Source organism: Streptomyces sp. NPDC047853 (genome assembly GCF_043204535.1).
GTDB lineage: Bacteria > Actinomycetota > Actinomycetes > Streptomycetales > Streptomycetaceae > Streptomyces.
Genome location: NZ_JBIDCI010000004.1, coordinates 229701 through 453136, shown reverse-complemented (window position 1 = coordinate 453136; position 223436 = coordinate 229701). Strand labels below are relative to the sequence as shown.

General features: G+C 73.4%; 215 protein-coding genes and 1 pseudogene (1 of these 216 only partly in view). 104 read left to right on the top strand and 112 right to left on the bottom strand.

The features are described 5' to 3' along the window. From ACGF5T_RS11145 to ACGF5T_RS11130, 4 genes are all read right to left on the bottom strand, one after another. Positions 1–1405 carry the beginning of an NHLP bacteriocin export ABC transporter permease/ATPase subunit gene (locus ACGF5T_RS11145; RefSeq protein ID WP_356605007.1) on the bottom strand. The gene continues 1418 nt to the left of window position 1, outside the view, so only the first 1405 of its 2823 coding nucleotides appear in the window; its start codon is at positions 1403–1405; its stop codon lies off the left edge, out of view. Between the two features lies 1 nt (position 1406). Then, positions 1407–3632: an NHLP family bacteriocin export ABC transporter peptidase/permease/ATPase subunit gene (locus ACGF5T_RS11140; RefSeq protein WP_366767150.1), complete on the bottom strand. Its 2226-nt coding sequence runs from the start codon at positions 3630–3632 to the stop codon at positions 1407–1409. Continuing rightward, on the bottom strand, positions 3629–4435 hold the full coding sequence (locus tag ACGF5T_RS11135) for an HlyD family efflux transporter periplasmic adaptor subunit (protein ID WP_356605003.1): 807 nt from the start codon (positions 4433–4435) through the stop codon (positions 3629–3631). Before ACGF5T_RS11135 ends, ACGF5T_RS11140 begins: the two co-directional genes overlap by 4 nt. Before the next feature lie 156 nt (positions 4436–4591). Then, positions 4592–4807: a type A2 lantipeptide gene (locus ACGF5T_RS11130; protein WP_311574573.1), complete on the bottom strand. Its 216-nt coding sequence runs from the start codon at positions 4805–4807 to the stop codon at positions 4592–4594. Positions 4808–5374: 567 nt separating this feature from the next. Between ACGF5T_RS11130 and ACGF5T_RS11125 the strand changes: the two genes are divergently transcribed. Then, the gene (locus ACGF5T_RS11125; RefSeq protein ID WP_366767149.1) at positions 5375–6721 is read left to right on the top strand and encodes a S1 family peptidase; all 1347 of its coding nucleotides are present in this window, start codon (positions 5375–5377) and stop codon (positions 6719–6721) included. A 347-nt stretch (positions 6722–7068) separates the two neighbouring features. Here the strand turns inward: ACGF5T_RS11125 and ACGF5T_RS11120 are convergent, their stop codons facing one another. The 3 genes from ACGF5T_RS11120 to ACGF5T_RS11110 all read right to left on the bottom strand — a co-directional run bounded on the left by ACGF5T_RS11120 (position 7069) and on the right by ACGF5T_RS11110 (position 9648). Continuing rightward, positions 7069–7968 carry a hypothetical protein gene (locus ACGF5T_RS11120; RefSeq protein ID WP_356604999.1) on the bottom strand — a complete coding sequence of 300 codons (900 nt, stop codon included), beginning with the start codon at positions 7966–7968 and terminating at the stop codon, positions 7069–7071. Beyond that, positions 7965–8975, bottom strand: coding sequence for an SPFH domain-containing protein (locus ACGF5T_RS11115; RefSeq protein WP_356604997.1), 1011 nt, complete (start codon positions 8973–8975; stop codon positions 7965–7967). The genes ACGF5T_RS11120 and ACGF5T_RS11115 overlap by 4 nt, the downstream gene beginning before the upstream one ends. Positions 8976–9318: 343 nt before the next feature. Beyond that, positions 9319–9648 carry a hypothetical protein gene (locus tag ACGF5T_RS11110; protein WP_366767148.1) on the bottom strand — a complete coding sequence of 110 codons (330 nt, stop codon included), beginning with the start codon at positions 9646–9648 and terminating at the stop codon, positions 9319–9321. A 310-nt stretch (positions 9649–9958) separates the two neighbouring features. Between ACGF5T_RS11110 and ACGF5T_RS11105 the strand changes: the two genes are divergently transcribed. Continuing rightward, entirely contained in the window at positions 9959–10249 is a 291-nt protein-coding gene (locus ACGF5T_RS11105; protein ID WP_361015030.1) for a hypothetical protein, read from the top strand. Between the two features lie 507 nt (positions 10250–10756). On the opposite strand, the gene ACGF5T_RS11100 is transcribed toward ACGF5T_RS11105, so the two are convergent. Next, the gene (locus ACGF5T_RS11100; RefSeq protein WP_366767175.1) at positions 10757–11914 is read right to left on the bottom strand and encodes an MFS transporter; all 1158 of its coding nucleotides are present in this window, start codon (positions 11912–11914) and stop codon (positions 10757–10759) included. 109 nt (positions 11915–12023) lie between these two features. On the opposite strand from ACGF5T_RS11100, the gene ACGF5T_RS11095 reads away from it, so the two are divergent. Further along, the gene (locus tag ACGF5T_RS11095) at positions 12024–12482 is read left to right on the top strand and encodes a helix-turn-helix domain-containing protein (RefSeq protein ID WP_366767147.1); all 459 of its coding nucleotides are present in this window, start codon (positions 12024–12026) and stop codon (positions 12480–12482) included. Between the two features lie 159 nt (positions 12483–12641). Here the strand turns inward: ACGF5T_RS11095 and ACGF5T_RS11090 are convergent, their stop codons facing one another. Beyond that, positions 12642–14792, bottom strand: a complete 2151-nt coding sequence (locus tag ACGF5T_RS11090; protein ID WP_392887559.1) for a SpoIIE family protein phosphatase — start codon at positions 14790–14792, stop codon at positions 12642–12644. A gap of 199 nt (positions 14793–14991) precedes the next feature. Here ACGF5T_RS11090 and ACGF5T_RS11085 point away from each other — a divergent pair, with 199 nt between their 5' ends. Together ACGF5T_RS11085 and ACGF5T_RS11080 are read left to right on the top strand one after the other, a co-directional pair. Further along, positions 14992–17541: a SpoIIE family protein phosphatase gene (locus ACGF5T_RS11085; RefSeq protein WP_366767145.1), complete on the top strand. Its 2550-nt coding sequence runs from the start codon at positions 14992–14994 to the stop codon at positions 17539–17541. Between the two features lie 47 nt (positions 17542–17588). Further along, positions 17589–17768, top strand: a complete 180-nt coding sequence (locus ACGF5T_RS11080; RefSeq protein WP_366767144.1) for a hypothetical protein — start codon at positions 17589–17591, stop codon at positions 17766–17768. 148 nt (positions 17769–17916) lie between these two features. On the opposite strand, the gene ACGF5T_RS11075 is transcribed toward ACGF5T_RS11080, so the two are convergent. Together ACGF5T_RS11075 and ACGF5T_RS11070 are read right to left on the bottom strand one after the other, a co-directional pair. Then, positions 17917–18501: a hydrolase gene (locus tag ACGF5T_RS11075; protein ID WP_366767143.1), complete on the bottom strand. Its 585-nt coding sequence runs from the start codon at positions 18499–18501 to the stop codon at positions 17917–17919. A 13-nt stretch (positions 18502–18514) separates the two neighbouring features. After that, positions 18515–19033 (bottom strand): MarR family transcriptional regulator, encoded by a 519-nt coding sequence (locus ACGF5T_RS11070; RefSeq protein ID WP_366767142.1) that lies wholly within the window; start codon positions 19031–19033, stop codon positions 18515–18517. A 109-nt stretch (positions 19034–19142) separates the two neighbouring features. Here ACGF5T_RS11070 and ACGF5T_RS11065 point away from each other — a divergent pair, with 109 nt between their 5' ends. Continuing rightward, a complete protein-coding gene (locus ACGF5T_RS11065) occupies positions 19143–19643 on the top strand; it encodes a metallophosphoesterase (protein WP_366767141.1) in 501 nt (166 codons plus the stop codon). A 9-nt stretch (positions 19644–19652) separates the two neighbouring features. On the opposite strand, the gene ACGF5T_RS11060 is transcribed toward ACGF5T_RS11065, so the two are convergent. After that, on the bottom strand, positions 19653–20018 hold the full coding sequence (locus ACGF5T_RS11060) for a nuclear transport factor 2 family protein (RefSeq protein WP_356604977.1): 366 nt from the start codon (positions 20016–20018) through the stop codon (positions 19653–19655). Between the two features lie 186 nt (positions 20019–20204). Here ACGF5T_RS11060 and ACGF5T_RS11055 point away from each other — a divergent pair, with 186 nt between their 5' ends. The 4 genes from ACGF5T_RS11055 to ACGF5T_RS11040 all read left to right on the top strand — a co-directional run bounded on the left by ACGF5T_RS11055 (position 20205) and on the right by ACGF5T_RS11040 (position 23458). Continuing rightward, on the top strand, positions 20205–20489 hold the full coding sequence (locus ACGF5T_RS11055) for a hypothetical protein (protein ID WP_356604975.1): 285 nt from the start codon (positions 20205–20207) through the stop codon (positions 20487–20489). Between the two features lie 183 nt (positions 20490–20672). After that, positions 20673–21761, top strand: a complete 1089-nt coding sequence (locus ACGF5T_RS11050; protein ID WP_356604973.1) for an S-(hydroxymethyl)mycothiol dehydrogenase — start codon at positions 20673–20675, stop codon at positions 21759–21761. Then, entirely contained in the window at positions 21761–22390 is a 630-nt protein-coding gene (locus ACGF5T_RS11045) for an MBL fold metallo-hydrolase (RefSeq protein WP_366767140.1), read from the top strand. Before ACGF5T_RS11050 ends, ACGF5T_RS11045 begins: the two co-directional genes overlap by 1 nt. Before the next feature lie 153 nt (positions 22391–22543). Next, positions 22544–23458 carry an SDR family oxidoreductase gene (locus ACGF5T_RS11040; protein ID WP_361014999.1) on the top strand — a complete coding sequence of 305 codons (915 nt, stop codon included), beginning with the start codon at positions 22544–22546 and terminating at the stop codon, positions 23456–23458. Here the strand turns inward: ACGF5T_RS11040 and ACGF5T_RS11035 are convergent. Further along, positions 23442–23981 carry a hypothetical protein gene (locus ACGF5T_RS11035; protein WP_356604967.1) on the bottom strand — a complete coding sequence of 180 codons (540 nt, stop codon included), beginning with the start codon at positions 23979–23981 and terminating at the stop codon, positions 23442–23444. The genes ACGF5T_RS11040 and ACGF5T_RS11035 overlap by 17 nt on opposite strands. A 49-nt stretch (positions 23982–24030) precedes the next feature. On the opposite strand from ACGF5T_RS11035, the gene ACGF5T_RS11030 reads away from it, so the two are divergent. The 3 genes from ACGF5T_RS11030 to ACGF5T_RS11020 all read left to right on the top strand — a co-directional run bounded on the left by ACGF5T_RS11030 (position 24031) and on the right by ACGF5T_RS11020 (position 26144). After that, complete coding sequence (locus tag ACGF5T_RS11030) at positions 24031–24831, top strand: SDR family NAD(P)-dependent oxidoreductase (protein WP_366767139.1); 801 nt, start codon at positions 24031–24033, stop codon at positions 24829–24831. A 164-nt stretch (positions 24832–24995) separates the two neighbouring features. After that, a complete protein-coding gene (locus tag ACGF5T_RS11025; RefSeq protein ID WP_356604963.1) occupies positions 24996–25691 on the top strand; it encodes a L,D-transpeptidase family protein in 696 nt (231 codons plus the stop codon). A gap of 267 nt (positions 25692–25958) precedes the next feature. Further along, the gene (locus tag ACGF5T_RS11020) at positions 25959–26144 is read left to right on the top strand and encodes a hypothetical protein (RefSeq protein ID WP_053140922.1); all 186 of its coding nucleotides are present in this window, start codon (positions 25959–25961) and stop codon (positions 26142–26144) included. 159 nt (positions 26145–26303) lie between these two features. Here ACGF5T_RS11020 and ACGF5T_RS11015 read toward each other — a convergent pair whose 3' ends face one another. Next, complete coding sequence (locus tag ACGF5T_RS11015; protein WP_361014992.1) at positions 26304–27674, bottom strand: S1 family peptidase; 1371 nt, start codon at positions 27672–27674, stop codon at positions 26304–26306. Between the two features lie 163 nt (positions 27675–27837). Here ACGF5T_RS11015 and ACGF5T_RS11010 point away from each other — a divergent pair, with 163 nt between their 5' ends. After that, on the top strand, positions 27838–29016 hold the full coding sequence (locus ACGF5T_RS11010) for an aminotransferase class I/II-fold pyridoxal phosphate-dependent enzyme (RefSeq protein WP_366767138.1): 1179 nt from the start codon (positions 27838–27840) through the stop codon (positions 29014–29016). Positions 29017–29072: 56 nt separating this feature from the next. After that, on the top strand, positions 29073–29459 hold the full coding sequence (locus tag ACGF5T_RS11005) for a PPOX class F420-dependent oxidoreductase (protein WP_361014988.1): 387 nt from the start codon (positions 29073–29075) through the stop codon (positions 29457–29459). Between the two features lie 7 nt (positions 29460–29466). Here ACGF5T_RS11005 and ACGF5T_RS11000 read toward each other — a convergent pair whose 3' ends face one another. Together ACGF5T_RS11000 and ACGF5T_RS10995 are read right to left on the bottom strand one after the other, a co-directional pair. Next, the gene (locus ACGF5T_RS11000) at positions 29467–29880 is read right to left on the bottom strand and encodes a zinc ribbon domain-containing protein (protein WP_366767137.1); all 414 of its coding nucleotides are present in this window, start codon (positions 29878–29880) and stop codon (positions 29467–29469) included. A 150-nt stretch (positions 29881–30030) separates the two neighbouring features. Further along, positions 30031–30777 carry a TetR family transcriptional regulator gene (locus tag ACGF5T_RS10995; protein WP_366767136.1) on the bottom strand — a complete coding sequence of 249 codons (747 nt, stop codon included), beginning with the start codon at positions 30775–30777 and terminating at the stop codon, positions 30031–30033. 129 nt (positions 30778–30906) lie between these two features. Between ACGF5T_RS10995 and ACGF5T_RS10990 the strand changes: the two genes are divergently transcribed. Both ACGF5T_RS10990 and ACGF5T_RS10985 read left to right on the top strand, forming a co-directional pair. Continuing rightward, complete coding sequence (locus ACGF5T_RS10990; RefSeq protein ID WP_361014986.1) at positions 30907–31767, top strand: hypothetical protein; 861 nt, start codon at positions 30907–30909, stop codon at positions 31765–31767. Between the two features lies 1 nt (position 31768). Beyond that, positions 31769–32257: a flavin reductase family protein gene (locus ACGF5T_RS10985; protein WP_356604948.1), complete on the top strand. Its 489-nt coding sequence runs from the start codon at positions 31769–31771 to the stop codon at positions 32255–32257. 32 nt (positions 32258–32289) lie between these two features. Here the strand turns inward: ACGF5T_RS10985 and ACGF5T_RS10980 are convergent, their stop codons facing one another. Then, positions 32290–32670, bottom strand: coding sequence for a hypothetical protein (locus ACGF5T_RS10980; RefSeq protein WP_356604946.1), 381 nt, complete (start codon positions 32668–32670; stop codon positions 32290–32292). Between the two features lie 325 nt (positions 32671–32995). Further along, the gene (locus tag ACGF5T_RS10975) at positions 32996–33913 is read right to left on the bottom strand and encodes a MurR/RpiR family transcriptional regulator (RefSeq protein ID WP_356604944.1); all 918 of its coding nucleotides are present in this window, start codon (positions 33911–33913) and stop codon (positions 32996–32998) included. Between the two features lie 204 nt (positions 33914–34117). Here ACGF5T_RS10975 and ACGF5T_RS10970 point away from each other — a divergent pair, with 204 nt between their 5' ends. Together ACGF5T_RS10970 and ACGF5T_RS10965 are read left to right on the top strand one after the other, a co-directional pair. Then, positions 34118–34279, top strand: coding sequence for a hypothetical protein (locus tag ACGF5T_RS10970; protein WP_356604942.1), 162 nt, complete (start codon positions 34118–34120; stop codon positions 34277–34279). Between the two features lie 85 nt (positions 34280–34364). Beyond that, positions 34365–34757: pseudogene (locus ACGF5T_RS10965) on the top strand (DUF3662 domain-containing protein); the annotation flags it as partial. Positions 34758–35074: 317 nt separating this feature from the next. Here ACGF5T_RS10965 and ACGF5T_RS10960 read toward each other — a convergent pair. Next, positions 35075–35806: a nucleoside/nucleotide kinase family protein gene (locus tag ACGF5T_RS10960; RefSeq protein WP_366767135.1), complete on the bottom strand. Its 732-nt coding sequence runs from the start codon at positions 35804–35806 to the stop codon at positions 35075–35077. Between the two features lie 54 nt (positions 35807–35860). Between ACGF5T_RS10960 and ACGF5T_RS10955 the strand changes: the two genes are divergently transcribed. The 4 genes from ACGF5T_RS10955 to ACGF5T_RS10940 all read left to right on the top strand — a co-directional run bounded on the left by ACGF5T_RS10955 (position 35861) and on the right by ACGF5T_RS10940 (position 41196). Next, complete coding sequence (locus ACGF5T_RS10955) at positions 35861–36601, top strand: beta-phosphoglucomutase family hydrolase (protein ID WP_356604939.1); 741 nt, start codon at positions 35861–35863, stop codon at positions 36599–36601. Then, positions 36598–38952 (top strand): glycosyl hydrolase family 65 protein, encoded by a 2355-nt coding sequence (locus tag ACGF5T_RS10950; RefSeq protein WP_366767133.1) that lies wholly within the window; start codon positions 36598–36600, stop codon positions 38950–38952. The genes ACGF5T_RS10955 and ACGF5T_RS10950 overlap by 4 nt, the downstream gene beginning before the upstream one ends. A gap of 171 nt (positions 38953–39123) precedes the next feature. Then, positions 39124–40602 (top strand): hypothetical protein, encoded by a 1479-nt coding sequence (locus ACGF5T_RS10945; RefSeq protein ID WP_361014979.1) that lies wholly within the window; start codon positions 39124–39126, stop codon positions 40600–40602. A gap of 96 nt (positions 40603–40698) precedes the next feature. Beyond that, positions 40699–41196, top strand: a complete 498-nt coding sequence (locus ACGF5T_RS10940; RefSeq protein ID WP_356604933.1) for a DUF5709 domain-containing protein — start codon at positions 40699–40701, stop codon at positions 41194–41196. Positions 41197–41293: 97 nt separating this feature from the next. Here the strand turns inward: ACGF5T_RS10940 and ACGF5T_RS10935 are convergent, their stop codons facing one another. The 3 genes from ACGF5T_RS10935 to ACGF5T_RS10925 all read right to left on the bottom strand — a co-directional run bounded on the left by ACGF5T_RS10935 (position 41294) and on the right by ACGF5T_RS10925 (position 44247). Then, a complete protein-coding gene (locus ACGF5T_RS10935) occupies positions 41294–41515 on the bottom strand; it encodes a hypothetical protein (RefSeq protein WP_356604931.1) in 222 nt (73 codons plus the stop codon). Positions 41516–41862: 347 nt separating this feature from the next. Beyond that, entirely contained in the window at positions 41863–42972 is a 1110-nt protein-coding gene (locus ACGF5T_RS10930; RefSeq protein ID WP_366767132.1) for a PP2C family protein-serine/threonine phosphatase, read from the bottom strand. A 60-nt stretch (positions 42973–43032) separates the two neighbouring features. After that, positions 43033–44247, bottom strand: a complete 1215-nt coding sequence (locus ACGF5T_RS10925) for a glycoside hydrolase family 64 protein (RefSeq protein WP_366767131.1) — start codon at positions 44245–44247, stop codon at positions 43033–43035. 386 nt (positions 44248–44633) lie between these two features. On the opposite strand from ACGF5T_RS10925, the gene ACGF5T_RS10920 reads away from it, so the two are divergent. Continuing rightward, complete coding sequence (locus tag ACGF5T_RS10920) at positions 44634–45533, top strand: GNAT family N-acetyltransferase (protein WP_366767130.1); 900 nt, start codon at positions 44634–44636, stop codon at positions 45531–45533. 161 nt (positions 45534–45694) lie between these two features. Here the strand turns inward: ACGF5T_RS10920 and ACGF5T_RS10915 are convergent, their stop codons facing one another. Beyond that, positions 45695–46576, bottom strand: coding sequence for a Gfo/Idh/MocA family oxidoreductase (locus ACGF5T_RS10915; protein ID WP_366767129.1), 882 nt, complete (start codon positions 46574–46576; stop codon positions 45695–45697). A gap of 438 nt (positions 46577–47014) precedes the next feature. Here ACGF5T_RS10915 and ACGF5T_RS10910 point away from each other — a divergent pair, with 438 nt between their 5' ends. The 9 genes from ACGF5T_RS10910 to ACGF5T_RS10870 all read left to right on the top strand — a co-directional run bounded on the left by ACGF5T_RS10910 (position 47015) and on the right by ACGF5T_RS10870 (position 59305). Next, positions 47015–47935: an alpha/beta hydrolase family protein gene (locus tag ACGF5T_RS10910; protein ID WP_392887540.1), complete on the top strand. Its 921-nt coding sequence runs from the start codon at positions 47015–47017 to the stop codon at positions 47933–47935. A 219-nt stretch (positions 47936–48154) separates the two neighbouring features. Next, positions 48155–51031, top strand: a complete 2877-nt coding sequence (locus ACGF5T_RS10905; protein ID WP_366767128.1) for a LuxR C-terminal-related transcriptional regulator — start codon at positions 48155–48157, stop codon at positions 51029–51031. A gap of 117 nt (positions 51032–51148) precedes the next feature. Continuing rightward, complete coding sequence (locus ACGF5T_RS10900; protein ID WP_366767127.1) at positions 51149–52435, top strand: helix-turn-helix domain-containing protein; 1287 nt, start codon at positions 51149–51151, stop codon at positions 52433–52435. Positions 52436–53439: 1004 nt separating this feature from the next. Next, a complete protein-coding gene (locus tag ACGF5T_RS10895; protein WP_356604917.1) occupies positions 53440–54222 on the top strand; it encodes an ABC transporter ATP-binding protein in 783 nt (260 codons plus the stop codon). Next, on the top strand, positions 54219–55019 hold the full coding sequence (locus ACGF5T_RS10890; RefSeq protein WP_366767126.1) for an ABC transporter ATP-binding protein: 801 nt from the start codon (positions 54219–54221) through the stop codon (positions 55017–55019). The genes ACGF5T_RS10895 and ACGF5T_RS10890 overlap by 4 nt, the downstream gene beginning before the upstream one ends. Continuing rightward, the gene (locus tag ACGF5T_RS10885; protein WP_356604913.1) at positions 55016–55915 is read left to right on the top strand and encodes a branched-chain amino acid ABC transporter permease; all 900 of its coding nucleotides are present in this window, start codon (positions 55016–55018) and stop codon (positions 55913–55915) included. Before ACGF5T_RS10890 ends, ACGF5T_RS10885 begins: the two co-directional genes overlap by 4 nt. Then, positions 55908–57059, top strand: coding sequence for a branched-chain amino acid ABC transporter permease (locus tag ACGF5T_RS10880; RefSeq protein WP_356604911.1), 1152 nt, complete (start codon positions 55908–55910; stop codon positions 57057–57059). Before ACGF5T_RS10885 ends, ACGF5T_RS10880 begins: the two co-directional genes overlap by 8 nt. Next, positions 57056–58339, top strand: coding sequence for an ABC transporter substrate-binding protein (locus ACGF5T_RS10875; RefSeq protein WP_356604910.1), 1284 nt, complete (start codon positions 57056–57058; stop codon positions 58337–58339). Before ACGF5T_RS10880 ends, ACGF5T_RS10875 begins: the two co-directional genes overlap by 4 nt. Positions 58340–58486: 147 nt before the next feature. After that, on the top strand, positions 58487–59305 hold the full coding sequence (locus ACGF5T_RS10870) for an SAM-dependent methyltransferase (RefSeq protein ID WP_356604908.1): 819 nt from the start codon (positions 58487–58489) through the stop codon (positions 59303–59305). A gap of 86 nt (positions 59306–59391) precedes the next feature. Here ACGF5T_RS10870 and ACGF5T_RS10865 read toward each other — a convergent pair whose 3' ends face one another. Then, the gene (locus ACGF5T_RS10865) at positions 59392–60312 is read right to left on the bottom strand and encodes a helix-turn-helix transcriptional regulator (RefSeq protein ID WP_356604906.1); all 921 of its coding nucleotides are present in this window, start codon (positions 60310–60312) and stop codon (positions 59392–59394) included. 144 nt (positions 60313–60456) lie between these two features. Continuing rightward, positions 60457–60684 carry a DUF397 domain-containing protein gene (locus tag ACGF5T_RS10860; RefSeq protein ID WP_356604904.1) on the bottom strand — a complete coding sequence of 76 codons (228 nt, stop codon included), beginning with the start codon at positions 60682–60684 and terminating at the stop codon, positions 60457–60459. A gap of 364 nt (positions 60685–61048) precedes the next feature. Here ACGF5T_RS10860 and ACGF5T_RS10855 point away from each other — a divergent pair, with 364 nt between their 5' ends. The 4 genes from ACGF5T_RS10855 to ACGF5T_RS10840 all read left to right on the top strand — a co-directional run bounded on the left by ACGF5T_RS10855 (position 61049) and on the right by ACGF5T_RS10840 (position 64396). After that, on the top strand, positions 61049–61447 hold the full coding sequence (locus tag ACGF5T_RS10855; RefSeq protein ID WP_392887533.1) for an ATP-binding protein: 399 nt from the start codon (positions 61049–61051) through the stop codon (positions 61445–61447). A 28-nt stretch (positions 61448–61475) separates the two neighbouring features. Continuing rightward, positions 61476–62021, top strand: a complete 546-nt coding sequence (locus tag ACGF5T_RS10850) for a hypothetical protein (RefSeq protein ID WP_356604900.1) — start codon at positions 61476–61478, stop codon at positions 62019–62021. 150 nt (positions 62022–62171) lie between these two features. Then, positions 62172–63941 carry an ABC transporter ATP-binding protein gene (locus ACGF5T_RS10845; protein WP_356605483.1) on the top strand — a complete coding sequence of 590 codons (1770 nt, stop codon included), beginning with the start codon at positions 62172–62174 and terminating at the stop codon, positions 63939–63941. A 191-nt stretch (positions 63942–64132) separates the two neighbouring features. Further along, the gene (locus ACGF5T_RS10840; RefSeq protein WP_356604898.1) at positions 64133–64396 is read left to right on the top strand and encodes a DUF5133 domain-containing protein; all 264 of its coding nucleotides are present in this window, start codon (positions 64133–64135) and stop codon (positions 64394–64396) included. Positions 64397–64465: 69 nt separating this feature from the next. Here ACGF5T_RS10840 and ACGF5T_RS10835 read toward each other — a convergent pair whose 3' ends face one another. Further along, the gene (locus tag ACGF5T_RS10835) at positions 64466–65434 is read right to left on the bottom strand and encodes a helix-turn-helix domain-containing protein (protein WP_356604896.1); all 969 of its coding nucleotides are present in this window, start codon (positions 65432–65434) and stop codon (positions 64466–64468) included. Positions 65435–65699: 265 nt separating this feature from the next. On the opposite strand from ACGF5T_RS10835, the gene ACGF5T_RS10830 reads away from it, so the two are divergent. After that, positions 65700–66209, top strand: coding sequence for a hypothetical protein (locus ACGF5T_RS10830; protein WP_356604894.1), 510 nt, complete (start codon positions 65700–65702; stop codon positions 66207–66209). A 108-nt stretch (positions 66210–66317) separates the two neighbouring features. Beyond that, positions 66318–66533: a hypothetical protein gene (locus ACGF5T_RS10825; protein WP_356604892.1), complete on the top strand. Its 216-nt coding sequence runs from the start codon at positions 66318–66320 to the stop codon at positions 66531–66533. 19 nt (positions 66534–66552) lie between these two features. On the opposite strand, the gene tgmB is transcribed toward ACGF5T_RS10825, so the two are convergent. The 3 genes from tgmB to ACGF5T_RS10810 all read right to left on the bottom strand — a co-directional run bounded on the left by tgmB (position 66553) and on the right by ACGF5T_RS10810 (position 68199). Further along, complete coding sequence (gene tgmB, locus ACGF5T_RS10820; RefSeq protein WP_356604890.1) at positions 66553–67548, bottom strand: ATP-grasp ribosomal peptide maturase; 996 nt, start codon at positions 67546–67548, stop codon at positions 66553–66555. A 16-nt stretch (positions 67549–67564) separates the two neighbouring features. Next, entirely contained in the window at positions 67565–67756 is a 192-nt protein-coding gene (gene tgmA / locus ACGF5T_RS10815; protein ID WP_053141012.1) for a putative ATP-grasp-modified RiPP, read from the bottom strand. Between the two features lie 119 nt (positions 67757–67875). Then, positions 67876–68199, bottom strand: a complete 324-nt coding sequence (locus ACGF5T_RS10810; protein WP_366767124.1) for a YkvA family protein — start codon at positions 68197–68199, stop codon at positions 67876–67878. A gap of 206 nt (positions 68200–68405) precedes the next feature. On the opposite strand from ACGF5T_RS10810, the gene ACGF5T_RS10805 reads away from it, so the two are divergent. Next, the gene (locus tag ACGF5T_RS10805; RefSeq protein ID WP_366767123.1) at positions 68406–70013 is read left to right on the top strand and encodes a hypothetical protein; all 1608 of its coding nucleotides are present in this window, start codon (positions 68406–68408) and stop codon (positions 70011–70013) included. A 94-nt stretch (positions 70014–70107) separates the two neighbouring features. Here ACGF5T_RS10805 and ACGF5T_RS10800 read toward each other — a convergent pair whose 3' ends face one another. From ACGF5T_RS10800 to ACGF5T_RS10790, 3 genes are read right to left on the bottom strand one after another with little or no spacing between them, the layout of a single operon-like run. Continuing rightward, the gene (locus ACGF5T_RS10800; protein ID WP_366767122.1) at positions 70108–72237 is read right to left on the bottom strand and encodes a xanthine dehydrogenase family protein molybdopterin-binding subunit; all 2130 of its coding nucleotides are present in this window, start codon (positions 72235–72237) and stop codon (positions 70108–70110) included. A gap of 24 nt (positions 72238–72261) precedes the next feature. Further along, the gene (locus tag ACGF5T_RS10795) at positions 72262–73254 is read right to left on the bottom strand and encodes a xanthine dehydrogenase family protein subunit M (RefSeq protein WP_356604881.1); all 993 of its coding nucleotides are present in this window, start codon (positions 73252–73254) and stop codon (positions 72262–72264) included. Beyond that, positions 73251–73814, bottom strand: a complete 564-nt coding sequence (locus ACGF5T_RS10790; protein ID WP_366767121.1) for a 2Fe-2S iron-sulfur cluster-binding protein — start codon at positions 73812–73814, stop codon at positions 73251–73253. Before ACGF5T_RS10790 ends, ACGF5T_RS10795 begins: the two co-directional genes overlap by 4 nt. Before the next feature lie 149 nt (positions 73815–73963). On the opposite strand from ACGF5T_RS10790, the gene ACGF5T_RS10785 reads away from it, so the two are divergent. Beyond that, positions 73964–74650: a maleylpyruvate isomerase N-terminal domain-containing protein gene (locus ACGF5T_RS10785; protein ID WP_366767120.1), complete on the top strand. Its 687-nt coding sequence runs from the start codon at positions 73964–73966 to the stop codon at positions 74648–74650. Positions 74651–74696: 46 nt separating this feature from the next. Here the strand turns inward: ACGF5T_RS10785 and ACGF5T_RS10780 are convergent, their stop codons facing one another. Further along, positions 74697–75854 (bottom strand): hypothetical protein, encoded by a 1158-nt coding sequence (locus tag ACGF5T_RS10780; protein WP_361014940.1) that lies wholly within the window; start codon positions 75852–75854, stop codon positions 74697–74699. 281 nt (positions 75855–76135) lie between these two features. On the opposite strand from ACGF5T_RS10780, the gene ACGF5T_RS10775 reads away from it, so the two are divergent. After that, positions 76136–76930 (top strand): SDR family oxidoreductase, encoded by a 795-nt coding sequence (locus tag ACGF5T_RS10775; RefSeq protein ID WP_356604873.1) that lies wholly within the window; start codon positions 76136–76138, stop codon positions 76928–76930. 47 nt (positions 76931–76977) lie between these two features. On the opposite strand, the gene ACGF5T_RS10770 is transcribed toward ACGF5T_RS10775, so the two are convergent. Next, positions 76978–78060: a YihY/virulence factor BrkB family protein gene (locus tag ACGF5T_RS10770; RefSeq protein WP_366767119.1), complete on the bottom strand. Its 1083-nt coding sequence runs from the start codon at positions 78058–78060 to the stop codon at positions 76978–76980. Positions 78061–78400: 340 nt separating this feature from the next. Between ACGF5T_RS10770 and ACGF5T_RS10765 the strand changes: the two genes are divergently transcribed. The 4 genes from ACGF5T_RS10765 (at position 78401) to ACGF5T_RS10750 (ending at position 80607) form a co-directional block, all read left to right on the top strand. Further along, the gene (locus ACGF5T_RS10765) at positions 78401–78826 is read left to right on the top strand and encodes a hypothetical protein (protein WP_356604870.1); all 426 of its coding nucleotides are present in this window, start codon (positions 78401–78403) and stop codon (positions 78824–78826) included. Further along, positions 78823–79608 carry a hypothetical protein gene (locus tag ACGF5T_RS10760; protein WP_366767118.1) on the top strand — a complete coding sequence of 262 codons (786 nt, stop codon included), beginning with the start codon at positions 78823–78825 and terminating at the stop codon, positions 79606–79608. The genes ACGF5T_RS10765 and ACGF5T_RS10760 overlap by 4 nt, the downstream gene beginning before the upstream one ends. 38 nt (positions 79609–79646) lie before the next feature. After that, the gene (locus ACGF5T_RS10755) at positions 79647–80171 is read left to right on the top strand and encodes a roadblock/LC7 domain-containing protein (protein ID WP_356604866.1); all 525 of its coding nucleotides are present in this window, start codon (positions 79647–79649) and stop codon (positions 80169–80171) included. A 61-nt stretch (positions 80172–80232) separates the two neighbouring features. Then, entirely contained in the window at positions 80233–80607 is a 375-nt protein-coding gene (locus tag ACGF5T_RS10750; protein WP_356604864.1) for a hypothetical protein, read from the top strand. Between the two features lie 101 nt (positions 80608–80708). Here the strand turns inward: ACGF5T_RS10750 and ACGF5T_RS10745 are convergent, their stop codons facing one another. After that, on the bottom strand, positions 80709–82073 hold the full coding sequence (locus ACGF5T_RS10745; protein WP_356604862.1) for an FAD-dependent oxidoreductase: 1365 nt from the start codon (positions 82071–82073) through the stop codon (positions 80709–80711). Positions 82074–82289: 216 nt separating this feature from the next. Between ACGF5T_RS10745 and ACGF5T_RS10740 the strand changes: the two genes are divergently transcribed. Then, positions 82290–83759: an MFS transporter gene (locus ACGF5T_RS10740; RefSeq protein ID WP_356604860.1), complete on the top strand. Its 1470-nt coding sequence runs from the start codon at positions 82290–82292 to the stop codon at positions 83757–83759. 28 nt (positions 83760–83787) lie between these two features. Here ACGF5T_RS10740 and ACGF5T_RS10735 read toward each other — a convergent pair whose 3' ends face one another. After that, complete coding sequence (locus tag ACGF5T_RS10735) at positions 83788–83934, bottom strand: hypothetical protein (protein ID WP_356604858.1); 147 nt, start codon at positions 83932–83934, stop codon at positions 83788–83790. 154 nt (positions 83935–84088) lie between these two features. Here ACGF5T_RS10735 and ACGF5T_RS10730 point away from each other — a divergent pair, with 154 nt between their 5' ends. Further along, positions 84089–84262, top strand: coding sequence for a CsbD family protein (locus tag ACGF5T_RS10730; RefSeq protein WP_356604856.1), 174 nt, complete (start codon positions 84089–84091; stop codon positions 84260–84262). 150 nt (positions 84263–84412) lie between these two features. Here ACGF5T_RS10730 and ACGF5T_RS10725 read toward each other — a convergent pair whose 3' ends face one another. Both ACGF5T_RS10725 and ACGF5T_RS10720 read right to left on the bottom strand, forming a co-directional pair. Beyond that, complete coding sequence (locus tag ACGF5T_RS10725; RefSeq protein WP_366767117.1) at positions 84413–87163, bottom strand: SpoIIE family protein phosphatase; 2751 nt, start codon at positions 87161–87163, stop codon at positions 84413–84415. Between the two features lie 82 nt (positions 87164–87245). Next, a complete protein-coding gene (locus ACGF5T_RS10720) occupies positions 87246–89795 on the bottom strand; it encodes a SpoIIE family protein phosphatase (RefSeq protein ID WP_366767116.1) in 2550 nt (849 codons plus the stop codon). Between the two features lie 362 nt (positions 89796–90157). Between ACGF5T_RS10720 and ACGF5T_RS10715 the strand changes: the two genes are divergently transcribed. Beyond that, positions 90158–90544 carry an ATP-binding protein gene (locus ACGF5T_RS10715; protein ID WP_356604850.1) on the top strand — a complete coding sequence of 129 codons (387 nt, stop codon included), beginning with the start codon at positions 90158–90160 and terminating at the stop codon, positions 90542–90544. 12 nt (positions 90545–90556) lie between these two features. On the opposite strand, the gene ACGF5T_RS10710 is transcribed toward ACGF5T_RS10715, so the two are convergent. Further along, positions 90557–90922 (bottom strand): STAS domain-containing protein, encoded by a 366-nt coding sequence (locus ACGF5T_RS10710; RefSeq protein ID WP_356604848.1) that lies wholly within the window; start codon positions 90920–90922, stop codon positions 90557–90559. Between the two features lie 161 nt (positions 90923–91083). On the opposite strand from ACGF5T_RS10710, the gene ACGF5T_RS10705 reads away from it, so the two are divergent. Then, the gene (locus ACGF5T_RS10705; protein ID WP_063483927.1) at positions 91084–91350 is read left to right on the top strand and encodes a hypothetical protein; all 267 of its coding nucleotides are present in this window, start codon (positions 91084–91086) and stop codon (positions 91348–91350) included. A 76-nt stretch (positions 91351–91426) separates the two neighbouring features. Here the strand turns inward: ACGF5T_RS10705 and ACGF5T_RS10700 are convergent, their stop codons facing one another. Further along, positions 91427–93010 (bottom strand): glycerol-3-phosphate dehydrogenase/oxidase, encoded by a 1584-nt coding sequence (locus ACGF5T_RS10700; protein ID WP_356604846.1) that lies wholly within the window; start codon positions 93008–93010, stop codon positions 91427–91429. Beyond that, a complete protein-coding gene (locus ACGF5T_RS10695; protein WP_356604844.1) occupies positions 93007–93624 on the bottom strand; it encodes a TetR/AcrR family transcriptional regulator in 618 nt (205 codons plus the stop codon). Before ACGF5T_RS10695 ends, ACGF5T_RS10700 begins: the two co-directional genes overlap by 4 nt. A 70-nt stretch (positions 93625–93694) precedes the next feature. Between ACGF5T_RS10695 and ACGF5T_RS10690 the strand changes: the two genes are divergently transcribed. Then, positions 93695–95290 (top strand): FAD-binding oxidoreductase, encoded by a 1596-nt coding sequence (locus ACGF5T_RS10690; protein ID WP_356604842.1) that lies wholly within the window; start codon positions 93695–93697, stop codon positions 95288–95290. A gap of 152 nt (positions 95291–95442) precedes the next feature. After that, positions 95443–96327: a diacylglycerol kinase family protein gene (locus ACGF5T_RS10685; RefSeq protein ID WP_356604840.1), complete on the top strand. Its 885-nt coding sequence runs from the start codon at positions 95443–95445 to the stop codon at positions 96325–96327. Positions 96328–96382: 55 nt separating this feature from the next. Here ACGF5T_RS10685 and ACGF5T_RS10680 read toward each other — a convergent pair whose 3' ends face one another. The 21 genes from ACGF5T_RS10680 to ACGF5T_RS10580 all read right to left on the bottom strand — a co-directional run bounded on the left by ACGF5T_RS10680 (position 96383) and on the right by ACGF5T_RS10580 (position 114283). Then, positions 96383–98662, bottom strand: coding sequence for a catalase (locus tag ACGF5T_RS10680; protein ID WP_356604838.1), 2280 nt, complete (start codon positions 98660–98662; stop codon positions 96383–96385). 136 nt (positions 98663–98798) lie between these two features. Continuing rightward, positions 98799–99056 carry a hypothetical protein gene (locus tag ACGF5T_RS10675; RefSeq protein ID WP_366767115.1) on the bottom strand — a complete coding sequence of 86 codons (258 nt, stop codon included), beginning with the start codon at positions 99054–99056 and terminating at the stop codon, positions 98799–98801. A 137-nt stretch (positions 99057–99193) separates the two neighbouring features. Then, a complete protein-coding gene (locus ACGF5T_RS10670; protein ID WP_366767113.1) occupies positions 99194–101092 on the bottom strand; it encodes a DUF2264 domain-containing protein in 1899 nt (632 codons plus the stop codon). Next, on the bottom strand, positions 101089–102069 hold the full coding sequence (locus ACGF5T_RS10665; protein WP_366767174.1) for a hydroxyacid dehydrogenase: 981 nt from the start codon (positions 102067–102069) through the stop codon (positions 101089–101091). Before ACGF5T_RS10665 ends, ACGF5T_RS10670 begins: the two co-directional genes overlap by 4 nt. A 56-nt stretch (positions 102070–102125) precedes the next feature. Then, positions 102126–102989: a carbohydrate ABC transporter permease gene (locus ACGF5T_RS10660; RefSeq protein ID WP_356604833.1), complete on the bottom strand. Its 864-nt coding sequence runs from the start codon at positions 102987–102989 to the stop codon at positions 102126–102128. After that, positions 102986–103972, bottom strand: coding sequence for a sugar ABC transporter permease (locus tag ACGF5T_RS10655; RefSeq protein WP_356604831.1), 987 nt, complete (start codon positions 103970–103972; stop codon positions 102986–102988). The genes ACGF5T_RS10660 and ACGF5T_RS10655 overlap by 4 nt, the downstream gene beginning before the upstream one ends. A gap of 25 nt (positions 103973–103997) precedes the next feature. After that, complete coding sequence (locus ACGF5T_RS10650; RefSeq protein WP_356604829.1) at positions 103998–105332, bottom strand: sugar ABC transporter substrate-binding protein; 1335 nt, start codon at positions 105330–105332, stop codon at positions 103998–104000. A gap of 129 nt (positions 105333–105461) precedes the next feature. Beyond that, positions 105462–106553 carry a substrate-binding domain-containing protein gene (locus ACGF5T_RS10645; RefSeq protein WP_366767112.1) on the bottom strand — a complete coding sequence of 364 codons (1092 nt, stop codon included), beginning with the start codon at positions 106551–106553 and terminating at the stop codon, positions 105462–105464. A 91-nt stretch (positions 106554–106644) separates the two neighbouring features. Further along, positions 106645–106938, bottom strand: a complete 294-nt coding sequence (locus ACGF5T_RS10640) for a gas vesicle protein K (protein WP_356604825.1) — start codon at positions 106936–106938, stop codon at positions 106645–106647. Continuing rightward, positions 106935–107183: a gas vesicle protein gene (locus tag ACGF5T_RS10635; RefSeq protein WP_361014912.1), complete on the bottom strand. Its 249-nt coding sequence runs from the start codon at positions 107181–107183 to the stop codon at positions 106935–106937. Before ACGF5T_RS10635 ends, ACGF5T_RS10640 begins: the two co-directional genes overlap by 4 nt. Beyond that, positions 107180–108049 (bottom strand): GvpL/GvpF family gas vesicle protein, encoded by an 870-nt coding sequence (locus tag ACGF5T_RS10630; protein WP_366767111.1) that lies wholly within the window; start codon positions 108047–108049, stop codon positions 107180–107182. The genes ACGF5T_RS10635 and ACGF5T_RS10630 overlap by 4 nt, the downstream gene beginning before the upstream one ends. Beyond that, complete coding sequence (locus tag ACGF5T_RS10625) at positions 108046–108444, bottom strand: gas vesicle protein (protein ID WP_356604819.1); 399 nt, start codon at positions 108442–108444, stop codon at positions 108046–108048. Before ACGF5T_RS10625 ends, ACGF5T_RS10630 begins: the two co-directional genes overlap by 4 nt. Before the next feature lie 18 nt (positions 108445–108462). Continuing rightward, on the bottom strand, positions 108463–109428 hold the full coding sequence (locus tag ACGF5T_RS10620) for an SRPBCC family protein (RefSeq protein ID WP_366767110.1): 966 nt from the start codon (positions 109426–109428) through the stop codon (positions 108463–108465). Then, a complete protein-coding gene (locus tag ACGF5T_RS10615) occupies positions 109425–110099 on the bottom strand; it encodes a hypothetical protein (RefSeq protein WP_366767109.1) in 675 nt (224 codons plus the stop codon). Before ACGF5T_RS10615 ends, ACGF5T_RS10620 begins: the two co-directional genes overlap by 4 nt. After that, the gene (locus tag ACGF5T_RS10610) at positions 110096–110374 is read right to left on the bottom strand and encodes a gas vesicle protein GvpG (RefSeq protein WP_356604813.1); all 279 of its coding nucleotides are present in this window, start codon (positions 110372–110374) and stop codon (positions 110096–110098) included. The genes ACGF5T_RS10615 and ACGF5T_RS10610 overlap by 4 nt, the downstream gene beginning before the upstream one ends. Before the next feature lie 4 nt (positions 110375–110378). Further along, the gene (locus ACGF5T_RS10605; protein ID WP_361014903.1) at positions 110379–111176 is read right to left on the bottom strand and encodes a GvpL/GvpF family gas vesicle protein; all 798 of its coding nucleotides are present in this window, start codon (positions 111174–111176) and stop codon (positions 110379–110381) included. Next, on the bottom strand, positions 111173–111682 hold the full coding sequence (locus tag ACGF5T_RS10600; protein ID WP_356604809.1) for a gas vesicle structural protein GvpA: 510 nt from the start codon (positions 111680–111682) through the stop codon (positions 111173–111175). The genes ACGF5T_RS10605 and ACGF5T_RS10600 overlap by 4 nt, the downstream gene beginning before the upstream one ends. Before the next feature lie 36 nt (positions 111683–111718). Beyond that, a complete protein-coding gene (locus ACGF5T_RS10595) occupies positions 111719–112036 on the bottom strand; it encodes a gas vesicle protein (protein ID WP_356604807.1) in 318 nt (105 codons plus the stop codon). A 222-nt stretch (positions 112037–112258) separates the two neighbouring features. Beyond that, positions 112259–112954, bottom strand: a complete 696-nt coding sequence (locus ACGF5T_RS10590; RefSeq protein ID WP_356604805.1) for a class I SAM-dependent methyltransferase — start codon at positions 112952–112954, stop codon at positions 112259–112261. A gap of 46 nt (positions 112955–113000) precedes the next feature. Further along, a complete protein-coding gene (locus ACGF5T_RS10585; protein WP_356604803.1) occupies positions 113001–113813 on the bottom strand; it encodes an SDR family NAD(P)-dependent oxidoreductase in 813 nt (270 codons plus the stop codon). Between the two features lie 20 nt (positions 113814–113833). Beyond that, positions 113834–114283, bottom strand: coding sequence for a hypothetical protein (locus ACGF5T_RS10580; protein ID WP_366767108.1), 450 nt, complete (start codon positions 114281–114283; stop codon positions 113834–113836). 203 nt (positions 114284–114486) lie between these two features. Between ACGF5T_RS10580 and ACGF5T_RS10575 the strand changes: the two genes are divergently transcribed. The 7 genes from ACGF5T_RS10575 to ACGF5T_RS10545 all read left to right on the top strand — a co-directional run bounded on the left by ACGF5T_RS10575 (position 114487) and on the right by ACGF5T_RS10545 (position 121820). Beyond that, entirely contained in the window at positions 114487–114690 is a 204-nt protein-coding gene (locus tag ACGF5T_RS10575; RefSeq protein ID WP_361014893.1) for a hypothetical protein, read from the top strand. Positions 114691–114701: 11 nt separating this feature from the next. Continuing rightward, positions 114702–115310, top strand: coding sequence for a DUF1963 domain-containing protein (locus tag ACGF5T_RS10570; protein WP_366767107.1), 609 nt, complete (start codon positions 114702–114704; stop codon positions 115308–115310). 119 nt (positions 115311–115429) lie between these two features. Continuing rightward, a complete protein-coding gene (locus tag ACGF5T_RS10565; RefSeq protein WP_366767106.1) occupies positions 115430–117628 on the top strand; it encodes a DUF1996 domain-containing protein in 2199 nt (732 codons plus the stop codon). A 227-nt stretch (positions 117629–117855) separates the two neighbouring features. Next, on the top strand, positions 117856–118527 hold the full coding sequence (locus tag ACGF5T_RS10560) for a lytic polysaccharide monooxygenase auxiliary activity family 9 protein (RefSeq protein WP_366767105.1): 672 nt from the start codon (positions 117856–117858) through the stop codon (positions 118525–118527). A 122-nt stretch (positions 118528–118649) separates the two neighbouring features. Next, positions 118650–120338 (top strand): hypothetical protein, encoded by a 1689-nt coding sequence (locus ACGF5T_RS10555; protein ID WP_366767104.1) that lies wholly within the window; start codon positions 118650–118652, stop codon positions 120336–120338. A 159-nt stretch (positions 120339–120497) separates the two neighbouring features. Next, positions 120498–120881, top strand: a complete 384-nt coding sequence (locus tag ACGF5T_RS10550; protein ID WP_356604795.1) for a BlaI/MecI/CopY family transcriptional regulator — start codon at positions 120498–120500, stop codon at positions 120879–120881. Positions 120882–120887: 6 nt separating this feature from the next. Next, on the top strand, positions 120888–121820 hold the full coding sequence (locus ACGF5T_RS10545) for a M56 family metallopeptidase (protein WP_366767103.1): 933 nt from the start codon (positions 120888–120890) through the stop codon (positions 121818–121820). 66 nt (positions 121821–121886) lie between these two features. Here ACGF5T_RS10545 and ACGF5T_RS10540 read toward each other — a convergent pair whose 3' ends face one another. Beyond that, positions 121887–122342: an NAD(P)H-dependent oxidoreductase gene (locus tag ACGF5T_RS10540; protein ID WP_356604791.1), complete on the bottom strand. Its 456-nt coding sequence runs from the start codon at positions 122340–122342 to the stop codon at positions 121887–121889. Positions 122343–122772: 430 nt separating this feature from the next. Here ACGF5T_RS10540 and ACGF5T_RS10535 point away from each other — a divergent pair, with 430 nt between their 5' ends. Continuing rightward, positions 122773–124002 carry a phospholipase D-like domain-containing protein gene (locus ACGF5T_RS10535; RefSeq protein WP_356604789.1) on the top strand — a complete coding sequence of 410 codons (1230 nt, stop codon included), beginning with the start codon at positions 122773–122775 and terminating at the stop codon, positions 124000–124002. A 277-nt stretch (positions 124003–124279) separates the two neighbouring features. Continuing rightward, entirely contained in the window at positions 124280–124792 is a 513-nt protein-coding gene (locus ACGF5T_RS10530; RefSeq protein WP_356604787.1) for an N-acetyltransferase, read from the top strand. 126 nt (positions 124793–124918) lie between these two features. Here ACGF5T_RS10530 and ACGF5T_RS10525 read toward each other — a convergent pair whose 3' ends face one another. Further along, complete coding sequence (locus tag ACGF5T_RS10525; RefSeq protein WP_356605477.1) at positions 124919–126544, bottom strand: MDR family MFS transporter; 1626 nt, start codon at positions 126542–126544, stop codon at positions 124919–124921. A 171-nt stretch (positions 126545–126715) separates the two neighbouring features. Continuing rightward, a complete protein-coding gene (locus ACGF5T_RS10520; protein ID WP_356604785.1) occupies positions 126716–127411 on the bottom strand; it encodes a helix-turn-helix domain-containing protein in 696 nt (231 codons plus the stop codon). Between the two features lie 392 nt (positions 127412–127803). Between ACGF5T_RS10520 and ACGF5T_RS10515 the strand changes: the two genes are divergently transcribed. Beyond that, a complete protein-coding gene (locus tag ACGF5T_RS10515; protein ID WP_366767102.1) occupies positions 127804–130194 on the top strand; it encodes a phosphoketolase family protein in 2391 nt (796 codons plus the stop codon). Then, positions 130191–132566: a glycosyl hydrolase family 65 protein gene (locus ACGF5T_RS10510; protein WP_361014877.1), complete on the top strand. Its 2376-nt coding sequence runs from the start codon at positions 130191–130193 to the stop codon at positions 132564–132566. Before ACGF5T_RS10515 ends, ACGF5T_RS10510 begins: the two co-directional genes overlap by 4 nt. A 10-nt stretch (positions 132567–132576) precedes the next feature. On the opposite strand, the gene ACGF5T_RS10505 is transcribed toward ACGF5T_RS10510, so the two are convergent. Then, entirely contained in the window at positions 132577–133029 is a 453-nt protein-coding gene (locus ACGF5T_RS10505; RefSeq protein ID WP_356604779.1) for a hypothetical protein, read from the bottom strand. Positions 133030–133355: 326 nt separating this feature from the next. On the opposite strand from ACGF5T_RS10505, the gene ACGF5T_RS10500 reads away from it, so the two are divergent. Then, a complete protein-coding gene (locus ACGF5T_RS10500) occupies positions 133356–133640 on the top strand; it encodes a hypothetical protein (RefSeq protein WP_366767101.1) in 285 nt (94 codons plus the stop codon). Between the two features lie 28 nt (positions 133641–133668). Here the strand turns inward: ACGF5T_RS10500 and ACGF5T_RS10495 are convergent, their stop codons facing one another. From ACGF5T_RS10495 to ACGF5T_RS10465, 7 genes are all read right to left on the bottom strand, one after another. Continuing rightward, the gene (locus ACGF5T_RS10495) at positions 133669–134931 is read right to left on the bottom strand and encodes an arginine deiminase (RefSeq protein WP_356604775.1); all 1263 of its coding nucleotides are present in this window, start codon (positions 134929–134931) and stop codon (positions 133669–133671) included. Between the two features lie 49 nt (positions 134932–134980). Beyond that, positions 134981–136435: a basic amino acid/polyamine antiporter gene (locus ACGF5T_RS10490; protein WP_366767100.1), complete on the bottom strand. Its 1455-nt coding sequence runs from the start codon at positions 136433–136435 to the stop codon at positions 134981–134983. Positions 136436–136540: 105 nt separating this feature from the next. Then, a complete protein-coding gene (locus ACGF5T_RS10485) occupies positions 136541–137404 on the bottom strand; it encodes a DMT family transporter (protein WP_366767099.1) in 864 nt (287 codons plus the stop codon). Positions 137405–137503: 99 nt separating this feature from the next. Continuing rightward, the gene (locus tag ACGF5T_RS10480) at positions 137504–138328 is read right to left on the bottom strand and encodes a hypothetical protein (RefSeq protein ID WP_366767098.1); all 825 of its coding nucleotides are present in this window, start codon (positions 138326–138328) and stop codon (positions 137504–137506) included. 265 nt (positions 138329–138593) lie between these two features. Further along, on the bottom strand, positions 138594–138932 hold the full coding sequence (locus ACGF5T_RS10475) for an SCO0607 family lipoprotein (protein WP_356604767.1): 339 nt from the start codon (positions 138930–138932) through the stop codon (positions 138594–138596). Between the two features lie 77 nt (positions 138933–139009). Beyond that, entirely contained in the window at positions 139010–139975 is a 966-nt protein-coding gene (locus ACGF5T_RS10470) for a hypothetical protein (protein ID WP_356604765.1), read from the bottom strand. Between the two features lie 23 nt (positions 139976–139998). Next, a complete protein-coding gene (locus tag ACGF5T_RS10465; protein WP_366767097.1) occupies positions 139999–140574 on the bottom strand; it encodes a DUF488 domain-containing protein in 576 nt (191 codons plus the stop codon). 195 nt (positions 140575–140769) lie between these two features. Between ACGF5T_RS10465 and ACGF5T_RS10460 the strand changes: the two genes are divergently transcribed. Together ACGF5T_RS10460 and ACGF5T_RS10455 are read left to right on the top strand one after the other, a co-directional pair. Continuing rightward, positions 140770–141339, top strand: coding sequence for a WHG domain-containing protein (locus ACGF5T_RS10460; RefSeq protein ID WP_356604761.1), 570 nt, complete (start codon positions 140770–140772; stop codon positions 141337–141339). Positions 141340–141399: 60 nt separating this feature from the next. After that, complete coding sequence (locus ACGF5T_RS10455; RefSeq protein ID WP_361014863.1) at positions 141400–142575, top strand: GDSL-type esterase/lipase family protein; 1176 nt, start codon at positions 141400–141402, stop codon at positions 142573–142575. 62 nt (positions 142576–142637) lie between these two features. Here ACGF5T_RS10455 and ACGF5T_RS10450 read toward each other — a convergent pair whose 3' ends face one another. Further along, positions 142638–142769: a hypothetical protein gene (locus ACGF5T_RS10450; RefSeq protein ID WP_356604757.1), complete on the bottom strand. Its 132-nt coding sequence runs from the start codon at positions 142767–142769 to the stop codon at positions 142638–142640. Between the two features lie 233 nt (positions 142770–143002). Between ACGF5T_RS10450 and ACGF5T_RS10445 the strand changes: the two genes are divergently transcribed. Next, the gene (locus ACGF5T_RS10445) at positions 143003–143743 is read left to right on the top strand and encodes a methyltransferase domain-containing protein (protein ID WP_361014859.1); all 741 of its coding nucleotides are present in this window, start codon (positions 143003–143005) and stop codon (positions 143741–143743) included. A 14-nt stretch (positions 143744–143757) separates the two neighbouring features. Here ACGF5T_RS10445 and ACGF5T_RS10440 read toward each other — a convergent pair whose 3' ends face one another. Then, a complete protein-coding gene (locus ACGF5T_RS10440) occupies positions 143758–144879 on the bottom strand; it encodes a peptidoglycan bridge formation glycyltransferase FemA/FemB family protein (protein ID WP_366767096.1) in 1122 nt (373 codons plus the stop codon). A gap of 268 nt (positions 144880–145147) precedes the next feature. On the opposite strand from ACGF5T_RS10440, the gene ACGF5T_RS10435 reads away from it, so the two are divergent. Further along, on the top strand, positions 145148–146365 hold the full coding sequence (locus ACGF5T_RS10435) for a Ku protein (RefSeq protein ID WP_366767095.1): 1218 nt from the start codon (positions 145148–145150) through the stop codon (positions 146363–146365). 10 nt (positions 146366–146375) lie between these two features. On the opposite strand, the gene ACGF5T_RS10430 is transcribed toward ACGF5T_RS10435, so the two are convergent. The 3 genes from ACGF5T_RS10430 to ACGF5T_RS10420 all read right to left on the bottom strand — a co-directional run bounded on the left by ACGF5T_RS10430 (position 146376) and on the right by ACGF5T_RS10420 (position 148632). Further along, the gene (locus ACGF5T_RS10430) at positions 146376–147221 is read right to left on the bottom strand and encodes an RNA polymerase sigma factor SigF (protein WP_391970543.1); all 846 of its coding nucleotides are present in this window, start codon (positions 147219–147221) and stop codon (positions 146376–146378) included. 131 nt (positions 147222–147352) lie between these two features. Continuing rightward, on the bottom strand, positions 147353–148282 hold the full coding sequence (locus ACGF5T_RS10425; RefSeq protein ID WP_366766820.1) for an anti-sigma factor RsbA family regulatory protein: 930 nt from the start codon (positions 148280–148282) through the stop codon (positions 147353–147355). Further along, positions 148279–148632, bottom strand: a complete 354-nt coding sequence (locus ACGF5T_RS10420; protein WP_366766821.1) for an STAS domain-containing protein — start codon at positions 148630–148632, stop codon at positions 148279–148281. Before ACGF5T_RS10420 ends, ACGF5T_RS10425 begins: the two co-directional genes overlap by 4 nt. A 192-nt stretch (positions 148633–148824) precedes the next feature. On the opposite strand from ACGF5T_RS10420, the gene ACGF5T_RS10415 reads away from it, so the two are divergent. Next, complete coding sequence (locus ACGF5T_RS10415; RefSeq protein WP_356612972.1) at positions 148825–149181, top strand: PRC-barrel domain-containing protein; 357 nt, start codon at positions 148825–148827, stop codon at positions 149179–149181. Between the two features lie 33 nt (positions 149182–149214). Continuing rightward, positions 149215–149382, top strand: coding sequence for a hypothetical protein (locus ACGF5T_RS10410; RefSeq protein ID WP_167355249.1), 168 nt, complete (start codon positions 149215–149217; stop codon positions 149380–149382). A gap of 83 nt (positions 149383–149465) precedes the next feature. On the opposite strand, the gene ACGF5T_RS10405 is transcribed toward ACGF5T_RS10410, so the two are convergent. The 3 genes from ACGF5T_RS10405 to ACGF5T_RS10395 form a co-directional block, all read right to left on the bottom strand. Further along, a complete protein-coding gene (locus ACGF5T_RS10405) occupies positions 149466–150029 on the bottom strand; it encodes a DNA starvation/stationary phase protection protein (RefSeq protein ID WP_356610177.1) in 564 nt (187 codons plus the stop codon). 154 nt (positions 150030–150183) lie between these two features. After that, complete coding sequence (locus ACGF5T_RS10400) at positions 150184–150789, bottom strand: flavodoxin family protein (protein ID WP_361015494.1); 606 nt, start codon at positions 150787–150789, stop codon at positions 150184–150186. A 122-nt stretch (positions 150790–150911) separates the two neighbouring features. After that, a complete protein-coding gene (locus ACGF5T_RS10395; protein ID WP_356610179.1) occupies positions 150912–151127 on the bottom strand; it encodes a hypothetical protein in 216 nt (71 codons plus the stop codon). 347 nt (positions 151128–151474) lie between these two features. Between ACGF5T_RS10395 and ACGF5T_RS10390 the strand changes: the two genes are divergently transcribed. The 3 genes from ACGF5T_RS10390 to ACGF5T_RS10380 all read left to right on the top strand — a co-directional run bounded on the left by ACGF5T_RS10390 (position 151475) and on the right by ACGF5T_RS10380 (position 153986). Next, the gene (locus ACGF5T_RS10390) at positions 151475–152200 is read left to right on the top strand and encodes a class I SAM-dependent methyltransferase (protein ID WP_356610180.1); all 726 of its coding nucleotides are present in this window, start codon (positions 151475–151477) and stop codon (positions 152198–152200) included. 79 nt (positions 152201–152279) lie between these two features. Continuing rightward, positions 152280–153083, top strand: a complete 804-nt coding sequence (locus ACGF5T_RS10385) for an alpha/beta hydrolase (RefSeq protein WP_356610181.1) — start codon at positions 152280–152282, stop codon at positions 153081–153083. Between the two features lie 180 nt (positions 153084–153263). Further along, the gene (locus ACGF5T_RS10380) at positions 153264–153986 is read left to right on the top strand and encodes an FAD binding domain-containing protein (RefSeq protein ID WP_366766822.1); all 723 of its coding nucleotides are present in this window, start codon (positions 153264–153266) and stop codon (positions 153984–153986) included. Between the two features lie 24 nt (positions 153987–154010). Here the strand turns inward: ACGF5T_RS10380 and ACGF5T_RS10375 are convergent, their stop codons facing one another. Next, positions 154011–154850, bottom strand: coding sequence for a lysozyme (locus ACGF5T_RS10375; protein WP_356610183.1), 840 nt, complete (start codon positions 154848–154850; stop codon positions 154011–154013). Between the two features lie 159 nt (positions 154851–155009). Between ACGF5T_RS10375 and ACGF5T_RS10370 the strand changes: the two genes are divergently transcribed. From ACGF5T_RS10370 to ACGF5T_RS10340, 7 genes are all read left to right on the top strand, one after another. Then, positions 155010–155954, top strand: coding sequence for a DUF1731 domain-containing protein (locus tag ACGF5T_RS10370; RefSeq protein WP_366766823.1), 945 nt, complete (start codon positions 155010–155012; stop codon positions 155952–155954). 243 nt (positions 155955–156197) lie between these two features. Next, positions 156198–156362: a 50S ribosomal protein L33 gene (gene rpmG / locus ACGF5T_RS10365; RefSeq protein WP_356610185.1), complete on the top strand. Its 165-nt coding sequence runs from the start codon at positions 156198–156200 to the stop codon at positions 156360–156362. A 35-nt stretch (positions 156363–156397) separates the two neighbouring features. Continuing rightward, positions 156398–156520, top strand: coding sequence for a type B 50S ribosomal protein L36 (ykgO, locus tag ACGF5T_RS10360; RefSeq protein WP_356610186.1), 123 nt, complete (start codon positions 156398–156400; stop codon positions 156518–156520). Between the two features lie 113 nt (positions 156521–156633). After that, positions 156634–157707, top strand: coding sequence for a polyprenyl synthetase family protein (locus ACGF5T_RS10355; RefSeq protein WP_366766824.1), 1074 nt, complete (start codon positions 156634–156636; stop codon positions 157705–157707). A 199-nt stretch (positions 157708–157906) separates the two neighbouring features. Next, entirely contained in the window at positions 157907–158191 is a 285-nt protein-coding gene (locus ACGF5T_RS10350; RefSeq protein WP_356610188.1) for a polyprenyl synthetase, read from the top strand. Further along, complete coding sequence (locus ACGF5T_RS10345) at positions 158184–159242, top strand: polyprenyl synthetase family protein (protein WP_366766825.1); 1059 nt, start codon at positions 158184–158186, stop codon at positions 159240–159242. The genes ACGF5T_RS10350 and ACGF5T_RS10345 overlap by 8 nt, the downstream gene beginning before the upstream one ends. A gap of 13 nt (positions 159243–159255) precedes the next feature. Then, complete coding sequence (locus ACGF5T_RS10340) at positions 159256–160416, top strand: oxygenase MpaB family protein (protein WP_356610190.1); 1161 nt, start codon at positions 159256–159258, stop codon at positions 160414–160416. A gap of 60 nt (positions 160417–160476) precedes the next feature. Here the strand turns inward: ACGF5T_RS10340 and ACGF5T_RS10335 are convergent, their stop codons facing one another. Beyond that, a complete protein-coding gene (locus tag ACGF5T_RS10335; RefSeq protein ID WP_366766826.1) occupies positions 160477–161577 on the bottom strand; it encodes a DUF475 domain-containing protein in 1101 nt (366 codons plus the stop codon). Positions 161578–161779: 202 nt separating this feature from the next. Between ACGF5T_RS10335 and ACGF5T_RS10330 the strand changes: the two genes are divergently transcribed. Further along, a complete protein-coding gene (locus tag ACGF5T_RS10330; protein WP_356610192.1) occupies positions 161780–162226 on the top strand; it encodes a Fur family transcriptional regulator in 447 nt (148 codons plus the stop codon). A gap of 23 nt (positions 162227–162249) precedes the next feature. Beyond that, complete coding sequence (katG, locus tag ACGF5T_RS10325; RefSeq protein WP_356610193.1) at positions 162250–164466, top strand: catalase/peroxidase HPI; 2217 nt, start codon at positions 162250–162252, stop codon at positions 164464–164466. 77 nt (positions 164467–164543) lie between these two features. Here katG and ACGF5T_RS10320 read toward each other — a convergent pair whose 3' ends face one another. Then, positions 164544–165530: a helix-turn-helix domain-containing protein gene (locus ACGF5T_RS10320; RefSeq protein WP_366766827.1), complete on the bottom strand. Its 987-nt coding sequence runs from the start codon at positions 165528–165530 to the stop codon at positions 164544–164546. A gap of 71 nt (positions 165531–165601) precedes the next feature. On the opposite strand from ACGF5T_RS10320, the gene ACGF5T_RS10315 reads away from it, so the two are divergent. The 3 genes from ACGF5T_RS10315 to ACGF5T_RS10305 all read left to right on the top strand — a co-directional run bounded on the left by ACGF5T_RS10315 (position 165602) and on the right by ACGF5T_RS10305 (position 167586). After that, complete coding sequence (locus tag ACGF5T_RS10315) at positions 165602–166915, top strand: MFS transporter (protein WP_356610195.1); 1314 nt, start codon at positions 165602–165604, stop codon at positions 166913–166915. Between the two features lie 160 nt (positions 166916–167075). Continuing rightward, positions 167076–167270: a hypothetical protein gene (locus ACGF5T_RS10310; RefSeq protein WP_361015473.1), complete on the top strand. Its 195-nt coding sequence runs from the start codon at positions 167076–167078 to the stop codon at positions 167268–167270. 49 nt (positions 167271–167319) lie between these two features. Further along, a complete protein-coding gene (locus ACGF5T_RS10305; protein ID WP_356610197.1) occupies positions 167320–167586 on the top strand; it encodes a hypothetical protein in 267 nt (88 codons plus the stop codon). A gap of 2 nt (positions 167587–167588) precedes the next feature. On the opposite strand, the gene ACGF5T_RS10300 is transcribed toward ACGF5T_RS10305, so the two are convergent. Next, positions 167589–168560 carry a MerR family transcriptional regulator gene (locus ACGF5T_RS10300; RefSeq protein WP_366766828.1) on the bottom strand — a complete coding sequence of 324 codons (972 nt, stop codon included), beginning with the start codon at positions 168558–168560 and terminating at the stop codon, positions 167589–167591. Positions 168561–168647: 87 nt separating this feature from the next. On the opposite strand from ACGF5T_RS10300, the gene ACGF5T_RS10295 reads away from it, so the two are divergent. The 4 genes from ACGF5T_RS10295 (at position 168648) to ACGF5T_RS10280 (ending at position 176909) form a co-directional block, all read left to right on the top strand. Continuing rightward, entirely contained in the window at positions 168648–170183 is a 1536-nt protein-coding gene (locus tag ACGF5T_RS10295) for an alpha/beta hydrolase (RefSeq protein ID WP_366766829.1), read from the top strand. 226 nt (positions 170184–170409) lie between these two features. Then, the gene (locus tag ACGF5T_RS10290; protein ID WP_366766830.1) at positions 170410–173259 is read left to right on the top strand and encodes a carbohydrate-binding protein; all 2850 of its coding nucleotides are present in this window, start codon (positions 170410–170412) and stop codon (positions 173257–173259) included. 16 nt (positions 173260–173275) lie between these two features. Next, complete coding sequence (locus ACGF5T_RS10285) at positions 173276–175054, top strand: ThuA domain-containing protein (protein ID WP_361015468.1); 1779 nt, start codon at positions 173276–173278, stop codon at positions 175052–175054. Positions 175055–175217: 163 nt separating this feature from the next. Beyond that, the gene (locus ACGF5T_RS10280; RefSeq protein ID WP_392887465.1) at positions 175218–176909 is read left to right on the top strand and encodes a cellulase family glycosylhydrolase; all 1692 of its coding nucleotides are present in this window, start codon (positions 175218–175220) and stop codon (positions 176907–176909) included. A gap of 75 nt (positions 176910–176984) precedes the next feature. Here ACGF5T_RS10280 and ACGF5T_RS10275 read toward each other — a convergent pair whose 3' ends face one another. After that, the gene (locus ACGF5T_RS10275) at positions 176985–177563 is read right to left on the bottom strand and encodes a hypothetical protein (RefSeq protein WP_366766831.1); all 579 of its coding nucleotides are present in this window, start codon (positions 177561–177563) and stop codon (positions 176985–176987) included. Positions 177564–177599: 36 nt separating this feature from the next. Here ACGF5T_RS10275 and ACGF5T_RS10270 point away from each other — a divergent pair, with 36 nt between their 5' ends. Further along, positions 177600–178289, top strand: coding sequence for a response regulator transcription factor (locus ACGF5T_RS10270; protein WP_366766832.1), 690 nt, complete (start codon positions 177600–177602; stop codon positions 178287–178289). Next, positions 178286–179602 (top strand): HAMP domain-containing sensor histidine kinase, encoded by a 1317-nt coding sequence (locus tag ACGF5T_RS10265; RefSeq protein WP_366766833.1) that lies wholly within the window; start codon positions 178286–178288, stop codon positions 179600–179602. Before ACGF5T_RS10270 ends, ACGF5T_RS10265 begins: the two co-directional genes overlap by 4 nt. Positions 179603–179610: 8 nt before the next feature. Here ACGF5T_RS10265 and ACGF5T_RS10260 read toward each other — a convergent pair whose 3' ends face one another. Then, the gene (locus ACGF5T_RS10260) at positions 179611–180495 is read right to left on the bottom strand and encodes a CAP domain-containing protein (RefSeq protein WP_356610205.1); all 885 of its coding nucleotides are present in this window, start codon (positions 180493–180495) and stop codon (positions 179611–179613) included. 562 nt (positions 180496–181057) lie between these two features. Here ACGF5T_RS10260 and ACGF5T_RS10255 point away from each other — a divergent pair. Then, a complete protein-coding gene (locus tag ACGF5T_RS10255) occupies positions 181058–181375 on the top strand; it encodes a hypothetical protein (protein ID WP_366766834.1) in 318 nt (105 codons plus the stop codon). Positions 181376–181497: 122 nt separating this feature from the next. Beyond that, the gene (locus tag ACGF5T_RS10250; protein WP_356610207.1) at positions 181498–184872 is read left to right on the top strand and encodes a pyruvate carboxylase; all 3375 of its coding nucleotides are present in this window, start codon (positions 181498–181500) and stop codon (positions 184870–184872) included. A 52-nt stretch (positions 184873–184924) separates the two neighbouring features. On the opposite strand, the gene ACGF5T_RS10245 is transcribed toward ACGF5T_RS10250, so the two are convergent. From ACGF5T_RS10245 to ACGF5T_RS10195, 11 genes are all read right to left on the bottom strand, one after another. Then, on the bottom strand, positions 184925–185254 hold the full coding sequence (locus ACGF5T_RS10245) for an antibiotic biosynthesis monooxygenase (RefSeq protein ID WP_063483989.1): 330 nt from the start codon (positions 185252–185254) through the stop codon (positions 184925–184927). Positions 185255–185279: 25 nt separating this feature from the next. Beyond that, positions 185280–186089, bottom strand: coding sequence for an endo alpha-1,4 polygalactosaminidase (locus ACGF5T_RS10240; RefSeq protein ID WP_366766835.1), 810 nt, complete (start codon positions 186087–186089; stop codon positions 185280–185282). Continuing rightward, the gene (locus tag ACGF5T_RS10235; RefSeq protein ID WP_366766836.1) at positions 186086–186748 is read right to left on the bottom strand and encodes a spherulation-specific family 4 protein; all 663 of its coding nucleotides are present in this window, start codon (positions 186746–186748) and stop codon (positions 186086–186088) included. Before ACGF5T_RS10235 ends, ACGF5T_RS10240 begins: the two co-directional genes overlap by 4 nt. Continuing rightward, positions 186745–187671, bottom strand: coding sequence for an NAD(P)-dependent oxidoreductase (locus tag ACGF5T_RS10230; RefSeq protein WP_366766837.1), 927 nt, complete (start codon positions 187669–187671; stop codon positions 186745–186747). The genes ACGF5T_RS10235 and ACGF5T_RS10230 overlap by 4 nt, the downstream gene beginning before the upstream one ends. Positions 187672–187678: 7 nt before the next feature. Further along, positions 187679–188392 carry a sugar phosphate nucleotidyltransferase gene (locus ACGF5T_RS10225; RefSeq protein WP_356610211.1) on the bottom strand — a complete coding sequence of 238 codons (714 nt, stop codon included), beginning with the start codon at positions 188390–188392 and terminating at the stop codon, positions 187679–187681. A gap of 34 nt (positions 188393–188426) precedes the next feature. Continuing rightward, positions 188427–189428 carry a GDP-mannose 4,6-dehydratase gene (locus tag ACGF5T_RS10220; protein WP_361015460.1) on the bottom strand — a complete coding sequence of 334 codons (1002 nt, stop codon included), beginning with the start codon at positions 189426–189428 and terminating at the stop codon, positions 188427–188429. A 136-nt stretch (positions 189429–189564) separates the two neighbouring features. Continuing rightward, a complete protein-coding gene (locus ACGF5T_RS10215; RefSeq protein WP_366766838.1) occupies positions 189565–190974 on the bottom strand; it encodes a hypothetical protein in 1410 nt (469 codons plus the stop codon). After that, positions 190971–192503: a GT4 family glycosyltransferase PelF gene (pelF, locus tag ACGF5T_RS10210; protein WP_356610214.1), complete on the bottom strand. Its 1533-nt coding sequence runs from the start codon at positions 192501–192503 to the stop codon at positions 190971–190973. Before pelF ends, ACGF5T_RS10215 begins: the two co-directional genes overlap by 4 nt. A gap of 68 nt (positions 192504–192571) precedes the next feature. Further along, a complete protein-coding gene (locus ACGF5T_RS10205) occupies positions 192572–194707 on the bottom strand; it encodes a hypothetical protein (RefSeq protein WP_366766839.1) in 2136 nt (711 codons plus the stop codon). A 452-nt stretch (positions 194708–195159) separates the two neighbouring features. Beyond that, positions 195160–195687 carry a hypothetical protein gene (locus ACGF5T_RS10200; protein ID WP_356610216.1) on the bottom strand — a complete coding sequence of 176 codons (528 nt, stop codon included), beginning with the start codon at positions 195685–195687 and terminating at the stop codon, positions 195160–195162. A 273-nt stretch (positions 195688–195960) separates the two neighbouring features. Beyond that, complete coding sequence (locus ACGF5T_RS10195) at positions 195961–196581, bottom strand: TetR/AcrR family transcriptional regulator C-terminal ligand-binding domain-containing protein (protein WP_366766840.1); 621 nt, start codon at positions 196579–196581, stop codon at positions 195961–195963. Between the two features lie 142 nt (positions 196582–196723). Here ACGF5T_RS10195 and ACGF5T_RS10190 point away from each other — a divergent pair, with 142 nt between their 5' ends. The 3 genes from ACGF5T_RS10190 to ppk2 all read left to right on the top strand — a co-directional run bounded on the left by ACGF5T_RS10190 (position 196724) and on the right by ppk2 (position 199327). Further along, complete coding sequence (locus ACGF5T_RS10190; protein WP_366766841.1) at positions 196724–197782, top strand: aldo/keto reductase; 1059 nt, start codon at positions 196724–196726, stop codon at positions 197780–197782. A gap of 129 nt (positions 197783–197911) precedes the next feature. Continuing rightward, positions 197912–198292 (top strand): hypothetical protein, encoded by a 381-nt coding sequence (locus tag ACGF5T_RS10185; protein WP_356610219.1) that lies wholly within the window; start codon positions 197912–197914, stop codon positions 198290–198292. Positions 198293–198403: 111 nt separating this feature from the next. Next, positions 198404–199327, top strand: a complete 924-nt coding sequence (ppk2, locus tag ACGF5T_RS10180; RefSeq protein WP_356610309.1) for a polyphosphate kinase 2 — start codon at positions 198404–198406, stop codon at positions 199325–199327. Positions 199328–199404: 77 nt separating this feature from the next. Here ppk2 and ACGF5T_RS10175 read toward each other — a convergent pair whose 3' ends face one another. Together ACGF5T_RS10175 and ACGF5T_RS10170 are read right to left on the bottom strand one after the other, a co-directional pair. Continuing rightward, positions 199405–200937 (bottom strand): CYTH and CHAD domain-containing protein, encoded by a 1533-nt coding sequence (locus tag ACGF5T_RS10175; RefSeq protein WP_366766842.1) that lies wholly within the window; start codon positions 200935–200937, stop codon positions 199405–199407. A gap of 75 nt (positions 200938–201012) precedes the next feature. Next, the gene (locus tag ACGF5T_RS10170) at positions 201013–202176 is read right to left on the bottom strand and encodes a M23 family metallopeptidase (protein WP_366766843.1); all 1164 of its coding nucleotides are present in this window, start codon (positions 202174–202176) and stop codon (positions 201013–201015) included. A 545-nt stretch (positions 202177–202721) separates the two neighbouring features. On the opposite strand from ACGF5T_RS10170, the gene ACGF5T_RS10165 reads away from it, so the two are divergent. Beyond that, positions 202722–202949, top strand: a complete 228-nt coding sequence (locus ACGF5T_RS10165) for a hypothetical protein (RefSeq protein ID WP_366766844.1) — start codon at positions 202722–202724, stop codon at positions 202947–202949. A 16-nt stretch (positions 202950–202965) separates the two neighbouring features. Here ACGF5T_RS10165 and ACGF5T_RS10160 read toward each other — a convergent pair whose 3' ends face one another. The 5 genes from ACGF5T_RS10160 to ACGF5T_RS10140 form a co-directional block, all read right to left on the bottom strand. After that, positions 202966–204399: a cellulose binding domain-containing protein gene (locus tag ACGF5T_RS10160; RefSeq protein ID WP_366766845.1), complete on the bottom strand. Its 1434-nt coding sequence runs from the start codon at positions 204397–204399 to the stop codon at positions 202966–202968. 128 nt (positions 204400–204527) lie between these two features. After that, positions 204528–206105, bottom strand: coding sequence for a beta-N-acetylhexosaminidase (locus ACGF5T_RS10155; RefSeq protein WP_366766846.1), 1578 nt, complete (start codon positions 206103–206105; stop codon positions 204528–204530). A gap of 53 nt (positions 206106–206158) precedes the next feature. Further along, positions 206159–207010: a carbohydrate ABC transporter permease gene (locus ACGF5T_RS10150; RefSeq protein WP_356610225.1), complete on the bottom strand. Its 852-nt coding sequence runs from the start codon at positions 207008–207010 to the stop codon at positions 206159–206161. After that, positions 207007–207978, bottom strand: coding sequence for a sugar ABC transporter permease (locus ACGF5T_RS10145; protein WP_366766847.1), 972 nt, complete (start codon positions 207976–207978; stop codon positions 207007–207009). Before ACGF5T_RS10145 ends, ACGF5T_RS10150 begins: the two co-directional genes overlap by 4 nt. Before the next feature lie 40 nt (positions 207979–208018). Beyond that, entirely contained in the window at positions 208019–209287 is a 1269-nt protein-coding gene (locus ACGF5T_RS10140) for an extracellular solute-binding protein (protein ID WP_356610226.1), read from the bottom strand. A 256-nt stretch (positions 209288–209543) separates the two neighbouring features. On the opposite strand from ACGF5T_RS10140, the gene ACGF5T_RS10135 reads away from it, so the two are divergent. Together ACGF5T_RS10135 and ACGF5T_RS10130 are read left to right on the top strand one after the other, a co-directional pair. Continuing rightward, a complete protein-coding gene (locus tag ACGF5T_RS10135) occupies positions 209544–210389 on the top strand; it encodes a GntR family transcriptional regulator (RefSeq protein ID WP_356610227.1) in 846 nt (281 codons plus the stop codon). A 165-nt stretch (positions 210390–210554) separates the two neighbouring features. Beyond that, positions 210555–211976, top strand: a complete 1422-nt coding sequence (locus ACGF5T_RS10130; RefSeq protein WP_361015443.1) for a Gfo/Idh/MocA family oxidoreductase — start codon at positions 210555–210557, stop codon at positions 211974–211976. Between the two features lie 125 nt (positions 211977–212101). Here ACGF5T_RS10130 and ACGF5T_RS10125 read toward each other — a convergent pair whose 3' ends face one another. The 3 genes from ACGF5T_RS10125 to ACGF5T_RS10115 form a co-directional block, all read right to left on the bottom strand. Beyond that, positions 212102–213187: a GNAT family N-acetyltransferase gene (locus tag ACGF5T_RS10125; RefSeq protein WP_366766848.1), complete on the bottom strand. Its 1086-nt coding sequence runs from the start codon at positions 213185–213187 to the stop codon at positions 212102–212104. Between the two features lie 116 nt (positions 213188–213303). Beyond that, entirely contained in the window at positions 213304–213675 is a 372-nt protein-coding gene (locus tag ACGF5T_RS10120; protein WP_366766849.1) for a hypothetical protein, read from the bottom strand. 227 nt (positions 213676–213902) lie between these two features. Beyond that, positions 213903–214667: a L,D-transpeptidase family protein gene (locus ACGF5T_RS10115; RefSeq protein ID WP_366766850.1), complete on the bottom strand. Its 765-nt coding sequence runs from the start codon at positions 214665–214667 to the stop codon at positions 213903–213905. Positions 214668–215146: 479 nt separating this feature from the next. Here ACGF5T_RS10115 and ACGF5T_RS10110 point away from each other — a divergent pair, with 479 nt between their 5' ends. Next, positions 215147–215350: a cold-shock protein gene (locus ACGF5T_RS10110; protein ID WP_003978336.1), complete on the top strand. Its 204-nt coding sequence runs from the start codon at positions 215147–215149 to the stop codon at positions 215348–215350. Positions 215351–215458: 108 nt separating this feature from the next. On the opposite strand, the gene ACGF5T_RS10105 is transcribed toward ACGF5T_RS10110, so the two are convergent. Then, the gene (locus ACGF5T_RS10105) at positions 215459–216292 is read right to left on the bottom strand and encodes an alpha/beta fold hydrolase (protein WP_356610232.1); all 834 of its coding nucleotides are present in this window, start codon (positions 216290–216292) and stop codon (positions 215459–215461) included. Between the two features lie 94 nt (positions 216293–216386). Further along, entirely contained in the window at positions 216387–217202 is an 816-nt protein-coding gene (locus ACGF5T_RS10100; RefSeq protein WP_356610233.1) for an SAM-dependent methyltransferase, read from the bottom strand. 199 nt (positions 217203–217401) lie between these two features. On the opposite strand from ACGF5T_RS10100, the gene ACGF5T_RS10095 reads away from it, so the two are divergent. Further along, complete coding sequence (locus ACGF5T_RS10095) at positions 217402–218025, top strand: DinB family protein (RefSeq protein ID WP_356610234.1); 624 nt, start codon at positions 217402–217404, stop codon at positions 218023–218025. A gap of 52 nt (positions 218026–218077) precedes the next feature. Here the strand turns inward: ACGF5T_RS10095 and ACGF5T_RS10090 are convergent, their stop codons facing one another. Continuing rightward, positions 218078–218989: an SMP-30/gluconolactonase/LRE family protein gene (locus ACGF5T_RS10090; protein ID WP_366766851.1), complete on the bottom strand. Its 912-nt coding sequence runs from the start codon at positions 218987–218989 to the stop codon at positions 218078–218080. Between the two features lie 171 nt (positions 218990–219160). Between ACGF5T_RS10090 and ACGF5T_RS10085 the strand changes: the two genes are divergently transcribed. Continuing rightward, the gene (locus ACGF5T_RS10085) at positions 219161–219685 is read left to right on the top strand and encodes a VOC family protein (protein ID WP_366766852.1); all 525 of its coding nucleotides are present in this window, start codon (positions 219161–219163) and stop codon (positions 219683–219685) included. A gap of 46 nt (positions 219686–219731) precedes the next feature. On the opposite strand, the gene ACGF5T_RS10080 is transcribed toward ACGF5T_RS10085, so the two are convergent. Further along, complete coding sequence (locus tag ACGF5T_RS10080) at positions 219732–220880, bottom strand: YncE family protein (RefSeq protein WP_366766853.1); 1149 nt, start codon at positions 220878–220880, stop codon at positions 219732–219734. Positions 220881–221641: 761 nt separating this feature from the next. On the opposite strand from ACGF5T_RS10080, the gene ACGF5T_RS10075 reads away from it, so the two are divergent. Then, the gene (locus ACGF5T_RS10075) at positions 221642–222184 is read left to right on the top strand and encodes a hypothetical protein (RefSeq protein WP_392887439.1); all 543 of its coding nucleotides are present in this window, start codon (positions 221642–221644) and stop codon (positions 222182–222184) included. A gap of 85 nt (positions 222185–222269) precedes the next feature. After that, the coding region (locus ACGF5T_RS10070) for a trypsin-like serine protease (protein WP_392887436.1) at positions 222270–223436 on the top strand (1167 nt) is incomplete at its 3' end.

Below are 223436 nucleotides of genomic sequence, written 5' to 3'. Positions count from 1 at the left end.
CGGCCGGTTGGAGGGTCGCCTCGATGCGGCCCTCGAGACGCAGGATGGTGAGGTTCTGGAGCAGCATGAAGGCCGCCGCGACGACGCTGCTCAGCATCACCGCGAGACAGACCTGCACGATGAGCCCGGTCTGCGCCTTGGGCACGAACTCGCCGAGCACCTTGCCGGTGGCGATCGGCACCAGCGCGCCGATCGCCACCGTCACCAGCCCGCTGAGCAGCAGGGCGGTCAGATCACCGCGGGTGCCCCGGAGACAGAACCGCAGCAGCCGCAGCGGGCTGAGCCGGCGTTCGGGCAGCGGTCGGTAGAACATCACCGCGCGGGGCTCGAACTCCTCCGCGTTCGCCTTCTCGACCGGCGTCTCCCGGCCGGTGGCCGGATGGACGGCCACATAGCCGCCGCGCCGCCACAGGAGCGCCACCGGCGCGCCGGACAGCGCCCGGTGGCCGACCAGCGGTCCGATGTCGTCCCGCCACCACCGGCCCTCCAGCCTGACGGTCCGGGTGCGCAGGCGCGAGGCGACGGCGACCCGCTCCACCGGGTCGATCCGGTCGCTGCCGGTGTCGCTCCGCGCGGGCTCGGCGAGCGGGATGCCGGCGGCCCGGGCGACGAGCTTGCAGGCCGCGTACGTGGCGTCGGCGTCGGCGGCCGTGGCGCGCTGCCCCGACGGCTTGCCGATGGAGGCCAGCAAGGTCCGGTCGGCCTGGGCGCGCACCGCCTCGCCGGCCTTGATGCCGGCCGCCGTGCGGGTCTCGTGGGTGCGCTCCAGCTGTTCGATCCAGCGGTCCAGCGTGGTCAGCAGCCGGTACTGCTGGTCGACCATGCTCTGCCACAGCGCCGGGTCCATCAGCAGGTCGGCGGCGGCCTCGTCGCCGTACACCGCGCCGTACTGCACGCTGCCCGGCGGGACCTGCATCCAGAACACGTCGTCGTCCGAGGGCGCCGCGGTCCGTTCGTCGGCCATCGGCGCCTGGAAGAGGACGGTCAGGCCGCGGCCCACTCCGAGGGCGAGGGCGTACTCCAGCGGGCTCGTCGTCGGCGGAACGTACTGGGGGTTGCCGTACTCGTCGTACGACCACGTCTGCGTGTGCGCCGGCTGGTACAGCTCGCGCAGGCCGATACGGTGCACCACGCAGTCCCGCAGCGGACGCGCGACCAGGGTGTGCTGGGGCCCGGTGACCGGCCCGAGCAGCACCGAGCCCGCCTCCAGGCGGCCCAGGTGGTGCCAGTGCCCCTGCTGCCCGGCGTCCACCGCGAACAGGTCCACCGCGCCGGACGCCACCAGCCACAGCACCTGCGGGCCCTCCAGGTCGAGGCGGCCGAACCCGGCGCAGTCGACGCGCGTGCCCAGTGAGCCGAGCGCCCCGAGGACGACGTCGCCCTGTCCTTCGTGCACCGCTGTCATCTCACCGCTCCCTGACCAGCGCCGCGTACGCGGCGCCCTGCGCCACCAGCTCTTCGTGCCGTCCGCGCTCCACGACCGTGCCGTGCGCCAGGACGACGATCTCGTCGCTGTCCCGCACGGTGCTCAGCCGGTGCGCGATCACCACGCAGGCGCAGCCGCGACGGCGCAGGTTGTCCATGACGACCTGCTCGGTCTCCGCGTCGAGCGCGCTGGTCACCTCGTCGAGGACGAGGATGCTGGGCCGGCGCACCAGGGCCCGCGCGATCTCCAGGCGCTGGCGCTGCCCGCCGGAGAAGTTCCGGCCGTCCTGCTCGACCCGGCTGTGGATGCCGCCCGGACGGCGCGTCACCACGTCGTACAGGGCGGCGTCCCGGAGCGCGTCCACCACGGCGTCGTCCGGGACCGACGGGTCCCACAGCGCCACGTTGTCGCGGACGGAACCCTCGAAGAGGAACACGTCCTGGTCGACGAAGGAGACGGAGGACGCCAGGGCCCCGCGCGGAATGTCCTCGATGCGCTGCCCGTCGACGCGGATCACCCCGTCCCACGGGGTGTAGAGCCCCGAGATCAGCCGGGAGACCGTCGACTTGCCGCTGCCCGAGCCGCCGACGAGGGCCACCTGCTGCCCCGGCCCGACGGTCAGGTCGAAGCCGCTGAGGAGGGGCTTGTCGAGGGGGTTGTAGCCGAAGGAGATGTTCTGCAGCTCGACATGGCCGTGCAGCCGGCGCGTCGAGTCGACCCCGCCGGGGCGGTCGTAGAGCGGGTCCGTGCGGAAGTTCTCCACGTCCTTCAGCCGGGCCACGTCGGCCGCGAAGTCCTGGATGCGGCCCGCGACGCCGTTGAGCCGGGTCAGCGGAGCGGTGAAGCGGACCACCAGTGCCTGGAAGGCGACCAGCAGGCCCACCGAGATGTGCCCCTCCACGGCGCGCATGCCGCCGATCCACAGGATCAGCGCGCTGTTGAGCGTCGCGAGCGTCGGCGCGACCACGCCCAGCCAGGCGCTCGGCACGCCCAGCCGCTGCTGTTCCTCCAGCGTGGTGGCGTGCTGCCCCGCCCACTTGCGGAAGTAGCCGTCCTCGCCGCCGGTCGCCTTCATCGTCTCGATCAGCTGGAGGCCGGTGTACGCGGTGTTGGTCAGCCGCGCCGTGTCCGCCCGCAGCTTCGCCGTACGCGTCGCGCGCAGCCGGATGACGATCCGCATGGCGAGGATGTTGAGCAGGGCCACGCCGATGCCCACGAAGGTGAGCTGCGGGTCGTACGTGTACAGCAGCACGGCGTAGAGCACGACGACGATCGCGTCGACGCCCGCGGCGGCGAGGTCGCGGGCCAGCGTCTCGGCCACCGCGTCGTTGGACTGGAGGCGCTGCACCAGGTCGGCGGGGCTGCGCTGGGAGAAGAAGGTCACCGGCAGCCGCAGCAGGTGGCGCAGGAAGCGGGCGCTGGAGAGGGTGGAGGAGATGATGCGGCCGTGCAGCAGGTTGGCCTGCTGGAGCCAGGTCAGCACCACGGTGAGCAGGACGCAGGCGGCCATCGACGTGAAGAGCACGCCCAGCAGCGAGGTCTGCCCGCCGATCAGGAACATGTCGATGTAGGTGCGGCTGAGCGCGGGCACCGCGGCGCCCACCGCCACCAGCAGCAGACTCGCCAGCACCGCGGCGGGCAGGGTGCCCGCGGTGCCGCGCAGCCGGGCCGGCATCGCGCCGAGCACGCCGGGCTTGCGCCCGCCCCGGGTGAAGCCGTCGCCGGGCTCCATGGTCAGGACGACGCCGGTGAAGCTGGTGTCGAATTCCTCCAGGGTCACGAAGCGGCGGCCCTTGCCCGGGTCGTTGATGAAGACCCCGCGGCGGCCGAACCGCCGGCCCACGCCGTCGTAGACGACGTAGTGGTTGAACTCCCAGAAGAGGATGGCCGGTGCCGTCACCTCGGCGAGGGCGGCCAGGTCCATCTGCATGCCCTTGGCGGTGAAGCCGTAACCGCGCGCGGCCTTCAGCAGGTTGCTCGCCCGCGAGCCGTCCCGGGAGACGCCGCAGGCGATGCGCAGCTCCTCCAGCGGGACGTGCCGGCCGTAGTGGCCGAGCACCATGGCGAGGGAGGCCGCGCCGCACTCCACGGCCTCCATCTGGAGCACGGTCGGAGTGCGGACGGTCTTCGCCCGGCCGCTCCTGGGCACCTTGCGCTGCGGCGGGGCGGCGCGGCGTCTGCCCCGGGTCTCCTGTGCGGTGGTCACGGCAGCAGCCAATCGAGGGGACGCTCGTCGGCCAGCCGGACGGAACCCGAGGCCATGGTCATGGAGGTCAGGCCGAAGGGCGGCCCGTCCGCGGACGACCACGCGTAGCCGCTTCGCGTGGACTTCGAGGTGGTCAGCCGGACGGTCACGGCCACCGGCCTGCCCTCCTTGGTGAACTGCTCGCCGAGCTGGCTGTCGCCGAGGAAGGCGGAGATGGTCTGCGCCGACTGGGCCGAGCGGTCCACGGACTGCACCTTCCCGTGCAGTACGCCGTACTGCTGGGCGGGGACGGACTGGACGGTCAGGTCGACGGAGGCGTGTGCGGGGATGGCGGCGGCCTTCTCGGCGGGGACGTAGACGGTGGCGTAGAGCGGGTCGTCGGCGTGGGCGACCTTCTCGACCGAGGCGACGTTCGCACCGGTCTGGATGATCTGGCCGACGGTGGCGGCGAGCGCGCTGACCCGGCCGGCGTCGACGGTGCGGACGACGCTCTCGCCCTCGGTGGTGCGGACCTTCAGCACGGGGGAGTCGGCGGGCAACCGCTCGCCCTGGCGCGCGAGGACCGCGGTGACCTGGCCGGACACCGGGCTCTGCAGGAGGTAACTGCCCTGTCCGTGGGTGAGGATCGCGGGCGCCTCGACGGTGGAGGTCACCGAGCCGCCCACCGCCCACACACACGCGGCGGCCATCGCGACGAGGGTCACGGACAGCACCACCCAGCCCTGCGGGCGGGCGAAGCGCACCGGGAGGTCGAGCTCCTCCGGTGACTGGAGTTTGGCGAGGGCCTGTTGGCGGAACTGCACGTCGGACGTATCCCAGGGTTTTCCGGCGAAGCCACGGAAGCGACCGTGGGCGGTGCCACGGAGCGAGCCGTGACCGGTGCCACGGAGGCCGTGGAGGAACGGCCGAAAAGCCCCGGAGCCTGGGTGGCTCCGGGACTCAGCGGCACAGAGGCGCGATCAGAGACCGGCGACCAGGTTGGTGACCGGGGCCGTGTTCAGGCCGGTGACGCCCTCGACGGTGCCGATCGCGGTGTTGAGCAGGCCCGAGACCGGGGCGATGCCGTCCACCAGGCCGGTGACGGTGCCGACGGCGTTCACGGACAGACCGCCGGAGACGTTGTCGAGCTCGGCGTCGGAGATCTCGACGGTCTCAACCTGGGGGGTGGAGTTCATGGGGGAACTTCCCTTCGTATAGCCATTTCACAAGGGGGGAGCGGCCCCCCTCTGGGGACAGATGACGGCCGCGACCGCGGGCGCCGGGCGCCCCTTTCCGGAGCCCTCCGCGGCCCCCGCGGTGCGATGGATCAAAGCACGCGGCCGGTCCGCGGTTCCACTCAATCAACCCTCCCACCAGGGCACTTGCGAGGCTTGGGCAACCATCCGTGCAGGTGCGCGCACGCCTTCGCGGCCACTTCTTCACACGGCCCGCGACATCGGTCCCCGCGAGCCCTTGCCCAAGGGCGGTGAATCCGGCACTTCGGTCCCGGAGGCGCACCGGGCGCGGTGCGCTTGTGCAGATCCCCCAGTGGGGGTGACCGGGTTGGGCATGCGCTGTGCAGATTCGCTGAAGCCGGGATTCCGCTCTCTGATCGGAACGGACCGTTGCCGACCGGTCGCGGAGAGTGTCGTTCGGGCGTGTTTGAACGGCCCGTCGCGTCCGTGCGTACCAACAGCCATCCAGGCGCCCCCCGACAGCTGCCGGACCGGCGGCACGGACCCCGTCCCAGGAGGTCGAGAAGGTTGAGTCACAAGCGAATTCCGAAGCGCAGGGCCGCGATCGCGGCAGGTGGTGTGGTGGCGCTCGGCGCGGCCGCCGTCCTGCTGCCGCACGCCAACGCCTCGCAGGACGGCGGGTCCGCCGGCGGCACGACGGCGCCGAGGACCCTCAAGGCGGCGGACGCGTCGGATCTCGCCTCGCAACTCGCCGGCCTGCTCGGCGACGCCTTCGCGGGCTCCTACTACGACGCCGGCGAGCAGCAGCTCGTCGTCAACGTCGTGCCCGGCGACAACAACCAGGTCATCGTGGAGGCGAAGAAGGCGGGCGCGGACGTCCGCGAGGTCGACAACAGCATGGGCGAGCTGCGCGGTGGCGCGCGGACCCTGAGGTCCGGGGCGAGCGTCCCGGGTACCGCGTGGGCGATCGACCCGCGCACCAACAAGATCCTGGTGACCGCCGACAGCACCGTCACCGGCGCCGAGTGGGACCGGTTGGAGTCCACCGTCGAGGGCCTCGGATCCGGCATGGCGACCCTCCGGAAGTCCGAGGGCACCTTCAAGACCTTCGCTTCGGGCGGGGACGCGATCTTCGGCGGTGGCGCGCGCTGCTCCCTCGGCTTCAACGTCACCGCGGGCGACGGCGCGCCCGCCTTCCTGACGGCCGGTCACTGCGGAGTCGCGGACGACCAGTGGTCCGACGCGCAGGGCGGACAGCCCATCGCCACCGTCGACCAGGCGGTCTTCCCCGGCGAGGGCGACTTCGCGCTCGTGCGGTACGACGACCCGGCGACCGAGGCGCCGAGCGAGGTGAACCTCGGCGACCAGACCGTCCCGATCAGCCAGGCCGCGGAGGCGACGGTCGGCCAGGAGGTCTTCCGCATGGGCAGTACGACGGGACTGGCCGACGGCCAGGTCCTCGGCCTGGACGCCACCGTCAACTACCCGGAGGGCACGGTCACCGGCCTCATCCAGACCGACGTGTGCGCCGAACCGGGCGACAGCGGCGGCTCCCTGTTCACCCAGGACGGTCTCGCGATCGGGCTGACCTCCGGCGGCAGCGGTGACTGCGCCGTCGGCGGCGAGACCTTCTTCCAGCCGGTCACCACCGCCCTGGAGGCGGTCGGCGCCACCCTGGGCGGCGCCGCGCCCGGCGGCGCGGGCGAACAGGCGGGCGGCGAGGAGGCCGGTGCGGAAGAGGGCGGCGGGGTCGGTGACGCCGTCGGCGGTGGCGACCAGGCCGGCGGCGGACAGGCCGGCGACGCCGGAGCCGGTGACGACGCCGGTGCGGGCGAGGACGACGGTGCCGGCGCGGGTGACGTCGGTGACGGCACGGGCGCCGGCCACGAGGACGGCACCGGGTCGACGGGCTGACGGTCCGACGGTCCGACGCGCGCCTTGTGCTCGGTGAACCGAGCTCGGTTGATTCCGCACTCGACCAGATGCCGCTGCTTGTAGTCGGTCTTGTCGAAATTCGGTGGTCGACCGCCACGCGCGCCACGCGTGACGCGGTGGCGGTCCCGGTCCGCTGGGCCCGGAATCGTGGCCTTGATCCCACGTCGGCGCAGGTAAGAGCGTTTGCTGCGGTAGTCGTACGTCGTGTCGGCCCGTACCCGGTACGGGCGCTTGCGCGGCCTGCCCGCCGATACGGTCGGCCTGCTGGCCATCCGCATCGCCACCCCGGCCGATCTTGCGGCGACGGCTGAAGAAGCCACTGACCGTCAGCCGATCAGCCGTAGCTTCGTGGAGCACAGGCCGAGGCGGATCGTCTGACCCCAGGTGAGTTCGAGCGCGTCGCTCTCCATACCGTCCCCGAAGGCGACGAGGCGCTCGGACTCCACGGTCACCGTGAGCCGCGCGCCCGCCGACAGTTCACCCGCGTTCAGGCGTGTTCCCGTGGTGGGGGACGGCCACGCCTCCCGGACGAACCAGGCGAGCCGCGCCTCCGTGGGGTGCGGCAGCTGCCACTCGGTGGACCGGTCCTGCCACACGGACCGGAGCCAGCCGCTCGCCCCCGTTCCCGTGCCGATCAGTACTCCCGACGAGGCCTGGGTCTCGACGACACCCCTGTCGCCGTCGAGACCCAGGCGGTACCGGGCGGTACGGTGACCGGCCGCACCGACGTAGATCTCGTTGAGCGCCACCAGGCGTTGCGTGTCGTCGGTGACGGCCTCGACCATGCTCAGCTCGTCCCCGCCCGCGGAGGCGGAGAAGGCGGCGGGCAGCAGCCGGGCGGCGTCCGCCGGCCTGTGCCGTACCAGGACACCCGGATTGCGGCCGGGATCCGCGTCGACGCCGACCACGGGCCGGTCACCGACGTACTGAGCGACGTTGGCCACGAGCCCGTCGTGCCCGACCGCCACCACGACGTCCTCGGGACCGAACAGGAAGCGGTCCAGGTCCGCCCGCTCGACCTGCGCGCGCCGCCAGCTCAGCGGCACCGCAGCCGACACGAGTGCGAGCGCCCGCTCCATCCGGTGATGCCGTTCGACGACCTCCTCGATGGATCTGCCCCGTGAGGACAGGAAGAACGCCGCCTGCCCATGCGTGCCGTGCCGGGCGACCAACTCCTCGTACTCGGTGGCGCGATGTACGAGGACGGCCCGGGGTGCCAGGCTCACGCCGCCGGCTCCTGGCCCGCCCCGAGCCGTGCGAGCAGCCCGGTCAGTACGTCGGGGGAAACGGTGACGCTGTCGATGCGCGGCAGGTTCTCGGCGAGGCGGGTGCCGGTCAGGGCGCGCAGGACCGCTACGTCCACGTCACCGTGCACCCGCAGCCAGGCCGCCTGCGCCTGGGCGCGGGCCTCGCCGACCGCACGGGCGCCCTCCGCCTCCGCTTGCGCGAGGCGCACCGCCCGCTCCGCCTCCGCGCCGACCCGGACCGCGTCGGCCGCCGCCTTCTCCTCCGCTTCCCGGCGGCTGTTGGCGCCGCGCTGCTCGACCAACTGCTCCTCACGCCGCGCGAGTTCGATCTGGCTGGCCAACTCGTTCTCGGCGATCGCGCGTTCACGTTCCACGGCGACCGCGCGCCGCTCGTACGTGGCCCGGTCCGCCTCCTGCTGGATCAGCTCCCGGGCGGGGGTGCGCAGGGCACGCTCCACCTCCGGTTCGGGCCGCACTGCCATCACGCGGACGGCGACGATCTCGATCCCGATGGCGGGCAGCCGCGGCTCCTCGCCGAGTCCCTGGAGCACCCGCTCGCGCACCGCGGGCACGCCTTCGGCGAGAGCCGCCGCAAGGGGTGTGCGGGCCAGTACTTCGAGAGCGTGCTGCTGAGCGCTCTCAGTCAACAGCGTGGCCAGCTGCTCCAACGGGGCGCCGCGCCACACCCCTGTGTCGGGATCGACGGAGAAGTCGAGCCGTTCGGTTGCGACAGCGGGGTCGGCGATGCGGTAGGTGACCGTCGCCTGCACGGCTACGTCCTGGAAGTCGGCGGTCCGGGCGTGGAACGTCATCGTCAGTTCCCGGTCGTCGACCGGCACTTCGGACAGCGCGGCGGCCAGCGGCCGGAACCAGAAGCTCAGCCCGGGACCGTCGTGGGTGAGCTGCCCCGAACGGTGGTGTCGTATGTGGGCCGTGGGCGCCGCCCGCAGATGACGCCAGCCGAAACGCTTGGTGATGTCGGCCATGAGCCCCCCTCTCTTTAGAGTCATAGTGACTATAAAGAAGAGGAGGCATAGCGTCAAGAGGACGAGAAGGGGCTCGTGCTCGGCCGGAAGCTGACATCTCTCGCCGATCGGCGAAGGTGCCCGGGCCTCGTGACGGCGTCCGCCGGCGCCTGGCCGCGTACGGCACGTCGAGCGGACCGTCGGCCAGGACCAGCAGGAGGGGGAGCTCAGGCTCGAAGCCTGGATCGGCAACCAGCACAGCAGGGCCGTGACGCTGGCTGCGGAGCGGGCGGAGCGGCTGTCCGTCATCGGGATGCGGTGGGCGTAGCGGACACGGCCTGAACCAGGCCGCTCCCGACCGTCCTCACACGGTCGTGGTGGACCTCTCGGGTCTTGCTTTTGGCGACTCCTGCACCCTCAACACGTTGATCGAGGTCCCACGCCGTCTTCCCGCCCTGGTCATCGCGGGGAGGGCATCGTCGTCCGGCTCGCCGGTCGGGCCCATTCGACGGGCCCCGGCGGCGTGCTGGTGTGCGCGCACGATGGTGGAGTCGACCGCGACGACCCAGTCGAGGTCGCCTTCGGCGTCGGCCTGGGCGAGCAGGGCGGTGAAGACCATTCTCACGTTGCCGTCAGCGGCCCACTTCCGCAGCCGGTTGTGGGCGCCCTTCCACGAGCCGAAGCGCTCGGCCATGTCCATCCATGGTGTGTCAGTGCGATATGAACGGGATCGCGTCGATCACCTGCCGGTGGTCCCGCCACTGCCCACCCCGCCGAGGGTTCAGGTCCGGCAGCAACGGGTCGATGCGGGCCCTCTGAGAGTCAGTCGACCACGGACCCGGACCAAGGATTCGGTGATCTGAAAGAAGCGGCCTGAGGGCTGTCCGCAACGGGCGTGGAAGCACAGGCGGCTTGAGCCCGGCGGGGTGGGGTGGGCGGATACTGTGGAATGGCTCATCGGAGCGGCGGTCTTGGGGGGACGAGTGGGACGCAGCAGGCTGCCTGTGGAGAACGCAGGCAAGGGCGATCTCTGTCTGTTCATCGAGCCGTACGGTGAGGACTTCCATCTGAAGCCCGGGGAGGTCTTCACGGTCGCGCCTGAAGCCGAGGGAATCGATGTCTGGTTCTCCACCCTCCTCTGGGAGGGAGGCATCACGGTGTGGCCTTATGAGGACGGCGACCCGACCAAGATTGTCCTGGAGTACACAGTGACGGACGCCGACGGAAACCGGCTGGAATGCGGTCACCAAAGGCCTCCGAAGTCGGCTGGCTCTGACGTGACTGAGCTGGGTTGACCCTCCCGGTCACGGGGCCAGGGCGAGGTTCTGCAGCTGGGCGATGCCCAGCATGGCACGGTGGACGCTGTCAGATGATCACAGCCGGCGCCTCCCTATCCTCACGCCGACGCCGGCCACCGCCCTGAGGACGTTCCGGCGTCGGCGGCGCCACGCGTTCGAACGACTCCCACAAGCCGTCCGGCTCCATGCGCTGCACAAGCCCAGTCGTCACCACGCCAGACTGCTGCAAGATCACATAAAGGAAGATGGCGTCTTATAGGGGACGGAGGAATTCCCGGGCTCCGTGCAGGGGGCTGCGCAGGGACCGCCGGGTCGCCTGACTGTCGAGGCGCACGTCGAGGCGCACGTCGAGGGCTCCGGCAACTGCGCTCCGGGCTCGCAGTCCTGCCTGGCACCGCTCGATCAACCGGCGTCTTCCCTCTGCGGACAGCGGTGCGTTCGCATGGGTCACGTACCGAGTCCCTTTTCCTGCGGGTCCGGGCTGCGCGGGACAGGACGAGGTGGTCACACGAGCACGTCTCGTCGCGCCTCGGCCGCTGCGTGCCGGTTGACGGCCCAGACAAGGAGTGCGCAGAGGGCGAAGGCGGCGCCGAGAAGGCTGGATCCAGCCCACCCCGCGGCTGAGTACACCGCGGTGGTGCTGGTTGCTCCGATGGCAGAGCCGAAGGAGTAGAAGAGCATGTAGCCGCCGATGACGCTGCTCGTCCGGTGTGAGTACGCGGCCGTGAGCAGGTGTTGATTGCTGACGTGTACTGCCTGCACCGCGAAGTCGAGAACGATCACGCCGACGACGACCGGCCAGAGCGACCAGGACGCTTGCCCGGTCGCCAGCCATGAAGCGGCCAGCAGTGCAAGCGCACCACCGGTGATGGTGTTGGCGCGGCCGGCGTCAGCCCCCTGCCCGGCTCGGGAGGCGCCCAGCGTCCCGGCGAGCCCGGCGATCCCGAAGAGACCGATCTGGGCCGTGCTCAGATGCCACGGTTCGGCTGCGAGCGGCAGAGCCAGGCCGCTCCACAGCGCGCCGAAGGAAGCAAACAGGAAGAACGCAATCAGTCCGCGTGAGACGAACAGGCGCTCACGAAACAGGCGCCCCAGAGAGACTATGACCGCGCCGTACGTGGCCTGGCGGTCGCGCGGGTCGGATGGCAGGAGCCTCAGCACGAAGCCGGTGAGTGCGAGGAGGAGCACGGCGATTGCCACGTAGATGCTTCGCCAGCCCCAGAGGGCAGCGAGACTGCCGGCGAGCACACGCGCTCCGAGAATGCCGATGACGACGCCGGAGGTCACGGCTCCGAGCGTGCGGCCGCGTTCCGCTGCCGTGGACAGGTCGGCGGCGAAGGCGATCGTGGTCTGAACGACGACCGCGAACAGGCCGGCGAGGGCCAGCCCGGCAAGCAAGAGCCATACCTGGGCAGCGACTGCGGCCAGAGCCATGCCGACCGCGGCGAGAAGAAGGTGCCCGGCGATCAGCTTGCGCCGGTCGAACATGTCCCCCAGAGGGACAAGAAGAGCCAAGCCGATCAGGTAGCCGAGCTGCCCCGTGGTGACGATCCAACCCAAGTCGGCTTCCGGTAGGCCCAGGTCACCGCCGATCTGGGCCAGTACGGGCTGCGCCGCATAGATCGTCGCGACCGCGACCGCACAGACCACGGCGAACAGCATCCTCCGGCCAGACGTGAGACCCACTGACACACCCCCAATGAGTTGCAAACTGAAACCAAAATGAAGGTACGGCAGAATGGTTTCGATCCGCAACTCTTCAGGAGGAGTCATGGCTCGTACTGCGCCCCGTACCGAGGGGATGTCCTGGACCGACCCCGCCTGCCCCGTCGCACGCACACTCGATCTGGTCGGGGACCGATGGAGCCTGCTGATCATTCGCGACGCGATGGACGGTGCGCGAGCGTTCACCGACTTCCAGCACCGCACCGGAATCGCGCGGAACATCCTCACCGACCGCTTGCGACGCCTGATCGAACGAGGAATCCTCGAGCGGCAGACCGCCCCGACCGGACGGCGACAGAACTACGTCCTCACAGATGCGGGCCGAGACCTCTTCGCCGTCATCGTGGCTGCGCGTCAGTGGGGCGAACGACACGCCTTCGCACCAACGGAAACTCACTCCGTCCTCGTTGATGAAAGCGGACTCCCGCTCCCAGAACTCCGTCCTGTCGACGTGCACGGCAGGCCCGCGGACATCGACACAACCTCTGTGCGGCACGAGCGCTGACCACTGGGGGATCCTTGAGGATGTGGGCTCCTGAAGGCCGGCCGGTGGTGGGTGGTCCGCTTCTCCGGCGGGAGGGGCGGACCGCCGCCCGCCGCGGGAGGCACCCGTCCCGTCCCGGCCGAGACCCGCAGCCCCGACGACCTCCCCGCGAACCCCGCCTCAGCCCCGCGCCCGGAGCAGCATCAGGGCGATGTCGTCGAGGCGTTCCTCCGCACCGGCCACGTCGCGCACCAGGTGGTCGGCGAGCGCGTCCAGCGGCAGGTCGCCGGCGTCGGCCAGGCGGTGCCCCAGGTCGGCGAGGGCGTCCTCGAAGTCCGTGCCGGGGGACTCCACCAGGCCGTCCGTGTACAGGGCCAGCAGGGAGCCGGGCGCCAGGTCGATCTCCGTGCACGGATACGCGGCCGAGGGGTCGATGCCCAGCAGGGGCCCGCCGGCGACGTCCAGCACCTCCACCCGCCCGTCCGGACGGCGCAGCAGCGGCGGCGGATGTCCCGCGCGGGCCAGCGTCGCCCGACCGCGGGCCGGGTCGAGCCGCAGGTACAGACAGCTGGCGAACAGCTCGGTGCCCAGGTCGATCAGCAGCCGGTTGGTGCTGCTCACGACCTCCTCGGGCGCCTGGCCGACGGCCGTGTACGCGCGGACCGCGGTACGCACCTGCCCCATCAGCCCGGCCGCCGTCACGTTGTGCCCCTGGACGTCCCCGATCACCGCCACCGGCCCGCCCCCGGCCGGCACCAGGTCGTAGAAGTCGCCGCCGATGTCCATGCCCCGGGTGGCCGGCAGATAGCGGGCCGCGGCCTCGACACCGGGCAGGGCGGGCAGCGAGTGCGGCAGCAGGGCGTCCTGCAACCCGTGCGCGAGGCGGTACTTGGCGTCGTAGACCAGGGCGCGGTCCAGGGCCTGCGCGACCAGTCCGGCCAGGCTGGTCAGGATCGCCCGCTCCTCCGTGGTGAAGGAGTGCGGTCGCGTGTAGGCGAGGACGCAGGTGCCCACCGGCCGCCCGGAGGCGATCAGCGGCAGGAACGCCCAGGCCGCGAACCCGTCGTGGGTGCCCCGTCGCGCCGGGTACAGACGCTCCAGCTGCTCCCAGGACTCGAAGAACGCGGGCACCCCCGTCCGCAGGACCTGCGCGCCCGGGATCGCCTCGGTGAGCGGGGTCCCGTCGAAGCGTTCCGCGGCGTGCGGGTCCGGATAGCCGCGGTGCCCGAGGACGTGCAGCCGCCCGGCCCGTGAGCCGAGGACGACCAGGCCCTGGCTGCCCACGGTCGGCGCGATCTCGTCGGCGATCAACTGCACCACGTCGCGCACCCCCACCGCCTCGGACAGCGCGCCGGTGAGGCTGACCACCTGGGAGATCGTCACGAGCCGGCGCGGGGCGGCCCCCTCCGGCACCGCCCCGGCCGGTCCCGGCCGCGACACCGCCCGGGCCCGGCTGATGCGCACGCTGAGTCCGGTCCGGGTCGGATAGAGGCGGAACGAGAGCCAGTCGCCGGGCGGACGCAGCGCGACGAAGGAGGTGGTGTGCTGACTGAGCAGCGCGGCCCGGTACCGGTCCTCGTACACCGGGTCGTTGAGCCAGGGCACCGACGTCCACAGCTGGGTGCCGATCAGCTGCCCGACCGGTACGCCCACGAGTTCGGCGGCGGCCGGGTTGGCGAACCCCACCCGGCCGTGCAGGTCCAGGGAGCACAGCCCGTACGGCAGCCGCCCCACCATCCGCACGGCCTCCAGCGAACCCAGCGTGCCGGGCGCGCCGCCGACCACCGGGGCGGCCAGCAGATCGGGCTCCGGGTGCACGGGCACGCTCGCCGCGGCCGCCCGCTCCAGCCGCACCGCGAGCCGCTCGCAGGCCGCGGTCAGCTGCCGGTGCTCCCGCTCCGACAGCTCCGTGGAACGCGCACCGGGCCAGGTCAGGAACACCGCGCCGTACGCCGCGGTCCCGGTCGCGACGGGCAGCGCGACCATGGCGAACGGATAGGGCAGGACCACCGCGACCCGGGGGTAGCGCCGCGCCATCTCCTCCTCGTCGCCGACCCAGACCGTCCGCCGCTCACGCACCGCGTCCGCCACGGGCACCGGCGCGTGCAGCGTCACCCGTTCCCAGGGCGCCGCGAAGGCCCTCGGCAGGCCCGCCATCACCGCCATCTCCAGCACCGGAGGATCGGCGCCGAGCAGGTAGACCGCCCCGGAGTGCGCGTGGACGGCCTCCATCATCGAGGCCAGCGCCAGGGACAGCACCGGATGGCCGCCCGGCGCGCTCTCGGCGCCGGGCGCCGCGGCGGAGGGCTGATCGTCGGCCACGCCGGCCACCTCCTCGCACGCCCGTGCATGGCAACCCCCGGAGTCAAATCTCCTCCCCGCAGGCCCGCCGCGCACGGCGAGCACGGCCCCTGCGCGTCCCGGCGCGTGCGGCCGGCCCCGGCGCCCACCTCTCCCGCGTCCCGCCGGGCGCCCGGAAGGCCCTCCCGCGCCCCGATCCTCCGGTTCCCCGCGCACAGGGGCTGCGCCGATGTCCCATAAGCGCTGTAATGGCGGCGTGGTCGGTGAGGGCGCTGTGGGACGCGGATCGAGGAGGCTGCGTGCCGAGGGTGCCCTGAGGGCCATCGCCTCCGGCCCGGACACCGGAGAGCGGCTGCGCCGGGTCCTGGAACAGGCCCTGGTCTTCGCGGGCGCCTCCTTCGCCGCCCTCTACACGCCCGGCGGCAACCGCGAGCTGCTGTGCCTGGCCGAGTCGGCCGGCGTGCCCCGGACCCTGTACGGCGTACGTGACGGCTACCCCGCGGCCGGGGGCTCCCCGGTCGCCGACGCCCACCGCGGCGGCACGCCCGTGTGGCTCGGCCCCGAGGAGTTCGCCGGATCGGCCGAGTCGCGGCACGTGCCGTCGAGCGGCTTCTCCCTCGCCGCCCTCCCCGTGCGCGGGAACGACGGCGGCTGCCTGCTCGCCCTGACCGAACGCCCGGACGGTTTCGACGCCGAGGACCGCGCCTGCCTGGAACTGGTCGCCGGTGCCGTCCCCTGCCCCGCCCCGGCCGCGTCCCCCGAACGCGGGGAGCTGCGGCCCGGGGCCTTCACCCTCGCCATGGACACCGGCCGGGTCGAGGTCGGCGACGACATCCTGCGCCTGTTCGGCCTCGCGCCCAGCGCGTTCGACGGCAAGGTGGAGACGCTGCTCGCCCTGACCGTGCCCGAGGACCTGCCCTCGCTGATGTCGGTGACGGAGGCCGACCACCTGTCCATCGGCGAACGCGAGCTGGAGTTCCGGGTGCTCCAGCCCACCGGCCCACCGAAGTGGCTGAGGCTGAGCGGACGCCTGCTGCCCGGGGGAGAGGGCCGCCCGGCCCGCCTCGCCGGTACCGTCGTCGACGCCTCCACCCTGCGCCCCGACGTGACCGACGTGGCCCGGGTCCAGCGGCTGGCCGCCGCGCTGGCCACCGCGGGCACCGTCCGCGACGTCAGCCAGGCCGTGGTCGCCGCGCTGCGCAGGCCGCTGCGCGCCGACCGGATCGCGCTGGCCGAGCTGGAGAACGACCGGCTCGTGGTCACCGTCCTCGACCCGCCCGAGCCCGAGTCCTGGCCCGAGCTGTGGCGGCTGGAGTGGCGCACCGAGTGGCCCGACGCGCCGGTACGGGCCATGCCCACCCTCGCCGCCGCGCTGCGCGAGGGCCGCGCCCGGATCTGGCCCGCCGGCGCCGGCGAGCTGGAGCCCGCCCTCGCCGACGTCGGACCCGGGGGCCTGGCCGTACTGCCGCTGCCCGCCGGCGGCCGGATGGCCGGCGCCTGCCTGATCGGCTGGGACACCCCGCACGACTTCGGCCCCGACGAACGCGCCCTGCTCACCGCCTCCGCCGGCCTCGCCGGGCAGGCCCTGATGCGCGCCCACGCCTTCGACGCCGAACACGAACTGGTCGGCATGCTCCAGCGCCAGCTGCTGCCGCGCCGCCTGCCGAAGCTGCCCGGCGCGGTCGCCGTCGCCCGCTACCTGCCCAGCACGGCCGGACTGGAGCTGGGCGGCGACTGGTACGACGTGATCCCGCTGCCCGACCACCACGTCGCCCTCGTCATCGGCGACGTCCAGGGCCACAGCGCCGCCGCGGCCACCCTCATGGGCCAGATGCGCACCGCCCTGCGCGCCTACGCCGTCGAGGGCCACCCGCCGGACGTGGTGGTCTCCCACGCCAACCGGCTGCTCATGGACATGGAGTCCGACCTCTTCGCCACCTGCGTCTACGTCGACCTCGACATGGAGGGGGGCTCGGCCTGGTGCGTCCGGGCCGGACACCCCCCGCCGGTGCTGCGCCACTCCGACGGCACGACGGAGATCGCGGAGACGGAGGGCGGCCCGCCGCTGGGCGTGGTGACCCAGGCCGACTTCCCGATGAGCCCGCTGCGGGTGCGGCCCGGCACGCTGATCGCCCTCACCACGGACGGGCTCGTGGAGTCCGCCGACGCCGACATCGACGAGGGCATGGACCGTTTCGCGCAGGCCCTGGCCGGGTCCGATCCCGCCCACCTCGGTCTGGTCGCCGACGCCCTGCTCGGCAACGCCCGCCGCAGCGACGACGTCGCCCTGCTGCTGGTGCGCTACGACGGCATGGCGGTGCGCCCCCTGCGGGAGAGCTGGTCGGTGTGGCGGCTGCCCGAGGCGGTGCGGCACGCCCGCCGCTTCACCCGGCGCGTCCTGCGCTCCTGGGGCGTGCCGGACGACGACATCGACGGCGTCTCCCTCGTCGTCTCCGAACTCGTCACCAACGCCCTCGTGCACACCGACGGCCAGGTCCGTCTCGACCTGACCCTGATCAACGGCAGGCTGCGCGTCGCGGTCGCCGACGCCTCGCCCCGTACGCCCGTCAAACCGACCAGCATCGGCTGGGAGGCCACCGGGGGACGGGGCATCCTGCTCGTCGAGGCGATGTCGGCGACCTGGGGGACGCTGCCGGTCAGCGGGGGCAAGCAGGTGTGGAGCGAGATCCCCGTGCGCCGCGCTCCCGCCGAGGGGGAGCCCCGGGAGGCACCGGCGACCGGTGTTTCCCCGGGGCACGCCCGGGGACCCGCAGGGTGACGGTCCTCCCGGACGCAGACCGGACACAGAAGGAAGATGATGCACCCATGACCACCGAAACCGGCGACGAACCCGTCGTCCGCCGTCTGGAGACGGGGTGGTCGACGGCCCGGCGCCTCAGCGGCCGGGGCGCGGTACGCACCTGGATACCGGCCGTCGAGGACGACGGTGCGCCCCGCGCACCGAGGCCGGGACAGGAGTCGAACATCGTCAGGGGCGAGGACTGAATCCGCCCCGGGGGCGGCGGCATCCGCCCAGCGCACCGGCCAGGAGGCCGGCGCGGTGCGCGTTCGGGCCGTCCGCGGTCCACCGCCGGGCACGCCGCTGAGGTTCACCGGGCGGCGCGGGTGACGTCGGCGGGCGGCCTGCCGCGGATCAGCAGTGCGTCTTGGCCAGCAGTTCCAGGATCTCCTCCGTGGTACCGGTCTCGCCGAGGCGCGGGAAGATCCGCTCGACGCTGTTCCGGTGCGCTTCGGCGTCCATGTCGCTCATGGCGTCGGTGGCGAGGGTGACGTGGTAGCCGTGCTCGTGCGCGGCGCGGGCGGTCGACTCCACGCCGATGCTGGTGGCGATGCCGGTGAGCACGATCTGGGTGACCCCCCGGCGGCGCAGCCGGACGTCGAGCCCGGTGCCGTGGAAGGCGCCCCAGTTGCGCTTGGTGACGGTGAGGTCGCCGGGGTGACCGGCGAGTTCGTCGACGACGACGTCCCAGCCCTCGGGCCGGGGGCCGCCCGCACCACCGGCCTCCGTACGGCCGGGCACGGCGTCCGCCCCGTCGGCGGCGAAGGAGACCCGGACCAGGGCCACGGGCAGGTCCCGGGCGCGGAACGCCTCGGCCAGCCGGGCGCTGCGGGCGACGACCTCGGCACTGCCGTACGGGGCGGTGGGCGCGGCGACGATGCCGGCCTGGAGGTCGATCACGACGAGGGCGGTGCGGGGGTCGAGGGAGGTGACTGCCATGAGGTGGTGCCTTTCAGGTGGATCGAGAAGCGCCGGGATCCGGCCGGGTGAGCCGGTCCAGCAGGGCGAGCGCTCGCAGGACCGTGTCCCGTTCCTCCGCGGTGCACCGGTCCTGGAAGGCCCGGGCCAGCCACTCCTCGCGTACCTGCCGGTCGCCCTCCATGCGGGCGCGGCCGGCCTCGGTGAGGGTGACCAGCTGTCGGCGGCCGTCCTCGGGATCGGGGCTGCGGCGGATCAGACCGTGCCGGTCCAGGGCGCCCAGCGTGGCCGCCATCGACTGCGGGCGCACCCCCTCGGCGGACGCCAGCGCACTGGCGGTCGCCGCGCCGTGCTTGCCGACCAGGGTGAGCGCCGACACCTGGGGAGGCGTCAGGTCCTCGTCCCGGGCGACCTCCCGGATGCGGCGCCGCAGCCTGCTGAAGACCACGCGCAGCTCGTGCGCGGCACGGGCGGCGGTGTCGGAGACATCCTCCCCGGTGCCGGTGCCGGCGGCACCGGGCCCGGGACCGTCTCCAGCGGCATGCGCGTCCATGCCCCCACCCTAAAACCGGCAGGCAAGACTGTCCAGTTCGGACTGCGCAGTTCTGCCTGGTCATCGCCCGCGGAAGCCACCGGCGCCCGTCCGCCCGTAGGCTGGTGGCGTGCGCCTGCTGCTCATGTCCGACACCCACCTGCCGAAGCGGGCCAAGCAACTGCCCGCCGGGCTGCTGGCGGAGATCCCGCGCGCGGACGTCGTCGTGCACGCGGGGGACTGGGTCGACACCGACACCCTCGACCTGCTGGAGAGCCTCAGCAGGCGACTCGTCGGCGTGTACGGCAACAACGACGGCCCGGACCTGCGGTCCCGGCTGCCCGAGGTGGCCCGGGCCGAACTCGGGGGCCTGCGCCTCGGCGTCGTCCACGAGACCGGCGCCGCCCAGGGCCGCGAGGCACGCTGCGCCGCCCGCTTCCCGGACCTCGACGTCCTGGTCTTCGGGCACAGCCACATCCCCTGGGACACCACCGCCGGGACCGGTCTGCGCCTGCTCAACCCGGGGTCGCCGACCGACCGGCGACGGCAGCCGTACTGCACCTACATGACGGCCGGGGTCACCGGCGGCAGGCTCCAGGACGTCGAACTGCACCGACTGCCGAGACGGTAGGACCGCCGGCTACTCGTCCCAGGCCTGGATGGTGGTCTGCTCCACGATCTCGCCGTCCCGCAGCGACAGCATCGACTCCGCGAGCACCCGCACGCCGTCCGGGTACGTGCACTCCTCGGTGAAGGCGACCTGGTCGCCCTGGACGACGCACCGCGCCAGTCGATGCGTCATGTCGCGGGTGTACACGTCGTCGAGCATCTCGGCGATCTCGTCCCGGCCGCGCAGCACCTTCGGGCGGCTGGGCTGGTCGTACCGGTCGACGACGCGCACCTCGGCGTCCCTCGCGTAGAGCGACACCAGGGGGGCCGCCGTGTCTCCCTCGATGCCCCGGCGCAGGGCTTCGACGTCGAAACCGGAGTGTGCGTGGGTACCCATGACGTCCTCCTCCGCAGCGCGGCCCGCCCGCGGAGGGACGGACCACCGGGCCCCCTCCTCCTGGCCCCCTCCTACGAGCCTCCTCCGTCCGGGCGCCCGCGGCAACGCGGCCGGGCCACTGGTCCTGACGGGTGAGCGGGACCAGTCGCCCGTGTCCGCCACCGGCCCGCCGGCGTTGCACCGGGCATGATCTCAACACGACGTATCGTCGCCGCTGTCGGGCTCGCCGCCGGTGTGACCGGCCTCGCCGCGCCCATGGCGAGCGCGGCCGACGGGGGCGCGCCGGGCGCCGACAAGCTCAGCGTGCTGAAGACGCTGGACTCGCTCGCGGTGAGCGACGTGCCCGCCGAGGACCGGGCCGAGCTGCCGCGGCCCTCCCAGCAGCTGCACCGGCTCCAGGACCTCAACCAGCTCCAGCAGGTCACCGGCCTGGTCTCCCCGGTCTTCGGCGTCGTCCCCGCCCTGGGCTGACGACCGGACCGCACCCGCCGTCGAGGGCCGCCCGGCAACGGGCGGCCCTCACACGTGTGCGACGGCGGGCGCGCCCGCCGGCCCCGCGGCGCCGACGTCGTACGCCGTCGTGGCACCCCTCGCCGACCGGTTGCGCGTAGGGTCGGACGGAACGTGGAACGGCCGAGGAAGGGTTCACAGACCATGGCGCAGGAAGTACGCGGCGTGATCGCACCGGGCAAGGACGAACCGGTGCGGATCGAGACGATCGTCGTGCCCGACCCCGGCCCGGGCGAGGCCGTGGTCAGTGTTCAGGCCTGCGGGGTGTGCCACACCGACCTGCACTACAAACAGGGCGGCATCAGCGACGAGTTCCCCTTCCTGCTCGGACACGAGGCGGCGGGCGTCGTGGAGTCGGTCGGCGCGGGCGTCACCGACGTGGCGCCCGGCGACTTCGTCATCCTCAACTGGCGTGCCGTGTGCGGGAAGTGCCGGGCCTGTCTGCGCGGGCGGCCCTGGTACTGCTTCGACACCCACAACGCCGAGCAGAGGATGACCCTCGCCTCGACCGGCCAGGAACTCTCCCCGGCCCTCGGCATCGGCGCCTTCGCCGAGAAGACGCTGGTCGCCGCCGGGCAGTGCACCAAGGTCGACCCAGGCGTCCCGGCACAGGTGGCCGGCCTGCTGGGCTGCGGGGTGATGGCCGGCATCGGCGCCGCCATCAACACCGGGAACGTCGGCCGTGGCGACACGGTCGCCGTCATCGGCTGCGGCGGCGTCGGCGACGCGGCGATCGCCGGTTCCCACCTGGCCGGGGCCGCGAAGGTCATCGCCGTGGACATCGACGACCGCAAGCTGGAGACCGCCCGGGGCATGGGCGCCACCCACACCGTCAACTCGCGCGAGACCGACCCCGTCGAGGCGATCCGCGAACTGACCGGCGGCTTCGGCGCCGACGTCGTCATCGAGGCGGTCGGCCGCCCGGAGACCTACCGGCAGGCCTTCTACGCCCGCGACCTGGCCGGCACCGTCGTCCTGGTCGGCGTACCGACCCCCGAGATGAAGCTGGAACTGCCCCTGCTCGACGTCTTCGGGCGCGGCGGGGCGCTGAAGTCGTCCTGGTACGGGGACTGCCTGCCCTCCCGGGACTTCCCGATGCTCGTCGACCTCCATCTCCAGGGCCGCCTGGACCTGGACAAGTTCGTCACCGAGACCATCCGGCTCGACGAGGTGGAGCAGGCCTTCGAGCGGATGCACGCCGGTGACGTGCTGCGTTCGGTGGTGGTGCTGTGATGGCCGCCCGCATCGAACGCCTCGTCATCTCCGGGCAGTTCAGCCTCGACGGCGGCACCTGGGACGTCGACAACAACGTCTGGCTCGTCGGCGACGACCACGAGGTGATCGTCATCGACGCCGCCCACGACGCCGACGCCATCGCGGAGGCCGTCGGGGACCGGCGGCTCACCGCCATCGTGTGCACCCACGCCCACAACGACCATGTCAACGCCGCGCCCGCCCTGGCCGAGCGCACCGGCGCCACCATCTGGCTGCACCGGGACGACCTGCCGCTGTGGCGGCAGACCCACCCCGACCGGGACCCCGACGCCTGGCTCTCCGACGAGCAGGTCATCGAGGCCGCCGGTGCCGACCTCACCGTCCTGCACACCCCCGGGCACGCCCCCGGCGCGGTCTGCCTGTACGACCCGGGGCTGGGCGCCGTGTTCACCGGCGACACCCTCTTCCAGGGCGGCCCCGGCGCCACCGGACGCTCGTACTCCCACTTCCCGACCATCATCGACTCGATCCGCGACCGGCTGCTCGTGCTCCCGCCCGCGACCAAGGTCCTCACCGGCCACGGCGACCCGACCAGCGTGGGCGCCGAGGCACCGCACCTGGAGGAGTGGATCGCCCGCGGGCACTGATCCGCCCAGCGGGGACGGGGGAGCCCGGCGAGCGGTCCGCGGTAAGTACGGGACACGCGTAAAAGGTGACAGAAGTTGTCCGGCTTTCACGGCACTCTCGATCACGAGACCGCTCGCGCGGACACGTGAACGAGGAGAAACGGGAGGCCGGACATGTCACGGTCACTGGAAGGCAAGGTCGCACTCGTCGCCGGGGCGACCCGGGGCGCCGGACGCGGTATCGCCGTCGAACTGGGCGCGGCCGGGGCCACCGTCTACGTCACCGGGCGCAGCACCCGCGCCCGGCGCTCGGAGTACGACCGCCCCGAGACCATCGAGGACACCGCCGACCTGGTCACCGAGGCCGGCGGCCACGGCATCGCCGTACCCACCGACCACCTCGACCCGGCGCAGGTCGCCGTGCTCGTCGACCGCGTCGCCCGCGAGCAGAACCGCCTCGACGTCCTGGTCAACGACATCTGGGGCGGCGAGAACCTCTTCGCGTGGGACAGCCCCGTCTGGGAGCACGATCTCGACAACGGGCTCAGGCTCCTGCGGCTGGCGGTCGAGACCCACGCCATCACCAGCCACCACGCGCTGCCGCTGCTGCTGCGCCACCCCGGCGGCCTGGTGGTCGAGGTCACCGACGGCACCGAGGACTACAACCGCGACCACTACCGCGTCTCCTTCTTCTACGACCTCGCCAAGACGTCCGTCCTGCGCATGGCCTTCGCCCTCGGCCAGGAACTGGGGCCGCGCGGTGCCACGGCCGTCGCGCTGACGCCGGGCTGGCTGCGCTCGGAGATCATGCTCGATCACTTCGGCGTGCGCGAGGAGAACTGGCGCGACGCCCTCGACCGCGTCCCGCACTTCGCCATCTCCGAGACGCCCCGCTACGTCGGCCGCGCCGTCACGGCTCTCGCCGCCGACCCGGACGTGGCGCGCTTCAACGGCCGGTCCCTCTCCAGCGGGGGCCTCGCCCAGGAGTACGGGTTCACCGACCTGGACGGCAGCCGCCCGGACGCCTGGCGCTATCTCGTCGAGGTCCAGGACGCCGACAAGCCGGCCGACGTCACGGGTTACCGCTGACCGGCGGCAGCGGCCACCGGGCGGGGTGCCCCGGTGGCAGCGCCAGATCCTGGCGCACGGCCGTGTAGTAGCCCTCGCGTCCGGCACGCTGCCGCTCCAGCAGCGTCTGCCACGCGTCCGGGTCGTGCGTCTCCTCGCGCAGGAAGCGCTCCATCTCCATCACCGTCACGACCCAGACCCGTGCCTTCTCCACCACCTCCGCACTGCCCAGCAGGAGCAGCGCCTCGCCGGCGGGGTCCCGGGCGAACGTGGCCTCGGCCTGCGCCGACGCGGCCTCCTGGGGGGACAGGGGGTGCGGGTGGGGGTCGTTTCCGAGGTGGGCCGCGATCCGGTACGTCAGCGTGACGGACTTCTTCAGTGTCCGGGCGTAGTCGGCGTAGACGGCGAGCCGCCGCTCCTCCCAGCGTGCCGCGGTCTCCCGGCGGAACCGGGCCCCGTCGCTGCGGACCACGGCGAGGTACGAACCGAGCGCGCCGATGACGACGCCGATGAGAGCCGGGAGTTGCTGGAGGAACGCGGACATGGACGCACCGTACTGCCCGCCCGACCGGCGCGGCAGTACGGTCGGGCGCATGACGGAGACAGGGCGTTTCGCGGACCACGGGGTACTCGTCACGGGCGCGGCCCGTGGGATCGGCGCGGCCACCGCGCGTCGGCTCGCCGCCGAGGGGGCACGGGTGCTGCTGACCGACGTCGACCCGGACGCGGCGCGGCGGACGGCGGGGGAGCTGGCGGAACAGGGGTTCACCGCGGAGGCGTTCGCCTGTGACGTGGGTGACCGGGCGTCCGTCGAGGCGGCCGTGGCCCACGCCGTGGCCACCTTCGGCACCCTGGACGTGCTGGTCAACAACGCCTACGCGTGCTCGCCCGACGCCCCGCTCTTCGAGGACGGACCGGACGAGGTCTGGGCCCGCGACCTCGACATCACCCTCACCGGTGCCTACCGCTGCTGCCGGGCGGCGCTCCCGCACCTGGCGGCCTCGGGGCGCGGCGCGATCGTGAGTATCGGCTCGGTCAACGGCGTCCAGGACTTCGGCAACCACGCCTACAGCGCGGCCAAGGCCGGTCTCGCCTCGCTGACCCGCACCCTCGCCGGCCACGCCGCACCGCGCGGCGTCCGCGTCAACCTCGTGACGCCGGGCACCGTGCGCACCACGGCCTGGGAGGGGCGGGACGAGGATCTGGCGGCGCTCCGTCGGCTGTACCCGCTGGGCCGGGTCGGCGAACCCGAGGACATCGCCGCGGCCGTCGCCTTCCTCGCCTCGCGCGACGCGGCCTGGGTCACCGGCACCACGCTGGTCGTCGACGGCGGTCTGACCGCCGTCAACACCGGTTTCCGGCAGGCGGTCCGGGAGTGGGGCGACGCCGACTGAGCGAGCCCGCCGGGCCCGGCGGGCGGTCGTCTTTGTCACCGTTTCGTCGCGACGTGGCCGTGGCGGGCAACCGAAGTCGCCGGACGGCGGTCTAGCAGTCGGGAATCGCACCACGGGCGACCTTCCGCCCACTTCCGACGCTTCGACGCGAAAGGCTGACCGCCATGGGGGACATACGCAGACGGGGTGCCGTCGCACTCGGGGTCACCGCGCTGGTGGCGCCGCTCACACTCGTCCTGGGCGCCACGCCGGCCCAGGCGGCGAGCTGCACCACGCAGACCGGCCCGTACCAGAAGAAGGTGGAGAAGTTCCTCGGCCGTCCGGTCGACGGCAAGCAGTCCTCCGCCGACTGCAAGGCGATCCGCGCCTTCCAGACCAAGCACGGCATCACGCCGAACATCGGCTACGCGGGCCCCGTCACCTGGGGCGTGATGGACCTGATGCAGAAGCAGAAGGCGGTCGGCAAGACCCCCAACAAGTCGGGCAAGTGCCCGGTGAACAAGGGCCGCATCGCCTGCGTGGACCTCACCCTCCAGCTGAGCTGGATCCAGGACGGCAAGAAGCTCGTGTACGGACCGGTGCCGGTCCGCACCGGGCGCAACGGCCACGAGACCCGCACCGGGCTCAAGAAGGTCTACTGGCGCAACATCGACCACCACTCGACCATCTACGACGTGCCGATGCCCTACAGCCAGTTCTTCGACGGGGGCCAGGCCTTCCACTCGGCCGGCGTCAGCATGTGGAACCCGCCGGGCTCCCACGGCTGCGTCAACATGACGAAGACCGACGCCAAGAAGTACTGGTCCCTGCTGAAGAAGGGCGACGACGTCTTCGTGTACGGCCGCAAGCCGGGCACCTGACGGACGGGGCGCCCGGCCCGCGCCGCCGTGTCGCGGCCGGACCCCGGGCGCCCTGGTGACGCAGATCACCGACTGCCCGCGCGGGCGGCACTCGTGCCGGGGGCGGCGCGGATGTGAAGGAGCGGGCCGTGTGCGGTGGGACACAGTCTCCGGTAACGAACTGGTCGACAGGTCTTGACAGATGGGGTGATCGACGTGATCAGCAACACGGTCCCTTATGTCCGTTTGGGCCGCGATTACTCACATCGTCTTCACGCGCGGCGCCGTATGCTTCACAGCATGTCCACCACTGTTGAACCTTCCTCCGAGCGATCGGCTGCCGAGGTCAACGAGGAGATCCGGGCCCTGTGGCTCCGGTCGGGCGGGACACTGAGCGTCGAGCAGCGCGCGGAGTACCAGCGGCTCGTCCTGGAGTGGGCCGCCGCGGCCCCGGACCCGGTGCGGGCCGCCTGACCGGCGTCCGACACTCCTCGGCGCATCGGATCACCGGCCCGGGACGCCCCTCCACGGGACGGGTGCCCTCCTCATGACCACGGACGACGCCCGCCTCGCGTACCTGTCGCGGGGCGCCCGGGCCGCTGGGCCGCCCTGCGGTCACGGTCGCCCGGCGGCTCACCCCCACGTCGCCGAGTAGTGCCGCCGGTAGGACTTGCGGTCCTGTTCCGCGCGGATCCACCGGGTGGCCACCAGGGCGACCACGCTGCCCGCCACGACGAGCAGCCCGGGACCGACGTTCTGGCGGTCGGTGAGCCGGGAGAGCAGGGTCGAGCCGTCGACGCCCGTCACGGGCGCCGCTACTCCCGGTGCCGCGGCGCCCGGAGCGCCCCCGCCGCCACCGGTGGCGGCCGGTGACGAGGGCGCGGCCCCCGGAGCCGCCCCCTCCCGCGGCGAGACGAGCAGCCGGACGCCGAGCGACGCCATGGCGTCCGGCAGCGGCTGGAAGAAGGTCGTTCCGCCGTTGTCGCAGTCGCCGCTGCCGCCCGACGTCACCCCGAGCGCGAGGCCCTCGGAGAACATCGGCCCCCCGCTGTCCCCGGGTTCGGCGCACACGTCGGTCTGGATGAGGCCGGTCACCGTGCCCTCCGGGTAGTTGACCGTCGCGTCGAGCGCGGTCACCCGGCCGTCGCGCAGCCCGCTGGTGCTGCCGCTGCGGAAGACGCGCTGCCCCACGGCCGGTTCGCCCAGGCCCGTGATCCGCACGCCCTTCCCGCCCCCGACCGTCACCACGTCGGCGCCGTCGCCCGCCTTGCCGTTCGCGTACTCCACCAGGGAGAAGTCGTCCCCGGGGAAGCTCCCGGCGACCGTCCTGCCGACCTGCCGGCCGCCGCCGCCGTCACCGAACCAGACGGACCCCGTCGGCCCGCAGTGACCGGCGGTCAGGATGAACTCGCTCCGCCCGTCGGTCACGTTGAAGCCCGCCGAGCAGCGCCCCGCCGTGGAACGGATGGGCTCGGCGCCGTTCAGACGCGTGGTGAACTGCCCCTCGGAGCGCTCCATGCGGACGAAGTCCCCGATGCCCTCCGCCACGCCCGTCAGACGCGACCAGTCGGCGGCGGAGACCGTGCTGTCACCCCGTACCACCACCTCGTTCGCCCGGTAGTCGAACGCCCAGGCCGTCCCGGGCACCCGCGGGGCCGCACGCAGCGTGGCGGCCGCCGACCTCAGCTCGGACATGCTGTGCGGCACGACCTTCGGCTCGACGCCGGCCCGCCGCACCTCCTCGGCCGTGCTCCCGTCGGTGACCGCGACGACGGGCCGCCCCTCGGCGTCGAGCCAGTGGCCCGCCGTCCGGGAGGCGCCCAGCCGTGACACGAGCCCGGCGCCGGTGCCGGACGCGGCCCGTACCGTCGTCTGCGGCACGGTGGACGGGCCGGGCGGTTCGCTCGCGACGGCCCGGGTGACCATCGTCCCCCCGAGCAGGAGTCCTCCGACGGCCGCCAGCCGTGCCACTCGCCGGACGATGCGACGTCGTGCGTGCCTCATGCATGCGCTCCCGAACCCGACCACGCGGCGTCGCCGCCGCGGGGGCCTCCGGACGTCGGGCGCCCTCCTCCCATACGCGGCCGGGCGCGCCGGTGTTCACCGGCCCGGCGCTCTCGTCCGGCCGGGGGCGCGTCATCCCCCGCGGCCCCCTATCTTGAGCCCCATGACCAGCATCCCGCAGCCTCCGCCCGCTGGACCGAACCCCCTGCGCGCGCTCACCCTCGACCAGCTGCGCCGCCGTACGAGCATGAAGTGGCGCACCTACCCCCCGGACGTGCTGCCGCTGTGGGTGGCCGAGATGGACGTGCCGCTCGCCGGCCCCGTCGTGCACGCCGTCACCGAGGCCCTGCGGCTCGGTGACACCGGCTACCCCGCCGGCACCGCCTACGCCGAGGCCCTGGCCGCCTTCGCGGGCGAGCGCTGGGGCTGGGACGGCCTCGCGGTGGAACGCACCGCGATCGTGCCGGACGTGATGCTGGGCGTCGTCGAGATGCTCCGGCTGGTCACCGGGTCCGGCGATCCGGTGATCGTGAACCCGCCGGTGTACCCGCCGTTCTACCAGTTCGTGGAGCACATGGACCGGCGGATCGTCGAAGCACCGCTCGGCGCGGACCTGCGGATCGACCTCGACGTGCTGGAGGAGGCGTACCGGCGGGCCGCGGCCGACGGCGGGAGCGCCGCCCACCTGCTGTGCAGCCCGCACAACCCGACCGGCACCGTGCACACCGCCGAGGAGCTGGCCGCCGTCGCCGCCCTCGCCGAGCGGTACGGCGTGCGGGTCGTCGCCGACGAGATCCACGCGCCGGTCGTCACCGCGAGCGCGCGCTTCGTGCCGTACCTGAGCGTGCCCGGCGCCGAGCGGGGCCTCGCGCTGATGTCGGCGTCCAAGGGCTGGAACCTGGCCGGGCTCAAGGCGGCGCTCGCCCTGGCCGGGCCCGGCGCCGCCGCCGATCTGGCCCGGATGCCGGAGGAGGTCGGTCACGGACCGAGCCATGTCGGCGTCCTCGCCCACACCGCGGCCCTGCGCGACGGCGCCGACTGGCTGGACGCGGTGCTGGCCGGGCTGGACGAGAACCGGCGGCTGCTCACGGGCCTGCTGGCCGAGCACCTGCCCGGCGTGGTCCACCGCGCCGGTGAGGCGACCTTCCTCGCCTGGCTCGACTGCCGCGCACTCGGCCTCGGCGACGACCCGGCGGAGGTCTTCCTCCGCCGCGGCCGGGTGGCCCTCAGCTCCGGCATCCCCTTCGGGACCGGCGGTGCGGGGCACGTGCGCCTGAACCTCGCGGCCTCGCCGGAGGTGCTCACGGAGGCGGTACGGAGGATGGCGGCCGCCCTGGACTGAGCCGAGTGGCCACGGACCGCCCCCGTACCGGGGGTTGGCGCCTAGACTGCGGGATCATGGACGACGCCTCACTGGACCGGCTCGGCGCCGGCAAGTACCTGCTGGTCACCACCTACCGGAAGAACGGCACCCCGGTCGCCACCCCGGTGTGGGTCGTACGCGACGGGGACGCGCTGGGCGTGTGGACGGCGGCCGACTCCTGGAAGGTCAAGCGGGTCCGCAACCGCGCGGACGTCCTGATCGGACCGTGCGACGTGCGCGGCAGGGCCACCGGCGAACAGGTGCCGGGGACGGCGGAGATCTGCGACCCGGCCGCCACCGGCCGCTACCGCCGGCTGATCGCCCGCAAGTACGGCGTCGTCGGCCGGCTCACCCTGCTCGGCAGCCGGCTGCGCCGGGGCCTCGACGGCACCGTCGGCATCCGGATCGTCCCGACGCCCTGACCGGTCCTCAGGTCCAGGCGCGGTAGGGCTCGTCGACCAGCTGGAAGACCGGTTCGCCCCGCACCGGGTCCTTGGCCGTGGACAACCGCACCCGGTCGCCGCTGTGGATGCCGATGAGCGGGCCCATGACGCGGCCGCGCAGCACGAAGCCCTCGGCCATCTCGATCAGGGAGACGTTGCGCGCGGCCGGGGTGTTGCGGTGCACGACCGTGGCGTGCCGCACCGTCCCCGCGCCCTCGCTCCGCTCCGTCCGCAGTTCGCTGCCGCGGCAGACCGGGCACAGCACCCGGTGGTACATGGTCGTGCCGCACCAGGTGCAGCGCTGGAAGACGATGGCCTCGGTGCCCGGCGCCTCGGGGTCGAGCAGGCCCGTCGCGGAGCCGGCTGCCTGCTGGGCGACGTTTCCTGAGTGGTGGTACACGCTGCAACTCCCTGCACTCGGGCCGGAATCCCGCGTGCGCGGTCGACCGGGCACGCGTGTGCGCGGTCGCTGTGCCACCGTGCACGCCCACAGGGTATGGCACTCAGTGCCAGTCGTAAAGGCACTCCGTACCCTCGATTGTCGAGGTCGTCAGCCGTCCCGTCCCTCGGGGACGAACGCGGTCTCGACCTCCCGTACCACCTGCCACAACGGCGTCCCGCGCCGCGCGACGACGACCACCACGTCGTCATCCGCCCCGGCCGGGGACGCGGCGGGCACGTCGCCGAAGGTGGACTGCGCGTACCGCAGCGCGTGGTCCACCCCGGCGCCCGCGTCGTCCCGGCCCTCCGAACGCAGCCAGGAGCGCAGGGCGTTGTTGTGCGCCGCGACCACCGCGGCCGCGATCACGTCGGCCCGCAGGGTGCCGTCCGGCAGCCCTCCCAGGCGCCCGCGCAGGTACTCCGCGAGGGCGCGCTCGTAGCGCCAGACCACCGAGAGCTCGTAGGCGCGCAGCCCGGGCACCTTCTTGGTGAGGTGGTAGCGCTGCACCGAGAAGGCCGGGTTCTCGGCGTACATGCGCAGCACGAGCCGGGCCGCGTCGCAGACCCGCCGTACCGGGTCGGCCTCGCCCGGGGAGTCGGCCAGGAAGGCCGTCATGTCGGCCAGGCACCGCTCGTGGTCGGGGAAGACCACGTCCTCCTTGGAAGGGAAGTAGCGGAAGAACGACCGCCGACCGACACCGGCGAGCGCGACGATGTCGTCGACGGTCGTCTGTTCGTAGCCCCGCTCCAGGAACAGCCGGAAGGCCGCCGCGACCAACGCCTCCCGCATCGGCGGCCGGGTGCCCGCCGCGTCCGCCCCGTCCCCGCGGCGGGGTGCCGCGCTGCTGGAACTCATGGAGGGGAAAGTAGCAGCTCACCGACGTGCGTGGCACTCAGTGCAGCCATCGGGGGAACTGAGTGCTCCCCTTGCTCGACGGTGCCGGTCGCATACGATCATTTCCGGTCAGCCCTCGAGGAGTTCCGCATGCCGCCCGCCCGCCCCCGCCTCCTGTACGTCACCGACCTCGCCTACGAGGCTCGCGGACGGCGCTACTGCGACGAGGACATCTTCCTGACCTCGAGGCTGCGCGAGGACTTCGATCTGGCGCTGTGCCACCCGGAGGAGGCGGCGGCGCTGCTGGACGCCTTCGACGCCGTCGTCGTCCGCAACAGCGGTCCGGTGCTGGGCCACCAGGAGGCGTACGACGCCTTCCGCCGACGCGCGGCCGAGCGCGGCACCCGCGTCTACAACCAGCTCACCGGCCGGGCGGACATGGCCGGCAAGCAGTACCTGATCGACCTCACGGCCGCGGGCCACCCGGTGATCCCGACCGTCGGGAGGTCCGAGGACCTCCACCTGCTGCCCCCGGCCGACGAGTACGTCGTCAAGCCCCGGCTCGGCGCGGACTCGGTGGGGCTGCGGGTCGTGGCCGCGGACCGCGTCCGGGAGACGGTGCGCGCCGGGGCCGGGGACCTCCTCGTCCAGCCGCGGATCGACTTCGTCCACGAGATCTCCTTCTACTTCGTCGACCACGACTTCCAGTACGCCCTCTACGCGCCGCGCCCCGACCGGCGCTGGCAACTGGAGCCGTACGACGCGTCCGAGCGGGACCTGGCCTTCGCGCGGCGGTTCATCGGGTGGAACGGCATCGACCACGGCATCCAGCGCGTCGACGCCTGCCGGGCCCCCGGCGGCGAGCTGCTCCTGGTCGAGCTGGAGGACCTGAACCCCTATCTGTCGCTGGACGCCCTCGACGAGGCGGGCCGCGTCGCGTTCGTCACCGCGCTGCGGGCCGCCCTGTGGCGCCTGCTCGCGACCGGGACCGCCCCGGCCGACAGGACCTAGCATGGCCGCCATGGACGCGTTCCTCACCCGGCTCGACCCGGAGATGTGCGTGGTGACGGCCGAGGCGGACGGGGAGCGGGCGGGCTGCCTGGTCGGCTTCTCGTCGCAGTGCTCCCTCGATCCCGTGCGCTTCGTCGTGTGGCTCTCCGAGGTGAACCACACCTTCCGCGTGGCCCGGTCCGCCGACGTCCTGGCCGTCCACCTGCTGGCCCGCGACCGGCGCGCCACGGCCGAGCTGTTCGGCGGGCGGACCGGTGACCGCGTCGACAAGTTCCAGCAGGTCGGCTGGCGCCGGGGACACGGCGGGGCGGTCGTGCTGGAGGACGCCGAGGCGTGGTTCGTGGGCCGCGTCGTCGAGCGGGTCCCCGGAGGCGACCACGTCGGTTTCGTCCTCGACCCGGTCGAGTGGGGCGGCCGGGAGGCGTCCGGCACGCCGCCGCTCCGCCTCGCCGACACCCGCACCATCCGGCCGGGGCATCCCGTGGACTGAGTGCTGAGCGCTGAGCGCTGAGCGCTGAAGGGTCAGCGCCCGGCGGACCGCTCGACCAGGGCGTCGGTGACGGCTCGCACGCTGCGTGCGATGTGCTGCAACTGCAGGACCTCCGCCGCGTAGAGCTTGATGGTGTGCTCGATGACCGACTCGGGCAGACCGAGCCGGGGCAGGTCGGCCCGGGCCGTCTGCAGCGCGGTGCGGGCCACCCGGACCTCGTGCTGGACCTGGATCTGCGCGTGGCGGGCGAGCAGCACCGGGTGGCGGATCAGCGCCGGGTACCCGGCGTAGCGGGCCGGCACCAGCTCACGCAGCCACTTGGCCGCCGAGCGCTCCCAGTCGTAGCTGCCGGGGGTCTTGACCTGGCAGGGCCAGTCCGGACTGAGGCGCGTGGTCGTCAGGGGCATGATCATCGCTTCCGTGTGCGGCGTCGACGGGTGGGGCGACGGGTTGGGGCGGTCCCGGTCCAGGGGACGACCGGGACCGCCACGGGCGCTCGCGCAGGCGATGCCCGGCGGAACATCCCGGGTGCCGCCGGAGCGGGTAGGAGTCGACGGCCTGGGATGTTCACGCAGGTGCGGACGCGCTCCGGGGCGGCCGGGTCGCGATCCGTGAGCAGTATTTATATATGCCATCCGCTTTGCAAGACGTATGAAAACATTCATGCCTGCTGTGACCCGGAAGGTCCCGTCCGTACCGTCCGATCGTCGTGCGGATCCCGTGAAGGAAGGGGCCGGCTCAGTCCCGGAAGAAGAACTGGTGCTGTTCGGCGACCTGCTCGTACTCCTCCAGGCGGGCCTGCGTGCGCTCGGGATCGGCGTCCGTCATGGCCTGGAGCAGAGCCGCGCACATCACCCCCGGCGCCGCGTAGGAGTCGAAGACCAGGCGCGATCCCGTACCGGTCGCGAAGGTCACGTCGGCCTCGTCCACCAGCGGGCCGAGCGCCAGGTCGGTGATCAGCGCCACCTTGAGCCCGGCGCCGCGGGCCACCCGGACGGCGCCCAGCGTCTCGTGGGCGTGCCGGGGCATGGAGAAGGCCAGCACCCAGGTGCCCCCGGCTTCCCGGGACTGGAGCAGGGCGTCGTAGGCGACGCTGCCGCCCCGCGTCACCAGCCGCACGTCGGGGTGGACACGGCGGGCGGCGTAGGCGAAGTACTCGGCGAGCGAGACGGAGATCCGCAGACCGAGGACGGTCAGTGGCGCCGAGGCGGCCAGCTTGCGGCCGAGGTCGATCACCCGGTCGGCGTCGGCGAAGTCGCGCCGCAGGTTCTCCAGGTTCTCGATCTCGGCGTCGACGGCCGCCTGGAGTTCGTTGCCCCGGTTCTCCTCGGCCGGGGCACCGCCGCGGCTGCCCAGCGCGATCGACTGGAGCCGCTCCCGCAGCGCCGGGTAGCCGCTGAAGCCGACCGCCGAGGCGAACCGCGTCACCGACGGCTGGCTCACGCCCACCCGGTCCGCGAGGTCGGTGATCGACAGGAACGCCGCCTCGGGGAGGTGCTCGATCAGGTACTGCGCGATGCGCCGCTGTCCCGGGGAGAGGCGGGGCCGGTCGAACAGCGTCCTGAGCCGGGTCGTCGCGGAGACCTCCGCCTCGGGTGCAGCCCGTCCCGAGGTGATCGCCGATGCCTGCGCGCGTGTCTGCTGCGGCGATGGCACGGGTGCGCCTCCTTTGTCTCCCACGGAGGTCAACATAGCTCACTCCCCGTGTCCGGCAGGGTGGCGTCACAGGCCGCTGCGCCCTGCGCGCGGGCCGGACTCCGCGGCGCCCGGGACCGGTCTCCCCGCCGCGGGGGATAGCACCGCGCTCCGCGGGAACCCGCCGCTCGTCAGCAGTCGCAGCAGGCACGAGGAGAGGCAGTCATGACCGTCCCGGAAGAGAACCGGCCGAAGACCGACACCACCGACGACGTGCTCGGCCGGCACGAGGACGACGCTCCCCGCCCCCCGGGAGGCACCGGCCGGACCCTGCGCGAAGCCCTGGAGGAGGCGCATGTCCGCCCCGACGACTTCGACGAGCAGTGACCGTCCGATAGCGCGTCCGACAGCCGCACCCCGACCGGGCCGCCCCCGGACGGCCGCCCCCGAGACCCCCGGCAGGTGACATCGTATGGGCGCCATCAGCGCGCTGGAGAAATCCCTGGAGAACCGTCTGGAAGCGCTCTGGGCGCGGCTCTTCGAGAAGGACCCCGTCGAACTCCTCGACGCCCTGCACACCGAGTGCGACGACAACGCCGTGGTCTCACCCGCGGGCCGGGTCATGGTCCCCAACGCCTACGACGTCGCGCTCGCCGGCGCCGTCCACGACGAACTGGCGTGTCGTGACGGCCGGGTGGGGCAGGTGCTCACCGACAGCCTGGTCCGCCACGCCGAGCGGCACGGGTACGAGTGGGCCGGTCCGCTGGCCGTGCACATCACCAGGTCGGACGACGTGCCCAACGGCCGCTACCACGTGGCGAGCAGCGTGATGCCGCACGTGAGCGCCGACGGTTTCCCGCACGCGGAGTCGAAGCCCCGACCCGCGGGAGAGGCGGCCCGACCGAGCGAACCGTCCCCCGCACCGGACCCGGCCACGGCGCCCGCCCCGGCCGTCACCCCGGACCCGGCCTTCGCTCCGGCGCAGGCTCCGGCTCCGGCTCCGCCGCCCGCTCCCGCTCAGGCGCCGGCCTCGGTTCCGGCCGTCGCTGCCACCCCGGTTCCGGCCGTCGTCGCCGCGCCGGCCCCCGCTTCCGCCGCCGTGCGGCCGGCGTTCGGCGACGCCTAGGGTCCTCCGTCCGGCGACGCCTGCCCGCCTGCCGGGCGGCACCCCTCCGGCCGGACTCAGGCGCCGGGCGCCCGGCTCGGCCCCGGACCGGCCCCCCGGTCCTCGCCGTGCCCCGCGTGGGGCATCGCCCCCGCCGGCACCACCAGGTCGGCGCGGTCGCGGACCGCGGCGACCAGGTCGGCGTTGCGCTGGTCGTTGCCGAGCGTCCAGGCGAGCGCGTCCGCACGGGACTTGCCGAACCGCTCGTGCCGCGCCACCAGCCGGCTCACCCGCACGGACTCCGGCACCTCGCAGAACCACACCTCGTCGAGCCGGGCGCGCACCCGGGCCCAGGCGCCGGTCTCCAGCAGCAGGTAGTTGCCCTCCGTCACCACCAGCCGCGCCGACGCCGGCACCGGCAGCGCCCCGGCGATCGGCTGCTCCAGCACCCGCTCGAAGCCGGGCGCGTACACGACGTCGTCGCAGCCCTCGGTGTGCTCGTCGGTCTCGTCGTGCTCTTCGCGCAGGCGGCGCAGCAGCGCGGCGTAGCCGGCGGCGTCGAAGGTGTCCGGCGCGCCCTTGCGGTCCCTGCGGCCGAGCCGGTCCAGTTCGGCGTCGGCCAGGTGGAAGCCGTCCATGGGCACGTACGCGACCCACGGGGCACCGTCCCCGTTCAGCTCCCGCACCAGGGACCGGGCCAGCGTCGACTTCCCGGCGCCAGGAGCACCGGTGATGCCGAGGATCGCGCGTGGCCGGCCCTCCGCGAGGGCGCGGGCGCGTACGAGGAGGTCGTCGAAGGCGAGGGACACGCCGAACAGTGTGTCACCTGATCGGAGCCGCCCCGGTGGGGAACTGTGTCGGGTATGACGACGCAGCTCGGGCTTCCCGAGGACATCCAGGCCTGTCTCTTCGACCTCGACGGGGTCGTCACCAGGACGGCGGTGGTGCACGCCGCCGCCTGGAAGGAGACGTTCGACGCCTTCCTGCGCGGGCGGGACGGCGCGGACTTCCGCCCCTTCACCGACTCCGACTACGGCGAGTACGTCGACGGCCGCCCCCGCGCGGACGGCGTGCGCACCTTCCTCGCCTCCCGCGGTGTCGAACTGCCGGAGGGCGCCCCCGACGACCCACCCGACGCGCGGACCGTCAACGGGATCGGCAACCGCAAGAACGAGCTGGTCCTGGAGAAGATCCGCACCGACGGGGTCGAGCCCTACGAGGGCACGCTGCGCTACATCGACGCGGTCCGCGCCGCGGGCCTCGCCACCGCGATCGTCTCCTCCAGCGCCAACACCCGGGACGTGCTGCGCTCCATCGACGCCGAGCGCCTGTTCGACGTCCGGATCGACGGCGTGGTGGCCCGCGAACGGGGCCTGCCGGGCAAGCCACACCCCGACACCTTCCTGGCGGCCGCCCGCGACCTCGGTGTCGAGCCCGCCCGCGCCGCCGTCTTCGAGGACGCGCTGGCCGGCATGGACGCGGGACGCTCCGGTCACTTCGGCTACGTCGTCGGCGTCGACCGCGTGGGCCAGACCGACGCCCTCTACGCCCACGGCGCCGACCGCGTCGTCAAGGACCTCGACGAGCTGGGAGGCCGCGCGTGATCACCAACCGGACGTACGCCGTCGAGCCCTGGTCCGTGCGCGAGACGGACCTCAACCTGGACCTCCTCGCCCAGAGCGAGTCCGTCTTCGCCCTGTCCAACGGGCACATCGGGTGGCGCGGCAACCTCGACGAGGGCGAACCGCACGGCCTGCCCGGCAGCTACCTCAACGGCGTCTACGAACTGCACCCGCTGCCGTACGCCGAGGCCGGCTACGGCTACCCGGAGGCGGGCCAGACCGTCATCAACGTCACCAACGGCAAGCTGCTGCGGCTCCTGGTCGACGACGAGCCGTTCGACCTGCGCTACGGCCGGCTCGGCAAGCACGAACGCACCCTGGACCTCAGGCGCGGCGTGCTGGAGCGGAGCTGCGAGTGGACCTCCCCGGCCGGTACGACCATCCGGGTGCGCTCCACCCGGCTGGTCTCCCTCACCCAGCGGGCCATCGCCGCCGTGCAGTACGAGATCGAGCCCGTCGACAGCCGGACCAGGGTGGTCATCCAGTCGGAGGTGGTCGCCAACGAGACCCTGCCCGACCCGGACGGCGACCCGCGGACGGCCAGGGCGCTGGAGTCGCCCCTGGAGCCCGAGGAGCACATCGCCATCGGAACCCGGCTGCGCATGGTGCACCGCACCCGGCGCAGCGACCTGCGGGTCGCCGTCGCCGCGGACCACGTCGTCGACGGCCCGGAGGGGACCGCGCACCGCAGTGAGAGCAGCAGTGACGTGGCCCGGCTGACCATCACCTCCGTCCTCACCCCGGGCGAGCGGCTGCGGGTGCAGAAGACGGTCGCCCACGGCTGGTCGGGGGCCCGCTCCCGGCCCGCGATGGGGGACCAGGTCGAGGCGGCGCTGGCGGCGGCCGCGCACGGCGGCTGGGACGGCCTGGTGGCCGAGCAGCGCGCCTACCTGGACGACTTCTGGGCCAGGGCCGACGTCGAGGTGCACGGCGACGAGGAGATCCAGCAGGCGGTGCGCTTCGCCCTGTTCCACGTGCTGCAGGCCGGGGCCCGCGCCGAGCAGCGGGCGATCCCGGCCAAGGGGCTGACGGGTTCCGGCTACGACGGTCACGCCTTCTGGGACACCGAGATGTTCGTGCTGCCCGTCCTGACCTACACCGAGCCCAGGGCCGTCGCCGAGGCGCTGCGGTGGCGGCAGGGCACCCTGCCCGCGGCCCGGGACCGCGCCACCCAGCTCGGGCTGCGCGGTGCCGCGTTCCCGTGGCGGACCATCGACGGCTCCGAGGGCTCCGCGTACTGGCCGGCCGGCACCGCCGCCTTCCACGTCGCCGCCGACATCGCGCACGCCGCGGTCCGGTACACGGCGGCGACCGGCGACACCGCCTTCGAACGGGACACCGCGCTGGAACTCCTGGTGGAGACGGCCCGGCTGTGGCGCTCCCTGGGCCACCACGACCACCACGGCGTCTTCCACATCGACGGGGTCACCGGCCCGGACGAGTACAGCGCCATCACCGACGACAACACGTACACCAACCTCATGGCCCGCTCGAACCTGCTCGCCGCGGCCGACGTGTGCGAACGCCACCCCGACGAGGCGGTCCGGCTCGGCGTCGACGACGAGGAGAGCGCCGCCTGGCGGGACGCGGCCGAATCGGTGCACATCCCCTACAACGAGGAACTCGGCGTCCACGAGCAGCACTCGGGCTTCACCCGCCACCAGCGCTGGGACTTCGCCCGCACCGCGGCCGACCAGTACCCGCTGATGCTGCACTTCCCCTACTTCGACCTCTACCGCAAGCAGGTGATCAAGCAGTCCGACCTGGTGCTGGCGATGTACACCTGCGGGAGCTGGTTCGACGCCCACTGCGACGAGGACCAGATCGCCCGCAACTTCGCCTACTACGAGCCGCTGACCGTGCGGGACTCCTCCCTGTCCGCGTGCTGCCAGGCCGTCGTCGCCGCCCAGACCGGCCATCTGCGCCTGGCCTACGACTACGCCGCCGAGGCCGCCCTGATGGATCTGGCGGACCTGGAGCACAACACCCGCGACGGACTGCACATCGCCTCCCTGGCCGGTACGTGGATGGCGCTGGTCGCCGGGTTCGGAGGCACCCGCCGGGACGGTGAGAGCCTGAGCTTCACGCCGCGCCTGCCGGAGAAGTTCAGCCGCCTCGCCTTCCGGCTCCAGTTCCGCGGCCGGTGCCTTCGGGTGGAGATCGAGGCCGACAAGGCGACGTACACGCTGCTGGAGGGCGAGCCCCTGACGATCCATCACCACGGGACGGCGCTGCCCGTGAACGGGGACGGCCCCGTCGCTCGTGCCATCCCCGCGCCCAAGCGGCGCCCCACGCCCGAACAGCCCCCGCACCGCCGCCCCAACGACCGGTGACCGGCCCGGTGCGGGGAGGGGCGGTACGACGCGACTGGCCGAGTTCCGCCCTGCGCTTCGGTGGCACACGGGTTAGTTTGACCTTGTTTTCCGGGTTTCCGGGCTCCCGCCACCGGCGGCAGGAGGTGAGGACCGAGCGGCTCCGCGACGAGCGGGGGTGAGGGGTGCACGATGGCCGACGGCGCCAACGCCACGCTGGCCGGCGGACGGCGGGGCGGGGCGGACACGATGAAGGGTGCCCCGCGGCGACCCGGCGGAGACGCCCTGCTCGCGGCGGTGGCCGCCGTCTTCACGGTGGTCCAACTGGTCTTCGTCCACCCGGGCATGGGGCTCGGCTGGGACGAGACGGTGTACGTCAGCCAGGTCACCTCCCACCACCCCGCCGCGTTCTTCAGCGCGCCCCGCTCCCGGGGCGTCTCCCTGCTGGTGGCGCCCGTCGCCTCCTGGTCCTCGTCCGTCGAACTGCTGCGCGTCTACCTCGCGGTGCTCTCCGGTCTCGGCCTGTATCTCGCGCTGCGGTCCTGGCGGGGCCTCTTTCCGTCCCGCGTCCTGGCCACGGCCGGGGCCTTCTTCGCCACCCTGTGGGTGACCCTCTTCTACGGCCCGCAGGCCATGCCCAACTACTGGGTCGCCGTCGGTGCCCTGGTCTGCGTCGGCTGCTTCCTGCGGATCTGGCAGGGGCTGCCCGGCCGGGCCGCGCCGTGGGGTGTGGTCGCCGGGACCGCGCTGATGGCGTGGATGCGGCCCACCGACGCCGTCTGGGTGGCGCTGCCGCTGCTGGCGCTCGCTCTCGTCCGAGGCCGCCGGCTGCTGCTGCTCGCCCTGGTGGGAGGCCTCGCGGCCGGGGGAGTGGAGTGGGTGATCGAGGCCTACGGCTGGTACGGCGGCCTCGGGGAGCGGCTCTCCCGGGCCTCCGAGATCCAGGGCGGCCTCGGCTGGAACCTCGCCGTCGACGACCAGATGCGCAGCCTGGGCGGACGGGGCCTGTGCCGCCCGTGCACCGGATCGATGCCGCACCCGGTGGTGACGGCGTGGTGGGTCCTGCTCCCCTTCGTCGCCGCCCTCGGCGTGGTCGTCGCGGTGCGGGCCAGGCGTGCCGCGCCCACGGTGATCCCCTTCGTGTGCGCCGGGACGGCCGCGCTGCCCTACCTGTTCATGATCGGTTACGCGGCGCCCCGCTTCCTGCAGCCCGCCTACGCCCTGCTGGCCGTCCCGGTCGCCGACGCGCTGTGGCACCTGGTCCGCACGGAACGCGGCCGGTGGCGGCCGGTGGCGGCGACCGTGGTCGCGCTCGCGCTCGCCGGACACCTGGCGGTGCAGTTCGCCGTCCTGGAGGGGACCGTGGACCGCAACATCGCCAGTCGCCGGGACTGGTCCCGGGTCGCCGACGAGCTGCACCGGCTCGGCGTCCGCCCGCCCTGCCTGGTCACCGGTCACGAGTCCATCCCCATCGGCTACTACGCCGGGTGTTCCTCCGGCGCGACCAGCGGCAACAACGAGAACACCACCGCCGGCGAGATCCTGGACACCGCCCGCCGGATCCCGGTCGCCGCCGTCACGGGGCCGGGCGGCGCCACGCCCGGCTACGCCCGCGACTGGACGCCGCACCGCGTCACCGACCTGACCGTCCGGGTGGCACCCCGGCGCTGAAGATCACCGGCTCGGACCGGGTTAGAGATCGCGTATCGGGAAACGCGAACCGGACACCGAGATCACGAGCCGACGCAGCGCGAGAGGGAGGCAGCGATGGGCACGGACCCGATGGCCGACGACGTCTACCAGCCCACCGGAACCAACGAGGAGCAGGAGGACGCCGCGCCCCTCGACCTCCAGGACGCCGTCGACGAGCGCACCTACGACGACACGCTCGACGAGGGCTACTCCCCGCCGGAGAAGCCCCTGGGCGTGACCAAGCACGGCACCACCGCCGCCGAGCAGCACGACGGCGAGTCGCTCGACCAGCGGCTGTCCCAGGAGGTGCCGGACGTGTCGGCGCCCGACGGGGACGGAGTGGGCGACAAGCCCGACGGCGAGGGCGAGCCGGTCGACCCCGAGGCGGGGGACGAGCGCTCCGGCCGGCTCGTCGCCCCCGACGAGGGGGTACGCGCCGACACGACCAAGGAGACCGTGGCCGAGGACGTCGGCATCGACGGCGGTGCCGCCGGGGCCGAGGAGGCCGCCATGCACGTCGTGGAGGACGAGACGGCGCTGCCGGACCGGGAGGACGACGGCCGGACCGCCTGACCCCACGCCCCCGGGCGGGAGCGGCCCGCCCCCCCCCCGGCCCGGACCGGTGCCCTGCGCACCGGTCCGGGCCTCGCCGTGCCGGGCGGCCGCCGGGTCAGGGCAGCAGCTTGTCGAGGGCCGCGGGACCCTCCTCGTCCAGCTTGCGCCGGGCCCAGTCGAGGTTCTTCGGGGTGACGTCCCGTCCGGCCGCGAGGACGAGGTCCTCCGGGGAGACGTCGGTGCCGGTGCGGGTGTGGAGCAGGGCGTCGGGGGTGGCGCGGTCGTCGTCCGCGCGGGCTTCGGACGGCCGCGAGGCGTCGGGCTGTGACGTCGACATGATCAGTGCTCCTCGGATCCGGGTCGCTGATTCGGTGCCGTGCTGTTGTCGGTCCCGAATATCCCGATATCACCATTCAATGCGGACGCGTCCCTCGCATCCGGAGGACCGACCGGCCCGAGATGCCGGAGGGCTCCGCGCCCTGTGCAGCGAGACCTGTCGATCATTTCGCCCGTCAGGAGGACCCGCTCATGGCGCGAGGACGCACCGGTGCCGGGGGGCGGGGAACGCGAGGGCGGGGGCCTGAGGCGATGGGGTGAGTGGTGTGCCCGTCACGGGGTGGCCGTCGTCGTCGCCTGGCCGGCCGCGCTGGTGGTGCTGAGGTGGCGAGCACGGCCCGGACGGCATCAGCGGGCCGGCGGGGGCGAAGGGGTGAGGACGAGCATCGTGACGTCGTCCTCCACCTCGGGGCAGAAGCGCACCAGGTCGGCCCAGACCCGCTCGGGCAGCGCGGCGGGGTCCTCACCGGCGAAGGCGGCCAGCCGCTCGGCCAGCGGGTAGTACGTGCCGTCGGCGTCCCTCGCCTCCACCACCCCGTCGGAGGCGAGGAAGAGCAGGTCGCCCCGGCGCAGCGACACCGTGCACGCCTCGATGGACCCCGAGTCCGCCAGCCCCAGGCCCAGCGGCGTCCACGGCGAGACCCGTACCTCCGTGGCCCCGCCGTCGCGCAGCAGCAGCGGGGGAGGGTTGCCGCACACCACCACGTCGACCCGCAGCGCGTCGGCGGAGAACTCCAGCAGCGCCGCCGTGGCGAACAGCTCCGCGTGCCGCGCGTGCGCCGAGTCCACCAGAAGTCTGCGGTCGAGACGTCCGGCGACCGACGCGAGGTCGGGCTGGTCGAGCACCGCCTCCCGGAACGCCCCCAGCAGCGACGCCACCGTCGAGACCGCCGACAGCCCGTGCCCCTGCACGTCCCCCATCACGACCCGCACGCCGAACGGGCCGTCCCGCACGTCGAAGAAGTCGCCCCCGACGAGGGTCCCGCGCTGTGCGGCCCGGTACAGCCCCGCACAGCGCAGCGCCCCCACCCGCTCGGGCAGCGGGGGCACCACGGCGTGCTGGGCGGCCTCGGCGACCGTGCGCTCCTGGTCCAGCTGGGCGTCACGGCGGCTGCGGACGAAGGACACGAACACGCTCAGGCCCGCGACGAAGACCACGGTCAGCAGATCGGCGTCGCCCGGCCGGTCGAGCTGGAAGACGGGGACGGTCAGCAGCGCCACCACGGCACCGCACAGCAGGGCGGTCGCCATCGGGCCGTACGACAGGACGGCCAGCGGCGGGATGGCGCCGAGCAGGAAACCGACGTCGAGACGGTCGTCGCTGACCAGGGTCGCGACGCAGACGGCCACGACGAGGGCCGGGGGGAGCACCCGTACCCAGCGGGGCGGCGGGGCGCCGCTCAGCCAGCTCCGCCGGTCCTCGCCCCGGCGCGGTGACCGGGCCGACACCTTTCGCACACCACCACGCTCCTACGCCGCCCCGGCTCCCGCACGCCGAGCCGGGGCGGCCGGCGGAAGCTAGAACCCGGTGAGCGTCAGCCGGATGCCGGTGGGCGCGGTGTCCTGGACGTACGAGGCGAAGTCGGCCACGTCGTCGAAGGCGAACCCGTACGCCCTGCCGTCCTCGGTCGCCGCGTGGACCGCCTTCGCGTAGTGGTTGGTCAGCGCGGTCCGGTAGAACGTCGCGGGATCGGTCGTCGGCTGGTCGGCCGAGGAGACCAGCGTGGAGCGGTTGAACCCGGCGCCGAGGACCGCCGCGACCGGACCGGTCGTCCCGTCGTTCGGCGCGGCGAGCGCACCGTCGCAGAACAGCACGTCCCGGGTGGACGGCCGGGCGAAGGACACCTGGGCGGGCCCGTCGAAGGTCAGCCGGTCACCGCGCACCCGCCCGGTGAAGGTGCCGGCGTTGGTGGTGATCCGCAGGTCCCTGCCGGTGTAGGTGCTCCACACCTCGTCGATGTACGGGGCGAGGTAGTCCTTCGGGAACAGCCCGGCGTCCATACCGTGGCCGGGTGCGATCACCCGGGTGTCGCCCACGACCAGCGGCGCGAACTCCTCGACCCGCCGCACCGCCTCGAAGACGGCCGCCCGCCCTCCCGGGCGCACGGTGCCGGTCGTCTGGTCCTTGGCGCCGGTCAGCCGGATGGCGAGCGGCACGCTGAACATGTCGACCATGGTGGTGTTGCAGAACATCCCGGCGGAGTTGTAGGTGAACTCCGCGCAGTCGTGCAGCACCCCGTGGTTGGGGTCGGACTTCACCCAGCCCGCCGGGTACTGCAGCGCGGGGTTGCCCGCCCCGTCGGCGACCACCTTGAACTTCAGCTTCTCGCCGAGCGACACGTAGATCCGGCCGGAGAGGTACGGCAGTGACAGCGTTGTCTCACCGCTGCCGGCGAGGCTGATCGCGTAGTCGGTGTAGCCGTCCGGGCCGTTGTCCGACAGCGCCACGGGCGCGACGGTGCCGTCGGGGGTGACGCGCACCTGGCGCCCGTCCTGGTTGCCGACGATGTAGACGTGCACGTCGGCGTTGCCGAAGGAACCGGTGCCGTTGACGATCGTCAGCGGCAGGGCGGCCGCCGCCCCGGCCCGGGGAGCGTCAGGGGATCCGTCCGCGGTGACGCCCGCGAGGGCGTGCGGGGCGAGAGCGGCGACGGCGGGGGCCGCCACGACCGCTCCGCCGAGGGCGGCGAGCAGCTTGCGGCGGCCGAGGGAGCGCTGGTGACGAGGAGTCATGTGGGGGGTCTCCAGTGTGATCGGGGCATGACAGAGTGAGGGCGGAACTGCTGAGAGCGCTCTCACGCCGGGGCCGATGGTACGCAGAACACCAGGGCCGGCCAACCGTCCCCGGGCGATCTCAACACCCGTATCCCGCCGGGTACTCGGGGTCTCCTGATCTCGCCCGGGATCGCTTAACCGGTGCTTAAGACCCGCTTAATCCGAGCCGGAAAACGGGTGGCCGTACGGGCCCGGCACCCCGTACTGTGTGGGCCACGCCCAGAGGCCGACGGAAGGAGGGCAGAGCCGTGCAGTCCATCCCACTCCCGCGCTCCCTCCCCGCAGTCCCGGCGTACCTCGTCTGACCGGGAGCGCGGCCCGTATCACGCATCCCGGAGGAATCCGTGACCGATCTGGTCATCCGCGCGCTCGACGAGAGCGACGCCCACCTTTTCGACACCCTGCCCGACCCGCTGGGCGCCCGTGAGGGCCACCGGCTCACCCACCACCGCCCGGACTGGAAGCGCGTCGCCCTGCGCGACGGCGCCGTCGTCGCCCGCGGCGCCTGGTGGGGCGGGCCCGACGACACCGCACCCGTCACCCTCAACTGGTTCGACGTGGCCGAGGGCGAGGAGGAGGCCGGGGTCGAACTCCTGCGCACGGCCCCCTGGCAGGTGGAACTGGAACTCAACCCGCCGGGCACCTGGCGCGAGGAACCCGCCGTGCGCGCCGCCACCGAGGCCCGGTTCGCGGCCGCACGGGCGGCGGGGTACGACCTCCTGGTCGAACGCTTCCTGTACCGGTGGACGCCGGAGTGCGGGCTGCCCGCCCGGCCCGGCCGTCTGGACTTCCGCCCCGAACCGGACGACGCCGTGTTCTTCGACGCGCTGCGCCGCATCCACTCCGTGACCCTGGACGCCCACGCGCTGCTGGAGATCGAGGAAGGCGGCCTCGACCGGGCCGCGCAGGCGGAACTCGACTTCTTCCGCTGGTGCCCGTCGCCGCGGGAGTGGTGGCAGACGGCGTACACCCCGCAGGGCCGGCTCGCGGGCATCCACATACCCGCGCACAACCCGTCCGGCCCGTGCGTGGGCTTCATCGGCGTCCTGCCCGAACACCGGGGCCGCGGCTACGCGTTCGACCTGCTGGCCGAGTGCACCCATTTCCTGGTCGAGCGGGGCGCCGAGTTCGTCTCCGCCGCGACCGACCGGGGGAACACCCCCATGGCCGCCAACTTCGCCAAGGCCGGCTATCCGGTGGTGCGGGAGAGGATCAACTTCCGGCCGCCGGCGGCCGGTCGCTAGCCGACTCGCGAGAAGCCGGCCCGGAGCCGGGGGAGATGCCGCTCCCCGGGCCGGCTTCCCGGCTGCCGGGCCCGCTCGGCGCGTGAGGCCTGCGCCGCCCCGTCCGGGTGGTCGACGGCGACACCGTCGCCGCTGTCGGCACCGGCCTTCCGGGCCCGCCTCTACCGCGCGTCCAGCAGGGCCTCGGCCTCGGCGAGGATCTCGGTGACCCGCAGGCCGAACGAGGCGTCGCACGGGTGCGGGTCACCGCCCGCGGCGGAGGCCAGGAGCGCGTCCGCGGCCCGCATCAGCGCCGGCACCGGACCCTCACCGTTCTCCGGCATCAGCGTCACGCCGGCCCGGCCGCGCAGTTCCACCGCCGCCCCCGCCGCGGCGGGCGGCGCCGTCAGGCTGAGCGTGAGCGAACTGGACGCGCCGTCGGCGTGGTCGAGGACCAGGTGGACGGTGTCCCCGGGCCCGGGTGCGGCGGCCGCGACGCGCGTGGCGTCGCCGAGGGCCGGCAGCAGCACGGAGAGCGCGTGCGGCCCGACGTCCCACAGGGCGCCCTTCTCGCGTCGCCACGGCGAAGCGGCGAACGGGCTGTCGCCGGTGAACACGGCGCCGAGCCACTGCGCCCGCGCCGTGAACCACCCGCCCGTCGCGGCCTGTTCGGCGATCCACGCCTCGGTCCCGGGCTGGAAGCGGGTGGTGAAGAAGACGACCGAGGCCACGCCGCTCGCCCGTACCGCCTCGACCACCGACCGCCCCTGCGCCACCGTCGCGGCGAGCGGTTTGTCGAGCAGCAGATGGCACCCGGCCCGCGCCGCGCGCACCGCCGACTCGGCCTGCACCGCCGGAGGCAGCGCGATCGCGACGGCCTCCACGTCGGCAAGCAGGGCGTCGACGTCGGCGTAGGCGCGGGTGCCGTGCCGGTCCGCCAGCTCCTCGGCGGCCGCCGGGCGGCGGCCCCACACCCCCACGAAGTCCAGGCCGTCGTGCCGGCGCAGGGCGGGGGCGTGTGCCATGTCCGCCCAGGGGGCGGTGCCGAGCAGTCCGATACGCATTCCGCCGCCTCTCCACGGTGCCGGGCCCGACGCCGGGCCCGGACGTTCCTCCAGGACGGCCGGCGTACGCCGCACCGGCCGACGCCGAGCGTGTCACACCGGCCGGCCACGCGTCGCTCCGGAGGCGGACGTCATGCGTCGCTCCGGAGGCGGACGCGGGAGGACCGAGCGCGCGTGCCGGGGCCGGCCCGTGTGGTGAAGGGGCGGCCCCCGCACCGCCCGTTCGAGCGTTTCCGCAGCTCGGGGCGTTGCCTGCCGTCCTCCGCCGGACCGCTGGTGATTCTGCCGATCCCCCCACCCGCCCCGCGCGCCGACAGTGGCACCGCCAGCTCATCGGCGAGGACCTCCGGTGGATGTGCCGGGACGCGACCCCACGTGTCCGGGCGTGTGCGATCACCGGGCGCGGTTGCCTCGCCACGACCGAGAGGACCCCTCCTCGTGCAGCAGAATCCCCACACCCACGCCGCCCGTCCCGCGTTCCGCGGAGCGCGGCGGCGGATGGCCGGCCTCACGGCGGCGGTCGCGGCCGTCGTCGGGCTCAGCACCCTCACCAGCCCGGGCGCCCAGGCCGCCGACAACCCCTACGAGCGGGGCCCGGCGCCGTCCCAGTCCAGCATCGAGGCCCTGCGCGGCCCGTACTCCGTGGCGGACACCAGCGTCTCCTCGCTCGCGGTCACCGGCTTCGGCGGCGGCACCATCTACTACCCGACCGACACCAGCGACGGCACCTTCGGCGCCATCGCGGTCGCGCCCGGCTTCACCGCGTCCCAGTCCTCCATGGCCTGGCTCGGCCCGCGACTGGCCTCGCAGGGCTTCGTCGTCTTCACCATCGACACCAACACCACGCTGGACCAGCCCGACTCCCGCGGCCGGCAGCTCCTGGCGGCCCTGGACTACCTCACCGAGCGCAGCTCCGTCCGGGGACGGATCGACAGCAGCCGGCTCGGTGTCATGGGCCACTCCATGGGCGGAGGCGGCACCCTGGAGGCCGCGAAGTCCCGCCCCTCCCTCCAGGCGGCGATCCCCCTCACCCCCTGGAACACCGACAAGAGCTGGCCCGAGGTCAGCACCCCGACCCTCATCGTGGGGGCCGACGGCGACACGATCGCCCCGGTCTCCTCCCACTCCGAGCCGTTCTACTCCAGCCTGCCGTCCCGGACGGACCGGGCCTACCTGGAGCTGAACAGCGCCACCCACTTCTCGCCCAACACGTCGAACACGACGATCGCGAAGTACAGCATTTCCTGGCTGAAGCGGTTCATCGACAACGACACCCGCTACGAGCAGTTCCTGTGCCCGCTGCCGAGGGCGAGCCTCACCATCGAGGAGTACCGGGGCAACTGCCCGCACACGTCCTGACGCTCCACACGGCACCATCCGGCGGCGGTCGCGGGTACCTCGCGACCGCCGCCGGCGCGTTGTGCCGGCGCACGGCCCCCGGACGGGACCGCTGGGCGCCGGCACAGTGCGTGACGGCGGCCGAGGGGCACACATCCGCAGGTGACACGCCCCGCGACCGGGCGGACGGGGCGGACCGATGGCTTCCGCGTCAGGTTACGCGCGCGTAACCTCCCGGGAATGACCGGAGAGACGACCGTACGTACGGCCGTGCGGATCCACGGCCGCGGCACCCAACGGCAAGCGGTGCGCTCCCTGTTGGACGGGCTGCGCACGCACAGCGGCCACCTCCTCGTGGCCGGCGAGCCCGGCCTGGGCCGGACCGCCCTCCTCCAGTGGGCCGCCCGCTCCTTCCGCGCCGGTCCCGTGCTCCACCTCGGGACCGGCCCGCAAAGCAGCCCGCCCGGCACCACCGAGGAACTGCTCGCCACCCTGCGCGCGACGGCGGGGCAGGGGCCCGCGCTCGTCTGCGTCGACGACGCGCACCTGTGGGACACCCCGGCCCGGACCGCCCTCGGCGGCGCGGCGGCACGTCTGCACACCGCCGGCCGCGTCGGGCTGCTCCTCACCGTCGCCGGACATCGCGCCGTCGACCCGGAGTTCGCCCACCTCCCCGCCGTCCGCCTCGACCCCCTCGCCCGGCCGGAGGCCGACGCCCTGCTCGACGACGTGACCGACGGCGCCGCCGATCCGGCGGTCCGCGAGGAGCTGCTGGCCGGGGCGGAGGGGAACCCGGCCCTGCTCCTCGCCCTCGTCCGCCGGCTGTCGCCCGCCGAGCTGCGCGGGCACCGGCCCCTGCCCACCCCGCTGGTCGACGCCGGGAGCCTCGCGGAGGTCGCCGGCCCGGCGCTGGCCGGCACGCCCGCCGACGCGTGGGACCTGCTGCTCACGGTGGCGGCGGCCGCCCGGGCGTCGGACGCGCCGGACGTCGACGCCGGCGTGGCCCTCGACGCCGTACGACACCTGCGGCCCGAGTACGCGACGGCTCCGTCCGTGGACGCCCTCCCCGAACCCCTCGCCCTGGCCGACGAGCGGCTCCGGTTCCACGGTCCGCTGGTCGGCCGTACCGTCCACGCCACCGCCGCACCGGACCGGCGCCGTGCCGCACACCGCGCGCTGGCCGACGTGCTGGAGAGCGCGGGGCACCGGCTCCCGGCGCTGCTGCACCGCTCCTGGTCCCTGACCGGTCGGGCGCCCGAACCCTCGCTCGCGGACGGGTTGGCGGAGGCCGCCGCGGACGACACGGCGCCGGCCTCCCACCGGCTGCGCGCCACGGCGTACACCCGTGCCGCCGAACTGACGGCCGACGGCCCGGCGCGGGCCCAGCGGTACACGGCCGCGGCCGAGCAGGCCCTGCTCGCCGGCCGGCCCGACCGGGCGCGCCACCTGCTCGCCGCCGCCCGGGGCCGCACCGCGCCGGCCGAGGTGCGGGGGCGGGCCGAACTCGTGCGCGGGTTGACGGAACTCAGGGACGGGCCCGTCGGGGACGCCCACCAGTCCCTCCTGCTGGCCGCGTCCCTGCTCGCCGAGGACGCCCCTGCCGACGCGGCGACCGCCGCCCTGGCCGCCGCCAACGCCGCCTGGGCGGCGGGAGACCTGGCGGGGTGCCTGGCCACGCTCACCCCCGGGCCACCGACCCACCCCGAGGAGACCCTCGCTCCCGGGTGCGCCACGGCCCCGCCTCCCGCCGGACCCGGAGACGCACCCGTGCCGCCTCGTGCGGGAGGGCCACCGGGACCGCCAGAGGGTGCCGCCGCCCGGACCGAGCCGTCGGCACCGGCGGCCGGCGCCCGGCACGAAGGGCGCGCCGCGCCGTCCCCCGATCCGGTCCGCGACCACCGCGTCGGCATGCGGGCGCTGCTCGAAGGGCGGCTCGACCGGGCCGCCGCGCCGCTCGGGCACGTGGTCGAACGCGCCCGGACCGACGACCGGCCCGACGACCTGCTGCGGTCGGCCGCGGCCGCGCTGCTGCTCGGCGACGCGGACGCCGCCCGCCAGGCCGGCGCGCGTGCGCTGGCCGCCGCCCGGCAACTGCGTTCGGACGCGCTCGTACCGCAGGCACTGGAGTACCTCGCCTACGCCGAACTGCGCGCCGGGCGCCACCCGCAGGCCCGCACCCACGCGGAGGAGGGTCTGCGCACCGCGCTGCGCACGGGACAGCGCAACACGGCCGCCCACCACCGGGCCGTACTGGCCCTCGCGGCGTCGATCGAGGAGGAACCGGAGGCCGTCGCCGAGCACGTGTCCGCCGCGCTCGCCACGGCCCGGCGGCACGGACTGGCCCAGGCCGCCACGCTGGCGGAGTGGGCCGCGGCCCGCGCCGATCTCGGCCGGGGGCGCCCGCTGGACGCCGCCGACCGGCTCGGCCTGCTGGTGCTGCCCGGGCCCGGGCGCGGGCACTTCGCGGTGTGGCGGCTCGCCGTGCCCTGCTTCGTGGAGGCCGCGGTCCTCGCCGGACGCCAGGAGGACACCCGGGCCGTCCTCCCCGACTTCGCCGACTGGGCGGCCTTCGGCGCCGATCCGCAGGCAGCCGCCCAGCTGGCCCGCTGCCACGCCCTGCTCGCCCCGCCGGAGCGCGCCGACGACCTCTACCGGCAGGCGCTGGCCCGGCACGACGAGGCGGGTGGCGACTTCGAACGGGCCCGCACCGCGCTGCTGTACGGCAAGTGGCTCCGCCGGCGGCGCAGACCGCGCGAGGCCCGCGGCCGCCTCGGCGCCGCCCTGGCCGGCTTCGACCGCTGCGGCGCCGGCGTCTGGGCGGCACAGGCGCGCGGCGAGCTGCGGGCGCTCGGGGCGGCACCGCGGCCCGGCGACGCCGGAGCGCTGGCCGGCCTGACACCGCAGCAACTGCGCATCGCCCGGCACGTCGCCGAGGGCGCCACCAACCGCGAGGTCGCGCTGAACCTCGCGGTCAGCACCCGTACCGTCGACTACCACCTCCGGAAGGTCTTCGCGGCGCTCGGGGTACGGTCCCGGCTGGAGCTGGCCCGCATGGTCGAGCACGCCGAACAGGCCGGAGAGGCCGGTCAGGCCGAAAAGACCGGTGCACAACCCTAGGGACCGACCGGACGGTATGCCATCCTTCGGGGCAGGACGAGTCAGGGGGCGTGCCCGGCACGGGCGGTCAGCCCGTCGCGGGGCGCCTCCGCAAGCCCTGGCCTGGGGAGGACCGCGATGCAGCACGCCGTACGGTCACGAGCAGCGAACCGCGTCGGGCTGACGCCCGTTCCACGCCCGCGGACGCCGAGCGTCACGTCGCTGATGGACGCCGACGCCCTGCGCGTCCTGCACCGGGCCGCCCGCGCCCTGCTGGACGACCTGCCCGGTCTGACCGACCGGCTGGTGGCGCTGCTCCAGGAGCAGGAGCCCGCCTACCGCGCGGCCGTCACGAAGGACCCCACGGCCACCTGGCAGGAGGCGCACCGCTCACTGCGGCACAGCGTGGCCTCGCTGCTCGACCCCCGCGCCGCCCGGGACGCGGCCCGCCGCTGCTCCTGGCGGATCGGCGCCGCCCGCGCCGAGCAGGGGCTCCCCCTGGACGCCCTGCTGCACGCCTTCCGCCTGGGCGGCTCCCTGGTCTGGCAGCGGCTGGTCGAGGAGACCTCCCGGACCGCCCCCGAGGACGTGCGTCTCCTCGTGCACGTCGCCGCCGACGTGTGGAACTTCGTGGACGAGCACTGCACCCTGGTGGCCGACGCCTACCGGCAGACCGAGTGGCAGCTGAGCCGGCGCCGCGAGAACCGGGCCCGGCTGCTCGCCGCCGGCCTGCTGGACGGCACCAGCCGCATCGCGGACCTGCCGGAGGCCGCGCAGGCGCTGGGCCTGCCGGAACAGGGCCGGTACGTCGTCGTGGCCGTCACCGGCGGGCACTGTGCCCGCCCCGACGCGGCCCGCGCCGCGGCCGTACCGTCCGGCGCCCGGGTCCACTGGCACGCGGGCGCCGAGAACGACTACGGCATCGTCCTGGTCGGCGCCGGCGACGAGGGACTCCCCGTCGCGCCGGAGCCCGGGACGGACCCGGACACCGGGCCTGCCGGTCTGCGGATCGGCATCGGCAGCCCCGTCGACGGTCTCGCCGCCGTCGGCGACGCCCGCAGGTCCGCCGACACCGCCCTGGACATCTGCCCGGAGGCCGGCGGCACGGTCCGGCTCGCCGACCACCTCCCCGCCGCCCTGGTCGTCTCCAGTCCGGACCTCGGCCGTGCCCTCGCCGGGAAGGTGCTCGGCCCCCTGCTGCGGCTGGAGCCCGCGGACCGCGAGGTGCTGCTGGACACCCTCACGACCTGGCTCGACTGCGACGGCTCGGCGCAACGGGCGGGGGAACGCCTCTACTGCCACCGCAACACGGTCCTGAACCGCCTGCGCCGTTGCGAGCAACTGACCGGCCGCTCCCTGGCCCGCCCCGCCGACCTGGTCGAGATGAGCCTGGCCCTGACCGCCCGACGGGTTCTGCGCGACTGAGCGCGGTGCGGCATTCCGCCGAGACAGGGGGCGCCCGATGCCAGCCTCACCGTCCGCCGCGACGGACGCACGGCCGCGCCCCCCCGGCGACCCGGCGCGGCCGGTCGCACCGGCCCCTGCGCGCCGCGCGCACCCCTGTGCGCCTCCGGGCCTCCGGGCCTCCGGGCCCCCGGGCCCCCGGGCCTCCGGACCTCCGGGCCTCCGGGCCTCCGGGCCCCCGGGCCCCCGGGCCTCCGGACCTCCGGGCCTCCGGGCCTCCGGGCCCCCGGGCCCCCGGGCCGGACCAGGCACCGTCCTCCGGAGGTCGGCCACGGCCCACATCGGTCCAGCTCCCCCGGAGGCCACGGCTCGCGCAGGCACCCTCCTCGGCTGGGGCGTGCACAGCAGCCCCGCAGCCACGGCATGCCTAGCACCCGCCAGGTGCCCGGCAGCCTGCCCAGGCACCCCGCTCCGGGCTCACGGCCCACGCGGGCACCCCTCTGAGGGCCCCGGTCTGCCCAGCCGCCCTCTTGCGGGGTCGCGGCCACGTGGGCGCCCTCTGAGGGCCCGGCATGCCCGGACACCCTCCTGCGGGGCTCACGACCCACCCCTCTGAGGGCCCCCGCCTGCCCAGGCACCCTCCTCCGGGGTCACGACCCGCGCCGTCGCCCTCCGCTGGATTCCAGCCCCGCACCGACGCCCGCCCCCTCCCAGCCACCCCCGAGCCCGCACCCGGGACCAGCCCTTCACCTCCGCTCTCGCACCCGATCCTCCCGTCGCTCCGCACCACACCCGTGACCGGCCCGCGGCTCTCCGCCCCACACCTTCCCCGCCCCCCGCCCCGGCACCCCCCGGCACCGCCCCGGCCCCCTCGGCGCTGGGCATCCGCACAGACTCTCCCGTCCGCGACTGGGACGCCGCAGCGACCCGGGCCGCAGGCCTGTACCGGTGCCCGTCCGCGTGCTGTCGTGAGCTCTCCCTCACCCGTCACCGTGCCGTTCTCGGCACGGTCCCAAGGAGCCGCGATGCCCGCAGCACCACCGGACGGCGAGCCCGCGCTGCACGTCGAGAGCCTCGACGTGACGTACGGGCGCGCACTGTCCGCCCTCCGTTCCGTGTCCCTGACCGTCCCGCACGGCGGCGTCGTGGCGCTGCTCGGCGCCAACGGCGCCGGCAAGACGACGCTGCTGCGGGCCGTGTCGGGCACACTGCGCCTGCACCGCGGCGCGATCACGGCCGGCCGCGTCCGCTACGGCGACACGGCCCTCGACGGCAGGGACCCGGTCGCCGCCGTACGCGCCGGCGTCGTCCAGGTACCCGAGGGCAGGCGGGTGTTCGCCGGACTCACCGTCGACGAGAACCTGCGCGCCGGCGGTCTGGGCCTCAACCGCCGCGCCCCAGCGCAGGTCAGCGAGGCGCGGGACCGCGTCTTCACCCTCTTCCCACGGCTGGCCGAACGCACCCGCCAGGCGGCCGGCCTGCTGTCCGGCGGCGAGCAGCAGATGCTGGCCATCGGCCGCGCCCTCATGGCCGCACCCCGTCTGCTCCTCCTCGACGAACCCTCCCTCGGGCTCGCCCCGCTGATGGTGGAGCGCATCGCCGAGGTCGTCCGCGAGATCAACGCCCAGGGCACCGCCGTACTCCTCGTGGAACAGAACGCCGGCATGGCGCTGTCCCTCGCCGAACACGCCTACGTCCTGGAGGTCGGTGAGATCGGCCTGTCCGGACCCGCCGGCGAACTCGCGCGGACGGACGCCGTACGCCGCCTCTACCTGGGCGAGGCCGCCGACGACCAGGGGGCCGCGTGACCACCGGTACCACCGCGCCGCCCACGCTCGAGGTCCGGGACGTGACCGTGCGCTTCGCCGGACTCGTCGCCCTCGACGACGTCTCGTTCACCGTCGCCCCGGGCACCCTGCACGCCGTCATCGGCCCCAACGGCGCCGGCAAGTCCACCTGCTTCAACGTCCTGTCGGGCCTGTACCGGCCCACCACCGGAACCGTCCGGCTCGGCGACGCCGAACTGACCCGTCTCGCGCCGCACCGGATCGCGGGCCTCGGTGTGGCCCGCACCTTCCAGAACATCGTCACCACCCAGGGCACCGTGGCCGACAACCTGATGCTGGGCCGCCACGCCCTGTCCCGGGCCGGCTTCGCCGCCAGCGCCCTGCGTCTGCCGCACGCCGTGCGCGAGCAGCGCGAACACCTCGCCAAGGCGCGTGAGATCGCCGAACTCACCGGCCTCGGCGCCCATTTCGACACACCCGTCGCCCTGCTGTCCTACGGCGACCGCAAACGGGTCGAACTGGCCCGCGCCCTCTGTCTGGAGCCCCGTGTACTGCTGCTCGACGAACCCGTGGCCGGCATGAACGCCGCCGAACGCGTCCGGATGACCGAGGTCGTCCGCGAGATCCGCACCGAACTCGGCCTGTCCGTCGTGCTGGTCGAGCACGACATGGGCCTGGTCATGCGCCTCGCCGACGAGGTCACCGTCCTCGACTTCGGCAAGGCCATCGCCCACGGCACCCCCGACGAGGTCCGTCGCGACCCCGAGGTGCTGCGTGCCTACCTCGGCACCGGCACCACCGGGGAGGACGCGGCATGAGCGGCTTCCTCGACAACCTCCTCAACGGCCTCGCCCTGGGCTCCGTCTACGCCCTGATCGCCCTCGGCTTCGTCACCATCTTCAAGGCCTCCGGCGTGCTCAGCTTCCTGCACGGCTCGCTGCTGCTGCTGGGCGGCTACCTGGTCGCCGTCCTCCACGACGACATCGGCTTCGCCGGGGCGCTCGCCGTCGCGGTCCTGGTGACGGCCGCCGTCGCGGGCGCCCTGGACCGGCTGATCCTGCAGCGGGTCGGCGGGAACGACCCGCACGCCTCCCACGTGCAGACCATCGTCACCATCGGCATCGACATCGTCCTGGTCACCGACCTCGCCCGGCGCATCGGCGGCGACCTGCTGCCGCTCGGCGACCCCTGGGGCGACTCGGTGACCGACCTGGGCCCGGTGACCGTCGCCGACAGCCGCATCGCCGCGATCCTGGTGTCCGGCCTGGCCATCGCCGGCGCCTTCGCCCTCTTCCGGTTCACCCCCTGGGGCCTGTCGCTGCGCGCGGCGGCCGAGGACGGCGAGGCCGCGGCCCTCATGGGCGTACGGCTGACCCGCGTACGCACCGTCGCCTGGTGCCTGGCCGGCGGACTCGCCGCGCTCGCCGCGGTCTTCCTGGTGGCCTTCCCGGCACCCGGGCTGGAGCGCACCACCGGGCAGATCGCCCTCAAGGCCTTCCCGGCCGCCATCCTCGGCGGCATGGCCTCACCGGTGGGCGCGCTGGTCGGCAGCATGCTGATCGGCCTCACCGAGGCCTTCGTCGCCGGCTACCAGTCCGAGCTGCACGTCCTCGGCGAGGGCTTCGGGGACGTCGCCCCGTACGCCGTGATGGTGCTGGTCCTCCTGGTGCGCCCCGCGGGACTCTTCGCGGCGAAGGGAGCGGCTCGTGTCTGAGCTTCTCAAGGGGAGCGCCCTCCTCAAGCGCGGCGGTCTCCTGCTGCTGCCCGCCCTCCTCCTGTGCGGCCTGCCCTTCTACCTCGACGCCTTCTGGCTGCGCATCGGCCTGTTCTCCATGGCCGCGGCAATCGGCGCCGTCGGTCTCAGCCTGCTCAGCGGCACCGCCGGACAGCTCTCCCTCGGGCACGCCTTCTTCCTCGCCGTCGGCGCCTACGGCTACGTGTGGCTGGCGGGCGAGCCCGGCCCGGGGCTGCCGCCGGCCGTCGCCGCAGTCCTCGCCGTGCTGCTCGCCGGCGCGGCGGGCGGTCTGTTCAGCCCCGTCGCCGGCCGGGTCAAGGGCGTGTACCTGGGCGTCGCCACCCTCGCCCTGGTCTTCCTCGGCCACCACGTCCTGCTCACCGCGGACTCCGTCACGGGCGGCTTCAACGGCCGCTCGGTGCCGCCGCTGGAGATCGGCGGGTTCACCTTCGCCCAGTCCGACCCGGAACTGACCGTCCTGGGCGTGCCGTTCGGCGCGGAGGAACGGCTCTGGTACCTGGGCCTGGCCCTGTTCGCCCTCACCTGGTTCACCGCACGCGGACTGCTGCGCGGGCGCCCCGGGCGTGCCCTCGTGGCGGTGCGCGACAGCGAGACCGCGGCGTCCGTGATGGGCGTGCACGTGGCCCGGTACCGCTCCTCCGCCTTCGTCGTCTCCTCGATGTACGCGGGCCTCGCGGGCGTCCTGCTCGCGCTCTCCTTCCGCCGGGTCGTGCCCGACTACTTCTCCCTCCTCCTCTCCGTCGACTACCTCGCCATGATCGTCATCGGTGGCCTCGGCTCGGTGGCCGGAGCCACCGCGGGAGCCGTCTTCGTGACCGCGCTGCCGCTGCTGATGACGCGCTACGCCGACCAGTTGCCGCTGGTGGCGACGCCGGGCTCCGGAGGCGGCTCGATCGGGCCGACCGAGGCCTCCCGCTACCTCTACGGCGCGGCGATCGTCGTGATCCTGCTGTACGCCCCGGACGGCCTGCACGGACTGGCCCGGCGCACCCGCGCCCGCCTGCGCCGCACACCGCCCGTGAACGAGCAGCCCGGCACCGGGCCCTCGCCCCGACCCTCCACCGCCGCCACCACCGCACGAGCCAAGGAGCACACCCCGTGAACGTCACGCACCCCAGAGCCCGCACCACCCGGACCGCCGCCCTGGCCGCGGCACTGGCCGCCGTGCTGCTCGCGGGCACCGCATGCAGCTCCAAGGCGGACGGCGACGGGAAGACCGACAACGCCGCCGACGGCGTCAAGGCCGGTCCCGGAGTCACCGAGAAGGCCATCAAGCTGGGCGCGCTGACCGACCTCACCGGCCCCTACGCCACCCTCGGCAAGAGCATCGTCCAGGCCCAGCAGATGTGGGCCGACGAGACCAACGCCGCGGGCGGCATCTGCGACCGAAAGGTCGAGATCGTCGTCAAGGACCACGGCTACGACGTCCAGAAGGCCGTCACCGCCTACGCCGACATCTCCCCGGACGTCGTCGCGCTGCCCCAGGTCATCGGTTCGCCGGTGGTCGCCGCACTGCTCGACGACATCCAGCGCGACAACATGCTCACCTTCCCGCAGGCCTGGGCCGCCTCCCTGCTCGGCATGGACTCCGTGCAGGTCCTCGGCACCACCTACGACCTGGACATGATCGCCGCCGTCGACTTCCTCACCCGTTCGAAGAAGATCGCCAAGGGCGACACGATCGGCCACGTGTACTTCGAGGGGGACTACGGCGCCAACGCGCTGGAGGGCTCGGAGTGGGCCGCCGAGCAGGCGGGGATCAAGGTGGCCGGGCAGAAGATCAAGGCCACCGACACGGATCTGACCGCCCAGGTGGCGGCCCTGAGCAAGGCCGGCGTCAAGGCGATCCTGATCAGCGCGGGCCCCGCGCAGACCGCCTCCCTCGCGGGCGTGGCCGCCGCCCGCGGGCTGACCGTGCCGATCGTCAGCAGCGCGCCCGGCTACTCGCCGCAGCTGATGAAGACGCCGGCCGCCAAGGCCCTGGAAGCCATGGTCCACGTGGTCAGCGCCGCACCGCCGGTCAGCTCCGACCTGCCGGGCGTCAAGAAGATGGTCGCCGCCTACGGCAAGAAGTTCCCCGGCGAGCCGGTCGACTCCGGCGTGCTCTCCGGGTACAACGCCGCCCAACTCATGGGCGCGGACCTGAAGAAGGCCTGTGAGGGCGGCAGCCTCACCCGTGAGGACGTGGTGAAGGCACACCGCTCGCAGAAGAACGCCGACACCGGCCTCGGCACCCCGCAGGACTTCACCAGTGTGAAGGAGCCGGCCAGCCGGTCCACCTACGTGATGAAGCCCTCCGCCAAGGCCGTCGGCGGCGTCGTGGGCGTGGAGGAGGCACACAAGGCACCGGGCGTCGACGCGTACCTGGCCGACCGCGGCTGAGGAACCTGAGTGGCCGTCAACTCGACTGCTGGAAGGTCGTTTTGGCGGCCACTCGGGCCACCTTCTGGTTTCCCTGTCCACCACGTCCTTAAGATGTACTCTCTGTCATGCCAGTCCAGTTGGCGCCCGTACGGAGCTGGGGGAACGATGCAGGCCGACAAGCAGCTGTCCACGGAGATCGACGCCAACGTGCCCACAGCCGCACGTATGTACGACTACTACCTGGGCGGCAAGGACAACTACGCGGCCGACCGGGCGGCGGTAGGGGAGCTCGACAAGGTCGTGCCCAGCACCCGTCGGCTGGCGCTCAACAACCGGCGCTTCCTCCAGCGTGCCGTCAGGACCCTCGTGCAGGACCACGGCATCCGTCAGTTCCTGGACCACGGGTCCGGCCTTCCCACGCAGGACAACGTGCATCAGGTCGCCCAGCGCGTCGCCCCCGACGCGCGCGTCGTCTACGTCGACAACGACCCGATGGTGCTGGTCCACGGCCGGGCGCTGCTGGACCAGAACGACCGGACCGCCGTCATACACGCCGACATGCGGTCGACGGACGAGATCTTCGCCCACCCCGACACCCAGCGCCTGATCGACTTCTCGCAGCCGGTCGCCGTGCTCTTCAACTCGGTCTTCCACTGCATCCCCGACAGCGACACCGACGGCCCCAAGGCGGTCATCAAGCGGGTCACCGAGCGACTGGTGCCCGGAAGCTACGCGGTGATGTGCCAGTTGGTCAGCGATAAGGCCGAGGTGCGGGAGTTCGTCACCGACTTCATGAACCAGGCCACGCAGGGGCACTGGGGACGGGTCCGCGAACCCAAGGACGTCGAGGCGTACTTCGAGGACATGGACATCCTGGAGCCGGGCCTGGTGGAGGTCTCCACCTGGCGCCCGGACAGCGAGGTGGCGCCGCGCCAGCTCACCGACGAATGGATCGAGTTCGGCGGACTGGGACGCATACGCTAGCGCGGAGGACGGACCCGGGGAACGCCGAGGGCCGCACGCGATGCGTGCGGCCCCTGGTCCTGTGACCCTTCGGTCCTGCCTCGCCGTCACTCCTCCGCATAGCGCTGTGCCATCGTCCGGCGGAGCATCTCCAGTGACTCGCGCGGCGTCAGCGCCTCGTCGGCCAGGCGGTCCAGCGCGACCCGGTACTCCTCGGTCTCGTCCAGATCCTCGAGGAAGTTGGCGCTCCTGATGTGCTCCAGGTACACCACGTCGGGCAGGTCCGTGCCGCCGAAGCGCAGGTAGGTGACGGGGATCGCGGGCGCCGACGCGTTCGTCACGTCAAGCGGCACGATCTGCAGCGTCACATGGGGCTGCTCGGCCATCTCGACCAGGTGCGCCAGCTGCTCGCGCATGACGTCGCGGCTGCCCAGCACGCGCAACAGCACGGACTCGTCGATGATCGCCCACAGTTGCGGGGCGTCGCCGCGCCGCAGCAGCTCCGCACGGCGCATGCGCAGTTCGACGCGCCGCCGGACCTCACCCGCCGGCGCGTTCGGCAGCCCCCGCTCGACCACGGCCTGGGTGTACCCGGCCGTCTGGAGCAGGCCGGGGACGTACTGGATCTCGAAGGTCCGGATGGTCGTCGCGGCCTCCTGGAGGCCGACGAGGCGGTCGAACCACTCGGGCATCAGGCGCTTGTCGTACCGCTGCCACCAGCCCGGCTCGCCGGCCCGCTGCAACAGCTTGAGCAGGACCGAGGCCTCGTAGTCCTCGGTGCCGTACCGCTCCAGCAGCGCACGGACGTCGGTCTCGGTCGGGGGCCTGCGGCTCTTGCCCGACTCGATGCGCGAGAGCTTGGCCGCGCTGAACCCGAGTGCGCGCGCCGCCTGGTCCTGGGAGAGGCCGGCGTCCTCACGGAAACCCGCCAGCTGGACGCCGACCAGCATCTTCAGCAAGGTCGGGGCGGGCTCCACCCGGTCCAGGTACGGTTCGAGACGGGAGATGCGATGCGACGCGGCGGACATCCTGGCTCCCAGCAGACGGGCAGACTTGAGAATCCACACTATCTCATCCGGGTTATGCCCGCCGCATCGGCCTGTGGGAAATGGGTAGTTGGCCTCCGCTCGCCGTTCGGCCCGCCGGCCCCGGCGGTCGTGCGACCGCCCGGCTCACACCAGGTGGTCGAACTCGCCCTCCTTCGCCCCGGCCAGGAAGGCGGCCACCTCCCCGGAGGTGTAGACGAGGGCGGGTCCGTCCGGGTCACGGGAGTTGCGCATCGCGATGCCCCCGTCGACGAGGGCGACCTCGACGCAGTTGCCCTCGGCGTTGCTGTGCCGACTCTTCATCCAGCAGGCGTCCAACGAGCTGGCCTGCACTCCGTTGCGCACTGATGGCACCGCGATCTCCTTGCCGTTCGGGGGAGCGGGCGGACCGAGTCCCGTCGGTCCCCGAACGCTCCCATCCGATTTTTTTCGCGCAATTTCTCGTGCAATTGCACGCGAGCGCTGTCAGCGTGGATAATAGCCGTGGCGTCAACCCCTCGGTCGGCGCCTCGTTCTGACGTCGCATCAGGGAGATGCCGTGTCGTCACCTGCGCATCCAACGCTCCGGTCGCCCGGTGAGTCCGTGCCGGAGGCGGGCGTGACGAGTGGGTTCGGCGGGCTCCCGCACGTGCCGCGACCGGCCGCCGGTCGCCATGAGTGGCCGTGCCCGGCCCCTCGCCCGCCGCGTCACACGCAGGGTGACGGGCCCCTGTCCGCGGTGCTGCGCCTCGCGTGCAGCGCGGAGGGCTTCGCGCGGGCCCGGAGCTTCACCCGGGACACGTTGAGGGGCTGGTCCCTCGGCCGGTATGCCGACGACGCCGTCCTGGTGATCACCGAACTCGCCGCCAACGCCGTGTCGCACGCGGTGCCGTCCGCGGCGGCCGGAGCTCCGGAGATCCGGCTGGGACTCGCCGTGGGCCCCGGCCACCTGATGCTCACCGTCTCCGACCCCGGGGACAACGCGCCCGTCCTCGTCCCGTCCGGCGACTCGGCACTCGAGGAGAACGGACGCGGCCTGTGCATCGTCGACGCCCTCGCCGAGGAGTGGGGCTGGACCCCGCGGCCCCCGGCGGGCAAGACCGTCTGGGCCACGTTGTCGACCCGCACCCCCACCTGACCCGACTGCCGCGGAAGGGCCCCACACCATGCGCAGCGCTCCGACACCCGAGCCGAGCACCCAGCGCACCGACCCTGCGAAGCCGCCGTCCGGCCCGCCCCGCACCGTCCTCCTCGCCGGACTGGACGGGGTGCCCTGGACCGACATCCAGGACTCCAGCGGTTCGGCCGCCGCCATTCCCCGGTTGCTGCGGAAGGTCGCCTCGGGAGACCCCGACACCGCCCGCGCCGCCCTCGACGATCTGCGGAAACGCATCTGCCAGTACGGCTTCGTCGTCGAGCAGGCGACCGCCGCCACCGTGCCCTTCCTGTGGGAACTGGCGCAGTGGCCGCAGGTGAACTGCCGGGCGCAGATCATCCAACTGCTCAAGAACATCGCCGACGCCCGGCAGTGGGAGACCACCGCCACCGCCTATCCCAAGCTGCTCAACCACCGGGAGAACCCGGTGGCCTGGGAGCGTGCGGCCCGGCAGGCCGTCCGGGCCCGCCGGGGCGAGCTGGCGCGACTGCTCGTCGAGGGGGACAGCGAGATCAAGCGGGCCACCACCGAGCTGGCCCGCACCCTCGGAGACTGAGGCCCGCGCCCTCCACGGGGGAGAAGGCGCGGGCCTCCCCTCCGGCCACGTCCCGACCTCCGGGACGGTGTGGCGTCCGCAGCGGCGAACGGGTAGGAAAGCGCGAGGAGAAAGCGCTTGCCCCACTTGGTCACCAGGAGGACCACGCCGATGGCGTCGCCGCCCGAAAAGCCGCTCGACCACCGCTACCGGGGCGAACACCCGATACGCACGCTCGTCTATCTGTTCCGAGCCGACCGCCACCGCCTGGCCGGGGCGGTGGCGGTCTTCACCGTCAAGCACAGTCCGGTCTGGCTGCTGCCCCTGATCACCGCGACGATCATCGACACCGTCGTCCAGCACGGGCCGGTCGACGACCTGTGGACCAGCACCGGGATCATCATGTTCATCCTGGTGGTCAACTACCCGCTGCACCTGCTCTACGTCCGCCTCCTGTACGGCAGCGTGCGCCGCATGGGCACCGCCCTGCGCTCCGCGCTGTGCACGCGGATGCAGCAGCTCTCCATCGGCTACCACTCGCGTGTCAGCGCCGGCGTCCTGCAGGCCAAGGTGGTGCGGGACGTGGAGACGGTGGAGCAGATGGTGCAGCAGACCGCGGAGACGGGACTCGGCGCGTTGACCGTGCTCACCGGCGGCCTGGTCATCATCGCCGTGCGCACCCCCGAGTTCCTGCCCGTCTTCCTCGTCGTCGTCCCGGCCGCCTCCCTCCTCGTGGCCCGCCTCCGCGCCCGGCTGCGCTCCCACAACGAGCACTTCCGCCACGAGGTGGAGGCCCTGTCCTCCCGGGTCACGGAGATGACCCGGCTCATCCCGGTCACCCGTGCCCACGGTCTGGAGGGCAAGGCGCTGCGCCGCATGGACGGCACCCTGGAGCGCCTGCTCACCTCCGGGATGCGCCTCGACCTGGTCAACGGCCGCTTCGGATCGCTGTCCTGGGTCGTGCTCAACGTGGTCGGCGTCCTGGTCCTCGCGGGCGCCGCGCTGATCTCGTACCACGGCGTCTGGGGCGTCACCGCCGGCGACGTCGTCATGCTCAGTGCCTTCCTGACCACCCTCACCAACTCCACCACGACGTTGGCGGGGCTGGCCCCCGTCATCACCAAGGGCCTGGAGTCGGTCCGTTCGGTCGGCGAGGTGCTCCAAGCGCCCGAACTCGAGGACAACGAGGGCAAGGCGGAACTGACCTCGCTGCGCGGAGCCGTCACCTTCCAGGGCGTCGGGCACGTCTTCGAGACCGACGGGCGGGCCGCGGTCAGCGACTTCACCCTGGCCGTGGAGCCCGGCGAGACCATCGCGCTCGTCGGCGCGTCCGGGGCGGGCAAGTCGACGGTGCTCAACCTGGTCATCGGCTTCCTGCGACCCACCTCGGGCCGACTGCTGCTCGACGGCACCGACATGAACACCCTGGACCTGCGCACGTACCGGCGGTTCGTCTCGGTGGTGCCGCAGGAGTCGATCCTGTTCGACGGCACGATCCGGGAGAACGTCGCCTACGGCATGGACGAGGCCGACGAGGAGACGGTGCGCCGGGCCCTGCGGGACGCGAACGCACTGGAGTTCGTCGACCGGCTGCCGCAGGGACTCGACACCCTGGTGGGGGAGCACGGCGCTCGGCTGTCCGGCGGCCAGCGCCAGCGCCTGGCCATCGCCCGCGCCCTCATCCGCGACCCCCGGGTGCTCATCCTGGACGAGGCCACCTCGGCGCTGGACACGCGTTCCGAGGCGTTGGTCCAGCAGGCGCTGGCCCGGTTGCTGCGCGGGCGCACCACGTTCGTCGTCGCGCACCGGCTGTCCACCGTGCGGGGCGCGGACCGGATCGTGGTGATGGCCGACGGCCGGATCCGGGAGACCGGCACCCACGAGGAACTCCTCGGCAGGGGAGGGGCGTACACGGCCCTGTACAGCGGACAGGTGGCCTGAACGTTCCGTCGGCGTTCCGGGCGGTGTTCCGGGCGGCGTTCTGTCCGGTTTCCGCCGGATCCTCGACGGGCCGCGACGAAGGCCGGACAGGAATCGACTGGTTCTGGTCAATTGAGACCAGGTGCGCGCATGATGTGAATGTTTCGGCCGGGTTCGGGCATACGCAGCGAAAATCGAGAGAGGGGCGCTTCGTGCTCGAACCGGACCCGAGGGTCGTCAGGGAGTTGCTGACGCGGTACGCGTCGTTGCGGATCGCTCAGGCGGAGAGGGAGAGGCCGGCGACGGCGCGCGAACTGGCGGACGTCAGCTACACCCTGTGCGTGATGATGGCGACGACCAGCATCCAGGACGCGGTGGCCAAGGCCGACGCACTGCTGCTCGCCAAGGGACGGACACCGGAAGCCGCCCGCGCGGCGGACCCGGACGAGGAGAGCGGCCTGTCACTGGCCGTGTGACACCGCCGTACCCGGGGCCCGCCCCCGGGACCGGGCACTGAGCGCCGGCCCGGTCCCGTGGGGCGGGCCCTACGCGCTGTCCGCGGCGGCGGCCGGCTTTCCGTGGAACGCCGCGCGGTAGGCGTAGGGAGTCGTCCCGACCACCCGGCGGAACCGCTCCCGGAAGGCCGTGGGGGAGCCGAAGCCGGCCTGTCGGGCGATCCGTTCGATCGAGTGGTCGCCGTTCTCCAGCAGGTACTGGGCGCGCCGTACCCGGGCCCGCAGCAGCCACTGCAGCGGGGTCGTCCCCGTCTGCTCACGGAACCGCCGGCTGAAGGTGCGCTCGCTCAGGCCCGCGCGTGCCGCCATGGCCCGGAGGGTGACCTCCCCGGCCAGGTTGTCCTCGATCCAGCGCAGCAGGGGCTCCATCTCCGACCCCCGGGGCACGGGTGGTTGCTCGTGCACGATGAACTGGGCCTGCCCGCCCTCCCGTTCCAGCGGGACGACGCACATCCGGGCGGCGTGCGCGGCGACGGCCGACCCCAGGTCGCGGCGGATCATGTGCAGGCACATGTCCAGGCCGGCGGCGGCCCCCGCCGAGGTCAGGATCTGCCCGTTGTCGACGTAGAGCACGTCCGGCAGCACCTCCACGCGTGGATGGCGGCGGGCCAGCTCGGCCGCCGCGATCCAGTGGGTGGTCGCCCGCAGACCGTCCAGCAGCCCCGCCTCGGCGAGGACGAACGCGCCCACGCACACCGACGCGATCCGTGTGCCGGCGCCCGCCGCCCGGCGCAGCGCCTCGAGGACGGGGCCGGAGGGCGGGCCGGACTCCTCCGAGCGGCCCGGCACGATGATGGTGTCGGCGGTCTCCAAGGCCTCCAGGCCCAGGTCGACGCGGAGGGAGAGGCCCTCCGTGCGCACCTCGGGGGACTCCGCGCACAGCCGGACCCGGTAGGGGCGGCGCCCGTCGGGCAGCCGCGTCCAGTCGAAGGTCTGCATGGGTGCCGCCATGTCGAACGGCACCACGTCGTCGAGGACCAGGATCGCAACCGTGTGCATGAACGACACCCTAGGCGGGTTCCCGCCGGGCGCAGAAGCCCGCGTCGGTCCGCGTCCGCCGGCCGCTCGCCGGACACCGCCTGGTCAGGGCGGTGGCGAGAACCCGTTGGAAGCTGTCGTTTCAGCCACTGTGCGCTCACCCGCCGGTTTCCTACCGTGGCTTCCGGCGGTGCCGCGCACCTCGCGGAACGGGTACCGCGTCGCCGGCCGACGCCTGCCGTCCGCGCGGCGAACCCACCGATCCAGCCCTCCGGAGCTTCCACCGATGACCAAGATCCTGCTGTCCCTCCACGTCCTGGCCGCGATCATCGCCGTCGGCCCCGTCACCGTCGCGGCCAGCATGTTCCCACCGGCGGTCCGGCGGGCGGCCGTGGCCCTGCCCGGCGGGAACGGGGACGGGGACGGGGGCGGGGGCGCGGAGGGCAGCGGCGGCGGGGACACGGGCACCGTACGGCTGCTGCACCGCATCTGCCGCGTCTACGCCGGTCTCGGCATCGCCGTGCCGGTCCTCGGCATCGCCACCGCGGCGGCGATGGGCGTCCTCACGGACGCGTGGCTCATCACGTCCCTCGTGCTGACCGCCGTGGCCGCCGGCCTCCTGGTCGCCTTCGTCCTGCCCCGGCAGGAGGACCTCCTGGAGCAGCTGGCCGACCGGCGGCCCGTCGAGCGGTCCGGTACGGCCCGGCTCGCCATGTTCACCGGCCTGTTCAACCTGCTGTGGGCCACGGTGACGGTTCTCATGGTCGTCCGGCCCGGCTCCACGACCGGCGCCTGAGCGGCTGTCACGCCTTGGGGGGAATGCGCACGACCGGGTTGGCGGGCGCCTAGACTGCTCAGTCGCGCCTCCGTACGGGGGCGGACGACACGAAAGGCGCGTTGACGGGTGTTCCAGGATTCCCCCATCTACGACCGACTCGTCGCCGAATGCGGTGACATTCCCGCGCAGGTGCGCAGGGAGGCCGAGCGCGTGAGCAGGGAACTGGAGGTTGTCATGCGCCCGCTGCTCTCACCCGGTCACCTGCCCGGCCCCGAACGGCAGGCATCCCCGGGCGCCGGATGGCAGCGCACCGCCCTGCTGCCCGGCCCCCGCCCGCACTGACGGGCGAACGCGTGGGACCTCACCCGAAGACCGTCGCGCCCGGACCTCCCGGGCCGCCCGTGTCGACCGGGTCCTGAGACGCGGGACGGGCCAGCCAGTCGGCGATGGCGCGGGCGATCGGCAGACCCGTGTCCACCTCGACGAAACCGAACTGCCCCGACTGATTGCACTCCAGGAACCACCAGGTCCCGTCGCCGTCCTCGGCGAAGTCGAGGGCGCCATAGGCGAGTCCCGCCCCCCTCAGATAGGCGCGGACCGCCTCGGCCACGCGCGGCGGCACCTCGGCCGGGCGCCACGGCTCGTGGGACGCCGCGAAACGGACGTCCACCTCCTCCGGGTCCCGGCCCGCGAGGTTCGTCTTCCGAGCGGCCAGCAGCTCGTCGCCGACGGCGGTGAGACGGATGTCGGCACGCTTGGCCACCCGGCGCTGGAGCAACGTCGGGCCGAGCGCGACGGCGGAGAAGTCGGCCTCGGGCGGGACCCGGCTGGTCGGCACCGCCAGGGGCGGATCCTGTGGATGGGTGCCGGAGACGGGCTTGACCACGAGGTCCGGGTAGCGCTCGGCGAACTCACGGGCCGCCCGCGGGAACGTCGTGATGAGCGTCGCCGGCACGGGCAGGCCGCAGCGCTGCGCCAGCCGCAGTTGCCAGGGTTTGTACCGGGCCCGGTGGGCCGCGTCCGGCTGGTTCATCCAGCGCGCCCCGCAGTCGCGGAGCATCCCGTAGAGCGCCTGCCCGGCCTCCTCCGTCAGCCACGCGGACGGCTCGGCGGCCCGGGTGGCGGCGCCGCCCGGCCGGCGCACCCAGACGGACCGCAGCCCGCCGATGCTCACCAGCCGGCCCCCCGAGGACAGGTGCCCCCGGAAGGACCCGTGCGCGAACTCACCGGACAGCGCCACGGAGTCCGTCAGATCGGCGGGGTCCAGGCGGACCACCGGCACTCCCGACGCGTTGAGGTGCACGACCACCATGTCCGCGGTGACGTCCTCTTCACAGGTCAGGATCAACACGGTCATTCGCGACAGCCCGTGTTCAGTCGTCGAAGTGAGTCTTCGACCCCGCGGTGGAGGTCGTGGTCCCCAGCTCTCTCAGCAGCGCGTGGTCACAGGCGGCCGCCCGCCCGTCCAGGAGCACGTTCAACTGAAGCCCGGAGTCGTAGACGTACGGAGTGGTGGCTTCCAACTCCACTGCGGGCCGTGCGTAGTTGAGCGCGAACGGTTGCATCGTCTCTCCCTAGTCGGTGCTGCGCCGATCAGGCGACGGCCTCTGCGCGCCGTCGCCTGGTCCGCCGACTTCCTTCGGCTTCCAGAGACTTATACGAATCGAACGGGTGAATGGTTTCCTTACGCAGCGTAGTCGTGGGGCCCGGTCGTCCTCCGCTGCCGGTCCGCGGCCCCCCGCCGTCCGCCGAGGGAACCGCGCGCGGAGCGCAGGGCGAGCAGCAGTACGCCGATGTCGTCCAGGTACACCGGATCGGGCACCAGGTCCGTCGGAAGCACCAGATAGAGGACGGCGCCCCAGAAGACCCACCGGGGGCCGGTGGGAAGCCCGGCCCGCCTGAGTTCCCGTCGGGTGCGCACCAGGCGCACCAGCACACCGACCGCCACCGCGAGCACGATCACCGCCAGCAGTACCGCCGCGGTGACCACCACTGTGGTCGTATCCACCCCGCCCCTCCTTATGGTGCGCGGCACGCGCCCCGCTTCACGGATTCCCGCTCGGGGCGCCGACAAGTCCCCGGGAACGCGTCCCTCATCCCTGTGGCCCACTCCGGTGGCAAACCGTCGGGGACGTGCCTAGAAATGGTCAGCACACAGCGCGTGTCGCATGTCGGGGACGCAGGGCGGCCGCACCCCCACCATACGGAGAGATCATGACCACCGGCTCTTCATCACCCCGTTCGCCCCAGTACGCCATATCCGCCGTGGACCTGCCCACCGGGGAGACGACCACGGCCACCGGCACACACCCGCTGCGTCCGGCGGACACGCGGGCCGACGCGGACCCGGCAGCCACCCACGCCTCGCCCGCCCGTTCACCCGTCTCCTACGCCCCCGTGTCGCACGACCTCCTCGCGCAGAGCCCCGTGGCGCGCACCCCCGCCACCCACGACCGCCGCTCCCACGAGCCCGTCCCGCACGAGCCCCTCACCCACGACGGCCGCCCCCACGAGCCCGTCCCGCACGGGCCCCTCACCCACGACGGCGCCCACCGGGACCCCGCGCCGAGGGGGGCCGCCACGGAACCGGCGCCTCACGTGTCCGTTCCCCGGGAAGGCGTGTCCCTGCCGCGGGACCCTTCGGTCGAGGACCTCTTCCCCCTCGACCCCGCGGACCACGAGGACGCGGAGCACGAGTACGGCGACCCCGTGGGCGACCTGGTGCGGGCGGCCGTGGCCGACCGGCCGCTGGAGGAGGTCGTCGACCTCATCACGATGCTGGAGCAGTCCCCCCGGTACACGCAGGCGACGATCGACGCGCTCCGGGCGGTCGGCGTGAACCGTTCCGTCGAGGACGTGACCCGGCTGGTCGGCCTGCTGACCCGGCCGCCGCGCGACCCGAACTGCGCGGACGAGGCGATCCGGGCCGCGGCCGAGTGCCGCTCGGTGGAGGACGTGACCCGGCTGATGGAGATGCTGCACCGCACGCCCCTGGAACCGCACTGCGGACAGGAGGCCGTGCGGGCCGCCGCCACCGGCCGGCCCGTGGAGGAACTGGTCCAGCTGATCGGACAGCTGGCCGCGGACGGACGCGTGCGCCCCGACCGCCCCGACGCCCGGCGTCTGCGGGCGGCGCTGGAGGGGGCGGGCGAGGACGACGGGCCGGGGTCCGCCGCCCGCACGGCGGGGCCGGCCGGCGTTCCCGGCGCCGACCGCCGTGGCCGGGAACGCCGGAGGGGACCGCGCCTGACCCGCCGCGGACGCGACCGCGAGGGTCGCCGCGCGCCGCGTGAGGAAGACCGCGAGCGGGAACGCCCCGCGCGCGAGGGCGACCGCGAGCGGGAGAGCGCGCCGCGTGCCGGCGACCGTGGGCGGGACCGCGCGGCGCGCAGGTCCGCCCGGGGCCCGGTCTGGCCGACCTGGCTGACCGTCGCCGTCCTCGCCGGCTGCGGCGTGGCCTACTTCCCGCTGCGCCAGAACGACGCCTCCGCCCAGGTCTACGCCGTCGCCCTCGGAGTGTCGGCGCTCTGCCTGGTGCTGGCCCTGCTGCTGACCCTCCGGCCCGCCGTACCGCTGCTCGCCGCGGCGGTGGTGGCACCGGCCGCACTCGCGGCGGCCAAGCTCTACGGCAGCGCGACACCCTCGGCCCGGGTCGCGAGGGTCGTCGACCTCACGCTGGCACCGACCTGGATCGCCGTCGCCGTCGCCGTACTGGCTTCCCTCGTCGCGCTGACGGCGCTCTGCGCACGGGTGGCGTCCCAGGCGCCCGTGCGGTTCCGGCCGGCCCCCCGGGTGGCCGGCGCGAGCCGGGCCGCGGACTGACCGTCCGCCCCCGCACACCCCGAGGCCCGCGCCGGGACACCCGGCGCGGGCCTCGTGCAGCCGCCTTGGCCCGCTTCCCGCCCCCGGTCCGCGCTCAGGCGCCCAGCATGCCCGCGGGGTGCTCGTGTGCGAGCAGGCCGGTGAGCACCCGGTCCGGCGTGAGCGGGAGTTCCCGGAAGCGGATGCCGGTCGCGTGGTGCACGGCGTTGCCGACCGTGGCCGCCGAGCCGACGATGCCGATCTCCCCGATCCCCTTGCTGCCCATGGGGTTGAGGCGGGTGTCGTCCTCGTCGACCCAGTGCGCCTCCAGGGCGGCGACGTCCGCGTGCGCGGGCACGTGGTAGGAGGCCAGGTCGGACTCGGTGAAGTCGCCGAACGCCGGGTCCATCGTGCTGTGCTCGGTCAGCGCCATGCCCAGGCCCATCGTCATGCCTCCGATGAACTGGGACCGCGCGGTGCGGGCGTTGAGGATGCGCCCCGCGGCGAAGACGCCCAGCAGCCGCGTCACGCGCACCTCGCCGGTGACCGTGTCGACGGTGACCTCCGCGAAGTGCGCCCCGAACGCGTGCCGTGCGAAGGGACTGTCGGCGTCGGCGGTGCCCGAGGTGTCGGCGTCGGCGGCGACCCCCTCGTCGGGCAGGGGGCCCGTGTGCCCGGCCAGGCGGCCGGTCAGCCGGACGCACGCCTCGTGCACGGCCCAGCCCCAGGAGGCGGTGCCGGAGGAACCGCCGGCCATGGGCGCGAAACCGATGTCGCTGTCGGCGATGTCGATCCGGACCCGGTCCAGGGGGACGCCGAGGGCGTCGGCCGCGATCTGCGCGCAGACCGTACGGGCGCCCGTACCGATGTCGGTCGCGTTGACGCGGACCCGGAAACCGCCGTCGGGCAGGGCGAGCGCCCGCGCGGCACACGGCGACACCAGCACCGGGTAGGTGGCCGCGGCCACCCCGGTGCCGATCAGCAGGGGCCCGTCGGCGCGCGAGCCGGGACGCGGATCACGGCCCTCCCAGCCGAACCGGCGGGCGCCCTCGCGCAGACACTCCACCAGGTTCCTGCTGCTGAAGGGCTTGCCGCTGTCCGGCTCGGTCTCCGGCTCGTTGCGGATCCGCAGCTCCACCGGGTCGAGGCCGATCTCGGTGGCGAGTTCGTCCACCGCCGACTCGAGCGCGTACATGCCCGGGCACTCGCCCGGGGCGCGCATCCAGGACGGGGTGGGCACGTCCAGCCGGGCCACGCGGTGGAGGGTGCGCAGCGCGGGGGAGGCGTACATCACGCGCGCGGGGACCGCCGCCTGCTCCACGAACTCCTTCACCCGGGAGGTGTAGGTGGTCACTTCGTGGACGACGGACGTGAACCGCCCCTCGGAGTCGGCCCCCAGACGCAGCCGGTGCAGGGTCGGCGCGCGGTGGCCGACCACGGCGGCCAGGAGGCGGCGCGGCAGCGCGACCGTGACCGGCCGGCCGGTCTCGCGGGCCGCCATCGCGGCCAGCACCACGTCGGGGCGGGGCGTGCCCTTCGACCCGAAGCCGCCGCCCACGTGCTCGGCGAGGACCGTGATCCGGTCCTCGGGCAGCTCGAACATCCTGGCCAGTTCCGCGCGCACGGCGCTGGTGCCCTGGCTGGAGGAGTGCACCGTCAGCCGGTCGTCGTCCCACCGCGCCGTGCTGCTGTGCGGCTCCATCGGGTGGTTGTGCAGGGGCGGCACCCGGTACTCGACGTCCACCCGGGTGCCCGACGCGGCGAAGGCGCCGTCCGGGTCGCCGTGTCCGGTGACGGCCGGGAACCCGCCGTTGGCCGATTCGGGAACGTACGCCTCCGGATGCGAGGCGGTGAGGGTCACGTCGTGGTCCTCCACCTCGTAGGTGATCCGGACGGCGGCGGCCCCGGCCCGGGCCGCCTCCAGGGTCTCGGCCACCACCAGGCCCACGAACCAGCCCCGGTGCGGGACCCGCGCGTCCTGCAGCACGGCCAGGACGGGATCCTCCGGCTGCCCGAGCCGGGGCGCGTTCTCGTGCGTGAGCACCGCGAGTACGCCGGGCAGGGCGAGCGCGGCGGCCGCGTCGACGCCGGTCACCCGGCCCCGCGCCACCGCCGCCGGCACGGGCCAGGCCTGGGCGCGGCCGGGTGCGTCGTGCTCGGCCGCGTACCGGGCGGTGCCGGTGACCTTCTCCCGCCCTTCGCGCCGCTCCACCGGAGCGCCCAGGACGGTATCGGTGCCGGACATGGAGTCCTCCTCGTGGCGCATGGTTCAGGTCGTGGCCGGCGGAGCGAGCCGGCCGAGTACGTCCAGGGCCAGGCGGCGGGCCAGCGGCACCTTGTAGGCGTTGTCACGCAGCGGCTCGGCGGCGGCCAGTTCCAGACCGACGGCGTGCTCGAACGCCGCTGCCGTGGGCGCCGCGCCCAGCAGCGCGTCCTCGGCCCGCCGGGCGCGCCAGGGCCGGTGCGCGAGCGCCCCGAAGGCGATGCCGACCCGGTCCACCACCCCGTCCGCGGTGTGCAGGACGACGGCGACCGAGGCCAGCGCGAAGGCGTACGACGCCCGGTCGCGGGCCTTGCGGTAGGCCGAGGGCAGCCCGGCGGTGGCGGCGGGCAGGACCACGCCGGTGATCAGCTCGCCGGGGTGGATCTCGGTGTCCCGCTCGGGCTGCGAGCCCGGCAACCGGTGGAAGTCGGCGGCGGGCACGCTCCGGGCGCCCTCGGGCCCCCGCAGCTCCACGCGCGCGTCGAGGGCGGCGAGCGCCACCGCCATGTCGGAGGGGTGCGTGGCCACGCACTGCTCGGAGTGCCCGAGCACCGCGTGGTCGCGGTGCACGCCCTCCAGCGCGCCGCAACCGGTGCCGGGCTCCCGTTTGTTGCACGGCTTGGACAGGTCCTGGAAGTAGGGGCAGCGGGTGCGCTGGAGCAGGTTGCCGCCCGTGGTGGCGGCGTTGCGGAGCTGGCCGGAGGCACCCGCCAGCAACGCCTGCGAGAGGGCGGGCCAGCGGTCGCGGACGGTGGGGTGGGCCGCGAGGTCGCTGTTGCGGACCGTCGCGCCGACGCGCAGCGAGCCGTCGGGCAGCTCCTCCACCGCGTCGAGCGGCAGCCGGGTGACGTCGACGAGGGCGGCGGGCGTCTCGACACCCAGCTTCATCAGGTCGACGAGGTTGGTGCCGCCGCCGAGGTATCGCGCGCCGGGGTGGGCGGCGAAGGCCTCGGTGGCCTCCTCGACGCTGCCGGCCCGCACGTAGGCGAAGGGCTTCACCGGATCACGTCCTCGACCGCGTCGGCGATGCGGGGATACGCGCCGCACCGGCACAGGTTGCCGCTCAGCCGCTCCCGGATCTCGTCCCGGTCCAGCGCGACGGGCTCGCCGGAGGGCGCCCGCGGGTCGGTGACGTGGGACGGGTGCCCGGCCGCGGCCTCGGCGAGCACGCCGACCGCCGAGCAGATCTGGCCCGGTGTGCAGTACCCGCACTGGAAGGCGTCGCGCTCCAGGAACGCGCGCTGCACCGGATGCAGTTCCGCGCCGTCCCCGGCGAGGCCCTCGACGGTGGTGATCTCGCTGCCCTCCAGGGCGACGGCGAGCAGCAGGCAGCTGTTGACGCGCCGCCCGTCCACGAGGACCGTGCAGGCGCCGCACTGCCCGTGGTCGCAGCCCTTCTTCGCGCCCGTCAGCCCGAGATCCTCGCGCAGCAGGTCCAGCAGGACCCGGCGGTGGTCGACGCTGAGGGTGTGCGGTTCGCCGTTGACGCGGAGCGTGGTCCGCGATCGTGACGGCTGCGGTGGGGAGGCGTGGGCGGTGCCCTCGTACTGGCTGTCCATGGCGTCGATGACCTCCCGGGGCGGGCCGTGCTGCTGCTGTGCCGTCCGCGTATCCAGGTCACGCCCCCTGACACGTGAGGGTGCCCTCAGTCGCCCGCGGTCGCCCTCGCTCGCGTCGGTCCGCCGCCGGGTCGCCCTAGGGTGATGCCATGACCACGACACCGGAGGAACACGTCCGTCCCGCTCACGTCGTGCGCGACGCCTACGGCGCCCTTGCGGCCGTCGTCGGTCCGCTCGGGGACGAGGAGTCCTGGCTGCCGACCGACTGCACCGGATGGGCCGTCCGCGATCTGGTGTTCCACCTGCTCGGGGACGCCCAGCGCGCCCTGGTGGCCCTGCACACCCCCGCGGCCGGACCGCCCGACCGCGACGCCGTCACCTACTGGCGCGACTGGACGCCCGATCCCGTCGGTGCGGCCCACGGACGGCGGTCGAACCGGGTCGCCGCGAGCATGTTCCTCGACTTCCGGCAGCTGAGGGAGCTGTACCTGGAGACGGCGGCGGCGACCGTGGCCGCCGCGACGGAGACGGAGCCCGGGCGCCGGGTGAGCACCCAGGGACACGTCCTGACCGCCGGCGACCTGATGACGACCCTCGGCGTGGAGGCGACCGTCCACCACCTCGACCTGACCGTCGCGCTGCCCACCGCGCCGGGACCGGCACCGGCCGGGCTGACGGCGGTCCGGGCCACCCTCGACGGTCTCCTGGGGCGCCCCGTGCCGCTGCCCTGGAGCGACGAGCACTACGCCCGCGCCGCCACCGGCCGCGTCCCGCTCACGGACGGCGAACGGGACGCCCTCGGCGCCGACGCGCAGCGCGTGCCGCTCTTCGGCTGACGGGGACGGACGGGGCGACCCCGGGTCAGGTGTGAGGCGCCAGGTGTCAGGCGTCGCGGTCGGCCGTCGGCCGGGCGTCGTCCTGAGTGCCGGTCGCCTCGGGGCGCGGCTTGCGGCCGGGGCTCCTGAGCCGTTCCAGCGTCTGGGTCAGTCCCCGCAGCGGGGAGGTCCGGGACGTCTCGGCCGGCGAGGGCGGGGCGGGGGCCGACCCGGCCGACTCCCGGTACGCGGCCAGCGCCTCGGCCGCGCGCTCGGCCGCCTCCCGGTACAGGTCCCGGGACTGGGTCATGGCCTCGAGCGCCTCGGCGTACATGGCCACCAGCCTGCGCTCGCGCTCCAGTTCCTCCGCCATGGTCAGCAGCCGCCAGTCCTCCCGCAGCCCGGCGAGCGCCTTCTCGGCCCCCTCCGGCAACGGCCTCGGCAGCGCGGCGAAGGACGTCACCGCCGCGATCAGCTCGGTCGGCTCGGAACCGTCCAGGAAGACGGAGCGGACGGCGAAGGCCTCGGCCTCGTACGCGGACGGCGCCGGGGTGCCGGGCAGGACCACGGCGCCGCCGCGCGGTACCTGGACGCCGAAGTCCTCCAGGGCCCAGTTCACCACCCGCAGCTGCTGCGGCGCGGCGCGGTGCTCGACCACGCGGTGCCGCAGACCGGGCGGCAGCCGGTCCGCCAGCGGGATCCGGCCGCGGTGGTCGGGGGTCATCGCCTCGTGCACGACGACGTGGATGTTCCACGCACCGCGCCCGGCGTCCTTGAGCAGCCGGCGCACGGCCTTGTCGTCGTCCGGCAGGGTGTTGATGCCCCGCATCCGCAGGCCGGTGGCGGTGTCGCGGTCCCAGGTGACGTCCGGGTCGTCGGGCCAGAACACGGTGGCGGGCGAGGGCCAGGCGTCGTCCCAGGCCTCCTCGGCCTCCGCGAGGAGGGTCCACTCCTGTCCCCCGGCGGAGGCGGGCGCCAGGAGCAGCCTGGCCCGCACGGTGACCGGCCCGGGGGCCTTCCAGCGGGCCTCGAAGATCCGGTCGCCGGGGGCTTCGTCGCCGGTCTGTTCCGCGGGCAGTTCCAGGAAGTCGTCGATGACGCGGCTGTCCTTCAGCCGCTGCAGGGTGTGCCGGACGGTATCCTCCGCCGCGGATCCGACGTGGCGGCCGCGAGCGGTCCACACCGTGGGCGGAGTCGTGGGGCGGGCGGTGGCTGAGGTCGGCATGAGTCCATCGGGGAGCAGGGGCACGGGCGCGTGACCCGTCCGGCGGATCATGCCGCGGCCGCGGTGCGGTTCGGGTGCCGTCGCCCGACCGCGACCTGATCCGCCGGACAGGCCCGAGGCCAGTATCGTCGCCGCAGGTCAGCCGAGAGCACCCGGGGGGCCGCCGACCGGGCGGGCCGCGGCGCGGCGCGCGGTGTGGCCGACGGGGGACGTGGTGCGTGGGGGGCCAGGGTGGGAAGGAGCACGGCGACCGACCGTACGGCACGAGAAGGAGCGATCTGATGAACCTGGACCTCGGCGGACGCACCGCGCTGGTCACGGGCTCCTCGCAGGGCATCGGGGCGGCGATCGCCGCCGGACTGGCCCGGGCGGGCGCCACGGTGGGCGTCAACGGACGCGACGCCGGACGACTGGAGGAGGGCGTCGGGAGACTGCGCGAACAGGTGCCGGAGGGCGCGTTCGTGCCGGTCGTGGCCGACCTGGGCACCGAGGAGGGCGCCGAGCGCGCCCTGGAGACCCTGCCCGAGGTCGACATCCTCGTGAACAACCTGGGCGTCTTCGGCGCGGTGCCCGCGCTGGAGATCAGCGACGACGAGTGGCGCCGCTACTTCGAGATCAACGTCCTCGCGGGTGTCAGGCTGACGCGCGCCCATCTCCCCCGGATGAGGGAACGGGGCTGGGGCCGGGTGCTGTACATCGCGAGCGACTCGGCCGTCGTCGTCCCGGCCGAGATGATCCACTACGGCGTCTCCAAGACGGCGCTGCTCGGGGTGGGCCGGGGCTTCGCCAAGGAGGCGGCGGGCAGCGGCGTCACGGTGAACTGCGTCATCGCCGGACCCACCCACACCGAGGGCGTCGAGGACTTCGTGTACCAGCTGGTCGACCGCGACCTGCCCTGGGAGGAGGCCCAGCGCGTCTTCATGCGGGAGCACCGCCCGCAGTCGCTGCTCCAGCGGCTGATCGAGCCCGAGGAGATCGCCAACCTCGTGGTGTACCTGAGTTCACCCCAGGCGTCCGCCACGACCGGGGCGGCGGTCCGGGTCGACGGGGGATACGTCGACTCGATCCTGCCCTAGCGGCGCGGAGGCGGAACCGCGCCGCCGCACGGCGCGGTTCCGGCGGGTCATGCGTCCGGTTCGGCGCGTCGCCGGTCCGCCTCGTCCCAGGCACGGGTGTCGCGCGGCTCGACGTAGGGCTCGTCCTCCGGCGGATGGCCTCCGTCGATCACCCGCTGCCGGGCCAGCTCGGCGTCGAACTCCAGCCCGAGCAGGATCGCCAGGTTCGTCACCCACAGCCACACCAGGAAGATGATGACACCGGCCAGGGTGCCGTACGTCTTGTTGTACGAGCCGAAGTTGGCCACGTAGAAGGCGAACCCGGCGGAGGCGACGAGCCAGATCAGCAGGGCGAGCACACTGCCCGGCGAGATCCACTTGAAGCCCTTGACGCGGGCGTTCGGCGTGGCCCAGTACAGGATCGCGATCATGAACGTCACGAGGACGACCAGCACCGGCCACTTGGCGATCGACCACACCGTCATGGCGGTGTCGCCGAGGCCCAGCGCGGTGCCGACCTGCTGGGCCAGGCTGCCGGTGAACACGACGATGAGCGCGCTGACCACCGCGAGCACCAGCAGCACCACGGTGAGGGCCACCCGCAGCGGCAGCACCTTCCACACCGGGCGCCCCTCCGGGACGTCGTAGACGGCGTTCGCCGAGCGGATGAACGCGGCCACGTAACCCGACGCCGACCAGACGGCGCCGACCAGGCCCACCACCGCGAGGACGGAGCCGAGACCGGCCTTGGCCTGCAACTGCTCCACCGCGTCGGTGATGATGTCCCGCGCGGGTCCGGGCGCGAGCTTCTGGATGTTGTCCAGGACCTCCTGGGTGGCGGACTGCCCGGCGATCCCGAGCAGGGACACCAGCACCAGCAGGGCCGGGAACAGCGACAGGATGCCGTAGTAGGTCAGGGCGGCGGCCCGGTCGGTCAGCTCGTCGTCCTTGAACTCGGAGATCACGCGGCGCAGCAGGGCGGACCACGAGCGTTTGGGCAGCTCGGTGGGGGAGTCGGGGGCGGCACGCTCGGTGGAGGCGTCCGGACCGTAGTCCTCGGGCGCCTTTTCGTCCGGTGCCGCGTCCGGTGCCGCGTCCGGCGAGTCGTCCTTCGGGCGCTTCCCGCGATGGGGCAGATGCAGTCGGGCCATGGGCCCCGGGTTGCCCGTCCCGGCGCGTCCACGCCCCCGGGTGCGGCGCGCGTGCCCGGTGTGCGGCCCGCACCCGCACCGGGCGCCCTTCACCCGTGGCGGCGGAGGGGGCGCGGCCCCCACCATGGTCCGGCGGACAGGCCCCGCCCACCATCCGCAGCGGGGCGGGCCTGCCCGCACCACCCCTGCCCTGGCCGGATTCCGCCCGGCCGAAACGCGCAGTATCCCGCAGCGCGCGCACGTTCCTCTGGAAAATGCCAAAGCCCTCACCGGACGCGTGCACTTTCCGTAGTCTCGGCGTCACGTTCGCGGTACTGCCGTGCAGGGGAGGGGATCCGGCGTGCCCGGAATCGACGAGAGTCTGCTGGAAGCCATGCGGCTGCCCGGCGCACGGGGCGCGTCGCTGGTCGACTGGATCAGCGGGCTCGCCCTGGGCGCCGTGGGCGACGCGCCGGGTGGCGACTGGGAGGCGACGGCGGCCGAGACCGCGGAACTGGCCCGGCACGTCGCGGAGAGCGGCTCCCTGGCGGCGGGCGGCGCCGCCGGCGGTGCACCCGGGCAGGACGCGTCGGCCGGGGACGCGAAGGAACCCTCGGTCGAGGACCTGATCGCCACCACGGCCGACGCCTACCACCTGCTCAGGTTCGTCAGCACCCCCTTCGACAGCACCGTCTTCCTCCACCTGTGGCTGGGCCGCGACGACGGGAATCTGGCCCTGGCCCGCATCCGGCTGGCGGAGATGGCGGATCGGCTGGTGCTCGGATGACCAGGGTCACGACCACCTGGGCCGGGCACGAGACGACGTCCGCGGCTCTGACCGCGCTCGCGGACGAGGGGGCGACCGGCGCCCTCTCCGGCGAGCGGGGCATCGTCTACCTGTCGGCGGGCCGCGTGGTGCACGTGGAGTCGGCCTTCGCCCCGGACCTCGGAGCGCTGCTCACCCGCAGCGGCGCCGTCCCCCCGGACGGCTGGTGGGACGCGGTCGACCGGGGCGGGACGCAGCACCGGGTCGGGCGCCGGCTCGTGGACAGCGGTCGGCTCGCCGCCGGGGCGCTGGAACTCTGCCACCTCGGCGCGCTCTTCGACGCCGCGTACTTCGTCCTCGCCCAGGACACCCGCGCCCACCGCTTCCGGCCCGGTGCCGCGCACTGGCTCGGCGCGGTCCGCTCCGTACCCGTGGACGTCCTCGTACGCGAGTCCGGCCGCCGGAGCGCTCTGCTGGACCGCATATGGCCGGACCCCGACATCGACACCGTCCCCCTCACCCGGGTGCCCGACGCCGGCGCCGCCGGTCTGCCGGCGCGACGCGGTCGCACCCTGACGCAGGTGGACGGCGTGCGCACCGCCGCGGAGATCGCCTCGGCGCTCGCCTGCCGCACGTACCACACCCTCGTCGAACTGCGCCGCCTGGCCGCCGACGGCCTCGTCGCCGCCGCGCCGCCCGCCCCCGAGCCCCTCGCGCCGACCCCTCAGCCGCGCGGCGTCGTGTGGGACGACCCGGACACGGCCCTGCTGCGACGGCTTCGAGACGCCCTGGAGGCCCTGTGATCCGCGCGCGTCGCCAGCGTGCCGAAAGGAGACTGCTCATGGCCGTCGAGAGCGACGTCCTGGACGAACTGCACCGACTGCGCAACCGTGTGCCCCAGCTGACGGGATCGCTCGCGGCCACCGTCGACGGGCTCGTCCTGGCCCACGACGCGCCGGGCACCGAACCCGAAGGGCTCGCCGCGCTCACCGCCGCGGCCCTCGGCGTCGCCCACCGCACGGCCGACGCCACCGCGCGCGGCGGCTTCCGCGAACTGCTGCTGCGCGGGGCCGAGGGCTACGTCGCCACCTACGCCGCCGGACCGGCCGCCGTGCTCACCCTGCTCGCCGACGGCCGGGTCAACGTGGGGCGGCTGCACCTGGAGGGCCGCCGCAGCGGCGCCCGGATCGGTGAGCTGGTGGAGGCCCGCATCGGCACGGAGCGCGGGCGCCCCCCGGCCGCCGAGCACGTCGCGGCGCTGCCCGCGGACGCCGCGCGTCCCATCGGCACCCTGCCGGTGCGCACCCCCCAGCGCCCCACCCACCAACCGAGCCCCCAGGCCGGCGGCCACCGCCGGCCCACCTGATCCGACGACCGCGTACCGACCCACCACCCCGTACTGATCGCGTCCGGAAAGGAACCCACGCATGGCCAACCTGGAGACCTCGCTCAAGGAATGCCTCAGCTCCATCGACGGAGCGACCGCCGCCGCGCTGGTCGACTACACCAGCGGCATGGCCCTCGGCACGCTCGGGGGCGGCAAGGACTTCAACCTGGAGGTCGCCGCCGCCGGCAACACCGACGTCGTACGGTCCAAGCTGCGCACCATGGAGCACCTCGGTCTGAAGGAGGAGATCGAGGACATCCTGATCACCCTGAACACCCAGTACCACATGATCCGCCTGCTCAAGGGGCGGGGCGGCAACGGGCTGTTCCTCTACCTGGTGCTCGACGCGAGCCGCGCCAACCTGGCCATGGCCCGCCACCAGCTGCGCCGGATCGAGAACGAACTGGACGTCTGAGTCCGGACGGCCCGCTCTCACACGGGTGGGCAGGAGCGGCACCTTCCCGCTCCTGCCCACCGTCTGTGCCGGTGCACCGCCCGGCGGCGGACCGACGAGGCTCAGGCGCCGCTCGCCCGGAGCATGTCCTCGCGCTCGACGAGCTTCACGCGCTCGCGCCCCTGCGGCTCGCCCAGCGCCTTCTCCGCGGCGTCCAGCTGGTACCAGCCGTCCCAGGTGGTGAAGCGGATGTTCCGCTCGGCGAGGAAGGCGTCGACGGCCTCCGGAGCGGGCGCGGCCGGGGTCTGGAGCCGGCCGTTCGCGAAGTCGTCCAGCAGGTTGGCCACCGTCTCGTTGGCGTCGCCCTTGGTGTGGCCGATCAGGCCGACCGGGCCGCGCCGGATCCAGCCGGTGACGTACATCGACTGCAGGTGCTCGCCGGACTCCTGGAGGACCCGGCCGCCCCGGTCCGGGACCGTCCCCGAGTCGATGTCCCAGGGCAGCTTGGGGAGCTGGTCGGACAGGTAGCCCACGGCCCGGTAGACCGCCTGGACGTCCCAGTCCTTGAACTCGCCGGTGCCCTTGACGTTGCCGGTGCCGTCCAGCTCGGTGCGCTCCGTGCGCAGGCCGACGACCTTGCCGTCCTCGCCGAGGATCTCCGAGGGCGACTCGAAGAAGTGCAGGAACAGCTTGTGCGGCCGGTCGCCGACGTCGCGGATCGCCCAGTTCTCCAGCGTCTTGGCGACCATGTCGGCCTGCTTGTTGCCGCGCCGGGTGGCGATCGAGCCCTCGTCGTAGTCGATGTCCTCGGGGTCGACGATGACCTCGATGTTCGGGGAGTGGTCCAGCTCCCGCAGCTCCATCGGGGAGAACTTCGCCTGCGCCGGGCCCCGGCGGCCGAAGACGTGGACCTCCATCGCCTTGTTGGCCTTGAGGCCCTCGTAGACGTTCGGCGGGATCTCGGTCGGCAGCAGCTCGTCCGCGGTCTTGGCGAGGACGCGCGCGATGTCCAGGGCCACGTTGCCGACGCCGAGGACGGCGACCTTCTCCGCCTCCAGCGGCCACGTGCGAGGGAAGTCGGGGTGTCCGTCGTACCAGGCGACGAAGTCGGCGGCACCGTAGGACCCGTCGAGGTCGATGCCGGGGACGGACAGGGCCCGGTCCGCGATGGCACCCGTGGCGAAGATCACACCGTCGTAGAAGGTGCGCAGATCGTCCAGGCTGAGGTCGGTGGGGTAGTCCACGTTGCCGAAGAGGCGGATCTGCGGCTTGTCGAGCACCTGGTGCAGGGCGGTGATGATGCCCTTGATCCGCGGGTGGTCGGGGGCGACGCCGTACCGGATGAGGCCGAACGGGGCGGGCATGCGCTCGAAGATGTCGATGGAGACGCCCGGGTCGGCGGCCACTTCGGACTTGAGCAGGGCGTCGGCGGCGTAGATTCCGGCGGGGCCGGATCCGACGATGGCTACCCGCAGGGGGCGGGGCATGTTCAGTTCCCTTCGAGCGGCGACAGATCGACTCTCCGGGAAGCCTAAGCTAAGGCAAGCCTAAGTCGGTACGCGGGTCCGGTCTATGAGGCCATAAGGCAGGCTTATGAGCGCCCATGGGGATGCCTTATGGCGGCGTTTGAAGCCGCCGTCACGGGTGACGCAGGCGTGGGGCACGACGATCCCGCCCCACGCCGCCTCGCGAGGGGAGTCCCCGTGCACCGTCCGGACGAGCGCCCGGATCCCCGCCGGTGGCGGGCTCTGTGGGTGACGCTGGTCGCCGGATTCATGACGCTGCTGGACGTGACGATCGTCGCCGTCGCCCTGCCGTCCATGCAGCGCGAACTGCACGCCTCGGCCGCCTCCGTGCAGTGGGTGGTGTCCGGATACGCCCTCGCCTTCGCCCTGACCCTCGTCACGGCCGGCCGGATCGGCGACGCGTTCGGCAGGCGCCGGGTGTTCCTCGTCGCCCTGGCCGCCTTCGTGGCCTGCAGCGCCGCGGCGGGAGCCGCGCCCGGCATCGAACTGCTGGTGGTCGCCCGGCTCGCCCAGGGAGTCGCCGCGGGCAGCCTCGCCCCGCAGAACTCGGCGCTCATCCAGCAGCTGTTCCGCGGTGCGGAGCGCGGGCGTGCGTTCGGCTTCTTCGGTGCCACCGTGGGGGTGTCCAGCGCGGTGGGCCCGGTCGTCGGCGGCCTGATCCTGGCGCTGGCGGGACCCGAGGGCTGGCGGTGGATCTTCTACGTGAACGTGCCGGTCGGCGTGCTGGCGCTCCTGCTCGGTTTCCGACTGCTGCCGCGGGTGGCTCCCGGCGGCCGGGGACGGCTGGACCCGGTGGGGGTCGCGCTCCTCGGCGTCGGCATCCTGGCCGTGATGCTGCCGCTGGTGCTCGCCGAGGGAGGCGGCCTGGGCAAGGTGTGGTGGCTGTTCCCGTCGGGGCTCCTCGTCCTGCTCGCCTTCGCCCGCTGGGAGCGCCGCGTCGCCCGCCGCGACGGTGAACCGCTGCTGGATCCCGGACTGCTCACCGAGGCCCGCGGCTACGTCACCGGCGCCGCCCTGGCCGCCCTGTACTTCGTCGGTTTCAGCGGTGTGTGGCTCGTCTTCGCGCTCTTCTTCCAGAACGGACTGGGTTTCTCACCCCTCAGGTCCGGCCTGGCGGTCACCCCGTTCGCCGTGGGTTCGGCCATCGCCGCGGCCGTGGCGGGGCGGCTGGTGGAGCGCCTGGGGCGGCTGCTGACCGTCTGGGGGCTGGTCGCCGTCATGGCCGGCCTGGGCGTCACCACGCTGGTGCTGTGGCTCGCGCCCGCCGACCGCGCCGCCTGGCTCGCGGCGCCGGCCCTGCTGGTCGGGGGGCTCGGCAGCGGTTGTGTGATCTCCCCGAACATCACCATGACGCTCCGGGACGTCCCCGTACGGATGGCGGGCGCCGCCGGCGGGGCCCTGCAGACGGGCCAGCGGCTGGGCGGCGCCGTCGGCACGGCCGCGCTGCCCGGGCTCTTCTACCTGACCCTGAACGCCACCCACGACGACTACCAGGACGCCGTGGCCCTGTCGGTGGGGACCGGGGTCGCCGCCATGCTGTGCGCGCTGACCGTCGCGGTCCTCGACTGGCGGCGGGACCGCTCCGACGGTGGGGAACGCTGTCCGCCGGAGGCCTCCCACAGTCACACCCACGCGGGGCAGGGCTGAGACGGCCTCCGGCGGGACGGCGGCCGGCTCAGCGGCGCTTGCCGAACTTCCGCAGCATCCCCTGGGCCTGCGCGCGGCGGCGCGGATCCGAGGCGGCCCGGCGCACCTGCTCCGTCGCACGGCGACCCTGCGGGCTGCGCGCGAACCGCTTGATCCGGTCCAGTACTCCGGCCATGACGTTCCTCCGAGTCGACGACGGATCTGCCTTGTCCGACCGCCTACCCCGCGGTCGCCCGGTCACCCGGGCGTCGGTCCGCGGGTTTGACTTCGCCGAACCGGGCGACCCGCAGTGCACGACATCGCAAGCCAACGCCGAGAGGTGGAGCACTGTGGCCGGCAATCAGAAGTCGAAGGCCAAGATGGAGCAGACCAAGGGCAAGGCCAAGGAAACGGTCGGCCGGGCCGTCGGCAACGAGAGGATGACGGCCGAGGGCCGCGCCGAGCAGACCAAGGGCGACGCCCGGCAGGCCAAGGAGAAGGGCAAGGACGCGTTCCGGCACTGACACCGGAATGAATGGTTCCGGCACTGCGCCGGAACCGACGCGGCACCCGGGCCGCGGGACCGGCACACGGCCGGTCCCGCGGCCCGCGTCGTCGTGCGGGGCTGCCCGCGAGGCGCGTCGGACCGGAGGCCGCGCGGAGCCCGGCGGCCGTCAGGGCACCGGCTGCTCCGCCCAGATGACCTTCCCGGCCGGTGTGTAGCGCGTCCCCCAGCGCTCGGCGAGCTGCGCGACGAGGAACAGGCCGCGTCCGCCCTCGTCCGTCATGGCCGCGTAGCGCAGGTGCGGCGAGGTGCTGCTGCTGTCGAACACCTCGCAGATCAGGCTGCGGTCGTGCAGGACCCTGACCTGCACGGTCTCGCCGCCGTACCGGATCGCGTTGGTGACCAGCTCGCTGAGGATCAGCTCCGTCGTGAACGCCAGCTCGTCCAGCCCCCACTGCGCCAGCCGGCGCGTGACCTCGGCCCGTACCTCGCCGACCGCCGCCGGGTCGTTCGGGACCTGCCACTCGGCGACCCGGTCGGGACCGAGCGCGCGGGTGCGGGCGACCAGCAGGGCGATGTCGTCACCCGGCCGGTCGGGCAGCCGCGCGTCGAGAACGGCCCGGCAGGTCTCCTCGGGCGACGCACCGGCCGTCTCCAGCGCCCGCCGCAGGTGTTCGAGACCGACGTCGATGTCGTGCTCCCGGTCCTCGACCAGCCCGTCCGTGTACAGCACCAGCCGGCTGCCCTCCGCCAGGCGCAGTTCGGTCGTCTCGAACGGGAGGCCGCCCAGGCCCAGCGGGGGACCGGCGGACACCTCGGGGAACTCGACGCCCCCGTCGGGCCGGACGAGGGCGGGCGGCGGATGGCCCGCGCGCGCCATCACACAGGTGCTGGAGACCGGGTCGTAGATCGCGTAGAGGCAGGTCGCGCCGGTGACCGGGGCGCTGCCGTCGTCGGCCGTCTCGTCCTGGTCGATGCGGTTGACCAGCTCGTCCAGCAGACCGAGCAGCTCGTCGGGCGGCAGGTCGAGGGAGGCGAAGTTGTGCACCGCCGTCCGCAGCCGCCCCATGGTGGCCGCGGCGTGCAGCCCGTGACCGACGACGTCGCCGACCACGAGCGCCACGCGGGCACCCGACAGCGGCAGCACGTCGAACCAGTCCCCGCCGACCCCCGCCTGCGCCGGCAGGTACCGGTAGGCGACGTCCAGGGCGTTCTGGTCGGGCAGCCTGCGGGGCAGCAGACTGCGCTGGAGGGTCACCGCCATGCTGTGCTCGCGCGTGTAACGGCGCGCGTTGTCGATGGAGACCGCGGCGCGGGCGACCAGCTCCTCGGCGAGGGCCAGCTCGTCCTCGTCGAACGGCTCGGCCTTCTCCGAACGCCAGAAGCTGACCACCCCGAGCACCAGGGCTCCCGCGCGCAGTGGCACCGTGATCAGCGAGTGGACGCCGTACTCCACGACCTGCGCGGAGCGTTCGAGGTCCTGGGCCTGCCAGCCGGGCGCCTCCCCGAGGCGGGGCTCCAGGACGGGCCGCCCGGTGTCCAGGGACCGGCCCTGCGGGGAGGACTCCACGAACCGCAGCTGCCGGCCCACCGGGTAGAGGGGGACCTCCTCGCGGACGCCGCTGAGCGCGGTGCGGCGCAGCGGGGTCACGCCCTCCGGCTGACCGCCCGCCAGCACCGTGTCGAACAGGTCCACGCTCACGTAGTCCGCGAACCGGGGCACGGCCAGCTCCGCCAGTTCCTCCGCCGTCCGGCCCACGTCGAGGCTGGTACCGATGGCCACGCCGGCCGCGTACAGGATGTCCAGGCGTTCCCGGGCGGTCTCGGCCCGGCCGGACAGGGCCCGCAGCTCGGTGGAGTCGCGGAGGGTGGCGACGCTGCCGGCCGGGCCGCCCCGTACGTCCGTAGGCCGCTGGTTGACCGCCAGCAAGCGGTCCTTGACCAGGTGGACCTCGTCGGTGGCGACCCGTCCCGAGACCAGCAGCTCGGCCGTGTCGTCCGGGAGGCCCAGCTCACGGACGTGGCGGCCCTCGGCGTCGGGCGGCAGGTCGAGCAGGCGCTGCGCCTCGTCGTTGGCGAGCACGAGCCGGCCCTCCCCGCCGACGATGAGCACGCCTTCCCGGACGCTGTGCAGGACCGCGTCGTGGTGTTCGTACATCCGGGTCATCTCGTGCGGGCCCAGGCCGTGCGTCTGCCGCAGCAGGCGCCGGCTGACGAGCGCCGTGCCGCCGGTGGCCAGCGCGAGGCCGACGGCCGCCGCGGTCAGTACCAGCGGCAGTTGCCGGTCGGCGACGCCGCCCACGTTCTCCGTCGTGATGCCGGCCGACACGAGGCCCACCACGGTGCCGTCGTCCGCCTCCACGGGGACCACCGCCTGCACCAGCGGGCCGATGGTCCCCTCGATCTCCTCGGTCACCGTCTCCCCGGCCAGCGCGGGGGCGATGTCCCCCACGAACTGCTTGCCGATCCGGTCGGGCCTGGGGTGGGTGTAGCGGATCCCGTCGGTGTTCATGACGACGACGAAGTCCACGCCGGTCGCCTCGCGCGTGGCCTCCGCCCGCGGCTGGAGGACCGCGGTGGGGTCGGGGGAGCGCAGCGCCTCACGGATGCCGGGGGAGTTCGCGAACGTCGCGGCGACGGAGACCGAGCGGTTGCGGGCCTCCACCTCGCTGTCGTGCCGTCCCTGGAGCACCAGCGCGACGGCGGCGGCGACCACGAGCAGCAGCACGATCGCCACGTTCATGGCGAAGACCTGGCCGGCGACGCTGCGGCCGGACAGGGCCGAGCGCAGGGCCGCGGCACGCCGCCGTCCCGTCTCCTGCCCCCGCCGTGGCCGGTCCGCGTCTCGCCGGTGCCGGGCGAGCGGACCGCTGGGACGACGGGGTGACCGCTCTCCCGATCGACCCATCAGTCGGACCATGTGCCCATGTCTACACTGCCGGGCCCGAGGAGGCGAGGGGCGCCCCCTGTGAAGGGACGGGCGGCGGGAGCGGGAGCCGCGCTCACCGGTGGTCGTCCGGGGGGCGGCGGGTGGCGAGCAGCAGGGCGGTGTCGTCGGGGCGGTCCGTGGTGCGGCGGGCGGTGACGATGAGCCGGTCGGCGACGCCCGCCAGCCAACGGCTCCCCGGTCGTGCCTGGGGCGCGCCGGCCCTGGCCAGCGCCCGCCCGAGGGCGGCGATGCCCTCGTCGATGTCGGTGCCGGGCCGTTCCACCAGCCCGTCCGTGTAGAGGGCGAGCACGGCGCCGGGCTCGGCCCGGAACTCCGTGAGCGGGTACCGGGCGCCCGGGTCCACGCCCAGCACCACACCGCCGGGCAGGTCCAGGGCCTCGGTGCGTCCGTCCGGGTGGCGCAGCAGGGGCGGCGGATGCCCCGCGCGGGCCGCGCGGACCCGTCCGGTGACCGGGTCCAGCCGGAGGCAGCAGCAGCTCGCGAAGAGGCCCGGATCGAGGTCGGTCAGCAGATGGTTGACCCCGCTCAGCACCTCGTCGGGCGGGCGGTCGTCGAGGGCGAAGGCGCGCACGGCGCTGCGCAGTTGCCCCATGGTGGCCGCCGCCTGCACGCCGTGCCCCTGCACGTCGCCGATGACCAGCGCCATGCCGTCGCCCGAGGCGACGACGTCGTACCAGTCCCCGCCCACGTCCATGCCCTGGGTCCCGGGCAGGTAGCGTCCGGCGGTCTCCAGCAGGGGGTGCGCCGGCAGCCGCCGGGGGAGCAGCGCCCGCTGCAGCCCCCGGGCCAGCGCGGTCTCCGACTCGTAGCGCCGGGCCCGTTCCATCGCCTGGGCGATCACCCCGGCCAGGGCGGTGAGCACCGTGCGCTCCTCGCTGCCGAAGCTGCGGGCGCGGTCGAAGCCCAGGATGCAGGAGCCGACCGGCCGGCCGGAGGCGATCAGCGGCAGGAAGGCGCGGGCGCCCTCCGTGGCGTCCAGCGGGATGCCCGGGTACGCGGTGGCCAGGGCCTGCATCGAGTCGAAGAAGAGCGGCCGCCCGCTGGTCAGCGTCTCCACGCCCGGCAGCCGGGCGTCCAGGGCCACCCCCTCGAAGGGGGCGAGGAACCCCGGCGGGAAGCCGCTCTCCCACGCCAGGTGGAGATGCCGGTCCTGGAGCAGGTAGATGGCGAGTCGGCGGCCGCCGAACGCCGGCAGCAGCTCCCGTACGACCACGGCGGACACCTGCCGCGCGGTGACCGCCTCGGTCAGCGCCACGGCCAGGACGATCGGGCGGTACACGGGCGCCGTACCGGCGGCGAGGGCCGGTGAGGGGGCGTCGGCGTGGGGCGGCGGCTCCGGTGCGCCGGGTCGGGGCGGGGGACCGGCGGACGCGTCGGCGACCCGGTTGGCCGGGCGGAGCGCGACGGTCAGGAGGTCCGGGCCGGGATGCACGGAGACGGCGAGCCAGTCCCCCTCGTAGGACTGCGGTGCGGACCGGCGGCTGCCGTCGGGCGGGCGCCGGACGTGGAAGCGGACCGGCTCGGGGGAGAGCAGGGCGCCGCGCAGGTGGTCCTCGTACGCGGTCTGGTCCAGCCAGGGCAGGGCCTCCCACAGGGAGTGGCCGTGCAGTCGTGCCCGCGGCCGGCCCAGCAGCTCGGCGGCGCGCCGGTTGGCGTAGACGACGGTGCCCAGGCGGTCCATGCAGAGCACGCCGTCCGGCAGCAGGTCGGCCGCGGCGTCGGCCACCGTGCCGGAGGACGGGTCGCGGACGGCGCCGCGTACCCTCCCGCCGACGGCCGGCTCGCCCTGCGGCCGCCACAGCTCCACCAGGAGAGGGGCCCCGTCCGTGGCCCGCACGTGCAGCGGGAGCGGGGGCGGCAGGCCGTCGGCCGTCTGACGCAGTGCCGCGCTGACCCGGTGTCCGTCGTCGGGCGCGAGGGTGCGGATGAGGGCGTCGAGCGTGGCGGGTCCCTCGGCGGCCCGCGCCAGGCCGAGCAGGACGCGCAGCGGCTCGTCGACGACGACGGCGCCGGTCGCCGGGTCCCAGGCGAAGCTCCCGGCCCGCTGCGGACGGCGTACGCAGGCGGGCGGCCGGACGCACAGGGGTTCGCCGTCCCAGACGACCCGGGACGCGTCGCGGCCGTCGTCCAGCCGCTCCAGCTCCGCGCCCAGCTCCCGGGCCAGCCCTTCCATCCGCTCCACGCCCTCCACCACCTCGGCGATGTCCGAGGCGGTGGGGCGCAGGACGGTCAGGACGCCGTAGGTCCGCGCCGCGCCGGCGACGGGCACGTACAGGGACCCGAAGGGGAAGGGCAGCCCGGCGGCGAACTGCGGATAGCGGCGCATCGTCTCGGTGGCGTTGGGCAGCACCACCCGCACGCCCAGCCGGAAGGCGTCGGCCACGGGGAACGGGCTGTCGGCGTGCAGCCGCCACCAGGGCCGGAACAGCGGCCCCGGGAGGCCGGCGAGAACGGCCAGGCGCAGCAGGCCGGGCGTGCGGGAGGGGAGATAGACCCCGCCCGCGTGGCCCGTGGTCGCGCTGATCGCCTGTGCGGAGGCGTCGATGAGCAGCGCCGTCAGCCTCGCGGGCATCCGGTCTGCGTCCTCGGCGCCTGCCTTCATGGGCCCCACCTCGTCCGTGTGCCGTCACGCGGGCGACACAGCCAGAATGCGCCACGGCGCGGGGGTGGCGCACCCCGTCGGGCCCGCACGGGTGGCCGCGACGGCGTCGGGTCCGGCGGGCCGATGCGCCTCGTGGCGGGTGCCCGCCGTCGACCGGGTGGGGTGCTCCTTGCGGCGCACTCGGTCCGCACCTGTCCGAAAGGCGGCGCGTCCGGCGGAAGTTGGGGCAAAGGGATCGTGGAAAGCGCCCCGGTGCGTATCGTGAAGGCCGGGGCCCGCGCTTCCCCTACTCGGCCCCGGACCGGACGGTGAGGCTCGGCATGACTCCGGCGCGCAGACCCGATGCCGCGGACGTTTCGGTCGTGTCCACGGTCGTGGAGTTCAGGGGCGGTTCCGCGATGATCCCGGCCTCCCGGGACGTCGTGCACGGCTTCGTCGCGAGACTCGCCGACAAGGGCGTCGAAACGGCCGACACCTTCCTGGACGCGGCCCGCCTGGTCGCCAGCGAGCTGGTGACCAACGCGCTGCGGCACGCTCCCGGTCCCTGCCGGCTGGAGCTGACCCTGGTGGACGAGAGCGTGGAGATCGCGGTGTCGGACACGGGGGAGGGCTTTCCCACGTTCCTGCCGCGCGATCCGCTGCGGGTGGGCCGGCACGGTCTGGAGATCGTGACGCGGCTGTGCGACGAGGTCATCACCAAGCCGCACGCGACCGGCAAGACCGTGTACGCGCGCCTGCCGCTGCGCTGACGCCGCCCCGCCTCAGGCGGCCAGGGCCTGCTCGACGGTCGGGAAGCAGCCGATGAGCGTGTCGACGCCCACGAGCTGCAGCACGCGCTCGACGGCGTACTGCGGCGCGGCGATCCGGAACCAGACGCCGCGGGCCTCGGCGGCCCGGTGGGCGGTGATGAGCACGTTGATCCCACTGGAGTCCAGGAAGGCCACCTCGCCGAAGTCGACCACCGTGCCCGGCGCCGACTGGACGCAGGACAGCAGGACGTCGCGGAGCTGACCGCTGCCGTCGAGATCGACCTCACCGGCGAGGATGACGATGCTGACACCGTCGCCCGTGGTGGTACGGGTGATCAGCAGCCGCTCGGGTACTGCCGCTCCCTCGATGTCCGCCACGCTTCCCTCACCTCTCGCATATGCCCGGCCGTCTTCGGTGGCTTGATGTTACGGCCCGCGGGGGCCCGTGTGGGCCGCTTGTGCGGACCGAACACCGCCGGAACGGGCCGGGACGGCCTCGACGCGCGCGACAGCGCTCCGCTGACTACGGTCGAGGTGTGGTGGCTCACACTTTCGAGGAGCTCGTGCACAAGCGTCGCGCGGCGGACCTGGCACAGCACCGGGTCGAGGAACTGCGGGACTCGTACGGGCCTCCCACGCAGCATCAGTGGACCGCACGGCAGTCGCACACCTACGAGACGGCCGTGCGGGCCTGGCGCGACCTGGACCGGGACGCGCAGACCGCGATGACGGAGTACGTCAAGGAGGAGGGCCAGTCCCGGCACAAGATCGAGGCGAAGGTCCGCAAGGCCGTCCAGGACGGCTGACCCGGCCGGTCCTCAGGCCCCGCCCGACCGGATCCCAGCGCTTTCCGGCCGGATATCGGCTTCGCCCGGCCGTGTCTCAGCTCTGTCCAACCGCGGACCCGCCGACGAGATCGCGTACGGCGTCCAGCGCCGCGTCGCGGTCCTCGGGCACCAGCCCGATGCGGGTGCGCCGGTCCAGCAGGTCGGCCTCGTCCAGCGCGCCCTCGTGGCGCAGCGCCCAGACCAGTTCGGCGCCGGTGACGGGGTGGTCCGGCAGCACCCGCGCGCCGAGCCGGGCGTCCTCGGCGGCGAGGGCCTGGACGGCGGGTGCCTCGGTCCCGTAGCGCCGCACCAGACGGCCCGGCGCCCGCAGCCCCGCCAGGACGTGCGGCGCGGCGGCGCCGACCAGCGGCAGGCCGGCGGTGGGGGACGGACCCGCACCGAGCCGGCGGGTGGCCACGGCGGCGTCCACGGCGTCCTCGGCCATGCGCCGGTACGTGGTGAGCTTGCCGCCGACCACGGTGATCACGCCCTCCGACGAGGTGAGCACGGCGTGCCGGCGCGAGACGTCCGCCGTGCGGGGACCGGCGCCGGGCCGGTCCGCGGGGGTGGTGTCCAGCAGGGGACGCAGCCCCGCGAAGGCGCCCACCACGTCCTCGCGCCGGACGGGCACGTCCGTCACGGAACCGAGCACGTCGAGCAGGAAGCCGACGTCGGTCTCGGGCACCTCGGGGACGTCGGGCACGTCCCCCTCGACGGGCTCGTCGGTCAGCCCGACGTAGACCCGGCCGTCGCCCTGGGGCAGGACGAGGACGAAGCGGTTGGTCTCGCCGGGGACGGGCACGTGCAGCCCCGCCGGGAGCGGGCCGATCCGGTCGGAGCGCAGGACGAGATGGGTACCGCGCGAGGGGCGGACCCGGATGCCGTCCACGAGGTCACCGGCCCACACCCCCGTGGCGTTGATCACCGCGCGGGCACGGACGACACCCTCCTCGCCGGTGAGTTCGTCGCGCACCCGGGCACCGGACGCGGTCAGCTCCAGCGCCCGGACACGGGTCAGGACGCGGGCACCGCGCGCGGCGGCGGTCCGGGCGAGGGCGGTCACCAGCCGGGCGTCGTCGGTGAGCCGTCCGTCCCAGGAGAGCAGCCCGCCGCGCAGCCGGTCGGAGCGGAGTGCCGGGGCGAGGTGGCGGGTCTCCACCGCGGAGAGCCGGCGTGGCGCGGGCAGCGTGGCCCGGGCCGTGCGCGCCGCCAGGCGCAGGGTGTCGCCGGCCCGGAAGCCGGCCCAGGCCAGTGCGGCCTGGCCTCGGGAGACCATGGGCGTCAGCGGCAGCACGAACGGCTGGGCGTGCACCAGGTGCGGAGCCGTGCGCTCCATCAGCACGCCGCGCTCCACCGCGCTCTCGTGCGCGACGTCGAGCTGGGCGGAGGCGAGGTAGCGCAGGCCGCCGTGGACGAGCTTGGAACTCCAGCGGGAGGTGCCGAAGGCCAGGTCGTGGGCGTCCACCGCGACGACGCTGAGCCCGCGGGCCGCGGCGTCCAGGGCCACGCCGGCGCCGGTCGCGCCGAGTCCGACGACCAGGACGTCCACGCGGGGGCCGCCGACGGCGTCGGTCAGCTCGCGCGAGCGGCGTGCGGCGGACAGGGAGGCCCCGGCTGCGGGGCTGCTGGTGGGGCTCATGGCGTGAGGGTCCTCTCCAGGATGGTGCGCAGCTCCGCGAGGAGGGCCGCGGAGGTCAGCTCGGCGTCGTCCTCGTCGGTCATGGTCCGCAACGACAGTGCGAAGGACTGGACGATCAGCAGCACCGAGCGCGCCTGCCGTCCGGGGTGGGCCGGGCGCACCGACCCGTCGGCGTGGCCCTCGCCGAGCGCGTCGGCCAGCAGCTCCAGCAGGGCCTCCTGGCTCGCTCCGCGCCGGTCGAGGACGTAGGGCAGGAGCAGCTCGGGGTCCACGTCGACGATCTTGGTGAAGAGCGGGTGGGCGCGGAACGCCTCGATCCCGGTCACCAGACCCTCGACGACGCGCGAGCGCGTGGCGACACCGGGCCGGGGCGCCGGGATGGCCCCGGTGGCCACCGCGATCCACTCCCGGGTCATCAGATCGCCGACCAGCGACCGCACGTCGGGCCAGCGCCGGTAGAGCGTCATCCGGGAGACCCCGGCACGGCGGGCGACGTCGGTCATCGTCGTGCGGCGGACCCCGACGGCGAGCACGCAGTCGCGCACGGCGTCCAGCACCGTGTCGTTGTCCGAGGTGTTCGGTCGGCCCGCATTGTTGTGACGGTTAGGCGTCATGTGTAACAGTGTAACGCCCGTGAGGCCGCGCAGACGGCATCCCCCGAACCGACCGTGAGGACGACAGGCAATGGACATGCTGTGGAACGGCTGGGGCGACCCGGCCAGGGCGACGGCGCTGCCCGACACGGTGACCGGGCTGCTGCGCGAGCTGCTCGGCGTCAAGCCCCGCGAGGCGGCCGCCGTACCGCTGGAGGAGATCGACGTCCTCGCGTCGCCGCTGGACGAGGCCGCCCGCCGGGCGCTGGAGGACGCCGTCGGCGGCCCCGCGCACGTGCGCACGGACGCGGAGAGCCGCATCCGGCACACCCGCGGCAAGTCCACCCCCGATCTGCTGCGGATGCGGGCCGGCGACACCGCCGACGCCCCGGCCGCCGTCGTCCTGCCGGCCGCCCACGAGGAGGTGCTCGCCGTGCTGCGGGCCTGCGCCGCGCACGGTCTGGCCCTCGTCCCCTTCGGCGGCGGCACCTCCGTCGTCGGCGGCCTCGCCCCCGCCCGGCGCGGCGGCTTCGTCGCCCTCGACCTGCGCCGCATGAACCGCCTGCTCGACCTCGACGAGACCTCCCGCACCGCCACCCTGCAACCGGGCCTGCGCGCACCCGAGGCCGAGGCGCTCCTCGCCGAACGGGGCTGGACGCTCGGCCACTTCCCCCAGTCCTACGAGTGGGCCACCATCGGCGGCTTCGCCGCGACCCGCTCCAGCGGCCAGGCCTCCGCCGGCTACGGACGCTTCGACGAGATGGTCCTGGGCCTCACGCTCGCCACCCCCGAGGGCACCCTGGACACCGGCCGTGCACCGCGCTCGGCCGCCGGCCCCGACCTGCGCCAGCTCGTGATGGGCTCGGAGGGCGCCTTCGGCGTCATCACCTCGGTCACCGTGCGGGTGCGGCCCGTGCCGCGGGTCCGCCGCTACGAGGGCTGGCGCTTCGCGTCCTTCGAGGAGGGCGCCGCCGCCCTGCGCCGCCTCGCCCAGGACGGCCCGCGTCCCACGGTGCTGCGGCTCTCCGACGAGACCGAGACGCTGATCGGCCTCGCCCAGCCCGACGCGATCGGCGCCTCCCTCGCCGGGCAGGACGCCGGGTGCCTGGCGGTCGTCGGCTTCGAGGGAACGGAGGAGGACACCACGCACCGCCGCGAGGGCGCCGCCGAGGTGCTGCGTGCCTCCGGCGGCACCTTCGCCGGGGCGGAACCGGGCGAGCGCTGGGCCCACGGCCGCTACTCGGCGCCGTACCTGCGCGACGCCCTGCTCGACGCGGGGGCGCTCGCCGAGACCCTGGAGACGGCGACCTACTGGTCCCGCGTCCCGGAGCTGTACGCGGCCGTCCGCGACGCGCTCACCGGCACCCTCACCGGCGCCGGCACACCGCCCCTGGTGATGTGCCACATCTCGCACGTGTACGAGAACGGCGCCTCGCTGTACTTCACCGTCGTCTCGGCGCAGGGCGACGACGTCGTGGCGCACTGGACGCGGGCCAAGCACGCGGCCAACGAGGCGATCCTCGCCGCGGGCGGCACCATCACGCACCACCACGGGGTGGGCACCGACCACCGCGACTGGTACGTGCGGGAGGCGGGCGCCCTCGGGGTCGAGGCGCTGCGGGCCGTCAAGCGGACCCTGGACCCCGCCGGAGTGCTCAGCCCCGGGGTCCTGCTGCCCGCCGACTGAGCCGCGGTCCGCCCCGCCGCCCGGCCGTGGACGGCGGGGAACCGGACCGACCCGCACTCCGCCGGCCCCCGCGGCCGGCACCCCACCCACCGGGGCGTCCCCGCCCCGTGAGACAACAGTCCGGCACCACCCGTCAGCCCGGAGGCACATCGATGCGACAGTTCACCGCCGTCGTCAACCCCACCGCGGGCGGCGCCACCTCGGCCGCCGCACTGCTGGGGGTGGCCCGGCTGCTGCGGGAGGCGGGCGCGGAGCTGGAGACCGAGTACAGCCGCAGCCTCCCGCACGCACGGGACCTCGCCCGGCGGGCCGGGGAGCGGGGCCGGGTCGTGCTCGCCGTCGGCGGCGACGGCATGGCCGGCGGGATCGGCGGCGCCCTCAGCGGCACCGGGGGCCTGCTCGGACTGGTCCCGGCCGGCCGCGGCAACGACTTCGCCCGCGCCCTGGACCTGCCCACCGGGCCGGCCGAACTCGCCGGGGTGCTGCTGCACGGTGAGCCCCGCCCCGTCGACACCATCGAGGTCACCTCGGCCGTCCACGACCGCACCGTCGTCCTCGGCAGCGTCTACGCCGGTGTCGACGCGCTCGCCAACCACCACGCCAACAACGCGCGTCTGCTGCGCGGCACCGCCTCCTACTACGCGGGCGCGCTGCGGGCCGTGGCCGGCTGGCGCGCGACGCGGTACCGGGTCACCGTCGACGGGGAGGAGCACGCGTTCACCGGCTACACGGTGGTGGCCGCCAACTCCGGCTACTACGGCTTCAACCGGCTGATCGCCCCCTCCGCCCGGGTGGACGACGGCCTGCTGGAGGTCGTGATGATCCACAAGGCGCCGCGGCGGCTGTTCTTCGCCCTCATGAACGAGCTGGGGACGGGCGCCCACGTCCGCAGGCCCCAGGTGCGGGTCCTGCGGGGCCGGGAGGTCCGTATCGAGGCCGACCGGGCCGTCCCCTACGGCGCCGACGGCGAGGTCGAGGCCGTGGTCCCCGTCACGGCCCGGGTGCTGCCCGGCGCGCTGCGGGTCCTGGCCCCCTGACGGGACCGGGCCGGCCGCCGACGTCGGCGACCGGCCCGGCGGGCGTGTGCGCGGATCAGCCCCGCGGCGTGGTGAAGCGTTCCCACACCCGGTGGGACCCCATCAACCGCGTGACCTGCTCCAGGGCCGAGGTGCCGGAGTCGGCGACCACCACACCGGGAGCGTTCGAGGGCACGCCCGACGCGTCGAGCGCGGCCTCGCCACCCGCCCAGACGCCGATCGCCTTGCCGTGCCGGAACGCCTCCGACACCAGCAGGCTCACCCGCGGATCGATCGTCCCGGGCACCGCGGGGGTCGGGGCCGCCTTGTAGTCCCGCGGCGTGTGGGCGTCGCTCCCCATGTCGGGAGTCCCCGCCAGCAGTACGGCGTCGAACTCGACGGACCGGGCGGTGACGTAGCTGCGCTGGACGGTCAGCGCGCCCTCGCCCGAGCCGATGGTGCCGCCGGTCGGTGCCACCACCAGCGGCACCATCCCGGCGCTCAGCACGGCCTCCCGCACCGCCGTGACACCCTCCAGATCGGCCCCTCCGGTCACGATGCCGACGACCCGGCCCTCGGTCGGCCAGACCCCGCCGACCTGGGACAGCGCCGGGCTGGGCGCCACGTCGGCCAGCGGCACGGTCGGCTCCGGGGCGGGCAGGCCGAGGCCCTCGGCGACGCCCGCGCACAGCTCGGGGTCGATGTTGGCCAGGACCTGGAGCGTCCGCTCCCGGATGGCCTGCTCGTAGCACTTGCCCAGCTCGAAGGTGTAGGCGCCGATGATGTGCTCGCGCTCCACCGGGCTCATGCTCAGCCAGAAGCGGCGAGGCTGGCTGAAGTGGTCGGCGAAGGACTCCGGAGCCTCCCGCACCTTCGTCGCCTCCGGGATCCGGACCGGCGCCTCCATGAAGGCGCCCGCGTCGGCCCCGGCGGTGAACGGGCAGCCGCCGTCCAGGGTGTTGGGCCGGTAGGGCGCGACACCGCGGTGCACGGCGGTCTGGTGCATGCCGTCGCGCAGCATGTCGTTGACCGGCGCCTGGGGGCGGTTGATCGGCAGCTGCGGGAAGTTGGGGCCGCCCAGGCGGGTGATCTGCGTGTCCAGGTACGAGAACAGCCGCCCGGCGAGCAGCGGGTCGTCGGTGACGTCGATACCGGGCACCAGGTGACCGACGTGGAAGGCGACCTGCTCGGTCTCGGCGAAGTAGTTCGACGGGTTGCGGTTCAGCGTCAGCAGTCCGATGGGCTGCACCGGTGCCAGCTCCTCGGGGACCAGGTTCGTCGGGTCCAGCAGGTCGATGCCCTCGAAGGTCTGGTCCGGGGTGTCCGGGAAGGTCTGGATGCCCAGCTCCCACTGCGGGTGGGCGCCCGCCTCGATGGCGTCGGCCAGGTCCCGGCGGTGGAAGTCCGGGTCGACGCCGTTGATGAGCTGCGCCTCGTCCCACACCAGGGAGTGCACGCCCAGCTTGGGCTTCCAGTGGAACTTCACCAGCGTCGTGCCGCCCTCGGCGTTCACCAGCCGGAAGGTGTGGACCCCGAAGCCCTCCATCATCCGGTAGGAGCGCGGGATGCCGCGGTCGCCCATGAAGAAGATGGTGTGGTGGGTCGCCTCCGTGTGCAGGGAGACGAAGTCCCAGAAGGTGTCGTGCGCGCTCTGCGCCTGCGGGATCTCCCGGTCGGGGTGCGGCTTCGCGGCGTGCACGACGTCCGGGAACTTGATGGCGTCCTGGATGAAGAAGACCGGGATGTTGTTGCCGACCAGGTCGAAGACGCCTTCGCTGGTGTAGAACTTGGTCGCGAAGCCGCGGGTGTCCCGGACGGTGTCCGCCGACCCGCGGGAGCCGACCACCGTGGAGAACCGCACGAACACCGGCGTCTCGACGTCCGCGGCGAGGAACCCGGCCTTGGTCACGGAGGCCGCCGTGCCGTAGCTCTGGAAGACGCCGTGCGCACCCGCGCCGCGGGCGTGCACCACGCGCTCCGGGATGCGCTCGTGGTCGAAGTGCATGATCTTCTCGCGCAGGTGGTGGTCCTGCAGCAGCACGGGCCCGCGCGGTCCTGCCTTCAGCGAGTGGTCGGTGTCGTACAGCCGGGTGCCCTGAGCGTTCGTCAGGTAGGCCCCGGACTGCGCCACCCGGGCCTGGTCGGCTCCCGTCGGCTGACCGGTCGGCGACACGGTGTCCGGGCCGCTCTGGTCCGGCTTCGGGGGCAGCGGCTCCCGGGGCTCGGTGGGTTCGGCGACGGGGGGCGACTGGGGACCCGGCTTGCCGGGGATCCCGTCCGCCGGCCCGCCGCCCTCGCCCTGCAGGGTCTCGGTGACCTTGTGGGCTACCCGCTTGAGGGGGTTGGCCTCGCTCATCAGCCTTTTTCTCCGTTCCGGGCGGACCGCAGCGCGCGGCCGCACACATTCGAGTACCGACTGCCGTGGTGGGCCGTGACCGCGTACCCAGCGAGCGCCACTCAAGGCATGGGCGCGAGGACGAAAGGCGGTCGGCTCAGAGGACGGTCTCACCGTCGTGGGTCCCGCCCTGGCAACGCTTCGTGAAGGTGCCCGTCCCCGTCCCGTCGACCGAGACGATGATCACTCCGCCGCCCTGGATGCACTGGGCCGCCGTCACGTCGCTCGGAAGCCGAGTGGCCCGCAGGGCGCCGGAATCGGCGGCGAGGGCGCGCGCCACGGCGGCCTCGGCCGGTGCGGCGCACAGGACCGCCAGGGTCAGGGCCGCGATCACGGACCAGGACGACTCGCGCATGGGAAGGCTCCTTCTCGCCGGTGCCGTACCAGCCTCACCGGACGCCACGGGCCGCGCCACCTCAGGCGCGCGCACGGGCGAGGCCCCGACCGGGGATGCCGGTCGGGGCCCGGGACGCGCCGCGACGCCCTGACTCGCTAACCCACCGTGTGCGTCACCCGCACCGGTCCGAAGGAGACCCGGGTGCGCCCCCCGCCGTCCGCCCAGAGGACCTCCACGGCGGCCCCGTCGACGGTGACCTCGGTGACGGCCTCCGCCGCGGGCACGGGCTCCGGCTCACCGCTGAGCAACGCCACGCTGACGTGCAGGGAGGTCCCGCCCGCGTCGCCGGTCAGCCGGGGCAGCTCGGCCCACGGCGCGTAGGCGGTGCCCTGCGGGGCGCGGACGGTCCCGGACCCGGGATGCCAGCCGTACAGGCCGTGCAGAGCCGACACCAGGGGCTCGTCGGGGCCGGTGGCCCATCCGGTCTGCGTGAGGCGGGCCCCGGGCGGCGCCCCCGTCACCCGGTGCACCCGCAGCTCGTACGGCCCCCGTGCCACCGTGACGCTCTCGACCCGTAGGCCGGGCACCATCGGGGGCCCGCCGGCGAAGACCGGCCGGTGCCACGACGCGGCCCAGCCCCAGCCGTCCCCGTGCCCGGCCCCGAGCGGGTGGATGCGGCGGCGCACACTGCGCCGGCCGCCGACCTCCACCGACAGGTGGTTGTCCGCGGGGTTCGCCGGCGCCGTGGGCCCCGTCCGGGTGGAGTAGGCCTGCCGCCCGTAGTGCGGGTCGTCCTCGGCGGCCCACTCGCCCTCGTGCGGCCGGACATGGTCGCTGCCGTGGTTGTGCAGCCGTACGATCCCGTCCCCGCGCGTGGACTGCACCAGCAGCCCGGGCGCGGGCAGGGCCAGCACCCGGTCGGCCTCCTCCACCGGAGCGGCTTCCTCCGTGGCCGTCCACAGGGGATGACCGGCGGGGGCGAGGAGCGACACGAACGCCTTCGACGCCCAGTACGGGGAGGCCGGCCCGGAGTACGGCTGGAGGGTGGCCTCGTGCGGGCCGTGCCAGCCGAGGCTGAGCAGCCCGTTGTCGGTCAGCGCGTCCCGCTCCAGGAAGTAGCGCAGACTGCCGCTCGCCAGCCGCCGGGAGGTGCCCGGCGTCAGCGGCGTGTGCCCGGTGACCGCGCCCAGGCCCACGCCGGTGGACGCGGCGAACCGGTACGTGAGGGAGCGGCCGAAGTGCAGCGGCGCCCCGTCACCGCCGAACATCGTCGCGAGGCCGTCGAGGTGCGTGCGCAGCCGCTCCCCGTGGCGGGCGGCCACCGGCCCGGTGTCGCCCGCGAGATGGGCGTCGAGCACCGGGTAGAGGTGCAGCGCCCAGCCGTTGTAGTGGTCGAAGGCGCGGCCGTCGCCGTCGGCGTACCAGCCCTCGCCCCGGTACCAGCCCTCCATCAGCTCCAGCGCGCGCTCCCGGGCCGCGGCCGTCTCGCCGTCGCCGCGGCCGACCGCCTCCAGGAACCCGGCGACCGTGTACGGGAACAGGTACCAGTTGTTCGGCGCCGGCACGTGCCGCAGCGCCCCCCGCAGCCACTCCTCCACCCGGTCCTGCACCCCCGCGTCGAGGTGCTTCCACAGCCAGGGCGAGGTCAGCCGCAGCCCGAGCGCGACCGACGCCGACTCGACCATGGGCTGGCCCTGCACGTCGTGGTCGAGGATCAGCGGCCAGGACTCGGCGTCGTCGCGGCCCGGGGAGCCGGTGCCCGACGCCAGACCGCGCGCGTAGCGCTCCAGCCAGCCGTGCGGGTCGTCGCCGTCGGCACCCGCGACGCGGAAGGCCGCCGCGAGGAAGGTCCGGGCGAAGCCCTCCAGACCGTCGGAGCGCGCTCCCGACCGCGAGGGCCGGCCCGGCAGGTCGAGCAGCGCGCACCCGGGGGTGCTCCAGCGCCAGGCCGCCCACAGGAGCCCGTCCGCCACGGCCTCCCAGTGGGCGCGGGTGTATCCGGTGTACGGGCTCAGCGCACGGTCCTCGGTGGGCAGTTCGAACGGGATGCTCATGCCAGGAACGCCAGCCTTTCGCGTCGTACGGGATGGAGGAAACCGGCACCGGAGGTCCAGCGGGTCGTCTCGGCGAGCGCGAGGTCGGCCAGACGGCGCCACTCGTTGCCCTCGGAGCCGGCCAGGTGCGGGGTGATCAGCGCGTTGTCGCAGTCCCACAGCGGGTGGTCCGGCGGCAGCGCCTCGGGATCGGTGACGTCCAGCACCGCCCGGATCCGGCCCGCCCGCAGGGCGTCGGTGAGCGCGTCCTGGTCGACGACGGCCCCGCGGGAGGTGTTGATCAGCACCGCGTCGGCCGGCATCGCGTCGATCAGGGGGCGGCCGACCAGACCGCGCGTCGTGGGCAGCAGCGGGGTGTGCACGCTGACGGTGTCGCAGCGGGCGAACAGCTCGGGCAGCTCGACGCGTTCGACGCCGAGCGCGGCGGCCTCCTCGTCGCTCACGAACGGGTCGTGCAGGAGGACCTCGATGTCGTGCGGTCGCAGCAGCTCCACGACCCGGCGGCCGATCAGCGAGGCCGACAGGATGCCCACCGTGCGGCGGTGGTTGCCGACGCTGCGCGGGGTGCGCAGCCAGTTGCCGCGCGCCCGGGTCGTCCGGTAGTCGCGGGCGCGCTCGAACACCCGCTTGCCGGTGAGCAGGATCATGGCGAGGGTGTACTCGGCCACCGGCAGCGCGTTGGCCGCGGCGGCCGAGGAGACCTCGATCCCCCGCTCCCAGCACGCGTCGGTGACGTGCCCGCGGACACTGCCCGCCGTGTGCACGACGGCCCGCAGCCGGGGCGCCGCCCGCAGCACGTCCGCGTCCAGCGGCGGACAGCCCCAGCCGGTGATCAGCAGGTCGACGTCGGCCAGCACTCGCCGGGCCCGCGGGGTGGACAGGTCGTCCAGCGCCGGGAGCGGCGCGAGGTCGCAGACCCGGCGGAACGCGCCGAGCGACTGCGGGTCGAGGACGGCCGAGGCGGCGTCCGGGGACATGGCCACGGCGGCTCGGGGCCGGGGTCCGCGGTCGGGGGAGTCCGGGGCATGCGGGGTCACTTGACGGCTCCGGCGGTCAGGCCGCTGCGCCAGAAACGCTGGAGCAGCACGAAGGCGAGGATGAGCGGCAGTACGGCGAGCAGCGAACCCATGATCACCACGGGGTAGTACTCCGGCGACACGGAGGCCGCGCTGTTCCACTGGTACAGCCCGAGACTGACGGGATACAGGTCCTGGTCGGACAGCATCACCATGGGCAGGAAGAAGTTGTTCCAGATCGCGGTCAGCTGGAAGAGGAAGACCGTGACCAGGCCGGGGCCGAGCATCCGGAGCGCCACCCGGGCGTATGTCGTCAGCTCGCCCGCCCCGTCCACCCGCGCCGCCTCCAGCACCTCGTCGGGCACGTACCCCCGCGCGAAGATCCGGCCGAGGTAGACGCCGAACGGGTTGAACAGCACCGGGATGAACACCGCCCAGAAGGTGTTGACCAGGCCGGCCTCGGACGCCATCAGGTACAGCGGCAGCGCGAGCACCGTCTGCGGCACCATGACGGCGGCCAGGACCAGGCCGAACAGCTTCTCCTTGTGCCGGAAGCGGTACTTGTCGAAGGCGTAGCCGCAGGCGACGCTCACCAGCGCGCCGACCGCCGCGCCCACCACCGCGTACAGCAGGCTGTTGACGTACCAGCGGCCGTAGAGCCCGCCGTCCATGGCGAAGAGGTCGGTGAGGTTGCGTCCGAAGGAGAAGTCGCTCAGGGACAGCAGGTCGCTGCCGAACAGCGCGTCCCGGGTCTTGGTGGAGGCGAGCACCAGCCACAGCACCGGCAGCAGCGTGTAGAGGACGGAGATCGCGACGACCGCGTTGACCGTCGCCCGGCCCAGCATCCCCCGGCGCGGCCGGGAGGTGTCGGTGGCGCTCATCGGGCCTCCTCGGAGTCGGCGCGGCCGGTGAAGCGGGTGACGCCGTAGGACAGGGCGATCGTGCAGACGAGCAGGACCACCGAGGCGGCCGCGGCGAGGCTGTAGTTGTTGCGGGTGAAGGCCGCGTCGTAGATGTACATGCTCGGTGAGAACCGCGAGTTGATCATCGGGGAGGACTGGCTGAGCAGCATCGGCTCGGTGAAGAGCTGGAGCGCCCAGATCAGGGTGAAGATCGACACCATGACGAGGGAGGCCCGCACCAGCGGGGTCTTCACCTGGAGCGCCGTGCGCACGGGTCCCGCGCCGTCCACGACGGACGCCTCGATCACCTCGCGCGGCACGGCCTGGAGCGCCGCGTAGAAGACCACCATGTTGTAGCCGAGGTTGCTCCACAGGGCGATGTTCACGATGGACGGGATCACCGTGTGCACGCCCAGGAAGTCGATCGTGATGTCGCCCCGGGCGAAGAGTTCGATGACCGGGCTGATGCCGGGCGTGTACAGGTACAGCCAGATCAGCGCGGCGATGATGCCGGGCACCGCGTGCGGCAGGAACAGGCCGAGCTGGGCGAGGGCGCGCAGCCGGACCACGCCGGAGTCCAGCAGCAGGGCGAGGGCGAGGGCGAGGACGACCATCAGCGGGATGTAGATCAGGCAGTACAGCGCGACCGTGCCGAGCCCGCCCAGGAAGGTGGGGTCGGTGAGGACGGCCGTGTAGGAGCGCAGGCCGACGAAGACCGTGCGCTCCGGTCCGAAGCCGAGGCCGGGCTGGTCGTCGCTGAAGAAGCTGAGGTACACGGCCGTGCCGACGGGGATCAGGAAGACGGTGGCCAGCAGGACGAAGAACGGCGTCATGAGGACGCCGCAGGCGGTCAGTTGCCGGCGCTTCGCCGCTCTTCGGGCGCGCAGGCCGGAGGCGGAGGGCGCCGGTACGGTGGCGCGGGACGCGCCGGCCGGCACCCGTGGGTGGGTGGTCGTGGTCATGGGGTGTCACCTGCCTTTCGTCGGCTCAGGTGCTGCGCTGGGTGGTGGAGAGGCCGAGCGCCTCGAGGTCGGGCATGGTGCCTTCCTGGGCGGCGCGCAGGGACTCGACGAGGCTTCCCCGGCCGCCGCTGACACGGGCGAAGGAGTCCTGCATGACCTTCTGGGTCGCGCTCATCCGAGGGCCCCACAACCAGTTCTCGCCGATCTTCTCGGCCTCCCGCTCGAACAGGGTGTAGATGTCCTGCCCGCCGTAGTACGACCGGTCGAAGGCTTCGCGGCCCACGGAGACCAGCCCCGGAGCGGCCGGGTACTGGCTGCTGGTGCCGCTGGAGAGGCGGGCACGCAGGGCGTCGGGGTGGGAGACCTGCCACTCGATGAACTCCATCGCGGCCTCCGGGTGACGGCTGTCCTCGGTGACCGCGAAGGTCGAGCCGCCGTGCGTGCCGGCGGAAGGGGCGGAGCCGTCCCACTGGGGCATCGGCGCGATCCGCCACTGGCCCTTCTGCCCGGGCCGCGCGTTCATCTGCGCCCCGGCGTCCCAGGCGCCGCTGAGCCGGGTGAGGACGAGTCCGTTGCCGATCTGCGCGTCGGACTGCCTGCTCTCCACGGCGTTCATGAAGACGTCGTCCCGGTCGATGAGCCGCTGCCAGTACTCCGCGACCCGTCTGGACGGCGCGTCGGCGAGGGAGACGTTCCAGGCACCCCCGGAGGTGTCGAACCACTGGGCGCCCGCCTGCCAGGCGTAGCAGGCGAACTGGGTCATCCCGTCGGTGGGGAACAGCACCAGTCGGCGGTCGGGCGCCTTGCGGCGCACGGTGACGGCCTGCTCGGCGAACTCGTCCCAGGTGCGCGCGGGCCGCAGCCCGTAGTGCTCGAAGAGGTCGGCGCGGTAGTGCATGACCATGGGCTCGACGTCCAGCGGCACGCTGAACACCCGGCCCTCGAAGGTGGTGAGCCCGAGCGCCTGGGGGAGCAGGCTGCGGCGCAGGCGGTCGCTGACCAGGTCGGTGAGGTCACGGGCGACGCCGTCGATGGCGTACCCCGGCACCTGCGGGTACTCGATGGTGGCGACGTCCGGCGCGTTGCCGGCCCGGGCGGCGTTGCTGAGCTTGGCGTAGCCGCCCTGCCCGCCGGAGGGGATCTGCTGGAAGTCCACCTGGACGGTGCGGTGCGTGCGGTTGAAGGCGTCGACCACCTCCTGGCTGCCGCGCAGGGCGGACCAGAAGGTGATGCGCGTGGTGGTGCCCGTGCGGGCCGACGATGCGCCGTTCCCCCCGGTGCAGGCGCTCACGGCTCCTGTCAGGGGTACGGCGGCCATCGCGGCCAGTACGGAACGACGGCTGGGTGGTCGTCCGGGCATGGCGCCTCCCGCGGCTCCTGCGGGTCCGCGGCGGATGCGCGGACACGGCTGTTCGGGACACGGGAATCCTGAACGCCCTGACTCAAACGGTCAATAGATCGATCAGAAGAAAATAAAACGCTCAAACGCTCACTCGGCACAGGGTGCGGTCGATCCCCGCACCCTGAGCCGGGGCAGCAACTCCACCCGCCGCCCCGGCCGGGCCCCCGGCGCCTCGGCCAGCCGCTGGAGCAGCAGTTCGGCGGCCATGCGCCCGACCTCGGTCTTCGGCGGCGACACGGCCGTCAGCGGCGGCGAACCCAGTCCGGCCACGACATCGTCGTACGCCACGACCGAGCAGTCTTCCGGCACCCGTACCGCCTCCTCCGCCAGGCGCTGGACGACCATCAGCGCGTCCACGTCGCCGTGCAGCACCATGGCGGTCGCCCCCACCTTGCGCATCAGGGCGGACAACTCGGCCGTCTCGTCCGCCGCGTACGGCCCGTCGACACCGGCCTCCGGCGCGATGAGCGTCCACGCCCACCGCTCCACCAGCGGATGTGCCCCGGCGATCTCGGTGAAGGCGGCCCGCAGCGAACGCGCGGTGGGGCTGTCGTGGCGCGTGGCGAACACGATACGCCGGTGACCGAGCCCCACCAGGTGCTCCACGGCCAGGTGCGCGCCGTACCAGTGGTCCGAGCACACCGAGTCCAGGGCGTGCAGGGCGCTGCCGCGCCACGGGCGGCGCTCCATCAGCACCGTCGGCACCCCGAGCGCGGCGAGCCACTCGTGGTCGGCCTCCTCCTCGGCCCGGCCACGCCAGCGCGGGGCGATCAGCAGACCCTCCGCCCCCTCCGCCAGGGCCCGTTCCACCAGCGGGCGTTCGGCCCCCGCGGCCTGCGGCGCGAGGTGCAGGGCCAGGCGCAGTCCGGCCTCCTCCAGGACCGTGCGGGCGCCGTGCAGGGTCTCGTTCAGGTACGAGTGCCGTGCGGGCACCACGACGGCCACCCGGTCCCCGGCCGCCGCGCTCCTGCCGGCGGGCTCCTCCTCGGCGGGCACCGTGGAGCGGACGACGCCGTGCCCGCGGCGGAGCCGGCCCTCACGGGTCAGTTCCTCCACGTCACGGCGGACCGTCACCACGGAGACCTGCAACTCCTCGGCGAGGTCACGCACCCGCGCGGTGCCCCGCGCCCGGACCGCCGCCAGGATCCGCTGACGCCTGAGATCGACCGGCTCCCGCATCCGTCTCCCCACCCGACGATGTTCGTTTGAGCGATTCGCCGTCATCATAGCGATCGCTCGTCGCGGGGGCGGGGGCCGGCCGGTGTCCTCCTCAGGGCTCGGGGTCCGCCAGGAGGGTGCCCAGGGGGCCCAGGTCGAGGTTGAGGTCGGCGCGGCTCAGGCCGTGCTGCGCGCACAGGTCGTCCATGCGCTCGTCTAGCAGCATCAGCGCCGTGCCGAGCCGGTCCTCCTGGTCCGTGCTCAGCGTGCCCTCGTCGAAGCGGCGCACGGCCTGGCGCTCCATGAGCTGGCGCAGCAGCTCCACGACCGTGAGGACCAGGGCGGCCAGGTCGTTCGTGACCCGCTCGGGGTCCAGGTCGAGGGAGTGGGCCCGGGGCGCCGTCACAGCGGCCCGCTGTCCGGCCAGGGGGCGGGCACCCGTTCGCTCACCGACGACAGCAGGGCGTGCAGCGAGATCCGTACCAGCGGCACGTCCGCGATGGCCAGGACGAGGTCCCCGCTCACCACGACACCGGTCGCCAGCACCCGGTCCAGCAGGTCGACGAGGGGCACACCGACCGGCGCGTACGGCTCGGGGCCGTCCCAGGGCACGGGCGCCGGGCCCGGCGTACGGGTGTCCAGTTCGGTCATGCGCGGGCCTCCTGCTGCGCGGGGTCCGGTTTCGCGGGGTCCGGTTCCTCGTCCCAGCGGGCGAAGGAGTACGGGATCCAGGGGCCCGACGCCTCGACCCGGACCTCGCCGGACGGGCCCTCCGCGGTGAGTCGGGACAGTGCGCGGGTGAAGGCGGCGCTTTCCGCGTCCGCCACGAGGTAGGCCGCGTTGAGGAGTTGCGGGGCGCGCCGGCCCGTCAGCCGTTCGCTCTGCGGCCGGTGCCGGGTCGCGGCGACCGCGTACCGCCGCAGTTCCGCGTCCACCGCCTCGGCCGCGGCCCGGGCCCGCTCGTGCGCGTCCTGCCGGTCGCGCCGCCGCGCGCTGACCCGGCTGAGGTAGGCACGGCCGCCCGCGGCGGGGCGGGGGCCGGCGTCGGTGCCCGCTCCGGTCGGCGGGGCGGCGGAGGCCGCGTGCTCGGCGGCGTGCACCTTCACCGCCCACTCGGTACGGTCCCGGAGCCGGTCCAGCAGCGTCTCCAGGACCGCCCTGCGGGGGGCGAACGCCTGCTGCGCGGTCCGGTCGCTCCGGTACAGGGTCGCCATCGGCAGCGGTACGACGGAGCGGCCCCTCCCGCCCGCGGCCTCCACACCGCGGTGGTGGGCGCGGGCGCATCGCTCCAGATCAGCGGGCCGGTTGAGCCGTTCCCCCAGCACCTGCTCGTCGAACAGCGCGGCCGGCACGTCCTGGACGACCAGGCAGAGACCGTCCGCGCGCAGGACGCGCAGCGGACCGCCCTCCTCGTGACCGGTCGTCGCGGCCAGCGCGGCGTCGTCGGGCGGGGTGCGGGTGACGGCGAACACGCAGACGAGGGCCGGGGCACCCGGCCGAACCGCGACCGTGCTCACCGGGCGGCCCCCGCCGTCTCCCCGGACGCCCCCGCGAGGGAACCCCCGGAGCCCTGCGCGCCCTCCGGCGACTCCTCCAGCGCTTCCTCCAGTGCGTCGAGCCGGGCCCGCAACCGGGCGTTCTCCTCGGCCAGCTCGTCCCGCGCGGCCCGGGACGACAGCGCCGGGTCGGTCTCCCACCAGTCGATGCCCGCCTTCTTGGCGGTGTCCACCGAGGCGATGAACAGCCGGAGCCTGATGGTGAGCAGCTCGATGTCGAGGAGGTCGATCTTGATGTCGCCGGCGATGACGATGCCCTTGTCCAGGACGCGTTCGAGCAGGTCGGCGAGGTTGCCGGTGACGGGCGCGTAGGGCTGGCCGTCCGGTCCCGCGAAGCGGTGGTCGACGTCTGTCACTGCGTGCTCCCCGGCTGGTCAGCGACGTCGGCGGCGGGGCCGCTCGTCGTCCTCGTAGGAGTCGTCCTCGTCGTCGTCCTCCTCGTACACCGCGTCCTCGTCGTCCTCGTCCTCGCCCTCGTCGTAGTCACCTTCCTCGTCGTCCTCGCTCTCGTCGTCCTCGTACTCGGCGCCGTCCTCGGCGTCGGTGCCGTCCTCGTCGGCGTCGGCGTTCTCCTCCTCCAGCGCCTCCTCATGGCTCTTGACGACCTCGCCGTCGCGGATCTCGCCGCGCCAGCCCTCCACTTCCTCGTCGCCCAGCAGGGTCACGTGCCGGGCGAAGTGCTTCAGGTCCAGCCGCAGCCGACGGCCCTGGGCACGCCAGAGGTTGCCGGTCTTCTCGAAGAAGCCCGCCGGGTAGTACTCCACGACCAGCACGATCCGGGTCAGCCGGGGCGCCAGTTCGTGGAAGGTGACCGAACCGCGGGTACTGCCCTTGGCGCCCTCGGAGGTCCAGACGATCCGCTGGTCGGGGACCTGCTCCTGGACGGTCGCCTTCCAACTCCGGCTGGAAGGCCCCACCTTGACGTTCCAGTCCGACGTCACCTCGTCCTGCGCGCTGACGCTGCGGACGCCCTTGGTGAAGCCGCTGAACTCCTGGAACCGGGTCCAGTGGTCGTAGACGGTGCGCAGGGGGACGCCGATGTCGACGGTCTCCATCATGTGCGTCGCCTTGACGCTGCCGCCGCTCGCCTTGCTCCGTGCGTTGCCGTTGCCGTTGCCGTTGCCGTTGCCGTTGCCGTTGCCGTTGCCGTTGCTGTTGCCCTTGCCGCCTCCGGAGCCTCGGTCGCCGGCGGACTCGGTGAGCCGCTCGGTCAGCCCTCCGATCCGCTTCCCGGCCTTGCCCACGAGGCTGTGCCCCGAGGCGGCGAGGTACCCGCCGAGCGCGTCCTTGAGGTCACCGAGGGGCGACGCTCCACCGTTCTCCTGCTGGTCCGGAGTCATCCGCGCCCACCTCCGCGCCTGCCGCCCGGGGCCGTCCTCTTCGCGGGCGCGCCCTTCTTCGGAGGCACGCTCTTCCTGGCCGGAGCGGCCCTCTTGGCGGCTTTCTTCGCGGCGGCCTTCTTCGCCGGGGCCTTCTTCGCGGGCGGGGCGGTTCTGCGCGGCGGAGCCTCCTCGCTCGTCCGGCGGGGCGCCGCGGCGGGGCGCCGGTCCTCCTCGCGTTCTTCCTCGTCGAAGTAGGCGTCCTCGTCCGCGGCGTCCTCCCGCTCGTCGCGGTCCTCCGCGTCGCGCTCGTCGTACTCGTCGCCGTACTCGTCGTCATACTCATCGTCGTACTCGCCGGATCGGTCGTCCCGCGGCCCCCCGCCGGTGAGCGCGTCGGTACGGTCGCGGAGTGTGTCCGCGAGGCCGGTGAGCCCGCGGTTCGCCGCGGCGGTGACGGCGGCGCGTCCGGCGGTCAGCAGCTCGCCGCGGACCTGGTCCGTGAGTTCCCGCAACTGAGGCGTCCCTTGCAGGCCGGACAGGCCCTGGGAGAGGACCTGACCGGGAGACAGGCCGAGCCGCCGCCCCGCGAGGTAGGAGCCGACGACGAGGGCCAGTCTGGCCTTCCTCCTGCGGCCCAGGAGGTATCCGCCCGCCACGGCCGCCGCCATGGCCGCCATGCTGTCGCTCATACGTGCCTTCTCTGCGCTCGGTCCACGGTGGTGGCGCGGCCGGTGGGCCGGGCCGTGCGCTCGAGGAGGGTGAGCAGTCGGTCCTCCTCCCGTTCGAAGGTCGCCTCGTCGATGGCGCCCTCGTCCAGGGAGCGGTTGAGGGCGGCCAGCCGCGTCTGGACGACGCGCGGGTCGTGGGCCTGGCGCCGGGCCTCCCGCAGCAGGTGGTCGGCGATCCACGCCGTGCCGCGCACCGGCGCGAGGGGCAGCAGCAGGAGACCGCTCACGATGCCCACATCGTCACCGCCCGTCCCGTGCGGGGCTGGGGTCGACGAAGCTGTAGCAGGGCAGGGGCCCGGTCAGACTGATCGCCAGCCGGTCCCCGCGGGTGCGCGCCAGCTCGTCCACGGCCCGCCGGAAGAGTTCCTCGTCGGCGGCGCGCAGCAGGAACGACGCGCTGAGCACCTGCTCGTCGTCGGTCTGTCCCCGCACCGTGCGCACGGCGAGCGGGGTCAGGCGGTCGAGCACGTCACCTGCCGCGCGCCCGGCCTCGCGGCGTACACCGCGGGCCAGCGCCTCGCCCAGCCGGACGTTGCCCTCGTAGTCCGGCCGCCGCCGGGTCCGCAGGGCCAGGGCCCGCAGCCCTTCGTCGCGGCGCACCAGATCGGCGAAGTGGCCCGGCACGACCGTTCCCTTGACGTTGAACTCGACGCACCCCCGGACGTCGTCCAGCTGCCGCTTCAAGTGAGCTGCGTCGAGGCGCAGTTGGGAGGTCAGGGCATCCGGCCGGGGACTGAGGACCGCGAACCGCATCGGCAGCAGCGGCCCCTGCGCGGCCAACTCGTCCAGCACGGCCTGATGGGCCAGCAGGTCACGGCGCCGGGGCCGGAGCCGTGCGGGGGCGGACGACACCGCCGCGCACAGTCCGGACTCGGTCAGCAGCCGTACGGGAGCACCGTCGACCCCGGGGGAGCGGGGGGTGCCGACTCCGGCGGGCGTGATCCCGTAGACGTACAGCGCCTTGGGGGCCGCGGCAGCGGCCTCGGCGGTGGTGGCGCCGGAGCCGGCGGTGGTGGCGCTGGTGGTGGGGGCGGTCATTCGTCCTCCGTCTCCGTGTGTCGGCGGGGGCGGCTGCGCGGGCGGTCGTCCTCCGCGCGAGGGCGTGCGGCCGGGCGGCTGCGGGGCCGCTGCGGACGGCTGCGCTCGGCGCGCTCACGGGGGCGGGCTTCCTCCTCCTGCGCCGACTCCTCTTCCTCCTCCTCGGGGGTGAGGATGTCGCGCACCTTGTCGGTGAGGGAGCGTGCCGTGTGCTTGGCGCCCGCCTTGCCTATGGTCTTGGCTACCGGACTGCCGAACATCTCGGGGACCGTCTTGGAGCGCACGTCGTGCTCCAGGTCCAGGCGGTTGCAGGCCTCCGCGAAGCGCAGGTACGTGTCGACGCTCGCGACCACGATGCGGGCGTCCACCTTGAGGATCTCGATGCCGACCAGGGAGACGCGTACGAAGACGTCGATCACCATGCCGCGGTCGAGAATGAGTTCGAGGACGTCGTAGAGGGTTCCGGCGCGGGGCGCGCAGACGACCTCGTCGTCATAGGTGATCATGCGGTGGTCCTTCCGGGGGCGGGCTCGACGGCCCGGTCACTGGTCCTGGGCACCGCGCCGGTACCGGGCGACCCTGCGGTACTGGAGCAGGTCGCCCGCCGAGTCCAGCTCGACCTCGTAGGTGGCGAGCAGGCTGGTGGTGTCGGGGATGCGCGCCACCTCCAGCACGTCCACCCGGACGATCCAGCCGTCGTCCTCGCTCCTGCACACCGCGGAGACTCCCTCCAGGCGGTGTCGGATCAGCTCGCCCAGGGCGTCGGCGGCGTGCTGGGCGGCGTCCCGAGCACCCCGCACGGCACGCTCGCGCGTGGTCGTGGACGTCGTGCCGCGCCGTCGCTCGCCAGGTTCTGTCATGCTGCCCACTCTGGCCGCGGGACCGGGTCCGCGCGTGCGCAGTTACCCCATCCGGGGGCTACGAGGCCGTATCGCCGGCGGGTGACGGGGTGACGGGGTGACGGGGTGACGGGGTGACGGGGTGACGGGGTGACGGGGTGACGGGGTGACGGGGTGACGGGGTGACGCGTGATGGGTGACGCGTGACGGCGGGAACGGGACCCGGGTATCGGTTGCCGGAGGTCAGGCGCGCCGAGTTGCGGTGTCCGGGCGCCGGCCGTGCAGGAAGAGGTGCGGCTCCGGCTGAGCGGCCGGGTGGGCCGGGGTGAACATCGACGCTTCCTGCGCCAGGATCTCCAGGCCGGCCTCCTCGGCCACGGCGGCGAAACTTTGCGCGGTGAAGCTGGAGACACGCACCGGCCGGCCCATGAAGGTGGCGTCGACGCCCTCCACGTCCAGCGGCACGGTGGCCAGGACCATGAGGCCGCCCGGCCGCAGCACGCGCACCAGGTCCCGCACGAGGTCCGCCTGCTCCCGCCGGTCCAGCTGGAGCAGGGAGAAGTACACGCACACCGCGTCGAACGAGGCGTCCTCGAGCGGGACGTCGCGGATGTCGGCGCACCGGAAGGAGGCGGCGGGCACCTGCCGCGTCGCCAACTCCACCATGACGGGGGAGACGTCGACGCCGAGCACGTCGTGCCCGGCGTTCGCGAGTGTCTCGGCGGTGGGCCGGCCCGTGCCGCTGCCAACGTCCAGCACCCGGCTGCCCGGCGCGAGCCGTCCGAGCAGCCACTCCAGTGAGTGCCGATGCGTCCTCGAAGCGGCGAACGCCTTCTCGTAGTCCGCGCCCAGCGCGTCGAACACGGCGGCGGCCGGTGGCCGTTGCTGGTCGTCGGTCACGACGGTCCCTTCGCTGGGCTGATCCGGTGCCGCGGACATCGTTTCACCGCGAGCGAGCCGCCGACAAGAGGACCGCCGGACCGCGCTATCCCCGGTCGGGGCGCCCGTCGGTGTCCGGCGCCGTCCCCGGCTCGGCCATCCGGCGGTGCACGACGGCCTTGACGCGGTCCGGCAGGACCTTGTCGGCCACACCCTGGGCCTTGGTCTTCGCCGAGCCGGTCACCAGCTTCCCGCGGCCCTTCATGACGGCGTCGTACGCCTGCCGGGCGACCTGGGCGGGATCGTCCTTGTCCATGGTGCCGACCTTGGTGTCCTCCATCCCGGCCCGCCGGAAGAAGTCCGTCTCCGTCGGACCCGGCATGAAGGAGGTGACCGTGACGCCGGTGTCCGCCACCTCCTCCTGGAGTGCCTGGGCGAAGGACTGCACGAAGGACTTCGACGCGTTGTAGACGGACTGGAAGGAGCCCGGCATCGTCGAGGCGACCGACGAGGTGAACATCAGTCGGCCCACCCCGCGCGCCACCATGTCCCGCAGCAGCGGCTTGGCGAGCCGCACGGTCGATGTCACGTTGAGGTCGATGACGGACTGGTCGTCGGCCTGGTCGGTGTCGACGAAGGCACCGCCCTGTCCCACTCCCGCGTTGAGCGCGGCCACGTCCACGGCGAGCCCGGTGAGGGCGGCCAGCAGCCGGTCCACGCCTTCGGCCGTCCTCAGGTCCGCGCGCACGGCCCGCACCTCGGCGCCGGTCTCCCGCAACCGCTGGGCGGCGTGCTCCAGCCGTTCGTCCTCGGCGTTGACCACGAGGTCGTGGCCCTGCTCCCCGAACAGCCTGGCGAGTTCGTACCCGATTCCGCTGGACGCCCCGGTGACCAGGGCGAGCGGCCTGCTGCCGGCCATGGTGACTCCTCCGTTCCCGTTCAGCGCAGTGCCTCGTAGACCGAGGCCGTGGCGAAGCCGTACACCAGGTGCGGCACGAGGTCCGACACCCACGACGTCCGGTCCCATGAGGCGGGGTCCGTGACCCCGAGCACGGTGGCCGGCAGGTCGCTGCTCACCATGGCGGCGGCGCCGAGCAGGGGACCGGCCACCCAGTCCGGCAGCGCCCCGAGGCGGCGCCGGAACAGCCCGTAGGCCGCGCCGACCCCGAGGCCGGTGAGGTAGCCGAGGAGGACTCCGACGGCCTCCTCGCGGTGGCGTCCGGTCTCCTCGTCGCCCAGCCCGATCCCGGCCCGGTTGACGAACCGGTCCGCGACCTGGGTCGGGACGTCGCTGGGTCCCCGGCCGCGCAGCAGCATGTCACCGTACGTGGTGAGGTTCAGCGCGACGGTCCCGGCCGCTCCGGCGACGAGGCCTTTGGTCAGTGACATCCGGGACTCCCTCGGCGTGGGCGCTGGTGCGCGGGCGGGTACGGCCGGCACCGGGTTCCCCGAACCCGGAGGCCTAACAGGACCGCCCTCCCGGGGCGCGTGTGCTTCCGGACCACTCCGGGATGCGCCCACTGAGAGGCGGCCGGGGTCGTGCCCGCTGCGGCCCATGGGCCGGTGTCGGTACCCGCCCCTATGTTCACCGGATGAAACCCGAGATGTTCGACAAGAGGGGCCGGTTCCGTGAGAAGGCTCTCGCGGTCGGCGTCCCGTCCGCCGAGGTGGAGAGGTGGCTCGAGGCCGCCCGCCCGTGCGCCACCCTGGCGTCCACCGTGGACGGGCCGGTCGTGGGCCACTTCGGCGGGCCCACCTGCTCCCCGCCGACGCTCCCCGACTCCCGGCGGGGCTGAACCCGATAGCGATGCTGGACCTCGCCGCGCTGCCCGGCGACGCGACGACTCTGGTACTGCCCCCCGACGGCCGGCTCCTCTTCTTCGCCCGACTCCATCCCGACGACCTCGACGCTTCCGGCCGGGTGATGTACGTCCCCGCCGGCACGCCCCTCGAGGAACACCCTGGGGACGACGGCCACGACCGCGCGGAGCTGCGGCTGAGGTACGACCTCTCCCTGCCGGACAACGAGGTGCTCGTCGACCCCGTCGCACACCCGCACGCCAAGGAGCTGCGCCAGGCATGGTCGGACGTGCTGTACGAGGACGGGCACCATCGCCACGAGACTCACCTGCAGATCGACGGATACTCCAGGGACTCCTACGGCGAGGACGACCCCATCACCGCGTCCGCCGCCATGGCGGCAGGAAGGGCGGGGAAGCCGGAGGGCAGGCGGGCCGGCCCGTGGGCCCGGCCTCGTCCCGACGACCGGGCGCTTCTCGCTCAGTGGTACGGCGGCGTCCTGGACTTCGGTGGCCTGGGCATCGGCGGTGACGTCTTCTGGACGATCGCGAGGAAGGACGTGGAGGCGCGGCGCTTCGACCGGGCGACCGTCCTCGGGTGCTTCGAAGGCCCGTGAGGTGAAGCCGGACTCCGGCGGATGCCTCTGGCAAGGAGACATGACTCGACACTCTCTGAGAATTCCCGGCACGTCTGAACGCTCCGGCCCCCGGCTCCGTATGGAGCCGGGGGCATTGCATGTCCGAGTCCGTCACGACACTGGAGCACGTCTTGGGACACAACAGGCGCAGACGCCCGACCGGGGCGCGCCGCGCGACCTTCGGAGCATTCGCGCTGATACTGGGGGGCGGCGGCCTGGTGGCCGTGAACGTGTTCGCCTCCGCGACCGAAGCCGGCAACTCCGCGGTACCCCTGGGAAGTTCCGGAGTGGCGGCCACGGTCGACTGCCCCGACCTGAGCGAACGGCTCACCGCGGTCGAGGAGCGGGCGAGGCCCGACGTCGACAAGGAACTGGCCCGGCTGGACGAGCAGATCGCCACGGCCTACCTGCGGTTGCAGGAAGCCGCCCGCACCGCCGACGACGGCAAGGTCGACGAGGGCGCCCTCCTCGACCCGTTGAAGCAGGAGCGGGCCGCGACGATCGAACGCATCGTCGCCGCCGTCGACAAGGCCGGTGCCCGCCCCGAGGGCCTGGAAGCCCTGGCCCCGTGCACGCTGCGCCGCACCGAGATCGCGGCACCGGACGCCGGGGCCGGCGGGAGTGAGAGCCCCGGAAAGGGCGGAGACGCCGGGGACGCCACGGACGCCGGGGATGCCACGGACGCCGGCGAGGACGGGGCGACCGGAGACGGTCAGCAGCAGCCCGGCAACGGTGGGCAGGCGGGCAACGGGCCGGTGGCCGCGGACTACGTCGACATCAAGTCGGTCCAGCCGGGCGGCGCCGAGGCGGCACGGCAGAAGAACGCCTCGCGTGGCTCCTTCGCCACCAGCTGCGGTGTCAACGCCGAAGGCCTGTTCAACTCGGACAACATCATCGCCGCCCCCGGCGTCAGCAACGGCGCGCACCACTTCCACGACTACGTCGGCAACCAGGGCAACGACGCCTTCGCCAGCGACGAGGACCTGGCCGCGGCCGACACGAGCTGCGCGGACCAGGGCGACAGGTCCTCGTACTACTGGCCCGTGCTGCGGTTGCAGAACGGCACCGTCGAGAAGGACGCCGAGTCGCCCGGCGGCGGCATCGAGGGCAACGCCGGCGAGATCGTGACGCCCGCCGAGGTCACCCTGACCTTCCAGGGCAACGAACGGGGCCGGGTCACGGAGATGCCGCGACTGCTGCGCATCATCACCGGCGACGCGAAGGCGTTCGTCAACGGCAACACCAACGCCAACGCCTCCTGGAGCTGCACCGGCTTCGAGGACCGGCAGCTCAAGGACAAGTACCCGCTCTGCCCGACCGGCAGCGACGTGGTGCGCACCTTCACCTTCCAGAGCTGCTGGGACGGCCGCAACATCGACAGCGCCAACCACCGCACCCACGTGGCCTTCGCCGCCGCCGACGGCGCTTGCCCGGCCGGGTTCCGGCCCATCCCGCGACTGGTCCAGCGCGTGGTCTACGACGTCGACGCGCCCAGCCTCGGGGACGGGGGGAAGACCGTCCCGCTCTTCGCCGTGGACTCCTTCCCGGAGCAGCTGCACAAGCCGGTGACGGACCACAGCGACTTCGTGAACGTCTTCGACGAGGACCTGATGCGGGAGATGGTCGACTGCATCAACAGCGGTCGTGCGTGCGGTGCGGACACGCCCCCGGGTCCGGAGCCCGGCGAGGGGGAGGACCCCCAGGAGCAGCCCACCGGCACCCCCGAGGCATCACAGCCCCCGGCCGAGCCGACCGCCACCGCCTCGGCCCCCGCGGACCCCGGCCAGGGCGGGCAGAACGACGGCCAGAACGACGGACAGGACGAAGGCGCCGACCCGGGGCAGGACAATGGTCAGAACGACGGTGACAAGCCCGAGCCCCCCGCCCAGGAACCGACCCGAGGCCCGGACCAGAACGAAGGCCAGAACCAGAACCAGAACGAAGGCCAGAACCAGAACCAGAACGAAGGCCAGAACCAGGGCCAGAACCAGGGTCAGGGTCAGGACCAGGCCCAGGACCAGCCCGGCGACAACGAAGCCTCCCCCGCCGCCGAACCCAGGGCCGCCACGACACCCGCCGGCGCCCCGGAGGAGACCGGCGGCGTGACCGCGCCGGGGACGACGCAGGTCGGGGGCGGCGGCGAGGAGGCGGCCGGTTCGGTGACCGCACCGCAGGCGGCCCAGGGCGATCTCGCCGAGACGGGCTCCGGCCTGGGTCTGTGGCCGGCGGCCGTCGGAGGCGTCCTCTTCGCCGGTGGCTGTCTGCTGCTGGTCCGCTCCAGGAGGTATGCCCGGTAGGGCGACGCGTCTGGTGACGACGGGCGGGCGGGGCAGGTCCCGCCCGCCCGTCGCGCCGAGAGGCCCCCGGCCGACCGTACCGAACACGCCGGCGCGGCCCCGGAACTGGCGCCTTCACACTGTTGCCATTCCGTTTGCCCGGGCGCAGCCTGGTCTCCAGGACCTCTGGGAGCGCTCCCATCACTTCCGATCCCCCCACGCCGTCCCCCCACGCGAAAGAAGGACTCATGAATTGTCATGATCGCATCAAGCGCGTCAGGCGTGCGTCCACCCTCGCCCTCGGCACCCTGGCCGCCACCCTGCTCACCCTCGTCCCCTGGAGCGGTACCGCCGCCGCCCACGGCTCGGTCGTCGATCCCGCCTCCCGCAACTACGGCTGCTGGCAGCGCTGGGGCGCCGACTTCCAGAACCCGGCCATGGCCCAGCAGGACCCCATGTGCTGGCAGGCCTGGCAGGCAGACCCCAACGCCATGTGGAACTGGAACGGCCTGTACCGCAACGGCTCCGCCGGCAACTTCGAGGCCGTCGTCCCCGACGGGCAGCTGTGCAGCGGCGGCCGGACCGAAGGCGGGCGCTACAACTCCCTGGACACCGCGGGCGCATGGAAGACCACGGCGGTCAACGACAACTTCACGGTCAAGCTGCACGACCAGGCGAGCCACGGCGCCGACTACATCAAGGTCTACGTCAGCCGGCAGGGCTACGACCCCAGCACGCAGCCCCTGGGCTGGGACGACCTCCAGCTGCTCACCACCACGGGCAGGTACGCGCCGGGTCAGAACTACGAGATCCCGGTGAGCACGTCGGGTCTGAGCGGCCGGCACGTCGTCTACACGGTCTGGCAGGCGTCGCACATGGACCAGACGTACTTCCTCTGCAGCGACGTCGACTTCGGCTGAGCCGGTGGCCGCACCGCCCCCCCACCCCCGCCGGGCGCACCGCGTCCGGCGGGGACACCGGTCGGTGTGACCGTCGCGCGAAGTGCTCCGCGACCGGCCCGGAGTGCGGTATACGTCCCCGCATGGACTACTACGACCTCGGCACCCACGGCCGCCCCGTGACGACCTCGTCCCCCGAGGCCCAGCGATGGTTCGACCGCGGGCTGGTGTGGACGTACGCCTTCCACCACGAGGAGGCCGTCGCCTGCTTCGAGGCCGCCGCCGAGGCCGACCCGGACTGCGCCATGGCCCACTGGGGCATCGCCTACGCCCTCGGCCCGAACTACAACAAGCCGTGGGAGGCCTTCGACGCCGAGGAGCTGACCAGGACCGTCGACCGCACGCACGCCGCCGTCGAGCTGGCCCACCGGAAAGCGGCACGGGCCACCCCGGTGGAACGCGCGCTGATCGGAGCCCTGCGCGCCCGCTACCCGCAGGCGCGCGCCGTCGACGACTGCTCGGTGTGGAACCCGCCGTACGCCGAGAGCATGCGCGCCGTCCACGCACTCGCCCCCCACGACCTGGACGTGGCCGCCCTCTACGCCGACGCCCTCATGAACCTGACCCCCTGGCAGCTGTGGGACCTGCGCACCGGCCGTCCGGCCGAGGGCGCCCGCACCCTGGAGGCCAAGGACGTGCTCGACCGGGCCCTGGCAGCCGAGGGGGGACCGGAGCACCCGGGGATCGTGCACCTCTACATCCACCTGATGGAGATGTCCCCCACTCCCGAGGCCGCCCTCGCCGTCGCCGACCGGCTGCGCGGGCTCGTCCCCGACGCCGGGCACCTCCTCCACATGCCCTCCCACCTGGAGGTGCTGTGCGGTGACTACCGGCGCGTGGTGTCGGACAACACCGCCGCCGTCGCCGCCGACGAGAAGTACCGTGCCCGGGCCGGCGCCATGAACTTCTACACCCTCTACCGCGCGCACAACCACCACTTCAAGATCTACGGCGCGATGTTCCTCGGCCAGTACGCGGTCGCCCTGGACACCACCGAGCGGCTGGAGGCGGCCGTCCCCGAGGAGCTGCTGCGCGTCGAGAGCCCGCCGATGGCCGACTGGCTGGAGGGCTTCCTCGCCATGCGGGTGCACGTCCTGATCCGGTTCGGCCGCTGGACGGACATCCTCCGGCTGCCGCTGCCCGCCGACCCGCGGCTGTACTGCGTGACGACGGCGATGCTCCACTACGCCCGCGGCGTCGCCCTCTCGGCCACCGGCGAGATCGACCGGGCGCAGGCCGAACGCAGGCTGTTCCGCGAGGCGGTCGCCCGGGTACCCGAGTCGCGCACCCTGTTCAACAACACCTGCGCCGACATCCTCGCCATCGCCTCCGCCATGCTCGACGGCGAGTTGGAGTACCGCAAGGGCGACCACGCCGCCGCCTTCGCCGCCCTGGAGCGGTCGATCGCACTGGACGACAGCCTCCCCTACGACGAACCGTGGGGCTGGATGCAGCCCACCCGGCACGCCTACGGCGCCCTGCTCCTCGAACAGGGCCGGGTCGATGAGGCGGAGGCGGTCTACCGGGCCGACCTGGGCCTTGACGACACCCTGCCGCGCGCCCTGCAGCACCCCGGCAACGTCTGGGCTCTGCACGGGTACCACGAGTGCCTGGTGCGCCTCGGCAGAGCGGGGGAGGCGCGGATCGTGGCCCAGCAGCTGAAGCTCGCCACCGCGCTGGCGGACGTGCCGGTCGAGGCCTCCTGCTTCTGCCGCCTGGGCCCCGAACCGGCCGCGGGCGCGGCGGACGGCTGCTGTGGCGGCGACCGCTGACCGGCGCGGGGGCCGGGATACGTCCAGAAGTGCCCTGACCGGCGCGGGGGCCGGCAGAGCCCCCGGAAGCGCGGGGACGGGTCCGGGTGGCGCATGGCGGTCCGCCGCCTCTATACGATGGCGCCCCGGACGGGGACTGCGGCGGAAGGAGGCGGGGCAGTGACGGATGACCGGCGTCCGCGGCGGCGGGGGCAGGGCGAGCTGGAGGCGCTGGTGCTGTCGGCGCTGCGCGAGGCGGATGGCCCCGCGACGGCCGGCTGGGTGCAGGAGCACCTCGGCGGTGGCCTCGCCTACACCACGGTGATCACGATCCTCACCCGGCTCCTGGAGAAGGGCGCGGTCAGCCGTGAGCGCGCGGGCCGGTCCTTCGCCTGGACACCCGCGGACCAGGCGGGTCTCGCCGCGCGGAAGATGCGCAAGGTCCTCGACGCCGAGAGCGACCGCGAAGCCGTGCTGGCCAGCTTCGTCACCGGCCTCGACCCGGACGACGAGCGGTTGCTGCGCGAGCTGCTCAGGCAGGCCCGCGACACGGGGGACGGCTGACGCCGCATGGGGGTCTTCGTCTTCCTGCCGCTGGTCCTGCCCCTGACGGCATGGCCGATCGCCCGGCTGGCCGAACAGCACCTGCACCCGCGGACCGCGACCCGGCTGCTCACCGCCGTGGCCGCGGTGATGGCGCTGTGCAGCACGGTGTGCCTGGCCCTCGTGATGGTGGTCGGCACCGCGCAACTGCCCGGCAACCCCCTGCCCGACGGCTGGTCCGATCCCGAGGTGCGGGCGGCGGTGCCGTACGACGAGGTCGTCGGCAAGGCGGCGATCCCGGCGCTGTGCACGGTGGTGCTGGCCTCGGCCCGTGCCCTGTGGCGGCACGGCCGGGTCCGCCGCCGCGCGCACCGCGCGCTGGAGGGACTGCCGGGCACCGCGGTGGCCGTGCTCCCCGACGACGTGCCCTACGCGTACGCTTTGCCCGGCGGCCGCCGGGACCGCGTGGTGGTCAGCAGGGCGCTGCTCGACCGTCTCGAACCGTCCGAACGCCGTGCGCTGTTCGCCCACGAGCGGGCCCACCTGACCGCCCGGCATCACCGCTTCCTGCTCGCCGTCCGGCTCGCCGCGCTGGCCAACCCGTTCCTGCGGCCGTTGCGGACCGCCGTGGCCTACACGGCGGAGCGGTGGGCGGACGAGGCGGCCGCGCGGGCGGTCGGCGACCGCCGCGCGGTGGCGACCGCGATCGGCAAGGCGGCCCTGGTCTCCCGCGGCGGCCCGGTCGCCACCCTCGCCGGTCTCGCCGCGCCCGGCCCGGTCCCACGCCGGGTGGCGGCCCTGCTGGGACCCGCCCCCGCGGCCCGCACCTGGCCCTCGCTGTTCACCTCGGTGGGCCTGGCGGCCTGGGCCGCGGCCGCCGGAGCCGCCGCGTCGGCGATGTCGTCCGCGAACGCCGCCGTGACGATGTTCCTCATCCTCCGCGCCGCGACGCCCCTCTGACCGGCGCACGGGGACCTTCGACCCGGCGGCGCCGCGCGCCACGTACCGAGCCGAACGCGACCGGTGTCAGTCGTCCGTCAGCCCGGCGGCGAGGGTGGCCCCCAGTTCCCAGCAGGCCTCCAGGTCGTCCTTGCCGGGCTCACCGGCCACGCTCACCGCCGGTGCGGCACGCTGCCAGCCGAGTCCCGTGGTGACCGACTCGATGGAGCGCACCGCGCCGGTGGTGTCGCTGCCGCCGTGCACGTAGTAGCCGAACGGCCGGCCCCGCGTCCCGTCCAGGCAGGGGTAGTAGACCTGGTCGAAGAAGTGCTTCAGCGCCCCGGACATGTAGCCCAGGTTGGCCGGGGTGCCCAGCAGGTATCCGTCGGCCTCCAGTACGTCGACCGCCGTGGCCGCCAGCGCGGCGCGCCGGACCACCCGTACCCCCTCGATCTCGGGGGCGGTCGCCCCGGAGACGACGGATTCCAGCATCGCCTGGCAGTTCGGCGAGGGCGTGTGATGCACGATCAGCAAGGTGGCCACCCCCGAAGCCTGCCGCCCTCCACCCGCCGACCGCAAGAAACGCCACCCCGTACGACGTGACACAGGCCGTCACTCGCGCCCCGCGCCGCGAAGACGGATGTGTCGTCGGGCCAGGCGAAGGACAGGTGGGAACAGCGGACGGCGGCGTCGGACACGAGGGCAGCGGCAGAAGGCGGATCGGGGGCGGATCGGGGGCGGGTCGGGGGGAGAGAGGAGGGGACGACGACGAGGCCACCGCGGCGGCGGTTCCGTGCGCCCGCGTGGCCGCTCAGACCCGGTTATCACTTGAGATGTCGTCGTCACCTGCGGCGATCCGTGGCCGGGCACCGCGGGTCCGCTGAGCGGGGGTAAAGTCGGCTCGCCGCTCAGCCCGCGCCGGACCGGGCGCCGCGGCCCGACGGTTTGTCGTCGTGATCCGGCGAGGGGAGCCATGACCAGTACACAGGAACCGCCCGAGCTGACCGGGCCGACCCTTGCGGTGCGCGACGCACCGTCCACGTCGGTCGAGGAACGCGTCACGCGCATACGGCGCCGTCTGGAGCGCCTGATCGGGATCGCGGCGACCGAGGGCAACTCCCTCACCGCGCTCCGCAACGGGGACGAGATATTCACCGCCATGCTGGCCGCGATCCACCGCGCCGAGCACACGGTGGACATGATGACGTTCGTGTACTGGAAGGGCGACATCGCCCGCCGGTTCGCGGAGGCCCTGGCGGAGCGGGCCCGTGCCGGGGTGCGGGTACGGCTGTTGCTGGACGGGTTCGGCAGCCGGCTGATCGAGGCGGAGCAGCTGCGCACGATGGAGCGGGCCGGGGTGCAGGTGGCTTGGTTCCGCAAGCCGCTGTACCTCTCGCCGCTCAAGCAGAACCACCGCTGTCACCGCAAGGTCCTCGTCGTGGACGAGGAGACCGCCTTCACCGGCGGGGTGGGGATCGCGGAGGAGTGGTGCGGCGACGCCCGCAACCCGCAGGAGTGGCGCGACACGCATGTCGAGGTCCGCGGCCCCGCGGTGGACGGCATCGCCGCGGCCTTCGCACAGAACTGGGCCGAGTGCCACGACGAGCTCTTCGACGAACGCGACCGGTTCGTCGAGCACCGCCCGCAGGGTGGTTCCATCGTGCAGGTGGTGCGCGGCTCGGCCAGTTTCGGCTGGCAGGACATGCAGACGCTGATCCGCGTGATGCTGGAGTCGGCGGAGGAACGCGTCCGTCTGGCCACCGCGTACTTCTCGCCGGACGCGTACTTCGTCGAGCTGCTGTGCGCCACGGCGCGGCGCGGGGTCGAGGTGGAGATCGTGCTGCCGGGTCCGTACACGGACAAACGGGTCTGCCAGCTGGCCGGACAGCACTTCTACGAGGACCTCACCGCGTGCGGGGTGAAGATCTACCAGTACCAGCCGACGATGATGCACGCCAAGGTGGTCACCGTCGACCGCGTCGCCGCCCTGATCGGTTCCACGAACTTCAACCGCCGCTCGCTCGACCACGACGAGGAGGTCATGCTCGCCGTGCTGGACCAGGAGTTCACCGCGACCCTGGACCGGCACTTCGACGCTGACCTGGAGGTCAGCGAACTGATCCGGGCGGACAGGTGGAAGAGACGCTCCGTCACCCAGCGGGCACGGGAGCTCGCCGTCCAGCCCATCCGCCGGTTCCTCTGACCCGGGCCCCGCTCCTGCGGTACCTCCGCCCCCGCGGACGACGGGAGCGGGGGACGGGATGCCGCTTGCCGTCCGCGCGACCGCCGTCCGAGGCGTCCGAGGCGTCCGGGACCGCCTCGCACCCTGGGTGACCAGCCGGCCCTGGGTGACCAGCCGGCCCTGGGCCATGATCCGGCCCCGGATCGGGCCCCGCACCCGGATCGTGCCCCGACCCCAGGTCGCCGCCCGCCCGCACCCCCCGACGACCGCGAACCCGGAAAGGGAACCCTCCTCCGTCATGTCCCGCACCTGGACCACCCGCGCCGAGACCGGCGCCGACGTACCCGCCGTCCGTGCCATCGTCCGTGCCGCCTTCCCCACTCCCGAGGAGGCCGACCTCGTCGACGCGCTGCGTGCCGACCCCGAGGCGTGGATCGAGGGACTGTCCGTCGTCGCGGTGGACGACGAGGACCGTCCCGTGGGCCACGCCCTGCTGACCCGCTGCCACATCGGCGACAGCCCGGCGCTCTGCCTCGCACCCGTCGCCGTCGAACCCGGGCGGCAGCGCGGCGGCGCCGGCTCGGCGGCCGTGCGGGCCGCACTGGACGCCGCCAGGCGCCGGGGGGAGCACCATGTCGTCGTGCTGGGGCATCCCGAGTACTACCCCAGGTTCGGCTTCGGCCGGGCCTCCGCACACGGCATCCGCGTGACCTTCGACGTCCCGGACGAGGCCCTCATGGCCCTCGCGCTGGACACCGGCCACCCGCTGCCCGCCGGCACCGTCCGCTACGCGGCACCGTTCGGCATCTGACGGTCGCGGCGCCCTGCCGCGGGCCGGTGCGGTCGCGTGCGGCCGGTGCGCCGGGCGTGCGAGGGGCCGCCCACCGGGTGTGGTGGACGGCCCCTCGCAGGCGGTGTCGCGTGGTGCTCCGACGGGTCAGCCGACCGGGGACGCCGGTCCGCTGTCCGCCTTCGACGCGGTGTCACCCGAGCGCTGCCCGGGGACGCCGACCGGTGCGCCCAGGACGGCCTCGCCGGCCTCCTCGGCCAGACGCTCCATGCCGCTGGTGGTCTTCAGCGGCTTCTCCTTGATGAAGACCACGGCGACGAGCGCGAGCAGTGCGAAGGGAGTGGCGACCAGGAACAGGTCGGCGGTGGCCACACCGTAGGCGTGCTGCACGATCTCGCGCATCGGGGCGGGGAGCGTGCTCATGTCCGGGACGCTGTGCGCGCCGCCGCCCGAGCCGCCCTCGGCCGCTCCGGCGGCGCCCGCCTTCTCCAGGCCCTTGGTCATCTCGCTGGCGACCCGGTTGGCCAGGATGGCGCCGAGCACACTGGTGCCGATGGTGCCGCCCATGCTGCGGAAGAAGGACAGCACGGAGGTCGCGGCGCCCAGCTCGGCCGCGGGCACGTCGTTCTGCGCGGCGAGCACCAGGTTCTGCATCAGCATGCCGACGCCGACGCCGAGGACGGCCATGTAGAGGCTGAGCAGCCCGAAGTGGGTGTCGGCGTCGATCAGGGAGAGCAGCGCGAGACCGACGGTCATGACGACCGCGCCCGCGACCAGGTAGCTCTTCCACTTGCCGGTCCGGCTGATCAGCTGTCCGGCGACGGTCGAGGACACCAGCAGACCCAGGATCATCGGCAGGCTCATCAGGCCCGCGACGGTCGGCGACTTGCCGAGCGAGACCTGGAAGTACTGCGAGAGGAAGACGGTCCCGCCGAACATGGCGACACCGACCAGGAGGCTGGCGACGGTGGTCAGGGTGACCGTGCGGTTCTTGAAGATGTCGAGCGGGATGACGGGCTCGTCGGTGCGGGCCTCGACGAGGACGGCCAGGCCCAGCAGCAGCACGCCGCCGATCACGAGCGCGGCGGTCTGCCAGGACGCCCAGTCGAACTGGTTGCCGGCCAGCGAGACCCAGATGAGCAGCGCGCAGACACCGGCGACGATCAGGAAGGCCCCGAGCCAGTCGATCTTCACCTGGCGCTTGACCGTGGGCAGCTTCAGCGTGCGCTGCAACAGGAAGATGGCCAGCAGCGCGAACGGCACGCCGATGAAGAAGCACCAGCGCCAGCCCAGCCAGTCGGTGTCGACCAGCACACCGCCGATGAGCGGTCCGGCCACCGTACCGACGGCGAAGACGGCACCGAAGATGCCCGAGTACTTGCCCAGCTCCCGGGGCGGGATGATGGCGGCCATCACGACCTGCGCGAGCGCGGTGAGACCACCCGCGCCGATGCCCTGCACGACCCGGCTGAAGATCAGCAGTGTCGTGTCGTGCGAGAAGCCCGCCAGCAGCGAGCCGACCACGAACATGCCGAGGGAGGCCTGGAGCAGCAGCTTCTTGTTGAAGAGGTCGGACAGCTTGCCCCACAGGGGCACGGTCGCGGTCATCGCCAGGAGTTCGGCGGTGACGACCCAGGTGTAGGAGGACTGGCTGGCGCCCAGGTCGGCGATGATCGTCGGCAGTGCGTTGGACACGACGGTGCCCGCCAGGATGGCGACGAACATGCCGGCCATCAGGCCGGACATGGCCTGGAGTATCTGCCGTTGGTTCATGGAGGTGGGAGGCGCGTCGGCGGGCGCCTGAGCTGCGGTCACGACTTCTCTTTCGACAGTGGTGTGTGGGTGATCGGCGCGGGCCGGGCAGGGCTCGGCGCCGGAGCGCGCGGATCGGACGACGGGTGGCGGCACGGCGCCGGCTCGGGAGCCGGGCGGCCGGTGCGGTGGTCAGGCGGGTGGCGCCGGCAGCCCGGCGGCGAGGAGGGTGAACACCTCCTGGAACACGTCGCGGAAGGCACGGACCTCCGGGCGGGCGCACCAGTGGTCGATGCTGACCCGGACGGCGGTGACCGCCACCGCGGCCAGCAGCCGGGGGTAGAGGTCCAGCGCCTGGCGCCGCTCCTCGTCGGAGGCGGCCGGTGGGTCGGGGGCGTCGCCGGGTGTGTCGCCGGGGGCGTCGGTGACCGAGCGCATCCGTTCGGCGATGGCCTCGGCCAGTTCGGTCTCGTCCGCCATGTGCGCGCCGAGACTGCGCACGAAGAGGTGCGGCGCGGCGCGCAGCACCTGTCCGTGCAGGCGCCACAGCTCGTGCTGCTGCTCGGCCTCGGCCAGTTCCGCCGCCAGGGCGTCGCGCAGCGCTTCGAGCGGGGTGAGGCCGGCCGGTGCGGCGAGCAGCGCGCGGCGCACGTGCGCGCTGGTCTCGGCGCCGGTCAGGACGAAGACGTCGTCGCGGGTGTCGAAGTAGTTGAAGAAGGTCCGCACCGACACTCCGGCCGCGGCGCTGATCGCCTCCACGGTGACCTTCTCCGCGCCGTGCTCGGCGGCCAGGCGCACCGCGGCCTCGGTGAGCGCGACCCGTGTGGCCCGCTTCTTCCGCTCGCGCAGACCGCCCCCCGCGGTACCTTTCTCCGACATAAGTTGCATGGTATGCAAAGATGCACGACATGCAAAATTGACCCGGGTGCCCTCCCGAGGGGCGGGACCGTGCCGCGGTCGGCTCCGCGTACCACCGGCGCACATCCGGCGTGCGGTACGGAGGCCGGGGTACGCGGTCCGTCGACACGGCCGCCACCGGGGTCGGCGCCGGTGACGGCCGTGCCGTTCGTGCGCGCACGGGACCCGGGGCGGGAGGAGCACGGGTCCGGCGAGTCGGCCCCCCGCGACCCGCCGGGCCCGGCGCCGGCACGTGAGGCGACGGCGACGTGACCCGAACGGCCCTGTCGGGTACCCGAGCGCTTCGCGCGGGGTTGGGATGGGCGGGGGGCACCCCGGTCCATGCCGGCCCGACCGCCGTCCCGCAACGGAAAGGACCCCGGATGTCCGACGACACCCAGCAGGCGCCCGCCGCGCTCACGGACGAGGAGCTCGCCGGCCTGGACGCCCACTGGCGCGCCGCGAACTACCTCTCCGTCGGCCAGATCTACCTCATGGCCAACCCCCTGCTGACCGAGCCCCTGCGCCCCGAGCACGTCAAGCCGCGCCTGCTGGGCCACTGGGGCACCTCGCCCGGCCTCAACCTGGTCCACACCCACCTCAACCGGGTGATCAAGGCCCGCGAGCTGGAGGCCCTGTGCGTGTGGGGCCCGGGCCACGGCGGGCCCGCGGTCCTGGCCAACTCCTGGCTGGAGGGTTCGTACACCGAGACCTATCCGGACGTCACCCGGGACGCGGCCGGCATGGCCCGGCTGTTCAAGCAGTTCTCGTTCCCCGGTGGCGTCCCCAGTCATGTCGCGCCCGAGACGCCGGGCTCCATCCACGAGGGCGGTGAGCTCGGGTACGCGCTCTCGCACGCCTACGGTGCCGCCTTCGACCGTCCCGACCTGGTGGTCGCCTGCGTGATCGGTGACGGCGAGGCCGAGACGGGCCCCCTGGCCACGTCCTGGCACTCCAACAAGTTCCTCGACCCGGTGAACGACGGCGCCGTCCTGCCGATCCTGCACCTCAACGGATACAAGATCGCCAACCCGACGGTGCTCGCCCGCCTCCCCGAGGCCGAACTCGACGAGCTGCTGCGCGGTTACGGCCACGACCCCCTCCATGTCACCGGTGACGAACCGGCCGCCGTCCACCGCGCGATGGCCCGCGCCATGGACACCGCCCTCGACCGCATCGCCGCCCTCCAGCGGGCCGCCCGCGAGGAGGGCGCCGGGGAGCGCCCCCGCTGGCCGATGATCGTGCTGCGTACGCCCAAGGGCTGGACCGGCCCGGCGGAGGTCGACGGCCTGCCCGTCGAGAACACCTGGCGCGCCCACCAGGTCCCCCTGTCCGCCGTGCGGACCGACCCGCAGCACCTGCGGCTGCTGGAGCAGTGGCTGCGCTCCTACCGGCCGGAGGAACTGTTCGACGACGCGGGAAGCCCCCGGCCCGCCGTCCTGGCCTCCGTGCCCGACGGCGCCCGCCGCCTGGGCGCCACCCCCTTCGCCAACGGCGGGCTGCTCCTGCGCGAGCTGCCCCTGCCGCCGCTGGAGAAGTACGCCGTCCCCGTGGACCGGCCCGGCGCGAGCACGCACGAACCCACCCGCGTCCTGGGCGACCTGTTGCGGGACGTCATGGACGCCACCGCCGACCGCCGCGACTTCCGCCTCGTCGGACCCGACGAGACCGCCTCCAACCGCCTCCAGGCGGTCTACGCCGCCAGCGGCAAGGCCTGGCAGGAGCGGACGCTCCCCGTGGACGAGGACCTCGACCGGCACGGGCGCGTGATGGAGATCCTCTCCGAGCACACCTGCCAGGGCTGGCTGGAGGGCTACCTGCTCACCGGCCGGCACGGGCTGTTCTCCTGCTACGAGGCCTTCGTCCACATCGTCGACTCGATGGTCAACCAGCACATCAAGTGGCTCAGGGTGACCCGGCGCCTGCCCTGGCGCGCCCCCATCGCCTCCCTGAACTACCTGCTCACCTCCCACGTCTGGCGCCAGGACCACAACGGCTTCTCCCACCAGGACCCCGGCTTCGTCGACCACATCCTCAACAAGAGCCCCGAAGCCGTCCGGGTCTACCTGCCGCCGGACGCCAACACCCTGCTCTCCGTCGCAGACCACGCCCTGCGCAGCCGCGACTACGTCAACGTGATCGTCGCCGGCAAGCAGCCCTGCTTCGACTGGCTGTCCCTGGAGGAGGCCCGGGTGCACTGCGCGCGCGGCGCCGGCATCTGGGAGTGGGCCGGCACCGAGGACGGCAGCCGCGAACCCGACGTCGTGCTCGCCTGCGCCGGCGACGTGCCGACCCAGGAGGTACTGGCCGCGGCCCAGCTGATCCGCCGCCACCTGCCGGACCTCACCCTGCGCGTCGTGAACGTCGTCGACATCGCCCGGCTGCTGCCCAGCGGGGAACACCCGCACGGCATGAGCGACTTCGAGTACGACGGCCTGTTCACCGCCGACAAGCCGGTCGTCTTCGCCTACCACGGCTACCCCTGGCTGATCCACCGGCTCGCCTACCGGCGCACCGGCCACGCCCACCTGCACGTGCGCGGCTACAAGGAGATCGGGACCACCACCACGCCCTTCGACATGGTGCTCGGCAACGACATGGACCGCTACCGCCTCGTCATGGACGTCATCGACCGCGTCCCCGGCCTCGCCGTGCGCGCGGCGGCCGTCCGGCAGCGGATGGAGGACGCCCGGCTGCGCCACCACGACTGGATCCGCGAACACGGCGTCGACCTGCCCGAGGTCGCCGACTGGTCCTGGGACGACCCGCGGTGACCGCCACCCCCTCGACCTGGGACTACGACCACTACGACCCGGCACAGGAGCGGCTGCGCGAGTCGCTGTGCACGCTCGGCAACGGCTACTTCGCCACACGCGGCGCGCTGCCCGAGTGCGCAGCGGACGACGTGCACTACCCGGGCACCTACGTGGCCGGCTGCTACAACCGGCTCACCTCCGCCGTCGCCGGACGCGAGGTGGAGAACGAGGACATGGTCAACCTGCCCAACTGGCTGCCGCTGCGCTTCCGGGTGGCCGGCGGGGAGTGGCTCACGCCGGACACCGCCGAGGTGCTCGACCACCGCCAGACCGTCCACCTGGACTCGGGTGTGCTGGAGCGCCGTACGCACCTCGGCATCGGCCAGGGACGCGTGCTGTCCGTGCGCCAGCTGCGCATGGTGCACATGGGCGACCCGCACCTCGCCGCCCTGCGCACGGAGTTCACGGTGGACACCGGTGCGGCGGAGATCGAGGTGGAGGCGGCACTCGACGGCGGCGTCACCAACTCGGGGGTGCCCCGCTACCGGGACCTGGAGGGCCGCCACCTGACCCACGTGCACACCGGTAGGGGCGGCGACGACACGGTGTGGCTGCGCTGCCGCACCCGCACCTCCGACATCCGGATCGGCATGGCGGCCCGTACGACGGCCGACGCGCCCGTCACCCCGGCACGCGAGCACCTGCGGGTGGCCCAGCGCACCACCGTGCGGCCGGAACCGGGGCGGACGGTGACCGTCGACAAGATCGTGGCCCTGCACACCTCACGCGACCCGGCGATCAGCGACCCGCTGCAGGCCGCCCTCGACCGGGTCGCCGACGCCCCCGGCTTCGACGAGCTGCTGGTGTCGCACCGCACGGCCTGGGGCCAGCTGTGGCGCCGCGCCGAACTCGACGTACCCGGCGAGGCCGGCAGCATCCTGCGCCTGCACCTCTTCCACGTGCTGCAGACCCTCTCGCCGCACACCGCCGACCTCGACGTCGGCGTACCGGCGCGGGGTCTGCACGGGGAGGCCTACCGCGGGCACGTCTTCTGGGACGAGCTGTTCGTCCTGCCCTACCTCAACCTGCACTTCCCCGAGGTGTCCCGGGCCCTGCTCCACTACCGGCACCGGCGCCTGGAACGCGCCCGTGCCGCCGCCCGCGCGATCGGCAGACGTGGCGCGCTGTACCCCTGGCAGAGCGGCAGCGACGGGCGCGAGGAGACCCAGCAACTGCACCTCAATCCGCGCTCGGGCCGCTGGCTGCCCGACCACTCCCACCTCCAGCACCACGTGGGATCGGCCATCGCCTACAACGTGTGGCAGTACTGCGAGGCCAGCGGCGACGCCGAGTTCCTGCACACCAAGGGCGCCGAGACGCTGCTGCAGATCGCGCGCTTCTGGGCGGACTCCGCCACCTGGGACGAGCACCTCGGACGGCACCGCATCCGCGGCGTGGTCGGCCCCGACGAGTACCACGAGGCCTATCCCGGTGCCGCCGCTCCCGGCCTCGACGACAACGCGTACACCAACGTCACGGCCGCCTGGGTACTGACCCGCACCCTGGAAGTGCTGAACGACCTGCCCGAACCGCGCCGCCGTGAACTCGTCGAGCGGACCGCCTTGGACGACGGCGAACTCGAACAGTGGGAGAACGTCTCCCGCACCCTCCACGTCCCCTTCCACGAAGGGGTGGTCAGCCAGTTCGAGGGGTACGGCGACCTCGCCGAACTCGACTGGCAGGGCTACCGCGAGCGGTACGGCGACATCCGGCGCCTGGACCGCCTGCTGGAGGCCGAGAACGACAGCGTCAACCACTACCAGGCGTCCAAGCAGGCCGACGTCCTGATGCTCGGCTACCTGTTCTCCCCGACCGAACTGCGCTCCCTCTTCGACCGGTTGGGGTACCGCCTGGACGAGCGGACGTGGCAGCGCACCGTCGACTACTACCTGGCCCGCACCAGTCACGGCTCCACCCTCAGCGGACTCGTCCACGGCTGGATCCTGGCCCGGGCCCGCCGCGCCGAGGCCTGGACGTACTGCCAGGAAGCGCTCAAGGGCGACGTCGCCGACCTCCAGGGCGGCACCACCGGCGAGGGCATCCACCTCGGGGCCATGGCGGGCACCCTCGACCTCGTCCAGCGCGGGCTGACCGGACTGGAGACCCGCTCCGGCGCCCTGTGGCTGAACCCGGTGCCCCTGCCGGAACTGTCGTCGTACGGGTTCTCCATCCGCTACCAGGGCCACTGGGGCGTGCGGCTGCGGCTGGAGCACGGCCGGCTGGAGATCGCCGTGCCGTCCTCCGGCCGCCTGCCGATCGACGTCCGGCTGCCGGACCGCGCGGTGCGCCTCCAGCCGGGCGACACCTGCCGACTGGCGCTCCCGGACTGACCGCCGGGCCTCAGTCCCACAGGGGGTAGGTCACCGTGCCGGGGGACCCGGCCGGCCGGCCGTCGGTGTAGGTCAGGGTCATCCGGGTGTAGTGCCGCTCGCCCGGGTCCTTCTCCCAGGCCCGCGGCTGGTCGAGCCGGACGGTCACGGGATAGGAGTGGAACGTGCCCTCGGCGCAGTAGGGGACGCAGTCGTTGACGGCGTTGGTGCCCCGGCCCACCGCGGCCTGAGCGTCCCACCGGGACCACTGCATCGAGACCAGGCGGCTGTTGCCGTCACCGCAGGCGAGCACGAACGTCCCGGGCCGTACGTCGGGGCGCGAGGAGCAGTCGACGAGCACCGGGTCCCGCGACTGCTGCGACGTGCGTTCCCCCGACGGTGCGGCGGAGGCCGTGCCCAGGGGCACGGCGAGCGCGGCGGCGGCACAGAGCGTGACCGCGGTCCTCATCGGTTTGCTGCCCATGTCTGCTCCCAGGAGTCTCGGGGTCGCTCGGCTCCGCTCTCCTTCCCGTACCGACCGTACGGCCGGCTCGGTGAACGCACCACTCGTACGGCCCAGCGGGCGACGCGACCTCTCGCACCTCCTGGCGGGCGGGAGCGGGACGCCGTGCACGAGGGCGCCTGGCCCGCACGGCCCGCGTCCGCCCCGGAGCCCTCGCCGGGCCGGTTCGTGCGACAAGACGCCGATTGCATCCGCCGGGTGGCAGTGGGGACGGCCCGCAACCGCCGCGGCCGCCCCGGTGTCTCCTGCGGTCAAGAACGGCGACCCCACCTGCGGAGGACCGCGGTATGCACACGATGACTGCCTCGACCACCACCGACCCGACCCGCCCCCGCTCCCGCGACACCCAGGGCGACTTCCTGCTCCAGCCGCCCGACCCCGCGCAGCGGGTGCCCTGCCGCATCGACCCCGTCGACCTGCGGCGCCTCGACCTGCTCGCCCTCCTGACGGCGGCGGGCATCGCGCCCTCCGCCGGGGACCGGGCCGCCATCGCCCGGCTCAGCGAACTGCCCGGCGACGTGCACGCGGCACTGCGCCGGTGGCTGGAGCAGGCGTACGGCTTCTGCCGCTGACGTCCCGCCCGGCGTCCGCGGGACGGTCTCAGAAGTCGACGGGGTCCCGCACCAGCGGGCAGGTCATGCAGTGGCCTCCGCCGCGGCCCCGGCCCAGTTCCGCACCCACGATGGGCACGACCTCGATACGGGCCTCGCGCAGCAGGGCGTTGGTCTGGGTGTTGCGGTCGTAGGTGAACACCACCCCCGGTTCCACCGCGACGGCGTTGTTGCCGCTGTCCCACTGCTGGCGCTCGGAGGCGTAGGCGTCGCCGCCCGTCTCCACCACCCGCAGCGAGGAGAGGCCGAGTGCCTTGGCGACGACGTCGACGAACGGGGTCGTGCCCTCGTCGACGACGTCGAAGCCGGGGCCCCGGTCGCCCGGACGCAGGGAGAAGGTGTGCACGCCGTCCATGATCCGTGGGTAGAGGGTCACCACGTCCCGGTCGGCGAAGGTGAACACGGTGTCCAGGTGCATGGCCGACCGCAGCTTCGGCAGTCCGGCGACGACGACGTGCTGTGCGGCGCCGTCGCGGAACAGCGCGGCGGCGACCTGGGTGATGGCCTGGCGCGAGGTCCGCTCGCTCATGCCCATGAGGACGACGCCGTTGCCGACCGGCATGATGTCACCGCCCTCGAAGGTGGCCTGACCCCAGTCGAGTTCGGGATCGCCCCACCACACCCGCGAGCCCTTGAAGTCGGGGTGGAAGGTGTAGATCGCCTTCATCAGCAGCGTCTCGTCGTGCCGCGCGGGCCAGTACAGCGGGTTGAGGGTGAGGCCGCCGTACAGCCAGCAGGTGGTGTCGCGGGTGTACAGGGTGTTGGGCAGCGGCGGCATCAGGTACTCGCGTGCGCCGGTGGACTCGCGGGCGAGCGCGAGGTGGGGGGAGCGGAAGTCCTCGGGAAGGTCGCTGGTGGCCAGCCCGCCGACGAGGTACTCGGCGAGTTGCCTGGGCGACAGGGTCTCCAGGTAGGCGCGGGTCGCGTCGACGAGGCCGACGCCGACCCGGTTGGCGACGATCTTCCGGTCCAGGAGCCATGTCCTGGCCTCAGGGAGGGCCATGATCTGGGCGAGCAGGTCGTGCAGCTCCACCACCTCCACCCCGCGCCGCCGCAGTTCACCGACGAACGCGGCATGGTCGCGCTGGGCGTTCTCCACCCACATCACGTCGTCGAAGAGCAGGTCGTCCGAGTTGGTGGGGGTGAGCCGCCGGTGTGCGAGTCCGGGGGAGCACACCAGGACCTTGCGCAGCCTGCCGACCTCGGAGTGGACGCCGAGGGCGGGTCGGGTGGTGCCTTCGTTGCCGGTCACACTGGCTCCCTTGGGGGTGTGGGGCGGGGAGGACTGGAGGGGGCGCGGTTCACAGGCTGATCCACCCGGCCACCAGGGCCACGACCCCGAGCACCGCGCCGGCCACGGAGACGGCCAGGACGACGCGTTCCCCCGGGGAGAACAGCCGCCGGCCCTGCTCGCGCCGGGCCATGACGAACAGGACGGTCGCCGGGGCGTAGAGGACGAAGGAGACCAGCACGTACTTCGGGCCCGCGGCGTACAGCAGGAACACGGTGTACACCGTGGCGACGACGCCGACGACCAGTTCGCGCCGTGAGGTCCGGCCGCCCTCGGTGCGCGGGTCGTCCCGGACACCGAGCCGCACCGCGAAGGCCGCGGCCAGCAGGTACGGGATCAGGGAGAGGGCACTGGTCAGGTTGAGGGCGAAGTCGAAGGCGTCGTCGGAGAAGCTGGTGGCGATGAGCACCACCTGGGTGAGCAGCGAGCTCATCAGCAGGGCCGGCACGGGCACGTCGACGGCGTTGGCGCGGCGCAGGAAGCGCGGCATGTCGTCGTCCTGGGCCGCGACGAAGAGCACCTCGGCGGCCATCAGCGTCCAGGCGAGGTAGGCGCCCAGCACCGACACGACCAGGCCGACGCTGATGAACACCCGGCCCCAGGTCCCGACGGCCGCCTCCAGGACGCCCGCCATGGACGGCTGGCGCAGGCCGGCGATCTCGGCCATCGGCATGATGCCGTACGACACGATGGTCACCGAGGCGAAGACCGCGAACACGCTGAGGAAGCCGAGCACCGTCGCCCTGCCCACGTCGGAGCGGCGCCGGGCGTGCCGGGAGTAGACGCTGGCACCCTCGACGCCGAGGAAGACGAACACGGTGGCCAGCATGGTGCCGCGCACCTGGGAGAACAGCGAACCGGAGTAGTCCGCGCCACCGAAGTTGTCGGCGAACAGGCTCGGCCTGAAGTACACCAGGGCCAGGACGACGAAGAAGACGATGGGGACGAGCTTGGCCACCGTGACGACCTTGTTGATGGCCGCCGCTTCCTTCACCCCGCGCCGGATCATCCAGAAGAACGCCCACAGCCCGATCGAGGACAGGACGACCGCGACGGCGGTGTCCCCGTCGCCGAGGACCGGCCAGATCGAGCCGACGGTCGACATGATGAGGACCCAGTAGGTCACATTGCCCACACAGGTGCTGGCCCAGTAGCCGAAGGCCGCGAAGAAGCCCAGGTACTCGCCGAAGCCCGCCTTGGCGTACGCGTACACGCCGGCGTCCAGGTCGGGTCTGCGGACGGCGAGGGACTGGAAGACGAAGGCCAGCATCAGCATGCCGGTACCGGCGATCGTCCAGGCGATCAACGCCCCGGCGACGCCGGTCTCCTCGGCGAACCGCCCCGGCAACGAGAAGACGCCGGCCCCCACCATCGACCCGACGACCATGGCCGTCAGGGTGAACAGCGGCAGCTTCGCGGCCGGCGGGGCCTCCCCGGCGGCGTCGGACGTGGCGGCCTGCGGCATGCCGCTCCTCTGGGTCGCGGTGCGGTTGCGACCACTGTGCATCACGGGGTGAGGTCGGGCATCTCGTCCCCGGCCCGCGCACACCGGACGGTGCCGGCCGGAGGGTCACTCTCCCGTGCGCAGGTCGGTACCACGCCGGGCGAGGGTGAGCACACCCACGACGACGAGGGCGACGCCCAGCAGTTGCGGCACGACCCACCAGCCGCCCCGCACGTCCTCCTGGTACAGGGCCACGCCGAGCAGGAGGCTCACCGCCGCGTCCCCCAGGGTGAGGGCGGGCTGGGAGGCCACCAGCGGACCGCCCTGCATGGCGTGCTCCAGCAGCAGCACCGCGCCCACACCGGCCCCGGCGAACGCGTAGGTCTGCCAGGTGGTCAGGAAGCCCGTCACGCCCTCGGTGTCCAGGACCCGCATCGAGTCCTTCATCAGAGCGGCCGTCAGGGCGTAGCACACGGCCGTGGCCGCACCGAGGCAACCGGCGCGGGCCTTGCCCACGGGGCGCCTCAGACCGGCCGCGGCCAGCAGTACGGCCGCTCCGGCACAGGCCGCCAGGGCGGGCAGCCAGCGGTCCAGCGCCACCTCGGCCTCGCCGCCGTCGGGAGCGGCCGACACCAGCGCGATGCCGAGCCCGACGACCACCGAGCCCACGGCCAGCCACATGGCACGGGGCAGGTGGCGGTGGGTCATCAGCGAGGCCAGCAGCAGGGCCAGCGGAAGCTCCAGCACGAACAACGGCTGTACGAGTGACAAGGGCCCGGTCGCGAGAGCCACCGCCTGGCCCACACCGGCGACGACGACGGCGAGCATGCCGGCGATCCAGACCGGCTGCCGCAGCAGGTCCACGACGAGTCCGGGGCGGAACCCCTGGGACTGCGGCACGCTCAGTGCGGCCCGCCGCTGGAGCACGGTGGCCAGCGCGTTGCTGAACGCGGCGAGAAGTGCGAAGAGCACCGGCAGTACAACACCCATCCACCGATCCTCACCCTGTTCACCCGCGGGCGCGCGCCGCACCGCACCGCGGCGGGTGCGGACGGAGCCGGCGCCTGTCGGCGCCGGTTGCGTCCGCGGTCAGTTGTCACCCGGCGCGGTGGGCTCCTCCGTCCCGGCGTCCCGCTTCTGCTGCGCGCCCGGCGCCTCGGTGGCCGTGTAGTAGACCGAGGTGCCCTGCTTGGTGCGCTGGGCCAGGTTCTTGGCGACGAGCCCTTCGAGGGTGGTGCGGACGACCGTGGTCTTGATGGTGCGTCCGGCGTGGGCCGCGTCCAGCGCCGTGGTGACCTCGGCGGCGGAGCGCGGTTCCTTCTGCTCGGTGAGGTGCTGGCGCACCAGCTCCACCAGGGTGGGCTGGGCGGGCTGCTTCGCGGAGGAGGCGGAGGCGGAGGGGGTGGTGGCGCTGGACGAGGCGGCGGCCCCGGTCGCGGCCTGCGCCGGCGTCTTCTTCGCCGCGGGCTTCCCGGCGGACTTGGTGGCCGGCTTCGCGGTGGCCTTGGTGGCCTTGGTGGCCGGCTTGGTGGCGGCGGGCTTGGCGGACCTGGCGCCCGACTTGGGCGCGGCGGCGCGCTGGGGAGCGGCGGCGGCCTTGCCGCCCCGCTTCCGCTTCCCGGCGGCCGGCTTCCCGGTGGCACCACCACGGGGAGCGGGCACGGTCGCCGCGTCGGTGGCGGCCGGAGCCGGCGCGGTCGCCTGCTGGGCCGGCGGCGCGGCGATGCCGAGCGCCTGCTGCACGTTGACCAGGAGCGCGTGGTCGTGCTGGAGCGCGGCCAACTGCTGCTGCAGGGCGGTGATCTCCCCGCTGACGCGTTCCTGCTCCTTGACGTTGCGCTCCAGGTCGTCGGTGACCTGGACGCTGTACTGCGACGCCAGTTCGGTGGCGGCCTGCATCGTGCTCTCGGACATGGTGGTGACTCTCCTCGATTCGCGGCCGTGAAGGCTCGGGAGGAACGGCGGGACGTCGGGCGCGGGACGTGGCGAACCATGTCCCGTCGGCGCCCGGCAGCGGAGAACAGGCGACTGTCGCCGACTGTGCTGACACAGATAGTACGGACGGTGGGTGCTGCTTGTTCCCCTGTTTGCTGCCGGGCCGGTATACCACGTATGGCCGCCAACGTGGTATGCGTCGACGGTTCTTCGCGCGCGTGTTCGGGCCGCGGGTCCTCCGTACTCACTCGCCGTCGGACACCTCGACGGTCCTCCCGTCCCGGTCGACCGTGTGCGTCTGCCAGTAGGTGTCCCACTCGTCTCCGACGTGCTCGGGGACCTTGCCCTCGGGGAAGCGGGTGTATCCCTCGGGCGGTTCCTCGCCGTCGGGGACACAGGTGCGGCCGGTGCCGCCGGTGGTCATGACCGGGTACTCGCCACCACCGCAGACGGCGTCCTGTGTCGAGCAGCCGGTCAGCACCGCGGCGACCGCCGCACCCACGATGAGCAGGCGCCGGACGGATCGTGTCGCGTGGTCGACGCCGGTGGCGGACGGGCGGTGAAGTCGGCCGGTGATGTGCACGACGGGTTCCTCCTGGTGACGGGACGGCCGGCCTCCCTCGGCGACGGGAAGCGGTCGGGTGGGGTGGACACGGGTACTCAGTCGGACGGGCCGGAACGCCTGACCCCGGAGGCCGAACGGTCCACCCGGCGCGTGGCCTCCCGCGCCTCGCGCTCGGCCCGGGCCAGCGCGTCCGCGGCGGTGCGGCCCCGCTCTTCGGCGTCCCGCCGTTCCCGTTCGGCCCGGTCGAGTCTCTCCCGCGCCTGCCGCAGTTGCTGCTCGGCGGCGGACAACTCCGCACGCGCCCGGCCGTGTTCGTCCTGCGTCCGCCGCAGCGAGGCATCGGCGTCCGCCTGTTCCGCGCGCCTGTCGCGCAGCAGTCGCGCCGCCCGCTCCGCCGCCTGTTCGGCGCGGTCGAGTTCCTCCTGCCGCCTGCGGCGCCGCTCGGCGAGTTCGTCCTTCGTCCGGCCCGCCGGCCTGCCGCGAGGTGTCCCGGGCCGGGACGGCCGCTCCGGGGGCGCGGGCTCGGCCGGGGCGCCGTCCGCGGGGAACCCGGACGGGGGAGTGAGCGACACCGTCAGGTGTCCGCCGGCCCACCGGTCGGCCGCTTCCGGGTCCGCGAGTACCGCGCGCAGGGTCGCCTCGACCTCCCGCCGCGCCGCCTCCGACAGCGGGTGCCCCGCCTCACCGGCGAGCTGGGCCGCCTGCCGGGACAGCGCGGAGACGATGCGCCGGCGCTGGTCGGAGAGTTCCCTGAGCCCGGCGGCGTCCAGGGTGCGGTGTGCGTCGCGCAGCGCCCGTCCCAGTTCCAGGAAACGGTCGGCCTCCTCCGGTCGGGAGTGCGTCAGCAGGTTCGCCGCCCAGGCCGCGAGCGTGGGGCGCCGGGCGGCGTGGAGCCGGCGTGCGTCCTCCTTGCGGCCGGCGGTCCTCGCGGCCGCGGCATGTTCCTCGCGGCGGGAGACGAAGTCGGAGGGAGGCGTGGTGTACAGCTCGTCGAGAACCGACTCGACCCGAGCCGCGCCGGGGCCACCGCTCGCCCGGCCGTGTCCGCCGCTGCTGCGCATGGGACCTCGCCTCCTGTCGACGTCTAGGGCCGCCCCGGCCGCGATGCCACGGGCCTCGCCGCCGCCGCCTCCTCGTCGTCGTAGACCAGGAGTCCGTCCGCCCGCAGTCGCGCCCCTGGGGTGGGGGAGTGCGCCGTGAGGCGGCCGTCGTGCATCAGGTGGTCCACGGGACGGTCCCGGGCCAGCACGGCGAAGTCCGCGACGAGGCGTCGGTGGCACCGCCACCACACCGCCTCGCCGCACATCACCGCGGTGCGTTCCCGCGACACCTGGTCCAGCAACGCGTCCATGGCGGCGACGAACTCCGGCGAACGGGTGTGACCGGCGTAGCCCCGGAACGAGGCGTTGCGCCAGACGACGTCGGGCGAGTCCGGGGCGGGCCTGCGGAACCCGCCCAGCCGCTGCTCCCACCGGTAGGCGAGCCCCTCTTCCGGCAGCCACCGCGCCAGCCGCTCGCGCAGCAGGTCGGGGTCGCGCCGGCTGCCCGGCGCGGTCCTGACGTCGACCACGGCGGTCACGCCGGCACCGCGCAGCAGTTCCGCCAGGGCCGTGCGGCCCGCGGTGCCGTGTCCGAACGTGACCAGACGGGGCTGGGACATGTGGTCGGGGTCCCCGCACCGCGGGCACTCATGCCTGCGGCCGCCGACGGTCAGGTGTCTCCGGTCTCCGTCCCGGAAGCGGCCGAACGGACCGTGCCCCTGACCCATTGCCCTGGAGCACGTTGCTCGGGAACGCGTTGCCTAAAAGCTTTAGGTAATTGCATAATAGGTGGAGGCAAGCGGGAGGGCGGGACTGTGGCGCGTGTGGGGCTGACCACCGACCGACTGGTGCGGGCGGGTGCGGACCTGGCCGACGAGGTGGGCTTCGACCAGGTGACGGTCTCCGCCCTGGCCAGGCACTTCGACGTCAAGGTCGCGAGCCTGTACTCGCACGTGCGCAATTCCCAGGACCTCAAGACCCGGATCGCCCTGCTCGCGCTCGCCGAACTCGCCGACCGGGCGGCCGCGGCACTGGCGGGACGGGCCGGCAAGGACGCCCTCGCCGCCTTCGCGGACGTCTACCGCGACTACGCCCGGGAGCACCCGGGCCGCTATGCGGCGGCCCGGCTGCGCCTGGACCCGGAGACGGCGGCGGACAGCGCCGGCGTCCGCCACGCCCGGATGACCCGGGCGATCCTGCGCGGCTACCACCTGACCGAACCCGACGAGACCCACGCGGTCCGACTGCTGGGCAGCGTCTTCCACGGCTACGTCAGCCTCGAACTGGCCGGAGGCTTCAGCCACAGCGTCCCCGACAGCCAGGAGACCTGGACCCGCATCGTGGACGCCCTCGACGCCCTGCTGCGCAACTGGCCCGCACAGTGAGCCGCGCAGCCTGAAGCCCGCGCTGTGCACACCCCGAACCACCCATCGGCCGGAGGCGGCATGAACACCGACCACGACTGGATCACCACGCCGATCACGCGGGAACTGCTGCGCGGCGCCCTCGACGTCGAACGCACCGAGCACGGCCTGCTGCCGCACCGGCTGCCCGCCCGGGCCCGCGCCCAGAACACCGACGGACAACTGGCCATGGCCGAGTCCCAGCCGTCCGGCGTCCGACTCGCCCTGCGCACCCGGGCCACCGCGCTCGAACTGGACACGCTGCCCACCAAGCGGGTCTACGTCGGAGCCCCGTCGCGTCCGGACGGCGTCTACGACCTGCTCGTCGACGGCCGCCCGGCGGGCCGGGGGAGCGTCGTCGGCGGCAACACCCTGACCATCGACATGACCACCGGCACGGCGGCGGTCGAGCCCGGCCCGGTCGGCACACTGCGTTTCACCGGCCTGCCTGAAGGCAGCAAGAACCTCGAGATCTGGCTGCCGCACAACGAGACCACCGAACTCGTCGCCCTGCGCACCGACGCTCCCGTCGCACCCGCCCCCGACCCCGGACGCAGGATCTGGCTGCACCACGGCAGCTCGATCAGTCACGGCTCGGACGCCGCGAGTCCCACCACCACCTGGCCGGCGCTGGCCGCGTCCCTCGGCGGTGTCGAACTCGTCAACCTCGGACTGGCCGGCAGCGCGCTGCTGGACCCGTTCACGGCGCGGGCCATGCGGGACACCCCGGCCGACCTGATCAGCGTCAAGATCGGCATCAACGTGGTCAACCACGACCTCATGCGGCTGCGTGCCTTCGCCCCCGCCGTGCACGGTTTCCTCGACACCCTCCGCGAGGGGCACCCCACCGTCCCGCTGCTGGTCGTCTCGCCGATCCTGTGCCCCGTCCACGAGGACACCCCCGGCCCCCTCGCCCCCGACCTCACCGGCCTCGGCGAGGGACGGATGCGCTTCGTGGCCATGGGCGACCCGGCGGAACGGGCGAGCGGGAAACTCACCCTGAACGTCATCCGGGACGAGCTGGCCCGTATCGTCGCGCAGCGCACGGCCGACGACCCGAACCTGTACCACCTCGACGGCCGTGCGCTCTACGGCGAGGCCGACTCCGCCGAGCTGCCGCTGCCGGACAACCTCCACCCGGACGCGGCCACCCACCGCCGCATCGGCGAACGCTTCGCCGCACTGGCCTTCACCGGCGACGGCGCCTTCGCGGACTGACGCCGAGCCGGCCAACCCTGAGTGGCCTGGACCGAGGCAGGGAACCGAGGCGCTCGCGCCCCTCAGCCCACGACGACCGAGGCGAAGCGCCGGGCGACCTCGCGCCAGACCGGCTCGGCCGCGGCCTCGTCGCGTTCCGCCCGCCGGACCAGCTCCGCCGCATCCAGCCCGCGGGCCCGCTCCCCATCAGCCACGCGGCCCCCGGCGACAGTGCGGTGACGGCGTCCACATGGTGCTCGACCGCCGTCACCGGCTGCGGCGACTCCAGGACACCCCGGCACTGCCCACACAGCCGCGGTACGCCATCCTCGCGACGGCACACAGCCCGGCGGCGCCCCGCCTCCTGCCGGGCCGCGGCGTCACCGCCGGTGCGCGGCGCGGAAAAATCACGGGCGCCCGCCCACCCGCCGGAGGTACCGTCCCCCGCATGTCTGGTGAGGACGGTTACTTCGGGGAAAGCGTCGCCGCTCGCTACGACGAGTCGTCGGCCGACATGTTCGCCCCCGACGCGGTGGATCCCGCGGTGGGGCTCCTGGCCCGGCTGGCGGGCGGTGGGCGGGCGCTCGAGTTCGGCGTGGGCACCGGCCGGATCGCGCTGCCCCTCGCGGCCCGCGGGGTACCGGTGCACGGCATCGACATGTCGCGGGCGATGACCGCCCGGCTGAGCGCCAAGCCGGGCGGCGACGCGGTCGGGGTGACCATCGGGGACTTCGCGACGGCCCGGGCGCCCGGCTCGTACACCGTGGCCTACCTGGTCTTCAACACCATCAACAACCTGACCACGCAGGACGCCCAGGTCGACTGCTTCCGCAACGCGGCCGCCCACCTGGAGCCCGGCGGCCGCTTCGTCGTCGAGGTGGGCGTACCGGAACTGCGGCTGCTGCCCCCGGGGCAGACCGCCGTGCCGTTCGGTATCGGTCCGGCCGAGTGGGCGTTCGACACCTATGACACCGCCACCCAGGCGATGAGTTCGCACTACGTCACCGTCGTGGACGGACGCGCCGAGCACACGGCGATCCCGTTCCGGTACGTCTGGCCCGCCGAGCTCGACCTGATGGCCCGGATCGCCGGGATGCGCCTGTGCGACCGGTGGGAGGGGTGGCGCGGGGAGCCGTTCACCCACGAGAGCCGCCGCCACGTCTCGGTGTGGGAGAAACCCGCCGACTGACCGCGGGGGTGGCGTCAGCGCCGCGACATGTAGAGCCCCAGTGCCCGGTGCAGCACCCTGTTGAGCGGATACTCCCACTCGCCCAGGTACTCCACGGCCTCACCGCCGGCGCCGGTCTTGAACCGCAGCAGCCCGAGCAGGTGGTTGTCCTCGTCCAGCGTGTCGGTGATACCGCGGAAGTCGTAGACGGCCGCGCCGAGTTCATGGGCGTCGCAGATCATCCGCCACTGGAGGGCGTTGTTCGGCTGCACCTCGCGGCGGCGGGCGGTGGAGGCTCCGTACGAGTACCAGACGTGCTCGCCGACGGTCAGCATCGTGGCGGCCGCGAGCACCTCCCCGTCGTGGTGCGCGAGGTACAGGCGCATGCGGTCCGGGTCCTCGGCCGTCAGCGCGGTCCACATGCGCTGGAAGTACGGGAGGGGGCGCGGCACGAACCCGTCCCGTTCGGCCGTCTCCGCATACAGCTCGTAGAAGGTCGGCAGGTCCTCCTGGTCGCCGCGGACCACCTTCACGCCCGCCTTCTCGGCCTTCTTGACGTTGCGGCGCCACTGCTGGTTGAAACCGCTGTGGATCTCGTCCGGCGAGCGTCCCGCGAGGGGCAGCTGGCACACGTAGCGGGGCTGGCCCGCGGCGAACCCGTCCTCGCCCCCGGGCTCGGCCCGCCGCCAGCCCATGCGGAGCAGCCGTTCGGCGACGCCGTCGGCCGCGGGCTCCCGCACGGTGGGCTCCACGTCGCCCAGCCGTCGGGCCTCCGGGTCGGCGATCGCCGCCTTGACCGTCTCGGCGCTCCAGCGCCGCGCCACCACCGGCGGCCCCATCCGCACCGAGAAGGCGCCCCGCCTCTTCAGGTACGCGAGCATCGGCTCCAGCCACCGCTCCAGGTCCGGCGCGGCCCAGTCGAGAACGGGACCCTCGGGCAGATACGCCAGATACCGCCGGACTCTCGGCAACGCCCGCAGCAGCACCAGTCCGGCCCCCACCAGGTCGCCGCCCTCGTCGAACCAGCCGAGGCTCTCCGCCCGCCAGTCCGGCTTGACCTCTCCCCACGCCGGGGTCTGCAGGTGACTCACGGAAGGCCGGGCGGCGACGAAGCGCAGGTGCTCCTCGCGGGTGATCGCCTTCAGGTGACAGGTCATGGGTGTGGCCCTTCGGTCGGAGGTCGACGGAGGGGACGGGCCGAGGCGCCGGTGCGATCGCCGTCCCCATGTCACAGGGAATACCGAAGGCGGCCGATCCGCGCGGGCTACCGGCTGTTCGTGCGGCGGCGCCCACCCGCGCGCCGGGCCGGACCCGTGACCCGTGTGCCCCGCCCGGCGCGCGAAGCGGCCACCGCGGTGGCAACGTGGCCGGCCTGGGCGGTGGAGCGGACGGCGGAGCGGACGGAGCGGGACGGAGCGGACGGTCATGGCGCGGGCGATCTGGACGGGTGTGATCACCTTCGGGCTGGTGTCGGTGCCCGTCGGTGTGTTCACGGCGACGCAGGACCACACGGTCCACTTCCACCAGCTGCAGCGCGGCACCTCGGACCGCATCCGCAACAGACGGGTCAACCAGCGCACCGGCGAGGAGGTCGACGCCGGCGACATCGTCAAGGGCTACGAGGTGGGCGAGGGCGAGTACGTCGTCGTGGAGCCGGAGGAACTGGACGAGATCGCACCCGGCCGCTCCCGCACCCTGGAGATCACCGACTTCGTCGACCTGGACCGGATCGCCCCGGTCTACTTCGACCGCACCTACTACGTCGCCCCGCGCGGCAAGGAGTACCTCAAGGTCTACGAACTGCTCCGCACCGCCCTCGCGGAGACCGGCAAGACCGGCGTCGCCACCTTCGTCATGCGCAACCGGCAGTACCTGACCGCCCTCCGCGCCGAGGACGAGGTCCTGGTGCTCCAGACCCTGCACTGGGCCGACGAGGTCCGGGACCCGGTCGAGGAACTGCCCGAGCTGCCGAAGGACCGGGCGGAACGGGGCAAGGAGCTGGACATGGCGCTGCGCCTGGTCGACGCCCTGAGCGGTCCCTGGGATCCCGCCCGGTACCACGACACGTACCAGGAGAAGGTCCGCGAGCTGGTGCGGGCGAAGGCGGAGGGCCAGGAGGTCGCCGTCGCGGAGGAAGCGCCCCCGGCCACGAACGTCGTCGACCTGATGGAAGCCCTGCGGGGCAGTCTGGAGCAGGCCGGCGGCAGTGGTGGGCAGGCGACCGCGAAGGGCGGGCAGGGCGACCGGCCGTCCCCGGGGAAGAAGCAGAGGAAGCGGGCCCCCGCGGAGAAGAAGCAGGGGCCCGGGGAAAGCCGACAGGCCCCCGCGGAGAAGAAGCAGGGGCCCGGGAAGAAGAAGCCGGCGGCCGCGAAGGGCGGGAGCGGGGCCGGCGGACGGTCGACGGCCGGCACGAAAAGCGCTCCCGGCAAGCAATCCCCCGCACCGCGGAAGAAGACCGCGGCCTCCTCCCGCAGGACGTCTCCGAAGGAGAAGCGGAGCGACCTGCGGGAGATGAGCAAGGCGGAGCTCTACCGGAAGGCCGGCGACCAGGGCGTCACCGGGCGGTCGAGGATGAGCCGCGACCAGCTCATCGACGCCCTCAGCGGTGCCGGAGGCCGCCGCAGGAGGACGGCCGCAGCCTGAGCCGGGTGGCTCAGTGCTCGGTCAGCATGCCTTCGCGCAGGCGGGCCAGCAGGCGGGAGATCAGCCGGGAGACGTGCATCTGGGAGACGCCGAGGCGCTCGCCGATGTCCTTCTGGGTGAGCTCCTCCACGAAGCGCCAGTGGATGATCTGGCGGTCGCGCTCGTCCAGCTCGGCGATCATCGGGGCGAGCGCGTGGAAGTCGTCCACCAGGGCGAGGGTGGCGTCGTCGGCGCCGATGAAGTCGGCGAGGGCGGACTCGCCGTCCTCGCTGCCGCTGATGGCCGCGTCCAGGGAGGCGGAGTTGTAGCCGTTGGCCGCCAGGCGGGCCTCGACGACCTCGTCCTCCGGCAGGCTCATCAGCTCGGAGAGTTCCTTGGTGGTGGGATTGCGGCCCAGTCGGCTGCGCAGCTCCTCGGTGGCCCGGGCCAGCTGGACGCGGGCCTCCTGGAGGCGGCGGGGCACGTGCACGGCCCAGGAGGTGTCGCGGAAGAAGCGCTTGATCTCACCGACGATGTAGGGCACCGCGAAGGAGGTGAACTCGACCTCGCGGGTCAGCTCGAAGCGGTCGATGGCCTTGATCAGGCCGATCATGCCGACCTGGACGATGTCCTCCATCTCCTCCGGGCCGCGGCTGCGGAACCGGCCGGCCGCGAAGCGGACCAGGGACATGTTCATCTCGATGAGGGTGTTGCGCGCGTACTGGTATTCAGGCGTCCCCTCTTCGAGGACCGTCAGCTGCTGGAAGAAGAGCTTCGACAACTCCCGCGCGTCCTTCGGTGCCACCTTGGACGGGTCCGCCACCTCCGGCATGCCCGTGGTGGTGTGCTCGGTGATCCGTGCGGTCATCGTCGCCATGATGTTCCCTCCCAGTCGATCGGCCCCCGTCACTGCCGGCTTCATCGGCCGACGAGACTGCGCCTACCCCGGCTCATGACCCTCATGCATGCCATTCATGGTCTTTCTCGCCGGAACCGGCATCCGCACCCTCACAGGCCGAGGTAGAACCGGACCACGGTGCCGTCGTCCGTCGTGTGCACCCGCACCAGATCCGCGACGTAGTGGACGAGCAGCAGGCCGCGTCCACCGATCTGCCCCCGCTCGGCGGGACGGCGGCCGGCGAGCGGGTCCGTGAGCCGCCCCTTGTCCCGGACCTCGCACACCACCTGTCCCGCCTCCGCCCAGAGCGCCAGCGTGCCGCTGCCACCACCGTGGAGGACGCTGTTGGTGGTCAGCTCCGACACCGCCAGCTCCGCGTCCTGGAGCCGACGCCCGGACAGGCCCAGGCCGGACGCCCGGTCCACGGCGAAGCGGCGTGCCTCGGGCAGTTCCCCGGCGCCGAAGGAGAGGACGTCGGCCCCCGCGGTGGGCTCCAGCGGCTCGTTGTAGCGGGCCACGACCTCGGGCCAGTCGTAGGTCTCACTGACCCGCTCGTGACCCGCGGTGATGACCGTCGGATGGGTGACCAGGGCGTCCGCCAGGACGTCCGGGGCCAGCCGGGTCTCGTCGTACGGGCACAGGATCGTGGCGGCACGGCCCGTGAAGGCCGCGTTGATCAGCGCCTCGTGCTGGGCGCACGCCGGGTACTCCGCCGCGCTGCGCCCGGCCCAGATCGGCTCGCCGATGATGCGCACCCGCCCCCGCGGGTGCGTGTCCGCGAACGCCCGCAGGACACCGGGGATGATCCGCCCCGGGTTGCGGCCGGCCTCGGTCATGTCCAGGAAGGTGACGTCGCGCGCGTCCGGTCCCAGCCCTGCGCGGATCAGCTCCAGGTTGGGGGCGGGCACGGCCACCGCCACCGGTTCGCCGGCGGCCAGCCCGTCCCGCACGAACGTCACGGTCCGGTCGGCGTACTCGCCTTCCGAGCGGTAGAACAGCGCCGGATGCGAGAAGGTCTCCTCGGTGGTCACCGTACTCATCGCGGGGCCACCTCGATCCGGTTCAGGGACGGCCAGAACAGTTCCAGTACCCGGGGCAGCTGCGGTGGCGGCTGCTCCACCACCACCCGCCCGCCCGGCAGGTTCATGGCCGTGACGGCGAGCGCCGTCACGCCGGCGACGTCGACGAAGCGTACGCCGGACAGCTCGACGTACGACACGTCGGCGTGCCGTCGGGACATCTCGGTGAGAGCGTTCTCCCACGACCGGCGTGTGGTCACGCTGATCTCTCCACTGGCCCGGATGCCCGGCCGTCCGGGCAGGGGGCCCACTTCCAGCACGGGGCCGCTCCGCACCTGCGGCGAGCCGTCCGGGGGACCTGCGGCATCCACACTCGATCTCCTTCGGAATTCCGCCGGGCGCCGTGCGTGCCCCGGGTATCTCTTCCGGCCAGGCAGCCTACCGCGACCGGGCGCCCGGCGTCCGAGGGGGAACACTGCGGGCGACGTGGGCGCGATGCGGGGAACAAGACCGCGATGCGGGGAACACGACAGTGAGCGCGTCCTAGGAAGGGAAGAACGGGCATGTTCGAAGCTGAGAACATTCGGGACTGGCGAGGCCATGATGTCGTCGACAGCGGTGGCCGCAAGATCGGGACCCTGGAATCGGTCTATGTCGACACCGCCACCGACCTGCCCGCGTTCGTCGCGGTCACCATCGGTCTGCCGACCCGTCGGCGGCTGGTGTTCGTCCCGGTGGACAAGGCCGTCGTCGGACCGGGCCATCTGAAGGTGAGCTACGACAAGGGCCTGGTCAAGGACGCGCCCGGCATCGATCCGGACGGTGAACTGGCGGCCGAGGACGAGGGTGCGGTCTTCGCGCACTACGGCCTGCCGTACGAGCAGGGCACCCGCGGTGAACGCCGGCTCGGCCGTCGCTGACCCGTCTACGAGACGCTCCGAGGGGAGACGACCGTGAGCCTCTTTCTCCTGCTGTTGCTGGTGGCGCTGGTCCTGGGCGTGATCGGGGTGGCCGCCGAGGGACTGTTCTACCTGTTCGTCGTCGGCGCCGTGCTCCTGGTCCTCGACCTGATCCTCGTCGGCGTGCTCATCGGACGGCGCCGGGGGCGTCCCGCGCGCTGAGCACGCTCCGGTGGCGCAGCCCCCGTCCGGGGCCCGCGCACCGGCGGGGGCCCATGCCCGCGCCGGTGCGCCGCATGGATGCCCTAGGCGAGTTCCGCGCCGCGCTCGGCGGCCTCCGCCTCGGACGTCGCGCTGCCCGTCGCCAGGGTGCCGCCGGAGCTCTCCAGGTGGGCGCGGACGAACCACTGGAACTGCTCCAGGTCCCTGAGCTGGCCGATCAGGAGATCCTCCGTGGCGGGGTCGATCTTGCCCGCCTCCTCGACCGCCGCGCGCATGTCCTCGACGACGCCGGTGTAGACGACGTCCAGCGCACCGAGGTGGGCGATGGCGTCGGCGCGTCCGATGGAGTAGTCGTCCCACTTCCGCTCGGAGACCAGGGCTCCGGGCGTCCCCTGCGCCACCCCGCCGAGGGCGGCGATGCGCTCGGCGACGTCGTCGGCCATCTCGCGTACCTGGTCGACCTGCGGATCGATCATCTCGTGCACGGCGATGAAGTGCGGCCCCACGACGTTCCAGTGCACGTGCTTGAGGGTCAGGTGCAGGTCGTTGAGGGCGTGCAGACGCAGCCGCAGCACGCCGATCAGTCGTCCGGCGGCCTCGCGCTCGATGCCGGGGACCGTGTACTTCGGGGTCAGATCGTGCGTCATGTCGGACCTCAGCCTCCTCATGCGTTTTCGTACGTTGTCGCACGTGCACGACTGCCCCGCATCCGCGGCGGCAGACATGCACGGTGGTCGCGCCCCTCCCCGCAAGGACGGGTCTCCCCGCCGCGGTGAGTCAATCGCGGTGCCGGGGAGGACGTCAGGACGGCGGAGCCGGCAGCGGCATCGCGCCGAGCGCGCGCGCCGCGTGCACCAGGTTGGACGCCATGGCCCGGCCCGTGGAGGTCGACCAGTCGTGGCCCCGGTCGTCGTCGAGGTAGTCGGGACCGGGCCCGGGGCCGAGGTGCCAGTAGGTCCAGGCCTGGCCGGGGATGGTGTAGCCGATGTCCGTGAGCCCGCCGCTGATCTCACTGATCACGTGGTGGGCGCCGTCCTCGTTCCCGGTGACCAGGACGCCGGCGACGCGGTTGTAGGCGACCGGGCGCTCCTCGTCGTCGGTCTCGCCGAGCATGGCGTCCATGCGTTCCAGGACCCGCTGGGCGACGGAGGAGGGGCGACCGAGCCAGGTCGGCGAGGCGATGATCAGGATCTGCGACGACAGCAGCTTCTCGTGCACGCCCGGCCAGTCGTCGCCCTCACCCATGTCCGTCTCGACCCCGGGTTTCAGGTTCAGGTCGACGGCCCGGACGACGTCCACCTCCACGCCGTGGCCTTTGAGCGCCGCGATGACCGTGGAGGCGAGGGCCTCGGTGTTCGACGGCTGCGGGGAGGGTTTGAGGGTGCAGTTGATGACGAGTGCGCGCATGGGTCCCCCCTTCCCCGCGGTGGCGCTCTCGATCGTCCGATCGCGTGAGCGTTCACCCGCCCGGACGCGCGCCGGACGGCGCGGCCGGGACGGGAGGGTGGGCGACGGCCCGCGGTGTCCGCTCAGGGCAGGGCGATCCCGTCGAGTCTGCCCTGCTTGGCCTCGTCGACCAGCGACGCGAACTGGTCGGCGCTCATCTGCACGCGCTGCCCGAAGTCGTCGGTCAGGACGATCCGTCGCTCCGCCGGGGCGGCGGGGTCGACGAACAACTGGGGGCAGCCGCAGTCGCAGTTGCCGCAGAACGTGGCGACGGGCTCCAGGCTGTGAGGGTCGGTCATTGCGGTTCGCCTTCCGTGGGAGACGGGGTGTCCGCGCCCGGGTCCGCACCGGCGGTCGTCAGGGCGTGCCTGGGGGATACCCGGCGGGGCGGCCGGGGACGCGTCCTCCGGCCGGGCGCGGAGGCACGACGGGAGGCGACCGTGCGCCGATGCTCCCGCGTCCGCCTCCGCCGCTTCGGTCGGACCGGCGGTCCCGGGAACCCGGGAGCCCCTTCGTCCGACCGCACGTGAGGCCAGTGCGGAGCGCCAGGGCCGACGGCCGGCGGCGGACGACGCCGGCGTGTCCCGCGTCGGACCGTGCCGGCGCGCGGGCCACCGCGCCGGGGCCTTCGGCTACGGTCGGCCGCATGGCTGACGAGTGCTTCCGGCATCCACGGCTCGCCGCCGTCTACGACGCCCTCGACCCCGATCGCGGTGACCTCGACGCCTACCTGCGCATGGCGGAGGAGTTCGGGGCCCGGCGGGTGCTGGACATCGGCTGCGGCACGGGAGTGCTCGCCCTGCTGCTGGCGGGCCGCGGCGTCGAGGTCGTCGGCGTCGATCCCGCCGGTGCCTCGGTCGACGTGGCACGGCGCAAGCCCGGCGGTGACCGGGTGCGGTGGATCGAGGGCGACGCGACCTCGCTGCCCGCGCTGCGGGTCGATCTGGCGACCATGACGGCGAACGCCTCCCAGGAGATCACCGACCCCGGCGCGTGGCACGCCACGCTCCGTGGGGTGTACGAGGCCCTGCGGCCGGGCGGGCGCCTGGTGTTCGAGACGCGGGATCCGGCCCGGCGCGCCTGGGAGGGGTGGAACCGCCAGCGGACGTACCGGGTCACGGAGGTGCCCGGCGAGGGCGCGGTGGAGAGCTGGTGCCGGCTGACGGAGGTGCGGTGGCCGCTGGTCCGCTTCCGCTGGACCTACGTCTTCGGCTCCGACGGTGAAGTGCTCACCTCCGACTCGACGTTGCGTTTCCGGCAGCGGGAGGAGGTCGAGGCGGACCTGGCGGCGCGGGGCTTCGTGCTGGAGGAGGTGCGCGGAGCCCCCGACCGCGAGGGACGGGAGTTCGTCTTCGTCGCGCGACGCCCGTAGGACGGCGAGGCCGTGCCGGCGGACGACGCCCGCACGCTTCCTCCCCGGGGGTGCGGCGGCCCGCGTTAGGGTGCCGGGAATGAACTCCGTAACCGTGCGCGGCGCCACGATCGAGTACGACGACTCCGGTCCCTCGACCGGACTCCCGGTCCTCCTGATCCACGGGCACCCCTTCAACCGCTCCCTGTGGGCGCCCCAGGTGCAGGCGCTGACGGCGGCCGGCCACCGGGTCGTCGCCCCCGACCTGCGCGGTTACGGTCGCAGTAGCGTGACGCCCGGCAAGGTCCTGCTCGCCGACTTCGCCGACGACCTCGCCGCGCTCCTGGACCACGTGGGGGTCGAACGCGCGGTGGTCGGCGGCGTCTCCATGGGCGGTCAGATCACCATGGAGTTCCAGCTGCGCCACCCGGACCGGGTTCGGGCCCTCGTCCTGTCCGACACCTCCGCGCCCGCCGAGACCGCCGAGGGCAAGGAGTTCCGCGACCGGCTGGCCGACCGTCTCCTCGCCGAGGGCATGGACGGCTACGCGGACGAGGTCATCGACAGGATGCTCGCCGCCTACAACGTCACCGCCCTGCCGGACGTGGCCGCCCGCGTCCTGGAGATGATGCGTGCCACCGATCCCCGCGGTGCCGCGGCGGCGCTGCGCGGGCGGGCCGAACGCCCCGACTACCGGGACGTCCTGGCCGCCGTGGAGGCACCGGTCCTCGTGGTCGTCGGCGCGGACGACGTCTACACCCCCGTCGCGGAGGCAGAGGCCATCCGGGGGCTCGTGCCGCACTCCACCCTGGTCGTCGTCGACCGGGCCGGCCATCTCCCGGGCGCCGAGCGACCCGAGCAGTTCAACCGTGCGTTGCTGGAGTTCCTGGCCACGCTGGGGTGAGCCGCACGGGCGAGGCCGCTTGCGCGTGGTACTCCGGCGCGTGAACAGCGCACATGGTGCATGAGTGAGCCCTGTACGCGCCCCCGCGGGGGTACGGAGAATGCGCAATGACCGTGATCACGCGGCGGGAGGCGCGGTGCCGACCGACCGCCGCCCTCCGGGGAAAGCAGGTCGATCGCCATGCTGTTGCGTCTGCCCACGTCCGTGTCCGAAGCGCAGGAGTGCATGGCACAGGGAGCGGTGCCCATAGGCGGGGCGACCCTCGTGTGGGCCACCTGGCAGCGGGACGGCTTCCCCGAACTGGCCATGTCGCTGCGCGAGCTGCCGGAGGCGTCCGTGGTCGGGCCCGAGGAACTGGGGGCGGCCGTGGTGCTGCACCGCATGGACGGCCGCGTACCGGAGGTGCTGCGCGGGGCGGCCGGCACCGTGGGCACCGGGGCCGTACGCCGGACGGCCACGGTCGGGGGCAACCTGGTCGGCAGCAGCCTGCGGTGCCTGCTGCCCGCGGCCCTGGTGCTCGATGCCCGCGCCAGGGTGCTGGGGCCCGAAGGGGCCTACGAGACCGATCTGCCGGAGGTCGTCGCCAAGCGCCCTCTGCTGCTGGGCCTGCGCTGGCGCACCCCGCTGGCCAGCGGGTACCGCAAGCAGCCCGCCGAGGCCGGCGGACCGCCGCCGCTGGTGGTCGCCACCGCCGTGCACGCCGGGGACGGGGGCCCGAGGCGGCTGCGGGTCGCCGTGCGCGACGGCTACGAGGTGCTCGACGGGAGCGCGCCGTGCCACGCGGACGCCGACGAGGTCTTCGACCTGCTGCTGCGTACGGACGTCGGCGCCCTGCCGCCCGGGGCGCGGGACGTGGTGCGTGAGCAGGTCGCCGACGTCCTGGGTTCCCTCCCCGAGCGCTGACGGAGCCGCCCGGACCGGCGGGCCTCAGCCGTTGGCCAGCGCCTTGACCTGGTCCAGCGTGCCGTTGAACTTGTCGTGGTCCCCGACGGTCGGTCCGGACGAGGTGTACTGCCACATCGTGTGGTAGTCCCAGCCGGCCGGGAGGGGGCCGGGGGTCGAGGCGTACCGGGCGATCCACAACGGGTTGGTCGCGCCGAAGCCGCTGTAGTCCCCGGTGCACTGCTTCCACCAGTTGGTGGAGGTGTAGATCACGGCGTCACGGCCGGTCCGCGCCCGGTAGCGGTCCAGGAAGTCGCCGATCCAGGTGACCATCTGACTCGCCGTCCGGCCGTAGCAGGTGTCGCCGTACGGGTTGTACTCGATGTCGAGCACGCCCGGCAGCGTCCGGCCGTCCTTGGACCAGCCGCCGCCGTGGTCCACGAAGTAGTCGGCCTGGGCGGCACCGCCGGCACCGTCCGGGGTCGCGAAGTGGTACGCGCCGCGGATCATGCCGACGTCGTACGAACCCCCGTACTGCTGTGCGTGGTACGGGTTGCGGTAGGAGGTCCCCTCGGTGGCCTTCACATAGGCCCACTTGACCCCGCTGCTCCAGAGGGTCGGCCACGCCACGTTGCCCTGGTGGCTGGAGACGTCGACCCCTTCGGTCTGGGTGGCCCGGGTCTCGGCGGGCTGTCCCTGGACCCCTTCGTGGGCCAGGACCCCCATGCCCATGTGGGCGGAACCGCGGACGGGCGTCGTGCCCGTCCCGTCGGCCGACGCGGGGACCGCGGACGCGGTCAGGAGGAGGGACGGGACGGCGAGGAGGACGCCTGAGGTGAGCAGGCGACGGGAGTGGCTGGACGCCACGGCTATGGGTCTGCGCATGGCACCCATCCGATCCGCTGTGGCGCCGGTCCGCATCCCACGCTCGTCCAGACGGTGTTGGGGGCGGGCCCCACGGCGGGGTGACACCCCGTCGACCCATCGGTTTGAACGTGTTCAAATCTGGGATAGGGTCGCCGTACGACGAAGGGGGAGCAGCCCATGAAGATCGTGATCCCTGGGGGGACGGGGCAGGTCGGGACGGTGCTGAAGCGTGCCTGGACCGCCGCCGGACACGAGGTCGTGGTGCTCAGCCGCCGGTCGCGGCGGCCCGGTGAGGTCCCGTGGGACGGCAGGACGCCGGGGGACTGGTTCAAGGAGATCGACGGCAGCGACCTGGTCGTCAACCTGGCCGGCCGCAGTGTGAACTGCCGTTACACCCCCGCCAACCTGCGGGCCATGAGGGACTCGCGCGTGCACTCCGCGCGCGTCGTGGGCGAGGCGATCGCGGCGGCCGCCGAGCCGCCCCGGGTCTGGCTGCAGATGAGCACCGCCACCGTCTACGCCCACCGCTTCGACGCGCCCCAGGACGAGGCCACCGGTGTGCTCGGCGGCCGGGAGCCCGATGTGCCGGCCTACTGGTCCTACAGCGTCGACATCGCCCGGGCCTGGGAAGGGGCACTGGAGCGCGCCGACACCCCGCACACCCGCAAGGTCGCCCTGCGTTCCGCCATGGTGATGAGCCCCGACCGCGGCGGCGTCCTGGACGTCCTGCTGTGGATGGCGCGCCTCGGACTCGGTGGCCCCGTCGCGGGCGGCGCACAGTACGTGTCCTGGATCCACGAACGTGACTTCGTCCGCGCCCTCGACTTCCTGGCCGCCCGCGACGACCTCACCGGCCCGGTCAACCTCGCCGCTCCGGCCCCCCTGCCGCAGCGGGCCTTCATGCGCGCCCTGCGGCAGGCGCGGGGCGTACCGGTGGGCCTGCCCGCCACGCGGTGGATGGCCGAACTCGGCGCCCTGGTCCTGCGCTCGGACACCGAACTGCTCCTCAAGAGCCGGCGCGTCGTCCCCGGCCGTCTGCTCGACGCGGGTTTCGCCTTCGACCACCCCGCGTGGCCCCGGGCGGCCGAGGACCTCGTACGGCGGGTGCGCGGGCGAGGGTGAGCCGGCGGCGCGACCGGACCGGCTCGTGGCCCGTGGCGCCGGGCCGCGGTCCCGAGCGGCGGGGCGCCCGAAAGTGCAGCCCCTCCGGGCGCGGCCCGCGGTGCGCCCGGATCGAGCGTCGCCGCCGCCGTCTCGGCCGGGCGGCGGGCTCCTGGGAATGGACCGCCGGACGGCACTGTTGACACCGCTGACCGACATGCGCGGGACGGATCGGCAGCCCGCGCCGCGGTCGGAAGGAGCACCATGGCACGCAGCACCGCACGCCCGCTCGTCAAGCTGAGGTCGACGGCCGGGACCGGCGTCACGTACGTGACGCGCAAGAATCGACGCAACGACCCCGACCGGCTCGTCCTGCGCAAGTACGACCCGGTGGTGGGAGAGCACGTTCCGTTCCGCGAGGAACGCTGAACGGCGCGACGGAGCGACGGAGCGAGGAGGCGATCATGAAGGTGCGCAAGTCCCTGCGCTCGCTGAAGGCCAGGCCGGGCGCACAGGTGGTGCGCCGCCACGGCGTGACCTACGTGATCAACAGGAAGGACCCGCGCTTCAAGGCCCGCCAGGGCTGAACCGCGAGTGACCCCGAGGCCCGGCCCCGCGACCGCGGAGCCGGGCCCCGCCGTGTCCGGGCCACCTGGCACACTGCTGAGCGTCACCCGCCCGGCCCCAGGAGGACCTCGCCATGCCCGAGCAGCCGCCGGACCGTGCCGCCCGGTGCGAGCGCCGGTTCAACGCGCTCTTCGCGGAGTACTTCGAGACGCTGGGCGCGACGCTGGAGGCGCCGTCCTTCAGCCGGTTCACGCCGGAGTGCCTGGAGCTGCTGCGCGACCTCTCCCTGCGGGGCGGCAAGCGGATGCGGGTCGTGCTGCTGCACGAGGCCGCGCGCCTGGTGCGGGACGAGCCCGTCCCGGGGCTGGACGCCGCCGCCCTGAGCATCGAGCTGCTGCAGACCCACGGGCTGGTGCACGACGACCTCATCGACGACAGCGCCACCCGCCGGGGCGGACCGACCACCTACTACGCCTACCGGGAGCGGTTCCCCCGGCACCCGCAGGCCGCGCTCGGCCTCACCGTCCTCGCGGGGGACCTCGCGCTCGCCCTCTCCCTGCGCGTGCTGCTGGACGCCGAGCTCCCGGTCGAGGTGCGGCAGGCCATGGTCGAGGTCCAGACGCGCGCCGCGACCGACACGTTCGTGGGGCAGATCGCCGACCTGGAGCGCGACTTCGCGCCCGCCGCCCCGGACGACGAGGTCCTGCACGACGTGGCCGACCACAAGTCCGCCCGCTACTCGGTCCTCGCCCCGCTGTACCTCGGGCTCCTGGCCGCGGGCGGACGACCGGCCGACCACGACAAGGAGTTGCGTCGCTACGCGCGACTGGTCGGCATCTGCGGCCAGATGCGCGACGACTACCTGGACCTGTTCGGCGACGCGGCCACCATGGGCAAACCGACGGGCACCGACCTCCGCGAGGGCAGGCGCAGCTACACCGTCGCCCGCCTGCTGTCCGCGACGAGCGGCGCCGAGCGCACTCTCGTGGAGGCGGCCCTCGGGGACCGTGCCTGCACCCCGGAGACCGTAGCCGCCGTCCGGGGGATCGGTGAGCGTCGCGGCGTGGCCTCCCTCATGCGGGCGGACATGCGGCGCCACGCCGAGCAGGCCGGCCTGGTGGCCGCGGGCTGGCGTCCGCGGTGGCGCGAGGAGGCGGTCGACTTCTTCGAGCGGTTGCCGACGTGGAGCGTCGAGCGGGCCGGCTGAACCGAGGGCCGCGCCGGGGGGAGACGCCTCGGGCGACTGAACGGCCCGTCCGACGCCAGTCCGCCTGACGTCGCTCGCCAGTTCCCCGCATCGCTCGAAGGGGTATTCGCGATCTTTCGTCCGTTCTGCCCGGTCATGATCGGACCGGATGCGCCGTCGACCAGGCGCATCGCTGACGACGCGATCTCCGGGGAGAAGCATGACGCACGCGACGCGACGGGGCAGAGGCCGGGACGACCAGGCCGTGCTGGTGGTCGCCGGACTCGCCGACCTGGCGGTGAGCACCCTCGGGTCGGCGGTGGGCGCGGTGCGCGGTCTCCTGCGCCGCTCGGACACCGCCGACCTGGTGCGGGAGGCCGAACAGGACCTCCAGGCCCGGGGCAGGCTGGCCCTGGAGCGGTGCACCAACGTGCCGCCCGCCCACCTGGAGGTGCTCGCCCGGCACGCGCGCGGGCGACGGGCGGCCGACGGCGCCGATGACTGACCGCTGGGACCCGGCCGCCTTCAAGGTCCGCGTCGACGGCGTGCTGCACGGCTTCGTGGACGAGGAGGCCGGTCACCTGGTGGCCGTCGACGACGCCCTCACCCCCGTGGCCGAGCAGTTGCGCGGCGCCGCCGGGCACGGCAAGCGGCTGCGGGCCGCCTTCTGCTACTGGGGCTGGCGAGCGGCCGGGCAGCCCGACGACGACGCGCTGGTGCGGGCGGCGGCCGCCATGGAGCTCGTGCACGCCGCGGCCGTCGTCCACGACGACCTCATCGACGACAGCCCGCTGCGGCACGGTCTGCCCACCGCCCACGTCGCCCTGGAAGCGGTACTGGCCCGGGACGGCCGCCGCCGCGCCCGTACCGCCGCCCGGTCCCTGGCCATGCTGGTGGGCGACCACCTGATGGCCCTCGCGGGACGGCTGTTCGCCGGCAGCGGTCTGCCCGGCGCCTACCTCGCCCGCGCCCGGGGGCTGTGGGGCGAACTCGCCCGGGAACTCATCGCCGGCGAGTGCCTGGAGATCCTGCACACCGGCGGACGGCCGGACACCGGGACCTCGCTCAAGGTCGTCCGGTACAAGACCGCCAAGTACACCGTCGAACACCCCCTGCTCATCGGTGGCCTGCTCGCCGGTGCCGGCCCCGGGCTGCGGGACGCCTACTCCGCCTACGGCCTGCCGCTCGGCGAGGCCTTCCAGCTGCGCGACGACCTGCTCGGCCTCTTCGGGGACCCCGAGCGCACCGGCAAGGCGGGCCTGGACGATCTGCGGGCCCACCGGCCCACCGCACTGCTGGCCGAGACCTGGCGGGCCGCCGACGCGTCCCAGCGGGAGCGGCTGAGCGGGGTGCTGGGCCGTGACGACCTGGACGAGACGCACCTGTGCGAGGTGCGCGCCCTCATGCGGGAGCTGAAGGCGCCGCAGCGCGTCGAGCGGATGATCGGCGCCCGGGTGGAACAGGCCACCCGCGCCCTGGACCGCGCCGACACGCCCCCGCACGCGCGGCGGGCGCTGCACGCACTCGCCCAGCAGGCCACCGACCGCATCCACTGACGAGGAGACCGCGATGACCTACACCGAGACCTCGATGGACGCCCTGCGCCGCAGCGGCGACGACCTGGCCGACGCTGTCGTCGCCACCCTGTTCGAACGCGGCGAGATCGGCACGTTCAACTCCCTGATGCGCTACGTCTCCACGACCGGCCAGGCGCTGCCGGAGGGTCTGCCCGGGGTCGCCAGGGAGTACCTGCGGGCGACGGCCACCCCGCCCGACTGGGTGGACTGGAACGAGATGGAGAAGGCCCGCCTCTTCTTCATCGACAACAACGTGCACATCTCCACCGCGCTGTCCTTCGCGTCCATGCCCGCCTGCTACGTCGTCCCGCACGTGGCCAGGCTGCTGTCCGCCACCCACGGTCTGAGCTACCCCTCCAAACGCATGGCGGAGACCGGCCAGTTCACCGTGTACCTCATGCAACCGGACGCCTTCGAGGCCGGTGGCCGCTTCATTCCGGCCGCCCAGAAGGTACGTCTGCTGCACGCCGCCATCCGCCACCACCTGAAGCGGGAGGACCGCTGGGACACCGACGCCCTGGGCGTACCGATCTGCCAGGAGGACATGATCGGCGGGCAGATGTTCTTCTCCCTGCTGGTCCTGGACAGCCTGCACCGCCTCGGTGTGCACATGTCGGCCGAAGGGGCGGACGCGTACTTCTACGCCTGGCGCGTGGTCGGCGCCATGCTCGGTGTCGACCAGAGCGCCGTCCCCGGCACGCTCGACGAGGCGCGCCGGTTCCTCGACCTGTACATGCTGCGCCACATGGGCCCTTCCGAGGAGGGCGCCCACCTGACGCGGCAGCTGATCGACCTGTACGAGGAAGTGGTCCCCGGCACGCTCTTCGACCCGGTGGTCTCGGCCCTGATCCGCTACCTCGTCGGGGACACGTGCGCCGACTGGCTGGAAGTGCCCCGCACCCCCTGGGACACCCTGGTGAAGGCGGCTCCGCACCTCCTGGGCGTCCTGGAGACCATCGAGGACCGCTCGCCGCTGGGCGCATGGGCGCTGGACCGGATCGGCCACCTCACGACGGTCCTCGAACTGTCCTCCCTCACCCGCGGACGCGTCATGCACTACGCCATCCCCGAGCAACTGAGGAAGGACTACGGCGTCTCGGGCGCCGCGGCCCGCACCAGGCGCTGGACCCCGCCGCCCGCGACCGTCTCCTGAGGCAGGGGCGCCCGCCGCGCGGCACCTGCCCACACCCCTGCGCCCCGGCCGCCTCCGGCGTCAGGAAGCCGCGGCCAGGGCGCGGTTGCGGCGCACGGAGGACCAGAACGCGGCGCCGATCAGGAGGACGCCGATGAGGCCGGTGACGATCTCGTTGATCTCGTACTGGATGGTGACCAGGAGGATGACGGCGAGGGCGCCGATGGCGTAGTGGGCGCCGTGCTCCAGGTAGACGTAGTCGTCGAGGGTGCCCTGGCGGACCAGGTAGACGGTGAGCGAGCGGACGTACATGGCGCCGATGCCCAGGCCCAGGGCCATGAGCACGATGTCGTTGGTGATGGCGAAGGCGCCGATGACGCCGTCGAAGGAGAACGACGCGTCCAGGACCTCCAGGTAGAGGAACATGAAGAACGCGGCCTTGCCGGTGAGGGCGACGGCCGAACGGTTCCCGCCGGAACGCGCCGCCGCCGTCCCGGCCTCGCGCTCGCGCTCCTCCTCCCGCTCGAGCCGGCCCTCGAAGAAGCCGGAGAGACCGCCGACGACCATGTACGTGATCAGGCCGCCGATGCCGGCGAGGAGCACCGTCTGCGCCTTGTCGGCGTGGATGCCGCCGTGCTGATGGGCGTGGGCGCCGAAGGTGACGGCGGAGACGAGCAGCGCGACCAGGGCGACGCAGACCGACAGCATTTCCACCCTGCCGAGCTTGGCCAGCGCTCGCTCCAGCGGACCGAGCCACTTGATCTCGCGGTCCTCGAGGACGAAGTCGAGGAAGATCATGAGCAGGAACATGCCACCGAAGGCGGCGATCGACGGATGGGCGTCCGTCACCAGCTCCTGGTAGCGCTCCTTGTCCGTGAGCGCCAGGTGGACCGCGGACCACGGGCTCAGCCGGGCGCTGACCGCCACGATGACGACGGGGAAGACCAGACGCATCCCGAAGACGGCGATCAGGATGCCGACGGTGAGGAAGATCTTCTGCCAGAAGGCGCTCATCTTCTTCAGGATCCCGGCGTTGATCACTGCGTTGTCGAAGGACAGGGAGATCTCCAGCACCGCGAGGATCGCGACCAGGCCGAAGGCGGTCCACCCGTCGTACAGCACCCCCACGGCCAGGCCCAGGGCGGTGACGGCGAAGGCCCAACGGAACGTCTTCAATAGCACGGGCTACTCACTCACTCCTGTTGTCGCGCTGTGCCGGATGCGGCGTTCCCTGCCAGTGCCCCGCACCCACGTTGTCTACCACGATCGTTCACCGCCACCGGGGCACGCCCGGCACGACGCCGCCCCGCCGCACCGGACCGTCACCAAAATTGATCGCTTCGTTTCCTTGAGGCTTTCGTGTTTGGCGGAGTAGGTTCCCGCCATGACCGCATCCCGGGATACGGCCGTCGCCTCGGAGCTGCGCGGGGCCGGCCTACGCGTGACCGCAGCCCGTGTCGCGTTGCTCGAGACCGTCCGGCGGGGCGGTCACCTCGACGCCGAGGCGGCCGCCGCCCAGGTGCGCCTGCGCGTGGGCCACGTCTCCCTGCAGGCCGTGTACGAGGCGCTGCACGCGCTCACCGCGGCGGGGCTCGTGCGCCGCATCCAGCCGCCCGGCGGCCCGGCGCGGTTCGAGGGGCGGGTGGGGGACAACCACCACCACGTCCTGTGCCGGTCCTGCGGCGCCCTCGCCGACGTCGACTGCGCCGTCGGCGAGGCGCCCTGTCTGACCGCCTCCGACGACCACGGCTTCGCGATAGACGAGGCCGAGGTCATCTACCGGGGCCTGTGCCCCGACTGCTCCACCCCCGGCAGTACCCCAGCACCTTGATCCGCCCCTCCGGAAGGATGTCCATGTCCGAGAACCACGACGCCATCGTGACCGACGCGAAAACCGAGGAGACCGGTGGTTGCCCGGTCGCCCACGGACGCGCCCCGCACCCCACCCAGGGGGGCGGAAACCGCCAGTGGTGGCCGGAGCGGCTCAACCTGAAGATCCTCGCCAAGAACCCCGCGGTGGCCAACCCGCTGGGTGACGACTTCGACTACGCCGAGGCGTTCGGGTCGCTCGACCTGCCGGCCGTGAAGCGCGACATCGCCGAGGTCCTCACCACCTCGCAGGACTGGTGGCCCGCCGACTTCGGCCACTACGGCCCGCTGATGATCCGCATGGCCTGGCACAGCGCGGGCACCTACCGGATCAGCGACGGCCGCGGCGGCGCCGGCGCCGGACAGCAGCGGTTCGCGCCGCTCAACAGCTGGCCCGACAACGGCAACCTCGACAAGGCCCGCCGCCTGCTGTGGCCGGTCAAGAAGAAGTACGGGCAGAGCCTGTCCTGGGCCGACCTGCTGGTCCTCACCGGCAACGTCGCCCTGGAGCAGATGGGCTTCGAGACCTTCGGCTTCGCCGGTGGCCGCGCCGACGTCTGGGAGGCCGAGGAGGACGTCTACTGGGGCCCCGAGACCACCTGGCTCGACGACCGGCGCTACAGCGGCGACCGCGAGCTGGAGAACCCGCTCGGCGCCGTCCAGATGGGCCTGATCTACGTCAACCCGGAGGGCCCCAACGGCAACCCGGACCCGATCGCCGCCGCCCGCGACATCCGCGAGACGTTCCGCCGCATGGCGATGAACGACGAGGAGACCGTCGCGCTGATCGCCGGCGGCCACACCTTCGGCAAGACCCACGGCGCCGGCCCCGCCGACCACGTCGGTGCCGACCCCGAGGCCGCCACCATGGAGGAGCAGGGCCTGGGCTGGCGGAACACCTTCGGCACGGGCAAGGGCGGTGACGCCATCACCTCCGGTCTGGAGGTCACCTGGACGTCCACCCCGACCCGGTGGAGCGACGGGTTCTTCAAGAACCTCTTCGAGTTCGAGTACGAGCTGGAGCAGAGCCCGGCCGGTGCGAACCAGTGGGTGGCCAAGGACGCCCCGGAGATCGTCCCGGACGCGCACGACCCGTCGAAGAAGCACCGCCCGAAGATGCTCACCACCGACCTGTCGCTGCGCTACGACCCGATCTACGAGCCGATCTCCCGCCGGTTCTACGAGAACCCCGAGGAGTTCGCGGACGCCTTCGCCCGCGCCTGGTACAAGCTGACCCACCGCGACATGGGACCGAAGTCCCTCTACCTCGGCCCGGAGGTGCCCGAGGAGACCCTGCTCTGGCAGGACCCGCTGCCGGAGGCCGACGGCGAGCCCCTCGACGCCGAGGACGTCGCCACCCTCAAGACCAAGCTCCTCGAGTCCGGCCTGTCCGTCTCGCAGCTGGTGTCCACCGCCTGGGCCTCGGCGTCCACCTTCCGCGGCAGCGACAAGCGCGGCGGTGCCAACGGCGCCCGCATCCGCCTGGAGCCGCAGCGCGGCTGGGAGGTCAACGAGCCCGACGAGCTGGCCCAGGTCCTGCGGGTCCTGGAGGGTGTCCAGCAGGAGTTCAACTCCGGCGCCAAGAAGGTCTCCCTGGCCGACCTGATCGTCCTCGGTGGCACCGCCGCCGTCGAGAAGGCCGCCAAGGAGGCGGGCTTCCAGGTGCAGGTCCCCTTCACCGCGGGCCGGGTGGACGCCACGGAGGAGCACACCGACGCCGAGTCGTTCGAGGCGCTGGAGCCGGTCGCCGACGGATTCCGCAACTACCTCGGCAAGGGCAACCGCCTGCCGGCCGAGTACCTGCTGCTCGACCGGGCGAACCTGCTCACCCTGAGCGCGCCCGAGATGACCGTGCTCGTCGGCGGCCTGCGGGTCCTGGGCGCCAACTACCAGAACTCCCAGCTCGGCGCCTTCACCAGGACGCCGGGCTCGCTGACCAACGACTTCTTCGTGAACCTGCTCGACCTGGGCGTCACCTGGAAGTCGACGTCCGAGGACCAGACCACGTTCGAGGGCCGTGACGCCGCCACCGGCGAGGTCAGGTGGGCGGGCAGCCGCGCCGACCTGGTCTTCGGGTCGAACTCCGAACTGCGGGCGCTCGCCGAGGTCTACGCGAGCGACGACGCCAAGGAGAAGTTCGTCCACGACTTCGTCGACGCCTGGGTCAAGGTCATGAACCTCGACCGCTTCGACCTGGTCTGATCCGCCGGTGTCCGGGCCGGCCCGCCGTTCGGCCGGTCCGGACACGCCGCACTACTCGCCGGTCCGGGCACCCCGCACTACGCCGTCCCGCGGAAGGTGTTGCGGTACGCCCGCGGTGACACACCGAGCGCCTCGCGGAAGTGCTGGCGCATCGCCGTCCCGGTGCCGAACCCGGCGCGGGCGGCGATGCGGTCGACCGGCTCGTCGCTGCGCTCCAGCAGCCGCCGCGCGTAGTCGAGGCGCTGCCGGCCGAGCCACTGCATGGGCGTCACCCCGGTCTCCTGCCGGAACCGCCGGCTGAGGGTGCGCACGCTCATCGCCGCCTGCCGTGCGAGGTCCTCCAGGGTGAGCGGCTCGCCCAGCCGCTGGAGCGCGTAGGTCCGGGCGGCGGCCGTCGAGGCGTCGTCGGCCTGCGGGACGGGCCGGTCGACGTACTGCGCCTGGCCCCCCTCGCGATGCGGTGGCACCACGGTCCCGCGCGCCACCCGGTTCGCCACCTCCACGCCGTGATCGTCGCGGATCATGTGCAGGCACAGATCGATCCCCGCGGCAACGCCGGCCGAGGTGAGCACTCCGCGGTCGTCCGTGTAGAGCACGTCCGGATCGACGTCCACCTCCGGGTACAGCGAGGCCAGTTCGGCGCACGACTTCCAGTGCGTCGTGGCCCGCCGCCCCTCCAGCGCGCCGACCGCGGCCAGGACGAAGGAGCCGGTGCAGATGGACGCCAGCCGGGCGGAGGCCGGGACCCGCTCCAGTGCCGCCCGCACCGGGTCGGCCAGCCGCCCCCGCTCCTGCGGCCCGTAGTCCTCCACCGCCGCCGGTACCACCACCGTGTCGGCGCTCTCCAGGACCTGGGGCCCGTGCCGGACGTGCACGCTGAAGTCCGTGTCGGTGGCGACCTCGCCCGGCGTGCTCGCACAGGTGAGCACCGAGTACAGCGGCCGTCCGTCCTCGTCGGCGGCCGTCCCGAACAGCCGGTGCACGATGCCCAGTTCCATCGGCAGCAACCCGGGGCGCACGAACACCGCCACCCGGTGCGGTGCCCGGCCTCGCTCATCAGTCATGACCAGATTCTTTCACTCGCTGTCCATCTGGCCAGTGGTGTGTGCTCCGCGTCCGGCGAAGGGTGGTGCCCATGCGCCACACGACCCGACACCCCCGCACCCTCCCCGGACACCGCGCCTGGTGGACGGCGGCCGTCACCGCGGCCACGATCGTCGTCGCCGGTGCGTTCTCCACCCTGCCCGGCATCCTCCAGAGCCCGCTGCACGGCGAGTTCCACTGGTCCCGCGGCGTCATCGGTCTCGCCGCCTCGGTGAACATGGTCCTGTACGGCCTCACCGCCCCGTTCGCCGCGTCCCTGATGGACCGCTTCGGCGTCCGGCGGATCGTCGGCACCGCCCTCGGGGTCGTCGCCGCGGGAGCGCTGCTCACCACCGTCATGACCGCCGCCTGGCAGTTCGCCCTCCTCTGGGGCCTCCTGGTGGGCCTCGGCACCGGCGCGCTGTCCATGACCCTCGCCACCACCGTCGCCAACCGCTGGTTCACCACCCGCCGCGGCCTGGTCACCGGCATCCTCTCCTCGGCCGGCGTGCTCGGGCAGATGGTCTTCCTGCCCGCCCTGTCCTGGACCGTCGACCACCACGGCTGGCGTGCGTCGCTGGCCGCGCCGGCCCTCGCCGCCCTGGCCGTCCTGGTCCTGGTCCGCTTCGCCCTGGCCGACCACCCCGCCGACAGCGGTCACCGCCCCTACGGCAACCCCGCCTTCGTCCCCAGGCCGCCCCCCGTCCCCGGCGCGGCACGGCGCGCCCTCACCGTCCTGCGCGACGCCGCGCGGACCGCCCCCTTCTGGCTGCTCGCCACCGCCTTCGCCGTCTGCGGTGCCTCGACCAACGGCGTCATGTGGACGCACTTCGCGCCCGCCGCCCACGACCACGGCATGCCGGTCACCACGGCCTCGACGCTGCTGGCGCTGATCGGCGTCTTCAACGTCGCCGGCACCGTCGTCGCCGGATGGCTCACCGACCGGCTCGACCCGCGCAGGTTGCTGGCCGTCGTCCTCACCGCGCGCGGTCTGCTGCTGGTCGCGCTGCCCACGCTCATGAGCGCGACCGTGACGCCGCCCATGATGGCCTTCGTCGTCCTCTTCGGCCTCCTCGACCTCGCCACGGTGCCCCCCGTCATCGCCCTGTGCCGCACCTTCTGGGGGGACGACAGCGCCATCGTCTTCGGCTGGGCCAACGCCGCGCACCAGGTCGGCGCCGCGCTGACCGCCTTCCTGGGCGGCGTCGCGCGTGACGCCTTCGCCGGCTACGACCCGCTGTGGACCGTCCTCGGCGCGGCGTGCGCCGCCGCGGCCCTCCTCGCGCTCACCGTCCGCCGCACTCCCGGCGCGGGCACGAACCGACGGGGTCGAAGAGCGGTGGCCGCGCCCGGGACGCGGTGCTGAGCTGAGGCGATGCGCGAGACCACGCGGGTGGTGGTGGACCGGGGACGGTTCCAGGACACCGTCACCCTCCTCGGAGGACGAGGACCGGCGGGCCGCCGCCGTCGGCTGGGCGGAGGGGCGGCTCGCCGCCCGGGGCCTGCGGCCGGCCGGGGAGTGGCGGGTGCGCCTGCGCCCCTGGTCCGTCCTGGTACGGCTGCCCGTCCCGGGACCGTGGGAGGAACTCCTGCGCCAGTACGCCGCCGCGCCGTACGCGTCGGCCGCGCGCGTACCGGAGATCGCACGGCCGGCGGTCCCGCACCTGCCGGCCACCGCGCTGCCCGGTGTCTTCGACCTGCCAGACGACCCGCTCCTGTGAGGACGCCGTTCCGCAGGCGTTGTCAGTGGCGGATGCGAGGCTGCGACGCATGGATGAGGTGGAGTTCATGCGGGGCAGGGTGTACGGCGCCGACCACGACAGCCCCGGGCCGCGGCCCGGCCGGGGCTACGTCCAGTTGGTGGGCGGCCCCCTGGACGGTCTGCTCCTGGACGTCACGGACCTCACGGAGCGGGAGCGGGCCAGGGGAGTGGTGCTGGCCACGGAGATAGGCCGCTACGGCCCGGGCGGACGCTCCGCGTACGGTCCGAGGACCGACGACCGCCGGCGCTTCGACTGGCGGGGCGACGTCCCCTGACGTCATACCACCGGCTGTGCCGCCCCCGTCTCCCCGACCAGGGCCGCGAGCAGCCAGTCGTGCGCGGAGCCGGGCGTCGGCTCGGCCCGGCGGCCCGGCGGGGTGATCACCTCGGCGACCAGCTCCCAGTACTGGTCGATCCGCGGATCGGCCGCGAGCTGCCCGGTCAGCCGACGGCGGAAGGCCGGGGTGTCCCGGACGCCGTACGCGCCCGTGTACGCGCCGACGAAGCCGTCCAGCGCCTCGCCGGGGCTCGGGGACCGGTCCCGGCGCAGCTGGACGCCCGCCAGCTCGTACGCCTCCGCCAGCCCTTCGTACAGCACGGCGGCGCCCCGGGCACCGGCCACCCGGTGCGCCTCGGGCTGGGGCCGCGCGGTACCCGGACAGGGGGCGAGGACAAGGGCGTTGAGCCGCGCGAAGGCGAGGACGTGGGCCGGGGCCGGATCGTCGGGCGGCCGTGGCACCGCCACCTCCAGGAACGCGCCGGTGGACCGGGCCGGCATCCGCGGAGGCAGCCAGCCGCGCCAGAACCGGACCAGCGGGGCCGTGCTGGGCGGAACGCTCACGGTGCCGATCAGCCGCAGCCGGTCCGGTCGCTCCCCGGGCGCGCACTCCTGCACAAGACGCAGCGCCGCCTCCCGCCAGCGCAGCGCCGCCAGCTCGGAACCGACGTCGCTCAGCCGCCCGGCGACGGCGGCCTCCAGGGCGCCGCCTTCCGCGTACGCGCCGCACGGGTCGTCCTCCTCGTCGAGGATCCGGCGCACCACCGGGACCGACAGGTCGAGAGCGCGCAGGGAGCGGATCAGCCGCAGGCGGTCGAGCGCCTCGGGGCCGTAGCGCCGGTGCCCGCCGGCGCTGCGGGAGGCCTCCGGCAGCAGCCCGCGGTCGGAGTAGAAGCGGACCGTCTTCACGGTGACGCCCGCCTGCTCGGCGAGCTCACCGATGCCGCACAGACCGTCGTCCGACGTGGTCACTTGAACCTCCCTCAGGGGGAGTTCCTACCGTACCGGCGACCGCGGGACGGCGATCGGGCCGCCCCGCAGGGGTATGAAGGAGCGACCATGACCGCGTTCGTCCTGGTGTCCGGCATGTTCACCGGTACTCATGTGTGGCGGGAGACCACCGCCCGGCTGACCGCCGCGGGCGCCGAGGCGCACCCGGTGGCCCTCACCGGGCTCGACGGTCCGCGTACCGCGCCGGCCGGCGGCATCGACCTGGAGACCCACATCGCGGACGTCCTCACGGTGATCGACTCCGTCGGCACGGCACAGGACCGCGAGGTGGTGCTGGTCGGCCACGACTACGGCATCCACCCGGCGCTGGGAGCCGCCGACCGGCGGGCGGAGCGCGTCGGCCGCGTCGTCCACCTGGACTCGGGCATGCCGCAGGACGGCGTCCCCGCCCTGGCCGCCGTGCCCGACCGGTCGCTGCGCGCGCGGCTGGCCGCGGCCGGTGGCCGGGCGGACACCGGCGACGTGCTCGAGCCCCCGGCCGGGGCCGACGAGTGGCGGCTGTGGGGCAGCACGGCAGGCGTCCCGGACGCGACCCTGGACCGGCTCACCGCGCTCGCCGCGCCGCAGCCGCTCGCCACCCTGCTCCAACCGCTGAGCCTGACCGGCGCCGTGGCCACGGTGCCCACCACCGGCGTGCTGTGCACGCGCAACGGTGCGAGCATCGAAACGGTCCAGATGATGGTGGGCTTCGGCGATCCGGCGTTGCAGGCCCTCACCGACCCGCGGGTGACCTTCTTCGAACTGCCCACGGGACACTGGCCGATGCTCTCCGCTCCCGCCGAGCTGACGGACGTCCTGCTGCGGGCCGCGGCCGGCGAGGGACACCGGCTGGTCCCCGCCGACGCGGCGGTACCGCCCGCGCATCTGCGCCCGTTCCCGCTCGACGTCCCCGAAGCCCCCCGGGAACGGCACGGGAACGTCGACCTCCACCTGCCCGACGCCGACGGCCCGCGGCCCGCGGTGCTGTTCGTGCACGGCGGCCCGGTACCCGCCGACGCCCGGCCCACCCCGAGGGACTGGCCGGCCCTGACGGGCTACGCGCGCCTCGCGGCGGCCGGCGGCGCGGTGGGCGCGGTCGTCGACCACCGCCTCCACGACCTGTCCGACTACGAGCGCGCCGCCGCGGACGTGGCCGCCGCGGTGGAGGCGGTCCGGGCCGACCCGGCTGTGGACGCGGACCGGGTCGCGCTGTGGTTCTTCTCGGGGGCCGGTCTGATCACCACCGACTGGCTCGCCGCGCCCCCGCGGTGGCTGCGCTGCCTGGCGGCCACCTACCCGGTCCTCGCGCCCCTGCCCGTCTGGGGACTGTCCGGCTCCCGCTTCCACCCGGCGCGGGCGGTGGCGAACGCCGGCGACCTGCCCCTCGTACTCACCCGCGTCGGACTGGAGGCGCCCGAGATCGCCGCCACGGTCGAGGAGTTCCTGGCCGCGGCCGAGGACGCGGGAGCGGACGTGGAGGTGGTCGACGTGCCGCACGGCCACCACGCCTTCGAAGGCGTCGACCCGACCGACGAGACCCGCCAGGCCGTCCAGCGCGCGATGCGGGCGGTGCTGGACCGCGTAGGCCGGCACGGCGCGCCGTGACCCTCCTCGGCGACGCGTCCAGGCACTTTGTCCCGTCGGCGGAAAAAGATTAGAGATCTTGCGGAGAAGGGGGTTACAGGTTCGGACCAAGGCCGCTAACTTCCTTGAAATGAACCGGTCATAGCTGTCCCCGACCGGCGCTCGACGGCGCGACGGCGCGCGCCCGTACTCCCTCACGGCAGGCCCAGCACGCTTGCCGCCACCCCTCACTCCCCGGGAGAACTCAGTGCGCACGAGACCGCGCGGACACAGACGTGTCCGCTTCCTGCTGCCGGCCCTGGCGTGTGCCGTCGGCCTGACGCTGCCGGTGAGCCCGGCCGTCGCGGCCCCGGCGGACCCGGGCGGGACCAAGGCCGCGGCAGCCGAGGAGTTCCAGCAGGTCACCCTCGCCAAGGGGGTGGCCGAGACAGGCGAACCGATGACCCTGGCGGTCCTGCCGGACCGCTCGGTGCTGCACACCTCGCGCGACGGCACCCTCCGGCGGACCGACGCGGCGGGCACCACGGCCGTGGCGGGCAAACTGGACGTCTACAGCCACGACGAGGAAGGACTGCAGGGCGTCGCCGCGGACCCCGGCTTCTCGGCCAACCGGTTCGTCTACCTCTACTACGCCCCCAAGCTGAACACCCCCGCCGGTGACGCGCCGGCCAGTGGAACGGCGGCCGACTTCGCCCCCTTCGACGGGGTCAACCGGCTGTCCCGGTTCGTCCTGCGGACCGACGGCACCCTGGACACCGCCAGCGAGAAGAAGATCCTCGACGTGCCCGCCTCCCGCGGCCTGTGCTGCCACGTCGGCGGCGACATCGACTTCGACGCGGCCGGCAACCTCTACCTGTCGACGGGCGACGACACCAACCCCTTCGCCTCCGACGGCTACACCCCCATCGACGAGCGCGCCTCGCGCAACCCCGCGTACGACGCCCAGCGTTCCTCCGGAAACACCAACGACCTGCGCGGCAAGATCCTGCGCATCAAGGTGAACGCCGACGGGTCCTACGGAATCCCGTCCGGAAACCTCTTCGCCCCCGGCACCGCCAGGACCCGCCCCGAGATCTACGCGATGGGCTTCCGCAACCCCTTCCGGATGAGCGTCGACAAGGCCACGGGGACCGTGTACGTCGGTGACTACGGCCCGGACGCGGGCACCGCGAACGCCTCCCGGGGACCGGCCGGGCAGGTCGAGTTCAACCGCGTCACGAAGCCGGGCAACTTCGGCTGGCCCTACTGCACCGGCGACAACGACGCCTACGTCGACCACGACTTCGCCTCCGGCGCGTCGGGTGCCGCGTTCAACTGCGCCGCCCCGAGGAACACCTCCCCGCGCAACACCGGCCTCACCGACCTGCCGCCCGTCCAGCCCGCCTGGATCCCCTACGACGGCGGTTCGGTACCGGAGTTCGGCGGCGGCTCGGAGTCGCCCATGGGCGGACCCGTCTACCGCTACGACGCGAACTCCACCTCCGAGGTCAAGTTCCCCGCCGAGTACGACGGCGACTTCTTCGCCGGCGAGTTCGGCCGGCGCTGGATCAAACGCATCGAGGCCGGCGGCGACGGCACCGTGCAGTCCATCAACGCCTTCCCCTGGAGCGGCACCCAGGTGATGGACATGGCCTTCGGCCCGGACGGCGCCCTCTACGTCCTCGACTACGGCACCGGCTACTTCAACGGCGACGCCAACTCTGCCCTGTACCGCATCGAGCACGTCACCGGAGGCCATGCCCCGGTGGCCCAGACCAAGGCGAACACCACCTCCGGCAAGGCGCCCCTCGCGGTGACCTTCTCCTCCGCCGGCAGCTCCGACGCGGACGGCGACGCCCTCTCCTACGCCTGGGGCTTCGGCGACGGCGCCACCTCCACCGCGGCCAACCCGTCCCACACCTACACCACCAACGGCCGCTACACGGCCACGCTGAAGGTCACCGACAGCACGGGCAAGTCCGCCACGGCCTCCGTGCAGATCACGGTCGGCAACACCGCGCCCACGGTGCGGCTCGACCTGCCGGCCGACGGGAGCGTCTACGACTTCGGCGCCGCCATCCCGTTCAAGGTGACGGTGACCGACCCCGAGGACGGCACCATCGACTGCGCCAAGGTGAAGGTGACCTTCATCGTGGGGCACGACAGCCACGGACACCCGCAGACCTCGGCCACCGGCTGCACCGGCACGCTGCGGACCCTCGCGGACGGTGAACACGACCCCAACGCCAACATCTTCGGCGTCATCGACGCCGAGTACACCGACCAGGGCGCGAACGGACAGCCCGCCCTCACCACCCACGACCAGCACATCACCCAGCCCAGCCACCGGCAGGCCGAGCACTACGGGAACTCCTCGGGCGTCCAGGTCGTCACCCACACTCCGGCGCACGGGGGCAGGACCGTCGGTCACATCGAGAACGGTGACTGGATCTCCTTCCAGCCCTACGCCCTCGGCAACACCACCGCCTTCACCGCCCGGGTCTCCTCCGCGGGCTCAGGCGGCACCATCGAGGTGCGCGCGGGCTCCCCGACCGGCACGCTGCTGGGCACGGCGACGGTGCCGGTCACCGGCGGCTGGGAGACGTTCCAGGACGTGACCGCGGCACTGAGCAACCAGCCCACCGGGTCCACCACCCTCCACCTGGTCTTCAAGGGCGGCAGCGGCTCGCTGTTCGACGTGGACGAGTTCTCCTTCTCCACCTCCGGCGCAGGCACCCGCACGGGTGCGGTGACGGGGGTGAACGGCAAGTGCCTGGACGTGGACAACGCGGGCACGGCGGACGGGACGAAGGTGCAGGTGTGGACGTGCAACGGGAGTACGGCGCAGAGCTGGACGGTCGCCGGTGACGGCGCGCTGAAGGCGCTGGGCAAGTGCCTGGACGTGTCCGGCGGCGGCACGGCGGACGGCACGAAGGTGCAGCTGTGGACGTGCAACGGCTCGGGTGCGCAGCAGTGGGCGGCGCAGTCGGACGGCACGGTGCGCAACCCGCAGTCGGGCAAGTGCCTGGACGCGTCGGGCGGCACCTGGAACGACGGGACGCCCGTGCACCTGTGGAGCTGCCACACCGGAGCGAACCAGAAGTGGACCCTGCCGTAGAGAGGAGGCGACCATCATGCGCAACACACTGAAAGCAGCCCTGGGCCTGTTCGCCGGAACACTGCTCTGCATGGCCCCCCAGGCCACCGCCCTTCCCGGCGTCGCCGCCGGTGACACCGCCCGCACCACCGCCGCACAGGCGGCCCCGGACACCGCGGCCCGGGCCGCGGCCGACCCGGCGTACAAGATCCTCGTGTTCTCCCGGACGGCGGGCTTCCGCCACTCCTCGATCGACGACGGCATCACGGCACTGCGGGCCCTCGGCACGGCGAACAACTTCACCGTGGACGCCACCGAGGATCCGGGCACCTTCACCACCGGGAACCTCGCCCAGTACAAGGCGGTCGTCTTCCTGTCCACGACGGGCGACGTACTGGGCGCCGCCCAGCAGACGGCCTTCGAGAGCTACGTCAACGGCGGCGGCGGATACGTCGGCATCCACGCCGCCGCCGACACCGAGTACGACTGGCCCTTCTACGAGGGGCTGGCCGGCGCCCTCTTCCACTCGCACCCGGCCATCCAGTCGGCGACCGTCGAGGTGGAGGACCGGGCCCACGACGCCACCGCGCACCTGGGCGGCACCTGGCAGCGGACCGACGAGTGGTACAACTACCGCACCAACCCCCGCACCACCGCCCATGTGCTGGCCTCGCTCGACGAGTCGAGCTACGCGGGCGGGAACATGAACGGCGACCACCCGATCGCCTGGTGCAAGGACTACCGTGGCGGCCGGGCCTTCTACACCGGCGGCGGCCACACCGACGAGTCCTACACCGACCCCGCCTTCCGCCGGCACCTGCTCGGCGGCGTCCGCTGGGCGGCGGGGATGACGAACGCCGACTGCCGCCCGGAGAGCGGCTACACGTCGCTCTTCGACGGCTCCGGCACCACCGGCTGGCAGCAGGCGGGCCCCGGCGGGTTCACTCTCGCCGACGGCACCCTCACCTCCCACGGGGGCCTGGGCCTGCTCTGGCACTCCGCCCGGGAGCTCACCGGTGACTACTCCCTCAAGCTGGACTGGAAGGCGTCCGGCGACGACAACTCCGGTGTCTTCCTGGGCTTCCCCGCCTCCAACGACCCCTGGTCGGCGGTGAACAACGGCTACGAGATCCAGATCGACGCCACGGACGCCGCCGACCGCACCACGGGCGCCGTCTACGGCTTCAAGTCGGCGGACCTCCCCGCACGGGACGCCGCGCTGAACCCGCCGGGGGAGTGGAACACCTACGAACTGCGCGTCACCGGGGAACGGCTGGAGATCTTCCTCAACGGGTCGAAGATCAACGACTTCACCAACACCGACCCGGCGCGGAGCCTGGCCCAGGGGCACATCGGACTCCAGAACCACGGAGACGGTGACGACGTGGCCTTCCGCAACGTCCGCGTCAAGCAGTCCGGCACGTCGCCCGGGCCCCGTACCGGTCGGGTCACGGGCGTGAACGGCAAGTGCCTGGACGTGGACAACTCCGGTACCGCCGACGGTACGAAGGTGCAGGTGTGGACGTGCAACGGGAGCGCGGCGCAGAGCTGGACGGTCGCCACTGACGGGACACTGAAGGCGCTGGGCAAGTGCCTGGACGTCTCGGGCGGCGGCAGCGCGGACGGCACCCGGATCCAGCTGTGGACCTGCAACGGTTCGGGCGCCCAGAAGTGGGCGGCGCAGTCGGACGGCACCGTGCGCAACCCGCAGTCGGGCAAGTGCCTGGACGCGTCGGGCGGCACCTGGAACGACGGCACGCCCGTACACCTGTGGTCCTGCCACACCGGACCCAACCAGAAGTGGACCCTGCCCTGACGGGTGCGGTCACGTGAGTCGGCTGCCGGCCGCCCGGAAACGGGCGGCCGGCAAGCGTTTTCCGCCCGAGGTCTTGACGTGTACGTGACGCCTGAGTTCTATGGGAGCGCTCCCACAGCTGCGTGTCCCCCGTGTCCGCACTTACTCGCCCCCTGGAGTCGCCGTGCGCACCGCACAACGCCCCTTACCGGCACCACGCCCTCTACCGAGAAGCAAGAGCGCCTTCGCCCGTCTCCTGACCGGTCTGGCCACCCTGATCGGGCTGGTCGTCGTCGGCGTCCTCTGCCCGTCCGTCGCCCTGGCCCGGACGCCTGCCGCCGAGGCCGTCGGCCTGCACATCAGCGACGGCAGGCTGCTCGAAGGCAACGGCAACGACTTCGTCATGCGCGGGGTCAACCACGCGCACACCTGGTACCCGGGTGAGACGCAGTCGCTCGCCGACATCAAGGCGAAGGGCGCCAACAGCGTCCGGGTCGTCCTCTCCGACGGCCACCGCTGGTCCGAGAACAGCCCGGCCGACGTCGCCGCCGTCGTCGCGGACTGCAAGGCCAACCGCCTGATCTGCGTGCTGGAGGTGCACGACACCACGGGCTACGGGGAGGACGCCGCGGCCGGCACGCTCGACCACGCCGCCGACTACTGGATCGGCCTCAAGGACGTCCTCGCCGGTGAGGAGGACTACGTCATCGTCAACATCGGCAACGAGCCCTGGGGCAACACCGACCCGGCCGGCTGGACCGCGCCGACCGTCGCCGCGGTCGAGAAGCTCCGCGCGGCCGGCTTCCAGCACACGATCATGGTGGACGCCCCCAACTGGGGCCAGGACTGGCAGGGCGTGATGAAGGCCGACGCCCAGGCCGTCTACGACGCCGACCCCACCGGCAACCTGATCTTCTCCATCCACATGTACAGCGTCTACGACACCGCGCAGGAGATCACCAGCTACCTGAACTCCTTCGTGGACGCCGGACTGCCCATCCTCATCGGGGAGTTCGGCGGTCCCGCCGACCAGTGGGGGGACCCCGACGAGGACACCATGATGGCCACCGCCGAGCAGCTCGACCTCGGCTACCTGGCCTGGTCGTGGAGCGGCAACACCGACCCGATCCTCGACCTCGTGATCGACTTCGACCCCAGCCGGCTCAGCTCCTGGGGCGAGCGCATCTTCAACGGCGTGAACGGTATCGCCCGGACCTCGAAGGAGGCGACGGTCTTCGGTGGCGGCGGCCCCGGTGACACCCGGGCCCCGACGGCCCCCGGTACCCCGGTCGCCACCGCCGTCACCGCCACCTCCGTCACCCTCGGCTGGAGCGCGGCCACCGACGACGTGGGCGTCACCGGCTACGACGTGGTCCGCCTCGGCGCCGGCGGCGAGACCCCGGCCGCCGCCTCCACCAGCACCACCGCCACCGTGACGGGCCTCACCGCCAACACCGCCTACACCTTCGCCGTCTACGCCCGTGACGCGGCCGGCAACCGCTCGGCCCGCTCCGCCACCGTGGACGTCACCACCGACGCGGGCGGCACCCCCGGCGCCACGTGCTCGGTGGGCTACCGCGTCGTGGGCGAATGGCCCGGCGGGTTCCAGGGGGAGATCGTCCTCCGCAACACGGGCACCGCGCCCATCGGCCCGTGGACGCTGACCTTCGCGTTCGCCGACGGGCAGAGGATCACGAACATGTGGGGAGGGACCCCGGCCCAGAACGGGGGCGCCGTGAGCGTCACCCCGGCCTCCTACACCGCCACCGTCCCGGCCGGCTCCGCGGTGACCCTCGGGTTCACCGGCGCGAAGGGCGCCGCCAACACCGCCCCGACCGCGTTCCACGTGAACGGGTCCGCCTGCGCGAGGACGTAGGCGGAGCGTCCCGCCGGCCGGCGGCGGCACCGCGGGTGCCCTCGCCGGCCGGCACCGGTCCCCGACGGACGGGCCCTAGAACGACACCTCGCGGACACTGGCCTGGCTCCGCGGCTGCGTCGTCGCCGTGATCTCCGACCGGTGGCGGTCCCCCGAGAACGTCACCGTCAGGGTCCGTGGATCGCTCTGACGCGTGCCCACCGTGAAGCCCTGGTTCGGCACGGCGGAGATCAGGCACACCCCGGCGCCGCCGAACCGCACGGTCACCTTGCCGCCCTCCGACGGCACGGTGTAGACGCCGGCCCCGCCGTCCTCGCAGCCGAGGTCACCCCCGCCCGCCGGAGCCCGCGAGGGCGTGGTGCGGGCGGGGGGCGTCGGTGTCGGAACCGGATCGGCCGGCTTCGCACGGGTGCGGGTCGGCGTGGGGCTGGGCTCGCGGCTGGTCGCCGACGGGCTCGGCGAGGGCTTCGCGGTCCGGGACGGAGAGGGCCGCGGGGGCGTCGACGGGGCCGCCAGCTCCTGCGGCGCCGACTGCGCGACCGGTGCCGTCGGCCGGGTCGAGCCCACCACGAAGTGGATCGTGATGATGACAGCCGTGACACTGGCGGCCGTGCACGACAGCCAGATGATCAGGTAGCGCAGGAGGCGGGACACGACACCATAGTGACGGACCGGCTAACGTGCCTGCCCATGGCCTCCGTACTTGTCGTCGAGGACGACCCTGTGATCCGGGCCGCGCTGATCGAGGTCCTGACCGGGCACGGCTACGCGGTGAAGACCGCTCACCAGGGTTTCGAGGCGTTGCGCGACATCACGCAGAGCCCCCCGGACATCGTGGTGCTCGACCTGGGGCTGCCCGACCTCGACGGGCTGGACGTACTGCGGATGATCCGCGGCATCTCCCGCGTCCCGGTGCTGGTGGCCACCGCCCGCGACGACGAGACGGAGATCATCCGGCTGCTCAACGCGGGGGCCGACGACTACCTGGTCAAGCCGTTCTCCGGCGGGCAGCTCGCGGCCCGTCTCGCCGCCGTCCTGCGCCGGTCCGAGCCCGCCGACGTGCGGGCGGCGCGGCGGTCCGTCCTCCAGGTCGCCGACCTGCGCGTCGACCCCACCGCCCGCACCGCGCACCTCGCCGGCCGGGAGCTGGCCCTCACCCGCCGCGAGTTCGACCTGCTCGCCTACCTGGCCGCCAACGCCGACCAGGTCATCTCCCGGCAGCGCATCCTCACCGAGGTCTGGCAGCAGCCCTACCTGGAGGACCAGACGGTGGACGTCCACCTCTCCGCACTCCGCCGCAAACTGGGGGAGAAGGCGCGCAAGCCCCGCTATCTCCACACCGTGCGCGGCATCGGGATCAAGCTGGTCAGCTCGCCATGAGACGTGCCCTCGCCGGGATCGCCCTGGCCGTCACCTCGATGGTCGCCCTGTCGTTCCTCATCCCGCTCGCCCTCCTCGTCCGCGAACAGGCCCGCGACCGGGTCACCACCGCCGCCGAGCAGCGCGCCTCGGCCCTCTCCCCGGTGCTCGCCCTCACCACCCGGCGCGCCGACGTGCACCAGGCCGTCGCCGAGCTGGGCTCGTCCGACCAGCTCGTGGTGCGGCTGCCCGACGGCAGCTTCGTAGGGGACCCGCACGCGCCGAAGGACGCGCTCGACCGGGCCGTGCGCGGGCGCGAGACGCTCGCCGTCGACACCGCGGACGGCTGGGTCTATCTCCAGCCCGTCGTCCTGCGCGGCGACCGGGTCGCGGTCGTCGAGGCCTACGTGCCCGCCGCCGACCTCACCCGGGGCGTGGCCGCGTCCTGGGGCGTGATGGCGCTGCTCGCGCTCGGCCTGGTCGGTGGCTCGGTGCTGGTCGCCGACCGGCTCGGCGCCCGCGTCGTCCGCTCCTCCCGCGGTCTCAAGCGCGCCTCGCTGGCCCTCGGCTCCGGCGACCTCGACGTACGGGTCGAACCGGACGGCCCGCCCGAGCTCCAGGAGGCCGGCGTCGCGTTCAACACCATGGCCGACCGGGTCGTCGACCTCCTCGCCGTGGAACGCGAGCTGGTCGCCGACCTCTCCCACCGGCTGCGCACCCCGCTGACCGCCCTCTACCTGGAGGCCGACCGGATGGGCGCCACCCCGAGCGCCCGACGGGTGACGGAAGCGGCCGGGCAACTGGAGAGCGAACTCGACTCGATCATCGCCGCGGCGCGTACGCCCCTGGCCGCCGCCCAGCTCGGCGGAGCGGGGACGGCCACGGCGAAACCGTGCGACGTCGCCGAGGTGGTCGCCATGCGGCTCGAGTTCTGGTCCGTCCTCGCCACCCAGCAGGGCCGGCCCTACGAGCGTTCCCTCACCCCGCGCCCGGCACCCGTGGCCTTCCCCGAGGACGACCTGGCGGCCGTCGTCGACGCCCTGATCGGCAACGTGTTCCGGCACACCCCGCAGGGCACCGCCTTCGCCGTCCGCGTGGAGCGGGCGGAGCGGCACGTCGTCCTCACGGTCGACGACGCCGGCCCGGGCGTGGCCGACCCCGAGGCGGCGCTGACCCGGGGCGTGAGCGTCGGGGGCTCCACCGGCCTCGGCCTGGACATCGTGGCCCGGGCGGCGGGTACGGCGGACGGCGAGCTGACGATCACCCGCGCGCCGTTGGGAGGCGCGCGGGTGCGGGTGTCGTTCGGACTCGCGGGGACGAACGGCGGACGGTGACGGAGGCGTCAGCGGCCGGTGCCGAAGTTCTGGGTCCACCAGGGGCCGCCGTCGCCGAAGTGCACGCCGACGCCCAGTTCCTTGAAGGAGCAGTTCAGTATGTTCGCGCGGTGACCGGAGCTGTTCATCCAGGACTCCATCACCGAGGCGGCGTCCGCCTGCCCCCTGGCTATGTTCTCGCCGAGCGTGGACCACTGGTAACCGGCGGCCTCGACACGGCTCGTCATCGTGGAGCCGTCGGGGCCGGTGTGCGACATCACGCCGCTGCTCGCCATGACGTCGCTGTAGTCGTCGGCGGCCCGGGTCAGCCGGTCGTTCGCGGTGACCGGCGAGCAGCCCGCCGCGGCCCGCTCCTCGTTCACGAGAGCGAGCACCTGCGCCTCGGGGCCGCCGGACCCGCCGGAACCCGCACCGGATCCCGAGCCCGTGCCGGTACTGCCCGACCCGGTGTCACCGCCACCGCCCGACGACCGGTCGCCGCCGCTCTTCGCCGTCGTCCGCGCGGGAGCCTTGGGCGCGGCCGTCGTCGCCGACCGGGCGGAGGAGGGGCTCGTCGTCCTCTTCGGCCCGCGCCCGTCCTTCTTCTTCTCCGCGTCCTTCGCACCGGCGCTCGCGCTCGGTGAGCCGCTCGCCGTGGCACTCGGGCGGGCGGACGTGGAGGCGAGCGGAGCCGCGCCGCCCGCCGCTTCCCCGGCGCGCGAGGCCTCACCGGCCGCGCTCGTGGCGACCCGGTCCGCGGCCCGCTCGTCCTCACCCCCGGCGACGGCCAGGGTGATCCCGACGCCCGCCGTCAACGTGACGGCGCCGAGCGCCAGCGCAGTACCGCGGGTCCTGAGCCCGCCGCGGGGCCGGGCGTGGGAGCGGGACGGACGGGCGGCTCGGCGGGAACCCATGTCTGAGGACACCTCGGCTTGTCTGTCGGCTGATCGGACCCCGTACCCGGTGGACGCGATCGCGCCCACCGGGACTGTGGGGGGTGGTCGAGAGCCTAGGACGCGGCCGGGCCGGAAAGGGCCGTCCGAAGGTCATCTTCAGAAAGCCTTAAAAGAGCCGCCAAAGTCCGCTGAGGAAGCAAGGAAGCACGACGGCGACGAACCGGCCGGTCTCCGCCCGTCACGGGCCGCCGCCCCCTGCCCGGAGCCGGGTTGGGGCGCTTCAGCGCGAAGAGAGGTGCGGGAGCCCGCGGGGCGCCCCTCGGACGCCTCGGACGCTCCGCAGCCACCCCCGCGGGCCGCTTACCGGGCCGTGCCGCGGGACAGCCTGTCGGCGTGCACCCGGCCGGCCGCCGGTGCACCGTCGGCGCACCCGCGGAGGCAGGGTCTTCCCGCCCGCCACCGCCGGGTGCGCCGCGCGGGACACCGGCCCGACGAGCCGCGCGACCGCCGCCCCCGCCCGCACGGCCTGGGTCCCACGGCCGGATCGGGGTAGGCGGAGGGCATCCGAAGGAGGACAGCCATGACGACGTACGTCATCTCGGTACCCGGGACGTTCACCGGCACGGTCCAGGACGGCACCAAGGACGAGCTGGCCCGGGCGCTGCGCCCGGACGACCCGCACGGCACCCACCTGGGGGACGAGGAGGACCTGGACGCCCTCTCGCTCAACGACGACGGCACCTTCACCATCCGCCTCACCGTCGAGGCGGACACCACCGCCCAGGCGGAGGGCCGGGCCCACGAGGTCGCGGACGCCGCCCTGCGCGCGGTCGGCCTGGACGTGAACAGCGCGCCCCTCGGCCCGTCGGTGGTCACCGGCATCGACTCCGACGTCTGACCCCCGCCCCCACGCGCGACGGACCGCCTCCGGCCGAGCCATGAGTGGCCCGGCTCACATGGCGTACCGGGGGTGGCGCCGACACCATGGTCTCGTCACCCGGCAGGCTGAAGGGATCAACAATGTTCCGCAAGGTGCTGGTAGCCAACCGCGGTGAGATCGCGATCCGTGCGTTCCGCGCGGGTTACGAGCTCGGCGCGCGCACCGTCGCCGTCTTCCCGCACGAGGACCGCAACTCGCTGCACCGGCTCAAGGCCGACGAGGCCTACGAGATCGGTGAGCCGGGGCACCCGGTACGTGCGTACCTCTCCGTGGAGGAGATCGTGCGGGCGGCCCGGCGGGCCGGAGCGGACGCCGTCTACCCGGGCTACGGCTTCCTGTCCGAGAACCCCGAGCTGGCCCGCGCCTGCGAAGAGGCCGGCATCACCTTCGTCGGACCGAGCGCCCAGATCCTCGAACTGACCGGCAACAAGGCCCGCGCCGTGGCCGCCGCCCGCGAGGCGGGGGTCCCGGTGCTCGGCTCCTCCGCGCCCTCCACCGACGTGGACGAACTGGTCCGCGCGGCCGAGGACGTCGGTTTCCCCGTGTTCGTCAAGGCGGTCGCGGGCGGCGGCGGCCGCGGCATGCGCCGCGTCGAGGAACCCGCCCAGCTGCGGGAGGCCATCGAGGCGGCGTCCCGGGAGGCGGCCTCCGCCTTCGGCGACTCCACGGTCTTCCTGGAGAAGGCCGTCGTGGAACCCCGCCACATCGAGGTGCAGATCCTCGCCGACGGCGAGGGGAACGTCATCCACCTCTTCGAGCGCGACTGCTCGGTGCAGCGCCGCCACCAGAAGGTCATCGAGCTGGCGCCCGCCCCGAACCTCGACCCGCGGCTGCGCGAGCGCATCTGCGCCGACGCCGTGAACTTCGCCCGGCAGATCGGCTACCGCAACGCCGGCACCGTGGAGTTCCTCGTCGACCGCGAGGGCAACCACGTCTTCATCGAGATGAACCCGCGCATCCAGGTCGAGCACACGGTCACCGAGGAGGTGACCGACGTCGACCTCGTCCAGTCCCAGCTGCGCATCGCCGCCGGCGAGACGCTGGCCGACCTCGGCCTCGCCCAGGAGAACATCACCCTGCGCGGCGCGGCCCTCCAGTGCCGCATCACCACCGAGGACCCGGCCAACGGCTTCCGCCCCGACACCGGACAGATCAGCGCCTACCGCTCACCCGGCGGCTCCGGTATCCGCCTGGACGGCGGCACCACCCACGCCGGTACGGAGATCAGCGCCCACTTCGACTCGATGCTGGTCAAACTCTCCTGCCGCGGACGTGACTTCACCACCGCCGTCAACCGCGCCCGGCGGGCGGTGGCCGAGTTCCGCATCCGCGGCGTCGCCACCAACATCCCCTTCCTCCAGGCGGTGCTGGACGACCCGGACTTCCAGGCCGGCCGGGTCACCACGTCGTTCATCGAGCAGCGCCCGCACCTGCTGACCGCCCGGCACTCCGCCGACCGCGGCACGAAACTGCTGACCTACCTCGCCGACGTCACCGTCAACAAGCCGCACGGCGAGCGCCCCGAACTGGCCGACCCGCTGACCAAGCTGCCGCCCCTGCCCGCGGGCGAGCCCCCGGCGGGTTCCCGGCAACTCCTGGCCGAACTGGGACCCGAGGGCTTCGCCCGCCGGCTGCGCCAGTCGCCCACCATCGGCGTCACCGACACCACGTTCCGCGACGCCCACCAGTCGCTGCTCGCCACCCGGGTCCGTACCAAGGACCTGCTCGCCGTCGCCCCGCAGGTCGCCCACACCCTGCCCCAGCTGCTGTCCCTGGAGTGCTGGGGCGGCGCCACCTACGACGTCGCGCTGCGCTTCCTCGCCGAGGACCCCTGGGAACGCCTGGCCGCCCTGCGGGAAGCCGTCCCCAACATCTGCCTCCAGATGCTGCTGCGCGGTCGCAACACCGTCGGCTACACCCCGTACCCGACCGAGGTCACCGACGCCTTCGTCCAGGAGGCGGCGGCCACCGGCATCGACATCTTCCGGATCTTCGACGCGCTCAACGACGTCGAGCAGATGCGCCCCGCCATCGACGCCGTACGGCAGACCGGCACCTCCGTCGCCGAGGTGGCCCTGTGCTACACCGCCGACCTGTCCGACCCGTCCGAGCGGCTGTACACGCTCGACTACTACCTCCGGCTCGCCGAGAAGATCGTCGCCGCCGGCGCCCACGTCCTGGCCGTCAAGGACATGGCCGGCCTGCTGCGGGCACCGGCCGCGGCGACGCTGGTGTCCGCGCTGCGCCGGGAGTTCGACCTCCCCGTGCACCTGCACACCCACGACACCACCGGCGGTCAGCTCGCCACCTACCTCGCCGCGATCCAGGCCGGCGCGGACGCCGTCGACGGGGCGGTGGCGTCCATGGCGGGCACCACCTCGCAGCCCTCCCTCTCGGCGATCGTCGCCGCCACCGACCACACCGAGCGCCCCACCGGCCTCGACCTCCAGGCCGTCGGCGACCTGGAGCCGTACTGGGAGAGCGTCCGCAAGGTCTACGCCCCCTTCGAGGCGGGCCTCGCCTCACCGACCGGCCGCGTCTACCACCACGAGATCCCCGGCGGCCAGCTCTCCAACCTGCGCACCCAGGCCATCGCCCTCGGCCTCGGCGACCGCTTCGAGGACATCGAGGCGATGTACGCCGCCGCCGACCGGATGCTGGGCCGCCTGGTGAAGGTCACCCCCTCCTCGAAGGTGGTCGGCGACCTCGCCCTCCACCTGGTGGGCGCCGGAGTCTCCCCGGCGGACTTCGAGGCCGACCCGGACCGGTTCGACATCCCCGACTCCGTCATCGGCTTCCTCCGCGGCGAGCTCGGCACCCCGCCCGGCGGCTGGCCCGAACCGTTCCGCACCAAGGCCCTGCGCGGCCGCGCCGACGCCAAGCCCCTGCCGGAGCTGACCGCCGACGACCGCACCGGACTCGCCAAGGAGCGCCGCGCCACCCTCAACCGGCTGCTGTTCCCCGGACCGGCCCGCGAGTTCGCGTCCCACCGCGGCACCTTCGGCGACACCAGCGTCCTGGACAGCAAGGACTTCTTCTACGGGCTGCGCCCCGGCAAGGAGTACACGGTCGACCTCGACCCCGGCGTCCGCCTGCTCATCGAGCTCCAGGCGGTCGGCGACGCCGACGAGCGCGGCATGCGCACCGTGATGTCCTCGCTCAACGGCCAGCTCCGGCCGATCCAGGTCCGGGACCGCTCGGCGGCCTCCGACGTCCCGGTCACCGAGAAGGCCGACCGCTCGGACCCCGGCCATGTCGCGGCGCCCTTCGCGGGCGTGGTGACCCTCGCCGTGGCCGAGGGCGACGAAGTGGAGGCCGGCGCCACCGTCGCCACCATCGAGGCGATGAAGATGGAGGCCACGATCACCGCCCAGAAGTCCGGCACGGTGACCAGGCTCGCCATCAACCGCATCCAGCAGGTCGAGGGCGGCGACCTGCTCGTGCAGCTCGGCTGAGCACGGCGGCGGCCGCGGCCCGGACCACCGGACCGCGGCCGCCTCCGCGACCTCACGCCTCCTTGGGGGCCGCCTGCTGCACCACCTCGAAGGACCACACCGTGGACCCGCTCGCCGCGGGCTTCGGACGCTCGCCGCCCTCCGCGCCGCCACCCTGGTGCGCCGCCTTCATGGGCCCCTCCATCCAGGCCTGGAACGACTCCTCGTCACGCCACCGCGTGTAGACGAGGTAGTCGTCGGTGCCCTCCACCGGCCGCAGCAGCTCGAACCACTCGAACCCGTCGGAGCTCTCCACGGCGTGCGCCCGCGAGGCGAAGCGCTTCTCCAGCGTCTCCCGCTGCTCGGCCGGGACGGTCAGTACGTTGATCTTGACTACGCTCATGTCCCCATCCTGCCGTATGCCGTGCTCAGCACGGATCGCGCCAGACCCCCAGCTCCGGCCGTTTGCGCATCGAGGACAGGCCCAGCCGGCGCGACTCGGGGCAGAACGCACGGGTCGGCTCGCTGTACTCCACGTGGAAGACGGCCTTGCCGGCCTCGACGAACGGCGTGAGCCGCGCGCACTCGCCGTACTCGGCGCACTGCTCGTTGACGGCGAAGTCGAAGTCGTCCACCAGCTGCGGGATCTGCGCCAGGTCGTTCTTGAGGCCCACCGCCAGGCCCCGTTCATGGGCGATGGCGGCGATCATGCGGTTGTAGGCGAGCTGGTCCCGCGCGGTGAGCGGGAAGCCGGTCTCGTTGCCGTAACCCTCCACCAGGTCGGGCTCCACCGCGTCGAAGCCCTTGTCCCGGCACATGTCGAAGCGCCGTTCCATGAGGGGGCGCAGTACGGAGATCTCGCGGATGTCCAGCCAGCGCTCCCCGTGCCAGCCGTTGGGTCCGCCCAGCACCGCGCGGGGAAAGGCGCCCGCGTCGGGCCGGTAGTCCTCCCAGGCGCCGACGTTGACGTAGCAGATCACCTTGCGGCCGGCGCGGTGCAGCCGGGCCACGTCCGCCGTGCCGTTCTCGAACGCGTCGATGTCGTAGACGGGCACGTCGGCCGACGGGTCGACCCTGCCGTCGAGCTGCCACTGCCAGGCCAGTCCGGGCCCGGGCCGCCACCTCGCGTCGGCGGACGGGTGCGGTGCGGGCTCGCGGTCCGCGCCGGAGCACCCCGCCGCCACCGAGACGGACAAGGCGACCAGCAGCGCGGCGCACACCCGTGCCCAACGCCTCACCGCTGCGCCCCGGTCAGCAGGGGCGTCAGCCGGGCCCACGGGTTGGGCGGTTCGCCCGTCACGGGGCCGGAGACGGCGGCGCCGCGCTCGTGGGCGGTCCGCACGGCGAGCGGGGCGAGCGCCTCGGGCACCCCGTACACCAGGTGGCAGAACCGTTCCGGCGGGAGCCGCAGCGTCCAGTCCGGCCGGCTGAACGCGGACACGTAGGTGGACCAGGACCCCTCGAAGGTGACGACGAGGTCGGCGAGCCGGGCGTATCCCGGCGCCGGGTGGACCCCCGGATTCAGGACGACGGACCGTGACCCCCGCCGGCGCAGCCCCCGTACCAGGGCCCGGTAGGCGGGCAGCGCGTCGGCCGCCGAACTCACCCGGTCCAGGAAGCACCCGTCGGTCCCGTACCACTCCCGGTGGAGCGTGGCGTCCTCGGCGACCTCGGCCGGCGGACGCGTGCCGTAGTCCGTGTCGACGTAGCCGAGCAGGCGGGCGCCCGCCGCCCGCAGCGCGCCGGCCGCCGCGACGAAGGCGGGGTCGGGAGCACCGCCCGGACCGTTCCCGGGGTTGATGACGACGCCGTACGTGCGGTCGGCCGCGGTGATGAGCCGGTGCCAGGCTCCCGGGTCCTCGGCCGGGTGGACGTAGAGCGGGATCAGCAGGCTCACGAGGGTCCGTCGCCTTTCGCGGTGAGGGCCCGCGGACGGTCGTCCGCCGACCAGAGCGCGGCCAGTGACTCGTCGAGCGAGTACGACGGCCGCCAGTCCAGGGCGGCCCGGGCCGCGGCGATGTCGGAGCACTGCCAGGAGACCTCGCCCGAACGCGCCGAACCGGTGGCGTCCTCCTCGATCCGGCCGCGGAAGCCGGCGGTGTCCGCGAGCGTCCGCACCAGTCGGCGCACCGGCGCGGCGTCACCACCGCCGATGTTGAGCACGCGCGGCAGCGGGCCGGCCGCGAGGACGGCGCGTTCGACGGCCCGCGCGACATCGCGTACGTCCACGAAGTCCCGGTACGCCGACAGGTCGCCGAGCCGGAGCACCGCGTCCGGGTCCGCGCCCGCCGCGCGCAGCAGCCCGGCGACCCGGCCGGGCAGTCCGGACGGCGAGGCGCCGGGCCCCACCGGGTTGCCGACCCGCAGGACCACCGCGTCCAGGTCCGAGGTGGCGACCGTGACGGTGCCGGCCAGTTTGGTCGCGCCGTAGGCGGACAGCGGGCGGGTCGCCGCCGACTCCGGCACCCTGACGTCCATCGTGCCCGGCCCGTACTCGGCGGCCGAACCGAGGTGGACCAGGCGGGCGGTGGGGCGGGCCAACCGCAGCGCCGCGCACAGGACGGCGGGGCCGCGGGCGTTGAGCTCGGCGAGCGCCACCGGGTCACCGCCGGTGGCGCCCGCGCAGTTGACCACGGCGTCGGGAGCCGCCGACGCCAGGGCCTCGGCGAGCCGGTCGACGCGGTCGACCGCGAGGTCGACCGGCACGTCGGCGGCGGGCGAGCGGCCGCCGCCGAGGACCCGCGTGCCCGGCCGGGCACGGAGCCGCTCGGCGACGTGGGCGCCCAGATAGCCGGTGAAGCCCACAACGAGGATGCGCATGCGGTGCTCAGGCTCCCTTGAGCAGCAGGGACTTGCGGCTCGTGAACTCCGCGTTGGCACGGTCGTAGTCGTCGGGGCGCCCGATGTCCAGCCAGTAGCCGTCGAAGTCGTAGGCGTGCGGGCAGTCGCCGGTTCTGAGCAGGTCGAGCACCAACTCGTCGAATCCCAGCGGCAGTCCGGCCGTGTAGTCGTCGAGTGTCGCCCGGGACAGCCCGTACACGCCCATGGAGACGCGGTAGTCCATGCTGGGCTTCTCGGTGAAGGCGACGACCCGGCTCGCGTCGGTGGTCAGGACGCCGAAGTCGATGCGCACCTCGCGGGCGTAGGTCGCGATGGTCAGCGGGGCACCGGAAGCGGTGTGCCGGCGCAGGACGTCGGCGTAGTCGAGGTCGGTGAGGATGTCCCCGTTCATCACCAGGAAGTGCTCGGGCAGCCGCTCGCGCATGGTGAGCAGCGGTCCGATGGTCCCCAGGGGACTCTCCTCGGTGGAGTAGTCGACGGTCAGGCCCCACTGCGAGCCGTCGCCGACGTAGGCCCGGATGATCTCGCCCAGGTGGCCTATGGCGATCGTGCAGCCGGTGAACCCCGCCGAGGCGAGCTGGCGCAGGACGATCTCCAGGATGGCGTGCTGGTCGCCGATGGGCACGAGCGGCTTGGGCAGTGCGGTGGTGTAGGGCCGCAGCCGGACGCCCTTGCCGCCGGCCAGGATCACTGCGTGCATGAGGTTCCCCCCTCGGTTCACGTGCCGGTCCAGGTCAGATGTTGTAGATGCCGGTCTTGTAGCGGGCCAGGTTGGCCGGGTCGCGGAAGAAGTCCACGGTGTGCCCGAGGCCTGCCTCCAGATCGTGCGCCGGGCTCCAGCCGGTGGCCTCCCGCAGCCGGGTCGCGTCGGCGACCAGCCGCATCACCTCGGAGTTCGCCGGACGCAGCCGCTGCGCGTCCTCCCGTACGTCGACCGCGGTGTCCATCACCTTGCCGATGAGGGCCACCAGGTCGCCCACCGAGATCTCGTCGCCGGTGCCCGCGTTGAACGTCCGGCCCACGACCCGCTCGGCGGGCGCGGAGCCGACCGCGAGGAACGCCTGCGCGGTGTCCTTGACGAAGGTGAAGTCCCGGGTGGGCCGCAGGTCGCCGAGGGTGAGGGTGCGTTCGCCGGCCGCGATCTGGCCGATGACGGTCGGGATCACCGCCCGCATGGACTGCCGGGGCCCGTAGGTGTTGAAGGGCCGCAGCGTCACCACCGGCGTGCCGAAGCTGGCGTGGTAGCTGTCCGCGAGCCGGTCCCCGCCCGCCTTGGACGCGGCGTACGGCGACTGGGTGTTGATGGGGTGGTCCTCGGTGATCGGCACGGTCCGGGCGGTGCCGTACGTCTCGCTGGTGGAGGTGTGCACCAGCCGGGGCGTGCCCTGGGCGCGGACCGCCTCCAGCACGTTGAGGGTGCCGGTGACGTTGGTGTCCACGTAACTGTGCGGGGCCTGGTAGGAGTACGGGATGGCGATGAGGGCGGCCAGGTGGTAGACGCACTCGGCGCCCTCGACGAGCCCGCGGACCGAGCCCGGGTCCCGGACGTCGCCGAGGACGATCTCGACCTGGTCGAGGACGTCGGGGGAGAGGGTCTCCAGCCAGCCGTAGGAGGAGAAGGAGTTGTACTGCGCCATGGCCCTCACCCGGTGCCCGGAGGCGACGAGCGCTTCGGTGAGGTGGGAGCCGATGAAGCCCTCGGCTCCGGTGACGGCGGCGAGCGGTGATGCGGTCACGCGGGGGTCCTTCCGGTCGGTGGGGTGGTGGGGTGGTGGGGTGGTGAATCCGGGAGTCCGTGGGACAGGGGGCCGGTGGCCGGCCGAGAGCGAGGAGCGGCCGGCCGGGCGGTGGTGGCCCGGTTGGGCCGCGGCGTCAGGCATGGGCCGCCGGCCGGCCCAGCAGCCGCAGCACGCACACGGTGAGACAGAGTGCGGCCGCGCCGCAGCACAGCGGCAGGGCGCTCGCCGGCCCCGGTGGCGATCCGGCCAGGGCGGCCGCGCCGGCGCTCCCGGCCGCCGCGAGACACAGGGCGGCCGGCGGCCAGGCCACACCGAAGGCCTGGAGGAGCAGGGAGGTCCACAGGGCCGCCGCGAGCAGCAGCAGCGTGACGGGTTCGGCGTCCACCAGCAGGGCCGCGGGCAGCAGCGGGCCCAGGTACACCAGCAGGCAGCCCGCGAGGACGGCGGCGGAGCGCCACCGGAATCCGGCCGGGGTGGCGGTGGCCCGCAGCGCCGCCACCGACAGCCCCCGGTAGCGGTACAGCAGCCACTCCGCCGGGCCCATGCTCAGGGTCAGCACGATCACCGCCCACGGATGGTGACGGCCCGCCAGGAAGACCAGCGCACCCGCGGCCAGCCCGAAGAGGCCGTACGGCAGCGAGCGGACCAGACGCGGGCGGGCGGCGTCCGCCACGGGCGTGGCCGTGCGGGTGCCGCGCAGCGCCCAGCCGGCCGCGGCGAGCGTGCCGAGGAACGACAGCAGCGGCAGGCCCGCGCGCAGCACGGTGCCGGGCTCCCACCACGGCAGGGTCGCCGCACCGGCGATCACCGGCGCGAGGGCGGCCAGCAGCAGCCGCTCCCGGCCCAGCACGAGGAGCACACCGGCCGCCGCGAGGTATCCCGACTGGGCGGTGACGGCCAGGGCGGCGGGACCGGACCCGGCGAGTGCCACCCCGGCCGCGGTCGCCGCGAGCGCGCCCGCGGTCGCTCCCTTGAGGAGGGTGCGGCCCGCCTCCCGGCGCCCGGTGGCCAGCCGCAGGTAGGCGCGGTGTCCCAGCGCCTGGTTCCAGGCCCAGGAGAGGAGACCGGCCACCACCAGCGCCCGCACCACGCCGTGCTGGTCCAGCAGTCGGCCCGCCAGCGCGTAGGCGAGACCCGGCAGTGCGAACAGCGCTCCGCGCAGCGCACAGCGCACGTGGTCGGGCCGCCAGGGGTCGGCCGGGCGCGGCGGGTCCGGGAACGTGCGCGGTATGCGCTGGTACAGGGCCGCGGCCAGGGAGAAGAGGTCGCGGTGCCCGTACCGCTCCCGGATCGCCTCACCGGTCAGCCCCTCGGACTCCAGCAGCGCGGCCACCTCGTAGGGGTGGACGGCGGGTGCGATCCGGTCGGCCAGTTCCGCGGCCAGCAGGTCGACCGCGTCGCTCTGGGCGCCGTGACCGGGGCGGACCAGGGCGAGCGTGTGCTGGTCGGCCGGAAAGCCGACGGGGGCGCGTCCGCCGGCGAGCCGCAGCGCCAGCGTGTCCTGCTCCGCGCCGCCCGGCTCCAGTGCCATGGGCCCGCTCATCCGGTCGCGCTCCTCACCGGCGCCGGTGCTCCGCCCGCCGGCGCGAGGAGGTCCTCCGCGGCCGCGCCGGCGTGTGCGGCCGTACCACCGAAGGCGGAGAGCTCCAGGTAGACGGACCGGAAGGTGTCGATGGTCTGGCGGAGCGTGAACTGCTCGATCACCCGGAGCCGGGCGGCCTCGCCCATGGCCCGGCGGCGCTCCGCGTCCCGCAGCAGCTCCAGCGCGGCGGCGGCCATGGCGGCCGGATCGCGCGGCGGCACGACGAGACCGCTGTCGCCGACGGCCTCCCGGACCCCGCCGACGTCCGTGGACACGGTCGCCCGGCCGCACGACATGGCCTCGATCAGGGTGAAGGGGAAGCCCTCGCTGATGCTGGAGAGCATCACGACGTTCCCGGCGGCGTACGCGTCCTTGATGTCGTCGACCCGTCCCTCGAAGGTCACCGCGTCGCGGTGGCCGAGCTGGTCCGCCAGCGCCTCGCAGCGTTCCCGGTAGGCCTCGCCGCCGCGCGGGGTGCCGCCGAACAACCGCAGGCGGGCGGCGGGCAGTTCGTCCCGCACCAGGGCGAAGGCGCGGATCAGGGTCTCCAGGTCCTTGATCGGGTCGACGCGTCCGGCCCAGCTGAGCACGGGCTCGGCCGGTTCGGGCCCCGCGGGCGGGAAGGCGGCCGGGTCGACGCCGTTGTACACCGTGCGTATGGACTCCGGGGCGGCGCCGCCCTGCTCCTCCCACAGCCGGTTGTAGCGGTTGCCCGGGGTGATCAGGGCGGCCCGGCGGTAGGTCTCCTCGGCCAGCAGGCGGAAGAAGCCGAGCAGCAGTGCCTTCACCGGCCACCGGTAGGGGGCGGTGCGGTAGCCGAGGTAGCGCTCGCGCAGGTAGACGCCGTGCTCCGTCAGCAGCAGCGGCACGCCGTCGCGCTCCAGTCCCGCGAGTCCGGGCAGCACCGCCACACCGCCGCTGACCGCGTGCGCCACGCCCTGTTCCGGGTACGGCGCGGCCAGCGGACGCAGGGCGTGCTCCAGCAGCGCGGTCGCGGTCACCGCGTCGTGCAGGGTGGGCCGGGCCTCGCGCACGGGCAGTCCCGGCCGGTTCCAGACCGCGGTCAGGATGGCGATCGCCCGGTCGCCGCGCAGGAAGGGGCTGAGCCGGCCGTCGGCCGCGGCCCGCGCCAACCGGTACAGGGCGGGGGCGAAGCCGTCCTCCGCGCGCGGGTCGAGCAGCGCGGTCACGAAGCGCTCGTAGGCGGCGGCGAGCCGGTTGCCGGCCCGTCCCCGGGGCGGGTGCCCCGGAGGGGCCGGACCCCACATGGGGACGGAGACGACCCGGCCGACGTGTCCGGGGATGTCCCACACGAGTGGTTCGCGCCCCGTGCCGGTGACGGCCGTGACGTCGAAGTCGAGGTCGGGCATGCCGGTGACGAGCTGGTCGCACCAGACGCTCACGCCGCCGTGACTGTGCGGGTAGGTGCCTTCGGTGAGCAGGGTGACGCGCGACGCGCCGGAGCGTCGCGCGCCGTGGGGAACGTGCATGGATGTGCTCCACGGCCGAGGTGTGGGTGATCGTGCGGGCTGGGCGGACCTGCGGGGCGAGGCGGCGCTCAGCGCTCGGCGCCGTACGGCACCGGATCGCTCACCCCGGCCGGCACCCGGGTGCGGGGCGCGGTGGAGGGAGTGGTGACCGGAGCGTCGGGCTCGGTGGCCGGGACGGGCGCGGTGGCCGTGGACGGCAGGGTGAGGGCGAACGCACCGCCGGCGGTGGCGGTCCAGCCGGAGAGCGCCCCGGCGTAGGCCTCGCCGAAGTCCGCGTTCCCGCGCTGGGTGCCCGTGGGCATCGTCGCCGTCACGGCCACGCCGTCCGGGGCCTCGACGGTCACGGCGTCACCGACGCGGTACGCGGTGACCTGGCCGGCGTCGACCGCGGCGTCCCAGGCGGCGCGGCGCCGCATCTCGACGCCGATGTCCTCCATGCGGAGGTTCACCACGGGCGTGTTCCCGGCGAATAGGTCGTCGTAGCCGCCCAGGACGCCGTCGAGGACCGGGTAGGCGATGCGGTCCTCGGCCAGGTTCGACTGGTGGATGAAGTGCGGCTTGGGGTCGTTGGAGAGCACGTGCCCGAGCGCAATGCGCGTCTCCAGCGGCACGATGTGCCCCGCGTAGCCGGTGGCGGTGTCCAGCGGTGCGGGCAGGCAGGTGGAGGTGGCGGGGTTGTCCTCGCAGATGCCGCTGCCGCCCTGGGCGCGGCTGGTGTAGATCCAGTTGTACTCGTCGACCTGCTCGGCGGCCCGGCCGGCGTTGTAGAAGACGTTCATCGGGTAGCGGGAGACGGTGGTGGCGCTGCCGACCTGCCGCTGCACGGGGTCGCGGGAGTTGTCCGAGGCGAGCCAGGCGATGCCGTTGTCCGCGAGGGCCGGGCCCAGGTTCGGGTTGTCCACGGGCTGCTGCGGGGTGACCTTCAGGCCGGAGTGCTCGCCGGTCACCAACTCGTCGTCCTCCAGCGGCAGTCCGGCGCTCTCGCCCCAGACGCGGTTGGTGGCGATCTCGTCGGCGATCTCGTTGCGGCTCACCCACCGGGTGCTGCCGTCGGGGTCGGTCGCGCACTTCCACGGGACCACGCTGACGTCCTGCCGGCAGCCCAGGAAGGCGTGCGTGTAGGTGTGGTTGATCCAGCGGAAGTCGTCGCGCTCGGCGATCAGCCGGTCGGCGAGCGGGTCGGCGCCGCCGTTGTCCTGGCGGTGGTCGACGCTTCCGGAGCCGTTGTAGGCCATGTCGAGCGTGAAGCCCCGGCTGTCCTGCCAGGCGGTGGCGTGGTCGACGTCGGCGGGGACCATGCGGATCGGGTTGGGGGTGCCCTCGCCCGGCGCGCAGTCCACGTCACCGGGGGTGCAGTTGAGCCGGGTGTCCCAGCGGTCGTCGGCGGCGAAGACGTCGTCGACGTGCACGGCGAAGTAGTTGCGGTCGGCGCCGAGATGGACCCCGCCGGTCATCCACTCCACGATGCCCCGGGCGAGCAGGCGGAACTGCTGCTGGTGCTGGTTGTAGACGAAGGTGACGACGAGTTCCCGCCGGCCGTCGTGCCGGTACTCGCCCACCAGGGAGCCCTTGGTCGCGCGCCCGGGTATCGCGGCCTGGACGTAGGGCACGAAGTCGGCCCCCGGCGCGGGTGTCGACAGGTAGGCGTAGGACTCGCCGACGGTGGGGGAGTTGTCCTCGAACGGAACGGCGCCTTCGAGGTATCCGAAGGGTCCGGCCAGCCCCGCCGGGGTCACCTCCGCGTCGACCCCGTCGACGCTTCCGGCGTACCCCGCGCCCACCGCGTACTGGAGCCCGACCTCGGGACGCGCGTAGGTGTAGGCGTCGACCTGGGGGATGGCGTACGTCTGCTCGTAGGAGACGAGCGCGGTCATCTCGGCGGAGTTCGCCGGGAAGGGGTTGTCGTTGGGCAGGACGACTGCCTGGAACTTGGCACGCGGGCGTCCGTCCACCGTGTCCGCCAGGAACCCGGCGTCGATGACGGGGCGGTCGGCGTCCTGGAGGTCGACCTCCGTGTACGGCGTGCCCGCGGTCTCCAGTTCGGCGGCGATGGCGTCGGTGGCCGGCCCTCCGTCGCTCACGACCAGGACGCGCAGGTCGATGCGCGGGGCCGGGGCGTCGGCCCGTGCCGGACCGGCCGACAGGCCGAGCGAGGCGGTGAGCGCGCTCAGGGCGAGCGCCGTGGTGCGAATGGTCCGCTTCATGCGGTGAGATTCCCTCCCCCGGGCAGGGGCGGACGGGCTCCTGTCGGAACCAGCCCCACCCCGTGACCACGCCGTCGCCCCCCTGAGACGCCGGTCGTCGACGTTTCCGTCGCGTCACATAGTGAGGCGCGTGTGGAGCTTTTGTGTGCCTGCTGCGGAACTTGACGGAAAAGCGCATGTGTCCATTTGCCCGGAACGGACGGCGCTGCGGGCCCGCGGCAAGCGCCGCGTTCTGCCCGGTGGACGGCGTCGGCAGGCCTGTGTGCTGCTGCGAGTCGGCCGGAGGCGGACCGGAACTCCGGCCTCCGCGGCGCGCGGGTGTCAATGGTCTCGACCAGGGCGCTGACCGGCGCCGGAGCGAGATCAGGTCAACCGGCGCACCCGAGCGCCACGTCGTCCGACCCGCCACGGGTCGGACGACGTCGGCGCTCAGCGCTGCGGGAGATGTGCGGTCAGGCGCACAGGACGCGGGTCTCGGGCGTGTAGACCGGGCCCCCGTTGACGCTCGTGCTGTCGCTGAACTCGGCGTAGTAGTACGAGTAGAAACCGATGTTGCCGTTGCAGCCGGAGTCGGCGCCGACCTGCAGGGTCAGGGTGACGGTGCGGCTCTGGCCGGGCGGGATGGTGGCGCCGTAGTTGGTGCCGAGGTTGGCGGGGCCGGTGCCGGAGCACGGGACGGCGCCGGCCTCCGAGGCCAGGCTGCACCCGGTGAAGCTGTACTTGAGGTCGGGCCGCTGGGTGGTGAGCCAGGTCGGGTCGATCGTCTGGTAGACGAACCAGATGTCGTACGTCCGGTTGTTCTTGATCGTCATCGACAGGTTCACCGTGCCGCCGGGCTGGGTGGTCGCCGCGTCGGTGGTGAACGTCAGCTCCGCCGGGGCGGGGTCGGCGGCGCTCGCGGAGGGCGCCAGGCCGAACAGGGCGAGGGCGAGGGCGATGATCGTGGCGAGGCCGAAGCGCCTCGTTCGTGTGGATCGCATGGCCCGGGAGACTAGGCACGGCCATGACGCACCGTCTGCACCGTGCGGAACGCCGGGAACACGGCTCGGCCGGAAGTGTGCGTACGGTGAAGGATGCGTGATGGCGCCGTCACAAAGGGTGGTGGTCGGCGTTCCCGCATGACAGCGCCCGGGTGCGCCCGGGGCGTCGCCCGATGGTCACGGGTCCCGCGTGCGACCGGGGCCTGGACGGCAATGGCGGATTCCGGGTGCCCGCGGAGGGGGCGGCGCGGGCCGGGTCGCCATGGCCTCTCGTCAGCTCGCGCCGGACCGGAAGGCTCCGGCGCGGGCCGCCGCTGCCGCCGCTTCGGCGGCCCGGTCCGCTGCCGCCTCGTCGAGGGGCTCCCCGGTGGTCAGCAGGCGGTAGTAGAGGGGGGCCGAGACCGCGCGGACCACCTCGCGCGGGTCGGTGTCCGCGGGCAGTTCGCCGCGTTCGACGGCCTGGCGGGCGCAGGGCTCCCACTCCGAGACGCGGAGGTCGTAGAAGTGGTGGAGGGCGGTGGCCGTCTGGGTGTCGCAGGTGGCGGCGGCGATCACCGCCTTGAAGAGCGCCCCCTGGCGCGGGTCGGCCAGCGTGCGCGCGACCAGCCGGGCGTTCGCGCGCAGATCGCCGAGCAGGGTGCCGGTCTCGGTGCGGGGCAGCGACTGCTCTGCCATGTCCGCGAGCAGGTCCGCGACCAGGGCGGCCGGGGTCCCCCAGCGCCGGTAGACCGTGGTCCTCCCGACCTCGGCGCGGCGGGCCACGTCGGCGAGGTCGAGGCCGACCAGGCCGTGCTCGGCCAGGGCGTCACCGGCGGCCCGCAGGACCGCGGACCGCACGCGCGCGGTTCGGCCCCCCGGGCGGGCGGTGCCCGGACCGCTCTCTTCGGATGCCATAACGGTACTCCGGTTCCATTAACGATCGGATTGCTGTTAGTGTGTGGACATCTTAACGGAACGATAGTCCCGTTAACCGACGCCGTCCCCTGCGCGCCGCACCCCCGCGACGCGACGGACGGCCGGACGAGGAGACGCGGTCATGGAGTACAGGAGACTGGGAGCGTCCGGACTCATGGTCCCGGCACTCAGCTTCGGCGCGGGCACCTTCGGCGGGCGCGGAGAACTGTTCGGCGCCTGGGGCACCACCGACGCATCGGAGGCGCGCCGACTGGTCGACATCTGCCTGGAGGCGGGCGTGACCATGTTCGACACCGCCGACGTCTACTCCGGCGGCGCGTCGGAGGAGGTCCTCGGAGCCGCCGTGAAGGGGCGCCGCGACCAGGTGATCATCTCGACCAAGGCCGGCCTGCCGACCGGCGACGGGCCCGGGGAGGCGGGAACCTCGCGGGCCCGCCTGATCACCGTCGTCGACCGGGCCCTGCGCCGGCTGGGCACGGACCACATCGACCTCTTCCAGCTGCACGCCTTCGACGTCGGGACCCCCGTCCAGGAGGCCCTGTCCACGCTCGACGACCTCGTACGGGCGGGCAAGCTGCGCTACACCGGCGTGTCCAACTTCAGCGGGTGGCAGCTGATGAAGTCGCTGGCCGACGCGGACACCCGGGGACACCAGCGCTACGCCGCGCACCAGGTCTACTACTCCCTGGTCGGCCGGGACTACGAGTGGGAACTGATGCCGCTCGCCCAGGACCAGGGCGTCGGAGCCGTGGTCTGGAGCCCGCTGGGGTGGGGCCGGCTCACCGGCCGGATCCGCCGCGGCAGCCCGCTCCCGGCCGGCAGCCGGCTGCACGCCACGGCCGACTACGGCCCGCCCGTCGCCGACGAGCTCCTGTACCGGGTGGTCGACGCCCTGGACGCCGTCGCCGAGGAGACGGGCCGGACCGTCCCCCAGATCGCCATCAACTGGCTGCTGCGGCGCCCCACCGTCTCCTCGGTGATCATCGGCGCCCGCAACGAGGAGCAGCTGCGGCAGAACCTCGGGGCCGTCGGGTGGTCCCTCACCGAGGACCAGGTGGCCAGGCTCGACGCGGCGAGCGCCACCACGGCCCCGTACCCGTACTTCCCCTACGAACGGCAGGAGGGTTTCGCCCGCCTCAACCCCCACCCCCTGCGCCCCGCGGCTGTACCCCTGGGCTGAACACGGCGCTGCCCGGCGGAGCGGGGGCGGGATTGTCAGTGCCGTGGACAAGAATGCGGCCAAGCGAGATCAACACCGGCCGGAGCGGGTAGGCGGTCTCGAGTCCCTGTTCCGGAAAGGCCACAGCCGATGCCGCTTACCGTCGTCCACGCGCAGACCGCCCCCTCCCGTGCGACCGGTCGACGCGGGCCCCGCCCGGGTGGCCCGCTCAGCCCCGCCGAGGCCGACGTCCTGCGGATCGTCGCCGACCCGCGCACCCCCGTGTTCGTCACGGTGCGCGAGGGCGGCCGGCGCAGATACAGCTACTGGCGGCCACTGGACTCCGCCACGGGCCGGGGCGGCTGCTACGCGGCGCTGCCCACCGCGGAGTGCGACAAGCTGCACGCGGCGGGCCGGATAAGCCTGGGCGAGCCGCTGACCGACCCCGCCCGCACCATCTACCGGGTCAAGGCGATCCGCACCCCCGCCGGGTCGGTGCGCGCGGTGCGGGACCGGGCATACGCGGCATGAGGCCGGCGAGACGAGGGGAGAGGCGCAGTGGATTCCGAGCGTGAGGACGAGGGGACGCCGCAGTCGCGCGACGCAGGTGGCGAACCGGCCGAGGAGAACCTCCTCGAGGGCCTGCGCGTCGACGAGCGGCGGCCGGAGAAGCCGATCCTGCTGAGCGCGGAGGGTACGCCCGTCGACACCTGGCGGGAGAACCACCCCTACGACCGCAAGGTCCGCAGGACCGACTACGAGCGGCAGAAGCGGGTCCTGCAGATCGAGCTGCTGAAGATGCAGCGCTGGGTCAAGGAGACCGGGCAGCGGGTCGTCGTCCTGTGCGAGGGCCGCGACGCGGCCGGCAAGGGCGGCACCATCCAGCGCTTCACCGAGCGGCTGAACCCCCGCGGCGCGCGCGTGGTCGCGCTGGACAAGCCGACCGAGAGGGAGGCGGGGCAGTGGTACTTCCAGCGCTACGTGGCGCACCTCCCCGCCCGCGGCGAGATCGTCTTCTTCGACCGCTCCTGGTACAACCGGGCGGGCGTCGAGCGGGTCATGGGCTTCTGCACGGAGACCGAGTACCGCCAGTTCCTGGAGCAGGCTCCGCTGTTCGAGCGTCTGCTGACCGACGACGGCGTCATGCTGGTGAAGTTCTGGTTCTCCGTCTCCCGGGCGGAGCAGCGGACCCGTTTCGCCATCCGCCAGGTCGACCCGGTGCGCCGCTGGAAGCTGTCGCCGACCGACCTCGCCTCGCTGGACCGGTGGGACGACTACACCGCGGCCAAGGTCGACATGTTCCGTGCCACCGACACACCGCACGCACCGTGGACGGTGGTGAAGAACAACGACAAGCGCCGGGGCCGGCTGGAGGCCATGCGCAGCCTGCTGGACCGCTGCGACTACCCCGCCAAGAACCTGGAGGCGGTGGGGCGGCCCGACCCGCTGATCGTGGGCGCCGCGGACACCCTGCTCGAAGCCGGTGAGGAAGCGGTCGACCTCTCGCCGACCCCGCTGGCCGGACACGGGGACGGCCCCGGGATCCACCCCGACCGCACGGACTGACACCGCGGGAGCCCGCACCGCACGGAGCGCCCCGGGCGCCGGCCACCCGGCCCGGCGCCCGGCGGACGTGGTGCGGATCAGTGCGTGAGCGGCGCCCGGAGCGCGGGGTCCGACGCCGCCCGCCACGCCGACGGGACCTCCGCCTGGCGTGCCTCGGCCCGCGCACCCTCCCGGCCGTGCAGCAGCCCCCATGTGAACGCGGACTCGCCCGCGGCGTGCGCCGCCACCGCAAGCCCCCGCAGGGTCTCCTGCGCGACGACGGCGTCCTGGTGGTCACCGAGCACCTTCTGCACCGCCTTGGCACGCTTGCCCAGCCGGGCGACGGGCTTGCCCAGTGCCGGTCGCGCCACCTCCGCGGCGTAGCGGACCTTCTTGGCCGCCTTGCGCGCCTGGTGCAGGGCCGCGTCGCGCGACGGCCCGGGCGGCAGCTCCAGCGCCCGGGCCGTGCGTGCCGCGAAGCGGTCGTACTCCTTGAGGACGGCCTTGGCCATGACCGGGCCGGGCTTCCCCGCGGCCTTCGCGCGCAGGGGCGGCCGCCGGACCAGGTCGTCCAGCGCGTCCAGCAGGCGCAGATAGCGGGACGAGGCCAGGGCCTCCCGGGTGCGCGTGCGCGTCTCGTCGTCCCCGGAGACGTCCCACACCCGCAGCCGGGCGGCGACGGGGCCGAGCACGAGATCGCCGGGCAGCAGGTCCAGGGCCGCGCCGATGCGTTCGCGCAGCACCTCCTGGTCCCGCGCCACCCCCAGTTCCCCCGCCAGCCAGCGCAGCTCCGCGCGGAGCGGATCGGTGGCCCGCCGGTCGAGCACGGACCGGTACGAGCGCAGACAGCTCCGCAGACGGCGGCAGGTGACCCGCATCTGGTGCACCCCGTCGGGCAGGTCGCGGCGGACCGCGGGATCCAGCGCCACCAGCCCGTCGACCTGTTCGCGCAGGTACGCGAGCACGTAGGAGCCCGGAGAGCCCGGGGTCGCCGCGGGGGACGGGGGCTTCACCGGGCCGGGCTCCAGACCGGTCTCCCGCAGCGCCCGCACCAGCTTGGAAGGGCTGTCGGACCGCCTGATGCCCTTCTTGCGCAGCTTCTTCTCCACGGTGTCGAGCAGTGCGGTACGGGCGCCGTCGGCCAGCTCGACCTCCAGCTCGCTCCACTCGGCGTGCCCGCCGCCGGCCCGCAGGGACTCGGCGCGCACCTCGTCGAGGCTCAGCTCGGCGAGCACCGTGCCCTCGGCGTCGCGCAGCTGCCGCAGGGAGCGGGTCGACCGGATCCGCACGGCCGGAAGCAGCCGGGCACCCCGCGTACGGGAGAGCACCAGGTCGCGCAGCTCCTCGGGCACGTCGTCCGACAGCGGCGCCCGGACCTCCTCCCGGCTGTCACCGCCGAGCGGCAGCTTGAGGTGCCAGCCGGCGTCCGTTCCGCCCGTCCGGCGGCGCAACGTCACCGACGCCCCGGCCAGCCGCAGATCCGCGGTGTCGTGGTAGACCGCGTCCAGCTCCTCTGGCCCGGCGGCCGTGACCGAGGCGACGGGGCCGGCACCGGTGAGGTCCGGCAGCCCGCCGGCGCCGGAGGCGGCCGGCTCGTACTTTCGCTCTGTCTCGCGCTTCGACTGGCTCATGTGGTGAGCGTCGACACGATCCGCCGGATCAAACCCCGTGGGCGGAGCCGACCGGAGCGATCCGGACGGGGCGTCCTACCCGCCGTTCGCCAGCCAGGGCCGCGGATCCGTGTAGTACCCGTCGAGCACGACCTCGAAGTGCAGGTGGGGGCCGGTGGACAGGCCGGTGGACCCGACCCGGCCGATCAGGGTCCCGGCCTCCACCGTCCGGCCCACGGCGGTGTCCAGGGACGACAGGTGACTGTAGGTGGTCTCCAGCCGCTTGCCCTCGATGGTCCCGTGGTCGACCACGACACGGTTGCCGTACGCCTTCGTGTACGCGGCGAAGACGACGTGGCCCCGCCGGGCGGCGACGACCCGGGCTCCCTGGGGCGCCGCGAAGTCCACCCCCGTGTGCAGCCTGGTCACCCCGGTCAGCGGGTGCTCCCTCGAGCCGTACGGCGAGGTGACGGTCAACGGGGTCACCGGGGCGGCCGGCAGCACGCCCGTCGCCGTGCCGGCACCGCCGCCGGAGCCGGCCCGGTCGAGCGCCTCGTACCGCGGGAGCAGGGCCCGGACCTCGGCGAGGTAGGTCCTGGCGGTGGGCGGCACCCGTCCCGCCTTGGACACGGCGTCCGGTCCGGTCGCGTACGCGGCGAGGGTGAGGTCCACCAGGTCGCCGTTGACCTCGCCCGCGGTGCGCAGTGCGGTGACCTCGGCCGCCAGGGAGCAGTCCCGGCGGCCGAGGGCCATGATGGCGTCCGCCGGATCACGCGGTGACGCCTTGCCGCTGCCGTCGTCGTCCCTGCCCCAGGTCCGCCACTCGGTGTCCGTGAAGGCGGCGATGCCCTTCTGGCCGGAGAGGTCGTCCGTGCCGTCGCTCCAGCCCGACAGCTGGTCGATCTGGGCGGCCAGCAGGGACGGCGTGAGCAGCGTGCAGGTGGTGGCCGCCTGGCGCAGCCACGGGACGTAGGAGGGGTCGATGCCGACCTCGGCCGCCTGGTCCGCGTCGGGGTCCTCGGCCCCCGACGAGGGCGGACCGCCGGTGAGCGCGAGGAAGGCGGCCACACCGATGACGGTGACCAGTCCCGGGAGCAGGAGCAGGGTGAGGAGGACCGGTCCGCGGCGCCTTCGCCTCGCGGCCCGCTCCGGCCGCTCCTCCTGGCCCGGCCCCGGCTGTCGCGGCTGCTCCGGTCCTTCCGGGGGCCGTTCGACCGCGGCACCGGCGGCTTCCGCCACGGTCAGCCGTTCGTCGTTCACCGGGACGCTCGCCGGAACCTGGTACTCACGGAGGGACGCTAACGCCCCGTTCCGGGAACGTCAGGAGCCCCCGAGGCAGAGGCGGCTGCCCGATCGGGCAGGGCCGGCGCCGTGTCCGTCCGTCCGGGCCGCCCCCGCGTGACCGGTTCCCGGTCGGTTCGGGCCGGGCCGGGGCTGGCAGACACCGGGCCGGTCCGCTAGCTTGCTGGTGCGGCCCCGCGTTCTCCCCCGTACGCGGGGCCGCACCAGTGCCCGGCGCCGGCCACCGGCCCGACCGGGGTCGGCCACGGGCGCCGCCCGGGGCCACCGCGCCGGTACGGCGGGCCCGTTGGGGAGCCCCGGCGCACGGCGCCCTCATGAACTCCCGCCCCGTGGGCACCTGATCATCGATGGAGGACGCGCGTGCGGCGCGGACCGGTCAGGGCGAGTCCGTGGCGGGATGCCGGGAAGGACGGGTGAACCCGACGGGAGGCGTGATCACCTCCGGTCGCGGGGCTGGTAGCGTCGCGTGGTCGCGGCGGGCGGCGCGAGAGAGGTGTCGGTGCGTGGGTGAGCGGCAGGACCGTGAGTGGGTGGCGATGACCCCGGGCGATTTCGACCTGGAGGCGCCGCTGGTCCTCAACGTGGGCACCGGCCCCGCCACCGTCCCGGCCGAGCCCGACGAGTACGGCACGGCCCCGCTGTTCGGGGACGCGGACCCGGCCCCGGCCCCGAGCGCTCCGCGCCGCAAGCGGCGGGGACGGTCCTGCGCCGCGCAGGAGCGGCTGTTCTGACCGTCCCCGCCGGGGATCAGGACGAGGGGACCTCGTCGACGAACGCCGTGCCGGCGCCGCGGTAGGCGGAGACCTTGGCGGCCACCTGGGCCGGGGTGAGCACCTGGTCCTTGACGTGCAGGACGTAGTCGACCTGCTGGTCGTAGGCGCGCGGGGTCGTCGACGTCTGGCCGTTCAGGTCGATCAGCCACTGGTTGAAGTTGATCGACATCGGCCGTTCGGGCAGGTACTGCGCGTCATGGGTGCCGAAGTGCTGCCCGTCCACGTAGTACGTGATGGCACTGTTGTCGATGGTGACGACGAGGTCGTGCCAGCCCGCGTAGCTGACGCGCTGCTCCGAGTGCTGGTTGACGGCCTGCCAGGGATCGGGGTTGTAGGTCTCCCAGGAGGTCGTGTACAGGATGTTCGACGGCTCGCCCCACCCGCCGTTCGGCAGGTACTCGAAGTCGTACTCGGCGTAGTCGTCGGCCATCGGGGCCTTGAGGTCGTTGATGGTGAAGAACGTCTGGACCAGGTGGTCCCCGTCGGGTCCGTACTTGGGGGCGTCGGAGAACCTCACCCGCGCCGCGTAGGTGCCGTTGCGGAACTTCGTGGCCTTGGTGAGCACCTCCGTGTGGGTGGTGGAGGCGCCGGTACCCGCCGTGGACGTCTCCAGGTTCATCACGGAGTTGCCGCCGGCGGAGGCGAAGGTGACCTTCGACGGGTCCCAGGTGGCGCCCGGGACGCCGGGGCCGCCGGAGTTCGACCGGACGCTCCAGCCGTGCGCGGAGATCGCGGGGTCGGTGTGCGAGGTGTAGGTGAAGTCGTCGAACAGGGTCTGCCCGCCACCGGGCGGGTCCGTCGGGTCCGGTGGGTCCGTCGGGTCCGTGGGGTCGTTGCCCTCGGGCGCCGTACCCCACACGGTGGCGCCGGCGAGTTGGGCCGTGACCTTGTTCCAGTTCGCGTACGAGGTCTGGGCGCCGTTGAAGGAGTAGTCGTCGCTCTGCCGGACCGTCTGCCAACTGGTCTGGTGGAAGCGCAGCTGCATGTCGCCGGTGTCCGCGCCCGGCGCCAGCGTCCCGGCCGCCGCCGTGAAGCCGATCTCCAGGTAACGGTCGGCCGTCGCGGTGGGGTTGGCCAGGGTGCCGAACGTGCCGGTGATGGCGGAGCACCCCCGCACCGCCCAGGAGCAGGCGAAGCGGTACGACGCGTTCGGTGCGTCCGCCTTGAAGTAGTAGCGGACCTTCACCTGGCTGAGCTGCACGGCCGAGGAGCCGGTGTTGCGGATCTTCAGCCAGGGCTCCGTCTGGTCGGCGGTGGCTCCGCCCGCGCTGGTGCGGTACTGGACGGTGACACCGGCGGCGGAGGGAGCCGCCTGGGCGGCGGGGAGGGCGGTCAGGGCGCCGCCGCCCATGAGTGCCGCCAGGGCGAGCGCCAGCCGGGCGCGGCCGACGGTGGGTCGGGTTCTCATCCGGAATCCTTTCGGTGGGGCCCCCGCGGCTGCGGGAGCTTCGGTGCGGTGCGTGAGTGGGGGAACGTCACAGGGGCGGCAGGGGGCGCCGGGGGCCTCGGTGCGCGTCGACGGGCCGCCGCCGGTGCTCAGCGGACGCCGCCCACGCTCGGCGGCGCCGGGACACCGGCCGGCGGGTCGGCGTGCGGGACGTCCAGGGCGTCCAGGCGGGCCCGGTGGCCCGCCAGCCGGGCGGTGAAGTCGAGCCAGCCGGAGGTGCCGTCCCAGACCTGCTCGGCGAGGGCGCACAAGCGCGGGTAGGTGAGGTACTCGATGTGCTCGGGCGTCCGGACGAACTCGGTCCACAACTGCCCCTGGGCGCCGAGCACCCGCGCCGCGACCTGCGGGTCGGGGACCGGCGGGACGATGCCGACGTCGTACACGGCGCGCAGGTCGACGACCGGGCCGGGCTGGGCGGGCGGCTCCTGCGGGCCGTGGGTGCGTGCGTAGTCGAAGTAGGTGGCCCGGTGGTCGGCGCGGACGACCTGGTGTCCGCGCTCGGCCGCCGCGCGGGCGTGGTCCGGCTCCCGCCAGCTCATCACCGTGCAGTCCAGGGGCAGCGCGACACCGTTCTCCGCCCACACGACCGGCCTGCGGCCCGCGCGCAGGAGGTGCTCGGCCATCCTGGCGATGAACCACGGGTGCAGCGCGCGGGGCCCCGGCAGCCCCTCGCGGGCGGCGCGGTCCCGGGCCGCCGGGCTGCGCTCCCACTCCGTCGTGGGGCATTCGTCGCCGCCGAGGTGGACGTACGGGGACGGGAAGACGTCCATCACCTCGTCCAGGACGGTGCGGAAGAAGTCGAGGACGTGGTCGTCGGTGCCGAGGACGTTCTCGCACACCCCCCACCGCGTCCACACGTCCAGCCGGCGCGAGGGGTCGGTGCCCAGCTCGGGGTGGGCCGCCAGGGCGGCGCGCACATGCCCGGGCACGCCGGTCTCCGGAAGCACGGTCACCCCCCGCTCGGCGGCGTACGCGACCAGCCCCGTCAGCTCCGCCCGGGTGTACGCGCCGCCGTGCGGCACACCGTCGAAACGGTCGCTGCCGGCGGGGCCCACCATGGACTCCGTCCGTCGCCCGCCGACCTCGGTGAGCCGGGGATGGGCGGCCACGGGCATCCGCCAGCCCTGGTCGTCCGTGAGGTGCAGGTGGAAGACGTTCAGCTTGTGCAGCGCCAGCAGGTCGACGTAGCGCCGCAGGTAGGACACCGGCTGGAAGTGCCGGGCCACGTCGAGCATGGAGCCGCGCCAGGGGTGGCGGGGCACGTCGGTGATCTCCACGGCCGGCAGGTCCCACGGCACACCGCGCACCGGACGTCCGGACAGGGCGGCGTAGGGCAGGAGTTGCCGCACCGTCTGCACGCCGCGCAGGAGCCCGGCGGGGCGGGCGGCGCGCAGCAGGGCGCCCTGGGTGCTCACGGTGAGTCCGTAGCCCTCGTCGCCCAGACCCGTCAGGGCGGGATCGAGGGCGAGCACGAAGGCGCCGTCGGCGGCCGTCTCCAGGCGCAGTCCGGTGGCCGGGGCGAGGAGCGTGCGCAGCAGGGCCGCCGCGGGTTCGGCTCCGGGGGTGACCCGCAGGCGGGTCGTGGCGTCCAGCCGGAAGCGGCCGGAGCGGGTGGAGATGCGGCGGGGGCGGGGGACGAGGGCCAGTTCGGGGCGTGGCAGGTCCACGGGACGGCTCCGTTGCTCGGCGGTGCGCGGGGGGACGGGGACGGAGTGCGCGGTCAGCCCTTGACGCCTCCGGAGGCCAGTCCGGCGGTCACATGCCGCTGGAGGGCGAGGAAGACGACCAGCGCGGGCAGCGCGAAGAGCGTGGACGCCGCCATGGTGGCCCCCCAGTCGGTGCCGAAGGTCGACTGGAAGGAGGAGAGCCAGACCGGGAGGGTGCGGCTGTCCTGCTGCTTGATGATGAGGAAGTTGGCGTAGGTGAACTCGTTCCAGGCGGTGATGAAGCCGAACAGCGAGGTGGCCATCAGGCCGGGCGCCAGCAGCGGGAAGGCGACCTTGCGGAAGGCGCCGGCCCTCGTGCAGCCGTCGACCTGCGCGGCCTCCTCCAGTTCGGGAGGGATGCCGGCGATGAAGCCGCGCAGCACGACCACCGTGAACGGCAGCGTGATCATGAAGTAGATGAGGGTCAGCGTCGGGAGCCGGTCCAGCATGCCGGTGTCGCGGGAGATGATGTAGATCGGGATGATCAGCGACTCCCAGGGCGCCATCTGCGCGATGAACACCGCGAGCACGAACTGCCGGCGGCCCCGCCAGCGCATGCGGGCCACGGCGTAGGCGGCGCCCAGGGCGACGAGCAGGGCGAGCAGTACGGCGCTCAGGGTGACCAGGATGCTGTTGCGCCAGAAGAGCGCGAAGCCGTCGGCGCCGACCGCCTGCCGGAAGTGGTCGAGGGTCCAGGCGCGGGGGAGCAGCCGGGGGTCGTAGGACTGGATGTCCGGGGACGGCTTGAACGCGGTCGTGACCATCCAGTACACGGGGAAGAGGCAGACCACCACGGTGAGCGCGGCGGCGGCGTTGAGCGGCAGGCGTCGTACCGCCCGGCGCACCGAGGGGCGCGTGGTGCTCACAGCTCACCCTCCTGACGGAACAGTTGGCGGAAGTAGACGACGAGGACGCCGCTCATCAGCAGGACCGTGAGCATCGAGGCCGCGGACCCCAGGTCGTAGCGCTGCCCGGCCAGCGCGGTCTGGACGGCGTACACGGGCAGGATGGTGGTGGCCTCGCCCGGCCCGCCGCGGGTCATCACCCAGATCTGCACGAACGCCTTGAACGTCCAGATCACCTCGAGGGACAGGACCAGCATGAAGATCGGCCGGATGAGCGGGAACGTCACGGAGCGGAAGACGCGCGGGCCGCTCGCGCCGTCCATCCGGGCCGACTCGTGGAGTTCGGCCGGAACGGTGATCAGGGCCGAGTAGAGGGTGATCGCGGCGAACGGCACGGACTGCCAGACGATCAGCAGGACGACGATGGCGAACGCGGTACCACCGTGGGCGAACCAGGTGTACCCCTCGTACGAGCCGAGCCCGAGGCCGGTCAGGGTCTCGTTGACGATGCCGAACTCGGAGTGGAACAGCCACTGGAAGACGGTGGTGGCGGCCACCACGGGCACCGCCCACACCAGGACCAGTGAGCTGAGGAGCACGGTCCTGGCCACCCTGCCCAGCCGCTCGGCCATCAGCGCGACCAGCGTCGACAGGACCATGATCGCGACCACGTTGACGGCCATGAACACGAAGGTCCGGCGCACCACCTCCCAGAACTGCGGATCGCTCAGCAGGGTCCGGTAGTTGCGCAGCCCCACGAAGTCGGCGTCCCCGAGGATCAGTTGGCGCAGCCGGAAGTCCTGGAAGGAGATGAGCACGGCGCGGGCCAGTGGGTAGACCAGCAGGTAGAGCATGCCGAGCACGGCGGGCGCGATCAGCAGGTACGGCCAGAGCGATCCCCGGCCGGCCCCGCCCGCCCGTCCGGTGGCGCGCGGCGGTGGGCGGCGGCTGACGTCGCGCGGCACGCTGCGCTCACGGACGGTCGACACGGTGCCTCCTGGTCCTCGGAGTGTCGGGGGGCGGTCGCGGTCAGGAGCCGCTGTTGAGCGTGTCGGTGATCGTCCGGGACGCCTTCGCGGCCTCGGACCGGGCGTCACGTCCGGTGAGGACGGCCGTCATGTACTCCTTGACCGGGTTCTTGGCCTCGACCGCCGCCCACTGGGGCGTGTTGGGGGTGGCGTGTCCGTTCGCGGCGCCGGCGGCCATCGCCGCGGTGCCGGGGTCGGCGGAGACGGCGTCCGCGAGGGTGGTCTTGTTCGGCACGTAGCTCATGGCGACCGCGAGCTTCTTCTGCCAGGCGTCGCCCGTCAGTTCCCGGAGGAAGGTGAAGGCCTCCTCCTGGTGTGCGGCGACCGCCGGGACGACGAGGTCGGAACCGCCGGTGAAGACGGCGCCCGGACGGTCGGCGCTCTTGCCGGGGATCGGGAAGAAGCCCAGCTTGCCCTTGAGTTCGGGGTTCTTCTCCTCGATGACCTTCGCACCGCCCGGGACGGCGATGATCTGGGCGACCTGCCCCTTGGCCATCACCTCCGCCTGCGGCGGCTGTGCCTCGTCGGAGTCCTTGGGACCCTTGCCGAGTGCCTGGAGGCGCCGGTAGAAGTCCATGGCCCGCAGCGCCTCGGGACTGTCGAGGCCTCCCTTCCACCGGCCGTCCGACTCGGCGGCGAGGTCGCCGCCCTCGTCCCAGACGAAGCCGGACAGGACGTACCAGTTCTGCCCGGGCAGGTAGATGCCCTGCGTACCGCCCCGGTCGAGCTTGCGGGTGGCGGCGACCCACTGTTCCCGGGTCCTGATCCCGGCGGCGTCCACGCCGGCCTGCTCGAAGAGGTCGGTACGGTGGATCACGACCCGGTTGGCGGCGTAGTACGGGATGCCGTACTGCTTGCCCTCGTACGATCCCGGCTCCGCGAGGCCCTTGAGCCAGTCGCCCCCGCCCAGCTCGTCCACCCGGTCCGTGAAGTCGGTGAGGCCGCCGCTCTGCGCGTACTGGGCGACCTGCGTGTTGCCGACCTCGATCACGTCGGGAGCGTCGTTGCTGGCCAGGGCGGCGGTGACCTTCTCGCCGATGCCCTCCCACTCCTGGATCTGGATCTTCAGGTCGATGTCGGGGTGGGACTTCTCGAAGCCCGTCTCGAAGTCCTTCTGGAACTCGGCCGAGACGCTGTCGCGCATCAGCCACACGTCCAGGGCGGTCGGGCCGCCGCCGGCGCCGTCCGAGGCGTCACCGGACGAGGAGCAGGCGGCGAGCCCGGCGCTGAGCACCAGCGTGGAGAACAGGGCGAGCGAGCGGTACTTCACGGTTCACCTCTGGGAGAGCTGGGAGGGACGACGAGTCGGCGGGCGACGAGCGGAAAGGACGGCACACCCGCACCTGACCAGTAGAGGCCCAGAGGCTTACCAGTCAGCGTTGGACGAAGGTGGCATGGACCAATGAGGCCGTCAACCCCTCGCGTAAGCACGTGACTTCGGCCGAAGATCGCGTTGTGTGGCTGGTTTGCCACCGACCTGGACAGGTAAGCTCTGCTGACCAGCAGACCAGTTACGGGAGTACTGCATGGAGATCGACGCCGCCGCCTCCGGAGCGGTGCTCAAGCGCGAGCGTGTCCGCGACGCCGTCCTGGAACTCATCGAGGAACGGCGCCCGGGGGACGCGATCCCCTCCGAGCGCACCCTCTGCGCCGAACTGGGGGTCTCCCGGCCGACGTTGCGGGCCGCGGTCGACGAACTGGTGGTCGCCGGCCTGCTGGTGCGCGAGCACGGCCGGGGCATGTTCGTCGCCGCCGAGAAGATCACCCAGGAACTGGTGTCGGACCGGACGGCCTTCAGCCTTCCGCAGGCGGCGGGCGCCTGGACCAGCAGGCTCCTGGAGATCCGCACCCTCCCCGCGGGGGCCCGGGTGGGTCGCAAGCTGCGCATGTCGCCGGCCGCGCGGATCCACTACGTGGCGCGGCTGCGGCTGGTCGACGGCTCGCCCATGGCCATCGAGTACCTGCACGTTCCGGCCGACCTCGTGGCGGACCTGACCAGTGAGGAACTGGAGCAGGGCGACCTCTACGAGCACCTGAGCGAGCGGCACGCCGTCCGGGTCAGTGAGGCCGTGCAGTCGATCGAGCCCACCGTGGTGACCCGCGCGGAGGGCGACCTGCTCGACGTGCCGGAACTGTCCCCGGCGCTGCTCTTCGAGCGCCTGACCACCGACACGCGCGGACGTCCCGTGGAGTACGTGCACTCCCTCTACCGCGGCGACCGCTACCGCATCGTCTCCCGGCTCACCCTGGGCCCGAGCGACCAGGCCCCGCCCGCGCGCGAGGGCCACCACCCGGGCATTCCCCCGGGCGACTTCACCAACAAGGACCCCGTGACGCTCTCGACGCGCGGAGTGGTGCAGGACGGTATGTGACGCCACCGGTGCGCGGAAGTGCTCGGAACTGCTGCGCATCAAGCACGTATTGACATGGACGGGCGGAGACCGCAGAGTCATGCCCCGAACGTGCTCGACCGCGCCCGACAACGCCCGACACTGCCCCGCCCGTGATGCCGACCGCCCACGAGGAGTGTTGCCGTCATGTCCGAAACACCCGCTGTCTCACGCCGACTGCTCCTGGGCGGAGCCGTCGCCACCGGCGCCCTCGCGGCCGGGATGACCGCCTCGGCCCCCACCGCGTCGGCGGCCGAGCGGGCTCCCGGCCGCAGGCCCGGCCAGAGGTCGATGATCGGGGTGCCGTTCGAGGCGCACCGGACCGTCCGCGTCGGTGTCATAGGCCTCGGCAACCGGGGCGGCGGCATGATCACCGGCTGGGCGGCCGTGCCCGGCTGCACCGTGACCGCCGTCTGCGACATCCGCGCCGACCGCGCGAAGCGCGCCGCCGACCGGCTGGAGAGCAAGGGCAGCCCGCGCCCCGCCGAGTACGGCGGCTCCGCCGACTCCTACGCCCGGATGCTCCGGCGCGACGACATCGACCTGGTGTACATCGCCACACCCTGGGAGTTCCACTACGAACAGGGCAGGGCCGCACTGCTCAGTGGCAAGCACGCCATGGTGGAGCTGCCCGTGGCGACGGAACTGCGCCAGCTGTGGGACCTCGTCGACACCTCCGAGCGCACCCGCAGGCACCTGTTCCTCTCCGAGAACTGCAGCTACGGCCGCAACGAACTGGCCATGCTCAGGGCGGCGCACGACGGCCTGTTCGGGGACATCACCAACGGTCACGGCGGCTACCTCCACGACCTGCGCGAACTCCTCTTCTCCGACACCTACTACACCGACTCCTGGCGCCGGCTCTGGCACACGCGCAGCACGGCATCCTTCTACGCCATGCACGGCCTCGCCCCCATCGCGGCCGCCATGGACGTCAACCGCGGCGACCGCATGACCACCCTGCGCGCCACCGCCACCGCCCCCAGGGGCCTGGCCGACTACCGCGCGCGTTTCGTACCCCGCGACCACCCCTCCTGGAAGGAGACCTACGTCAACGGCGACCTGGTCACCTGCCTGATCGAGACGGCGAAGGGCAGGACGATCCGCGCGGAGCACGACGTCAGCTCGCCCCGCCCCTACAGCCGGATCAACACGCTCGCAGGCAGCCGGGGGATCGTCGAAGACTACGCCGGACCCGCCCCGACCGGCGCCCGGATCTACGCCGAACCGGACCACAGCGGCCACACCTGGCGCGATTTCGAGGGCTACCGCAAGGAGTACGACCACTGGCTGTGGCAGAAGGTCGGTGACGACGCCGCCAACAACGGCGGGCACGGCGGCATGGACTACGTACTCCAATGGCGCACCGTCCAGTCCATGCGGGCGGGGCTGGTCCCGGACATCGACGTCTACGACTCGGCCGCCTGGTGCTCGCCCGTCCCCCTGAGCGTCATGTCGCTGGCCAGGGACGGACGCCCGGTCGACGTCCCCGACTTCACCCGGGGCGCCTGGCGCGAGCGCCGGCCCGGCCTGGACTCGACGCCCACCGAGATGCCGCCCACCGGCTGAGCGCACGAGCCCCGGACCACGGCACACGGCGAACGGCCGTGTGCCGGGCCGGCCCGCACCACGGTCCCCGGGCCCGCACCACGGTTGCTCCGGCCCGCAGCACGGTCCTCCCGGCCGGGCCGCCGTCAACGGGCGCGCAGGCGGCCCAGCGCTTCCAGCGTCCGGGCGGCGCCCTGGGCGAGGCCCGGACGCTCGCGGACGAAGCGGCGGGCGGCGCGCGCCGGCTCCCGCCCCAGCCGGTGGACGGCGGCGCCCATCCCGGCGCGGACCACCGTACCCTCGTACACCGTCAGGTCGCGGGTCTTGAACGACTCCTTGTAACGGGCCGGCCCGCTGCCCAGGTCGACCAGGCGGATCCCGTCGGCGGCCGCCGCCTCCAGCATCCGCAACTGCAGCAGCAGGCCGGGGGAGTACTTGCCGTAGGCCCGGTCGTACGCGGGGAACCACCAGGACAGCACCGTGGGCGACCGCAGCCCGAAGTGGGCCGCCACCGGGCGGCCGGCGGCGTAGAGCACGGACAGCACCCCGCGGCACCCGGGGTCCTCGCCGCGGGCGAGGATGTCCACCAGCCGGGTGATCCAGGCCTGGGCGAACCGGTCCCGCCGGCCGGTGCGCCGGTACTGGGCGGATTTCCACCCCATGAGCGCCCGTAACGCCGCCGGATCCCGATCGTCGAACACGAAGCGAACCTCGCCGACCTGACGGGCGAGTCTGCGTTCCTTGGCGAGGGTCTGCCGGAAGAAACCGGGCGAGCCGTGGCGCAGGCCCTCGGCATACCGTTCGAATCCGTCACCGAGGTCGACGACCGGCGAGGCCAGCTCCTCGACCGCGTGGGGCAGGAACAGGGCCTGGCCGGCTTCCAGGTTGTCGAACTCCCAGGACGACAGATCGCAGCTCCGCAGCAGGGCGCGGGCGTCGAGACGGATGCCGGGCCGCAGGACCGCGCCCTGACTGTCCGACACCCCGAGCCCGAGGGCCCGTCCCCGGCCGGCGAAGGCCCGTTCGTACGGGAAGTACCCCACCGGGCAGCCCCCCTCCCGCAGCACCGCCACCCGTGTCCGCGGTCTGACCCGTCCGACCGCCACGGTGAACGCGGGGTCCATGAACGGGTTGGCCGGGGCTGCGGAGGCGGCTCTGATCTCCCGCCAGATCTTGTGGTCGTCCGTACCGAGTTCTCCCGGCACGATCACGTCTATGCGCTTCTCGGACATTCGTCCGCCTCCTGCGTCGTCGGAACTCTCCGGACACACGAAGGCCTGCTGGACACCGCGTCTCGGCGGGCAGTACACGGGCCGCGCGGCGCAGGCCTCGTCGGTACCGCCGGGGTTCAGCAGCGGAACGTCTGCAGTTCGGGTGCGCTCCGCGCGGGCCCGTCCGCGCCCCGCCCGGGGACGGGCGGCCGGCGAAGGCCGCCGTCGTCCCGTCCCCGGGTGCGCGTCGGTACCGGGGCGGGGGCGGCGACGCCGTGGTCGCAGGCCGCCCTCCCGGCGGTCCTCGGTGAGCGGACGGCGACCTGGCGGAGCGAGGGGTCCTCCTCGCCCGGGTCCGGCTCCCCGGCCGTCTCGACCACCGCCACCACGGCCACGTGGGCGGAGCCCGGCGCGGGCTCCGCCTCCGGGAACCCCGCTCGCTGCGCGGCGAGGAGATGCAGCAGCGCCCAGGCCAGCAGGACTGCCGCCGCTGCCCATCGACGCCGCACTGTCGCACCCCTGACCTGCCGCCCCGGCGGGGACCGACACCGGCCGGACACCGGACCGGTCCCCCGAACACGTCCGGCTCGCCTCCAGTAGGCCGAGCGCGGTCCGCCCCGTCAAGACCGCGTGGACGAACCGGTACGCCCGCCCCGTACGGGCCACGGCATACGGTCAAGGGCTCCGTCGGTGTCTCGCGCGGGGCGTCCACGGCACGGCGACGCCGGTGCGCGCACTACCGCTCCAGGACCGACTCCGGACCCATCACGACGACCGGCTCCTTCTCCGGGTCCAGGGCGCCGAGCAACGTGCGCATGTGCTCCTCGCTCAGAGAGACACAGGCGTTCGTCGGTCCCTCGTGATCCACGTGGATCCAGACGCCGCCGCCCTTGTCCTCGCCCAGCGGTCGCGTCTTGTCCAGCGGGGTGGTGCCGGGCACCCGGTTGTAGTCGATGGCAATCACGTAGTCGAACGAACCCTCCAGCGGCTCCCCGAGATGCCCGGTGCCCGACACGGCGAACTCCGGGTCCTGGTCGTAGGGAAGCCGGGTACCGGGGTCCGGGAGCCTGCCACCGGCGTCGCTCAGACGGAAGACGCCGACGGGCGAGCGGAGGTCGCCCGCCTCGTGCTCCTCGGTCCAGCCGCGCAGGCCGTTGTGGGCCGCCCAGGGACCGGCGACGGCACGCCAGCCCCGCGCAAGGTCCTGCTCGTAGAGCACCACCCGTGCCCGGTTCGAGGTCCTGGTCGCGCCCGTGACCACCAGGGCCTGCCGGGAGGCGTCGGGGATGCGGGCCCGCAGGGACGGACCGAGTCCCGGCAGGGGGCTCGGGAACGAACGCGGGGGAGCGGGGCGGGGCGAGGTCGGCTGGGAGGCGGATCCGCCGGGCGCCTGCGCGTCCCGTGGGGCCGCGCCCGGCTGATGCCGGGCGCACCCCGTTCCCAGCAGGCCGGTGCAGACGACCGCGCCGATCACCTTGGCCAGCGCATTCCTGACGGTCATATCGATCTCCGACTCCGTGTGTGGACTACTCATTGCTTGACCACTAACGGAACCGGGGTGTGCGGCCGCCCCGCCGTCTCCCCCGTATGGCCCAGGGCTCAGGCTCCTCGGCGGGGCGGAACTGATCCCACGGGCGGGCCGGACCCCGGAGGACGGCTCCTGCGTCGACATCCTCTCCGGCGCCGCCACCGCGGAGCAGGTCGAAAAGCGCCTCCTGTGCCATGCCCGGCTGATGACCGGGGCGCGACACCGCCCCCGAGCACCTTCCGGGCCTCGGTTCGGCAACATCGTTGCCGCTCACACCCCTTACTCACTGGTGAGGCTCGGACATGCCGTGTAGCGTCAGCAGCAGATGTCGTGGTTCGCCCAGACCGCCCGCCCCGGAGTGCGGGCGGTTTGCTGTGCAATGCCGGAGGACCAGGACGACCACCTCCGGGTTCGCGCGGTGCGAATCCGATAACGGCTGAAAGGCAAAAGGCATGGCCAGCGGAACTGTCAAGTGGTTCAACTCTGAAAAGGGCTTCGGCTTCATCGCGCAGGACGGCGGCGGTCCCGACGTCTTCGCGCACTACTCCAACATCAACGCCCAGGGCTACCGCGAGCTGCAGGAAGGCCAGGCCGTCACCTTCGACATCACCCAGGGCCAGAAGGGCCCGCAGGCGGAGAACATCACCCCCGCCTGACCGGGAGACCGCCGAACGGGGCACGGTGCCCGGGAACCACTGGTTCCCGGGCACCGTGCCCCGAGGCATGTCCGGGCCCCTCGCGGCCTCCCCAGTGCCGCGCGGCCGTCAGGGAAGGCGCCCGAGGAAGGCGAGCAGCGCGGCCGTGAGCTCGGCCGGCGCGTCCTCCTGGACGAGATGACCGGCGTGGGCGATCGGCTCCCATCGGGCACCGGGCACGGCAGCGGCGAGTTCACGCCCCTTCGCCACCGGAATCCACGCGTCGTCCTCGCCCCAGCAGACCAGCGTCGGGACGGTGATGTCCGCGTACCGCTCCTGGATCTCGTCGGTGTGGCGCTGGTCGGCCTGGGCGATCTGCCGGTAGAACGCCGGCTGCCCCGCCTCGCCGAGCCAGGGCCGCACCAGCCGGTCCAGGACCGCCGGGTGCAGCCCCGGGCTGCTGGCGGAACCGACGTACTCGCGGACCAGCGCCCGGTGGAGCGGCGGCGGCAGCGCCTCGAAGACCTCGGCGTGGTCGCGGACCAGCCGGAAGAACGGCGAACCCCACGGGGCCAGCGCGACCGGATCGACCAGGGCCAGCGCCCGGTAGCCGGCGCCGTGCAGCAGATGGGCCCGCAGCGCGACGGCACCCCCGAAGTCGTGGGCGACCACATGCGGCCGCTCCAGACCCCAGTGGGCCAGCAGCTCCGTGAAGACCCGGCCCTGGGCGGCCAGGGACACGTCCTGGCCCGCGGACTTCTCCGACGCCCCGTAGCCCGGCATGTCCCAGACGAACACCTGATGCTCACGCGCCAGCGAGCGGGCCACCGCGCGCCAGACGTACGAGGAGAACGGCGTGCCGTGCAGCAGGACCAGCGCGGGCCGGCCGGCTTCGCCCAGCCGGTTCCACCGGACCGCGCCGGAGCTGCTGGTGAACGTCTCGGGCAACGACCATGCGGGCATACGCGCACTCCTCGGGATCGGGTGCCGGGACCGGCGGTCGGGCCCGTCGCCCGGCGCGTACCCGCCGCCGGTGACGGACTCCGTCAGGGCGGTGTCACACCTTGCGGGCGAGGCCGCCGTGCTCGCCGATGGGCTCCGGGGCGGGGGAGCCGGCGTCCGGACGCCACTGGGTGACCGGGACGACCCCGGGCTCCACGAGCTCCAGGCCGTCGAAGTACGCGGTGATCTGCTCGACGGTGCGCAGGACGTACGGGGCGGCGCCGCTCTCGTTGTAGGCGTCCTGCGCCTGCTCGAATTCCGGGTCGATGCCCCGGGAACCGTCGTTGACGGAGAGGTAGCTGCCGGACGGCAGCGCTTCCATCAGCCTGGTGACGACGGACCGCGCCCGGTCGTGGTCGGCGATGTGCCCGAGGATGTTGCTGAGGATGAGGGCCACGGGCTGCGTGAAGTCCAGCGTCTTCGCGGCGTCCGCGAGGACACTCTCGGGGTCGAGCACGTCGGCGTCGATGTAGGCGGTCGCACCCTCGGGGGTGGAGTAGAGCAGCGCGCGGGCGTGGGCGAGGACCATCGGGTCGTTGTCCACGTACACGATCCGGGACTCGGGGGCGATGCGCTGGGCGACCTCGTGGGTGTTGTCGGCGGTCGGCAGACCCGTCCCGATGTCGAGGAACTGCCGCACACCCGCCTCGGCGACCAGGTACGTGATGTTGCGGCGCAGGAAGGCACGGCTGCTGCGGGCGATGGTGACGATGCCGGGGAAGACCGCGGTGTACGCGTCGCCGGCCTGCTCGTCGACCGGGTAGTTGTCCTTCCCGCCCAGCCAGTAGTTCCAGATCCGGGCCGAGTGCGGCACCGAGGTGTCGATCCTCTGGTGCGCGGCGGAGCCGGGTGTCGTCACGGGGTCGCTCATGGGTACGGTCCGTCTTTCAGCCGAGGCGTGGTTACGTCGTCACAACCTACGCCGCAACGGCCCCTGCCCGCACAGCGGTTCATCCCTTCCCGGCGGGCGGATAACGGGGCGCGGGTCGTGCGGCCCTTGTGTCAGGCTGACGGCTCGGCAGGGCCGTCCTCCTCCGGGGCGTGAGCCCTTCGTCGCGACGCAGGAGTGTTTGATGACGCCGTCTCGTCTGGTTCCGCTGCTGGAGCAGTTCGACTTCGCCTGCCGACGCCTCACCGACCGCATGGTCGGACCGGTCATGGACAGCGGGGACGGGACGGAGACGTCCGTCAGCCCCCTGACGGACGAGGAGTACCTCTGGGAGCCCGTGCCGGGCGCCTGCTGGTCGGTCAGACGCCGGGCGGAGGGGCCGGGGCCCCGCGCGACCCGGCTGGACGGCACCGGTGAGTGGGGCAGGGACGCCGCGCCGTACCCGCATCCGTCGCCGCCGCCCCTGACGACCCTCGCCTGGCGGCTGAGCCACCTGGCCGAGATGCTCTTCCTGCGGGCCGACCACACGGCCGACACCCACTCGCTCACCCGCGACGACTACGCGGTCGCCGGCGGCGCGACCGAAGCGGTCGCGGCATTCGCCACGGGCGCCGCCGCCTGGCACGACGCGCTGCTGGGCACCGACGAGGCCGCGCTGGACGAGGTCGGCCGGTGCACGTACCCCCATGGCAGTGACGCGGAGGAGCCTTTCGTCGACGTCGTCTGGTGGGTCAACCAGGAGGTGCTCCACCACGGGGCGGAGATCGCCCTGCTGCGCGACCTGTACCGCGTACGGCAGCGGTGACCGGCTGTGTCCGCGGGCGGCCGGGGCCACGGCCGGCGGGGGTGCCGAGGGCCTACAGGCGGGGCGCGCCGGTCACCGACATCACGAGTGAGTACAGGGACGTGGTGGCGGTGATGAACAGGCGGTTGTTCTTCTGGCCGCCGAAGGCGATGTTGGAGACGGGCTCGGGCACACGCAGCCGGCCGATGAGGGTGCCGTCGGGGTCGTAGCAGTGGACGCCGTCGTGCAGCGCGGCGGCCCAGAGCCGGCCCTCGTCGTCGAAGCGGATGTTGTCGAAGTGCACGTCACCCCGGGCCTCGGCGAAGACCTTCCCGTCGGACAGCGTGCCGTCCTCGCCGATGTCGAAGACGTGGATCCGCGCGGCCCGGGAGTCCGAGACGTACAGCCGCCTCTCGTCGGGGGACAGCACGACACCGTTGGGCCCCTCGAAACCGTCGGCCGCCAGCCGGACGTCCCCCGAGACCGGGTCGATCCGGTACACGTGGCACGCCCCGATCTCGGACTCGGCCCGGTGGCCCTCGTAGTCGGTGATGATGCCGAAGTCCGGATCGGAGAACCAGATCGTGCCGTCGGATCGGACGACGGAGTCGTTCGGGCTGTTGAGCCGCTTGCCGTCGAAGCGGTCGGCGAGCACGGTCACGGTGCCGTCGGGCTCCGTGCGGGTGACACGGCGGTTGCCCTGTTCGCAGGTGACCAGCCGGCCCCGCCGGTCGAGGGTGTTGCCGTTGCTGTGTCCGGCCGGCGTACGGAAGACGCCGACCGTGCCGGTGGCCTCGTCCCAGCGCAGGATGCGGTCGTTGGGGATGTCGCTCCAGATCAACTGCCGCCAGGCGGGCAGGTACAGAGGCCCCTCGGCCCACCGGCAGTCGTCGTACAGGACCTCCAGCCTGTTGTCACCGTTCGTACAGCGTCCGGTGCGGAAGCGGTCGTCAAGAATCTCGTACGGGCCGTCGTCGGCGGGCATGGTGTCCTCTCGGCGCGAGTGATCAGGGCCGTGGCCAACGTAGCGGCGACCGCTCACTTCGATCCAGCGACGAGCGCGGCATCATCGCGCCGTGGCAAGTAGGACCGGAACCGGCCTACTTCCCGGTTAGCGTCGTCGCACCGCATCGCACCGAGAGAAGGGACGTGTCCGATGAAGCACCCCGCACCCGAGGGGTACACCAGCGTCGCGCCGTGGGTGGTCACCGATGACACCGGCGCGCTGCTCGACTTCGTCACCGCCGCGTTCGGTGGTGAGGAGCTGGCCCGGGTGGAGGTCGAGGACGGCACCGTCGGGCATGGTGAGATCCGGGTCGGTGACACGGTGGTGCTGGCCTTCGACCGGCGGTCCGACTGGCCGGTGATGCCCGCGCTGCTGCGGGTCTACGTGCCGGACGCGGACGCCGCGATGGCCGCCGCGGTCGAGCACGGCGCGCAGGTGGTCACCGAGGTGGTCGACAGCGCGTGGGGGGACCGCGGGGGCAGGGTCCGGGACCCGTTCGGCAACATCTGGTGGGTGGTGAGCCACGTCGAACAGGTCGATCCCGAGGTGGCCTGGCAGCGCATGGGGCAGCCTCGGTACGCGCAGGCGATGCGGGTCGCCCAGGAGACCCTGGACGCCGAGCTGAGCGGCCGGGAACGGGGAACGGCCAGCGCCCCGGTGCGCCCGTCCCGCTGAGCGGCGCCACCGGAGGCGGTCGGGCCCGAGGCAGGGTGCGGCCGTCTCACAGGAGCGCGATGCCCAGGGGCCGTTCGCCGACCGGCAGGCGCTTCACCCGGCCCGTGCCGGTGTCGACGACGCTCAGACCGTTCCAGTAGCCGTCCCGGGTGAAGCCGCCGGAGACGTAGGCGGTGCGGCCGTCCGCCGAGGGGACGACGGTCTCGTGCGCGCCGTCCAGGGGGATGACCCGCTCGTGCCCGTCGGGCCGGCGCACGGTCAGGGACGGGCCGTCGTCCTCGGACGGGTCGATCGGGCCGGTGCCCACGGCGTAGAGGGTGCCGTCGTCACCGACCGCCACCCCGTGCTGGTGGGTGTCGGCGGTCATGTCCTCGATCCGGACGGACCCGGTGCGGGGATCGACCACGGCGAGACGCTCGCCCTCGAAGGGCAGCAGCAGGGCGCCGTCCGAGGGGCGTACGGCGGTGTAGTGCGGCTTGAGCCAGGAGCCGAGGCCGCCCTCCGTGCCGTACGGCGCGACCTCGACGCGGCGCGCCGTCCAGTCGCCGGTGTCGACGACGGTGACGTCGAAGGAGTCGTGGTTGGTGGCGTAAACGTGCCGGCCGTCGCGCGACACGTCCACGTCGAAGGGCCGGCGGCCGACCGGAACGGTCTCCGTCACCTTCCGCCGCCCGGTGTCGACGACCTCCAGCGTGCCGTCGCCGCCGGGGACGTTGACGCCGACGTAGACCCGGCCGCCGTCCGGGGACACGGCGATGCCCATGCCGCCGCCCCGGTACTCGCCGGTCGCCACGGGGCCCGTGTCGGTCGTGTAGGGGATCAGCGCGGTGCGCTCGCGGGCGCGGGTGTCCACCGCGGCCACCCCCTCCGCCGTCGCCACCCACGCCGTACCCTCGTCGTCGAGGGCGACCCCGTACGGGGCGGTCCCCACCCGCACCGAGCCCAGGTCCGCCGCCGCGCCCGACCGGGCCGGATCGACGAAGGTGACGGTGTCCGCGCCGAAGTCGGTGACCAGCAGGGTGCCTTCGGGGGTGCGGGACGGGCCTGTGCCGGTGTCCGGCATCCGCGGGCCGGTCGCCGCGGGCGGCGCGGACACCGGCGGCACCGCCTCGGTGCCGTCGTTTGTCGTGCATGCGGCCAGGGCCGCCGTGACGGCGGTCAGCGCGGCGAACAGACCTGCGAGGCGCCGCTTCACCGTTGCCCCCCCGTCACCCGTGCGGGACGTGAGGCCGGCACCGGACCGCCGGGCGAGGCGGTCGGGCGGGAGGTTCGTCGATGCATGTGCGACAACTCCGCGGTGTGGAGGGCCAAGTGCCTCGAGCTTCCCCCGGCGGAACGGTGCCGCCGGTCGGTGTTGTGGTCGCTCTCGGCGGACGGAACGGTTGACGGGAGCATCGTCCGATCGGATGACGGGCTCCGCCGCGAGCTGTTGGCTCTGCACGGAATCCCCACGTAGGGGCATGCAACCTTCGCATCAGGTGACGAACCTCACCGTGCATCTGCAAGTTCTGCCTTCTTTGTCACCTTTGAGGCAGTGGACAAGATCAGCTTGTGGCGATGACATGTACGGGCTCGGTGAAGCCGGGACGTCGGAGGTCGGAATTCCAGACGACTCCAATGACGTGGGGGTGCTGGGAACCGATGGCCGCCGGGCCGGGGCTGTCGAAGTACGGGGGAATGTACAGGTGCTCGTTTTACGCAGACGGCTACGAGCCGTGCGTCGTGTCCTCGGCGCCGTCCCGGCGTGGACGAACCCGTCGATGAAGTCCCGCCCGTCTCCGGTCATGTCGCCGAGCCCGCGGCCGGCCGCGTGAGCGCCCGTGCGAGTGGCCACGGAAGGCACCCCGCGAACCTGGCTGTCTCCTGCTGAGCGTCCGGCAGGAGCAGCGTGCTCAATCGGCCGGTGCCGGACACGCGTTCCCGACGCAGCCCCCTATGGATCGACGAAGGAAAGTGATGAAGGAACACGTCGTGACTGCGGCCAAGCCGCACCGTAAGAAGTTCGTCGCGCGCACCCTGCTCCTGGCCACGGCCGTCGGCGCCTTGGCGTGGGGCCTGCTCCCGACGGGGGCACAGGGCGGAGGCGACAGCGGCCGGGCGGTGGCGGTGGCCGACGAGGCGCCCGGCTACGCCGTGGAGGACTTCGCCTATCCGGAGGCCGACCGGATCCTGCGGGAGCGGGGCATCGTCCTCAAGCGCGGTGACGGTCACATCACCCTCGCCGACTGCGCCTCGGGACCCGGCCTCCTCCAGGTCATGGCCAGACGTGAGGACGACGTCATCTGCTTCCGGACGGTCGGCACGTCCGGATGGCTCACCTTGGAGATTCCCGCCGTCTACGTGGTCAGGGGCAACGACTACACCACCCGGGTGGACATGAGCGTCGGGGACGAGGAGAAGTCCTTCGACATCGAGAAGAACACCTGGACCTCCGTGGGTGAGAGTGCGGATGAGCAGGGACGCGAGTTCATGCTCATGGAGATCAGAACCTCCAAGTAGCTCGTCTGCCGGAGCCCGCGGTGCCCTGCCACGAGCCGCCGGGCACGAACGCGCACTCCCTACGGAACTCTCAAGAAGGAATCCGATGTCCCGCCCTCTTTCTCGCTCACTCCTGCTGGCCGGTTCCATCGTGGCCTGCTCTCTGACGGGCCTCTCCGCTCCGCCGGCCGTCGCCCTCAACGGCGCCGAGACCGCCGACGCCTCGCTCTCGTTCGTCGCAAAGATCAACGTCGGTGACCAACGGGCGTGCACCGGGACCCTGGTGGACCCCCAGTGGGTGCTCACGGCCGCCAGCTGCTTCGCCTCGGACGCCAAGCCCGCCGCCGGGAAGCCCGCCGTGGCCACCACCGTCACGGTCGGTCGCACCGACCTGACGCAGACGGGTGGCAGCGTCCAGCCCGCACTCGCCCTCGTGCCGCACGCCGACCGCGACCTCGTCCTGGTCCGGCTCAGCAAGAGGATCGCCGACCCGGCGATCACGCCCGTGCCGATAGCCTCCGCCCCCGCCGCGAGCGGTGAGGAACTGACGAAGGCCGGGTTCGGTCGGACCAGGACGGAGTGGGTGCCCAACAAACTGCACACCGGCACCTTCACCGTGGCCTCGACCACGGACACGGCGGTGAACCTCAACGGCTCCGACACGGCGACGGTGTGTCAGGGCGACGCCGGAGGGCCCGCCCTGCGCTCCGTGAACGGCAGTCCCCAGCTCGTGAGCGTCAGCTCTCGCTCCTGGCAGGGCGGCTGCCTCGGAATCGACCCCGCGGAAACCCGCACCGGCGCCGTCGACACCCGAGTCGACGATCTGGCCGGCTGGGTGAAGGCGGTCGTGTCCCGCGAGAAGGTGACCCCCGCCGACATCGACGGCGACGGCAAGGACGACCTCGTCCTGCAGCGCATCGACGGTTCTGTGGTCGTGCACCGCAATCTCGGCACCAGCTTCGGACCGGGAACCGTCATGTCCTCGGGCTGGGGCCGCTTCGTCACCGGGACCGACCTCGGTCGCCTGTACTTCGCCGACATCACGGGTGACGGCAAGGACGACATGGTGGTTCATACTGCGGACGGCAATGTCGCGGTCCGTAAGAACATGGGTACCTACTTCGACGGTGGTACCCACTGGAGCGCCGGCTGGGGTCGCTTCGTCACCGGGACCGATCTCGGTCGCCTGTACTTCGCCGACATCACGGGTGACGGCAAGGACGACATGGTGGTTCATACTGCGGACGGCAATGTCGCGGTCCGTAAGAACATG

Bases quoted from the DNA above. Each gene is read 5' to 3' on its own strand.
- ACGF5T_RS11130 (WP_311574573.1), bottom strand. From the start codon at position 4,807: ATGAACTCCACCCCCCAGGTTGAGACCGTCGAGATCTCCGACGCCGAG.
- ACGF5T_RS11115 (WP_356604997.1), bottom strand. From the start codon at position 8,975: ATGGCCGACATCACCAAGCGTTTCGGCTGGCGTCATCTGCGGGCGGCG.
- ACGF5T_RS11110 (WP_366767148.1), bottom strand. From the start codon at position 9,648: ATGGCCGAGCGCTTCGGCTCGTGGAAGGGCGCCCACAACCGGCTGCGG.
- ACGF5T_RS11100 (WP_366767175.1), bottom strand. From the start codon at position 11,914: ATGCTGTTCGCCGTGGTCTGTGCGGTCGCGGTCGCGACGATCTATGCG.
- ACGF5T_RS11095 (WP_366767147.1), top strand. From the start codon at position 12,024: ATGGCTCGTACTGCGCCCCGTACCGAGGGGATGTCCTGGACCGACCCC.
- ACGF5T_RS11085 (WP_366767145.1), top strand. From the start codon at position 14,992: ATGTCCCATAAGCGCTGTAATGGCGGCGTGGTCGGTGAGGGCGCTGTG.
- ACGF5T_RS11080 (WP_366767144.1), top strand. From the start codon at position 17,589: ATGACCACCGAAACCGGCGACGAACCCGTCGTCCGCCGTCTGGAGACG.
- ACGF5T_RS11075 (WP_366767143.1), bottom strand. From the start codon at position 18,501: ATGGCAGTCACCTCCCTCGACCCCCGCACCGCCCTCGTCGTGATCGAC.
- ACGF5T_RS11070 (WP_366767142.1), bottom strand. From the start codon at position 19,033: ATGGACGCGCATGCCGCTGGAGACGGTCCCGGGCCCGGTGCCGCCGGC.
- ACGF5T_RS11060 (WP_356604977.1), bottom strand. From the start codon at position 20,018: ATGGGTACCCACGCACACTCCGGTTTCGACGTCGAAGCCCTGCGCCGG.
- ACGF5T_RS11055 (WP_356604975.1), top strand. From the start codon at position 20,205: ATGATCTCAACACGACGTATCGTCGCCGCTGTCGGGCTCGCCGCCGGT.
- ACGF5T_RS11050 (WP_356604973.1), top strand. From the start codon at position 20,673: ATGGCGCAGGAAGTACGCGGCGTGATCGCACCGGGCAAGGACGAACCG.
- ACGF5T_RS11045 (WP_366767140.1), top strand. From the start codon at position 21,761: ATGGCCGCCCGCATCGAACGCCTCGTCATCTCCGGGCAGTTCAGCCTC.
- ACGF5T_RS11040 (WP_361014999.1), top strand. From the start codon at position 22,544: ATGTCACGGTCACTGGAAGGCAAGGTCGCACTCGTCGCCGGGGCGACC.
- ACGF5T_RS11035 (WP_356604967.1), bottom strand. From the start codon at position 23,981: ATGTCCGCGTTCCTCCAGCAACTCCCGGCTCTCATCGGCGTCGTCATC.
- ACGF5T_RS11030 (WP_366767139.1), top strand. From the start codon at position 24,031: ATGACGGAGACAGGGCGTTTCGCGGACCACGGGGTACTCGTCACGGGC.
- ACGF5T_RS11025 (WP_356604963.1), top strand. From the start codon at position 24,996: ATGGGGGACATACGCAGACGGGGTGCCGTCGCACTCGGGGTCACCGCG.
- ACGF5T_RS11020 (WP_053140922.1), top strand. From the start codon at position 25,959: ATGCTTCACAGCATGTCCACCACTGTTGAACCTTCCTCCGAGCGATCG.
- ACGF5T_RS11015 (WP_361014992.1), bottom strand. From the start codon at position 27,674: ATGAGGCACGCACGACGTCGCATCGTCCGGCGAGTGGCACGGCTGGCG.
- ACGF5T_RS11010 (WP_366767138.1), top strand. From the start codon at position 27,838: ATGACCAGCATCCCGCAGCCTCCGCCCGCTGGACCGAACCCCCTGCGC.
- ACGF5T_RS11005 (WP_361014988.1), top strand. From the start codon at position 29,073: ATGGACGACGCCTCACTGGACCGGCTCGGCGCCGGCAAGTACCTGCTG.
- ACGF5T_RS10995 (WP_366767136.1), bottom strand. From the start codon at position 30,777: ATGAGTTCCAGCAGCGCGGCACCCCGCCGCGGGGACGGGGCGGACGCG.
- ACGF5T_RS10990 (WP_361014986.1), top strand. From the start codon at position 30,907: ATGCCGCCCGCCCGCCCCCGCCTCCTGTACGTCACCGACCTCGCCTAC.
- ACGF5T_RS10985 (WP_356604948.1), top strand. From the start codon at position 31,769: ATGGCCGCCATGGACGCGTTCCTCACCCGGCTCGACCCGGAGATGTGC.
- ACGF5T_RS10980 (WP_356604946.1), bottom strand. From the start codon at position 32,670: ATGATCATGCCCCTGACGACCACGCGCCTCAGTCCGGACTGGCCCTGC.
- ACGF5T_RS10970 (WP_356604942.1), top strand. From the start codon at position 34,118: ATGACCGTCCCGGAAGAGAACCGGCCGAAGACCGACACCACCGACGAC.
- ACGF5T_RS10955 (WP_356604939.1), top strand. From the start codon at position 35,861: ATGACGACGCAGCTCGGGCTTCCCGAGGACATCCAGGCCTGTCTCTTC.
- ACGF5T_RS10945 (WP_361014979.1), top strand. From the start codon at position 39,124: ATGGCCGACGGCGCCAACGCCACGCTGGCCGGCGGACGGCGGGGCGGG.
- ACGF5T_RS10940 (WP_356604933.1), top strand. From the start codon at position 40,699: ATGGGCACGGACCCGATGGCCGACGACGTCTACCAGCCCACCGGAACC.
- ACGF5T_RS10935 (WP_356604931.1), bottom strand. From the start codon at position 41,515: ATGTCGACGTCACAGCCCGACGCCTCGCGGCCGTCCGAAGCCCGCGCG.
- ACGF5T_RS10925 (WP_366767131.1), bottom strand. From the start codon at position 44,247: ATGACTCCTCGTCACCAGCGCTCCCTCGGCCGCCGCAAGCTGCTCGCC.
- ACGF5T_RS10915 (WP_366767129.1), bottom strand. From the start codon at position 46,576: ATGCGTATCGGACTGCTCGGCACCGCCCCCTGGGCGGACATGGCACAC.
- ACGF5T_RS10905 (WP_366767128.1), top strand. From the start codon at position 48,155: ATGACCGGAGAGACGACCGTACGTACGGCCGTGCGGATCCACGGCCGC.
- ACGF5T_RS10900 (WP_366767127.1), top strand. From the start codon at position 51,149: ATGCAGCACGCCGTACGGTCACGAGCAGCGAACCGCGTCGGGCTGACG.
- ACGF5T_RS10895 (WP_356604917.1), top strand. From the start codon at position 53,440: ATGCCCGCAGCACCACCGGACGGCGAGCCCGCGCTGCACGTCGAGAGC.
- ACGF5T_RS10885 (WP_356604913.1), top strand. From the start codon at position 55,016: ATGAGCGGCTTCCTCGACAACCTCCTCAACGGCCTCGCCCTGGGCTCC.
- ACGF5T_RS10870 (WP_356604908.1), top strand. From the start codon at position 58,487: ATGCAGGCCGACAAGCAGCTGTCCACGGAGATCGACGCCAACGTGCCC.
- ACGF5T_RS10865 (WP_356604906.1), bottom strand. From the start codon at position 60,312: ATGTCCGCCGCGTCGCATCGCATCTCCCGTCTCGAACCGTACCTGGAC.
- ACGF5T_RS10850 (WP_356604900.1), top strand. From the start codon at position 61,476: ATGCGCAGCGCTCCGACACCCGAGCCGAGCACCCAGCGCACCGACCCT.
- ACGF5T_RS10845 (WP_356605483.1), top strand. From the start codon at position 62,172: ATGGCGTCGCCGCCCGAAAAGCCGCTCGACCACCGCTACCGGGGCGAA.
- ACGF5T_RS10835 (WP_356604896.1), bottom strand. From the start codon at position 65,434: ATGCACACGGTTGCGATCCTGGTCCTCGACGACGTGGTGCCGTTCGAC.
- ACGF5T_RS10830 (WP_356604894.1), top strand. From the start codon at position 65,700: ATGACCAAGATCCTGCTGTCCCTCCACGTCCTGGCCGCGATCATCGCC.
- tgmB (WP_356604890.1), bottom strand. From the start codon at position 67,548: ATGACCGTGTTGATCCTGACCTGTGAAGAGGACGTCACCGCGGACATG.
- tgmA (WP_053141012.1), bottom strand. From the start codon at position 67,756: ATGCAACCGTTCGCGCTCAACTACGCACGGCCCGCAGTGGAGTTGGAA.
- ACGF5T_RS10805 (WP_366767123.1), top strand. From the start codon at position 68,406: ATGACCACCGGCTCTTCATCACCCCGTTCGCCCCAGTACGCCATATCC.
- ACGF5T_RS10800 (WP_366767122.1), bottom strand. From the start codon at position 72,237: ATGTCCGGCACCGATACCGTCCTGGGCGCTCCGGTGGAGCGGCGCGAA.
- ACGF5T_RS10790 (WP_366767121.1), bottom strand. From the start codon at position 73,814: ATGGACAGCCAGTACGAGGGCACCGCCCACGCCTCCCCACCGCAGCCG.
- ACGF5T_RS10785 (WP_366767120.1), top strand. From the start codon at position 73,964: ATGACCACGACACCGGAGGAACACGTCCGTCCCGCTCACGTCGTGCGC.
- ACGF5T_RS10780 (WP_361014940.1), bottom strand. From the start codon at position 75,854: ATGCCGACCTCAGCCACCGCCCGCCCCACGACTCCGCCCACGGTGTGG.
- ACGF5T_RS10775 (WP_356604873.1), top strand. From the start codon at position 76,136: ATGAACCTGGACCTCGGCGGACGCACCGCGCTGGTCACGGGCTCCTCG.
- ACGF5T_RS10770 (WP_366767119.1), bottom strand. From the start codon at position 78,060: ATGGCCCGACTGCATCTGCCCCATCGCGGGAAGCGCCCGAAGGACGAC.
- ACGF5T_RS10760 (WP_366767118.1), top strand. From the start codon at position 78,823: ATGACCAGGGTCACGACCACCTGGGCCGGGCACGAGACGACGTCCGCG.
- ACGF5T_RS10755 (WP_356604866.1), top strand. From the start codon at position 79,647: ATGGCCGTCGAGAGCGACGTCCTGGACGAACTGCACCGACTGCGCAAC.
- ACGF5T_RS10750 (WP_356604864.1), top strand. From the start codon at position 80,233: ATGGCCAACCTGGAGACCTCGCTCAAGGAATGCCTCAGCTCCATCGAC.
- ACGF5T_RS10745 (WP_356604862.1), bottom strand. From the start codon at position 82,073: ATGCCCCGCCCCCTGCGGGTAGCCATCGTCGGATCCGGCCCCGCCGGA.
- ACGF5T_RS10735 (WP_356604858.1), bottom strand. From the start codon at position 83,934: ATGGCCGGAGTACTGGACCGGATCAAGCGGTTCGCGCGCAGCCCGCAG.
- ACGF5T_RS10725 (WP_366767117.1), bottom strand. From the start codon at position 87,163: ATGGTCCGACTGATGGGTCGATCGGGAGAGCGGTCACCCCGTCGTCCC.
- ACGF5T_RS10720 (WP_366767116.1), bottom strand. From the start codon at position 89,795: ATGAAGGCAGGCGCCGAGGACGCAGACCGGATGCCCGCGAGGCTGACG.
- ACGF5T_RS10700 (WP_356604846.1), bottom strand. From the start codon at position 93,010: ATGAGCCCCACCAGCAGCCCCGCAGCCGGGGCCTCCCTGTCCGCCGCA.
- ACGF5T_RS10695 (WP_356604844.1), bottom strand. From the start codon at position 93,624: ATGACGCCTAACCGTCACAACAATGCGGGCCGACCGAACACCTCGGAC.
- ACGF5T_RS10690 (WP_356604842.1), top strand. From the start codon at position 93,695: ATGGACATGCTGTGGAACGGCTGGGGCGACCCGGCCAGGGCGACGGCG.
- ACGF5T_RS10685 (WP_356604840.1), top strand. From the start codon at position 95,443: ATGCGACAGTTCACCGCCGTCGTCAACCCCACCGCGGGCGGCGCCACC.
- ACGF5T_RS10680 (WP_356604838.1), bottom strand. From the start codon at position 98,662: ATGAGCGAGGCCAACCCCCTCAAGCGGGTAGCCCACAAGGTCACCGAG.
- ACGF5T_RS10675 (WP_366767115.1), bottom strand. From the start codon at position 99,056: ATGCGCGAGTCGTCCTGGTCCGTGATCGCGGCCCTGACCCTGGCGGTC.
- ACGF5T_RS10670 (WP_366767113.1), bottom strand. From the start codon at position 101,092: ATGAGCATCCCGTTCGAACTGCCCACCGAGGACCGTGCGCTGAGCCCG.
- ACGF5T_RS10665 (WP_366767174.1), bottom strand. From the start codon at position 102,069: ATGTCCCCGGACGCCGCCTCGGCCGTCCTCGACCCGCAGTCGCTCGGC.
- ACGF5T_RS10660 (WP_356604833.1), bottom strand. From the start codon at position 102,989: ATGAGCGCCACCGACACCTCCCGGCCGCGCCGGGGGATGCTGGGCCGG.
- ACGF5T_RS10655 (WP_356604831.1), bottom strand. From the start codon at position 103,972: ATGACCACGACCACCCACCCACGGGTGCCGGCCGGCGCGTCCCGCGCC.
- ACGF5T_RS10650 (WP_356604829.1), bottom strand. From the start codon at position 105,332: ATGCCCGGACGACCACCCAGCCGTCGTTCCGTACTGGCCGCGATGGCC.
- ACGF5T_RS10645 (WP_366767112.1), bottom strand. From the start codon at position 106,553: ATGCGGGAGCCGGTCGATCTCAGGCGTCAGCGGATCCTGGCGGCGGTC.
- ACGF5T_RS10635 (WP_361014912.1), bottom strand. From the start codon at position 107,183: ATGACCGAACTGGACACCCGTACGCCGGGCCCGGCGCCCGTGCCCTGG.
- ACGF5T_RS10620 (WP_366767110.1), bottom strand. From the start codon at position 109,428: ATGACTCCGGACCAGCAGGAGAACGGTGGAGCGTCGCCCCTCGGTGAC.
- ACGF5T_RS10615 (WP_366767109.1), bottom strand. From the start codon at position 110,099: ATGAGCGACAGCATGGCGGCCATGGCGGCGGCCGTGGCGGGCGGATAC.
- ACGF5T_RS10605 (WP_361014903.1), bottom strand. From the start codon at position 111,176: ATGACCGCCCCCACCACCAGCGCCACCACCGCCGGCTCCGGCGCCACC.
- ACGF5T_RS10600 (WP_356604809.1), bottom strand. From the start codon at position 111,682: ATGATCACCTATGACGACGAGGTCGTCTGCGCGCCCCGCGCCGGAACC.
- ACGF5T_RS10595 (WP_356604807.1), bottom strand. From the start codon at position 112,036: ATGACAGAACCTGGCGAGCGACGGCGCGGCACGACGTCCACGACCACG.
- ACGF5T_RS10590 (WP_356604805.1), bottom strand. From the start codon at position 112,954: ATGTCCGCGGCACCGGATCAGCCCAGCGAAGGGACCGTCGTGACCGAC.
- ACGF5T_RS10585 (WP_356604803.1), bottom strand. From the start codon at position 113,813: ATGGCCGGCAGCAGGCCGCTCGCCCTGGTCACCGGGGCGTCCAGCGGA.
- ACGF5T_RS10580 (WP_366767108.1), bottom strand. From the start codon at position 114,283: ATGTCACTGACCAAAGGCCTCGTCGCCGGAGCGGCCGGGACCGTCGCG.
- ACGF5T_RS10575 (WP_361014893.1), top strand. From the start codon at position 114,487: ATGAAACCCGAGATGTTCGACAAGAGGGGCCGGTTCCGTGAGAAGGCT.
- ACGF5T_RS10570 (WP_366767107.1), top strand. From the start codon at position 114,702: ATGCTGGACCTCGCCGCGCTGCCCGGCGACGCGACGACTCTGGTACTG.
- ACGF5T_RS10565 (WP_366767106.1), top strand. From the start codon at position 115,430: ATGTCCGAGTCCGTCACGACACTGGAGCACGTCTTGGGACACAACAGG.
- ACGF5T_RS10560 (WP_366767105.1), top strand. From the start codon at position 117,856: ATGAATTGTCATGATCGCATCAAGCGCGTCAGGCGTGCGTCCACCCTC.
- ACGF5T_RS10555 (WP_366767104.1), top strand. From the start codon at position 118,650: ATGGACTACTACGACCTCGGCACCCACGGCCGCCCCGTGACGACCTCG.
- ACGF5T_RS10545 (WP_366767103.1), top strand. From the start codon at position 120,888: ATGGGGGTCTTCGTCTTCCTGCCGCTGGTCCTGCCCCTGACGGCATGG.
- ACGF5T_RS10535 (WP_356604789.1), top strand. From the start codon at position 122,773: ATGACCAGTACACAGGAACCGCCCGAGCTGACCGGGCCGACCCTTGCG.
- ACGF5T_RS10530 (WP_356604787.1), top strand. From the start codon at position 124,280: ATGTCCCGCACCTGGACCACCCGCGCCGAGACCGGCGCCGACGTACCC.
- ACGF5T_RS10525 (WP_356605477.1), bottom strand. From the start codon at position 126,544: ATGAACCAACGGCAGATACTCCAGGCCATGTCCGGCCTGATGGCCGGC.
- ACGF5T_RS10520 (WP_356604785.1), bottom strand. From the start codon at position 127,411: ATGCAACTTATGTCGGAGAAAGGTACCGCGGGGGGCGGTCTGCGCGAG.
- ACGF5T_RS10515 (WP_366767102.1), top strand. From the start codon at position 127,804: ATGTCCGACGACACCCAGCAGGCGCCCGCCGCGCTCACGGACGAGGAG.
- ACGF5T_RS10505 (WP_356604779.1), bottom strand. From the start codon at position 133,029: ATGGGCAGCAAACCGATGAGGACCGCGGTCACGCTCTGTGCCGCCGCC.
- ACGF5T_RS10500 (WP_366767101.1), top strand. From the start codon at position 133,356: ATGCACACGATGACTGCCTCGACCACCACCGACCCGACCCGCCCCCGC.
- ACGF5T_RS10490 (WP_366767100.1), bottom strand. From the start codon at position 136,435: ATGCCGCAGGCCGCCACGTCCGACGCCGCCGGGGAGGCCCCGCCGGCC.
- ACGF5T_RS10485 (WP_366767099.1), bottom strand. From the start codon at position 137,404: ATGGGTGTTGTACTGCCGGTGCTCTTCGCACTTCTCGCCGCGTTCAGC.
- ACGF5T_RS10480 (WP_366767098.1), bottom strand. From the start codon at position 138,328: ATGTCCGAGAGCACGATGCAGGCCGCCACCGAACTGGCGTCGCAGTAC.
- ACGF5T_RS10470 (WP_356604765.1), bottom strand. From the start codon at position 139,975: ATGCGCAGCAGCGGCGGACACGGCCGGGCGAGCGGTGGCCCCGGCGCG.
- ACGF5T_RS10465 (WP_366767097.1), bottom strand. From the start codon at position 140,574: ATGTCCCAGCCCCGTCTGGTCACGTTCGGACACGGCACCGCGGGCCGC.
- ACGF5T_RS10455 (WP_361014863.1), top strand. From the start codon at position 141,400: ATGAACACCGACCACGACTGGATCACCACGCCGATCACGCGGGAACTG.
- ACGF5T_RS10445 (WP_361014859.1), top strand. From the start codon at position 143,003: ATGTCTGGTGAGGACGGTTACTTCGGGGAAAGCGTCGCCGCTCGCTAC.
- ACGF5T_RS10440 (WP_366767096.1), bottom strand. From the start codon at position 144,879: ATGACCTGTCACCTGAAGGCGATCACCCGCGAGGAGCACCTGCGCTTC.
- ACGF5T_RS10435 (WP_366767095.1), top strand. From the start codon at position 145,148: ATGGCGCGGGCGATCTGGACGGGTGTGATCACCTTCGGGCTGGTGTCG.
- ACGF5T_RS10430 (WP_391970543.1), bottom strand. From the start codon at position 147,221: ATGGCGACGATGACCGCACGGATCACCGAGCACACCACCACGGGCATG.
- ACGF5T_RS10425 (WP_366766820.1), bottom strand. From the start codon at position 148,282: ATGAGTACGGTGACCACCGAGGAGACCTTCTCGCATCCGGCGCTGTTC.
- ACGF5T_RS10415 (WP_356612972.1), top strand. From the start codon at position 148,825: ATGTTCGAAGCTGAGAACATTCGGGACTGGCGAGGCCATGATGTCGTC.
- ACGF5T_RS10405 (WP_356610177.1), bottom strand. From the start codon at position 150,029: ATGACGCACGATCTGACCCCGAAGTACACGGTCCCCGGCATCGAGCGC.
- ACGF5T_RS10400 (WP_361015494.1), bottom strand. From the start codon at position 150,789: ATGCGCGCACTCGTCATCAACTGCACCCTCAAACCCTCCCCGCAGCCG.
- ACGF5T_RS10395 (WP_356610179.1), bottom strand. From the start codon at position 151,127: ATGACCGACCCTCACAGCCTGGAGCCCGTCGCCACGTTCTGCGGCAAC.
- ACGF5T_RS10390 (WP_356610180.1), top strand. From the start codon at position 151,475: ATGGCTGACGAGTGCTTCCGGCATCCACGGCTCGCCGCCGTCTACGAC.
- ACGF5T_RS10385 (WP_356610181.1), top strand. From the start codon at position 152,280: ATGAACTCCGTAACCGTGCGCGGCGCCACGATCGAGTACGACGACTCC.
- ACGF5T_RS10380 (WP_366766822.1), top strand. From the start codon at position 153,264: ATGCTGTTGCGTCTGCCCACGTCCGTGTCCGAAGCGCAGGAGTGCATG.
- ACGF5T_RS10375 (WP_356610183.1), bottom strand. From the start codon at position 154,850: ATGCGCAGACCCATAGCCGTGGCGTCCAGCCACTCCCGTCGCCTGCTC.
- ACGF5T_RS10370 (WP_366766823.1), top strand. From the start codon at position 155,010: ATGAAGATCGTGATCCCTGGGGGGACGGGGCAGGTCGGGACGGTGCTG.
- rpmG (WP_356610185.1), top strand. From the start codon at position 156,198: ATGGCACGCAGCACCGCACGCCCGCTCGTCAAGCTGAGGTCGACGGCC.
- ykgO (WP_356610186.1), top strand. From the start codon at position 156,398: ATGAAGGTGCGCAAGTCCCTGCGCTCGCTGAAGGCCAGGCCGGGCGCA.
- ACGF5T_RS10355 (WP_366766824.1), top strand. From the start codon at position 156,634: ATGCCCGAGCAGCCGCCGGACCGTGCCGCCCGGTGCGAGCGCCGGTTC.
- ACGF5T_RS10350 (WP_356610188.1), top strand. From the start codon at position 157,907: ATGACGCACGCGACGCGACGGGGCAGAGGCCGGGACGACCAGGCCGTG.
- ACGF5T_RS10345 (WP_366766825.1), top strand. From the start codon at position 158,184: ATGACTGACCGCTGGGACCCGGCCGCCTTCAAGGTCCGCGTCGACGGC.
- ACGF5T_RS10340 (WP_356610190.1), top strand. From the start codon at position 159,256: ATGACCTACACCGAGACCTCGATGGACGCCCTGCGCCGCAGCGGCGAC.
- ACGF5T_RS10330 (WP_356610192.1), top strand. From the start codon at position 161,780: ATGACCGCATCCCGGGATACGGCCGTCGCCTCGGAGCTGCGCGGGGCC.
- katG (WP_356610193.1), top strand. From the start codon at position 162,250: ATGTCCGAGAACCACGACGCCATCGTGACCGACGCGAAAACCGAGGAG.
- ACGF5T_RS10320 (WP_366766827.1), bottom strand. From the start codon at position 165,530: ATGACTGATGAGCGAGGCCGGGCACCGCACCGGGTGGCGGTGTTCGTG.
- ACGF5T_RS10315 (WP_356610195.1), top strand. From the start codon at position 165,602: ATGCGCCACACGACCCGACACCCCCGCACCCTCCCCGGACACCGCGCC.
- ACGF5T_RS10305 (WP_356610197.1), top strand. From the start codon at position 167,320: ATGGATGAGGTGGAGTTCATGCGGGGCAGGGTGTACGGCGCCGACCAC.
- ACGF5T_RS10295 (WP_366766829.1), top strand. From the start codon at position 168,648: ATGACCGCGTTCGTCCTGGTGTCCGGCATGTTCACCGGTACTCATGTG.
- ACGF5T_RS10285 (WP_361015468.1), top strand. From the start codon at position 173,276: ATGCGCAACACACTGAAAGCAGCCCTGGGCCTGTTCGCCGGAACACTG.
- ACGF5T_RS10270 (WP_366766832.1), top strand. From the start codon at position 177,600: ATGGCCTCCGTACTTGTCGTCGAGGACGACCCTGTGATCCGGGCCGCG.
- ACGF5T_RS10265 (WP_366766833.1), top strand. From the start codon at position 178,286: ATGAGACGTGCCCTCGCCGGGATCGCCCTGGCCGTCACCTCGATGGTC.
- ACGF5T_RS10260 (WP_356610205.1), bottom strand. From the start codon at position 180,495: ATGGGTTCCCGCCGAGCCGCCCGTCCGTCCCGCTCCCACGCCCGGCCC.
- ACGF5T_RS10255 (WP_366766834.1), top strand. From the start codon at position 181,058: ATGACGACGTACGTCATCTCGGTACCCGGGACGTTCACCGGCACGGTC.
- ACGF5T_RS10250 (WP_356610207.1), top strand. From the start codon at position 181,498: ATGTTCCGCAAGGTGCTGGTAGCCAACCGCGGTGAGATCGCGATCCGT.
- ACGF5T_RS10245 (WP_063483989.1), bottom strand. From the start codon at position 185,254: ATGAGCGTAGTCAAGATCAACGTACTGACCGTCCCGGCCGAGCAGCGG.
- ACGF5T_RS10230 (WP_366766837.1), bottom strand. From the start codon at position 187,671: ATGCGCATCCTCGTTGTGGGCTTCACCGGCTATCTGGGCGCCCACGTC.
- ACGF5T_RS10225 (WP_356610211.1), bottom strand. From the start codon at position 188,392: ATGCACGCAGTGATCCTGGCCGGCGGCAAGGGCGTCCGGCTGCGGCCC.
- ACGF5T_RS10215 (WP_366766838.1), bottom strand. From the start codon at position 190,974: ATGAGCGGGCCCATGGCACTGGAGCCGGGCGGCGCGGAGCAGGACACG.
- pelF (WP_356610214.1), bottom strand. From the start codon at position 192,503: ATGCACGTTCCCCACGGCGCGCGACGCTCCGGCGCGTCGCGCGTCACC.
- ACGF5T_RS10205 (WP_366766839.1), bottom strand. From the start codon at position 194,707: ATGAAGCGGACCATTCGCACCACGGCGCTCGCCCTGAGCGCGCTCACC.
- ACGF5T_RS10200 (WP_356610216.1), bottom strand. From the start codon at position 195,687: ATGCGATCCACACGAACGAGGCGCTTCGGCCTCGCCACGATCATCGCC.
- ACGF5T_RS10195 (WP_366766840.1), bottom strand. From the start codon at position 196,581: ATGGCATCCGAAGAGAGCGGTCCGGGCACCGCCCGCCCGGGGGGCCGA.
- ACGF5T_RS10190 (WP_366766841.1), top strand. From the start codon at position 196,724: ATGGAGTACAGGAGACTGGGAGCGTCCGGACTCATGGTCCCGGCACTC.
- ACGF5T_RS10185 (WP_356610219.1), top strand. From the start codon at position 197,912: ATGCCGCTTACCGTCGTCCACGCGCAGACCGCCCCCTCCCGTGCGACC.
- ACGF5T_RS10175 (WP_366766842.1), bottom strand. From the start codon at position 200,937: ATGAGCCAGTCGAAGCGCGAGACAGAGCGAAAGTACGAGCCGGCCGCC.
- ACGF5T_RS10160 (WP_366766845.1), bottom strand. From the start codon at position 204,399: ATGAGAACCCGACCCACCGTCGGCCGCGCCCGGCTGGCGCTCGCCCTG.
- ACGF5T_RS10135 (WP_356610227.1), top strand. From the start codon at position 209,544: ATGGAGATCGACGCCGCCGCCTCCGGAGCGGTGCTCAAGCGCGAGCGT.
- ACGF5T_RS10130 (WP_361015443.1), top strand. From the start codon at position 210,555: ATGTCCGAAACACCCGCTGTCTCACGCCGACTGCTCCTGGGCGGAGCC.
- ACGF5T_RS10125 (WP_366766848.1), bottom strand. From the start codon at position 213,187: ATGTCCGAGAAGCGCATAGACGTGATCGTGCCGGGAGAACTCGGTACG.
- ACGF5T_RS10115 (WP_366766850.1), bottom strand. From the start codon at position 214,667: ATGACCGTCAGGAATGCGCTGGCCAAGGTGATCGGCGCGGTCGTCTGC.
- ACGF5T_RS10110 (WP_003978336.1), top strand. From the start codon at position 215,147: ATGGCCAGCGGAACTGTCAAGTGGTTCAACTCTGAAAAGGGCTTCGGC.
- ACGF5T_RS10105 (WP_356610232.1), bottom strand. From the start codon at position 216,292: ATGCCCGCATGGTCGTTGCCCGAGACGTTCACCAGCAGCTCCGGCGCG.
- ACGF5T_RS10100 (WP_356610233.1), bottom strand. From the start codon at position 217,202: ATGAGCGACCCCGTGACGACACCCGGCTCCGCCGCGCACCAGAGGATC.
- ACGF5T_RS10090 (WP_366766851.1), bottom strand. From the start codon at position 218,989: ATGCCCGCCGACGACGGCCCGTACGAGATTCTTGACGACCGCTTCCGC.
- ACGF5T_RS10085 (WP_366766852.1), top strand. From the start codon at position 219,161: ATGAAGCACCCCGCACCCGAGGGGTACACCAGCGTCGCGCCGTGGGTG.
- ACGF5T_RS10075 (WP_392887439.1), top strand. From the start codon at position 221,642: ATGAAGGAACACGTCGTGACTGCGGCCAAGCCGCACCGTAAGAAGTTC.